This is a genomic window from Sphingomonas psychrotolerans, from assembly GCF_002796605.1.
GTDB lineage: Bacteria > Pseudomonadota > Alphaproteobacteria > Sphingomonadales > Sphingomonadaceae > Sphingomonas > Sphingomonas psychrotolerans.
The window spans coordinates 4,355,797-4,586,482 of the sequence record NZ_CP024923.1 but is presented as its reverse complement, the minus strand read 5'-3'; the positions used below and the strand labels follow the sequence as shown (position 1 = coordinate 4,586,482).

Below are 230,686 nucleotides of genomic sequence, written 5' to 3'. Positions count from 1 at the left end.
ACATTGCGTCGAAGGTCACCTTCGACGGTGTAGCCGGCGTCGATCGCCTCGCGGATCTGCAGCACTTCCTGGTCCGACAGGTCCTGCACGCGACGCTCGGGCGCGATGCCCAGCTTTTCGGTGAGTTCCTTGGCCTTGGTCTGGCCGATGCCGTGGATATACTGCAGCGCGATAACGACGCGCTTGTTGGTCGGGATGTTAACACCCGCAATACGTGCCATGAATTTATTCTCCCAGCTCCACGGGGCGCCGCATGGCAGCCTGCACCCCATCTCGTAGCGTTGATCCGAAAATGCGGTGGCCCAGCGAGCGCAAAGGAACGCCGCCGTGCAACCGGTGTTTCGGAAGATGGGCGACATATGCAGCCGCAAGGGCGCTGTCAAGCGCTGCGGGCAGCTATCGCCGGAACCGGATGCATACACGAACGTTGCGCGCCCGCCAAGCTGGATGACCCGACATCATCCCCCATGCCGCAAGCGAAGGGCTAGACGGGCACGACGATCGTCGCGACCAACCCGGGATCGTTGTCGCCGAGCTCCAGCCGCCCGCCATGCAACCGCGCGACCGACTCGACCAGCGCCAGCCCCAGCCCCGCTCCGGGCAGGCTGCGCGCCGAATCGAGCCTGCCGAACCGGCTCAGCGCCTGTGCGCGGTCGGCAGCCGGAATACCGGATCCGCGATCGGCGACCGTGAAGCGGAGTTCACCGGAAACCGCCTGGAGCGACAGCGCGATCTCGCCACCGGCGGCGGCGTGGCGCAGCGAATTGTCGATCAGATTGGCGAGCGCCTGCGACAGCAATTCGCGGTGCAGCTTCGCTTGCAGGGCTGGCGCAGACGGCGGCGGCGCGACGACGAAGCGCAACCCGGCCTCCTCGGCGACGGGCGCGTAGAGATCGGCGATCTCCTCGATCAGCGCAGCGGGATCGAGCGAAACGAGGGTGTCGCGCGTCACCGCTTCGGATCGGCTGATCTCGAGCAACACCGCGAGCATCCGCATCACCAGATCGGTCTCGGCAATCAGCCCGGCAAGCGCGGCTTCACGCTGCTGCGGCTGGCTTGCGGTCGCCGCGGCCTCGGCGCGGGCGCGCAGCCGGGCGATCGGCGAGCGCAGGTCGTGCGCGATCGAATCGGTGACCACGCGCAGCTCGGCCATCAATCGGTCGATCCGATCGAGCATGCCGTCGATCCGCAGCGCAAGCCGGTCGAAGGCGTCGCTCCCGCCCGCGGTACCAACCCGGCGCGTCAGATCGCCGGCGGCGACGGCATCGACCGCGCCGGCGATGCGATCGAGACGACGCGTGACGTAGCGCGTGAGGACGAGGCCCGCACCGACGCCGAGCACCAGCGACAACAAAACCGCGAGCAGCAACGCGCGCTCGATATTGCGCTGGGTGCGCTCCCAATCGTCGAGCAGGCGGCCGCTGACCAGCCAATCGCGCCCGAGCGGGCGGATCGCGATCCCCGCCTCCTGACCCGCCCATTCCCCGGTCGCGCCGAGCGTGGCGATGCGAAAGGCTTCGGCCGCAGGCGCGAAGGCGAGCTTGTCGGGACCGACGCCCAGCCGCCGCGCGCCGCTGCGGTCGACAACAACAGCAACCAGCGAATCGTCATCCGCCTGCGCATCGGCGATCGCCTGGGCGAGCGCCGGTATCCCGCCCGAACGGTAGACGGCGGCAAAGGCATCGGTCTGTTGCGCGGTGTCGCGGCGCAGTGCCTCGATCGCGTCGTCATGCGTCTGCTGCCAGATCAGCCCGGCGAGCGCGAGGCTGGTGACCAGCGACAGCAAAACCGCGAGCAGCGCCAGCCGCGCGGTGATCGAGATCCGCATCAGCCGTCGAGCGACAGGCGATAGCCCGCGCCGCGCACGGTATGCAGGATCGGCGCGTCGAACCCTTCCTCGAGCTTGCGGCGCAGGCGGCCGATATGGACATCGACCACGTTTGAGCCCGGATCGAAGTGATAGTTCCAGATCTTCTCGAGCATCATCGTGCGCGTGACCACCTGCCCGGCATGCCGGGCGAGGAATTCGAGCAGATTGAACTCGCGCCCGCCGATCGGGATCGCACGGCCCTGCCGCGTGACGCTGCGGGCGAGCAGATCGATCTCGAGATCGCCCACGCTCAACCGGGTGATCTGCGGCTCGGCACCTGCCCCGTCGGCGCGGCGGAGCAGAGCCTCGACCCGCGCGAGCAGCTCGGCGAAGGAGAAGGGCTTGGTGAGATAATCGTCGGCGCCGGCGTGGAGGCCCTTCACCCGATCGTCGACGGTGCCGAGCGCGGAAAGGATCAGCACCGGGGTGCCGATGTTGGCGGCGCGGAGCGCGCCCAGCATCGACAGGCCGTCGAGCCCGGGCAGCATCCGATCGGCCACCACAAGATCGAAGATGCCTTCGGAAGCGAGGAACAGCCCGTCGCGACCGTCGCCGCAGACCTCGACCGCGAACCCGGCTTCCTGCAGCCCCTTGGCCACATAAGCGGCGGAGGCGGAATCGTCTTCGACGAGGAGGATCTTGCGAGTCATCGGCAGTCCATCGCTTAGGACGCGGAACGGCCGGCGGAAAGAGGGGGACCTTCCGCCGGCCGGGCCGGTGCTGGACATGGCACCGGTGTGGCGTGCGCTTACTTCCTGGTCTTTTTGACCGTCTTGGTCTTCGCGACCTTGGCCGGCTTCTCGGCCTTCTTCTCGGCCTTTTGGTGCTTGGCGGCCGGCGCGCGCGCGGCGCTGGCGATCGTCGGCGCGGCGATCATCGCGACCGCGGCGATGGGGAGCAGGGTGCGGGAAAGCTTCATCGAAATCCTCCGTGGAAGAAGGAACCGGCGTGCTGCCGGCCCTGCCCTCTTCCTAATCCCGACCGCTTCACGCCGTGGTGAAGCCGGGATGAAGATTTTGTCATGTCGCGCCGCGACACCCCTGGTCAGCGCTTCGCAGCGCGTGCCAGTATCGCGCCGCCGAGCAGGATCGCTGCGACCATGCCGCCGATCGCGAGCAGGCCCGCGGGGGTGACTTCGACTTCAGCGGTCGCGGCGAAGCGTTCGCCGATCTGCAGCCGGGCCGCGGCCCGCTGGGGCGTGAAGAGCGGCCCCTGCGGCTCCGGCGGTGCCGACCGGACGATTTCGCGATCCTTGCCCATTTCAATGCTCCGCCGCTGCCTTGAGCCGGGTCCATTGGCCGCCCAGCACGCCGTCGACCGGCGCTGCGATACCGGTTAGCCCCGGCCCGGCCACGGCATAATCGGCAGTGAGTTCGGTGCCGGCGGCGGCGGGCTTGAGCGTGATGGTCAGGACCGCAATCACCGGCATCGCCTGAAGCGGGCCCAGCCCGCCGACCATGCGCAGCGTGGCGCCGTCGGCGAGATAGACGATCCGCATATGCTCGACGCCGCCGGTGGCGGTCTTCTCGCACCAGCAGCCGCCGGGACGGGCATCAAGGCTGAGATTGGCGGCATTGCCGCTATAGGTGTGTGCGCCGTCCCACCAGCGATCGGGGTGAAGCAGCGTTTCCCAGACCTTGGCCGGCGGGGCGGCGATGGTCTGGATGTGCCGGGTAGCGAAACCGGTGTCCGAGGATTTGAGGACGTCGGCATTGGCGGGCGTGACTCCGGCCAACGCGATAGCCAGTAGAATGGTTCGCATCGCTTCCCCCTACCCGTCACCCTGGCCAGGGTGACGAACTGGAGCTTAGTCCGCGGCGTTGCCGCCGTCGAGGATCACCGCGATCTGCGTGCCGACCGCCTCCATGTCCGCCATGCCATCGACGCGGCGGACGAGTCCGCGCGCTTCGTAGATGGGCAGGATCGGCGCGGTCTTGGCGCGATATTCGGCCATGCGGGTGCGCACCGTCTCGGCATTGTCGTCGGGGCGGCGCTTGAACTCATGGGCACCGCAGACGTCGCAGGTTTCCGCGACCTTGGGCTGCTTGAAGCGATCGTGATAGCCCGCGCCGCACTGGGCGCAAGTGAAGCGCCCGGTGATGCGATCGACCAAGGCCTCCTCGTCGACCTGAAGCTCGATGACGTAATCGAGCTTGCGTCCGCGATCCGACAGCAACGCGTCGAGCGCCTCGGCCTGCGCGGCAGTGCGCGGATAGCCGTCGAAGATCGCGCCCTTTTCGGTATCGGCCATGTCGAGCCGTTCGCCGATGATGCCCGAGACGATCGCGTCGGAGACGAGCTCGCCCGCCTCCATCACCGCCTTGGCCTTGAGCCCGGTCGGCGTGCCGGCCTTGACCGCGGCGCGCAGCATGTCCCCCGTCGAGAGCTGGACCATGCCGCGCTCCGCCTCGAGGCGACTCGCCTGGGTGCCCTTGCCCGCACCCGGAGGGCCCAACAGGATGATGTTCATGCGGCTCCCCAAAACCGTTCGTGCTGCGCGTGTCGAAGCACCGTTAATTCACCGTTACCGAGAAGTGTCGCCCTTAGACAAGCTCAGGACGACAGCAAGCTCAGCGCGTGCGGCCCTTCAGCTTCGCCTTCTTGATCAGATCGCCATATTGGTGCGCCAGCAAATGCGACTGGATCTGCGTGACCGTGTCCATCGTCACGTTGACCACGATCAAAAGGCTGGTGCCGCCCATCAGGAACGGGATGCCCATCGCCGACACCAGATATTCCGGCAGCAGGCAGATGATCGTCAGATACGCCGCACCGATCACGGTGATGCGGGTCAGCACGTAATCGAAATAGGTCTCGGTATTCTTGCCCGGGCGGATGCCGGGGATGAACCCGCCATAGCGCTTGAGATTGTCCGCGGTCTCCTCGGGATTGAACACCACCGCGGTGTAGAAGAACGAGAAGAAGATGATGCCCGCGGCATAGAGCGCCATGTACACCGGCGAGCCGTGGCGCAGCCAGAGGTTGAGGCTGAGCACGAAATCGCCCCACTGGCTCTCGCCCGCGGTCATGTTGCCGGCGAACTGAGTGATCGTCAGCGGCAGCAGCAACAGCGACGAGGCGAAGATCGGAGGGATCACGCCGGCGGTGTTGAGCTTGAGCGGCAGATGGCTGCGCTCGGCCTGGACCCCGCGCGCGGTCTGGCGCTTGGGATATTGGATCAGGATGCGGCGCTGGGCGCGCTCCATGAAGCAGATGAACAGCACGATCGCGCAGACCGCGGCGATGATCAGGACGAGGCGCAGCGGATCGATCGTGCCGGTGCGGCCGCTCTCGAACAACTGAACGACGGTCATCGGCAGATGCGCGACGATCCCGGCCATGATGATCAGCGAAATGCCGTTGCCGACGCCGCGGCTGGTGATCTGCTCACCCAGCCACATCAGAAACAAGGTGCCGCCGACGAGGCTGATCACTGCGCCGACGCGGAACAGCAGACCAGGCTCGATCACTGCCTGAAGGCCGGCGCTCGCACCGAAGCTCTCGAGCCCGACGGCAATGAACCAGCCCTGCACCGCGGTGAGGCCGACGGTGCCGTAGCGGGTATATTGATTGAGGCGCTTGCGGCCGCTCTCGCCTTCCTTCTTGATCGCATTGAGCTGCGGCGACAGCGACGTCGCGAGCTGCACCACGATCGACGCGGTGATATAGGGCATCACGCCCAGCGCGACGACCGACATGCGATTGAGCGCGCCGCCGGTGAAGCTGTTGAAGAAATCGAGCACACCGCCCGACGTTTGCTGCGCGAGCAGGTTGAGCTGGGTCGGATCGACGCCAGGCAGCGGCACATAGCTGAGCAGCCGGAACACGATCAGCGCGCCGAGAGTGAACCACAGGCGCTTCTTGAGTTCGGTCGCCTTGCCGAACTTCGACAGATTGAGGCTGGAGGCGAGTTGATCGGCTGCGGATGCCATGTGCGCGATTATCCTGGAAACCAAAGCGGCGGAGAAGCGTTCGCCGCCCCCCGCCGCTCATATAAGTCCTCCGGTCCCGAGGGCAATGCGGCGCCCGCCCTCAGGCCCGTTCGTTCCGGATTGCGCCGGTACGAACGAAGGGCAGGTTTCCCCGCCCTCCGAATGATCAGCCCTGCTTGCCGCCGGCCTTCTTGGCGGCGATGACCTTCTGCACCGAGCGATGCTTCGCCTTGTGCTTGTCGGCCGCGGGAACGATCTCGGGGATCGTCACCGAACCGCCGGCCTTCTGGACCGCCTCGATCGCGCTCTTCGACGCGCCGGCGACGGTGAAGCTCAGCTTCGCGGTCAACTCGCCCTTGGCGAGCAGGCGGACGCCGTCCTTGCCGCCACGGGTCAGGCCGGCTGCGTTGAGCTCCGTCTGGGTGATGTCGGTCGCGGTCAGCTTTCCGGCATCGACTGCCTTCTGGATCGCGCCGAGATTCACTTCGGCATAGTCCTTGGCGAAGATGTTGTTGAAGCCACGCTTCGGGATCCGCATGTGGAGCGGCATCTGGCCGCCCTCGAAACCGTTGATCGAGACGCCTTCGCGGCTCTTCTGACCCTTTTGGCCGCGGCCGGCGGTCTTGCCCTTGCCCGAGCCGATACCACGGCCGACGCGCATGCGGCCCTTGCGGGCGCCATCATTGTCGTTGAGTTCGTTGAGCTTCATGTCGTGCACTCGCTTTCGCTTTTGTCGCGCTGATAGAAAGGAAGCGGGGCGCATAGCGGCGGGACCGGCTTTTGTCACCCCCTATGTTTGCGCGCAGGCTGCACCGCGCGATTGGTTGACTCCGATTGACTCGTTTGGGGCTTTTTCCGCCGAGGCGCCCGCGAGGCCATCACGACGCGGCTGCGAAGCTACGCCTGTGCGCCGGGCACGCGACACCGACGCGACACTTGCGCCGCAGCTGCGCGACTTGCGCGCCACCCGCGCGACGGCGAGGCGGCAGTCAGGCACCGGGATGCGCTTCGTCCGGACGACGTACCGCGTGGCCACGGATCGACGGTGCAAAGAGCCTGCCCAGCGAAGCAGGCGAAATCCTACATTGCAAGCGCGGGGTGGGGGTTGGCGCGGGCATGTCTCGCTCGCGCTCCGGCAAGCAGGCGCCCAGGAATCATCGGGGCTGCACGACCTTGCCTCCGGCCTTCGCTGGGACAGCGAATAGCGGAGTTTGACGGAAAGGACCTGTCGACTCCTCGGGCCGTGCTGGCGCGATCGAATCTCGAGGTGGACTCCATCTTGGGCGTCGCGTCCAGCATCGACAAAATGAGCTACGCCGAAGCGATCCGCTCAAGGATTTTGCTCCCTTCTGGAAGCCAAAGCGAGTTTCTCGACGAGCCCGTCAGGGATTGGCTGACTCGGCGAGAAAGTGACGCCAGTCTTGGTAGACTTGAGCCCGGCCGCGGCAATGTCGTCGGCATGCGACGTGATGGCGGAAGGAGATAGATAGAGGCCGCATTGCTTGCTGAACGCTGCATAACCCGCGACGATGGATTGCCCGACCCTGAACCCCGGCATTTTATAGGCGATGACTTCCTCGGCGTCTGGCAGCGCTCGCGCCAGTTGGGCGCGCAATCGAACCAGCAGAGGGCGAAGGTCTTCGGGCGCCTCAGCTATGTAGGTGTCGTGATCAGCGAACATGATCAGAGCAGACTCCGCTGGCGTGACATTCAAGGCAAGCGCCCACCATCTCAGTTTGAACCGGTTGGATGACTGGATCAAGCTGATCGGGAGAGAGGCCCGAACGGCTCGCCAACTGTCCTGCGTCCGGCGAGTCACACACCCTCCCCTGGACCGGAGCGGTTTAATGCGCCCGTTGCCGACATTGACGGACGTCGAGCACGGTCAGGCAGCGATCGGGCCAGAGGATGGATTGCCCCGCGCGCAAGCCGATCAACGCTGCACCGACCGGCGTGAGGATCGAGATACGCCCTTCGGCAATGTCGGCGTCACGGGGATAGACGAGCGTGACGGTTCGCCGGCCATCGCTGCTATCGTCGAGAAACTCCACTTGCGACCCCATGGTGACCACGTCGGCCGGAATTTTCGCGGCGTTGTGCAGCCGGGCGCGCTCCGCTTCGCGGAGGAGCAGCGCACTGACCGCGGGCATGCGGCGTTCGACGCTGAGCGCGAGATCGGTGAGCGTCTCCGCTTCCGCGTCGATCATCTGGATGGGTGGCCGGCTGGCGGCCTTGTGCAGGTTGTTCATGTCGTGGACTCTCGGGCAATGCGGTCTTTTCGCCGACGAACCGATTGGCTCGCTTTCGATCCCCGGGCTTCCGGGGACGTGCCAGGAGAAGCCCGGGGCTAGTTGCCCGCCAGGAGTTGCCCCGCATGAACGCGGTATCGCAGAAGAGGTTGGCGATACGTCATGCCGAAAGAGATGTGCCCTTGCGCCCGGCTTGTCAAACCGGCCCAAATTCGAGCGCGCGCTTTCGGGCGCGAATGGCCGGGATTGGTGGGAAGCTGTCCGTCTGATTTCGAGAGGCGACGGAGTGATAGCTGCCGTCCCGGATCGCCCCACGGAACCTACCAAGCTGTCATTGCCGCCCTTGCGGAAATATGGTCCACATGCCTGATGTCGCCGATCGCAATAGCTATTGTCACTTTAGCGGCCGCGACACCTCAATCGCTCGCAGGTTCCACGCAACCCTCACCATTGGATTTGGGCGTCGCCCTCACGCTTGAACGCTTCGACGATCGCTGCGCCGGTCCCGGGCCTGACGATGCCTGCCCTATGATCAACATCTATAGGGTTCAGGTCCGTAAGCAGCATTGTCGCCCGGCTAATGCCGCGGAACTTGTACCGGTCAACATCAAAGTCACGCGGGCGCTCGTTTGTCGATTTGAATCAAATGTGACCACAAGTGCGAGAACCTTCAAAGCTGGTTCGGGCCATTGGCGTGAGGATCAAGCCCTTATGTATTTCACTGCCAATGGATGGTCGACGGCCTCATACGTGGCGGACCGTTTTTAGAGACATTGTCCGCTTGCGATCACTACCGACCGCTTGAAGGCTAGCCAAGGGACGACACCAACGACTGCTTGTGGGGCGATAGCCGACATTCGCCAGCCGTCCGCACGCTAATGAGAAAAGGGGCGGTAGTCGCCTACCGCCCCTTCCCTGTTTCGTTCGTGGCGCGAAGGCTCAGCCCTCGACGACCTCGACCATGTGCTGCACCTTGCGGATCATCCCGCGGACCTCGGGGCTGTCCTGCAGCTCCGAGACCCGGTGCATCTTGTTGAGGCCGAGACCGATCAGCGTTGCGCGCTGATCACCGGTGCGGCGGATCGGCGAACCGGTCTGCTTGATCTTGATGGTTGCCATGATCGTTTACTCCGCGACCGCAGCCGCATCCGCCTCGGCGGTTTGCGAACCACCGCGGCCGAGCAGGTCGGCGATCTTCTTGCCGCGCCGCTGAGCGACAGACTTCGGCGAAGTCTGCTCGGTCAGCGCCTCGAAAGTGGCGCGGATCATGTTGTAGGGATTCGACGTGCCGACCGACTTGGTCACGACGTCGGCAACGCCGAGGCTCTCGAAGATGGCGCGCATCGGGCCACCCGCGATGATCCCGGTACCGGCAGGCGCCGTACGCAGCGTCACGCGGCCGGCACCGAAGTGGCCATTGCCGTCATGATGCAGGGTGCGGCCTTCCTTGAGCGGAACGCGAACCATTGCCTTCTTCGCGGCCGCAGTGGCCTTGGAGATGGCTTCCGGCACTTCGCGCGCCTTGCCATGGCCGAAGCCGACCCGGCCCTTGCCGTCGCCGACGACGACCAGCGCTGCAAAACCGAAGCGCTTGCCGCCCTTCACCGTCTTCGAGACGCGGTTGATGTGAACCAGCTTCTCGATCAGCTCTTCGCCGCCGTCATCGGTAGCGCCGCGCGGACCGCCGCGATTGTCACGACCGCCACGGCCGCCGTCACGGCCGCCGCGACCACCGCCGCCGCCGCCGCCGCCACCCGGGCCGCCACGACCGCGACCACCGCCGCCACCGCCGCCGGGACCACCGCGACCGCGACCACCGCCGCCGCCGCCCTGATAGCCCGTGCTCTCCGGCGCGGGGGTGCTGGCTTCGGCGGGAGCGCCGCCAGTTTCTGGCGTGTTGTTCTCGTCAGCCATTGTTAGAACTCCAGTCCGCTCTCGCGAGCGGCATCCGCCAGCGCCTTGACGCGGCCATGATAAAGGAAGCCGCCGCGATCGAAGACGACCTGCGTTACGCCGGCGGCCTTGGCTGCCTCGGCAACGCGCTTGCCGACATCCTGCGCCGCTGCAACGGTCGCGCCGGTCGTGCCGCGCACGTCCTTTTCGAGCGTCGAGGCAGAGGCGATCGTACGACCCTGCGTATCGTCGATCACCTGGGCATAGATGTGCTTGCCCGAGCGATGGATCGAAAGCCGGGGACGGCCACCAGCGCGGCTACGCAGCGCAGTACGGTTGCGGCGACGGCGCTTTGCGAAAAGCGAAAGACCCTTGGTGCTGATCACTTCTTCTTCCCTTCCTTACGGAAGATGAACTCGCCGTCATACTTGATGCCCTTGCCCTTATAGGGCTCGGGCTTCCGCCAGCGGCGAATCTCGGCCGCAATCTGGCCGACCTTCTGCTTGTCGATCCCCGAGATCTCGACCGTGGTCTGATCAGGGGTCTTGATCTCGATGCCTTCCGGCACGTCGACGTTCACGTCATGCGAATAGCCGAGCTGGAGCTTGAGCACCTTGCCCTGCGATGCCGCGCGATAGCCGACGCCGGTGATCAGGAGCTTCTTGGTGAAGCCCTCGGTCACGCCGGTGATCAGGTTCTGCACGAGCGTGCGCTGCATGCCCCAAAAGGCACGCGCCGCCTTGGTCTCGTTGGCCGGCTGCACCGAAATGCTGCCGTCCTCGAGCGTGTAGCTGATCTCTTCGCGCATCACGAGGCTCAGGGTGCCCTTCGGCCCCTTCACGCTGAGCGTCTTGCCCTCGATCGAGGTCGTGACGCCTGCCGGTACGGAGACCGGCTTCTTGCCAATGCGGCTCATCAGAACACCTCCGCGAGCACTTCGCCGCCGACATTCTGCTCGCGCGCTTCCGCGTCGGACAGAACGCCGCGAGGCGTCGAGACGATCGTGATGCCGAGGCCGTTGCGGATCCGGGGCAGTTCCTGCGAACCCGAATAGACGCGGCGGCCGGGCTTCGAGACGCGCGCGACGTGCTTGATCGCCGGCTGGCCCTCGAAATATTTCAGCTCGATGCGGATGCCCGCGGCGGGGCCCATCTGCTCTTCGCTATAGCCACGGATGTAGCCTTCGCGCTGGAGAACATCGAGAACGCGCGCACGCAGCTTCGACGCCGGGGTCAGGACAGAGTCCTTCTTGGCGCGCTGGCCGTTGCGGATGCGGGTGAGCATATCACCCAGTGGATCGGTCAAAGCCATCTCGTAGTCCTTACCAGCTCGACTTCGTGACGCCGGGGATCAGGCCCTTGTTGGCCAGATCGCGCAGCATGACGCGTGCGAGACGGAACTTGCGGTAATAGGCGCGCGGGCGGCCGGTGAGCTCGCAACGGTTGCGAATGCGGGTCGGGTTACCGTTCCGCGGAATCTCGGCCATCTTCAGCCGCGCGATGAGGCGCTCGGTATCATCCAAGCTCTCGTCGTTCGCGGTTGCCTTCAGCTTCGCATACTTGCCGGCATATTTCTTGACGAGCAGCTTGCGACGCTCGTTCTTGTTGATCGAACTCAGTTTCGCCATCGACTTAAGTCCTTCCTACGCCGCTTGCTTCGCTTCGCCGTCCGCCTCGATGGGGAACGGGAAGCCGAACAGACGAAGAAGCTCGCGAGCCTCGTCATCGGTCTTGGCGGTGGTGGTGACGATCACGTCCATGCCGCGCACCTTGTCGATGCGGTCATAGCTGATCTCGGGGAACACGAGCTGCTCCTTAAGGCCGCAGGCATAATTGCCGCGCCCGTCGAAGCTCTTCGGGTTCAGCCCACGGAAATCGCGAACGCGCGGGAGCGCGATCGTGATGAAGCGGTCGAGGAACTCGTACATCCGCTCACGGCGCAAGGTCACCTTGCAGCCGATCGGCATGCCTTCGCGCAGCTTGAACTGTGCGATCGACTTCTTCGCCTTGGCGACGACAGGCTTCTGACCGGCGATGAGTTCCATCTCCGCAGCAGCCTGCTCGACCTTCTTCTTGTCCTGGGTGGCCTCGCCAACGCCCATGTTCAGCACGATCTTGTCGATCCGCGGAACTTCCATGAGGTTCTTGTAGCCGAACTTCTCGATCATCGCCTTGGCGATGGTCTCGTCGTACATGCCCTTGAGGCGCGGGGTATACTTATCAGCCACTGATGACCTCCCCGGTCTTGACCGCAACGCGAACCTTCTTGCCGTCGCGCTCTTCGAAACGAACGCGCGTGGCCTTGCCGTCGGCGGTCACGTGCGCGACCTTCGAAACGTGCATCGGCGCTTCCGAACGCTTCAGCCCGCCCTGGGGATCGCCCTGGCTCGGCTTGACGTGGCGGACCGCGACATTGACGCCCGAAACGACGACCTTGCCGTCCTTGGGCAGCGACTTGACGACTTCACCGGTCCGTCCCTTGTCCTTGCCGGACAGGACGATGACCTGGTCGCCCTTCTTGATCTTGGCAGTTGCCATCACAGCACCTCGGGCGCGAGCGAAATGATCTTCATGAAGCCGCGCGAACGCAGCTCGCGAACCACCGGCCCGAAGATACGGGTGCCGATCGGCTCCTCGTTCTTGTTGACCAGCACCGCGGCATTGCCGTCGAAGCGGATCACCGAGCCGTCGGTACGACGGACATCCTTGGCGGTGCGAACGATGACCGCGCGATGCACGTCACCCTTCTTCACCTTGCCGCGGGGAGCAGCTTCCTTGATGCTGACGACGATGACGTCGCCCACGCCGGCGAAGCGACGCTTCGACCCGCCCAGCACCTTGATGCACTGCACCCGCTTCGCGCCGCTATTGTCAGCGACGTCGAGATTGGACTGCATCTGGATCATCGATCCGGTTCCTTCTCGTTTGGCCTGCCGGGACCAGTCTGGCCCGGTGGTTCCAGTTAAAAACTACGCGGCGGCGTCCGACGTGGCGGGAGTCGCGTGGGTGTTGACCCGCTCGATCACTTTCCACGTCTTGAGCTTCGAAATCGGCGCGATCTCTTCGATCCGCACGGTTTCGCCCTCGCGATACTCGTTGCCCTCGTCATGGGCATGGTACTTCTTCGAGCGACGGATGATCTTGCCGTAGAGCGGGTGCTTGACCTTACGCTCCACCAGCACGACGACCGTCTTGTCGCCCTTGTCCGAGACAATGTTCCCGGTCAGCACGCGCTTCGGCATGGTCTCTTCCTTACTTCGCTGCCGAGCGCGTACGCTCGGACTGCAGCGTCTTGATGCGGGCGATGTCGCGACGGACTTCCTTGACCCGGCTCGGCTTCTCGAGCTGGCTGGTCGCGGCCTGGAAGCGCAGGTTGAATGCCTCGCGCTTCAGGTTGCCGAGCTCGTCGCCGAGCTGGTCGTCGGTCTTCGCACGAAGATCTGTAGGCTTGGTCATTCTATCAACCCTCCAGGTGCGAGGTGTCGCCGAGGCGCGCCACGACCTTGACCTTGATCGGCAGCTTCATCGCCGCACGGCTGAACGCTTCCGCGGCGAGCGGGCCGGGAACGCCGTCCAGCTCGAACAGGATGCGGCCGGGCTTGACGCGAGCGGCCCAATATTCCGGCGCGCCCTTGCCCGAGCCCATGCGGACTTCGGCCGGCTTCGACGAAACCGGAACGTCCGGGAAGATGCGGATCCACAAACGCCCCTGGCGCTTGATGTGACGCGTGATCGCGCGGCGAGCCGCCTCGATCTGACGCGCAGTGATCCGCTCGGGCTCCATCGCCTTCAGACCATAGGAACCGAAGTTCAGCGAAGTGCCGCCCTTGGCATCGCCATGGATGCGGCCCTTGAACTGCTTGCGGTGCGCAAATTTCTTTGGTTGCAGCATGTTCTATAGTCCTTAGCGGCGATCGTCGCGCGCGGGGCGCACGCCGGAAGTCTGAGCTTCCATGTTGAGCCGATCCTGCGCCATCGGGTCATGGCCGAGGATCTCACCCTTGAAGATCCAGACCTTGACGCCGCACACGCCATAAGCGGTGTGGGCAGTGGCCTCGGCATAATCGAGGTTGGCGCGCAGCGTGTGCAGCGGCACCCGGCCCTCGCGATAGCCTTCGTTACGCGCGATCTCGGCGCCGCCGAGACGGCCGCCGCAAGCGACGCGGATGCCGTCGGCACCGAGACGCATCGCCGACTGAACGGCGCGCTTCATCGCACGGCGGAACGCGATACGGCGCTCCAGCTGATCGGCGATGCCCTGCGCAACGAGCTTGGCGTCGACTTCAGGCTTGCGGATCTCGACGATGTTCAGCGAGACGTCGGACGAAGTCATCGCGCCGAGCGTCTTGCGCAGCTTCTCGATGTCCGAGCCCTTCTTGCCGATGATCACACCGGGACGCGCCGCATAGATCGAGATGCGGCACAATTTGGCCGGACGCTCGATCACCACCTTGGAGATCGCAGCCTGGGGCAGCGTCTTCATGATGTACTGGCGGATCCGGAGGTCCTCGATGAGGAGGCGGCCGTAATCGGCGCCTTCCGCGAACCAGCGGCTGTCCCAGGTACGGTTGATCTGAAGACGCAGACCGATCGGGTTGCTCTTGTGACCCATTATGCTTCTTCCTGCTCGCGGACGACGATGCGAAGACGGCTGAACGGCTTCAGGATGCGGGTGGACTTGCCACGGCCGCGGGTCGCGAAGCGCTTCATCGTGATCGACTTGCCGACCGAAGCCTCGGCGACGACGAGCGCGTCGACATCGAGGTTGTGGTTGTTCTCGGCATTGGCGATCGCAGAGGCGAGAACCTTGCGCGCGTCGACTGCCATCGCCTTGGTGGAGAACTGAAGGATGTTCAGCGCGTCACCGGCCTTGCGGCCGCGGATGAGGCCCGCGACGAGGTTCAGCTTCTGCGCCGAACCGCGGATCTGGGTCGCAACCGCCAGCGCTTCCTTGTCGCCGACCTTGCGGGGTGCCTGAGGCTTGGACATTAGCGCTTACCCTTCTTGTCGGCAGCGTGGCCGGGGAAGAAGCGAGTCGGCGCGAACTCGCCGAGCTTCATGCCCACCATGTCCTCGTTGACCGACACCGGCACGAACTTGCGGCCGTTATAGACGCTGAAGGTCAGGCCGACGAAGTCGGGGAGAATCGTCGAGCGGCGCGACCAGGTCTTGATCGGCGAACGCACATTGGTCTCCTGCGCGGTCTGCGCCTTCTTCAGGAGGTGGAGGTCCACGAACGGACCCTTCCAAACTGAGCGAGCCATGTTAGCCCTTCCTCTTCGTCGAATGACGCGAACGGATGATCATCTTGTCCGTCGCCTTGTTGTGGCGGGTGCGCGCACCCTTGGTCGGCTTGCCCCATGGGGTGACCGGATGACGGCCGCCCGAGGTCCGGCCTTCACCGCCGCCGTGCGGATGGTCGACCGGGTTCTTGGCGACGCCGCGAGTCAGCGGGCGGATACCCTTCCAACGGTTGCGGCCGGCCTTGCCGAGATTCTGGTTCTGGTTGTCGGGGTTCGAAACCGCGCCCACCGTCGCCATGCAATTGCCGTGGATGTAACGCTGCTCGCCCGAGTTGAGACGGACGATCACCATGCCGCGGTCACGACCGACGACCTGCACATAAGTGCCTGCCGAACGTGCGATCTGGCCGCCCTTGCCCGGCTTCATCTCCACATTGTGGACGATGGTGCCGACCGGCATCGAAGCGAGCTCCATGGCGTTGCCCGGCTTCACGTCGGTCTTCTTGCCGGCGATCACCTTGTCGCCGACAGCAAGACGCTGCGGTGCGATGATATAGGCGACGCTGGCCTTGCCGTCGATCTCGCCATAGTTGACGAGCGCAATGAAAGCAGTGCGATTGGGATCATATTCGATCCGCTCGACGGTGCCTTCTTTGTCCCACAGGCGGCGCTTGAAATCGACGATGCGATAGCGCTGCTTGTGGCCGCCGGCGATGCCGCGCGAGGTCACGTGACCCTTGTTGTTGCGACCGCCGGTCTTGGTCTTGCCCTCGGTGAGCGCCTTAACCGGACGACCCTTGTACAGGGCCGAACGGTCGATCAGGATCAGGCCGCGGACGCCAGGCGACGTCGGGTTATAATTCTTGAGTGCCATTACGAATTGACCCCCGAGGTCACATCGATCTGCTCACCGTCGGCGAGCGTCACGATTGCCTTCTTCATGTCGGAGCGCTTGTAGGGAGCACCCTTCCAGCGCTTGGTCTTGCCCTTCTGGACGATCGTGTTGACGCCAGTCACCTTGACATTCCAGAGCGCCTCGACGGCGGCCTTGATCTCAGGCTTGGTGGCGTCGCCGGCGACCTTGAACACAACTGCGTTGTGCTCGGAGACGAGCGTCGATTTCTCGGTGATGTGCGGCGCGACGATCACGTCATAATGACGGTTGTCGATCGCAGCCTTCTGCTTTTTAGCCATTGAAGCGCGCCTCCAGCTTCTCGACGGCAGCGCGGGTCAGAACCAGCGTGTCGCTCTTCAGGATGTCATAGACGTTGGCGCCCTGAGCCGGCAGCACGTTGACCGTGTGCAGGTTGCCGGCGGCCAGCGCGAAGCTGTTGTCGACCGCGTCGCCGTCGATCACCAGCGTCTTCTTGCCGAAGTTCAGCTGCTCCATGTTGCCGAGCAAGGTCTTCGTCTTGCTGTCGGCAATCGTCAGGCTGTCCATGACGATCAGCGAGCCAGCCTTGGCATGGCTGCTGAGAGCCATTTTGAGGCCGAGTGCGCGGATCTTCTTGTTCAGCGACGGATTGAAGTCACGGACGCGGGCGCCGTGTGCCTTACCACCACCGATGAACACCGGCGCGCGGCGATCGCCGTGACGGGCGGTACCGCCACCCTTCTGGCGGCCGAACTTCTTGCCGGTGCGGGCAACGTCGGCGCGCTCGCGCGTGCCACGTGCCGTCTCGCGGCGCTTCTCGAGCTGCCAGGTGACGACGCGGTGCAGGATGTCGGCACGGGGCTCGACGGCGAAAACCGCGTCGTTGAGCTCGATGTCGCCATTGCCCTGGGCGTCGAGGGTTTGAACCTTGATCTTCACGCTCAGCCCTCCTGGCCCTTGGTGTCGCCGTCGGCGGCACCGCTGATCTCGGCATCGCTCTGACCGGCGCCATGGGCGTCGGCATCGGCAACGCCGGCTGCTACTTCCGCGGCGCTCGGCAGCGGAGCGATCTCGTGGACCGCACCCTCTTCGACCGCGGCGATGTGATGCTCTTCACCGGCATGCTGAGGATCACGGATCCCGGCCGGGAACGGCGCGTCGGCATGACGGTCGACCTTGACGGCATCCTTGACGAACAGCCAGCCACCCTTCGAGCCAGGGACCGAACCCTTGACGAAGAGAAGACCGCGCTCGACGTCGGTGCCGACGATCTCGAGATTCTGCTGGGTGCGATACTTGTCACCCATGTGGCCGGCCATCTTCTTGTTCTTGAAGACCTTGCCCGGATCCTGGCGCTGACCGGTCGAACCGAGCGAACGGTGCGAGACCGAGACGCCGTGGGTGGCGCGCAGACCGCCGAAGCCCCAGCGCTTCATGCCGCCCTGGAAGCCCTTGCCCTGGGTCTTGCCCTGGATGTCGACGAACTGGCCGGCGACATAATGTGCGGCCGAGATTTCGGCACCGACTTCGAGCAGACCGTCCTGGTCGACGCGGAATTCGTGGACGACCGCCTTGGGCTCGACTTCGGCCTTGCCGAAATGGCCACGCTGCGGCTTGGAAACGTTCTTGCTCTTCGCCGTGCCGGCGCCGAGCTGGACGGCAGTATAACCGTCACGATCTTTTTCGCGAACCGAGACAACCTGCAGGCCTTCGAGGCTAAGGACGGTGACCGGCACGTGGCGGCCGTCGTCCTGGAACAGGCGGGTCATCCCCAGTTTCTTCGCGATCACGCCAGTGCGCATGATCTGTTGCTCCTATGCATAGGCACCCTCGGGACCATTCCCTCGGGTGCGTGCTTCAACCCAAAATTCGATGCGAGCCCCCGTCTGGGCTGACCCCCGCCGGAGCGGGAGGACGGGGGACGCAGACCCGGGCAAGCCCGGCGGTATCCCTATCTCGTATTTGAGTGCGCTTTGGCGCCCTCTGCTCCCTGCATTGAATCGGGATGATCCGGTCGGGGAGCTAGCGAATCCCGGTCAGGGGAAACGCGAATCTCGTTGGAGGCGGGCTAATATGTCAGCTTAGCCCCCGTGTCCACCCCGCTTTCGCGGGGTTGAACCCAAACTCGCTCAGGCGAGCTTGATCTCAACGTCGACGCCGGCGGCGAGGTCCAGCTTCATCAGCGCGTCGACCGTCTGCGGGGTCGGCTGAACGATGTCCAGCATGCGCTTGTAGGTGCGGGTCTCGAACTGCTCGCGCGACTTCTTGTCGATGTGCGGGCCGCGGTTGACGGTGAATTTGTCGATGTGCGTGGGCAGCGGGATCGGACCACGGATGAGGGCGCCGGTGCGGCGCGCGGTGTCGGCGATGTCGCCGGCAGCCTGGTCGAGCACCCGATGATCGAACGCCTTGAGGCGAATGCGGATATTCTGCGTTTCCATGGTACCTACCGATGCGAAAGAGCGGGCCCCGTAATCGAGGCTCTTGCTGTTAAACCCAAAACTGGAGGGCGGCCCTTACAGGCACCCTCATAAAAAGGCAACCGCCCGGCACCCCTTTTTCAGGGTGCCGGGCGGCTGTTTGTCCTTAGCTAGCTTACTTCTGGATCTCGGCGACGACGCCTGCACCGACGGTGCGGCCGCCTTCGCGGATCGTGAAGCGCTGGCCGACGTCCATGGCGATCGGCGCGATGAGCTTGATGCCCAAAGCGACGTTGTCGCCCGGCATCACCATCTCGGTGCCCTCAGGCAGTTCGATCGTGCCGGTCACGTCGGTCGTGCGGAAGTAGAACTGCGGGCGATAGTTGGCGAAGAACGGCGTGTGACGGCCACCCTCGTCCTTCGACAGCACGTACACTTCCGACTTGAAGTCGGTGTGCGGCTTGATCGAACCCGGCTTGGCCAGAACCTGGCCACGCTCGACTTCTTCACGGCCCACGCCGCGGATCAGCGCGCCGATGTTGTCGCCGGCCTGGCCCTGATCGAGCAGCTTGCGGAACATCTCGACGCCGGTGACCGTGGTCTTGCGGACGGTCTCCTGGATGCCGACGATCTCGACTTCCTCGCCGACCTTGACGATGCCGGTCTCGACGCGGCCGGTGACGACGGTGCCGCGACCCGAGATCGAGAACACGTCCTCGATCGGCATCATGAACGGCTTGTCGAGCGGACGCTCGGGCTGCGGGATCGACTCGTCGACCGCCTTCATCAGCGCGAGGATCGCTTCCTTGCCGAGCTTCTCGTCAGAACCCGAGAGCGCGCAGGTCGCCGAACCACGGATGATCGGAATGTTGTCGCCGTCGAACTCGCGCTTGCTGAGCTCTTCGCGGATTTCCATCTCGACCAGCTCGAGGATTTCCTCGTCGTCGACCAGATCGACCTTGTTGAGGAACACGACCATCGTCGGCACGCCGACCTGACGGGCGAGGAGGATGTGCTCCTTAGTCTGCGGCATCGGGCCGTCAGTCGCGGCGACCACGAGGATCGCGCCATCCATCTGCGCGGCGCCGGTGATCATGTTCTTCACATAATCGGCGTGGCCCGGGCAATCGACGTGGGCGTAGTGACGCGCCGCGGTCTCATACTCGACATGTGCGGTCGAGATGGTGATGCCGCGCTCGCGCTCTTCCGGCGCCTTGTCGATGTTGGCGAAGTCGACGGCGGTGCCACCGGTCGTCTCGGCCAGGATCTTGGTGATGGCGGCCGTCAGCGACGTCTTGCCATGGTCGACGTGACCGATGGTGCCGATGTTGAGATGCGGCTTGTTCCGCTCGAATTTTGCCTTCGCCATTGTTTCCTACCTTCTGGAATCTGATTCGCGGCCTTCAGGGCGCCACGCGAACGGGGCCCCTTAGCGACTCATTTTGGGTTACGCCAGCTTCGCCTTCACTTCGTCGGCCACATTCGCTGGCACTTCGTCGTAATGCGAGAACTGCATGCTGTATTGCGCGCGGCCCTGGGTGAACGAGCGGAGCGCGTTCACATAGCCGAACATGTTCGCCAGCGGGACCATCGCTTCCACCGTCTGCGCGTTGCCGCGCGTATCGGTGCCCTGGATCTGGCCACGGCGGCTGTTCATGTCGCCAATGACGTCGCCCAGATAATCCTCCGGAGTGACGACCTCGACCTTCATGATCGGCTCGAGCAGCTTGATGCCCGACTTCTGGGCCGCTTCGCGCATGGCGCCGCGGGCACAGATTTCGAACGCCAGTGCCGACGAGTCGACGTCATGGTACGCGCCGTCATACAGCAGGATCTCGAAGTCGATGATCGGGAAGCCGACCAGCGAACCCGTAGCAGCCGTCTCGCGGAAGCCCTTCTCGATCGCGGGGATATATTCCTTGGGAATATTACCGCCCTTGATCTCGTCCTTGAAGAGGATGCCCGAACCGCGCTCGCCCGGCGTGAGCTTGACCTTCACGCGGCCGAACTGGCCAGTACCGCCCGACTGCTTCTTGTGAGTGTAATCGATGTCGACCGGCTTGCCGAGATATTCGCGATACGCAACCTGCGGCGCGCCGACATTGGCCTCGACCTTGAACTCGCGCTTCATGCGATCGACCAGAATCTCGAGATGGAGCTCGCCCATGCCCTTGATGATGGTCTGCCCGCTCTCGGCGTCCGAAGACACGCGGAACGACGGATCCTCGCGCGCCAGGCGGTTCAGGGCGACGCCCATCTTCTCCTGGTCGGCCTTGGTCTTGGGCTCCACCGACAGCTCGATCACTGGCTCGGGGAATTCCATCCGCTCGAGAATGATCGGCGCGTTGATGGCGCACAAAGTGTCACCGGTCGTGGTGTCCTTGAGACCCGCCAGCGCGACGATGTCGCCGGCATAGGCCACCTGGATGTCCTCGCGGTCGTTCGCATGCATCAGCAGCATGCGGCCGACCTTTTCCTTCTTGTCCTTGACCGAGTTGGTCACCTGCGACGCAGTCTCGAGCTTGCCCGAATAGATGCGCGCGAAGGTCAGCGTGCCGACGAACGGATCGTTCATGATCTTGAACGCCAGCGCCGAAAACGGCACGTCGTCCGACGACGGACGCTCGTCCGGCGTCACGCCGTCGAGCTTGAGGCCCTGAATCGCGGGAACGTCGAGCGGCGAAGGCAGATAGTCGACCACGGCGTCGAGCAGGGGCTGGACGCCCTTGTTCTTGAACGCCGAGCCGCAAACCACCGGCACGAACGCCATGCTGAGCGTCCCCTTGCGGATCAGCTTCTTCAGGTCGGCGACGCTCGGCTCATTGCCTTCGAGATACTTCTCCATCAGGTCGTCGTCGAGTTCGACGGCCATTTCGATCAGCTCGCTGCGATACTTGGCGGCCTTCTCGACCATGTCTTCGGGGATGTCCGCATATTCGAACTTCGCGCCAAGGCTCTCTTCGAGCCAGATGATCGCGCGGTTCTCGACCAGATCGACCAGGCCCTTGAAGCCGCCTTCGATGCCGATCGGCAGATACAACACGGCCGGACGCGCACCGAGGCGTTCGATGATCGAGTTGACGCAGAAATAGAAGTCCGCGCCGGTGCGATCGAGCTTGTTGATGAAGCACATGCGCGGCACGCCGTATTTGTCGGCCTGACGCCAGACGGTCTCCGACTGCGGCTCCACGCCAGCAACGCCGTCGAAGCATGCAACCGCGCCATCGAGCACGCGCAGCGAACGCTCGACCTCGATGGTGAAGTCGACGTGCCCGGGGGTGTCGATGATGTTGATCAGATGCTCTTCGCCCTTGCCTTCTTCGGCGCGCCACTTGCACGTCGTAGCGGCGGACGTGATCGTGATCCCGCGCTCCTGCTCCTGCTCCATCCAGTCCATCGTCGCGGTGCCTTCGTGCACTTCGCCGATCTTGTAGGACTTGCCGGTGTAATAGAGGATGCGCTCGGTCGTCGTCGTCTTGCCGGCGTCGATGTGCGCCATGATGCCGATATTGCGGTAACGCTCGAGCGGATGGCTGCGGGCCATGATCTTAGTCCTTAGCGATGTGGGGAGCCGGCGGTCCGGCTCCCCACGATATAGGTAGGAAAGTTACCAGCGGTAGTGGCTGAAGGCGCGGTTCGCTTCGGCCATACGGTGGGTATCTTCGCGCTTCTTCACTGCGTTGCCGCGGTTGTTCGCGGCATCCATCAGCTCACCCGAAAGGCGGGCCGACATGGTGTGCTCGCTGCGGTTACGCGCCGAGGTGATCAGCCAGCGGATGGCCAGTGCCTGGGCACGCTCCGGACGAACCTCGACGGGAACCTGGTAGGTCGCACCACCGACGCGGCGCGAACGGACCTCGATGCCCGGCTTGATGTTGTTGAGTGCGTCATGGAACACGCCGATCGGCTCGCGCTTGGCACGCTGCTCGACGGTTTCGAGCGCCGTATAGACGATGCCCTCGGCCACGGACTTCTTGCCGTCCAGCATGACCGAATTCATGAACTTGGTGAGAACCTCATCCCCGTAAACGGGATCAGGCAGGATTTCCCGCTTTTCGGGACGACGACGACGAGCCATCTGATATCTTCCTTCTAAACTTCAGCCGTTGGTGGCGGGCATAAGCCCGGCCGGCTTACTTCGGACGCTTGGCGCCGTACTTGGAACGCGACTGGCGACGATCCTTCACACCCTGCGTATCGAGCACGCCACGAAGGACGTGATACCGAACGCCGGGAAGGTCGCGCACGCGGCCGCCGCGGATCAGGACCACAGAGTGCTCCTGAAGATTGTGGCCCTCGCCCGGAATGTAGCTGATGACTTCGCGCTGGTTGGTCAGGCGGACCTTCGCAACCTTGCGGAGCGCCGAGTTCGGCTTCTTCGGGGTCGTGGTGTAGACACGGGTGCAGACGCCGCGCTTTTGCGGGTTCTGCTCCATCGCAGGGACCTTGGACTTGGCCTTCTGCGGTTCGCGGCCCTTGCGGACCAGCTGGTTGATCGTTGGCATGAAGCCCTTCACCTTTGCGTTACCGGATCATTCCGGCGGTTACTTTGCTGGAGCCCAGACTCTATAGAATACGAAAAGGCCCCGGGTGTCTGCGACCCCCCGGGCCATTGCGTCTCCAGCAACGTTCAGCTCTTTGTTCCCCGAGTCTTGCGGCCTTTGGACCCTCGTGGAACGGTGGCGCCTATAGCGGCGCACGCCCAGGTGGTCAATGGGGCGGCCGGGCTAACAGAGCGTCAACGCATCGCGCGCTAAAGCCTGCATAAGATGCTGCACTCTTACCGATATGGCGCCGTCATGCGGCCGATCCTGCTCCGGCTCGCCCCTGCGCTGCTCGCGCTGGCGGCGACATTGCTGCTCGGCACGACGGGACTGCCGTTTGCCGAGCGTTGGCGCTGGTTCGAGTCGGCGGCGCTGCTGCCGGTGATCGGGATCGCCTTTGCGGCCGCTGCCGGACTCCTCGCCTGTCACCTCGCATTGCTGAGCATCACTCCCCGCCCTTCCCTGTTCGCGAGTGCCCTGCCCGCCGCGCTGATCGCCGGCGCCTTGCCCGGCCTGGGAAGTGCGGCATTGCTCGTGCCCCTGGCGATCGCCGCGCCGGCAGCGCTGCGCAGACCGGCGGGCGCGGCGGCGCTGGGCGGCGTGGCCATCGCGCTCGCCGCTGCGTGGCTACACAGCCCGGCCCTGCACCTCGCCGGCGCGCTGGCGATGCTCGCCGCCGCGACGCTGGAGATTCGCCGCGCCGCCCGTCCGGCAGCGAACGACAACACCCGCAACGAAGCGTTCACTGCGTTTTGGAGTCTGCCGGAGGACGCCGGTTGTGCTAGGCAGCCGGCCCGGACTTCGAGTCCCGTCTTGGGGGAGTGAGCTTGTGTTCAGCAGCAAGAGCCGCGACGAACGACCTTCGGCGCCGGGTCCGGCGAATGGCCGCGGACGCGGCATGTTTTCGGTGATCGGACCCGACATGGTGGTGACCGGCGATGTCCGTGCCACCGCGGATCTTCATATCGACGGCAGCATCGAAGGCGACGTGCATTGCGGCAATTTCGTCCAGGGATCGGAGAGCCGCATTCAGGGCGGCGTCACTGCCGATACCGCGCGGATCGCCGGCGCGATCGAAGGCAGCATCCGGGTCAAACACCTCATCGTCGAGCGTTCGGCGCGGATCATCGGCGATGTCGAATATGAGGACATCACGATCGAAAATGGCGGCCATGTCGACGGCCGGCTCAAGCGCACCGGCGGCGACGCCGCAGCGACCGGGCCGCGCGCGGTGCCGGATGCAGCGCCGGCCGCACGCGAACAGGCGGCTTGATTCGGAGTCCCGCGGGGCAGGAGCGCCGGTTTTCGGTGGTGCCCTGCAAAATGGGACCGGAAGTTGCGGCCACCGGCTGACTTCACTCACCCAGTATGCAGACGCCTTCAGGCGACATGGCACTCCCGGCAAGCGCGCACAGCTCAGGGTTTGCGGGACGAGTCAGATTTGCATGGTCACCGAGGCAAGCCTGATAATTCGAAATGCCTGGAGGAGTCGGCCAAGAAGCTTTTGTAGGCTTTTCCAGATGCTTGCACGCGCGTTTCGCGATCGAGACAGCCAACAGATCCGCACGCTGCGCCGCAGAGAACGGCACCTGCTCCTTATGACCGGGCGAGCATGCGGTTAGTACTAAGGCGACGCCTGGAATAATCGGCGGTTTAATAAGCATGCCACGTCATAGCTCCGCCACGTGGGCTTTCCACTACTTCCCGCCATTCGCGATTTATAAGACACGACGCGGATAGCGCTTGTTGGCAAAGCTCCTGTCTTCGCGGGAGCCGAGCCGGTTCGGCACCGCCCACACGAAAAGAGGCGCCGTCCTTGCGGGCGGCGCCTCTCTCATGGGCCCGGAACGGGGGGGTTACAGGCCCTTGATCTTGGTAAGATGCGCCTGGACGACCTTCTCGGCGTCGCTGGCGAACTTCTTGAGCTCCGGCACGTCGCCGGTGGCGGCATAGCCCTTGACCAAAGTCAGCGCCTTTTCGTGCGCTGCGATCTGCTGGGCTTTGTAGGCGGTGTCGAACGCCGCGCCCTCCGCCTGGCGCAGCGCTTCGAGACCGGCTTCCTGCTCGACGCTGAGCGCCGGGCTCGGAGTGATCGCCGGACTGGCCTTGGCGCCCGCGGCCTTGAGCTTGTCGGTCGACGCAGTGTGATGCTCGACCATCAGCTTGCCGAAGTCCTTGAGCGGCTGTGCCTGCGCCTTCTCCTGCGCGAGCTTGCCGGCCTCGATCTCGTAATAGTCGCTCGCACCCACGTCGTTGGCGAATTTCTGCCCCGGCGATGCAGCTTCGGCAGCCATCGCATTGCCGGCGCCGTTGTCGGTCCAATTGGCGTCGCCGGGCATGTCCATGCCGGCCATGTTGTCGGCCGTGGTGGTATTGGTAGCCGTCTCGTTGCCGCCGCACGCGGCGAGCGCCAGCGCCGGGGCCAGCCCCAGGATCAGATGATGCTTCTTCATGGCAAGGCGTCCTCCTCGGGGTCCCACAACGCAGTCCCGAAGCCGGCGTTCCGCTTTCTCAATGAGATTGCGGCAGAATTCTCAGGCGGCGCGCAGCTCGGCGAGAAAATCGCGCAGTTCCGCGGAGAGCTCTGCTGCGCCTTGCTGCAGCTTCGCCGCGACGCCGCGCATTCCCTGGGCGCTGGCGGAGGCTTCGCCCGAGGTCTCGCCGATCGCCTCGACATCGTGCCGGATCGCATTGCTCGCGCCGACCGCTTCCTCGACATTGCGCGCGATCATGTGGGTTGCATTCTCCTGCGCGACGACCGCCGCCTGCACGCCCCCCGCGAGATCGACCATGACCGCGATCGCTTCCTCGACTTGCCCGTGCCCCGCCGTGACGTCGTCGATGCCGCGGCGGATCTCGTCGACATGCGCCGCGATCCTTCCCGCGGCGACGCCGGTCTGGCTCGACAGCTGCTTCACTTCATTGGCTACCACGGTGAAGCCACGCCCCGCCTCCCCGGCACGCGCCGCCTCGATCGTGGCGTTGAGCGCGAGGAGATTCACCTGACCGGCGATGTCGCTGATCAGGCCGATCACCGAAGTGATTCGCTGCGCGGCGCAGTGCAGCTCGCGGGTGCGGGCACTGCCGGCGCGGACCAGCTCGGAGACCTTGCCCGCGGCCGCCTCGGCGGCTTCGGTATTCCGCTCGACATGCTCCAGAGCGGTGGCCAGCTCGCGTCCGCGCGCGGCGATTTCGCGCATGTTGTCGCTGGTCTGCGACGCTGCCGAGGCTACTGCAACCGCGCGGCCGCCAACCGCGCCGGCACGCTCGGCGCTGGCGGCGGCGCCCCGCTGCAATTCGGCCGACAGACTGCCCAGCGCCTGCGCGAGCGACGCCACCTCGCCTTCGAAGCGCTCGCTGGCACGCTCGATCCGCTCGGCACGCGCGATGCGGGTGGCGGCGGTGCTGCGCTCATATTCGGCGGCGAGATGGAGCAGCCGGCGATTGCCGATCACTCCGGCCAGCCTGCCGCCGCGCGTCAGGATCATCCCTTCGCTGCCATTGGCGGCACGATAGGCCTGGATCAGCATGCTTGCATCCTCGGCAATCTCCGCCACCGGGCAGGCGCGGACATGGCGGACCACGCCGTGGCCGAAATACGGATTGCGCAGCAACGCGTGCCCGAACGGATTGAGCAGCAGCCGCCGCACGTCCTTCTCGAAGATCGCGCCGACGGGTCGATGGGCGGCGTCGACCACCGGCATCAGACGAAGATCGGTATCCGAGTTGAACAGATCGACTGCCTTGAACAGCGAATCGTCGAGCGTCAGCCATGGCGGATCGGCTTCGGCAGTAGTGAGCCAGCCCGGATTCGGGTCCGACCGCGGGGCAAGTTGTGCGACCTTCATGCCTCCGCCCTAGAGGCAGTTGGTAAAGGCCAGCTTCACCGTTGGTTACACCTGCGTGACAAATCGCCTTTTTTCGCAGTTGCAGCGAACGAAGGCGCGGCGTAGAGGCCCGGCCGTGACGGGTGTCCCCGCAAGGGGATGAAAATGGGAACTCGGTTCAAACCCGAGGCTGCCCCCGCAACTGTAACCGGCGAGCGTTCGCGCCATCCAAGCCACTGGAGCTTTTCCGGGAAGGCGGCGCGAGAGTATTGACCCGGGAGCCAGGAGACCTGCCAGTCACAGTCGATTCCTTTGCGCGGGCGGGGTGCACCGGGCGAACGAGGGCTGTGCCCTCGCGTGAGCGACACCGTTAACCGGGTCGCCGCGCCAATTTCGGCAAGACGACCCCAGACAAAGGTGTCTTGCCGTGACCAAGTTGAAGCTGTTTCTCTATGCCTCCGCCGCATTGCTGCCGGCGGTGGCGCATGCCCAATCGGACGAGGACCAGATCGTCGTCGTCGCATCCGGCGTCGAGCAGGAGGCCGAAACCACTGGCCGCTCGATCACCGTGCTCGACCGCGCGGCGATCGAGACGCGTCAGACCGTCTCGCTGTCCGATCTGCTCGCCACCACCCCGGGCATCACCGCCACCCGCAACGGCGGCCCCGGCGGCGTCACTGCGGTGCGCATCCGCGGCGCCGAGGACGCGCAGACGCTGGTGTTGATCGACGGCGTCCGCGCCAACGATCCCTCGGCGCCCGCCGGCGCCTTCGACTTCGGCAATCTGCTGACCGGATCGATCCAGCGCGTCGAAATCCTGCGCGGACCCAATTCGGTGATCTGGGGCAGCCAGGCGCTGGGCGGCGTGGTCAATTTGGTGACGCAGGCGCCGGTCGACGGCGTGGCGGCGCGCGCCAATGCCGAATATGGCTATGCCGAGCAGGTTTCCGCCAATGCCGCGATCGCAGCGGGCAACGATACGCTGCAGGGCGCGCTGACCGGCGGCTATTTCCGCACCGACGGCGTCTCGCAGGCCGCGGTCGGCACCGAGGCCGACGGCTATCGCCAATATAATGCCAGCGGCCGGCTGCGCTACGAATTCGCGCCGGGCTTCGGCGTCGACCTGCGCGGCTATTACGCCAATTCGCGCCTCGAGCTCGACGGGTTCGCTCCCCCCACCTACAGCTTCGGCGACACCGACGAATATTCGACCGCGCAGGAATTGTACGGCTATGCCGGGTTGTTCGCGGACATCGGACCCGTCGCCAATCGCATCGCCTTCACCATCGCCGACATCAACCGCGACGGCTATAATTCCACCAGCGATACGGCGCCCGCCTATCTCTATCGCGGCCGCAGCGAACGCTACGAATATCGCGGCGACGCCAAGCTGGTCGACCAGCTCCGCGTCACCTTCGGCGCCGAGCGCGAAAATCTGCGCTTCTATGACGGCTTCGTGACCAACCGCGCCGACATCACCAGCTTCTACGGCCAGGCGATCGTCACGCCGGTCGAGCAAGTGACGCTCACCGCGGGCATTCGCAACGACGATCATAGCCGCTTCGGCGCACACACCAGCTGGGGCGCCAATCTCGCAGTGAAGCCGTTCGAAACCACCTTGCTGCGCGCCAGCTATGGCGAAGGCTTCAAGGCGCCGACGCTCTATCAGCTGTTCTCGGACTATGGCACCGAATCGCTGGATCCAGAGACAGCGAAGAGCTGGGAAGTGGGCGTCGAGCAGTCGGCGCTGAACGGCGCGGCGAAGCTGGGCGTGACGTGGTTCCACCGCGACACGCGCAACCAGATCGACTTCTTCTCGTGCCCGGCAGCGCAAGTGACCAACCCGGCATCGATCTGCTTCAATCGCCCCTTCGGCACCTACGCCAATATCGCCCGCACCCGCGCCGAGGGCGTCGAGGTCGAACTCGCGCTCAAGCCGGTCGAGGCGTTTACCGTCACTGCTAACTACACCTATACCGACGCCGAGAACCGCTCGGCGGGGTATGAAGGCAATCAGCTGGCGCGCCGTCCGCAGGACACCGCCAGCCTCTCGGCCGATTACCGCCTGCCGTTCGGGCTTTCGCTGGGAGGCACGGTGACGATCGTCGGGGACAGCTTCAACGACCAGGGCAATTTTACCCGGCTCGACGGCTTTGCGCTCGGCAGCATCCGTGCCGAGATGCCGATCGGCGATCGCTTCGCGGTCTACGGCCGCGTCGAGAATGTCACCGACGAGAAGTACCAGGTCGTATCGGGCTACGGCACCTATGGCCGTGCGGCCTATGCCGGGGTGCGGATCCGCCTCAACTGATGACCAGCCCCCCCACCGTCATGCCGGACTGGTTCCGGCATCCACTGTGCCGCCTGGCGGGACGGATTCGGCAGGAACCGAGCCGTCTTCGCCTCGCCGCCTGGTGGACCCCGGAACCGGTCCGGGGTGACGATGGATGGCAAGGATGAAACGCGCCGCGCTCCTGTGCCTGCTGCTGGCCGGATGCGCGGCGCAACCTTCGGCAAAAGGCGGCGGAATCGTCTCGCTCAACCCGTGCGCCGATGCGATGCTGGTCGAGCTGGTCCCGCGCGACCGCATCGCCGCGATCAGCCATTATTCGCGCGATCCCGGCGCGACCTCGATCCCGCTGGATCTTGCGCGCAAGTTCAACGTCAACAACGGCACCGCCGAGGAGATCATCGCGCTTCGCCCCGATCTGGCGATCATTGATAGCTTCGCTTCGGTCTCGACTCGCGAAGCGCTGACGCGGGCCGGCGTGAAGACGCTGACGCTGGGATGGGCCAATACGATCGAAGACAGCAGAAAACAGGTCCGTGAACTCGCCGCCGCGCTCGACGCAAAGCCCGCCGGCGAGGCGATGGTCGCGAAGATCGACGGCGCCATTACGGCCGCCCGCACCGGCCGCCCGCCGGTCTCCGCCTTGCTCTGGATCGGCGGCAACACCGTCAACGGCGCGAACACCTTGCTCGACGAGATGATGGTCAAGGCGGGCTTCAGCGACCATGCTGCGCATTATGGACTGCAAGGCACCGGCTATCTCCCGATCGAGCATGTCGTCGCCGATCCGCCACGCGTGATGCTGGTCCCCGACCAGGCCGGCCGCGACGCGGCTTCGCGGGCGGCGCAGATGCGCGGCTGGGCGCTCGCCCGCTCGGGCGCCACGGTGCATCAGGCGCCCTTTGAGCGCAGTCTCGTCAATTGCGGCGGACCGGTGATCCCCAGGGCGATGACGCGGCTTGCGGAAATACGCAGCGAGGTGGGGCAATGAACCGCGCTCTCCTCCTCACGCTGCTCGCGGCCCTTGTCGGCCTGCTCTTCGCCGGCTCGCTGATGGCCGGCAAGATCTGGGTGCCGGCGTCGGTTTGGTTCTCGAACGATCCGCGCTGGTGGATCGTCGCCGAGCTGCGCCTGCCCCGCGCGATCCTCGGGCTCGCGATCGGCGCGGCGCTAGGCCTCACCGGCGCGGTGCTGCAAGGCTATCTGCGCAACCCCCTCGCCGACCCGGCGGTGGTCGGCGTCTCCTCTTCCGCCGCGCTCGGTGCCGTCGCCGCGATCGTCATATTTTCGGCCAGCGGCCCGCTCGTCATCTTCGGCGCCGCGATGCTTGCCGCGTGCGGATCGATGCTGCTGCTCGCGGGACTGGCATGGCGCGCCGACAGCCAGGTCGCTTTCATCCTCGCCGGCACCGTGCTCGCCAGCCTCGCCGGGGCGCTGACTGCCTTCCTGATCTCGATCGCGCCCAACCCCTTCGCCACCGCCGAGATCATCGACTGGATCATGGGCGCGCTCACCGACCGCAGCTTCGCCGAGGTCCAGCTGGCGCTGCCATTCATTGCCGTCGGCTGCGCGCTGCTCCTCTTCACCGGCCGCGCGCTTGACGCGCTCACCCTCGGCGAGGCCGCGGCGCGCTCGCTCGGCGTGCGGCTCGCGCGCACCCAATTGCTCATCGTGCTCGGCGCCGGTCTGGCAGTCGGCGCCAGCGTCGCGGTGACCGGCGTGGTCGGCTTTGTCGGGCTGATCGTGCCGCATCTGCTCCGCCCGCTCACCGGCGCCAGGCCCTCTGCCTTGCTCGTCCCCAGCGCGCTCGGCGGTGCGGCTCTGGTGCTTGCCGCCGACAGCCTCGTCCGGCTCGGCCCCGGTGCGGCGGAAATCCGGCTCGGCGTCGCAATGGCCTTGCTCGGCACGCCGTTCTTCCTCGTGCTCCTGCTCAAGATGCGGCGGTCGGCATGGAGCTGAGCGTCAGCGATCTCGCGGTCAGCCTCGGCAATCGCCGGGTGCTCGACCATATCACCGCCGCCTTCCGGCCCGGCCGCGTCACGGCGATCCTCGGCGCCAACGGCTCGGGCAAGTCGACTCTGGTCAAGACGCTCGCCGGGCTGCTCGACGCCGATGCCGGTCACGTCAAACTCGGCACGCGCCCCATCGCCCGGATCGAGCCGCGCGAGCGCGCCCGGCTGATCGGCTATCTGCCGCAGGACCCGATCGTCCACTGGAACCTCGCGGTGCGCGACCTCGTGGCGCTCGGCCGCCTGCCCCATCGTTCGCCCTTCGCCGGCGCATCGCAGGCGGATGCGATGGCGATCGGCGCCGCGCTCGCCGCGACGGACGCCCATCACCTCGCCGATCGCGGCGCCGACCAGCTCTCGGGCGGCGAGCGGGCGCGCGTCCTCCTCGCCCGCGTCCTCGCCGGCGAGCCGCAATGGCTGCTCGCCGACGAACCGCTCGCCAGCCTCGATCCCGTCCACCAGCTCGGCCTGCTCGACCAGCTCCGCGCGCTCGCCGCGGACGGCATGGGCGTGGTGATCGTCTTGCACGATTTGATCCAGGCCGCCCGCGCCGCCGACGACGTGCTACTGTTGAAGCAAGGCGAGGTCGTAGCGTTCGGCCCTGCGGCGGAGGCACTGGCGCACCAGCCGCTGCGCGAGGCCTTCGGTGTCGAGGTAATGATCGTTCCCGACGAACAGGGCCGTTTGCTGCCGGTGCCGATCGGCCGGACCAAATAGGCCGATATCCGTCATCCCGGCGAACGCCGGATCTCGGGCAGTTTGCTCCCGCCATCGCACGAGATCCCGGCTTTCGCCGGGATGACGCGTGTGAGTCACCTCCTTGCGGGGAGGGGAGCCCCTGTGCCATTGCGCAATAAAATTACACGACGAGTCGGGCCAAAATGCCCGCCGCAGGAGAGTTTATGCGCACGATCGAGCATCTCATTGCCGGCCATTCGGGCGGAGGCGCGGGGCGCACGTCCGACGTGTTCGACCCCAACACCGGGCAGGTTCAGGCCCGCGTGTCGCTGGGTACCAGCGCCGATCTCGACCGCGCAATCGCCGCCGCTCAGGCCGCCCAGCCCGGCTGGGCCGCGACCAACCCGCAGCGCCGCGCCCGGGTGATGTTCAAGTTCAAGGAACTGGTCGAAGCGAATATCGACGCCCTCGCGCATCTGCTCTCGTCCGAGCACGGCAAGGTCATCGCGGACTCGAAGGGCGACATCCAGCGTGGGCTCGAAGTGATCGAATTCGCCTGCGGCATCCCGCACGTGCTCAAGGGCGAATATACCCAGGGCGCCGGCCCCGGCATCGACGTTTACAGCATGCGCCAGCCGCTCGGCATCGGCGCCGGCATTACCCCGTTCAACTTCCCGGCGATGATCCCCTTGTGGATGTCGGGCGTGGCGATCGCCTGCGGCAATGCCTTCCTGCTCAAGCCCAGCGAGCGGGATCCCTCGGTCCCCGTCCGCCTCGCCGAACTGATGCTCGAGGCGGGCTTGCCCGAAGGCATCCTCCAGGTCGTCCACGGTGACAAGGAAATGGTCGACGCGATCCTCGATCATCCCGCGATCTCCGCCGTCAGCTTCGTCGGCTCGTCGGACATCGCGCATTATGTCTATCGCCGCGGCGTCGAGGCCGGCAAGCGCGTCCAGGCGATGGGCGGCGCCAAGAACCACGGCATCGTCATGCCCGATGCCGATCTCGACCAGGTCGTCGCCGACCTCTCCGGCGCTGCCTTCGGATCGGCGGGCGAGCGCTGCATGGCGCTGCCGGTGGTAGTGCCCGTAGGCGACAAGACCGCAGATGCGCTGCGCGAAAAGCTGCTTCCTGCGATTCGTTCGCTGCGCGTCGGCGTCTCAACTGATAATGATGCGCATTACGGACCCGTGGTGAACGCCGCCCACAAGCAGCGCGTCGAGAACTGGATCCAGACCGGAGTCGACGAAGGCGCCGAGCTCGTCGTCGACGGCCGCGGCTTCCAGCTGCAGGGACATGAAGAGGGGTTTTTCATCGGCCCGTCGCTGTTCGACCACGTCACCCCGGACATGCAGTCGTACAAGGAAGAGATTTTCGGCCCGGTCCTCCAGATCATCCGCGCCCCCGATTTCGAGACCGCATTGCGCCTGCCGAGCGAGCACCAATATGGCAACGGCGTCGCGATCTTCACCCGCAACGGCCACGCCGCGCGCGAGTTCGCCGCGCGCGTCAATGTCGGCATGGTCGGGATCAACGTGCCGATCCCCGTCCCCGTCGCCTATCACAGCTTCGGCGGCTGGAAGCGCAGCGCGTTCGGCGACGTCAACCAGCACGGCATGGAGGGCGTCCGCTTCTGGACCAAGGTCAAGACCGTCACCCAGCGCTGGCCCGACGGCTCGGCGCTTCCCGGCGGCAGCGAGGACGGCGGCCCCTCGCGCATCCAGGACGCCTTCGTCATCCCGACGATGGGCTGAGCCGATGAAGCGGCTGTTGCTTCTGCTTTGCGCGCTGCTGATCGCGACCCCGGCGGTCGCGCAAAAGCGCATCGCGCTGACGTTCGACGATGCGCCGCGCGGCGTCGGCGCGTTCTTCACCAAGCAGGAGCGCGCCCGCCGGCTGATCGCCTTGCTCAAGGAGGCGCGGGTCGCGCAGGCCGCGTTCTTCGTCAATCCGGGCAGAGCGGAAAGTCCGGCTGACGAAACGCTGGTGGAGAACTATGTCCGCGCGGGCCATGTCATCGCCAACCACAGCTTCAGCCACGCGCACCTCACCCAGCAAAGCGCCGCCGATTATCTCGCCGATGTGGACAAGGCCGAAGCCTGGCTCAAACCGCGCCGCGGCTATCGCGCCTGGTTCCGCTATCCCTTCCTCGACGAGGGCGGCAAGGACAAGGTCAAGCGCGACGCGGTCCGCGCCGGGCTCGCCGCGCGCGGCCTGCACAATGGCTATGTCACCGCCGAGGGCTCGGACTGGAACATCGAGCAGCTGGCGATCGACGCGAAGAAAGCCGGCAAGACGATCGACATGGCGGCGTTGCGCGATCTCTATGTCGAGACCCATGTCGAAGCCGCCGACTTCGCCGACGCGCTGATGCGTCGGACGATCGGCCGCTCGCCGCCGCATGTGATGCTGCTCCACGAGACCGACATCGCCGCGCTGTACATCGCCGACCTGGTCAAGGCGTTGCGCGCGGACGGCTGGGAGATCATCACTGCGGATGTGGCCTATGCCGACCCGCTCAAGACCGCCGCGCCCGACGTGCCCAGCACCAACGGCACGCTCACCGAGCTGCTCGCCTGGGAAAAGGGCCTCCCCGCCCCGCGCTGGTATGCGCGCAACGACCTCAAGATCGCCAACCCGCTCTTCGCCGAGCGCGTGCTGCACGAGAAACCGCAATGACTACCCAATTCGACCTCACCGATGAGCAGCTCCAGATCCAGGAGATGGCGCGCGCATTCACCGCCGACCGCATCACTCCGCACGCCGGCGAATGGGACGAGAAGCACATCTTCCCGCGCGAGACGATCAAGTCCGCGGCCGAACTCGGCTTCGCCTCCATCTACGTCTCGGAGGCGAGCGGCGGGATCGGTCTCGGCCGGCTCGAATCGGCGTTGATCATGGAGGCGATGGCCTATGGCTGCCCGTCGACCAGCGCGTTCATCTCGATCCACAATATGGCGAGCTGGATGATCGACCGGTTCGGGTCGCAGTCGGTCAAGGGCAAGTATCTCCCCAGCCTGATCACGATGGACCGGCTGGCGAGCTATTGCCTCACCGAACCCAGCTCGGGCTCGGACGCCGCAGCGCTCAAGACCCGCGCAGTGCGTGACGGTGACGATTACGTCGTCACCGGCACCAAGCAGTTCATCTCGGGCGGCGGCGAGAACGAAGTCTACGTCACCATGGTCCGCACCGGCGAGGAGGGTCCCAAGGGCATTTCGTGCCTCGTCATCGAGAAAGACATGCCCGGCGTCAGCTTCGGCGCGCAGGAGAAGAAGCTCGGCTGGCACTCGCAGCCCACCGCGCAGGTGATCCTCGAGGAAGTCCGCGTGCCGGTTGAAAACCTTGTCGGCGGCGAAGGCGAGGGCTTCCGCATCGCGATGATGGGGCTCGACGGCGGCCGGCTCAATATCGGCGCCTGCTCGCTGGGCGGGGCGCAGCGCTGCCTCGACGAAGCGATCCAATATACCAAGGACCGCCAGCAGTTCGGCAAACCGATCGCCGACTTCCAGAACACCCAGTTCACGCTTGCCGACATGGCGACCGAGCTCGAGGCGGCGCGCGCATTGCTCTATCTCGCCGCCGCCAAGGTCACTGCGGGCGCCCCGGACAAGACCCGCTTCGCCGCAATGGCCAAGCGCCTCGCCACCGATACGGGTAGCAGCGTGGTCGACCGCGCGCTCCAGCTCCATGGGGGATATGGCTATCTGCAAGATTATCCTATCGAACGCTTCTGGCGCGATTTGCGCGTCCATTCGATCCTCGAAGGGACCAACCAGGTGATGCGCATGATCGTCGGACGGGAATTGACGCGGCAATGAGAACACGCACCCTCCGGGTTCCTGCGAAAGCAGGAACCCAAAGTCACGAGCGCATCGCTTGCCGCCCTGGGCTCCTGCTTTCGCAGGAGCACAACGCATGACCGCCGACGTCCTCACCTTCACCGAAGGCCAAATCGGCCGCATCCGGCTCAATCGCCCCAAAGCGATCCACGCGCTCGACACTGCGATGTGCGCGAAAATGCTCGACGCACTCATCGCGTGGCGCGCCGATCCCGCCGTCGAAGCGGTATTGATCGACCATGCCGAAGGCCGCGGCTTCTGCGCGGGGGGCGACATCCGCATGATCGCGACGAGCGGCGCAGGTGACGGCGCCGCTGCCCGCGCCTTCTTCCGCGTCGAATATCAGCTCAACCACGCACTGTTCACTTATGCCAAGCCGGTGGTCGCGTTCATGGACGGGATCACCATGGGCGGCGGCGTCGGCATCGCGGTGCCGGCGAAGTTCCGCGTCGCGACCGGGAACACCAAATTCGCGATGCCCGAGACCGGGATCGGCCTGTTCCCCGATGTCGGCGGCGGCTGGCATCTGTCGCGGCTGCCCGGCCATCTCGGCGAATATATCGCGCTGACCGGCGCCCGGCTCGACGGCGCCGATTGCCTCGCGCTCGGCCTCGCCACGCACTATCTTTCCGCCGACCGCCTCGATCGGGCCAAGGCGGACATCGCCAGCGACCCGCAGGCGATCGCCGCCGCTCTCGACGCGCTCTGCGAAGCACCACCCGAGGCGAAGATCCTCGCCGACATCGATAATATCGACCGCCTGTTCGCCGCCGACACGCTCGAGGAGATCCTCGCCGCGCTCGCCATGGATCCCGGCCTGTGGGCCAAGGAGCAATTGGCGATCCTCGCCACCAAATCCCCGCAGGCGATGAAGGTCTCGCTCCATCTCGTCCGCGAGGGCCGCCACATGCCGAGCTTCGAGGACGAGATGCGGCAGGAATTCGCCGTCGCCACGCGCGTCGTCCAGCGCCCCGATTTCGCCGAGGGCGTCCGCGCAGTGATCGTCGACAAGGACAATGCGCCGCGCTGGCAACCCGCCACCGTCGAAGGCGTCACCGATCACGTCATCGACCAGATATTCGCGCCCCTGCCGGAGGATCAGGCGTGGGCGCCGGCCTGAAGGAGTGCAAATGGCCTACCAAAGCATCCTCGTCGAGCAGCGCGGCGCAGTCACGCTGGTCACGCTCAATCGCCCAGAGGCATTGAACGCGCTCAACGGCCAGATCCTGTCCGAGCTGCTCGACGCGATGGCCGCGTTCGACAAGGACACGTCGCAAGGCTGCGCGGTGATCACCGGCAGCGAAAGGGCCTTCGCCGCCGGCGCCGACATCAAGGAGATGCAGTCGCAGGGCTTTGCCAGCATGTACGGCCATGATTTCTTCGCCGGCTGGGACGCCTTCACCCGCACCCGCAAGCCGGTCATCGCAGCAGTCGCCGGCTATGCGCTGGGCGGCGGCTGCGAGCTGGCGATGATGTGCGATTTCATCCTCGCCGCCGACAATGCGAAGTTCGGCCAGCCAGAGATCAAGCTCGCGGTTTCGCCCGGCATGGGCGGGTCGCAGCGGCTGACTCGCGCGGTCGGCAAGGCCAAGGCGATGGAGATGTGCCTCACCGGCCGGATGATCGACGCCGCCGAGGCCGAGCGCGCCGGACTCGTCGCCCGCATCGTTCCTGCCGCCGGGCTGGTCGAGGAGGCGATGAAGACCGCCGCGACGATCGCCGGCATGGCCCCGCTCGCGGTGCTGGCGAACAAGGAAATGGTCAATGCGGCCTATGAGACGACCCTGACCCAGGGCGTGCAGTTCGAGCGCCGCCTGTTCCACGCATTGTTCGGCACGGCGGACCAGAAGGAAGGCATGACTGCCTTCGTCGAGAAGCGCCCGGGCAACTGGACGGGGAAGTAAGCAACCGGCTCGTGCCTCATGCGCTCCCCTTCCGCTTGCGGGAGGGGTCGGGGAGGGCCTGAAATACGAAGGGGAGGACCGCCCCCTCCCCTAGCCCCTCCCGCAAGCGGAAGGGGAACAAGGAAGAAGACCATGGCACGCATCGCATTTATCGGGCTCGGCAATATGGGCGGCGGGATGGCCGCGAACCTTGCCAAAGCGGGCCACGACGTCCGCGCGTTCGATCTCTCCGGCGAAGCGCTCGACAAGGCGAAGAAGGCCGGCTGCCTGCCCGCCGAGGACGCCAATGCCGCGATCCTCGGCGCGGAGGCAGTGATCACCATGCTCCCCGCCGGCCGCCATGTCGAAGCCGTCTATACCGACAGCATCCTGCCCCATGCCGACGCCGGCGCGATCCTGATCGACTGTTCGACGATCGACGTCGCCACCGCGCGCCGCGTCGCCGTAGCCGCCGGCGCGCACGGCCTGACCGCGGTCGATGCACCGGTCTCGGGCGGAATCGCCGCGGCCAGTGCCGGCACGCTCACTTTCATGGTCGGCGGCAGCGAGGCGGCGTTCTCGCGCGCCGAGACCTTCCTGTTGGACATGGGCAAGGCAGTGATCCATGCCGGCGCCGGCGGCGCGGGCCAGGCCGCCAAGATCTGCAACAACATGATGCTCGGCGCGACGATGGTCGCCACCTGCGAGAGCTTCGCCCTCGCCGAAAAACTCGGGCTCGACTTGCAGAAGCTCTACGACATCGCCTCGGTGAGCTCGGGCCAGAGCTGGTCGATCACCAGTTATTGCCCGGTCCCCGGCGTCGGGCCGGAAACCCCGGCCGACCGCGACTATCAGGGCGGGTTCGCTGCGGCTCTGATGCTCAAGGACCTCAAGCTCGCGCTCGAGGCGGCCGCCAGCGTCGACGCCGACACGCCAATGGCCGCCCGCGCCGGGGAGCTCTACGAGACATTCGTCAACGGCGAAGGCGCGACGCTCGATTTCTCGGGCATCATCAAGATGCTGAAGGGGTAGAGCTGGTGGTGCGCCGGCACCTCCTTCGCGATTAACCCGGCCTTTCCATCTCGCGGCGCATAGGAACATCATGCGTGCCATCCTGCTTCTCGCCCTCGCCGCCCCTGCTGCCGCGCAGGAGCGTCCCGCCCCCTTCGTCGTCGCCGAGACCGGCCAGGGCTATGCCACGATCGACGAAGCGGTCACTGCGATCCGCAACGACGATGCGACGATCTTGATCGCGCCGGGCACCTATCGCCAGTGCACCGTGCAGACCGGCGGCAAGATCACTTTCAAGGCGCGCCAGCCGGGCACCGTGATCTTCGAGAAGGAAGTGTGCGAGGACAAGGCTGGGTTCGTCCTGCGCGGCCGCGGGTCGACGATCGATGGCGTGGTCTTTCGGGGCTATGCGGTGTCCGACGGCAACGGCGCCGGCATCCGCCACGAGATGGGCGATCTGACGATCACCAATTCGATGTTCCTCGACAGCCAGGAAGGCATTCTCGGCGGGGGCCACGAGACCGTGCGCCGGATCAGCATCGATCGCACCACCTTTGCCGGGCTCGGCCAGTGCGAGACCGAGAATTGCAGCCATGCGATCTATCTCGCGGTCGACGGCGAGGTTTCGGTCACCCGCTCGCGCTTCGAACGCGGCACCGGCGGGCATTACGTCAAATTGCGAGCACGCCGCGTCAACATCACCGATTCGAGCTTCGACGACAGCGCCGGCAAGAAGACCAACTATATGATCGATCTCTCCGAAGGCGGTACCGGGCTGATCGCGCGCAACACCTTCGTCCAGGGCAAGAGCAAGGACAATCATTCGGGGCTGATCGTCGTCGCCGCGGAAGGGCGGACCTATCCCTCTGCGGGCCTGCGCATCGAGGACAATGTCGCGAGCATGGCACCGGGTGCGCCGCCGAACCCGGCCTTCGTGGCCGACCTCAGCGGCTCGACGATCGAGCTTTCCGGCAACCGCCTGAGCGGCATGCGCGCATTCGAGCGGCGTTAGCTCCCTCTCCCCTTGTGGGAGAAGGAAGGGGCCCGCGCCGAAGGCGTGGGAAGGATGAGGGGGACTGAGTCTCACTCCCCCTCATCCTTCCGCCGACTAACTTCGGTCCCTCCCTCTCCCCCAAGGGGAGAGGGATTTACTTACTTACACGTGCTCCCCGCCCCCGAATCGAGATCGAGGCAGCGCCCGTCGATCGGCACCGGCACCTTCACTCCGATCAGCGCGGCAAGCGTCGGTGCGATGTCCACCGTCTCCACCGACAGCGGCTGCTCGAACCCGGTCATGCCCTTGCGCCAGAACAGGATCGGCACGCGCCGGTCATAGTCCCAGAAGCTGCCATGCGTCGCGACATAACCGGCCCCCGGACTGGCGATCGGCGTCACCCGCGGCTTGAGCGCGACGACGAGATCGCCCGAACGCGCCGGATCATAGGATTGGCGCGCGCGCTCGAGCAGGGTCCAGGTTTCGGGCGGCCCTTTGGGCGCGGACGTGGCGGCGATTTGGGCACGCGTCAGCACCGCCTGCACTTGCGGATGCGCCGAATATCGCCGGATCGCCTCGGCCTGCACCGCCGCGCGCTGCACTTTGGTGAGCTTCGGAGCGAAATAGACGTCGCCCGCCGTGCTGCCGACGAGCGTCGGGCCGGCTATCTGCAATTTGGTCGCGATCTCGGCGCCCAGCGCCTTTGCCGACAGCGCCGGATCGACCCGCGCGGCCGTGGGCGCGGCGTGATCGCGGTTGCGCTCGGGCAGATCGTGCCCGCCATGATCGGCGGTCAGCGCCACGGCATAATCGATGCCGGTCCTGTCGAGCACCGCAAACAATTTGCCGATCGTCTGATCGAGCGCCTGCAACTGGAGGCACATCTCGCTGCCTTCGGTGCCGAGACCATGGCCGACATAGTCGGTGGCCGAGGCGCCGAGGATCAGCAGATCGGTATGCGGCCCCTGCCCCAGCTTCATGTCGGTGGCGAGCCCGGCGCCAAGCGCGAGGATCGCCTCGTCGAACTCGGGCGAGGTGCGGAAGGCTTTGACGTCGCCCGCGGCGCGCGCGAACCGCCCGTCACCGACCGAGAAGGTCGGCGTCACCGGCACGGCGCGGCTCCGCGCGCGGCAGAACGGAGTCAATTCCATCGGCTCCTGTGCTTCGGCGATCCGCTCGGTGACGCTGGCGTTCACGCGCGTGACCATCGCCGGCTCGACGCGGCCGGCATAAGAGACGAAGCCCTTGCCGCCCCACCACCACAATTCGTCGACCTTGTGCCCGCCCATCATCACTGCGGCGCGGTCCTTGCCGGCGACCGAGACGACACGCGACCCGGGGTCGGCGAGCTTCATCCACTCGCCGAGCGTCGGCACCTTCAGATGCTTGTCCGAGACGGTGTAGTTGCTCGAAGTGCTGCCAGGCACGCTCTCGTCCTCGGCGCAATAGACCGTCTTGTCCTCGCGCGGCGCCGAGAAATCGGTCCAGTCATTGGCGATGATCCCGGTCCGCGCCGGCCGCACGCCGCTGAGGATCGTCGAATGGCCGGGACAGGTCTCGGTCGCGGCGTGACTCTGATAGCCCGAGGGGAAGACCGCGCCCGACAGCAGCCGCGCAAAGCCCTGGCTGAACTGGCCGCGATACTCGGCGAACAGATCGGCCGAAAGCTGGTCGACCGAGATCACCACCAGCAGTTTCGGCGGAGTCTGCGGCGCGGCGGCGGGTGCCGGCGCCTGCTGGGCCGCTGCTGGCATGGCGGCGAGCAGCGCGAGCGCTGCGGGAAGGACGAACTTCATTGTGGAGCCGACTCCAGTCGAGGAATTACGCGCCCAGCTATTGTCGATCGGTCGATCCTGGGCAAGGACGGCGCATGGCGTGGATTCGTTTCGTGTTGATGTCGCTCGCGCTGCTGTTCGCAGCCGGCGCGGCATCGGCGCAGGACGGGGTTCAAAACAGAGGCCCGCACGTCCGGATCGAGCTGATCGCCGAGAGCGAGCGGCCGGCGCCGGGAAGCGAGATCACGCTCGCCTTCGCCTCGACTCCCGAGCCCGGCTGGCATGCCTATTGGGAAAATCCCGGGGACGCGGGGCTTCCGGCCAAGGCGGCATGGACGCTGCCGCCGGGCGCCGGCGCGGGGCCGCTGCGCTATCCGGTACCGCACCGGCTGATCATCGCCGGGCTGATGAACTATGTCTACGAGGCCCCGTTCGCACCTCTGGTGACGCTCAAGGTCCCGGCGGATGCCAGGCTCGGCGATGCGCTCCCGGTGCGAGTCAAGCTAGACTATCTGGTCTGCACCGACGAGATCTGCGTCCCCGAAAAGGCCGAGCTCGCGACCAGGCTGACGATCGGCGACGGCGCGGTGCCGGCCGACCGCCGGTCCCGCTTCGATACATGGCGCACGGCGCTGCCGAGGCCGCTCGGCACCCCGGCGAAATATCAGGTCGACGGCAAGACCTTTCGGCTCGAAATTCCCTTCCCGGCCGCCGCGACACTGTCGGGCGAAGGCTATTTCTTCCCGCTGACCGACGGCGCGATCGACTATGCAGCACCCCAGCGCGTGGTGCGCGACGGCGATCGGATCGTCGTGGAGGCGCCGTCGAAACGCGCCTTGCCCAAGGTCGAGGGCCTGCTCGCCTTCGGCAGCCAGGGATTTCTGCTCTCTGCCGCGCCGGGGACCGTTGCTGCCGCTTCCGCCGGTGCCGCACCGGCCGGCTGGATCACTACTGCGCTGCTCGCCTTTCTCGGCGCGGTCGCCGGCGGGGTGATCCTCAACATCATGCCGTGCGTCTTCCCGATCCTCAGCCTCAAGGCGCTGAGCCTCGTCAAGGCAGGCGACGAGGCCGGCAATCCGCGCGGCGAGGCGCTGGCTTATACTGCCGGGGTCGTGCTCACTTGCCTCGTGCTCGGCGGCATCCTGCTCGGCCTGCGCGCCGGCGGCGCCGCGGTCGGCTGGGCCTTCCAGCTGCAGGATCCGCGCGTGATCCTGTTCCTGCTGCTGCTGGCCTCGGCCATCGCGCTCAATCTTGCGGGCCTGTTCGAGATCCCCGCGCCTGCCTTCGCCAACCGCGCCGCGGCGCGAGGGCAAGGCGGCGCGTTCCTCACCGGGGCGCTCGCCGCCTTCGTCGCGACGCCCTGCGCCGGCCCGTTCATGGGCGCCGCGTTGGGAACTGCGCTGATTCTGCCCTGGCCCGCGGCCCTGGCGGTGTTCGGCGGGCTCGGCCTCGGCATCGCCTTGCCCTTTCTGCTGCTTGGTTTCGTGCCCGCGTTGCGCCGCCGCCTGCCCAGACCCGGCGCCTGGATGGCGACGCTGCGGCGCATCCTGTCGATTCCGATGTTCCTGACCGCGCTCGCGCTCGCCTGGGTGCTGGGGCGGCAGGCGGGAGTCGACGGCATGGCGCTGGGGCTCGGCGCGGCGTTGCTCGCTGCGTTCGGCTTTTGGTGGGCCGGCCGGCGGCAGGCGCGTGGAGCGAGCCACGCATGGCTGCCTGCGCTGCCGTTGCTGCTGCTCGCTCTCGCGGCGGCGGCGCTGGTTCGACCCGCTCCGGTCGGCGCCGAACGCCCCGCAGTGGCCGGCGCCGAGCCATTCAGCGAGGTGCGGCTCGCGGAGCTGCGCGCAGCAGGGCGGCCTGTCTTCGCCTATTTCACTGCCGACTGGTGCCTGACCTGCAAGGTCAACGAGAAGGGCGCGATCGAGACCGAAGCGGTCGCCGACGCCTTCGCCAAGGGCAAGGTCGCGGTGCTGGTCGGCGACTGGACCAATGGCGACCCCGCCCTTGGCCGCTTCATCGAACGGCACAATCGTGCGGGCGTTCCGCTCTATCTGTGGTATAAGCCGGGCAGCGCAGAGCCTGAGGTCCTGCCGCAAATACTGACCCAGGCGATGCTGCGAAACCTGTCGAGCGGGGGCTGACGAGGAGACGCACATGAGCAAGTGGATCGTTGCCGGGATCGCCGTGGCCTGCGTGGCCAGTGCCGTCCCCCTCGCCGCCGAACCGGCGGTGGGAACTGCCGTCCCCAATTTCCGCGCCTATGACATGCACGGCAAGATCGTCGATCTCTCGCAATTCCGCGGCAAGACGGTCGTGCTCGAATGGAACAACCCCGGCTGCCCCTTCGTGAAGAAGCATTATGAGAGCGGCAACATGCAGAAGACCCAGGCCGCGGCAGTGGCGCAGGGCGCGGTGTGGCTGACGATCAATTCGGGCGCGCCCGGCAAGCAGGGCCATATGAACGGCCCCGAGGCGCAACAATTCGTGGCGGCGCAAGGCGCAAAGCCCAGCGCCTATCTGCTCGATCCGCAGGGATTGGTCGGCAAGGGCTATGGCGCGAAGACCACGCCGCATCTGTACATCATCGATGGCAAGGGGCGGCTGGCCTATAACGGCGCGATCGACGACAAGCCGACCGCCGACAAGGCCGACATCGCCACCGCGCGCAACCATGTCCTCGCAGCGCTGGGCGAGCTTCGCGCGGGCAAGCCGGTGTCGGTGGCCCAGAGCCGGCCTTATGGCTGCACGGTAAAATACGCGAGCTGATCCGAATCCCCCTCCCCCGCCAAGAGAGGGGGCTGCCACAAACCCTACTTGTGCAACGCAACAAAGCGTTGCAGCATGGAACCAGCGGCGATCTGCCGCACTTGGGAGCGTTGATGGCAGCACGCGGGGCGTTCGACGAAATCTGGGGGCATGGCGGGCCCGAAGACCCGCGGCCCGAATTCGCTGCACTGTCGCAGTGGGTGGCCGACACCCCCGCTTCCGAACTCCAGCGCCGGCAGCAATCCGCCGAGGCCGCGTTCCGCCAATTGGGCATCACCTTCGCAGTCTATGGCGACAGCGACGCCGCCGAGCGGATCATCCCGTTCGACATCGTTCCCCGGGTCTTCCTTCAGCAGGAATGGACGCGGCTGTGCGAGGGGCTGGTCCAGCGCGTCGAGGCGATTAACGCGTTCCTCGAGGACATTTACGGCGAGCGCCGGATCCTCAGGGAAGGGCTGATCCCGCCCGAACTGATCTATCGCAACGAGCAGTTCCGCCCCGAAGTCGCCGGCATCCGCCCGCCGCACGGGGTGTGGGCGCACATCTGCGGGATCGATCTGGTCCGCACCGGGCCGGACGAATTCTACGTGCTCGAGGACAATGCCCGCACCCCTTCGGGCGTGTCGTACATGCTCGAAAATCGCGAGGCGATGCTGCGGCTCTGCCCCGAATTGTTCCGCGATTTCCGCGTTGCGCCGGTCGATTCCTATCCCGATATGCTGCTCGAGACGATGCGCTCGGTGGCGCCGGGCAACAATCCGCACCCGGTCTGCGTCGTCCTCACCCCCGGCCATTTCAACTCGGCATATTACGAACACAGCTTCCTCGCCGATTCGATGGGAATCGAATTGGTCGAGGCCGCCGATCTGGTGGTCGATGACGACGTGGTCTGGGTGCAGACGATTGCGGGACGCGTCAAAGTCGACGTGATCTATCGCCGGATCGACGACGATTATCTCGATCCGCTCACCTTCCGCGCGGATTCGCTGCTCGGCGTGCCCGGGCTGATCGCCGCCTATCGCGCCGGCAATGTCGCGCTGATCAATGCGCCCGGAAACGGCATCGCCGACGACAAGGCGATCTACAGCTACATGCCCGAGATCGTGAAATTCTATTCGGGCGGCGAGGCCAAGCTGCCCAATGTCGAGACCTTCCGCTGCCGCGAACCGCAGGCGCTGCAATATGTGCTCGATCATCTCGACCAACTCGTGGTGAAACTGGTCGATGGTTCGGGCGGTTACGGGATGCTCGTCGGCCCGACCGCGACGAGGGCGCAGATCGCCGACTTCCGCCTCGCGCTGATCGCCGAACCGCACCGCTACATCGCCCAGCCGACGCTCGCGCTGTCGACCGTGCCGACGATGAGCGATGCCGGCCTCGCCCCGCGCCATGTCGACTTTCGTCCCTTCGTGCTGACCGGCAGCGACGGCGTGCGCGTGGTGCCCGGCGGACTTACCCGGGTGGCGCTGCGCGAGGGCTCGCTGGTGGTGAATTCCAGCCAGGGCGGCGGGACCAAGGACAGCTTCGTGCTGCTGGAGGATAAGGCGGCGGGTCAATCCCAATCGCAGAGGCAAAGCCAGTGAGTGCCCCAAGTCGTCACCCCCGCGAAAGCGGGGGCCCATCTCTTGGGCTTTCTACCACTACAACAGCCTTCATCACTCCGGACATCGCCCGGAACTGGGTCCCCGCCTTCGCGGGGATGACGGTTGAGGGTGCGGAGGACGCACTCATATGCTGATGCTCTCGCGCACCGCGGCGGCGCTGTACTGGCTCGGCCGCTATGTCGAGCGCGCCGATTTCATCGCGCGGCTCGTGGAAGCCACCGTGCGGCTCGACGCTCTCTCCGCCCGACCCGCGGGCGAGGCGGCGTGGCAGAGCGCGCTCGCCGTCACCGATACCGACGACGCCTTCGCCGCGACCGGGCAGAGCTACACCCAGAGCCATGTTGCGCGCTTCCTGACGCTCGACGCCAGCCATCCCGGCTCGATCGTCCGCTGCCTCGAAATGGCGCGGAATAACGCACGCGCCGTCCGCACCGCGCTCACCCGCGACGCGTGGACTGCGATCAATCGCGCCTGGTGGCTGTTCCAGAACCGCGCCTCGACCGGGGGCGCCACCGCGACGCTCAATCTCGTCGAGCAGGTCAAGGGCGAGACGCGCGGCTTCGAGGGTTCGATCCACCGGATGATGCGCAACGAGGCGACGTGGCTGATCCAGCTCGGCGCCGCGATCGAGCGCGCCGACAACACCGCGCGGCTGGTGGACGTCAAATATCATCTGCTGCTGCCCGAGGACGAAGCCGTGGGCGGCGTCGTCGATCGCGACCAGTGGACCACGATCCTCCAGACCGTCTCGGCAGTGACTGCCTATCGCTGGCTCTACAGCGACGGGCTTCAGCCCACCAATGTCATCGACTTGCTGATCAGCCGCTTCGAGCTGCCGCGCAGCCTTGCGGCGTGCGTCGAGGAAGCGGTGCAACTGCTCAGCCAGCTGGCGCGGCGCACCGGGCTGCAGGGTGAGGCCGATCGCATGGCGCGCGCCCGGATGGCGCGAATGCAGAAGACGCGCACCCCCGAAGTGATCGTCAGTGGGCTCCACGAATATCTTGAGGCGTTCATCCACGAGAATTCGATGCTCAATGCCGCGGTGGCGCGGCAGTTCAGGTTCATATGAGAATAGCGATCGACCATCGCACCCGGTATCGCTTCACTGCGCCGCAGGCGCGGATCGTCCAGATGCTGCGCCTCACGCCGTGCGACACGCGCGACCAGACGGTGGTGAGCTGGATGGTCGGCGTCGATTGCGACGCGCGGCTGCGCGACGCGACCGACGGCCTCGGCAATGCGGTTACGATGCTCTACGCCGAGGGGCCGATCGAGGAAATCGACATCACAGTGACCGGCGAAGTGCTGACCGTCGACAGCAGCGGCGTCGTGCACGGGTCGGTCGAGCCGCTGCCGCCGATGCTCTATTTGCGCACCACCGCGCGCACGACGCTGGGGAACGACCTTCCGGCGTTCGCCGCCGAGAGCATGACCGGTGCCGGCGATCCGCTGGATCGGCTGCACCGGCTAAACGCGGCGTTCCACGTCCGCTTTCCCTGCGTGCCCGATGCGCCGGATACCGGACTGACTGCGGCGGAGGCGTTCGCCCGCGGCCGTGCGACTTCGCGCGACGCGGCGCAGATGTTCATCGCGGCGGCGCGCGGCTTCGAAGTGCCCGCACGTTATGTATCGGGATACCGGATCGACAGCAGTGCCCAATCGGCCCCGCATGCCTGGGCGGAGGCGCATGTCGAGGGATTGGGCTGGGTCGGGTTCGATCCGGCGACGGGGCTGTCGCCCGACGACGGCTATGTCCGGATCGCGGTGGGCCTCGATGCGCTGGGTGCCGCGTCGATCGCGGGGACCCGGATCGGCGCCGGCGACGAAGAACTCGACGTGGCGCTCCGCGTCTCCGAGGAATAGTTCAGGTCGAAGAATAGTTCAGGCCAGTTCGCGCATCTGCGCCGGAGCCGGCATCGACACTGCCATGTCCTCGTCGGTGAGCAGCGACCAGCCATTGGGGCCGAGCACTTCGATCGGCCGATAGCGCGTCTTGTACGCCATCCGCTCCGAGCCCTTCACCCAATAGCCGAGATACACATAAGGCAGGCTCGCCGCGCGGGCGCGCAGGATGTGATCGATGATGATGAAGTTGCCGAGTCCCTGACGCGTCTCGCTGTCGGCCTCGAAGAAGCTGTAGATCATCGACAGACCGTCGGCCTGCTGATCGGTGATGCAGGCGCCGATCAGCCGGCCGCGCTCGCCCTCCACCGAAGGCTCACGATACTCGATGACGTACGAGCTGACCGGCGATTGCTCGACCATGTCGGCATAGTCGCTCTCGTCCATCGCCGCCATGCCGCCGCCCGGATGCCGCGAGGTCAGATAGCGGTGGAGAAGCTCGAACTGCTCCTCGGTCGCCCATGGCTTGCACGCAGTGACTTCGAGATCGCCGTGCCGCTTGAGCAGTTTGCGCTGGGTGGCGTTGGGCTGGAACTGATCGGCGACCACGCGCACCGAAACGCACGCGGTGCAGCCCGCGCAGCTCGGCCGGTACGCGACCGACTGGCTGCGGCGAAAGCCGATACGACCAAGCGCATCGTTGAGCTCGCCGGCATGCTGGCCGGTCAGTTCGGTGAAGATCTTCCGCTCCTGCCGCCCGGGCAGATAGGGGCACGGCGAGGGACTCGTCACGAAGAACCGCGGAAACCGGGAAAGTGCAGTCACCGTTCAAGCCTTTGCTTCGGCCCTTTCACGGGGCCTGTCGCAATGACTATGAAGCCGGAAACCGATGATGAAAAGCCGATTCACCAAGAAAGAGAGTTAACGATTAAGCTTTGGCGCAAGCGAGCGAAACCAAAGGCTTGCGCCGTGCCGTGCTGGCACGGGGACGGACGTCGTTAACCATGGCAGCGCGGCGCGGGGCGCGCGCGAAGACTGCTGCGGCCGCAGTATATTGGCGCTGGAGTCGCAAGTGAATCCCACGGCGACTCGATTCGGCGCGTCAGCGATTCGATTCGACGCAGACCCTTTCGTCATCCCGGCGAAAGCCGGGATGACGGAGGGAAAGTTCAGGTGGAGGGCGAGCTAAGCCAGCTCGACCGGGCTCACTTCATATTGCGCCCTGCGCAGCGCAGTCATCAGCCGATCCAGATGATCGCGATCGCGAGTCTCGCATTCGATATCGGTGATCAGCCCCTTGGCGGGGAGCGTAGTGAACACGCGCTGATGATAGACTTCGATGATGTTGACGCCCTGCTCATGAAAGATGCGAGCGACGTTGAACAAGGCGCCGGGGCGGTCCTGCAGCCGGATCCGAAGGCGCGCCAGCCGCCCCGAGCGGGCAAGGTCGCGGAGCAGCACGTTGGCGAGCAGCCGGGTGTCGATATTGCCGCCGCACAGGATCGTGCCGACGGTCTTGCCGCGAAACCGTTCGGGCTCGGCCATCAACGCCGCGAGGCCGGCAGCGCCGGCGCCCTCGACCACGGTCTTCTCGATCTGGAGCAACAGGCTCACCGCTTCCTCCAGCCGGCGCTCGCTGACGAGGACGATGTCGTCGACCAGCGCCTCGACCATCTTCGCCGTGATCCCGCCAGGCTCCTTGACCGCAATGCCCTCGGCAAGCGTGTCGCCCGCGCATGGCATGTCGGTGCCGTGGATGCGATTGTACATCGACGGATAGAGTTCGGCCTCGACTCCCACGACATCGAGCGTGCGTCCTTCGGACTTGGCGACCACCGCGGAACCCGAGATCAGCCCGCCGCCGCCGATCGGGATGACCAGGGTATCGATCTCGGGCACGTCCTCGATCATCTCGAGCGCGGCGGTGCCCTGCCCGGCGATGATCCGGACATCGTCGAACGGATGGACGAAGGTAAAGCCCCGCTCGGCTTCCAGTTCGCGCGAATGGGCATAGGCCGCGTCGAAGGTCTCGCCGTGGAGGATGACGTTGGCGCCGTGCCCCTCGGTCTGGGTGATCTTCACCGTCGGCGTGTTGAGCGGCATCACGATCGTGCTCGGGATGCCCAGCCGGGTCGCGTGATAGGCCAGCCCCTGGGCATGATTGCCGGCCGAGGCCGCGATCACGCCCTTGGACCGCGCGGTCTCGTCGAGCTGGAGCAGCGTGTTGAGCGCGCCGCGCTCCTTATAGGCCGCAGTGAACTGCAGATTCTCGAACTTGAGATAGACCGTCGCGCCGGTCAGATCGGACAAGGTCTTGCTCACCAGGGTCGGCGTCCGCACGACCGAGCCCATAATCCGCTGCGCAGCGTCCCGAACGTCGGTGATCGATACGGGAAGCGGCGTGTGCGCCGGTGCTGCTTTGGTGGCCATAGTGGCTCCCGCCTAGACCATCTGGCGCGGCGGGGAACAGGCCCTATGCGCAATCGCCTATGCCAAAGCTGCTCCTGCTCGCGCGCCTGTTGGCCCCGCTCCTCGTGCTTGCCGCCCCTGTCGCCGCCCGCGCCGATGCATTGATCGACAACGTCAACGGCATGACGCTCGACGACAAGGGGCAGGTCGTCCGCTTCACCGGCCTGATGATGAACCGCGACGGCAAGATCACTTATGTCCTGAAGAGCGGCGAACGGCGCCCCAAGAAGGTCGACTGGAAGATCGACATGGGCGGCAAGACGCTGCTGCCCGGGATGATCGACGGCCACGGCCATGTCATGGGCCTGGGCGCGCAGTTGCTGCGGCTCGATCTGTCCGAAACCAATTCGCTCGACGAGGCGCTGGCGAAGATCCGCACCTACGCTGCCGCCAATCCGACCAAGTGGATCCTCGGCGGGGGCTGGAACCAGGAGCGGTGGAAGCTCGGCCGCTTCCCGACCGCCGCGGACCTCGATGCCGCCGTCAGCGACCGCCCGGCCTGGTTTGAACGCGTCGACGGCCATGCCGGCTGGGCCAACAGCCGCGCGATCACGGCCGGAGGCATCACCGCGGCGACCAAGGACCCTTCAGGCGGGCGCATCGAGCGCGGTACTGGCGGCAAGCCGGCGGGCGTGCTGGTCGATGCGGCGATGGAATTCGTCACGCGGACGATCCCCGCCGCTACCCCGCGCGAACAGAACGCCGCCTTCCTCGCCGCGCAGGAGCGGCTGCTGTCGCTGGGTGTCACCGCAGCAGCCGACATGGGCACTACCCAGGCGGACTGGCTGACCTATCGCCGGATGGGCGATCTCGGGCTGCTCAGGGTACGTATCCTCAGCTATGCCGCCGGCATCGACACCGCGCTCGCAGTCGCCGGGCAAGGCCCTACCCCTTGGCTCTATGCCGAACGGCTGCGTATGGGCGGGATCAAGCTCTACGACGACGGCGCGCTCGGTTCGCGCGGCGCGTGGCTCAAGGCCGATTATGCCGATGCGCCGGGCAACAGGGGCCTGCCTTTCCTGACCGACGACCAATTGCTCAACAACATGATCCGCGGCACGATGGACGGCTTTCAGATCGCGGTCCACGCGATCGGCGACCGCGCCAACCAGCAAGTGCTCGACGCGATCGAGATACTCTCCGAAACCTATAAGGGTGATCGCCGCTGGCGAATCGAGCATGCCCAGATCGTCGATCCCAGGGATCTGCCGCGCTTCGGCAAGTTCGGCACGATCGCCTCGATGCAGCCGGTCCATCAGACCAGCGACATGCACATGGCCGAGGCGCGGCTGGGCGAGGCGCGGCTCGCTGGCGCCTATGCGTGGCGATCGATGCTGCAGAACGGATCGCGGCTCGCCTTCGGCTCGGATTTCCCCGTCGAGAGCCCCGATCCGTGGGCAGGCTGGGCAGCGAGCTTCACGCGGCAGGATGCAAGCGGCCAGCCCTTTGGCGGCTGGCGTCCGCAAGAGGCAGTGACCCGCGAGCAGGGCTGGGCCGGCTTCACCACCGGCGCGGCCTATGCCGGGTTCGCCGAGGACAAGATCGGCCGGATCGCCGTGGGCATGCGCGCGGACTTCCTGATCGTCGACCGCGATCCGCTGCTCGCCGCGCCGGGCGATCTGCGCAGCACCAAGGTCATCGAGACCTGGGTCGGCGGCGACCGGGTGTGGCAGCGCAAATAGGATGCGTCTCAAGAATCGGCGCTTCGCCCTGCTGCTCGCGGGGGCGAACTGGCGCGAGCGACTGATCGCGGGCGTCGGCGCGGTGATCGGGATCGGTCTGTGCGCGGCGATCTCGACGCTGGCGACGCCGAGCCACGGCCTGTTGCTTGCCGCTCCGCTCGGTGCGTCGGCAGTGTTGCTGTTCGCGGTGCCGTCGAGCCCCCTCGCCCAGCCCTGGCCGATCGTCGGCGGCAATGTGGTCTCGGCACTCGTCGGCGTCGTGGTGGCGCATCAGTTGGGAAGCGGGGCGCTCGCCGTAGGAGTGGCGGTGGGCGCGTCTATATTGGCAATGTCGGTATTGCGATGCCTGCACCCGCCCGGCGGCGGTACGGTATTGCTGCCGCTGCTCGCGCCGGCGGTACTCGCGCAGGGTTACGGTTTCGCGCTCCTGCCGGTCGGGCTCAATGCCGTCGCGCTCGTAGCGGTCGGCATCGCCTTTCACCGCATCTCGGGCCACAGCTATCCGCACCGCGCGATGAAGATCGCCGATCGGCCGCGGCTGCTGATGGAGGATATCGACGCCGCACTGGAGGAATCGGGCGAGACCTTCGACGTCAGCCGCGAGGATCTCGAGGCTTTGCTCGATCGCGCCGAGCGTCATGCCGCGGCGCGCCGCATCGCGACCGCCAGACCGCCGCGCACCTGAAGCGCGCGGCGGTCCGACATCAGCCGATCGCGCGCGGCAGTCGAGATCGTGCCGAGCGTGGCGCGGAAGTTCGGATGGGTCATGCCGCAGGATCTCGGCGGCGATCGCGTCGGCCGGGCCGATCATCCCGCACTCCACCGGGAATCCGCGCACGAACGCGGCGTGGAAGCGGTAGAACAAATGGATGTGCTTGGCTTCTTCCGAAGCAAAACCGAGCAATGCCCGGACACGGTCGTCGTCCTCACGCAGCATCGGTCGCGCATGATCGAGGCGCCGCGTCGCGGGCGCAACGTCACCCCCGGATCAACTTACCCCGACATTTTATCCTTACAAACAAGCAATTTACCGGGTGCCCCTCGCCTACAAAAACGTCCGACCCGTCAAGCGGTCAAGTCCCGGCCTTTGCCCGGGTCGCGAACGCCGCGATGGCCAGATAGGCGGCGAGCGGTACGACGAATATCCAGCCGATACCGGCACGATCGGCGACCTGCCCCACCAACAAAGGGACCATGGCGCCGCCTGAGATCGCGACGCAGAGCAGGCCCGAAGTCGCCGCCGCCGAGGCGGTCGAGCGTTCGAGGGTCAGCGAGAATATCGTCGGGAACATGATCGCATTGCACAGCCCGATCGCAAGCGCACAGCCGGCGGCGACGGGTCCGGGGGCAAACGTCGCCGCGGCGCAAAGCAGCACCGCCGTCGCTGCGGCAACGCGCAGCAAATTGGCGGCGGCGACCCGGGTCAGCATCCAGCTGCCGAGGAAGCGGCCGATCAGCGCGCCGCCCCAATAAAAGGTCGCGAGCCACGTCCCTGCCTCGACCATTGACAGGCCCAGAATGTGCGGATCGGCGAGGAAGCCGATCATCATGCTGCCGATCGCCACCTCGGCCCCGACATAAAGCGCGATCGTGACTGCGCCGAACACCGCCCAGCGCGAGCGAAAAGCGTCCGCGATGCCGGATGTGCCGGTGGCGCGGGGCGCCGCCTGTTCGATCGGGCTTCGCACGATCCACAGCAACGCCGTCAACAGCACTATCAGCGCCGCGATCGTCAGGAAGGCGCGCTGGACCGCCGCCAGCCCTGCCCCACGCGCCGCCTCCGAAAGCAGCGGCCCGGTCCCCGCGAAGACCGCATCGCCGAGGACGAGTGCCGCGCCGAACTGCACGCCGGCAACCACACCGAGCGAATTGAACGACTGCGCCAGCGTCAGGCGAAAATGGCTGCGTTCGGGCGGGCCCAGGGTCGCGGCGAGCGGATTGGCGACGACCTGCAGCGTGACGATCCCCGAGGCGAGGACGAACAATCCGGCGAGCAGCAGCGGAAACCACGGCACCCACGCCGTCGCCTGCACGATCAAGCTACCGGCGATCATCGCAGCGAGTGCGCTCATCATCGTAGCGATCGTACCCATCCGGCCCAGCAGCGCCGCCGCCGGCAGCCCCATCGTGCCGAACGCCGCGAAGAAGACGATGTGGGTGAGCAGAGCCTCGGTATAGGAGACGGCGAAGATCCGCCGCAGCGCTGCGATGAGCGGGTCGTTGTTCGCGCAGATGAACCCCCAGGCGAAGAACAAGGCCGTGACCGAGGCGAATGCGACGCCGGTGCTGCGAGGCGTGCCGCTCAGCGCCGGTCTCGCCAACGGAAGGTGACCGCGGCGTTCGGCGCCAGCTGATACGCGAAATGCCGCCCGCCGCTCGCCACCGCGAAGGCCGCCGTCTCCTTGCCCGCGTTGAAGGCGAGCAGCACGCGCGCGCCGTCCGGATTGGCGAAGGCGACCGTTTCGACGCCGCCCGACCGGCTGTCAGACGCAATCCGGGATGCGCCGACCGGTACGAAGCGGCTGGCATGGCCGAGCGCATAATATTCGGGGTTGCGCGTGACTGCGCCGGTCCGGCTGTCGATCGTCACCACGCCGCGGCAATTGCCGCAGCCGCCGAGATGCGGCCCGAAATTCTCGTCGAGCGCGAGGTTCCACATCAGCACGCCCCGTGCCCAGTTGCGGGTGCTGCCGATCACGAGGTTGCGCATCGTCCACGCCCAGCTGTCGGGCCACGCCTTCGACCATTCGCCGCCCGAGCATTCGGTGAAGAACACGTCCTTGTCGGGATATTTGTCGCGCACGATAGTCTGCGCGCCGACCTCGCCATTGTAGCAATGCCACGCCACCCCTGCGACGTGACGCGCCGCTTTGGCATCGGCGAGCACGCCGAGCGGCTGCGCAGGTTGATCCCAATTGTGATCCCAATCGAGGATGCGCGTCTTCAACCCCGCACGCGCGAATTCGGGACCGAGATGATCGCCGATGATCCGCGCGCGCTGTGCGGCGCTCAACCGCATGCCCGGATAATTGTCCGGCTCAAAATCCGGTTCGTTCTGGATGCTGAGATAGTCGATCGGGCCGATTTCGGCGGAGAAGTCTTGGACCGTGCGGCGCAGATAGCTGGCGAAGGGCGCATAGGCCGACGCGCGCAAGCTGCCCTTGATCAGCGAGTCCCTCGTCTTCATCCAGCCCGGTGCGCTCCACGGCGATACCATAACTGCCAGCCCTGGATTGATCGCCCGCGCGGCCTTGGCAACGGGCAGCACGTCTTCGCGTGCCGGCGCGATCGAGAAATGCGCGAGCGCCGGATCGGCCTGCCCCTTCGGCATATCGTCATAGCTGTAATGGCTGCGCGAGAAGTCGGAGGCGCCGATGGTCAGCCGGGTGAAAGAGAAATTGAGGCCCGGCGCGGGTCCGAACAGCTCCGCCAGCAGCGCCTTGCGCTGATCCTCGGTCATCCGCTGGATCAGCCACGCCGAAGCGTCGGTGATCGAGGCCCCGAAGCCGACCATGCGCTGATAGCGCCGCGCCGGATCCACCATGAGGGCCTCCGGAGGCGGCGCGCCGGTCTCGAGCGGGAGCGAGGCTTGCGGCGAGAGCAAGGCCGTCTTGTCGGGCGTGGTCAGCCAGACCTCGACCGTCGCGGGAGCCGCGCCGGGCCGGTCCATCGGCACACAGGCGGCGATGCCCAATGCCAGCAACAAGGGGAGCGTTCTCATGCCATCGTCTCCAGCCGCGGTTGCTCGTCGCCATGCGCCACTGATAAGCTCCCTCGATGCATCCGATCCCGGCCCGGCACCATGTTTCCCCGGCGATCTTCCACGAGATACGCGCCGCGGCCGAGCCGGTGGTGCTGAAGGGCGTGGTCGCCGACTGGCCGATCGTTCGCACCGACGACCCGTCCGGCTGGTTGCGCGGACTGGCGACCGCGAAGCCGGTGCAGTTCATGCGCGCACCGCCCGAGGTCGGAGGCCGATTGCATTATGCCGACGGCGCGACCGGGCGGAACTTCGAACGCGGCGAGGCGACGCTTGCCGGCTTTCTCGATCTGCTCGCCGCGGGCCAAGCCGAGGCGCTCGCGCTGCAGGGCTTGCCCGCCGCCACGCACCTGCCGGGCTTCGCCGAGCGCAACCCGATGCCGCTCCTGCCCCCGGCGATCGGGCCGCGGCTGTGGATCGGCAACGCTGCCAAGGTGGCGACGCATCACGATCCTTCGGAAAACATCGCGTGCGTCGCGGCGGGGCGACGGCGCTTCACGCTGTTTCCGCCCGAGCAGGTCGGCAATCTCTATATGGGTCCGTTCGATCCCACGCCCGCGGGAGTGCAAGTGAGCATGGTCCATGTCACTGCGCCCGATCTCGCCCGTTACCCCCGCTTCGCCGAGGCGCTCGCGGCGGCGCTGGTCGCCGAACTCGAACCCGGCGACGCGCTCTACATCCCCTATCAATGGTATCATCATGTCGAGGCGCTCGACGCGTTCAACGTGCTGGTGAATTATTGGTGGGATCCGGCGCGCGCCGATATCGGTTCGCCGCTCGATGCGATGATGGCCGGGATGATGAGCCTTCGTCCCCTGCCGCCCGATCAGCGCAGGGCCTGGCGGGCGATGTTCGACCATTATGTCTTCCTGACCAAAGGCGACCCCGGCGCGCATCTTGCCGAAGGAGCGCGCGGAATCCTTGGAGCGACGTCGCCGCGCGATATCGCGCAGATGCGCCGTGCATTGCTCGCCCGGCTGCAGGCCTAGGCCGGACACGTATTCGCGACATAATCGTCATGCGTCGGCATCACCTCGACGCATTTGCGGATCACGCGTTCCACGTTGCCGAGATACTGCTCGATCTGCGGCTCGCTCTTGATGTCGACCAGCGGATCATAGCCGCGCGGGATCACGCCTTGGCCGAGAAGGACCTGGATCCAGCTTTCTTCGGCGAACAATTCCTCGTCCTCGCGGAAGATGCGGCCATTGGCGGCGAACAGATCGATCTTGTGCCGGAGCGTGTCGGGCACCTCCATGTCGCGGCAATATCGCCAGAAGGGCGTGTCGTCGCGCTCCGTGGCCTTGTAGTGGAGGATGATGAAGTCGCGGACGCGCTCATATTCGAAATCGGTCTGGCGGTTGAACTCGGCGATCGTCGCGGGATCGAAGCGCGCGTCGGGCAGCAGCCGCACCATCCGGATGACCGCCGACTGGATGAGGTGAAGGCTGGTCGATTCGAGCGGCTCGAGAAAGCCCGCGGCCAGCCCGATCGCGACGCAGTTGCGGTTCCACGTCTTGCGGCGCTTGCCGGTGACGAAGCGGATGCGATTGGGCTCGGCCAATTGCGCCCCGTCCAGATTGGCGAGCAGCATCGCCTCGGCCTCGGCATCATCCACATATCGGCTCGAATAGACATGGCCGTTGCCGGTGCGATGCTGGAGCGGGATCCGCCATTGCCAGCCGGCGCTGCGCGCAGTGGCCCGGGTATAGGGGGTGAACGCGTCGCTGCGCGCGCACGGCACTGCGATCGCGCGGTCGCAGGGCAGCCACTGCGTCCATTCCTCATAGCCGGTCTGCATCGCCTGCTCGATGATCAGCCCGCGAAAACCCGAGCAGTCGATGAACAGATCGGCTTCGATCACCGCACCGTCGGCCATCGTCACGGAGCGGACGAAGCCGTTTTCGGGGTCGAGCGCGACATCGGTGACCTTGCCCTCGCGGCGCACCACGCCGCGCTCCTCGGCAAAGCCGCGCAGGAATTTGGCATAGAGGCTGGCGTCGAAATGGAAGGCGTTGGCGATATGCCCGATCGGCGATTCCGCCATCTTGGGATCGGCGCGGCGGAACTTGTCGGCGAGCGCGGCGGCGGTGTTGATCGAATAATTGGCGAAGTCCGAGGCGCGACCGAGCCCATGCATCTTGAGCCAATATTGGTGGCAACGCAGCCAGCCGAGATCCTGTCCGATCACCCCGAAGCCGTGGATGTAGCTCGATCCGCAGCGCAGCCAGTCGACGAACTGGATGCCGAGCTTGAACGTTCCCTGGGTGCGGCGAAGGAAGTCGTTCTCGTCCAGCCCGAGCAGCTCGTTATATTTCTTGATCGCCGGGATCGTCGCCTCGCCGACGCCGATCGTACCGATCTCCTCGGATTCGATCAGCGTGATCTGGTAGAGGCCCTGAAACAATCGGGCGAGCAAAGCGGCCGTCATCCAGCCGGCCGATCCACCGCCGACGATCAAGATCTGCCTGATCTGCTCCATCGCGCTTCCTCTCCCCTTATCCTGCGATGGTGTCGCAACTCGCCGGCATGCTTGGCAAGGCCCGGCCGTCTACGCCCCTCCTGGGAAAAACGGGGAGGCGCGGACCTGCCGGCGTCTCCCCAAAGCTCTCGGAGACGTTCCGAGGAGGGTTCAGAACCGGTAGTTGAAGCCGAGCAGGAACGACCGGCCGTATTTCTCGTATGTCTCGAGCAGGCTCGAACCGTCGGCGGTGTGGGTGCCGCCGCCATCGAGGCCCAGCCGGGTGCGATACGGCGAGTCGGAAATTGTTGACCTGGAGCAGCACGCCGAAGCCCTCCAGCGCTCCGCTTTCGAAGGTGTAGCCGATCTGCGCGTCGATCTGCCGATCTGCGAGAATCTCGGTCTGTCCGCGGTTGGCGAACAGCTGCACCACCTCGCCCTTGAAAGCCGAACGGTAGCGATAGCTGGCGCGCGCCTGGAAGCCGCCGCGCTCGTAATAGCCGGTGATGTTGTAGATCGTCCCCGACAGGCCGGGGATGCGGACCTCCTCGTCCTCGGTCGTCGGGTTCAGGTCGGACTCGGTGAGCGACAGGCTGGCGATCACGCCCAGCCCTTCGAGCGGCTTGATCAGCGTTCCGAAATCGAGCGCGCCGCTGATCTCGACGCCCTTGACCGTTCCGCCATTGCCGTTCGCCGGCAAGGTCAATTGGCCGAGCGGGCTGATCACCTGATTGGCGTAGTTTAACTGCCCTGCCGCAGGGATCGGAATGCCGGTGAAATCGAAGACGGTCGATTGCTGGTAGATGTAGGTGTCGAGGTCCTTGTAGAAGCCCGCGACCGAAAAATAGGTCGTGCGGTCGACATACCATTCATAGGCGGCGTCGAACGCGGTCGCCCGCCAGGGCTTGAGGTTGGGATTGCCGCCAGAGGCCGACCAGGGATTGACGGTCGCGCCGGGCGCGCATCCCCCGCCCTGACTGCATTGCAGCGGATCGAACCCCGGCGTCACGTTGGCCCGCATTTGGTCCATGCGCGGGCGTGCCATGGTCTTGGACGCCGCGGCGCGGAGGCGGTGACCGCCACCGAGATCCCAGATCAGGTTCGCGCTAGGCAGTATGTCGGTATATTCCGCACCCAGCGTGCGCGTGGTCGGGACGATCGGCCCGCTGCTGGTGGCGTTGATCATCATGCCGGTCGATTGCTGGCGCTGCTGGACGATCTGCACGCCGACATTGCCGCGGATCGGCCCCAGCTTGAAATCGGCCTTGACGAAACCGGTGAGCAGATCTTCCTCGATCTCCCAGGTCTTGTCGAAATAATTGGCGTCGCGGATCGGCGCCCAGTCGTAATAGGCGTCGAGCGCCCGCTCGATATCGACGCTCAGCACGTTGCCGAAACCGGTATAACCGAGCGATGTCGGCTTCACGAGATATTGCGAGTCGACGAGGACCTGCTGGCGTCCGTTCTTGAGGAACAGATCGTTGTCGTCGACGGTCTTGTTCTTCTGGCGCTGGGTGAAGTTGATGCCCGCGGTCAGTTTGTTTAGCACGCCGTCGAACTCGTGATCGAGCTTGAGGTCGATCGCATAGATGCTCTCTTCGACATCGGGAAAGCGGATCGCGCCGTCATGGGCCCAGCCGCCCCAGGGCGCGCGATCGCCGAGCGACACCTGCGCCGCGTCGGCATAGTTCAGCCCTTCCGAATAAGTCGGATAGCCGTCGTCCGGCAAATCGAAACCGATAGTGTCGAAGGTCCTCCCGGCATCCGGCGTCGCGCCGTTCACGAAACCGGTACCGCGGCCATAGCCCGCATAGGTTTCGAGGATCTGCTCCTTGCGGTGGTTCTTCGAGTAAGACAGGTCGGCAGCGAAATTGGTGCGATCGTCGAGCTTGAACTCGTTGTTGAGGCCGATCGAGAACAACTCGTCGTCACGCGTATTGTGGTCGTTGCGGATGATCGGAACGACGCGATTGGCCGTCCCGCTCACTCCGAACGGCGTGCCGCCGCGATCCTCGGCGACGACGTCGCGGAAGAAGGCGCCGTCCGCCCAGCCGTTCGAGAACCATTGCGCGCCGCGCGTCGTCTCTTCCTGGTGGAATTTGGAATAATAGACGTCGAGGGTCGAATGCGCCCGGTCGCTCGGCTGCCATTCGAGGATACCCATTACGGCGTCGCGACGATTGAGGCGCGACGTCGCGAACACCTCCTGCCCGTTCAGGAGCAGCGCCGTGTCCGCGGCGTCAGGCTGAACCGTATCGGTGCCGCATTCATTGGTCACCGGGACGGGCTCGCACACACCGCCAAAGGCCTCATAGCCATAGGCTTTGTAATGCTTGTTCTGCGACGGCGAATCGAGATGCGCATAGCCGATCGCAATCCCCAGCGTGCCGTTGGCGAACTGATCGATATAGCTGATACTCGCCCGGCCGCCCCAGTTGCGAACGTCGCTGTTCAGCCGGTCGCCCTCGATCTTCTCGCCGCGGATGTTGACCGCAATCGCACGCTTGCCGAAATTGAGCGGCCGCACCGTGCGCAGATCCGCAGTGCCCGACAGACCCATTCCCGCGATTTCGGCATCGGGTGTCTTGTAGATGACCACGCTCGACAGCAGCTCGGACGGATATTGATCGAACTCGACTGCGCGGTTGTCGCCCGAGCTCGCCTGCTGGCGGCCGTTGAGCAAGGTGGTGGTGAAATCGGGAGCGAGACCGCGGATCGAGATCACCTGCGCGCGACCGTTGACCCGCTGCGCCGCGAGGCCCGGCAGGCGCGCGATCGATTCGGCGATCGAGACGTCCGGCAGCTTGCCGATATCCTCGGCGGAAATCGCCTCGACGATCGAGGTCTCGTCGCGCTTGGTCCTGATCGAGCTTTCAAGACCGGCGCGAAGGCCGGTGACGACGATCTCGTCTTCCGACTGGACCTGATCGTCGGGCGCGGCGGCTTCCTGCGCCAGCGCGACCGACGGGAGCGCCGCGATCAGCGCGAGCGACGACGCCGTCAGGCCGAGTTTCCACAATGTCGGATTCAATCGACGCGTGCCGGCGGTGTGGCCCATCCTGCTCTCTCCCCTGAGTGCGGACGATCGATCGCCCTGCTTCGTTTTTCGCCCTCCCGCCTGACAACGTTGCCAAATTGGAAGCGCTTCCAATTTACTACCGTCAGATCGGCGTTCGCGTCAATGCCGCCCTGAATTTGATCGCCTAGACGTGCGGCGCGGAGGCCGAATCGCGGATGACCAGCCGGTGCTCGACTGCTTCGAACGTCGGGGCGAGCGCCGAGCCGCGCCCCACGGTCTCGACCAGAAGCTCCACGGCACGGCCAGCGATCGCGCGAACCGGCTGATGGACGGTGGTCAATGGCGGCCAGGTGTGGGCAGAGATCGGGGCGTCGTCGAAGCCGACGATCGACAGCTCTGCCGGAACCGCCAGCCGCATGCGGTGCGCCGCGAACAGAGCACCCACCGCCATATCGTCATTGGCGCAGACGATGGCGCTGATCCCCGCGCCGGCATCGAGCAATTGCTGGGTGCAGATCACGCCGGCGCGGAAAGTGAAATCGCCGCGCACGGTGGAGACGGCGTCTTCGGACATCCCCGCCTCGCGCACGGCGCGCGCGAAGCCGGCGTGACGCAGCTCGGCGGAACGGTGTCCCTCGATGCCGAGCACATAGCCTAGCCGGCGATGCCCGAGCGCCAGCATATAGGCCCCCATCTCGTGTCCGGCGGCCTCTTCGTCGAGCCCAACACCGGCCAGCAGCCCGCGCACCTCGTCCCCCGGCGCGACGCAGACCGCAGGCAGGCCGAGCTCGATCAGCCGCTTCGCCAGCGCGACATCGTCGGACATCGGCGGCGTGAGGATCGCGCCGGCGCAGCGTCCGGAGGCGAGCAATTCGATCAATTTGTCCGAACGGCGCGGATCATCGGTGAACAGGCTCAACGTCGACAACTCGAATCCCGCCGCGGCGGCAGCCCGCAGCGCGCCGAGTTCGAGCGCCGAATCATAATAGGAATTGGGTTCGGCGTCCGGATTGGTGCAATGGACCAGCACCAGCGCCTTGCTGACCTTGCTGGCGAGGCCCCGCGCCTGCGGATTGACGCGATAGTCGAGCGCGGCAACCGCCTGCATGACGCGTTCGCGCACCGCCCCGCGCACATTGGCGTGATTGCTGAGCACGCGCGAAACCGTGGCGCGCGCGACGCCGGCGAGCGCCGCGACGTCGTCCATCGTGGGCTGCGCCGCGTTCGCGGGGTCGGGAGGCCTCCCCTCGCCACGCCCGGTTTTGGAATGTGACCCCATTTGCTGCGGCTTGGCGGGGCAAGCGTGGCACTGTCAAGCGAGCCGGTCGGAGCACGCATGCCGACGGTCGCGATCCGGGCGCAAAAAATCGCGTCTTTGAAAAACCCGGCGGCCGCAACCGCCTTCGACCCGCTACAAGCTGTCCCGGTCGATCCCGCACATCCGATAACGGTCTTTCCCGAGGCAAAGCGGGCGGGCACAAGGCCCACCCCGCTATGTCGTCAAGCGGTGACGAGAGGTCTGTCGTAGTTTTTGGCATAGGCATTTTCCACACCGGCCAAGATTTCCACCACGTCGAAATAGCGGTCCCAGAACGCGGTTTCACGCAGGTCCTCCACCAGCAATTCGTATGAATGGTGGTCCTTTGCATCCCACATCCAGATGTCCGTAACGCGGGTCGAATAGAACTCGACATCGAAGAAGCGGAGGGTGACGTTCGCGGCGTGTTTTTTCAGAATAGGGGTAAAGTGTTCGCCCAGAAGTTCGAAACGGCGATCCACGGTGAAGCCCAGCCATTCGGGGGAGGTTTTCACCATCATGAATACCGTCAGGGCCGGTTCGAACGGGGTGCGCTGTGAGGTCATTTTTCATCCTTGCGTCGTTGGTTGACGCGCCTAGGATGCGAGCAGATCCTCACAATTGGCTACTCGCGTTCGTCTTATGCCGCAAACACCCGTCCAGCAGCGCCCGCCCCTCAGGAAAGCACCCCGGCAGGCGCGCTCCGCCGAGACGGTGCGCGTGATTGTCGAGGCTGCTGCTCGCATTCTGGAAAAAGGCGGACTCGGCGGGTTCACCACGAATGCCGTGGCGGAACGTGCCGGCGTCAGCATAGGTTCGCTCTACCAATATTTCCCCGGCAAGGATGCGCTGATAGGGGCCTTGATCGTCCGGGAAACCTCGCTCCTGATCGCAGATTGGGAAACGTCCCTCGCGGCACCGACCGGGAGGGCTGTTTTATCCAGATTGATCTCGTCGGCAGTGAAGCATCAGCTTCGACGTCCCGGGCTCGCCCGGTTACTGGACCTGGAAGAAGCGCGATTGCCGTTCGATGCGGCTACCCAGAATGTTACACAACGGCTTCGGACGATCCTGCTCGATGTGCTGAGCCGTTCTGATATCCGCCACCAGCTCGATCCGGATGTGGCCGCACAGGACGTGCTGGCAATCATCAAGGGGATGGTCGATGCCGGCGGGGAACGCGGCGAGCTGGACCAGGAAAATCTTGGCAATCGCGTATCCAGGGCGGTCCATGGATATCTGGATAGTGACCTGTAACGTCGCGTTATCGTAAAGATCCCAGGGCGAAAAAGGGGCCAGCCGCATGGCGGCTGGCCCTGAGCGGGCATTCGACGGAGGCTGTCAGAATGCCATGCGTGCACCGAGCACGAATTGCCGCCCGCTATGGGTCAGCACGTTGAGCCTGTTGGTCTCGTCGACGAACTGATCGTTCTTCTCGTCGGTCAGGTTGATCATCTCGAGGCTGAGCTTGAGACTGTCGGTGACGTTGTACGAGATCTGCGCATCGAAATTGGTCGTCGCGTTGGTGCCGTTATAGGCATTGCCCTCGGTGCCGGGCACAGCCGTGAGATATTTGGAGCGATACGCCACCGAGCCGCGGATCGAGAACTTCTTCGTCTCGAAATAGAGTGTCGCGTTGGCGGCGTTTTTGGAGAGCCCGAGAAGCGGCGCCTCGACCGTCGCCGAGCCGTTGGCCGCGAGCAGATATTCGATGTCCGAGCTCACATAGGTGTAGTTCGCCAGGATGCCGAAATTGGAGAGGAAGCCCGGCAGGAAGGTGAAGGGCTGCTGGACGTTGACTTCGAAGCCGCGGAGCAGGCCGCCGTTCGAATTGACCGGCTGGCTGACGATGAACGCGTCCGATGGGCTCGCCGTCGTTCCCGCCAGCAGCGAGTCCGGCAGGCCGAGGCTGCTATAGGGAACGGTGGTGCTGAGCGTCTGGACGAAGGTGCCGATATCCTTCTGGAACACCGAAACCGCGTAGAGCGCGCCCGGCGCCGGATACCATTCGATCGAGGCGTCGAGATTGGTCGATTCGGTCGGCAACAGGTCCGGATTGCCCGAGCTGAAGGTGCGATTGCCGCCCGAGACGTTGAGGTTGCCGCCCGGGGTGAGCGAGCCGATCCCCGCGCGGGCGATCGTCTTGGCTGCGGCCACGCGGACGAGCAAATTCGGCGTCACGTCGAGGACGAGGTTGGCCGAGGGTAGCCAGCGATCATAGCTGCGGTCCGCGCCGACCAGGTCGACGGTGGCGCCCTGCCCGGCATAGCCGGTCGAGAACTGGTCGGTCTTGACGTAGCGCACACCAACATCGCCGCGCACCGGCAGGCCGGCCTCGGCGAGGTTGAACTCGCTCATCCCCCAGAAGCCGAGGTCCTTCTCCTGCACGGTGACGAACGAGCCGCGCGCCGTCGCGTTCTGGACTCCGCCGGTGGCGTAGAGCGGATTGCCGGCGGTGTTGAGCGCGTTCTGGAAGGCCGCGAGATTGGGGACGACCCACGCCGTCGGTGTTCCTTCGGGCACGTCGAGCCCGCGGCCGAAGCCCGAATAGAGCATCGTCAACGGGGCGAGCTGCGCGCCGGTGAGTGTGGTCACCACGGTCTCGCCCTGGAGGCGGCGGCGCTCGGTGGAAGCATATTCGAACTTGCGCCAGTCCGCCCCCGCCTTGAGCTTGACGATCGGGCTGACCGTCCATTCGACGAAGCCCTTGGCGTTGGTGAAGCTGTTGTCGACGGTCTGCGGGCGGATGCGGACCTCGGACGTGCCGTTGGTGAACGCGAAGGTCGCCGGGTTGGTCACGTCCACTCCCGGCCGGATCGTCGGGAAGCGGGTCGAGAAGTCGTAGAAGAAGCCGTTGGTGTTCGCCGCGTCCATCGTGACCGTGGTCTGGACCGGATTGCGGAACTCCGAGCGCGAATAGCCGACGACGCCGCCGACCTTGAAGTTCTCGCCGATCTTCTGATCGAGCGTGGCGGTGAGCTGATAGAAATCGGTCTTGAGCTCGTCGTAGCGCGACTGGGTACGCAGATCGACGGCGTCGAAGGTGCCGCTGACGATGTTGTTGTCGGCATCGACGGTGCCCGAGCGGATGATCGTCTGCGGCTTGCCGCTGCCCGAACGGCTGAAGCCGATCGCCTGGAACTGCGCTTCGGTGCGCGTGCCGTCGAGGCGCGAATAGAGGCCGTCGATCGAGAGCAGGGTCTTGTCGGTCGGCTGGAACTGGAGCGACAGCGCCGCGCCCAGCCGCTTCTGCTCGATATCGTAGCTCACCAGTCCGGGGATGCGGGGGTGGAACAGCCCTTTGGTCGCTACGTCGGTCTCGCCCGGCAGCAAGCCGTAGTTGATCTGCCCGATCGTCTTGCCCTGGATCGTCGAGGCCGGATTGAAGCCGCCGTTGAAGCCGCCATAGGTCCAGCGCGTGATGTTGGCGCCTTCCTCGGTCAGGCGGCGCTCCTCATAGGCGACCGAGAGCAGCACGCCGAATTTGCCGTCGTCGGTGGTGGCGGTGACGAGGCCCGAGACGCGCGGCTTGGTCTTGCGCGCCAGATCGTTGTAGCTCGCCGCCGCCGCGATCACTGCGGTGTTCTTCTTATAGTCGAACGGCTTCGCGCTCTGCAGGTCGACGGTGCCGCCGAGCGAACCTTCCTCGACATCGGCGGTCGCGGTCTTGCGCACCGCGAGGCTGTTGAACAGGTCCGACGAGAAGATGTTGAAATCGAAGCCGCGGCCGCGATTGACGCCGCCCGAATTGTCGGTGCCGCCGGTGGTGCCGATCGCTTCCATGCCGTTGATCCGCACCCGGCTATATTCCGGCCCCAGGCCGCGAACCGAGATGTTGCGGCCCTCGCCGTTGACCCGGCTGATCGCCACGCCGGGAATGCGCTGAAGCGATTCCGCCAGATTGAGGTCGGGAAACTCGGCGATGTCCTCGGCCTTGATCACGTCGACCGTCGCAGTCTGGTTGCGCTTGATGTTGATCGCGCTGGTCAGGCTGGCGCGGAAGCCCTGGACGACGATGTCCTGCCCGACGGTATCTTGCTCGACGGTATCCTCCGGCTCGCTCTGGAGCACGGGCGTTTCGGGCTGGGCCTGCGCCCAGGCGGAGGACGTGGCGAGCGCGGCGGCCGCGCTCGAGACGGCGAAGACGGTCTTCAGGATTCGAATACGGGACATGTGCCTTCAGACTCCCCATGGGCGCCCGGCTTCGTCGCGAGCCGGCTCTACAGCCTGTCGTTAGCCCCGCCGTCGCGGCAAACGCCAACCTCAATCCGACATGGATCGATGCATGCCTTGCACTGATCTGCGCAGCTCTCGCGCGCGTGTGGGGTCATTGAGCCAGAGTCTGGCTGGATCATCCCCCCTTTTGGCTTGGACCGCTTCGGGTGTCCCGGTTAGGGGTGATGCCTCGATCAGACCGACCATGCAGGCGGCGCGAGGCAAGGAGAGACGATTTGACCGACCTGCACGCCAGGCCGACCCGCGTGCGTTACGCGATCATCGCGCTGATCTTCCTGATCACCTCGGTCAATTATGCCGACCGCGCGACTTTCTCGATCGCGGGCAGCGCAGCGGCGCGCGAACTCGCCCTCACTCCCGTGCAGACCGGCTTCATCCTTTCCGCTTTCGCCTGGGCCTATGTGCTGGCGCAGATCCCCGGTGGCGTGCTGCTCGATCGCTTCGGCACCAAGCGCGTCTATGCCGCCGCGATCCTGCTCTGGTCGCTGTTCACCGCCACCCAGGGCTTTGCCGGCTGGATCATCGGCATCCCCGTCGTCGCGATGCTCTTCGCGCTGCGCTTCCTCGTCGGTCTGGCCGAGGCACCATCTTTCCCCGGCAACGCCCGCCTCGTTGCGGCGTGGTTCCCCGCCGCCGAGCGCGGCACCGCGTCGGCGATCTTCAACTCGGCGCAATATTTCTCGCTGGTCGCCTTCGCGCCGCTGATGGGGTGGCTGGCGCACAATTATGGCTGGCGTTCGATCTTCTGGACGATGGGTGTCCTTGGTGTGCTGGCGACCCTGGCGTTTGTCCGCTTCATCCACAGCCCGGCGAACCATCCCCGCATCAATGCAGCGGAACTCGCGCATATCGAGGCCGGCGGCGGGCTGGTCGGCATGGAGGATTCCGCCGCGAGCAAGGCGCCGGCCTTCGCGTGGCGCAACGTCCGGCACCTGATTGCGAACCGGATGATGCTCGGCATCTATCTCGGCCAATATTGCATCAACGTGCTGACCTATTTCTTCGTGACGTGGTTCCCGATCTATTTGATCAAGGAGCGTGGCCTGAACGTGCTCGAGGCCGGCTTCGCCGCCGCCGCGCCGGCATTGTTCGGCTTCGCCGGAGGGCTCGCCGGCGGCTTCATCTCCGATCGCATCCTCAAACGCACCGGTTCGCTCGACTGGGCGCGCAAGACGCCCTTGGTGGTCGGCATGCTGCTCGCCTCGATGATCATCGCCTGCGTCTGGGCGCCGAGCGAATGGCTGGTGGTCGCGCTGATGTCGGTCGCATTTTTCGGCAAGGGTATCGCTTCGCTCGGCTGGGCGATCATGGCCGACGTCGCGCCGCGCCGCCTCGCCGGGCTTTCGGGCGGGGTGTTCAACATGTTCGGCAACATCGCGGGGATCGTCACGCCGATCGTCGTCGGCTACATCGTTGCGGCGACGGGCTCGTTCGACCTCGCATTGATCTTCGTCGGCGCGCACTGCCTGCTGACGATCTTCGCTTTCCTCGTCATCGCCGGCCCGATCCGGCGGATGGAGCTGCCCGAATGAAGCTGAGCCGCCGCCATCTCCTTGCCGGCGCTGCAGCAGCCGCGGTCCCCGCCACCGCGCGTGCGGCGCCCGCAGAGTTGGTGGCGCGCACGCCGATGGCGGCGCCCGACTGGGCTTTGCTCCAGCGCCGGCTGCTGCAGGCGAATGGCGCGGCGTGCGAGGCGTTCTACGCCAAATATGTCGACCGGCGCGACTGGCTGCGCGCGTTCGCGCGCTGGGGCGCCAATGATGGCCCCGACGATGCCGCCGAGGCGACCAACGACTGGGCGATCCTCCACGCGCTCGGCGGACCGGACCGGATCCTCGATCTGACCCGGCGCTTCTGGGAGGGGCATCTCAAGCAATATACCGCAGCGCGCACCGTCGAGGTGCCGATCGCGCGGAGCGGCATGTATTCGCGCGAATTCCCGGTCCAGATGGACTGGCAGCACAATTCGGAAGGCCTCACCACCTTCAACGTGATCGGCATGTCGACGCCGCGCGACCGCAAATTGCTCGAACGCACGCGGCGCTATGCCGATTTCTACACCGGCCGCGATCCGACCGCGCAGAATTACGATCCGCAGCGCCGCATGATCCGATCGATGCTCAACGGCAGCCGCGGGCCGATGCTGCGCAACGCGACGCCGCTCGACTGGGCCGGCGATCCGTTCGAGGCGGGCGCCCGCTTCCACATGGAGCATGGCGAGAACACCTATCAGCAGACGCTCGATCATTATGCCGAATATGGCGACGTCGTCTGCGACAGCCCGCTCAATTTACAAGCGACGACGCTCGGGCTGAACGCCTATGCGCTGGGCGGCGGCGAGCGCTATCGGCGCTGGGCGCTCGATTATCTCGACGCGTGGGTCGAGCGCGCCCGCGTCAACAACGACATCCTGCCGAGCAAAATCGGGCTCGACGGCCGGATCGCGTCCGATTGGTGGGGCGGCGTCTATGGCTGGGGCTTCTCGCCGGTGGTGCCGCAGACCGGCGCGCGCGAGCACCGCAACCGGGTGCCCCGATCGATCACGGCGTTCCTGAACGGCACTTTGCTCACCGGCGACCCGGCCTATATCGAGGTCTGGCGCCGCCAGACCTCGCGGATCAACGACGCCGGCAAGCAAGTCGACGGCAAGCACCAGACGCCGACGATGTACGGGCCGCAGGGCTGGCATGGCTGGAAGCCCGGCGCGTATCGCACCAACGGCTTCGAGATCTGGTACATCACCCAGCGCGCCGACGATCGCGCCGCCGCGGGCAACCATCCATGGCTCGATTTCCTCGAAGGCCGCAATCCCGGCTATCCCGCCAAGGCATTGCAGGCCGATCTCGACCGCGTCGCCGGGCGCGTCACCGCGCGCGAGAAGGATCCGACCACGCCAGACACCCGGCTCGCCGACTGGCCAATCGGGATCAACCCGGCGAGCGTGACCAGCCTCGTCCAGCTGATGACCGGCGGGCTGCACATCGCCCGCCCGTCCTGGTCGCCGACCTCACCCCCGCAAGGCGGCGTGCCGCTGCATTGCCGGTTGCGCTATTTCGATGCCGACCGGCGACGCGCCGGCGTGCCCGAGGATGTCGCCGCGCTGGTTCATGCGCTCGGCGATGCGTCGGCCGACGTCACCCTGGTGAATCTGAGCCGCACGCACGCGCGCACCGTCACGGTGCAGGGCGGCGCCTATTCCGAACATCGAATCGACAGCGTGGTGCTCAACGGGCGCGAAACGCCGGTAGGCAAGCGCGACTTCACCATCCGGCTCGAGCCCGGCTGCGGCGCGCGGCTGCGACTGGCGATGCGGCGCTACGCCAATCGGCCGACGCTGGCATTTCCCTGGGATCGCTGAGGCGAGCGAAGCGGAAGTTGACACTGGCTTGACACTGCCACGCATGTTTCCGGGCAGCGATTTCGCCTATATCAAATCATGTCAAAGAGCGGCCGGCAGCAGCGGACGCCCGAGCCAAGCAGGTGAAATCCAACATTGCAAGCGGGGTCAACCGCCCGGCTTGATATAGGGTGCGACAGACCAGAGCAGCCGCTCCTCGCGGCGCGGATCACTCGCCACGCGGGTGTCGGTGTCGAAGAGCATCGTCAGGCGCCGGTCGAGCGCGTATTTCGGCCAGACGGGGATACTGGCGCAATTCGGATCGCCGGTACGCGCGAAGGCGATGAAGGCGTCGGCCATACGCCCCGCCAGCCGCCGCGCCGCCGGGCTCGTGCCGGTGTGCGAACCCGGCGCCGCGACATTGTCGAACACCAGTGGGATGTCCAGCGTGTGAAACGCGCCGAGCACGCCATTATGTTCGGGTGCGGGAAAATCGAGCTGGTACATCCACGCGGGTGCGCCGATCTTCGCGCGCTCCTCGGCCTGGATCAGGTGCCCGGGCCATGAGCGCCCCGCCGTCGTCGCCGCGAGCAGGATCTGGCCGGGAGTCTTGTCCGGATAGATCTCGCGATAGCGCCGCGCGACCCAATCGGGCGCGACATCCTTGGTGATCTGCGAGGCGATGCGCGCGGGGAGATTGTCCCAATTGGTGTCGCCGCGCTTGAGCCAATCGGCAATCCAGCCGGCGGTTTCGTCATGCGTGTTGCCGACGATCAGCGGGATGTGCGCGGCTTCGCGCGGCGCATCGGGAACGAAGGGATGGCGCCGCAGCACTGCATGGTCGAGCGTTGAGACGAAGCTGATCTCACCCTTGCCTTCGAGCGGATCGGTCATCCCCATCGCCTCGACGAGCTTGTCGACCGGCAGCGCGCGCAGCGCGGCGACGTCCGCGGCGCCGGCCTTGGCCATCCACGCCTTTGCACGTGCAGTCGCGTGCATCGGGCCGGCGGCGGTGACGTGCTGGCCGCTCATCGTCGCGGCGCGGTGGAACAGCGGGCGCGCCTCTGGCATCGCCATCAAGGTGACTACCTTGGCGCCGCCGCCCGACTGACCGAACAGCATCACCTTGTCAGGGTCGCCGCCGAAACCGGCGATGTTGTCGCGGAGCCATTGCAGCGCGAGGACGATGTCGAGATTGCCGACATTGCCCGATTCCGCCGGGCCGCCCAGCCCCGCGAGATAGGCATAACCAAGCCCGGCGAGACGGTGGTTGAGCGTCACCACCACGACATCGCCGCGGCGGACGAGATTGGTGCCGTCGTACAGCGGGTCCGAACCCGAACCGTGCGCATGCGCGCCGCCGTGGAGATAGACCATCACCGGGCGGCGCGCGCGATCGAGCGCCGGAGTCCAGATGTTGAGGAACAGACAGTCCTCGCTGATCGGCTCGTCGGCGCGGGTCTGCGGCGCCGCGGGGCCGTAGCGGATGGCATCGGCCACGCCCGACCACGGCACCGGCGGCAATGCGCGCTGGAAGCGGCGCGGCCGGGTGTCGGCGCCGTAGCGGACGCCGCGGAAGATCAGGACGCCCTCTTTGGCGAGCCCGCGAACGCGGCCGTAGCGCGTGGCAACCACCGGATCGGCGCCGCGCGCCCAGCTCGCGGCCGGCAGCAGCAAGGTACTCGCGAGCAGTGTCCGGCGCGCGATCATGTCCCGGCAATCTGCGCGCAGAGCAGGCGCATCGGCTCGAGCGCGGGGTTCGCATTGTCGCGCCGCCACGCCATGTGCAGCTCGACCGGGGCCTCCGGCTCGGTCTGCAGGGTCCGAAACTGCACGTCGATCAAGTGCAGCCCCGAGGCCGACTGCGGCACCACCGCGGCAGCGAGCCCGGCCTGCACCAGCCCGAGCATCGAATGGATCTGGGTCACGTGCTGGATATAGAGCGGCGACACGCCGGCATCGTCGAACAGCCGCAGCAGCATGTTGTGGAAATAGCCCGCCCCCTCGCGCGAATACATGATCAGCGGCTCGCCGTCGAAGTCCTCAAGGGCGAACTCGGCCTTGCCCAGACCTGGATCGCCCGGCGGCAACGCCACCACCAAAGGCTCACGCGCGACGCACAAGGTGTCGAATTCGTGCCGGTCGACGGGAGGGCGGACGAAACCGATGTCGATCAGCCCGGTGAGCAAGGCATCGACCTGATCGCCCGATACCATCTCGCGCAATTCGAGGTCGATATTGGGCAGGCGTGCCCGCGCCTGCGCGACGATGCGCGGGACGAGGCTGTAGCCCGACACCGCGGTGAAGCCGATCGCGACCTTGCCGGTATCGCCCTTCGCCACGCGCCGGGCGGAAAGCGCCGCGCTCTCGGCGAGGCGGACGATACGGCGCGCCTCGATCAGAAAGACGCGGCCCGCCGGAGTCAGGCTGACCTGCCGGCTGGTCCGCTCGAGCAAGGTGATCCCGAGAATGCGCTCGAGCAGCTGGATCTGGCGGCTGAGCGGGGACTGGGTCATGTTCAGCCGCTGCGCGGCGCGGCCGAAATGAAGTTCCTCGGCAGCGGCGACGAAGCAGCGAAGCTGGCTCAGCTCGAACATGAGCCCATCTATCGCACCCCCATGCCCCAAGTCACGCGGCGTGCGCGATCGCCCCGGCACTGGCACGCTCGATCAGCGCGCGAAGCTCTTCCTGCTCGGCAGGGGTCAGATCGGTGAGCGGCGAGCGCACCGGACCCGCATCGCGACCCACCACGCGCATGCCGGCCTTGACGATCGACACCGCATAACCGCGGCCGCGGTTGCGCAGCGTGATATAGGGAAGCACGAACGCGCGAAGCTGGGCGAGCACTTCGGCGCGGTCGTCGGCGCGCACCGCGCGATAGAAATTCAGCGCCCATTCGGGCATGAAATTGAAGATCGCCGAGGAATAGGTGGTGACGCCCATCGTCAGATAGGGCGCGGCGAAGGTCTCCGCGGTGGGAAGCCCGCCGATATAGGTCAGCCGATCGCCCATCCGCGCATAGATCCGCGTCATCAGCTCGATATCGCCGACGCCGTCCTTAAACCCGACAAGGTTGGGGTTGCGTTCGCAAAGCCCCGCGAGCGCCTCGTCGTCGAGCACCGCATTGTCGCGGTTGTAGACGATCACGCCGAGCCCGGTCGCCTTGCAAACCGCCTCGACATGCGCGGCGAGCCCCGCCTGCGACGAGCCGACCAGATAGGGCGGGAGCAGCAGCAGCCCGTCGGCACCGGCCTTTTCGGCGCCGCGCGCGATCTCGACTGCGATCGCAGTGCCATAGCCGCAGCCCGAGATCACCGGCAGCTTGCCGTTCGCCTCGGCGGCCGCGGCGCCCACGACCCGGACGACTTCGTTCGGAGTGAGCGAGAAGAATTCGCCGGTGCCACCGGCGGCGAACAGCCCCGCCAGCTCGTGCGAGAGCATCCATGCGCAATGCGCGCGATAGGGATCTTCGAGGAAGGTGCCCTCGGCGTCGAAATGGGTCACGGGGAAGGACAGCAGCCCACCACCCAAGGTGCGGGCCATGTCGGTCGGGCTCATCGTCACAGGCATCTCCCAGGCCGCGCCGCGATCGATGCGCCACGGGTCTCGCCTGTTCAACTAGGGCGTCTCCGGCGCCCCGTCCAAACCAAAGCCGCGATGGATCGATGCACGACGTGGCATGATAAGCGCGATCAGGGCTTCGCGACACCCGACGACCGGGGCAGACGCGTGGGTGCCGGCTCGTCGTTCCACTGCGTCTCCATCGCATCGCCGGTCAGGCGGATGTGGAGATGATCGTCATAGCCCTCGACCGTGAACAGCCCGTCCGCGGTCAAGGGAATGAGTCGCGCGGCCTGACCGCTGCGGCGCGCGTAATAAAGCGCCCCATCGCGCCAAAGCACGCGCTGCTCGCCATATTGCCCGGCCATCGCGCGCAATTGGGCTTGCGACAGCACCGGCGGATGCAGCCGTGCCTCGATGCCGAAGCGTGCCCATGTCCAGGCGCTACGGTCGGCGGGATTCGCGTCGGTCCGCTTGAGCAGTCCGGCCAGCGCGAGCGATTGGGCAACCTCCAGCGCCTGCTCCGCGTCGGTCGCGATGTCGGGCTTCACGCCGATCCCCTCCCAGTTCGACCCGGACACCGGATGAACCGGTCGACCGTAGGAACAGCTCAGGATGAAGCCCGGCGCGATCGGAGTCAGTTCGTTGTTGTTCGCGGCGCCCGAAGTGGTCGCGCCGACCAGGGTGCCGAGATGGAATTGCTGGACGTCATAAGCGAAGGCCTCGGCGCCCGAACCGACCTGCTTGCTGATCAGCACATAAAGCGGCGTGCTTTTCAGCCGGCCGGACGGGAGATATTCCAGCGTGCGCGACTGGACCGGCTCCTTGCCGGTTTCTAGGAAGGTGATGTCGAGCTGGTCGCTCGCCATGAAATGGCTGAGCAGATAGCGCACCGCGGCATGCGATCCGCCGCCATTGCCGCGCAGATCGACGATCACTGCGTCCCCGTCGCGAAGGAAGCGCATCGCCGCGTCATAGGCCCCGCCGGTCTGGTCCTCGACCCATTCGAAGCCCGCGATGCGCAGATACCGCACATTGCCCGGCAGGATCTTCATCTCGGTGAGACCATGATTGTCGCGACGTGCCTTGCGCTGCCAGAATGCCTGAAGTTCAGGGCTGTCCTCGCCCCCACGCTTGCTCGTGCTCGCGGCCGCGAACTGGGCCGGGGCATAGTTCAGATACATGTGGCGATCATTGCTCGCGGCGCGCAGATCCTCGGTGACGCGGGCGGCGAAAGCGGTGGGACTGTCGGTATCGTACCGGCCCGCGGCGAGACTCGCGTTGAGCCGCGCGACGATCGCCGGGACGCGATCGGGGAAGACATAGCGATCGGTCACCTTTTTCACGACGTCGGCGATCGCGGCGGAACGCTGCGCGGCAGTCAGCGAAACCGCCGAAGACGCTGCGCTTCCCGGCACGACGCCCTGCGCGGAAGCGGGCGAGGCAGCGAGCAAGGCAAGAACCGCGGCGGAACGCAGCAACATGGCAATGCCTTTCATTGGTTTGGCAAGCGAGGCGACGCGGCCTTGAGCCGCTCGATGAACGGCGTCTCGTCGAGCAGATCCAGCGCGCGCGCGATCACATCCGGAAGCGACAGCCCGAGTTCCTCGTCGAGGGTTCGCGCCGCCGTCTCGGTGGCGGCCCATAATTGCTCGAGCCGGGGCACGATGCTCTCGCCGAGCGGCGCGAGCGCGACGATCCGCTCCCTGGCATCGCTGCCCGCGGTCAGCGTGACCAGGCCGCACCGCTCCATCTGGTTGACCGTCTGCCCGGTGGCGGAATGGGTGACGCGGGTCCGCTCCGAAAGCGCCCGGATCGTCGACGGCCCCTCGGCGATCAAAGCGCGAACCACCGGCGTATAGCGCGGGCGATAGTCCAGCCCGGCGTCGAGATAGACCCGCTCGACGGCGCCATCGAGATGCTCGATCAGCCGACGAAGCAGCGTTCCCAAGGTAGCAGTTCCATTCATGTGCCGATATATACAAGCACTTGTATATCTATCAAGAGGGCTCGGCGCAGCTGGTTCCGAAAACAGGAGCCTGGACGAAGCGAGGGCTGTATGCCCTCGGGCTCCTGCTTCGCGGGAGCATTGGGTCGCCTGACGCGGAAGGTCGGCATGAGAAAGGAAGAACCGGGACCGATGTTGAGCCCGTCGAAGCAAGCGGCGTTGAACCTCGAAGAGGCGCGTAGCCTGCGTGCCGCCGGCTATTCCTATCGCCAGATCCGACGCCAGCTTGGGCTCAGCCCGGGGCAGCTCGGCTATATTCGCCGGGCGCTCTCGCGGGAGAAGGCAGCCGGCACCCGATTGTTGCGCACCACGCCGGATGCCACCGATCGCGATCTTCCGGTAAGCCGATCGATATTGCCATCGGGCCTGCGCAAGCAGCTGACGGCGTCGGGCTATCGAACGCTGGGAGATCTGGCTGACCGGCTCTCCGACCCGGACCTGCCCGGTCTGGAAGCGATGCCGGGAATCGGCCCGCACAAGGCCGGGCTGGTGAAGCGATTGCTCGCCCATTACGATCTGCTTCCCGGCACCGACGATCTGCAAAGCGCGATCGAACAGCTTTTCCCGGAATTTGCCGATCCACCCGCGGATGATTCCGAAGACGGATAATCACGCGAACGCCAGGAATATCAGGCGCTGTCGCTGTGCAACCGACGCAGCGCAACCGGGAGCAGGACCAGCATCGTCGCGGCGATCAGTCCGCCGACGCCCATCACCAGCGACACCGTCATGAGCCCGCTACCCCCGGCGAACAAGGCGCCGGCGACCAGCGGCCCGACCGCGGATCCGCCGCGCCCGATTCCGATCACGAAGCCGGTGCCGCTGGCCCGAAGCGCCGCCGGATAGGCCTCGGCGAGGATCGGGTACATGCCGACCACGCCGGCGTTGATGAAGAAGGCCGCGACCGCCGCCGCCGCCGACAGCTTGACCAGATCGTGGAAACCGAGGCCGAACACTGCGATCGCGGCGACCCCCGCCAGCATCGCCGCGATGACCAGCGGGCGAAGCGCGAAGCGCTGCGCGGCGAGCCCGATCGCCACGGCACCGGCAAGATTGCCGATATTCGCCATGACCAGCACGCGTCCGGCGGACGCCTGGTCGAAACCCATGTCGACCACGATCTTCGGGATCCATTTCTGGACATAATAAAAGAACATGATCTGCGCGAAATAGGCGGTGGTGAGCAGCAAGGTGACGCCGGCATAACGCGGCGAGAACAGCGTCAATACCGACGGCTTCTCGATCTGCGCGGGTAGTGGCGGCAATTGCGCGATCGGCGGGCGGGCAAGCCGCGCAAGGGTGGCGTTCACCCGCGCCACCGCGTCCGGGCGGCGCCGCGCGATCAGCGAATCGATCGATTCGGGAAGCAGGAAGAAAGCGAGCGGCAGCGCCACGCTGGTCGCGATCGCGCCGAACAGGAACACCGAACGCCAGTCGCCGGTCTCCGCCAGCAGTGCCGAAGCGACCAGCCCGCCGAGGATCGCGCCGGTCGAATAGCCGGCGATGTTGAGCGACACGGCGAGCCCGCGGCGGCGATCGTTCGAGAATTCGGCGACCATCGCGCTGGTCGAGGAGAGCATGCCCCCGATGCCCAGCCCGGTGAACAATCGCGCGGCCGAGAGCCATTGGAGGTCGCGCGCGCCCCACGCCGCGAACATCCCGATCGCCATCACCACGAGGCAGCCGAGGATCGTCGGGCGCCGCCCGATGCGATCGGCGACATTGCCGATCAGTACCGATCCTACGGCCATGCCGAACAGCTCCATCGACAGCAGCAGGCCGAGCGTCGCTTTGTCGATCCCCCATTCCAGCGCGATCCCCGGCGCCGCGAAGCTGATCGCCAGCACGTCGAAGCCATCGAGCGCATTGAGCGCGATGCACAAGACGATCACCACGATCTGCGCGGCGCGCATCGGCTCGGCGGCGATCACCGCGCGGGGATCCTGCGTCATGGGGTTCCTCTCGGGTTCGGCCCGCACCTCTTTGGGCGGGGCTCGTATGGTTTCAGCGCGCGGGAAGCGCCTTCACATGCCGCTGCAGCAGCGCCGCGGTCTCGGCACGCCGATCGAGGCAGCGCGACACCGGGCCGACCACCACGATCGACAGCCGCCGATCGGGATACGCCAGCGGCAGTGCCACGCCGGCGAGATCGGGGGTGTATTCGGCATTGCTCTGATGCCAGCCGCGCGCCTCCGCCTCGGCCAGATCGTCCTCGATGCGCCCGGGCGTCATCGGCGTCGTCGCCGAATAATCGGTGAAGTCTATCCGGCGATACAGCGCCTGGCGTTCCTCCGCGCTCATCTGCGCGAGCAAGGCGCGCCCGGCCGAGCTGGCATGGATCGGCACCCGATCGCCGACCCGCGCGAAATAGCGGACCGGCTGGCGCGACTCCGCCACCGCGACGAACATCGCATGCACGCCGGCCGGAGCCGAGATCGCCACGGTCTCGCCGCTCTCCTGCATCACGTCGCGGATCAGCGGCCCGAGCTCCGCCGGCAGCGGATCGGCCTGCGAAACCTTCTCGGCCAGCTCGAGCCAGCGCGGGCTGGGATAATGGCCGCCGCGCGGCAGCGGCTCGTAGAGATAGCCCATCCCTGCCAGCGTGCCGACCAGCTTGAACGTGCTCGAGCGCGGCCAGCCCATCGCATCGGCGATCTCCGCGGCATTGGCGGGTCGCTGCCGCTCGGCGAAGAATTCGAGGATCTGCAGCGCATTGGCCGCCTGGCGGACGATCATGATTGGAGCCGTATGGCGCAAGCGCGGCCCCGGCAACAGCGTGTCGCGCGCTGGCCGGATCCCGCCCCATCCTCAGCGCGCCGTGAAGCCGCCATCGACCGGCAATGCCACGCCGGTGACGAAGCTCGCCTCGTCGGAAGCCAGCCAGAGCGCAGCGTCGGCTACCTCCCCCGGCTTGACCAGCCGGCCGAGCGGCACCGCGGCAACGATCTTCGCCTCGTTGGCCGCGGCTTCGGCGGGATCGCCGCTGCGGCCCGTGAAGCCCAATTTCATCGGCGTGTCGGCAAGGCCCGGGCACACCACATTGACGCGGATCCCATCGGGGGCGAGCGCCAGCGCAAGCGACTTGGCGAGACCGACCACGCCCCATTTCGCCGCCGAATAGATCGGGCTCATCATCGATCCGACCAGTCCCGAGATCGACGACGTGAAGATGATCGATCCGCCGCCGCGCGCACGCATGTGCGGCGCCACCTGCCCCGCGCCGAGCGCGGCGGAGGTGATGTTGAGGTCGATCGCCTTTTGATAGGCGACGAGATCGAGATTCTCGACCGATGCCGGCCCCGGCATCCCGGCATGCGCCCAGAGGATATCGGCACCGCCCAAAGCCGCCACCGCCTGATCGATGCTGCCGCGCGCACCTTCAGGGGTCGACAGGTCCGCCGCGATGGCCGTCACCCGATCGGCGCCGAACGCCGCGACCAGCGCGTCGAGCGCCGCCGGGTCGATGTCGATCGCCGCGACTTGCGCGCCTTCGCGCACGAAGCGCTCGACCCCTGCCCGGCCCATTCCCGAAGCCGCCGCGGTGACGATCGCCAGCCTGCCCTGAAGGCGCATCACTCTCTCCTCAATTCGCAAAGGGATCGGCAAACTTGCCGGTGGTGGAGATCACGGTGGTGCGCGTCTCCAGATAGGAATCGAGCGCCTCGACGCCGTTCTCGCGGCCCCAGCCGCTGGTCTTCACGCCGCCATAAGGCGTGGACCAGCGGATATAGCGATAGGTGTTGACCCAGACCATGCCGGCCTCGATCCGATTGGCGACGCGGTGCGCGCGGCCGACATCGCCGGTCCACAGTCCGGCGGCGAGGCCATAAGGCGTGCCGTTGGCGATCGCGACTGCCTCGTCCTCGCCGTCGAAGGGGATGATCGCGGCGACCGGGCCGAAGATTTCCTCCTGCGCGATCCGCATCTGCGGCGCGACGCCGGCGAACACGGTGGGCTCGACGAAATAACCCTCGCTTCCGATGCGGGTCCCACCCGCGACCAATTCGGCCCCCTCGTCGCGGCCGATATCGACATAAGACAGCGTCTTGGCGAGCTGCTCGGCATGCGCCTGCGGACCCATATGCGTGGCGGGGTCCATCTGGTTGCCGACACGGACCCGGCCGGCGTTGCGGCGAAACGCCTCGACGACGCGGTCATAGACCGGGCGCTCGACCAGCACCCGGCTCCCGAGCGCGCAGCTCTGGCCGCACAGTGCCCAGGCCGATCCGGTCGCGGCGTTGACCGCATTCTCGATATCGGCGTCCGCGAAAATGATGTGTGGCGCCTTGCCGCCCAGCTCGAAGCTGAAGCGCTTGAGCGTGTCGGCGCCGGTCTTGAGGATCGCCTTGGCGGTCGCGCCCTCGCCGGTGAAGGCGATCTTGTCGACCCCCGGATGCGCGACGAGATGCGCGCCGGCAACGGGACCATCGCCGGGCACGACATTGACCACGCCCGGCGGAAAACCCGCTTGCTCGAACAACGCGGCGAGCGCCAGCGACGAAGCCGGAGTCTGCTCGGCGGGCTTGAGGACGACGGTGCATCCCGCCGCCAGTGCCGGCCCGAGCTTCCACGTCGCCGCCATCAGCGGCACGTTCCACGGCGTGATCGTGCCGACCACACCCACCGGCAGCCGCGACGTGAAGGCATGGACGCTGTCGTCCATCGGGATCGTCCGACCGTCCGCCTTGTCGGCGAGGCTGGCGAACCAGTGCCAATATTGCGGATGGAGTCCGATATCGCCGCGCGACTCACGGATCGCGCGGCCATTGTCGCGCGATTCGACTTGCGCCAGCGCCTCGATTTGCGTGGCGTAGAGCTCGGCGAACTTGCGCAGCAGCCCGGCCCGCTCCCACGGCGCCATCTTGCGCCACGGCCCCTCGAACGCCTCGCGCGCCACAACAACCGCCCGATCAATGTCCTGCGCACCCCCATAAGCGACCTGCGTCCATGGCTGGCCGGTCGCCGGATCCACGCTGTCACGCACCCCGCCGTCGATCGGCGCAACCCAGGCGCCGCCGATGAACAGGCGATCGAAGCGGAACTCGGTCATCGACATCACTCTCGGTATAGTCTCTATATATGGACATATTAGTCCTCACATGGAAACATGAGTCAAGAGATTTAGGGAGAGATTCGGTGATTCCGCTGCTCAAGGGCATCCGCGTGGTCGAAATCGGAGCGGTGGTGCTCGGCCCCTATGCCGGGCAGATCCTCGGCGATCTCGGCGCCGAAGTGATCAAAGTCGAACCGCTCGAGGGCGATATCGCCCGCAACGCGCATCCGCAGGGTCCCGGCGGCGGCGCGCTGTTCGTCAACAACAACCGCAACAAGCGGATGCTCGCGATCGACCTGAAGCGCGCCGAGGGACGCGCCGCGCTGGCGCGGCTGATCGGGACGGCGGACGTGCTGCTCCACAATATGCGCGTCGATGCGGCCGAGCGGCTGGGGCTGGGCTTCGATGCAGTGGCCGCGATCAACCCGCGCATCGTCCACTGCGCCGCGATCGGCTTCGGGCAGGCGGGGCAATATCGAGACCGGCCGGCGTTCGACGACATCATCCAGGCGGCCAGCGGCATGGCGGGGCTGGCGATGCATCACGGCGGCGCGCCGCAATTCGTGCCGACGATCGTCGCCGACAAGGTCGCGGCCTTGCACACGGTCTACGGCATCCTTGCGGCGCTCGTGGCGCGCGAGCGCGGACAGCCGGGGCCGTTCCGGGTCGAAGTGCCGATGTTCGAGGCGATGGTCGCGTTCCTGATGAACGAGCATCTCGCCGAAGCGAGCTTCGCCGAAGACGGCGCGACCGGCTATCCGCGGGTGCTGTCGGCCAATCGCCGGCCGTTCCGCACTGCCGATGGCTGGATCGCGGTGCTGCCTTATACCGCCGAACAATGGCGCCGCTTCCTCGCCGAGATCGGCCGCGAGGCGCTGTGCGAAGAGGCATGGTTCCGCGATGCGCGGACGCGGCAGACGCGGATCGACGACCTCTATGCGATCCTCGCCGAGAGCCTGCCCGCGCGGACTACCGATGCGTGGATCGAGAAGCTGTCGGCACGCGATGTCCCGTGCGCGCGCATCGCGACGCCCAACGATCTGTTGCACGATCCGCATCTCGCCGAGATCGGCTTCTTCGACGTGCCCGAGGTCTATCCCGCCGGGTTGGCGCGGATGGTGCCGCAGCCGGTGCGTTTCGAGACGGTATCTCCTGCCCCCGATGCGCCGCCTGCCGGGATCGGCGCGGACAGCCGCGCGGTGCTGCGCGACTGCGGACATGACGATGCGGCGATCGAGGCGCTGGTCGCCTCAGGCGTGGTCGGAACCGGGCCGGGCTGACGCGAAACGCCGGCGCACCAGCGCATAGACCAAAGCGGCGCAGATCGTCGCGTCGAGCGCGGGCACCGTGGTCAGCGTCCATCCCTGATAGGCGGCGAGCACAGCGACCACGATCGATCCGAGCCAGGTCGCCAGCGCCGGCCAGCGCACCAGCGGCACTGCGGCGATGGACGCGGCGGAATCGGCGTCGCGCCAGGTAGTGAACGCGTCGATCACATAGATCGCGGCGATCGGCGGGATGATCAGGCCGAGGAACAAAAGGAACGGAATGAACGCGTCGAGGATGCCCATCAGCGCAAAGCCGGCGCCCATCGTGCCGCCCAGCATTGTGAACAGCCACGGCCGCACCCGCGGGAAAGTGGTGCCGAGCGACAGGCTCGAGGAATAGAGGTTGAGCGAGTTGACCGTCCAGGTCGGCAGCACCAGCAGGAACAATACCGGCGTGCCGAAGCCGAATTGCACCACCAGCTTCATGATGCTGGTCTCGCAGGTCGCCAGCGCGGGGATCGCCGCGGCGGTCATCATCAGCGGCGTGGCGATGGGGAAGGACAGCACCATGCTGGCGATCGCGCCGCGCGTGGTGCGGGTATAGCGCGACAGATCGGGCATCGTCGCGACCGCGAGCATATAGGCGCCGATCAGCGCCGAGATCGCGATGCCGAAGCCCATCGGCTCTGCCGGGCTGGCGGCGGGGACCGTCACCAATCCGTGGCGATCGAGCGCGGCCCAGACGACCAGCGCCAGGATAACGCCAAGCACCGGCACCGCCACCACCGCGAGCCGATCGAGCGCCTTGAAGCCGATGATCGTCGAAACCGTCATCAGCGCGCTGCCGAGGATCACGAAGAGCGTGAAGTTTCCGGCGAAGCCGTTGGCCTCCGCCGCCTGCACCATCGCCTCGCCGAAGAACGAGGCGTTTACGCCGAACCAGCAGAAATGGATGAGCGCGATCACGGTGTTGATCAGCGCCGCGCCGCCGGTGCCGAACGAACGGCGGACGAGCAGATAGGTCGATAGCCGCGTCCGCACACTGACCAATGCGGTGAGGCACCCCCCGGCGCACAGGATCACCGCCGCGATCAATGCCGCGCTCACCGCGCCCCACAAGCCCAGCGCCAACGCATTGTGCGCACCGTTGAGGAAGTCCGGCAGCCCGATCGAAAAGCTCGCGACGATCAGCCCGACCCGCCAGCCGGGGACGGTAACGCCCTCGGGGACCGGGCTGTGCGCGTGGAGTTCGCCGGCGTGTTCGGTCACGCCCCCCACCCGTTCAATTGCTCGATCGGCACATAGGCGTCGGGATAGCCGAAGGCGCCTGGCCCGACGAAGTCGAGCGCGCGTTCGGTGCGCAGCATCGCCGGCGCGGCGGCGCCGACCAATTTGACTCGCTGGCCGTATTTGAGCCGTTCGGTAGTAATGCTGTCGGCGGTCTCGCGGTCCATCACCGTCAGGATGTCAGGCACCATCGCGACGATCCGGCCGTCGCGGCGCGCCAGCAGATTCTCGTTCTGGAAATCGACCTCGACGCGCGACTGGCCGTCGAACGCCTCGATCACGATCCGGCCGACCGAGAAGCCGCCGCGCGTCTCGCGCTCGAGATCGGTGATCTTGCCGTCGAACAGCACTCCCGCATGCGAATAGAGCCCGCCCTCCCACAGCGCAGTGAACAGCGCCTCGAACGGATCCTCGCCCGCCGCGCGCGCCTGCCGGATCGCCGCGCCGATCGCGATCGCCGCCGAAATGCTGCCGGGCACCGCATAGGCCTTGGCCTGCGCGCCGCTCAGTGGATATTCGACCATGTGTGCGATCCCGCCCAGCGCGATCGCCAGCGCACGCGCCAGCCGCTCATGCTCGACATTGTCCGAGGTCTCGATCACCGTCAGCGATCCCGACGATGCGGTCACCACCGAGGGGCAGGCCGATATCCCGTGGATGTTGAAGATCGCCATCTGCGATTCGGGGAAGGCACGCCCCATGCCATCGGCATCGACCACCGGCACTCCCAGCTCGGCGGCGGCGACGAGGGGCGCCAGCCCGTTGCTGCCGCCGATCTCGATCGGCATCACTGCGTCGATCTTTCGGCCGAGCATCGTCTCCAGCCGGAGCAGTCCGGCCATCGCCTCCTTGCCGCTCGGCAACTTCTCGACCGAGACTGTCGGCGCACCGACCCAGCCGCACGGCACGACCAGCGCGTCGTCCGCCAACACATCGAGCGTCACCAGCTCAAAGCTGCCGCGCCGGGCGAGTTCGGCCTCGCCGAGGAGCATGGCATAATAGGGGTCCCCACCCCCGCCCGATCCCAGAAAGGCCGCGCCGGTGGCGAGATCGGCAAGCGCCGCGCGATCAATGCGCATGGGCGGCCAGGCTCGTTTCAGGGGTGGCGCCGGTGGTGCGGTTCTCGACGAGATCGCTCACCGCGCGGACGCGGACTTGCGCGGCCCGGCCGGGCATATAGCTCAGAAACACTTCATCGACGTCCACGATTTGCACCTTCTCGATATCGCCCCCCGCCGCCGCCACGCGTGCGCGCGCCTCGTCGGACAGCTGCGCGATCACCGTGGCGCGCGGCACCTTGTCATAGCTGACGAGTTGCTCGACCTGCGCGCCGATCTGCGCGATCGCCGCCCCCACTGCATTGGCCACCCCCGCATGCGGCGGACGGATCACTTTCGCGGCACCCTTCAGCGTATCCGGAATCAGGAAATTGCCGCCGCCCACTGCGAGTATCGTCACGTCGCCGCGTGCGGTCTTCATGCGGTCGACGGTGTCGGCCAGCATGGTCTGGATTCGCTGCCACACCGTCTGCAACACCGCGTCGCTCAGCGGAGGCAAGCGCGACGGATCGCCGAACGCGGCACGGCCGGTGGCGACCGCCACGTCGCTCGTCGTCAGCGTGGCCCCGCCGAACAGCATCGCATCCTCGGCGATGCGGAAGCCGACCGAGTCCGGACCAACCCGCAGCGCCGCCGCGTCGAGCGCCACCGCTCCATACAGCGCCGGATCGAGATGCACCCGCGTACCACCCCCCAGCCCAATCGCGAGGATGTCGGGCATGCGGAAATTGGTGCGCACCCCGCCGATATCGACTGCGATCGAGGATTCGCGCGGGAAGCCGCCCACCAGCACGCCGACATCGGTGGTGGTGCCGCCGACATCCATCACGATCGCGTCGGTAACGCCGGTCAGGAAGGCGGCGCCGCGCATCGAGTTGGTCGGCCCCGATCCGATCGTCAGCACCGGATAGGTCGCCGCCTGCGCCGCCGAGATCAAGGTACCGTCATTCTGCGAGATATAGAGCGGCGCGGATACGCCGATCGCCGCCAGCGCCCGCTCGAAAGACGCAATCACCCGGCCCGCAAGGCTGGTCAGTGCGGTATTGAGGATCGCCGCATTCTCGCGCTCGATGAAACCGATCCGGCCGATCGCATTGGAGACGGTGACCACGGCGTCCGGATGCACCTGCCGCACGATCTGTGCGGCGCGGTCTTCCATCGCCGCGTTGATCGGCGCGAAGGCGCAGCTGATCGCTATCGCGTCGACGCCCGCCGACCGCAAGGTGAGCGCGGCGTCGCGGACCCTGGTCTCGTCGAGCGGCGCGATCTCGCGCCCGTCCATTTCATAGCCGCCAGGAAGCAGGAAGACATGGTCGCCGATCCGCGCGGTCAGGTCGGCCGGCCAGCCGGTCATCGGCGGCAGCGCCTCGCCCGAGGGGCTCGCCAGCCGGAGCACCCCGACCCGGTCGAGCTGGTTGCGCTCGACCAAAGCGTTGGCGAAATGGGTGGTGCCGATCATCACCGATGCGATCGCGCCCGGCGCCACCCCGGCCTGCTCCAGCACGACCGTGATCGCCGCTGCGACTCCCGAGCTCACATCGGCGGTGGTCGGCTGCTTGGTCCAGGCGCGCACGTCGCTCCCGTCCATCAGCACGGCGTCGGTATTCGTGCCCCCCACATCGACACCAATGCGCACTGACCTCAACTCCTGCCCCGGTAACCCCTTGTGGGTAGGTGCCGCGTCGTTCGCCGCGCAACTCGTAAAACGGGTGCGGGAACAGGTGGTTCGGGTAATCGGCCCGCCCAATCGGGTAATTCTTGTCGTGGCGGCCTTGAGCGCACCGCAATTCCACGCCTAGACTTCCCGGCGGAGCGGGATGCCGGAAAGCGACGAGGAGCCTTGGCGACAGGACGGCAAAGTGGATGAACTGATCCCCACGAAGATCGCGCCCCCCGCCTGGATGGGGAACCAGGTGCGGCGCGATGCGCTGCTCGCGCGGCTCGATGGGGCGCTGGCGCGGCGCCTCACGCTCATCCACGCCCCCGCCGGCTACGGCAAGACCAGCCTGCTTTCGCAGTGGCGCGCCCGGGTCGACGGCGACGCGACGCTGGTCGCGTGGCTGACTCTCGAACGCGACGATGCCGATCCCGGGCGCCTCGCCCAATATATCGCGCTCGCGGTGGACGGCATGGATGCCGAGGGCGAACGCAAGCTCGCCGATCTGCCGCCGCGCGCGGCCTTGTCCGCGATCATCAATCGCCTCGCGCGCGAACCGCGCCGGGTGGTGCTGATTCTCGACGATCTCCATCTCGCCGAAGGCGCGCCGGTCGGCGAGTTCCTCAAGGCGCTGATCCAGCTCGCGCCGCCCAACTGCCACTTCATCGTCGCCTCGCGCGATTATCCGTGGCTCGGCCAGTCGCTCCTCGCTGCCGAAGAGCAATTGCTCGAGCTCCATGCCGAGGACCTCAAATTCTCTGCCGAGGAAGCAGGGGCGCTGCTCGCGCGCGGCGACGGCGCGACGCTCGCGGGCGAAGACGTGGCGCGCATCGTCGAGCGCACCGAAGGCTGGGCGATCGCGCTCCAGCTCACTGCGCTCTCCTTGAAGCGCGGCGCCGACCCCCGCCAGCTCGTCGCGCATTTCAGCGGCGCGAGTTCGGAACTCGCACGCTACCTTTCCGAGCAAGTGCTGATGACGCTGCCCGAGGAAACTCAGCAAGTCGTCCTGCGCACCGCGTTGCTCGACCATCTCACCGGCGACACGATCAATTTGCTGTGCGATCGCCAGGACGGCTGGCTGCTGCTCGAAAGGCTCGAGCAGCAAGGCGTGGTGCTCACCCCGGTTTCGCCCGATCGCCAAGCCTATCGCTATCATCAGCTCTTCGCCGAATATCTGCGCGAGCGCCTCGCCCGCGGCGATGCCGCATTGTTCCGCACGCTGCAGCGGCGGGCGGCCTTGTGGTTCGCCGAGCGGGGCGAAGTGGTCGAAGCGGTCGATCACGCCGTCCAGGCGAGTGACGACGCACTGCTGGCGACGGTGCTCGAGGATGCCGGCGGCTGGCGGCTGATCCCGCAGGGCTTTCAGGGCATGGTCGAGCGCGGCCTCGCCGAATTGCCTGCCGCCACCATCGCGGCGCGCCCGCGGCTGTTGCTGGCGAGCATCTATCTCGAAGTGAAGCGCGGCCAGATGGAAGTCGCCCGCGCCGAGTTCGATCGCTTCGTCGCGACCGCAGACCCCGATCTCTCCGCCGATCTATGGACCGAGATCCGCGTCGTCGGCGATGTGCTGGTCGAATATGAGAATCTGCCGATGACGTTCGAGACCTTGCTCGAGCGCGAGGCGCTGCTCCGCACGCTGCCGGCCGACGATCATCTGGTGCTCGCCAATTTCTACGAAACGCTGGGCGCCAAATATTATGAAGGCGGCTGGCTGGAGCGTGCGCTCGAACCGACGCTCGCCGCGCGCGAGCATTATCAGGCGCTCGGCTCGCTTTATTCGGACCTGTTCACGCGCTTCCACGAGGCGCGGATCAAGCGCGCCCAGGGCCGCATGCAGGACGCCGCCGTGATCCTCGCCGATGCTCGCGATGAAATCGAACGCGGCTTCGGCCCGCGATCGGACCTCGCGGCCAATTGCGCGGCGTTCGAGGCGGAATTGCTCTACGAGCAGGACCGCGCGCCGGAGGCGCTCGCCTTGCTCGAATGGGCGCTGCCGCACATGGAATTGTTCGACGGCTGGGTCGACGTCTACGCCGCAGCTTATTTCACTGCCGCCCGCGCGGCGGCCGGCGACGGCGCGCTTGCCGCCGCGCAGGCATTGCTCGATCGCGCCCGGCGCACCGCCGAGCGCCGGCGCTTCCACCAGCTCACCTTGCTCACCGATCTATGCGAGCTCGAGCTGCTGCTCCACCACGCGCCGGACATCGCCCCTGCAAGGGCATTGGCCGAGCGCATCGGGCTCGACGCGCTTGCGGAGCCGATGCGCTCGGAATCGCCGCGCTATCGCGCAGTGGCGGTGGCCGCTGCCATGTGCCGCGCGCAATTGCATCTGCTGGACGGCGATCACGTGACCGCGCTCGCCGATCTCGCGCATATGCACCGCTGGGCCAGCCAGCACGGCGCGGGCCGGCTGCTGATCGACGTCAATCTGCTCCGCGCACATGGCTTGCGTCAGGCGGGCGACGCGGCCCGCGCACAGGCTTGTTTCGACGAGGCGGTCGGCGTGGCGATGTTCCAGGGCGTGGTCCGCCCTTTCGTCGATGCGCGGCGCTTCTCGCGTGAGCTGGTCGAGGCGGCGCTTGGCGGCGCGCCGCGGATCGATCGCTTCCGCGCCCAGTTCCTGCGCAATCTCTCTCGCGCCGTCGCCATCCGCGCCGCGGCGCCGGCGGACGACGACGCTCTCAACCCAGCCGAAACGGCGATCCTCGCGCATCTGAGCTACGGTTATTCGAACAAGGAGATCGCCCGGCTGATCGGCATGTCGCCGGACACGGTAAAATACCGGCTCAAATCGGTTTTCCGCAAGATCGGGGTCAACAAGCGCCGCGACGCGGTACGCGTCTCGCGCGAGCGCGGCTTTCTGCCGGGCGCCGATCCGCCCGCCGCCTGACACCCGCTTGTCTCTACGGGCTTACCCATCTTCACCCCTTGCTTACCCTGATTTGCGCGTGGCGTTGCCGCGCCCGTGTTGTTGAATGCCGATGGGAGGACTGGCGCACACAACGCACTGCGCGCCGGCGTTCGACAACGACATCACAACGACTTCACAAGGGGTGGCATATGGTACGGCAGTTCGAGATACGCGGTTCCCTCAGAGCGAAGCGACTGCGGCTGGCGCTGCTGTCGGCCTGCGGCATGCTGGCCTGGTCGCATGCGGCGCTGGCCCAGGACGCGCCGGATGTGAACGGCGAAGATGACATCGTCGTGACCGGCAGCGCGCTTTCAGGCACCAAGACCGATACGCCGCTGACTCAGGTCCCGCAGTCGGTGAGCGTCATCACCAGCGAGGATTTCCAGGATCGCGCAGCCGTCAATTTGCAGGACGTCATCCGCTACAGCGCGGGTGCCACCAGCGAGCTGAACGGCGTCGACACCCGCGGCGACTTCCTCGCGGTGCGCGGCACCGGCGCCGAGCAATATCTCGACGGCCTCAATCGCATGCCGGGCTTCATCTATGGCGGACGGCTGGAAATCTTCACCGTCGAGCGCGCCGAGCTGCTGCGCGGCCCTTCGTCGACCTTGTACGGCGGCGGTGGCGCGGGCGGCATCCTGAATTCGATCAGCAAGCGGCCGCAGGAAAATTTCGGCGGCGAGATCGGCATCACCTACGGCACCGACGATTACAAGCAGGCGCAGCTCGACGTCACCGGCCCGATCGTCGACGGCGTCTCGGCGCGGCTCGTCGGCCTGTACCGCGACGCGGACCTGCAGCAGCCGGGGCAGAAGAACGATCGCATCACGGTCATGCCGGCAGTCACTCTCAGGCCGGGCCCGGACACCGAAGTGACCTTTATCGGGCTATATCAGCGCGACAAGCTGGGCAGCCAGACCTATCTGCCGACCAGCAAGACCGTCGACGGCAGCGGCGCCACGCGTATCTCCGACGATTTCTATCTGGGCGAGCCGGACTTCAACCATACCCGCTCGAGCCATTATGCGCTGTCGCTGCTGGTGACGCACCGTTTCAACGACAATTTGACCTTCAACAGCCGCAACCGCACCTTCGAGCAGGACACCGACTATCAGGAAGTGTTCGGCTATACCGGCTTCGGGGGCGCCTATGCCGACGCGGGCCGCACCATCGCCAACCGCGCCTGGTATCTGAACCGCGCCCAATATACCGGCCTCAACAGCGACAATAATCTCGTGCTGAGCTTCGGCACCGGACCGCTGGAGCACCAGATCCTCGCCGGGTTCGACTATACCGAGTTCCGTGAGGACAAGGAGGAAGGCTTCGGCGCCGCGCCGGGGCTCAATCTCTATGCGCCGGTGTACGGCGTGCCGTTCGCCACGGGCGTGGGCTGGACCACGGACACCAAGAATTCGCAGACCGGCTTCTATTTCCAGGACCAGATCCGCGCCTGGGACCGGGTGTCGCTCGTCTTCGGCGCGCGGCACGACAATGTGAAGTCGAACGTCAACAACGTGCAGCTGGAAAGCAACAAGGCGTGGACGTTCCGCGGCGGCATCATCGCCGATCTGGTCAAGGGCGTGTCGCCCTATTTCAATTATTCGGAATCGTTCCTGCCGGTGTTCGGATCGAACTTCTTCGGCGTGGCCTATGTCCCGCGGTCGGGCCGCCAGTACGAAGCGGGCATCAAGTTCCAGCCTTCGTCGCGGATGCTGTTCACCGTCGCGGCCTATGACATCAAGGAACAGAATGTCCTGATCGCCGACCCGAACGAACTGCAGAACTTCATCCAGGGCGGCTCGACCCGTTCGCGCGGCGTCGAGGCCGAAGCCAAGCTCAAGCTGCCGGCCGATTTCGACGTTACTGCCTCGTACAGCTATACCCGCGCCGAATATTTGGTCGTCGATGGCCGACTGCGCGGCGATCGGCGCGAGAATCTGCCCGAGCATCAGGCATCGGTCTGGACGTCGAAGCGGTTCGACCTGGGGGGTGATCTCAGCGTCAAGGTCGGCGCCGGGGTGCGCTATCAAAGCGACAAGGTCAGCTTCGACCAGCTCTACCGGGTCGATCCGGTGACGCTGGCCGATGCCATGCTCGAGCTCAGCTACGGCAAATGGTCGCTATCGGTGAACGGCGCCAACATCTTCGACGAGAAGGTCTACACCAACTGCAGCTACTCCGCCGGCGCGATCAACGAAGGCTATTGCTACCTCGGCAAGGATCGCACGGTCCTCGCCTCGCTGCGCCGCCGTTTCTGACGGCTCCGCACAGGGCCGGAGCCGCGCCGCTCCGGCCCCTCAACCATAATATCGGGATCGATCGCATGAACCGCACCACGCCCCGTCTCCCCAAAACCCGCCTGCTGCTGGCAGGCGCGGCGCTGCTCGCGATCGGTGCCGCCCCCGCGCCCACGGCCCCGACCGCCGATCTGATCCTGACGAATGCGAGGATCTATACCGTCGAGACCGGCCAGCCCTGGGCCGAGGCAGTGGCGATCAAGGACGGCAAGATCCTCGCGGTCGGTTCAGCGGCGGACGTGGCCAGGCGCAAGGGCACGGCGACCCGCGTCGTCGATCTCGGCGGGCGTTTCGTGATGCCGGCGTTCGGCGATGCGCATGCCCATCCGATCTTCGGCGGCATGAGCCATGCCCGCTGCTCGCTCCATGCCGGCAAGACGCTGGACGATTATCGCCGGATCATCGCCGATTGCGTGGCGAAGACGCCGGGCACCGGCACGATCTTCGGCTCGGGCTGGAACCAGTCGCTGTTCCCGCCAAAGGGCATCCCCAACAAGGAACTGCTCGATTCGGTCTCGAAGGACCGCGCGCTGATCTTCGAATCCGACGGGCACACCTTGTGGGTGAACTCGAAGGCGCTCGAGCTCGCCAAGATCACCCGCGATACACCCGATCCGAAGAACGGCACGATCGACCGCGACGCCAGTGGCGAGCCGGTCGGCGCGCTCGAAGAATCGGCGATGGCTCTGGTCGAGCCGCTGGTGCCGCCGCCAACCGCGAAGGACCTCGAAGGCGCGATCACCTATACGGTGACGCTGTTCAACAGCCTCGGCATCACCTCGTGGCACGACGCGTCGGTCGAGTGGGACAAGGGCGGCACCAGCAAGGCACTCGATGCGTACAAAGCCGTCAAGGATCGCGGCGCGCTCACCGCTCACACCGTGATGGACCTCCACTGGAACAACGATCGCGGGCTCGATCAGATGCCCGACATCGTCAAGCTCTCGGCCCGCGCCCGCGAAATCGGGCTCACCGCCAATGGCGTGAAATTCTTCATCGACGGCGTCATTCCGCAGCAGACCGCGGCGATGCTCGCGCCCTATGAGGGCACCGACGTCAAGGGCGCGACCCAGATCACCCCCGACGCGCTCGCCGCAGCCGTGGCGCAGCTCGACGCCCGCAACATGCAGTCGCATTTCCACGCGATCGGCGACGCCGGCGTCCGCCAGGCGCTCGACGCGGTCGAAAGCGCCCGCAGGTCCGGCGGCGCCCACGATACGCGCCCGATGATCTCGCACATGAACGTCATCGATCCGGCCGATCAGCCGCGCTTCGGCAAGCTCGACGTCACGGCGATCTTCCAGCCGCTCTGGGCGTGCAACGAGGCCTATATGGACCTCGCGATCGAGCGGATCGGCCCCAAACGCGCCACCTATATCTACCCCTCGGGAAGCGTGCTGCGCTTCGGCGGGCGGCTGGCTTATGGCGCCGACTGGTCGGTGGCGTCGGCCAATCCGATGGAGGGCATCGAAGTGGCACTCACGCGCGTCGCGCCGGAGGGCGATCGTCCCCCGCTCGGCGCCGGCGAGCGGATCACGCTGGCGCAGGCGCTGCGGGCCTATACGCTCAACGTCGCTTATGTGAATCACCTCGACAAGCAGACCGGCTCGCTCGCGCCGGGCAAGAGCGCCGACATCATCGTGCTCGACCGCAATCTGTTCGAGACCCCGGTGCGGCAGATCCATTCGACCAAAGTCCTGCTCACTCTGTTCCAGGGCCGCGAAGTGTTCGGCAAGCTCCAGCCGCTCGGCCGCTGAACATGCGCGCCGCCGCACGCCCGCTTGCATCGGCAGCGGCGTGACGGCGGCGTCAGGCGCTGCTCAGCAGGATGCTGGTCTCGCTGTTGAGGATTCCCTCGATCGCGCGGATCTCGCGCAGAACGCGGTCGAACCCTTGAAGCCCCTCGGCGACGATCTCGGCGACCAGGTCCCAACCGCCATTGGTGGTGTGGAGCGCGCGGATCTCGGGAAAGCTGCGCAGGCGGCGGATGATCGCTGACGTGGAGCGGCCGGCGACTTCGATCATCATCACCGCGCGCAGCGATTCCGCGCCGCCGGGCTCCTGCACGCGCACCGTGAACCCCAGGATCATGCCGGTATCGAGCAGCCGGTCGAGCCGCGCCTGCACGGTCGCGCGCGACACCTGCAGCATGCTGGCGATCTTGGCGACCGGCGCACGCCCGTCGCCGCGGAGAACCGCGATGATCCGTCGATCGAGCTCGTCGAGATGCTGCATGACAATATGCTCAACCAGACATCACAAATTGTCAAATTTGACTGCCAGAATTTGCACATCATGCGCATTCTACCGGCAACTCTGCTCCGCCTAGTGTCCCGTCAATTCACCGTCACAGGGAGCAGCACATGACAAGGTTCATCGGCGTCGAGAGCCTAGCCACTATCGTCCACGCGATCGGCATCGAGCCGTTCCTGATCGGCCTCGCCGGCTATATCGAGCAGGATTTCCGGCGCTGGGCGGAGTTTCACAAGGTGCCGCGCCACGCCAGCCATTCCGATCTCGGCGTGGTCGAGCTGATGCCGATCAGCGATGCTGATCGCTTCGCGTTCAAATACGTCAACGGCCATCCCGGCAATGCCCGCGCGGGGCTGCTCACCGTCGCGGCGTTCGGCGTGCTCGCCGACATGGATACGGGCTATCCGCGGCTGGTGGCGGAGATGACCTTGCTCACTGCCTTGCGCACCGCCGCCACCTCGGCGCTGGTCGCCAGCCGCCTCGCCCGCCCGGACAGCCGGGTGATGGCGATGATCGGTCTCGGCGCCCAGTCGGATTTCCAGGCCCTCGCCTTCCGCGCGCTGCTCGGGATCGATCGGCTCCAGGTCTATGACATCGACCCCGCCTCGACCGCCAAATTCGTCCGCAACATGACCGCGCAGGGTTTCGCCGTCGAAGCGTTCGACAGCGCACAGGAAGCCGTGATGTCCGCCGACATCATCACCACCGCCACCGCCGACAAGCGCAATGCCACGATCCTGTCGGGTAACATGGTCGGCGCCGGGATCCACATCAACGCGATCGGCGGCGACTGCCCGGGCAAGACCGAGCTGCAGCGCGAGATCCTGCTGCGCGCGAGCGTCTTCGTCGAGCTGGAGGAGCAGACCCGGATTGAAGGCGAGCTGCAGCAGATGCCCGCCGACTTTCCGGTGACCGAGGTGTGGCGCGTGCTCGCGGGGCTCGAGCCCGGACGCACCAGCGCGGCGCAGGTCACCTTGTTCGACTCGGTCGGCTTCGCGCTCGAGGACTTCTCCGCGCTGCGCTACCTCGACGCGCTCACCGCCGACGACGCGAATATCGCCGAGATCGACCTCATCGCCCAGCCCGACGATCCGGTCGACCTGTTCGGGCTGCTGCAGCGCTATCGACCCACCGCCCAGCCGTCGCTGGTGGCGGTGTCGGCATGATTCCGTAACGATCGAAGGGGAGCACGATGACTGGTCTTGCATCACGCCGCTTGCTGGCCGCGGCCATATTGACCCTGGGCACACCGCTGTCTGTGCCCTCGGCATGGGCGCAGGCAGCGCCCGCCGCCGGCTATGTGCTCCCCGAGAGCGAGACGTGGGAACTCAAGTCCGACGACGGCTATCCCTATCAGATCTTCGTCTCGCGGCCGAAGGACCCGCCGCCGCCCGAGGGCTATCCGGTGCTCTATGTGCTGGACGGCAATGCGATGTTCGCCGGCTTCGCCGAGACCCGGCGAATCCTCGGCTATATGAAGGCGGACCTCGGCAAGACGATCATCGTCGGCGTGGGCTACAAGACCGAAGCGGCCTATGACGTCCGGCGGATCTACGACTTCGTCGAGGATTTCCGCCAACCGGTCCCGCCCGCCCAGCTATATCTGACCAAATACAAGGCTGGCGGCCGCGCGCAGTTCGCCGCCTTCCTGCTCGATCGGCTGCGTCCCGAGCTCGCCCGGCGCTATTCGATCCATCCGCATCGCCAGGCGTTGTTCGGCCACTCCTTTGGCGGGCTGTTCGCTTTGTACATGCTCTACAACCATCCCGGCGCCTTCCATGCGATCGTCGCCGCGAGCCCGTCGATATTCTGGAACGATCAGGCCATCCTTGCCGAGGAGCGCGCCTTCGCCGCGAAACTTGCCCAGGGAAAGTTGCAAGGTCCCGTCGGCAGGCTTCGGCTGGTCACCGGCGAACTCGACGAAACCGCAGTCGAGCACACCGACGCCGCAGCTTTGGCCAAACGGCTGGAGCCGCTCTCGGCCTATGGCCTGCGCAGCGAGTTCGAGATGTTCGCAGGCGAGACGCACATCACCGTGCCGAGCCGCTCGATCACCTCGACGCTCCGCTTCGCCTTCACCTGGCCCTGACGACAACAAGTCCGCGGGCGCGGGTCGCTTCCGTCATTCGGCGATTCGCGGCCCATCCTTGAACGCGTTCCACTTGTCCCAGCGGAAGGTCCGCGCCGGCCGTTCGGGGCGCACTTCGAACACCAGGGTCTCGCGCACCGTGCCGCCTTGCGGACGCGTCGCGGTGACGGTGGCGTTGTGCACTCCCGGCGCGATGCCCTCGGCCAGCCGCAGCGTCCACAGATGCGAATTGTGATCCGCCACCGATCCCTGGGGCTGCGGAGGCGCCGGCGGGAAGCGCGTCTGGCGCCCCTGGATATAGCCCTGGTTCTCGACCACGCCGGACTCGCTCTGGATCGCGGTACGCGCGACGGTCAGCTGGCGCTCGAGCGCGAACGGGTCGGCAAAATCGGGGCCGCTGCGGCTGTCCTCGCCGCGCGCTTGCTGGGTGTGGGTCATCGCCACCGGCGCAGCGCCGTCGATCGAGACCCGCACGTCGGTCGCGCTGTCGCCCATCCAGACATTGGCAGTGATCCAGCTGCCCCCGGCCAGGTCGACGGGGGTCAGCAGCTTCTCGTCGGGAAGATCCTGGACACTCAGCGGGGGCACGCTGCCGCGCTTCTCGCGATCGGCCTCGCGCCACGCCAGCAGCGTCTTTGCCCAGCTGCGGAAATCGGGCGTGCTCACCGATAGCCACATGCCCTTGTCCTCGAGGTGGCCGGTGGCGCGGTAATCGAGCGTATAGTCCACGCCGCGTACTTGCATGTCGACATAGCCGCGCGGCGATCCGTCCCCCTGCAGGCTCATCGGAATACCGGCGACGTCATAGTCGCCGCCCCACCAGCTGCCCGCCACCGCGCCGGCCACCAGATGGCGGAACGGGATCGTGTCGACCCCGACCGCGGCCTTCCAGCCGCCATAGGATTCGCCCGGCGCCAGATTTTCCAGCGTGTGGCTATGGCCCGACAGATCGAGCGCGCGGCGCCCCTTCAGCAGCGCATAAAGCTCGGGCGCATTGTCGGTCTGGTGCGCCCACTCCTTTGCATTGTCGAAGCCGACCAAGGGAATGTGATGGCCGAGCACGATCAGCCTGGCCGGGTCGGTCGCCTTCACCAGATTGGCGATGAAGGCCATCTGATCGTCGGTGAAGCGGCCGCTATAGCTCTTCTGCGGATATTCGACGCAGAACGGGCGCGTGCCCTCGCGATTGTCGTCCTTGCCGCACGGATAGACGACATTATCGAGCGCGATGAACAGCACCTGCCCCACTTCGAAGGCATAAGTGGCGGGACCATAGAGATGCCGCCAGCTGTCCGACGCGTCGGCATCGCGATCGGCATCCGAATCATAGTCGTGGTTGCCCTGCACCCACCATTGCGGCACCGCCGCCGCGCCGAGCACTTCGGCAAGCCGCGGGATCAGCCCGAGATCGTCGCCGACCAGGTCGCCGAGCGCGAAGACGCATGCCGGTTTCGCGCCGCGACGGTCCTTGAGTTCACGCACGATCGTGTCGCGCGCATAGCCGATCTCGTCGCCCGAATAGACCTGGACGTCGCCCAGCACCGCGCAATTGAAGTCGTCCTTCACCGCGCTGGGTGCGAGCGGGAAGTTGATCGCCTTGGGCAGCGGGCCGGTTGGCGGCAGGCCGCCGAAGCGCAGTGCCTTGGGCGAGCCCGCAGGCTTGTGTTCATAGGCGAATTGCGGGACGAATCGCTTGTCGGTCGGCACCCGCCAGCCGCTCGGCTGGATCACGAACACCGACATGTCGCTGCGCACCGGCAGCGCGTAGCCGCCGTCCGCGCCGGTCTTCACGACTTCGCGACCGTTGGAGACCTTGACGCCGGGGAGGCCGCGCTCGCCTGCGTTGAGCACGCCGTTGCGATTGGCGTCGTCGAACACGATACCGCGCACCCTGTCGGCACGCGCCGCGCTACCCGGCACCACCTCGATCGACGCGAAATAGGGTGGGTCGGCGGGCCCGGCATCTTGTGCGTCGGCGGCGGAGGCAAGGAAAAGCGCACCCGACGCCATTCCGGCCAACATTTGCGGCAAGCGCGCTCTCGTCATCATGGTTCCTCCGGCTCGGCGCCCTCGCGCCGCGGCGCCCCTACCCCCGGCACCCACAGAACTCAACATTATTCTCACAATATCTTTGCGTCGAAAGCCTCGCCCAGAATGATGCTGGCATGGAGGATAGTGGTGCTAATGATTATCAATAGCTTATTTTGACGTATCTGCGTCACGTTTGTGGCGACTAGGCCACCCAGCACTGCATGAGGTCCCTCGCATATTGCGAAGAGCTCTGAAGAACGCCTGCCCGCTTCCGGTACAAATTTGGGATAAATGATGCTTTGATGTGCATTTGTCACAAAACATCCACAAGGCACCCCTAGTGGCGGCATCGGGCCGACGAAGCCGCCTGGCGGACGGCGACCCTATCCCGACGAACCGAATTCAAATCCATGGGGGAACCTATCGTGAAGAGCTTTTCGCGAACCGCGCCGTTGCGCGCCGCGCTGTTGCTGGGCGCAGCGATTCCAGTGATGGCGCTGAGCGCGCCCGCCGCGCGTGCGCAGGACTATACCAACATCATCGCATCCGGCCGGGTCACCGCGGAAGACGGTGCGCCGATCGCCAATGCCACGGTGACGATCACGTCCTCGGATCGCGGAGTCGGGCACACCGTCCAGACCAACGAGACGGGCGCCTACAGCTTCTCCCAGCTCACGCCCGGTGCCTATGACTTCAAGATCACCGCCGCCGACTACGCTTCCTATGAGGAACGCGGCGTCCAGCTGACACGCACCAATGGCAGCGCCAACAGCTTCCGCCTCGCCCCGCTCGCGGTCGCCGAGAACGACATCGTCGTCCGCGGCTCGCGCGTGCGCACCACCGATTTCAACGACACCACCACCGGCGCGGTGATCGACCTTGCCGAGATCGACAAGCGCGTCCCCGTCGCGCGCTCGCTGCAGGATGTGGTGTTGCTGTCGCCGGGCGTGGTGCGCGGCTCCTCGGCCTCGAACGGCGCCTTCGCCAATCAGGTCGCGATCAGCGGCTCGTCGTTCACCGAAAACGCCTATTTCGTGAACGGCCTCAACATCACCAATTTCCGCATGGGGCTGACTCCGGTCGAAGTGCCCTATGATTTCTACAAGACGATCGAAGTGAAGACCGGCGGCTTCGCGGCCGAATTCGGTCGGGCCACCGGCGGCGTGATCAACGCAGTGACCAAATCGGGCACCAACGAATATCACGCCAGCATGCTCGCCACCTGGGAGCCCGACGGCCTGCGCTCCTCCTCGCCGGGCACCATCGAGCTCGACAATGCGGACGCGACCTCCACTCGCCGCGAACTCGTCCTCCAGGCGAGCGGGCCGATCATCAAGGACCGGCTGTTCGTCTACGGCCTCTACAATTTCCGCGACTTCACGTCGTTCACGCCCGATGCCGATCAGGACAATGCCACCGAGGTCAAGAACCGCAGCCCGTTCTGGGGGATCAAGGTCGACGGCTACATCACCGACGATCACCATGTCGAATTCACTTATTTCGACAGCACCAACGACACCCGCACCCGCAGCATGAACTATGATCGCGCCGGCGGCGATCGCGGCGAGGTGGTCGGCGGCACCAACCAGCGCGCCGGCGGCATCAACTATGTCGGCCGTTATACCGGCACCCTGGCCCCCTGGCTCACCGTCTCGGCGGCGTACGGCGTCAACAAGCTGCGCGACGGCTCGCTCCCGCTCGACACCACCAACGAGAAGGTGCTCGACTATCGCACCAATCCCGCGGGCACCGATATCGGCCTCAACCGGGTCAGCGACGCGTATGGCCAGACCGACGACAAGCGCGACTTCTACCGCGCCGATCTCGACTTCACCTTCCAGCTGTTCGGCGGCCACCATCTGCGCGTCGGCTATGACCATGAGACCAACGAATCGAGCCAGATCCATCAGACGATGGGCGACGGCTTCTTCAAGATCTTCACCGCCAATGCCGAAACCGCGACACGGCTAGGCATCCCGGTCGGCACCGATTATTACACGACCCGCGTCTACCGCAACAACGGCGAGACCACGGTAAAGAACGAAGCCTATTATATCGAGGACGACTGGTCGCTGTTCAACGATCGGGTCAAGGTCCAGCTCGGTCTGCGCAACGACCGGTTCAGCAACCAGGGCGTCGACGGCAAGACCTATTACGAATCGGGCAACCAATGGGCGCCGCGCATCGGCGCCTCGTTCGATGTGTTCGGCGACGGCCGCACCAAGGCCTATGGCTTCTTCGGCAAATATGCGCTGCCGATGGCGGGTGACATCAACCTCAACATCGCCGGCGGCCTCGTCACCTATACCCGCTACAATGTGCTCAACGGGCTGAACGCGGCCGACAACACCCCGATCGCCGGCGCGCCGATCCTCGGCCCGTCGAACTTCCGCGCCTGCCCGGACACCAAATTGGTCAATTGCGAAGTCTCGGCCGACGGCACGCCCGCCGATTATTCGGGCGCGATCGCGCACAACCTCAAGCCCCAGTCGGTCAACGAGTTCATCCTCGGGGGCGAGCATCAGTTCAGCGACAGCATCCGGGTCGGCGCCTATTTCACGCACCGCACGCTCCAGAATGCGATCGAGGACATCTCGACCGGCTTCGGCCTGCGCGCCTATTGCGTCGGCGCCGGTTTCACCCAGGCAGCGTGCAACGCCGCTTATGGGGGCTCCGGCACCTGGCCGATCGCCAATCCGGGCCGCGACGTGGTGGTGAAGATCCCGCCGCTGCCCGACGGCACCACGCCGGTGGTGACGCTGCGCGCCGAGGATCTCGGTTATCCCAGGCCCCAGCGCAACTACAACTCGCTGACCTTCACCTTCGATCGCAAGTTCGATGGCGTGTGGGGGCTTTCGGGCTCCTACACCTGGGCGATGGACAAGGGGAATTACGAAGGCGGCGTCCGCTCGGAGAACGGCCAGCTGGCGGTCAATCGCTCGGCCGACTTCGACTCGCCCGGCTTCACCAACGGTTCCTATGGCTATCTGCCCAACGATCGCCGCCACACACTCAAGGCGTTCGGCAGCTATCGTCCGTTCGCATTCCTCGATCTCGGCAGCAATTTGCTGATCCAGTCGCCGCAGCATAACAGCTGCATCGGCACGGTTCCGCGCGACGTCGATCCGACGGCGCACGGCTATCACGGCTACAGCTATTATTGTAACGGCAAGCTGGTTCCGCGCGGCACCGCGTTCGACGGTGACTGGCTCTATCAGATCGATGCGAGCGCCGTCGCGCGCCTGCCGATGCCGGCGGGGCTCGAAGGGTCGCTGCGTTTCGACGTGTTCAACCTGTTCAACCTGAAATCGGTGACCGCGTACAACCAGGCCGGCCAGTTGAGCGATGACTCGCCCAATCCGCTCTATCGCACCCCGGTGGCCTATCAGTCGCCCCGCTATGTGCGGCTGCAGTTCCGCCTCGGCTTCTAGCCGCCGAGAATGATCGGGCGGGATCGCGTGTCGAATGCGATTCCGCCTGATTGACCGGCCCGCCCACGGGCGGCACGGTTGCGACCACGTCCTTGAGGAGGGGACAGACCATTCAGAAGCGAACGCAACGACAGCGCGAGATCGTCGCGCGGCTGCGCGGCGGGGCGGCACTGTCGGTCACCGGCCTCGCCGCCGAACTCGACGTCTCGGACGAGACCATTCGCCGCGAGCTGCGCGCGCTCGAGGAGCAGGGCGCGATCATCCGCGAACATGGCGGCGCGCGGCTCGCCGCCTCGGCGTTCGAAGGCCCGCTGGCCCAGCGGATGGAACAGAATGCCGATGCCAAATTGCGGATCGCGCGTGCGGCGGCGGACTTCGTCTCCGATGGCGCGATCCTGTTCATCGATTCGGGCACGACCTCGTGCTTCATCGCCCGCCAATTGGTCGAGCGTCGCGGCCTCACGGTGATCACCAATTCGCTCCAGGTCGCCTCCGAGCTCGGCAGCATCAACGACAACCGGCTGTTCCTCGCCGCGGGGCAGATGGACTATGGCTATCTCGCTTTCTCGGATCACGACGCGCAGCGCTATGTCGCGGGGTTCACCCCGCATCTGGCGATCCTGTCGGTCGGCGCGATCCATCTCGAGCAGGGGCTGATGGACTTCCATCCGGGCGAAGCGGCGATGAGCCGGATTGCCTATGAGACGTCGGAAAAAGTGCTGCTGGGTGCCGATTCCTCGAAGTTCGGCCGCCACGGCCTGATGCGCACCGCCGCGCTCGAAGAAGTCGACATCCTCGTCACCGAAGCACCGCTGACCGCGGACTATGCGCAGGCGTTCGCGCATGCCGAGGTGGTCGTCGCCTGACTGCGGCGCCGGGCGCGCGCCAGCCCGAGCGGAAGCAGAAGCACGGCGCCGGCCAGCGCGACCGCGGCGTGGAGCAGCCAGAATTGCGCCGCCGGGATCCGCCCATACCACGCGCCGATCGGCCCCACCCACAGGCTGGCGAAGAAGCCGTGCAGATAGAACATGCCGACCCAGAAGCCGACGGCACGCGCCGGTGCCGATCCGGTGACCAGGCTAAGCCCCGCCGGCCAGACGAGCACGATCGCCAGGTCGATGCAGATGAGGTAGCCCAGCGCCGCGGCGAGCGGCAGCGGCGCGCCGCCGCTGGTGGCTTCGGCCACAGCCAGCACCCCATTCCCGCACGCGCACGCCACGCAGCCCAGCGCGATCTCCCAGATCGGCCCGGTGGCGAACCGGAAGCGGGCGAGCCGGCGCAGGCCGAATTGCACGACCGGGATCAGCAGGATCGTGAACACTCCGTCCAGTGCGAGCAGCCACGATACCGGGAGCGGCCAGCCGGCGACTTCCAGCGTCACCCGGGCGCGCGCCCAGACGAGGAACAGGTTGCCGACCTGCTCATAAGCGGCAAAGCACAGATAGATCGCGAGGAGCGCAGTGAGCAGCAATGGCCAGTCGCCGCGTGCAGTGTCGTCGCCGGCCGGGCGCGGGTCGCGGGCCGGCGCTGCCTCGAGCCTCGCCAGATGCCGCCCCGCAAGGTGCCAGCTCAGCAGGCCGAGTCCCACCGCCGTCGCCGCTGCGCCGCAGGCATAGCCCCAGCCGCCGGCCAGCAACAGCGCCCCGCAGACCAGCGGTCCGATCGCGATCCCCCCGTTCAGGAACCCGAGATAGATCGCATAGCCGCGCCGCCGTGCCGCGCCATCGGCGAACAAGGCACCGACCACCACCGAAAGATTGCCCTTCACGATGCCGGTGCCGACCGCAAACAGCGCCAGACCGGGCAGGAACAGCAATCGCCCGGTCATCAGAGCCAGCCCGGCCAGGATGCACAGCCCGCCCAGATAGATCGAGCCGCTGCGGCGTGTCAGGCGATCGCCCAGAAACCCGCCGACCGGGACGGAGAGGTACAGCAAAGCGGTGGTGATGCCGTAGATCTGCGAAGCGAGACCCGCAGCGGAGAGCGGGCCGAACAGGCTCTCCAGCATCCGCTGCAACCCGTCGGCGCCGACCGAACCGGGCAATCCATCTGCCAGCACGTGATCGATGAGAACCAGCGTGAGGATCGATTTGACCCCAGCCAGCGAGAAACGCAGCGAAAACTCGGTCGCCGCCAGCGAAAAGAACGGCCGCGGCAAGCCGCTCGCGCGCATCGGCGTGATTTTCGCATCGTCCATGTCACGCCGGCCCTTTCGAGCCGACTAGTCGCGACGATTCTTAACACGCTGATGACAGGCTGGCCCAAGCGTGCTGGCAATTGCCGTGAGGGCGCCGAAACTATTGAATAGGCAGGATTCACAATTCCTGGCTGGGGCGGCAGGATTCGAACCTGCGAATGGCGGCATCAAAAGCCGCTGCCTTACCACTTGGCGACGCCCCAACGGGAAGCGGGCTTATACGGCCTTAGAAGAGCCGTTCAACCCAGCCGTGCGGATCGGGCGCGGTTCCGCGCTGAATCGACACCAGCTGCTGGCGCAGCTGCTCGGTCAGCAGGCCCGGACCGCCATTGCCGATGGTGAAGTCGAAGCCGCGCCCCTGCACCCGCCCGATCGGCGTGACCACCGCGGCAGTGCCGCAGGCAAAGGCTTCGCGCAGGCGCCCGCTGGCCGCATCGGCCTTCCATTCGTCGAGGCTGTAACGCTCCTCGCGCACCGTGATGCCAGTATCGCGAGCGAGAGTCAGCAGCGACTCGCGGGTGATGCCCGGAAGGATCGTGCCGGTCAGCGGCGGAGTCTGGATCGAGCCGTCGTCGAAAACGAAGAACACATTCATTCCGCCCAGTTCCTCGACATAGCGGTTCTCCGCCGCATCGAGGAAGACGACCTGATCGCATTCATGGCCGATCGCTTCGGCCTGCGCGACGAGGCTCGCGGCATAATTGCCGCCGCATTTGGCGGCGCCGGTGCCGCCCGGCGCGGCGCGGGTGTAATGCTCGGAGACCCACAAAGTCACCGAAGGCGCGCCGCCCTTGAAATAGGCGCCCGCCGGCGAGGCGATCACCAGATAGAGATATTCCTGTGCCGGCCGCACGCCGAGGAAGGTCTCGCTCGCGAACATGAAGGGGCGCAAATAGAGCGAGGCGCCGTCGCCCTCGGGGATCCAGTCGCGATCGGTGCTGACCAGTTCGCGGATCGACGAAAGGAACAATTGCTCGGGCAGCTCGGGCATCGCCATCCGGCGCGCCGATTCGGCGAAGCGGCGGGCATTGGCGTCGGCGCGGAACAGGGTCGCGCCGCCATCGGGCATGCGATACGCCTTGAGCCCTTCGAAAATCTCCTGCGCGTAATGGAGCACTGCGCAGGCCGGATCGAGCTGGATCGGGCGACGCGGCTCGATGCGGGCGTCGTGCCAGCCCTTGTCTGCCGAGTAGCGGATCACCGCCATGTGATCGGTGAAGATCTTGCCAAATCCGGGATTGGCGAGGAGCGCGGCACGGTCAGCCCCGGCCACCGGGCTGGTATGCGCCTCGTATTCGAAATCCAGGATCGTCGCGTCTGCCATTGCACCTTCCCGTGACTCGCCGACGATAGACCGGATCGGCTTGCGGAGGACTAGGCGGCGGGGCTAGAATGGTCAACATGGCTGCCCCAATTCCTGCCTCGCCTCTTTTCCTGCGCGAGCCCGAGATCCGCCGCGGCATCGAGCTGCTCTATTTCGGCTATGCCAATCTCACCCGCTCGATCGACGCGGGGCTGGCGAGGCAGGGATTGGGCCGCGCGCATCACCGGGCGCTCTATTTCATCGCCCGCGAGCCCGATCTGACGGTGAGCGCGTTGCTGGCGATCCTGGGGATCACCAAGCAATCGCTCGGGCGGGTATTGGGCGAACTCGCCGAGCGCGGAATGGTCGAGACGCGAACGGGCGAGCGCGACCGACGGCAGCGGCTGTTGCGGCTCACCCCTGCGGGCGCGGCGCTCGAGGCGGAGCTGTTCGAGGCGCTGCGCGAGAAGATGTCGACCGCGTATTCGAGCGCGGGCCAAGGCGCGGTCGGCGGGTTCTGGGCAGTGCTCGAAGGGTTGATGCCCGAGAGCGAGCGGAACAGCGTTTCGGGGCGGTAGCCTTCAGTGCTCCTGCTTTCGCAGGAGCACATGGATTTACGCGACCTTGAAGCCTTCCTTGTTCATCGTCAGCGTCAGCGCCTTGTTCTTCTCTTCGGAAAGCTGGCTGCGCAGCATCGGGAAGAGCTGCATTTCCTCTTCCTGCATGTGCTTTTCGATGTCCGCGCGGAATTCGCGGACCTTGGCGATCCAGGCCGGCGAGGCGTTGGGCGTATTCTCCAGCTCGTAGAGATACTGCTTCACATAGCCGTGCTCCTTGGTGAGCGCATCGGCGGCATCGCGCTGGCCGATCTCGCGCAGCGCCGGATAGATCACATTCTCTTCCTCGACGGCATGTTTGAGCAACGCATGCTTGAGGTGCGAAAGCAGCATCGAGCGCTTGATGGTATTGTTCTCGTCGGTCGCCTCGATCGCGTCGAACACCTTGAGCGTCGCCTGATGCTCTACGACGAGCGCTTCGTCCCAATTGCCGGCAAGCGCGGTCGGCGCCTGCACTGCTGCCTTGCGGCCGAACATCGCGAGGATGCCGAGCGCGGCGCCGCCGGCAACTGCGCCCGCGACCATTCCGAAATTGCTCGACTTGCCTTCGCCGCCCTTCGACGAGCCCTTGAAGCGTCCCTTGTTGTCGCGTGTCGCCGTGGTGGTCGCCATTGCCGCCTCCATTGATGGATGAGTCGGGAATACAACAAATCGGGAAGGCCGGCGTTCCGTGCGGGATCGTCCTCCCGGCGAAAGCCGGGATCTCAGGGGGCAAGCGAATGGCAGTGGCACGAGATCCCGGCGTTCGCCGGGAGGGCGGGAAGTTAGCGCCGTGCCTCGGCGGCCATCTCGGCGTTGCGGCGCTGCGAGGCGGCAAGCGTTTCGCGGATCAGCGATTTGAGCGCATCGTCGCGGTCGAGCACGTTGAGACCCTGCCGGGTCGAGCCGCCGGGGCTGGCGACGCGATCGGCGAGGATTCCGGGCGCGACATCGGCCTCGGCGGCGAGCAGGCCGGAGCCTTCCACGGTTGCGACTGCAAGCCGCTGCGCCTGATCAGGGTCGAGCCCCAGCGCCGTACCCGCTTCGGCCAACGCGTCGATGAAGCGATAGACGAAAGCAGGGCCGCAACCCGAAAGCGTGGTGACGGCTTCGAACAGGCCCTCGTCCGCGATCCATTCGACGAGCCCGAGCGGCGCCATCAGCGCGTCGACGCCGGGAACGCGGTCGCCGTGAAGCCCGATGACGCCCTTGCCGAGCGCGACCGGGAGATTGGGCATGGCGCGAACGATCGGGTGGCCGGGGAAACGCTCCCGGAGGGTCGCGACCTCTGCGCCGGCGAGGATCGAGATGAGGGGTATCTCGCCTTCCGGAACCAGGGAAACGACGTCATCGATTTGCTGGGGCTTCATGCCCAGCTGGATGAAATCGGGCGTCGGCCCGTCGGGGAACGCCCTGCCCTGCCGGACGCCGGCGGGAAGCGCGCGATCGTGACGATTGACGACGAAGACGTTCTCGGGGGTGACCACGCCGCTGGCAATCCACTGGCGGAGCATCGCCCCCGCCATATTGCCGCAGCCCAGCAGCCAGAGCCGCAGCGGCCCGGCGGTGCTCACGCCTCGCCCTGCGTCTCGATCAGCGCGGAGGCAAGCGCATCCTGCGGGGTCTTGCCGCCCCAGAGCACGAACTGGAATACCGGGTAGAAGCGCTCGCACTCGTCGATCGCGCTTTCGACCAGCAATTCGGCCTGATCGAGCGTCAGCGTCTTGTCGCCCGCACTGTCGATCAGCGCGGCATGGCGGAAGAGCAGGATCCCGCTCGCCGACCACAATTCGAAATGGCCGATCCACAATTGCTCGTTGACCAGCCCGATCGTCTCGTAGACCGCGGCACGGCGATCGTCGGCGACGCGGATGTCCGGAAAGCCGAGGAACTGGAGCACGCCGTCGTCCTCGCGCCAGATCGCGCGCAGCTCATATTCGGTCCAGCTGCCCTTGAACTTGGCGACGATCTCGTCGTCCTCGCGCTCATAGGTCCAGCCATGCGCCGCGAAGTAATTCTCGAGCATGTCGATCGGCGCGGCGTCGTCGCGGTCGAATTCGGCCTCGTCCAACATTCCTAACTCCACGCGCCCGGATTGGCTGAACAGAATCCTGCCAATCGTGTTCCGCGGGCACAAGCACGCGGTGCGCAACCCTGTCGAAAAGCTGTGGACAAGCGGTCGTTAACCGGTGCGCTCAAGAAGCTGCCTTCGGTGCCCTGGCAGGCTTGGCTGCAAGCTGCGCTTCGAGCGCGGCGAGACGCGCCTTGAGCGCATCATTCTCGTCGCGCGCCGCCACGGCCATCGCCTTGACTGCTTCGAACTCGTCGCGCGCCACGAAATCGAGCCCGCCGATCCATTCGCGGGCGCGCTCACGCGTGGCGCCCTCGGCCTCGCGCGCCATGCCGGCGACGGTGCCCGCCGCGCCGTTCATGAACTTGACGAAATCGTCGAACAGGCGGTTGTCGGTCTGCATCTCGAGCTTCCTAAACGAACTTCAGCGAATCTCTATCTGGTCAACCGTGCGCGAAGGTACAAGGCTTTCGGCGTTCGGATTGAGCGCATCGATCTGATAAAGCAGCACGAAAGCGAAGCCCAGCCAGCCGAGATAGGGCACCAGCAGCAGCCCGGCGACGCGGCGTACGCGCCAGAACAGCAGGATCGTGAGCAGCACCAGCACGAGCAAGGCGCCGATCATCAGCAGCGCGGTATCGACCTTGTGCAGCCCGAAGAACACCGGCGTCCAGGCGAGATTGATCGCGAGCTGGACGATGAAGACGAGCAGCGCGAGCCCGCGCCCGCGCGATCCGCGCGCGTTGATCACCAGCGCCAGCGCGAGCCCCATCATCGCATAGAGGATCGTCCACGCCACCCCGAACGCCCAGCCGGGCGGCATGATCTCGGGCTTCACCAGCTGGACGAACCACGGATTCTCGTCGCCGCTGGGGGCGAGCTTGCCCGAAGCGAAGCCGAGCAGCAGCATGAGCGGGACCGTCACCACTGCCCAGCGGAAATATGCGAGGCGCAACTGACCTTTGGACGCGATCTCTCTCAACCCGGTTCTCCCCTGTCGATGCGCTGAAACACGCATCGTCCCCGGAACGATCCCCTAATCCAAAGCCTGCGCAGTCGCAAAGATATCTGCGCCGCCGAATCGCGTCCGTGGGGGCACTTGCGTATCGCCAATTGGCAGGCTAAACACTGAACCATATGGTTCAGTGTGCAAGCGCCCGTCTCGATGCCTCGTTCGCTGCGCTCTCGGACGCCACCCGACGCGGCGTTCTGGAGCAGCTCGGACGTGCGGAGGCGTCGATCACGGATCTTGCCGAGAAGTTCCACATGACCCTTACGGGCATGAAGAAACATGTCGGCGTCCTCGAGCGGGCCGGACTCGTCACGACGGAGAAGGTCGGCCGGGTGCGGGCCTGCAAGCTCGGCCTTCGCGGGCTGGAGGCGGAGGCGGCATGGATCGAGACCCACCGCCAGCTCTGGGACGCACGCTTCGATGCGTTGGACAAAGTGGTCGAAGAATTGAAACTGAGGGAGAAGCGCGATGGGCCAGATAGGTAGTGAACCCACCATTCAGAACGGCACGATGGTGAAACGGGAGTCCGACCGCGAGCTGGTCGTTACGCGAACCTTTGATGCCCCGGCGCGCATCGTGTTCGAGGCCTGGACCAGGCCAGAGCTGTTCATGCGGTGGTGGGCACCCAAGTCGATGGGCGTGCCTCTGCTTTCCTGCGAGATGGATGTTCGTGCCGGAGGCAAATACCGTCTCGAGTTCGGACAGGATGCCTCGAACGCCTTTGCATTCTTCGGCAGGTACATCGAAGTGACGCCGGGCGCGCGGCTCGTCTGGACCAATGATGAAGGTGAGGACGGCGCCCTGACCACGGTGACCTTCGAGGAAAAGGGTAGCAAGACGCTGCTGACCTTCCACGAACTCTATCCCTCGAAGGAAGCGCTCGACGAGGCCCTTGTCGGAATGGAGGGCGGAATGCCCGAGCAATTCGAGCAGTTGGACGCGCTTCTCGGCAGCCTGGGCGCCAGCGTGGGAGGACAGTGAGCGCCGACCTTCGGCCATTGCGCCTCGCCGACGCGCCGGCGGCGCTCGCGTTGATGCGTCGAGCGGAGGGCGGTCTTGGCCGGCTGCCCGACGAGATGGACCTCCCATGGATGGAAGAGGCGCTGGCAGGCGCGCTGATGGGCGGCCTCGCAATCGGCGCGTGGGAGGGCTCGCATTTGGCAGGGATGATAAAGACCAGCCGCATGCCCTCCGTCCAGTTCCAGCACGTGCTTTGGGATTTGACGGTCGCGGTCGACCCCGAATCCCAGGGCCGCGGCATCGGCTACAGGCTGCTTGCGGAATTGCTTGCGAACGCCGCGGCTCTGACGCCGAGGGTCGAGCGCGTGGAACTGGTCGTCAGGGAAGGCCTCACGCACGCGATCCGCCTCTACGAACGTGTCGGCTTCCGCCGGGAAGGTCGGTTCGAACGGCGATTCCGGCTATCCGATGGGACCTATGAAGCCGATCTCCCAATGGTTCTATTCCTGTAGCTCCCGGGTCGAAGCCTACCTGATGACGAATGCCCCCACCTGGCCGATCAGTCGCCCTGCTCCGCGCCGATCAGGAATTCGACATTGCCCTCCGGCCCGGTGATCGGGCTCTGCGTGATGCCGCGCACGTGCCAGCCCTGCGCCGCGACCCACCCGGCGACTTCGCGGCAGACGCGGTCATGGACTTCCGGGTCGCGCACCACCCCGCCCTTCCCGACTTCGCCCCGCCCCGCCTCGAATTGCGGCTTGATCAGCGCCGCCAGCCGGGCATTCGGTCTGGCGAAGCGGAACGGTGTTTCGAGCACCTTGGCGAGCCCGATGAAGCTGGCGTCGCAGACGATCAGGTCGACCGGCTCGGGGATGTGCGCTTCGGTGAGAATGCGCGCACTGGTCTGTTCGTGGACGATCACCCGCGGGTCCTGGCGCAGCTTCCAGGCGAGCTGGTTGGTGCCGCTGTCGACCGCATAGACGCGCGCCGCGCCGCGGCTGAGCAATACGTCGGTGAAGCCGCCGGTCGAGGAGCCGACGTCGATCGCGACTGCGTCGGTGACGTCCCAACCGAAATGGTCGAGCGCGTGCGCCAGCTTGATCCCGCCGCGCGACACCCAGGGATGATCGCGGCCGCGCACGTCGAGAGCGGCGTCGTCGGGCAATTGCTGGCCCGGCTTGTCGACCTTGCGATCGCCGGCGAAGACGAGCCCCGCCATGATCAGCGCCTGCGCGCGGGTGCGGCTCTCGGCCAGCCCGCGGTCGACGAGCATCTGATCGGCGCGTTGCTTGGCCATGGGCCGCTTTAGTCGCGCCTTCACCCGCGCTGCAACAGTTCCGGGCATAAAGACGATGGCCAGCAAAGGTCAGGTGATGCACAAGTCCTGCTCAACTTCGGGGGAAGACTTTCCATGACACCAGGTCCGGCATGCTTCGCGCTCGTCCAGCGATTCGAAGGTTGCGCGAAGAAACAGATCGACGGCAACTTCACTGCCTATCCCGATCCGGGCACCGGCGGCGATCCGTGGACGATCGGCTGGGGCACAACCGGGGCGGACATCAAGCCGGGGGTGATCTGGACCCAGCAGCAATGCGACGATCGACTGGCCGCAGATATCACCAGCTTCGCCGCCAGGGTGTCGGCATTGCTGGACGGCGCGCAGACCAGCCAGCACCAGTTCGATGCGCTGGTCAGCTTCGCCTACAATGTCGGGGTCGGCAATTTGTCGAGCAGCACGCTGCTCAGGCTGCACAAGGCCGGCGATTTCGCCGACGCGCAGCAGCAGTTCGGGCGGTGGAACAAGGCGGCGGGGAAAGTGCTGCCGGGGTTGACCACGCGGCGCGCCGCCGAGGCCGCGCTGTACGGTAGTTGAAACGGAACGTTTCGCGCGCCGCGGCGCTTGAGCGCCCCATGGCGAGACAGGACGATCCTGCGCAGATTCGGGCGCGCTTCCACGACGTAGTGAACATGAGCGCCGGCGAGATCGAGAAATGGCTCGAGACCGACGAGAGCCAGGCGGTGGGGTTCAAGCGCGACGGCGGCGAGAGCATCGGTCACGCCTCGGGCCGACAGATCGTGCATATCCTGCGCACGCCCCCCGAAGAACTCGACGGCGGCGACTATGCCCATATGCGCAAGGTGGCCGGCTTCGTGCGGCGCCATCTCGCGCAGGGGCCGCATCAGGAGCACCGGATCCCGGGGTCGCGCTGGCGCTATTCGCTGATGAACTGGGGGCATGATCCGCTGAAGGATTGAGGAACACGCATCCGCCAAACCCGTTGAAGCCGCGAACCAAAGGGAAACCGCGATGGCAAACGACACAGGCAAGACGAAGACCACCAACCGGCAGCGCAAGCCCGCCGCGAAATCCCGCGGCAAATCGCTGGCGCTCGGCACGCTTTCGATCGGCGCGATCGCGGGCGCGTTCGCGGCCGCCGCCTTCGCATTGCTCAAGCGGAGCAAGACCGCGAGGGGCAGCGCCGGGCATGTGCCGACCGACCTGATGGGCGACGCGCATCCCGGCCCGAACGACCGCGCGATCGATGCCTTCCGACCCGACCCCACCGCGCCGATCCCCGCAGGCGAGCGCGATGCGTTCCGCCCCGCGCTGGCAGGCGCTTCGGCACCAACATTGGTGAAAGGCGAAGCGCGCGAGAACGAGCGGCTCGACGCGGCGCCGTCCTGACGCTTTGACCCGGCGCAACTTTCCCGGTGCCCAAGCATTCCCTCGCTATCAGAATATATGCACGGGAGAGTAGATATGCGCGCCATCCTCTTGGGATTGCTGGCTGCGGGCACGCTCGCGAGTTGCGCCGACACCGGTTACGGGCCTTCATCGAGCTATGACGGCTATCGCAGTTATGACTGGAACCGTCCCGATCCGTCGTACGGCGGCTATCATGCCGACCGCTATTACCGCGACGACCGCCGCTATCGCGAGCGCCGCGTGTCGCGCGACGAGCGCGTCTATCGCGGGCAGGACGGGCGCTATTATTGCCGCCGGTCGGACGGGACGACCGGGCTGATCGTCGGCGGCGTCGCCGGCGGGATCCTCGGCAATATCATCGCGCCGGGCGGATCGGAGACCTTGGGCACCGTGCTCGGTGCTGCCGCCGGTGCTGCGGCGGGCGCGGCCGTCGATCGCGGCTCGAACAAGGACGTGCGCTGCCGTTGACTAACCGGAACGCGGCGGCATGCTGTCGCCGCGTTCCACTACCCTGGGGGGATCCGACATGACCACACGTACCGCGACTGCCCGCTACGAGGGCTTCGGCAAGGACGGCAAGGGTCGGCTCGACAGCCCGTCGGGCGTGCTCGACGCGACGCCGTACAGCTTCAACACCCGTTTCGGCGACGAGAAGGGCACCAACCCCGAGGAGCTGATCGCGGCGGCGCATGCCGGCTGCTTCACGATGGCGCTGAGCTTCGCGCTGGCGAAGGCCGGGTTCAGCGAAGGCAGCCTCGAGACGACGGCCGCAGTCAAACTCGAGCAGCAAGGTGACGGCTTCGCGATCACCCATTCGGACCTGACGCTCAACGCCGAAGTCCCCGGCATCTCGCCCCAGCAGTTCGACGAGCTCGCAGCGGGGGCCAAGGCCAATTGCCCGGTCTCGAAGCTGCTCAACGCCGAGATCACCCTCAGCCATACGCTGGCCTGAGCGCGATACGCGCCGAATCTCCACCAGTCGGATGGGAATCCGCTGGCGAGGGGTTCGGCGGCGGTGTATCGTGATTCGTTAGCTGATGGAGTACGCGATGGCGACTGCGCTGACCCTCCCTGCGAATCTCTCGCTCGTCGAAATCTCGGCGGCTGCCACCGCGCCGTGGCGCGACCTGTTCGCCGCCCCGGCGCAGGCGCATGTCCCCTATCGCGCCGACACGCTCTCCGAGCGCAACCTGCTCGGCGCGCGTCTCGATTCGGCAGTCACCCGCGCCGAAGGCGCAGTGCTGCTGGTCGCCGAAGGCGCCGGCTGCTTCGCCACTGCCTGGTGGGCGCGGCTGTCGCCGGCTTCCTATGTTTCGCGCGTCGCCGGCGCCTTGTTCTTCGATCCGATCGCGGACGAGGAGGAGAATGTCGAGTCGCTGATGGATACGTTCGCCTCGCCGCGCACGCGCCTCCCTTTCCCCTCGATCGTGCTCGGGCGCGATGATCGGCGCACGGCGCTCGCCGCGCGGGTGCAGGCGCTCGCCGATGGCTGGGGCAGCGGGATGATCGCCGGATCGCGCAGCGATGTGGATGGCCCGCTGCGGCGCACCCGCGGGATCATCGCCCGGTTCACCGCCGGCGTGGTGGCACGCGAAGTGCGCACCGGACGGGCATTGATCGGGCGGGTCCGCCCGATCCGCTGAGCGGGCTCAATGCTCGCGGAACGACGACCAGAAGCTGCCGAGAAGCGGCTCGAGCGCGTAATCGAGCGCCGTACGCTTGCGCAGCGGGATCAGCACCTGCACCGGCATCCCCGCCCTTAACGCGAAGCCGCCGCCGCGGACGTCGGCGATCAGACGGAGCTGATCGCGCGGCACGGTGACCTCGCCGGTGAAATAGCTCAGCCCGCTTTTCTCGTCGACGAAGCTGTCGGCCGACAGCCGGGTGAGCTTGCCTTCGAGATTGGGCAGGGTGCGCTCGTGGAGCCCCGAGAATTTGACGAGGGTGCGCTGCCCGACCGTGAGGTCGTCGGCATCCTCGGGGGCGATCCGCGCCTGGATCAGCAGCGGCGTGCGCTCAGGGATCACGTCCATCAGCTTCTGCCCCGGCGCGACCACGCCGCCCGGAGTGAACACCGACATCCCGACCACCGCGCCGGTGGCAGGCGCGCGGATCGCAGTGCGCTCGAGCTGATCGCGCGCCGCGGTCCAGCGCGGCAGCACGTCGCCGAGCCGCGTCTCGACGTCGCGCAGATCGGCGGCGCTGCGCTCGCGGAAAGTGCGCTCGGCCTCGAGCACTTGAATCTCGGTCTCGCGCGCCGCGCCGCGGGTTTGGGCGACGCTGGCGCTATACTGGCCGCGCTGGCCGATCAGCTGGGCGCGTGCGCGCTCGAGCTCGCGCATCCGGGTTTCCGAGACGAAGCCCTTTTCGGCAACCGGCCGAAGCGCGGCGATCTGTTCCTCGATCAGGCGGAGCTGCTCGGCGGAAGAGACCACTTGCTCGCCATAGCCCTTGCCCTGCTCGCCCGACTGGGCGACCCGCTGGCCGAGCGCGCCGCGTTGCGCCGCCAGCACCGAAGTGCGCGCCTGCAGCTCGGTCTGCTGGAGCCGCATCGCAAGCGCGGCCTCGGCGCGATCCTCGGGCGGCAGTAACGCGAATTCGCGCGGCTGGACGATCCGGGTCCGCCCGAGCTGCTCGGCCTCGAGCCGCGCACGCTGGGCGAGCAGCCGGATCGCCTGCGAGGCGAGCGCGCGCTCCTGCGCCTGCACTTCGGCGGCGGCAAGCTGGACCAGCAACTGCCCGCGCTCGACGCGTTGCCCTTCATGGACATAGATGCGGCCGACCACCCCGCCGTCTCGGTGCTGGACCGACTGACGCTGGCCCGACACGACCAGAGTACCCTGTGCATAAGCGGCCGCGTCGAGCCGCGCGAACGCCGCCCAGCCGAGAAAGACGACGAAGAACAAGGCCGCGATGATCGCGCCGGTGCGGATGTCGCCGCGCGGATCGGCGCCGACCGGCGCGGGCGCCGTCAGTGCAGGCGCGGCGGGGGAGAGGAGAATCGGCACTGTCATCCGTTCGCCTTTGCCGCAGGCGGCGCCACTTGCCGCAGATTGGGCGGGGCGATCTTGGCCATGACCTCGTCGCGCGGGCCGTAAATCTCGGCTCGGCCGTCGCGCAATACCAGCATCTTGTCGACCACCGGCAGGATGCCGAGCTTGTGCGAGACGACCAGGATCGTGTGCCCCTCGGCCTTGAGCGCCGCCAGCGCCGCGACCAGCGCAGCATCGCCTTCGCTGTCGAGATGGGCATTGGGCTCGTCGAGGATCAGGATGCGCGGGTCGCCATAGATGGCGCGCGCGAGCGCGATGCGCTGCGCCTGCCCGGCCGAGACGCCGCGGCCGCCGAGCTTGAGCTGATGGTCATAGCCGTTCGGCAGCCGGCGGATCAGCGGATCGGCGCCGACCTTGCCTGCGGCAGCGACCACCGCCGCATCGACGGTCGCCCTGTCCTCGCCGAGCTCGCCGGCGAAGCGCGCGATATTCTCGGCGACCGAACCGGCAAACAGCGCCGAATCCTGCGGCAGATAGCCGATATGGCGGGCGAGCTGCTCCGGATCCCAATCGCGCGTGTCGGCGCCGTCGAGCCGGATCGTGCCGCGATCAGGCGGCAGCGCGCCGGCGATCGTGCGCGCCAGCGTAGACTTGCCCGCGCCGCTGGGGCCGACGATCGCGACGACTTCGCCGGGCTCGATGCGCAGCGACACGGCGTTGAGGATCGCCCCGTCGCGCGCCTCGTTGAGCACAGTCACGCCTTCGAGCACGATTGCGCCCTGCGGCGGCGGCAGGCGTGTCGGTTCGGGCTGGGCGATGGTGCCTTCGAGCAATGTATTGAGGTTCTGATAGCTCTGTTGCGCCTGGACGATCGTCTTCCAGGTGCCGATCAATTGCTCGATCGGCGCCAGCGCGCGCGCGATCAGGAACGAAGCGGCGAAGATCGCCCCGCCCGAGATCAGATTGTCGACCGCCAGCAGCGCGCCGAGCCCGAGTGCGAGCGATTGCAGCGCCAGCCGGGTGAATTTGGTGGCGGTGAGATAGCTGCCCGCCGCGAAGCTCGCCTCGGTCTGCGCGGCGAGCATCGCCTCGCGCTGGCGCAATTGGCGCGCGACCATCGCGCGGCGCATGCCGAGCGCGCGAATGCTGTCGCTCGACGCGAGCAAGGCATCCTGGTTCGCATAGGAAGTGCCGGCGATCAGCTGGGCGCGGTCGAGCCGGCTGCGCGTCGCGCGCTCGTTGGCCCAGGCGATCAGCGGCAGGATCGCGCAGCCCAGAATCGCCACCATCCCGATCCAAGGATGGACGAGGAAGCAGACCAGAATATAGATCGGCACCCACGGCGCATCGAACAACGCCAGGACCCCCTGCCCGGTCAGCGTGCCGCGCATCGTATCGAACTCGCGGAGCGCCTGCCGCGCGATGGGGAGATCGGGCCGGCCCAGGGTCGCGTCGAGGATCAGCGGCGCGAGCGTGGCGTCGAGCTGGACCCCGGCGCGCACCAGCAGCCGGGTGCGGATGCGATCGAGCAGCGACAAAGTCGCCAGTGCGAAGAGCAGCACCATCGTCAGGAAGGCCAGCGTCTGCACACCCTGCGTCGGCACGACGCGATCATAGACCTGCAGCATGTACAAGGTCGGGACGATGTAGAGCAGATTGATCAACGCACTGAAAAACGCGGCCGAGACGAAGTGTCGCCGACACAAAGCCAGCGCCGCGCGCATCGCTCCCAAGGATCGTTCAACGCGCATCGATAGAGTCCATGACAAGCCATGCCCCGCGACCGGAAAGGTCACGGGGCACGACTTTGGCCTTGATCTTCAGCTTAGGCAAATGATCAGAACCCGTGGGCGAGATCTATCATCCGCGCGGCGGACACGTCATTCGCCAGGCCCCCGACCAGGCCGCCGGCCGAGCCCCCGAAGGCGCCGTGCACGCCATCGAGGCTGCCGTCGATGGCGGGCTGATGCGTCGAATAATAGTCCGGCGCACCGTATGCGACCTTGCTGGCATCGCTGACGCCGAGCAGCGTGACGCTGCCCACGGTCAGCGAAAGGACGAGATCGTTGACGCCGTCGCCATTGACGTCCTGCACCCCGGTACGGGTGACACTGACCCCGTCGTCGAGGATGATCAGATCCTCGGCGGTGTTGAAGTCGTAGATCGTGTCGGCGCCGAAGGTGGCCCCGAAGTGGAAACTGTCCGCACCGGCACCGCCCCAGAGCTTGTCGTTGCCGTAACCGCCGACCAGCACGTCCCTGCCGTTGCCGCCCCAAAGCGAATCGTCGCCCATGTTGCCGAACAGCACGTCGTTGCCGTCGCCGCCGTCGAGCTTGTCGTTGGCAAGGCCGCCCGAGATCAGATCATGGCCACCGAGCCCGTTGATCGTGTCGTTGCCGAGCCCGCCGCCCCACAGCCGATCCTCGCCGGCAGTGCCGTTGATCGTCTCGGTGAAGAAGGTGCCGTTGCGGACCACGCCGTCGTCCACGCCGGTGACGGTGACGCTGACGGTGGCCGTGCTGGTCAGGCCGTTGGCGTCGGTGACGGTGTAGCTGAAGTGGTCGACCTGCGTCGCGCCCGGTGCCAGCGCGTCGAACGCATCATTGTCGGCGACATATTTGAGCGACTGGGTGGCGGCGTCGAAGATCACGCTGCCCAGCGTCGCGCTGGTATCGACTGCGCTGATGGTGGGAGTCTGGCCGGCATCCGGATCGCTGTCGTTGCCGAGCAGCGTCGCCCAGAGATTGGCGGTGGTGGCGTCCTCGTCGACCGCCACCGAGTCATTGGCGGCAACCGGCGCTTCCTTGACGTCGGTGACTGCGATGGCGAAGCTCTGCTGCGCGCTGAGCCCGCCGCTGTCGGTGACCTTGGCAGTCACGGTGTAGGCGGCGATCGCCTCGTGGTTGAGCGGCGCGGTGGTGGTGATCACGCCGGTCGCCGCATTGATCGCGAACAGCCCGCCGGCATTGTCGACCAGTGCGTAGCTGAGCGTATCGCCGGGAGTGTCGATCGCCGACACGGTGCCGACCACCGTACCCGCGGGCAAATTCTCGGCGACGCTGGCGTTGCTGAGCGCGACATCCTTCGGCGCTGCGCCGAGGCGCAGCAGCGCGACCTGCGAGTCGTGATCGGTGGCACGGCTGCCTCCGAACTCGGCGTTGAGGTGGACCGCGTCATATTGCGCGTTGGTCACCAGCCCGCCGGTCACGAGGATGTTGTCGATCAGCTGGGCGTTGCCGTTGAACATGTAGCTGTAGCGCTCCTCCTCGGGGAGAAGCGTGGCGAGATTGGTGAACACCCCGCCCTGCCCGGGATCGGTGAGCTGGGTCTGCGCCTGCTCGAAATAGAAGCCGTTCCAGTCGCCGAGCAAGGCGATGTTGAGCGACGGGTCGTCGGCGAGATGGTCCTGCACCCACGCCTTGACTCCCGCCGCCTGCGCAGTGCGCGCGGCATCGCCGGCGTCGTTGGCGGGCTGGTTGTCGCCCCATAAAGGGTCGCTGCCGAGGCGCGAGGTGAAGTGGACGTTGATCGTGGTGATCGTCTGCCCGGCAAAGGCGAATTGCGCGACCAGCGGCTTGCGCGTGCCGTTATATGCCGCTCCGTCGATCAGCTCGGCGCTTCCCTCGACATAGTCGACCCGGTCGACATTGTAGAAATAGCCGTTGCGGATGTTGCCGCCACCCTCGCCGCCGGTCGAGCCCGCGCTGGCGGGAGCGATCTCGACATAGGCGTAGCGCTTGCCCGAAGTGGCGTAGATCGCGTCGATCAGGCCCTGCGCAGTGACCGTGCCCGACAGGTTCGAGCCCGAACCGGCGCCGTCGGCATCCTGGATCTCCTGTGCCGCGATGATGTCGGGGGCGCCGAGATTATAGACGATGTCGTTGGCGAGAATGTCGAACTTGTTGTCCGAGCTGTCGAGATTTTCGAGATTATACGTCGCGATCGACAGATTGTTGGCATCGCCGTGCAGCGCGGTCTGCTCCCGCTCGAGCGTCTGGTCCTTCGTCGTGGTCACTGCCTCGGTGACGATCACTTCGTAATTCTCGAAGGCATAGTTCACCACGCCGGTGACGCTGCTCAATTGGTCGCCGATCGTGTAGCCGGGCGTGAAGCCGGCGAAGATGCCGCTATCGTCGTCGATCTGGATCTTCTCGGGGTTATAGTCGGCGACGCCTTCGCTGCCCGGCGAGATGGTGATGCCGCCGCGGTCATTGACTCCGCTCGCGCCGGTGCCGTGCGAGGCGACCACGTCGGTCTCGCCGAACCCGTTGGTGTTCGACACTGCCTGCGGCGTGTCGATCGTGACGCGCATGCCTTCCAGCGATTCCCAGAAGTCGACGCCGTCGGTGGCGGGATCGTAGCTGGTGAGGCCGTCATTATCGATTGCCTCGGCCGGCGGCAGCACGCCGCCCGCGCCGATCAGGACCGCGCTCGGCAGTGCGTTGCCATGGGTCTCTACAGTGACCGTCGGCGCAATGATTTCGGTGAGGCTGAGGCTGGCGGTGCTGCCCGCGAACTCGGCGACCGAACCGCGCACCGACACGCCGTCGCCCACTGCGACGCCCGGCGCGGTGTTGGTGAAGACGAAGACTGCGTCCGAAGTGCGCGCATTGCCGTCGCCTGCCGCCGACTGGAGATAGAAGCCGTTGGTGTCGACCGCAGTGACGATGCCGGTGGTGAGCACGGTCTGGCCGACATAGGCCGAAACATGGCCCTCGCCCTGTATCTGGCTGATCGTCAGCGCGATCGGATCGTCGTTGGTGATCGTGCCGATCGCGGCGGCATCGTCGATCACGACATTGCCGGTGGTGGCGCCGAGGCTGACCGACAGCGTCTCGTTGGGCTCGCCGACGAGATCGCCCTTCACCGCCACGACGATCTGCTTCGAAAATTCGCCGGGCGCGAAGCTGACCGTGCCGGAGAGAATTGCGCCGGGCGCGAGATCGTCCGCAGTGGCGGTGCCGTCGAGGTTGATGCTGTATTCGACGCTCGCGGCAAGCGCGGTGCCGCCGGCGCGATTGACCGTGAAGATCAGGTTCGAGGTGCCGCTGTCGCCTTCGATCACTTTGGCGTCGCCGACGCGCAAATGGCTCGGGCCGTTCGCCGGCAGGAAGGATTGGCCGCTGTTGAGCGTGCCGAAGCTGTCGTCCGATGCCCCGCTCCACGCGAAATCGGCCGCGCTCGAGCCATTGCCCTCGAGCTGGAGCGACAGCCCGACCGCGGGCGCCGGATCCTCGCTGACGCCGATATCGGTGCTGGTGACCCCGGCCGCCGGGGTGCCCGCCGCGGCAGTGAAGGTGCCTTCCCACGAGAGCAACTGGACGACGCTGCCGTCGGGAGCGATCAGCGCGACGCCGTCGGCCACGCCGTTCTGGATATTGGCCCGCGCAAAGCCGAGTGCGCCGAAGCCGTTCGATTCGTCGTCGATCACGCCCGAGAGCGTGAGCGTGTCGTAGACCGGCGCCGCGCCGGGGGTGTTCGAGCCGTTGTAGAAGACGAGCTTGTAGCCGCTGAGATCGGTCCCCGCGGCGCCGGCGATCTCGATCGCCTCGCCGGCATCGGTGCCGACATTGTCATAGTGGATTTCGTTGATGAACACGTTCGCCGCGGGCGCGGGCGGCGCGGCATCGTCATTGGTGATCGTGCCGGTCGCCACGGCATCGCCGAGCGCGACGCCGCCCTGCGGCGCGCTGAGCGTGACGGTGAAGTTGTCGTCGCCTTCGAACGTCGTATCGCCCTGCACGGGCAAACGAATCTCGGCACTGGTGGCGCCGGCGGCGAAGCTCACCGTCCCGCTGGCGGTGAAGGCACCGCCGAAGTCGCCGGCGGTGGCGCCGCCGAACGCGACGGTCCAGGTCGCCGAGACCGCACCGGCGCTGCCATCGGCGCGGGTGACGGTGAAGACGATGTCGTGGGTTCCGGCATTGCCCTCGACGGTGGTCGCGTCGGCGATGTTGAGCGTGCCCGGCTGGGGCGGAACCACGCCGGCGAAGCTCTGGCCGGCATTGACGCCGCCGGGGGTGTCGTCGGCGATCAGCGCCCAGTGGAAGTCGGCGGCAGTGGCGCCGCTGCCGACCAGGCCAATCGAGGTGCCCGAAGCCGAACCACTCTCCGAGACGCCGACATTGGTGCTGACGAGGCCCGCCGCAGGGCCGTTGGCGGCAGTGAAGCTGCCCTCGTAGCTGAGGAACTGGACGACGTTGCCGTCGGGATCGATCAGGGCGATGCCATCGGGTGCGCCGTTCTGGACGCCGTCGGCGCCATAGGCGACGCTGGCGGTGCCGAAGCCGTTCTGCTGGTTGGCGATCGTCCCGCTCAGCGTGACGGTGCTGTAGCTCTGCCCGTTCGCACCATTGTAGAGGACGATCTTCCACCCGGCGAGGCTGGTGCCCGCGGCGCCGGCGATCTCGACGAACTCACCGCTGTCGGCGCCGGCATTGTCGTAGTGAATTTCGTTGATGAACACATTGGCAGCCATGATCGATCCTCTGTTGACGGCCGTCGCGGCGCCGAACGGGCACCGGACGAAAGCAGCACTTGTAGGGAGACGCAGGAACTGGCGCTTGGTTAAGCACCGATCATGACAGCAACATTGCGCCGCTCAACCGACTTGTGCCGGGGAGCCGCCAACTTGTCCGCAAAGTTGTGGATAATTGCCCGATACATAGCGACAGGCGGCGGGAGCCAGGCTCTCCGCGTCCAACGATGGGACAGCCTCTTGGTCCAGCGAATCATGGTTAAGCGCCTGCCCGGCGTGCGCGGGCCCACGGTCGAAAATCCGGTGACAGGTGGGCGTCATATGGTCATGTTGCCGCGATGACTGCCCGCCCCCTCACCGAAGGCGAGACCCGTATGTGCGCATCGGTGTTCGGCACTGCGATCGACTATTCGCAGGCGCGGGTCGCCAACCGCAAATGGATCTTCTTCCAGCCCTCGAACACCACGATGGCGCCGCGCGGGACGATCCATTTTCACCCGAAGAGCGGCATCTATCACGAAGATTTCAGCCAGGCGCCGCTCGGCGTACAGGGGCTCTTCGTCCACGAGATGACGCATATCTGGCAGCACCAGAAGGGGATCTTCCTGCCGCTCAGGCGCCATCCCTTCTGCCGCTACGATTACGCGCTCAAGCCCGGCCAGCCGTTCGAGAAATACGGGCTCGAGCAGCAGGCCGAGATCGTCCGCCACGCCTTCCTGCTGCGCCACCGCGCAGTCATCGCGGCGGCGCCGGCACTCGCCCAATATGAGACCTTGCTACCGTTCAGGCCGGCTTAGTCCGATTGCCTCCCCTCCCGGGAAGGGAGGCGCAACGTCCCTAAAGCCGCTTGTCGGGATCGGGCACGCGCCGTTCGCGCACTCCGCCATCGGAAGATCGCGGCGGCGGAGACGCGCGCGGTTCGGCGGGCGGCGACGAAGTCCGCGGCGGGCTGGACGCCGGCGGCGCGCTCCGCTCCGGACGTGACCACGCGCGCTCCGGTCGACCGCCACCGGCAGACGGACGTGTCGCTGGCGCCGGCGTCGCTCCATCGGCTTCGGGGCGCGGCCGGAACCAGCCCCGGCGAGGCCCCTCCGGCCGCGGCGGACGGGCGCCTTCGGGCCGATCGACGATCGGCGCCGATTGCGGACGCCCGGTGCCGCTACGCTCGGCATCGCCCCGCTCCGGGCGCGGACGCCCGCCCCAGCCGGGGCGTCGCGGCCGCTCCGCGCCGGGAACGGTGGGCGTCGCTGCCGGGGTATCGGGGCTACCCGCGGCCGGCGGATTGGGCCGGTTCGGTCGCCATCCGCCGCGCCACGGCCGCGATCCTGGCTGCCCGGCATCGGGCTGGCGGGGACGTCCGGGCTGCGCGCCGGGCGGGCGCCCGCCCTGCCCCGGCTGCCGCGGCCGATCTATGCCCGGGCGTCCGGCGCCCGGCGTGTCGGGACGGCCGGGCCGTCCGATTCCGGGTCCATGCCCGGCGCCGGGCCGGTGGAAGCGTCCCGGCGGCGGCCCCTGGAAGCCGCCTTCGCGCCAGTTGCGGAACCGTTCGGCGAGCATCCGGCGGCGCAGCCGCTCGACCGTGAGCCGGCGGCGCCACTCGGCATCGCGCACGCCGTCGCGGTGATGCCCCCAGCCGGGGTGACGACGCCGGCCTTCGTCCCACAGAGCGACGCTGCCCCAGATGATCGGGCCGGTGTCGATCCATGCCTGGCTGTCGACTTCGCGCCATTGCCGCGGCAGCATCGCGCGCAGCAATCGCCGTCCGCGCGCATAGAGTTCGGCGCCTTCGCCGAGATGTTCGGCGCCGGCCTCACGCGGCATCGCGCCGCCGTCGGGGCCATAGACGACCGCCACGGCTTCGCCTTCGAAGCCGAAGCTCATTCCCGGGCGCACCGCGAGGAACGGCCCTGCGTCGCCGGGGGCGAAATAATAGCTCTGGATTCCGTCCGCGGTTTCCTCGACGACGACGCGGTTCCCGTCCTGCAGTTCCCACGCCCAGGGCTCGGCCCCTTCGAACGCGAAGGCATGGTCGGGCGGCGCGTCGCCGATCGCTTCCCACAGCGAATCCGCGCGGTCGATGGCGGCGTAGAGGTCGGGGCTCTCGATATCGCTATACGCCGGCGGCGGCGGCGCGTCGTATCCGCCGCCGTCATAAGGCATCATGCAGGCCGACAGCGCCAGCGCGCCGCTCATCGTGCCAAGCCGCGCCGCATATCCCCAGTTCATCCCTGCCTCCCGGTTTTTCGCCTGAACGCCAGCATCTGCCCGGGGCTCTGAACAAAGGATGACTATCGCCTGCAACGAATTGACAGGAACTGTTCGGAAGCCCGCCTTGCTATTCGGCCCGGCGGAAAAGGTTGTTCTTGAGCACCTGCTCGACCCGGCGGACCAGTTCCTCGGGCTCGAACGGCTTGACCAGATAATCGTTGGCGCCCGCGCCCATCGCTTCGTCGATCATCGCCTCGCCGCCCTTGGCGGTGAGCATCAGCACCGGCGTGAGATACAGGCCGGGCAGCCGGCGCAGCGCCGTCAGGATGTCGACGCCCTGCATCCCGGGCAGTCCGCGATCGAGGATGACGAGATCGGGCTTCTTGAATGCGATCGTCTCGAACGCGAGCGTGCCGTGGTTGATCACGCCGACGATATGCCCGGCATCGCTGAGCACTTGCTGGACCAGCTCGCCGACGAGTTCGTCGTCCTCGACATAGATGATCCGTGCCATCAGCGCTTCGCCGCGAGCAATTCTTCGACCCGGAAGACCAGCTCGTCGGGATCGAAGGGCTTCTTCATATAGTCGTTGGCGCCCGCGAAGCGCGCGAGCTCCTCGTCGCGGTCGCTGCGCCGACCGGTCAGCATCAGCACCGGCAGATCGGCATATTCGGGCATCCTGCGCAGCTCCTCGACCAGCAGCACGCCCGACAGTTCGGGCATGTTGCAGTCGAGGATCACGAGGTCGGGCCGCCGCGCCTTGATGATCTTGAGGGCGTCCGCGCCGTTGCTCACCAGCCCCGCGCCGTGCCCCGCCGCGATCAGCGCGTCGCGCGCCATCTCGCCCACCAGTTCGTCGTCGTCCGCGATGATGATCCGCGCCATTCGTACCTCGCTGCTCAGCGGCGCCGCGGCGCCCGTCCGCATCATAACGCCTCGCAACCGTTTCGGGTCGCACGCCGGGATAGATCGCCCCTCTCGCCAGTTGTACTCCGCGGGTTCAAGTTGGTGATTTCCCTCTATATGTAAAACAGGAGTTTCAGGGAACTCGATGATGACGGACCCCAATCGGCGCCGGTCGCGAACGATGATCGTGGCGGTGTTTTTTCTGTTGATCTGCTGCGCCGGCTCCGGCCTCTGGCTGGCCTGGCAGAAGCAGACCGCCGAGACCTGGGTTCGCCATACCTTCGAAGTCGGCAAACGACTGTCGAAAGTCCGCATCCTCAGTCTGCGCGCCGAGATGGGGCGTCGCGGCTATCTGCTCACCGGCGACGCCGAGGAGCGTGCGATCGTCACCGAAGTGCGACGCACCCTCCCGCCGGAGGTGGACGCACTGCGCAGCGGCACGCTCGACAATCCCGATCAGGGCATCCGTGTCGCGCGGCTGGCGGCGCTCCTCAACGAACGACTCGCCAATTGCGAGCACTCGATGTGGCTGTACAGCACCGGCCGCACCGCCGAGGCGATCGAGCTCATGCGCAGCGCCGGCACCCGCGGAACCCGCGGGCGGCTGTTGCAGGTGGTCGGCGAGATCGAAGTCGAGGAGAATCGCCTGCTCACCCAGCGCCTCGAAAACGCCAATGCTCTCGAGCAGCCGGTCCAGATCGCGTTCGTCGGCAGCGCCTTCCTCGTGATCCTGCTCGCCTTGCTCGTGCTGCGCGACCGCCGCGAGCGGATGCTGACGCTGCGCGCCGCCAACGACCAGCTCGAGCAGGACATCGCCCGCCGCGAGATCGCCGAGGCGCAGCTCGCCTTGCTCGCCCAGAACGCCACCGACGCAGTGTTCCGCATCGATCTCGACGGCTTCATCACCTATGCCTCGCCCTCGACCGAGCCGGTGCTCGGCGCACCGCCCGAGCGCGCCGTCGGCGCGTCGATGGCCGCGCTCGTCCATGACGACGACAAGCCCGGGCTCTTCGAATTTTACGGCAAGCTCGTCCGCGGCGAGATCGAGCACGGCGTCTTCGCCAACCGGGTCCGCAAGCGCGCGACGCCCGATGAAGACACCTGGATCGAAGCCAATTGCGGCCTCGTCCGCGATCCGAAGACCGGTGCGCCGGTCGAAGTCATCGCCTCGCTGCGCGACGTCACCAAGCGCAAGCATCTCGAATTCGCGCTCGACATCTCGCGCGCCCGCGCCGAAGCCGCGGCCACCGCCAAGTCGAGCTTCCTCGCCAATATGAGTCACGAGATCCGCACCCCGATGAACGGCGTGCTCGGCTTTGCCGATCTCCTGCTCCACAGCGATCTCACGCCGCAGCAGGAGCGGCACGCCCAGCTGATCGCCGATTCGGGCAAGGCGATGATGCGCCTGCTCAACGACATTCTCGACATCTCGAAGATCGAGGCCGGGCAGATGCAGATCGCTCCCGAGCGCGTCGATTTCCGCCACGCTCTCCGGAACTGCGTCAAACTGATCGAGCCCGCCGCCGCGCAAAAAGGCCTGCGGGTGTGGTTCGACGTCGAACCCGAGCTGCCGATGTTCGTGGTGGTCGACGGGCTGCGCCTGCGTCAGATCGTGCTCAACCTGCTCGGCAACGCAGTCAAGTTCACCGAAGCGGGCAGCGTCTCGATCGAGGCGCGCCGCGGCTGGCACGATCGCCGCGCCAATATCGAGATCACTGTCGCCGACACCGGCATCGGCATTCCCGAGGATCGTCAGTCCGCGATCTTCGAGCAGTTCGTCCAGGCCGAGCAATCGACTGCGCGCCGCTTCGGCGGCACCGGCCTCGGCCTCGCGATCAGCAGCCACCTCGCCTCGCTGATGGGCGGTTCGCTGACGCTGACCAGCCAGCCCGGAGTGGGCACGCGCTTCACCCTGCGCGTGCCGCTGCGGCTCGCCGACCCCGCCGATGCGCATGCCGCACCGGACGAGGCGCGCGAAGAGCAGCCCGAACGCCCCTTGCGGATCCTCCTCGCCGAGGATCACGACGTCAATCAGGCGCTGGTCGAGGCGATGCTGGCCAAGCTGGGCCATGAGTCGGTGACGGTCGCCGATGGCGCCCAGGCGCGCGACACCGCAGTCGCGGCCACCGGTTCCGATCAGCCCTTCGATCTGGTGCTGATGGACGTGCAGATGCCGGTGATGGACGGCCTCGAGGCGACCCGCGCGATCCGCGAGACCGGGATCACGGCCCAGACCTTGCCGATCCTCGCACTCACCGCCAATGCCTATGCCGACGATATCGACGCGTGCATCACCGCGGGGATGCAGGCGCATGTCGCCAAGCCGGTCCAGCTCGCCGAGCTCGGCAAGGTGATCCGCCGCTGGACCCGCGCCGCACCCGCGCCGGCCGAAGCCGCGCCGGCGCCGAAGCTCACCATCTCGCCCGCTCTGCGCGAGCGCTACGAAGCCCGCAAGGCCGAGCTGCTCGCCTGCGCCGAGCGCATCGCCGCGGACCAGAGCTTCGACGACGAGTCGATCGCCGAGCTGCGCGGCCTGCTCCACAAGCTGGCCGGCTCGGCGGGCATGTTCAAGGAAGCCGCGCTCGGCGCCCGCGCCGCGGATCTCGAGGACGCGCTCGAGCAATGCGGACCGGAAGAGCGCCCGACCCGGGTGCGCGAAGTGACCGAGGCGCTGACGCGGGTGGCCTAGAGCAGGAAGTCGCTCGCCGCGAGCCCGAGGCCCGGCGTCAGCGTCGTCACTGCGATGCTGAAGTCCGCTGCGCCGTCGCCGTTCAAATCGCCCTCGACGCGCCAGCTCGCGCCCGCGCCGGTCACCCGCAACTGTCCCGCCACGCCGCCGAACCCGGCCCCGCCGATCCACGCGAACGCGGCATCCCCCGCCGCGGCGCCGTTGGCATCGATCCGGCTCAGGTCGATCAGGTCGCCGGTCGCGAAGTCCGCGATCGTGTCGCGAACGTCCAGCCCGGTCTCGCCGAACACGAAGCGGTCATTGCCTGCGCCCCCGGTGAGCACATTCGCGCCCGCGCCGCCGGCGAGCACATCGTCGAACGCCGATCCGGTCACGTTCTCGATCGACACGAGGGTGTCGACTCCCGCGCCGCGAGTCAGCTGCTCCTCGAGGATCGAGAGATCGATCTCCACCCCCGCACTCGCCAGCGCATAGCTGGCCGTGTCGGTCCCCGCCCCGCCGAAGAGGGTATCGTCGCCATCGCCGCCGTCGAGCAGATCATTGCCCTCGCCGCCCCACACGCTGTCATGGCCGGTCCCGCCGGACAACATATCGTCCCCGCCACCGCCGTTCAGCCAGTCGCTGCCGCCCCCGCCGTCGAGCGTGTTGGCGCCGGCATTGCCCGTGATCATATTGGCGAATTCGTTGCCGGTGAGCGCGATTCCCGCGGTCGACAGCGCATCGCGCGCCGCCAGCTGCTCGATCTCGCTGCCCGCGGCCAGCGCATAGCTGATATCGGTCTGAACCACGTCGGTGCCTTCGCCCTCCGCCTCCAGCACCTGCGTCGCGGCGTCCGCCACGATGACGACATCGTCGCCCGTCCCGCCGCGGATCGTATCGACGCCCGCCAGGCTGTCGATCCGGTCGTTACCCGCGCCGCCATTTATCACGTCGTCGCCCGCGCCGCCGTCCAGCGTGTCGTTGCCGCTGCCGCCGTCGAGCCGGTCGTTGCCGATCCCGCCTTCCAGCCGATCGTTGCCGCCGGCGCCGAGCAGGATGTCGTCGCCCCCGAAACCGCGGATCGTGTCGTCGCCGTCGGCACCGGCGAGCTGGCCCGGATAATCTATCGTCGGATCATAGGCGAAGGCGTCATCGATCGTCATGCCCTGCGGCGCGAACAGCGGATTGGCGACGCCCAGATTATAAGCAGAGAGGTTCGCCGCGACCACGTTCCGCAGCTCGATCAGCGCGCCGGTGGCGGCGATCCGGATATAGGTGCTGCCGCGATCTCCCACGATGGTCAATGCGCCGGTGCCGAACGGATCGGCACCATAGGCGCTCAGATCGAGCACGTCGCCCGCTTCGCCCGCGCTCATCCCGATCACCGTCAATCCGCCCGTGGCCTCGATCTTCACCACATCCTGGCCGGTTCCCGAAAACTCGGTCATGTGGAGGAAGATGCCGCTCCCCGAAATCCAGGCCTTGTCGCTGCCGGAACCCAGCATGACATGGCCGCTGGTGAAGCCGCGGACGGTCACCTCGTCGTCGCCGTCGTCGCCGCTGACCGTGACGGCCCCGGTTCCGGTGGCGTAGATCACGTCGTCGCCGGCCTCCCCCACGAGCCAGCTGTGATTCCGGCCATCGAGGATCCGCAGCCGATCGTTCCCCTCGCCGCCGAACAGATTGAACTCGCCGTTGATCGCAGTGATCAGGTCGTCGCCATAGCCGCCGTCCAGCCATTCGGCCGGGTCGAAGGCGGCCCCCGTTGCGGTGATCACATCGTCGCCGTCGTCGCCGGAGACGGAGTCGTTGCCCAGGCCGCCGTCGAGCACGTCGTTTCCATAGCCACCATGGATCACGTCGGTTCCCGCGCCGCCGAGGATATGGTCGTCGTCGTCGTTGCCATTGAGCACGTCGTTGCCGCCGCGGCCATCGATCGTGTCGTTGCCTTCGCCGCCGTCGAGATAATCCACTCCGTCGGTGCCGGTGATGACGTTCGCCGCCTCGTCGTTCGGCGGAAGCTGACCGACGATTTTCAATATGCCCGGTGTCGGCGAAGTCTCGGCGAGCACGAAGGCGCCGTTGGTGATCAGGAGGATGCTGTCCGCCACCATGTCGCCGTCGGCATCGCCGAGCAAAGCGGTCAGCCCCCTTCCGGAGACATAGCGGAACTCCCCTCCGGCGCCGGTGAACTCGCGGCCGCCGATGAAGCTGCCATTGGGCGCGAGCCCGGTCACCTGGATCGTGTCGTCGGCGCCCAGATCGGTGATCGTGCCGGAAAGCGCAGCGACGCCCGCGAACGAGAACAGGTCGGCGCCGCCGCCGCCGGTCCACAGGTCGCCGGTTCCGTTCGCGGCACTGGTCACCGAGAAGACATCCGCGCCGGTACCGCCTTTGGCGATGTCCGCCGCATTGCTCAGCAGAAAGCTCAGCCCGACCATGCTCGCCGACGCGTCGACGTTCAGCCCGCTGCCGGCGCGGGCCGCGACCTCGATCGTCTCCATGTTGCGCACGCCGAGGCTCGGCCCGCCGGCCTGGGCGAGCACCGTCGCCCCGCCGGACTGGGTCACCAGAACGGCGTTGGCATTGGCGGCATTGTCGGTGGTGAAGACGACGCGATCATTGCCGCCACCGCCGTCGACGGTCCCCGATCCGCCGCCGACCAGAAACAGGTCGGCGCCGCCGCTGCCGGTCAAGGCATGCGTTCCGGCCCGCACGTTGACGGTCAGCGCCGCGCCGGTCAGCGTGCTCGCGTCCAGCGTGACGTCGCTGCCCGTCCAATCGAATAGACGTACCTGCTCGACCGCCGTGAAGCTCGTGTCGATCGCACCGGAGGCATCGGTCAACCGGCCCGTAGTGACAGTATAGCCATGCGGCCCGGCTGCCAGCGCCAGATCCTGCGCGACGAGCTCTACGGCATCGATTCCCGCACCTCCATCGACAGTGTCGATGCCCTTGCTCACCTTGATCGCATCCATCCCGCCCAGCGCGAAGATATCGTCGTCCCCGGTGCTGCCGAAGAGTATCTCTCCGGCGTTGGTGCCGGTGATCACATTGGCGGCGACCTGCAGCATCTTCGAGCCGGCGGAGGTCTCGCGCAGCATCGTCGCACGGTTGGAGAACGTCAGCACGCTGTCGCCTACGCCATCGCCATTGGCGTCGCCGATCAGCTGGGTCTGCCCCGCGGTCATCGTGTAGCGGATCTCGCCGGCGACGCCGCTGAACGCCGCCGTGCCGATGAAGCGCGCGTTGCCGATCAGATGCAGGTCGATCTGGTCGCCCCGGGAGAAATCGGTGATCGTCGCGCCGGCCAGCCCTGCGAACGTCCAGAAAGTGAACCAGTCATTGCCGCCGCCGCCGGTGAACACGTCACCCGCACCCAGCCCGTCCCATTTCGAGTCGATCTGATTGGCTCCGGTGCTGCCGATGATCGAGTCCGCGGCAGCGGTCCCGGAGAAGCCGATCGCGCGCGACACCGCCGATGCGTCGACGCGCAGCGCGCCTCCCGTCCCGACAATGTCGAGCTTTTCGAAATTCCGCCCCGTCAGGCTGGCGCTGCCCGCCTGGCTGAGCGTCGTCACGCCTCCTGCCTCGGTCACGAACAGCGTATTGCCGTTGGTCGAATTGTCGCGCTCGACCCATAGCCAGTCGTCGCCGGCGCCGCCGTCGAAGGCGCCGCCGCCGCCGCGAACCGAGATCTGGTCGTTGCCCGCGCCGCTCTTCACATCGTGTGCGCCGGCCCACACCACTGCCTCGACCCTGATTGTGCCGACGGCACTGGCATCGACCGTCACGTTGCCGGTGCGGTCGTCCAGCGAGATCATTTCGATTCCGGTGAAGCTGGTGTCGAGCGCACCCGAAGCGTCGGTCAATTTGTCCGCGGTGATCGTGTAGTGACGCGGCCCCGCCGCCAGGCCGATCCGGGCGGCGTAGACGTCGAGCCAGTCGTTTCCGGCGCCGCCGTCGACCACATCGCGGCCACGGGTCGCGAAGATCGAGTCGAGGCCGCCGAGCGCCATGATCGTGTCGTCGCCGACAGTCCCGTCGATCGTGTCGGAGCCCTCGGTGCCATAGACGACGAGGCCGTCGAGCATGTCCAGATTATAGGGCGTCAGCTCGGCTGCATTGGTGTTCTCGAAGATGACGTAGGGGACATAGCCTTTGCCGTCCCTGAAGAAGTCCACCTCCAGGACCGCCGAGGTCCCGCTTTGCACGAGCCGGAGATAGCCCGTGGCGAACGGATTCGTCGCCGGATCCCATCCGTCCAGAACCTTCGCCACATGATGGCGGAACTCCAGTCGCTCGCCGCCGTCGCCGGCCACGAAATCCGCCAGCACGATGGTGCCGGTGATGAAGCCATAGCCCGAGGGGTAGAAATCCAGCCGAACCGTATCCGTCCCGGCGCCGAGATTCACATTGGCCGAGCCCCGCTCGACCTCGAGATAGACCAGGTCAGCTCCGGCTCCGGCGCTGACATCGACATGGCTCTCGCTGTACAGCGAAACGCCGATCCGATCGTCGCCGTCGCCGCCGTCGAGATAGCTGGTGCCGGTCTCTCCATGGACCCCGTGGTACATATTGATATCGTCGTTGCCGCCCTCGCCGTAGAGGGAGTTGCCGCCACTGTCGCCGTCGCCGATAATGTCGTCGTCTGCGCCGCCCCGAAGCATGTCGGCGCCCTTGCCGCCGTAGATATAATCGCGCCCGGCGCCACCTTCGACAACGTCGTCGCCCATCCCGCCTTCGATAGTATCATTGCCGTCGCCGCCGAAGATCCGATCGGCGCCCGCGCGGCCGTCGATCTCGTCGATTCCGGCCTCGCCGCGGATTTCGTCGTCACCGACCGTACCGGTCAGCACGTCGTTCGCGCCTGTCCCGGTCAGCGTTTGCCCCGGGGGTACGCTGCCGTCCGGCGCGTAACCACTGAAATTGGCCGCCGTGAAATCCGCCGCGACCGCATTCTCGAAACGGAAAAGCGTCTGGTAGCCGTCGGCACCGCCATTGATGTCGACTTGGAGCAGGCTGTCCGATCCGCTCTGGGTCAGCCGCGCATGTCCCGATCCGAACGGATTGCTGTTCTGGTCCCAGTCGATCAGGTTTATTGGCAGGACGGCCGTCCAGTCGAGTACGTCGCCGGCATCGCCCGCGGCGAAATCGCGTACGACCATCGTCGTTGGCTGGTCATAGCCGGACCAGTTCAGGAAGGACCGCAGGTTCCCAAGCCAAATTGTGTCCCGCCCGCTGCCGAGCCTGATGTCCGCATTGAACCCCGAACCGGCGATTTCGACGCGATCGTCTCCTATGCCCCCATCGATAACCACCTGGGTTATGGCAGTGCGGTAGGAATTCGAGCCGACATCGAAGTGGATGGTATCATTGCCGTCCCCGCCGTTGAGCGCCAGGCTGGCGCCCGATTCCAGGTCCGAGCGGTAGATGCGCAGCGTATCGTTGCCCCTCCCGCCGTTCAGCGTGTCCGAGCCGCCCGCCGCATTGAGATTCCCCATATCGTCGAGCCAGTCGTCGTCGTCGCCGCCGTTGAGGATATCGTCGCCGACGCCGCCGTTGAGCACGTCGTGGCCGGCGCCGCCGTTGAGGACATCATTGCCCAGTCCGCCCTTGATGACGTCGTCGCCGCCCTCCCCGAGGATCCAGTCATCCCCGTCGGTGCCGTTCAACGTGTCGTCGCCATTGGTGCCGGTGATGTTCGCCACGAATCCCCCCTCGCTTCCGGAACCGGAAAACGCGTTCAACCTGCTTTACTGGGGGAGTGCGATCCGAGGTCTCGCCCGATGGTACGCCGCCGTCCGGATGCTTTCCGTGATGGCGGATCCTTATCTCGCGCATCTTCGTTTCGCCCGCAAGCACTTCGATGCGACAGTTACGAGGCCGCTCGTCCCGGACGGGCACGGCCGCAGCACTTGTTTCGCCGCGCCGCGCTTCCCAGATGCAGCTTGCGCGTTGACCTCCGGAACGTGCTCCTTATACTCGGAACATAACTGGAACGGTCAGGCCTCCGTATGCTTACTCACATCTCCGTCCGCGGCGCGCGCGAGCATAATCTCAAGGGTGTCGACATCGACATCCCGCGCGATACCCTGACGGTCATCACCGGCCTGTCGGGCAGCGGCAAGTCGAGCCTCGCCTTCGACACCATCTATGCCGAGGGTCAGCGCCGCTATGTCGAATCGCTCTCGGCCTATGCGCGGCAGTTCCTCGAGCTGATGCAGAAGCCCGACGTCGATCATATCGAGGGCCTCAGCCCCGCCATCTCGATCGAACAGAAGACCACCAGCCGCAATCCGCGCTCGACGGTCGCGACGGTCACCGAGATCTACGATTATATGCGCCTGCTCTGGGCGCGCGTCGGCATTCCGTACAGCCCGACGACCGGCCTCCCCATCGCCGCGCAGACCGTGTCGCAGATGGTCGACCGCGTCCTGACGCTCCCGAGGGCACGCGCTTGCTCCTGCTCGCTCCGGTCGTGCGCGGCCGCAAGGGCGAGTATAAGAAAGAGCTCGCCGAGTGGCAGAAGGCCGGCTTCCAGCGCGTCCGCATCGACGGCGAGACGTATCTGATCGAAGACGCGCCGACGCTCGACAAGAAGTACAAGCACGACATTGAAGTCGTCGTGGACCGCCTCGTCGTCGGTGGCGACATCGCCACGCGGCTGGCCGAGAGCTTCGAACAGGCGCTCAAGCTCGCCGAGGGCCTCGCTTATGTCGACCTCGTCGACGCCGTCGCCCCGGGACGCGAGAACGATACGCAGGACGCCGGCGCGATGAAGAATGCCGGGATTCCGGCCAACCGCATCGTCTTCTCCGAGAAGTTCGCCTGCCCCGTCTCCGGCTTCACCATCGCCGAGATCGAGCCGCGGCTGTTCTCGTTCAACGCCCCGCAGGGCGCCTGCCCGGCATGCGACGGCCTCGGCGAGAAACTGGTGTTCGACGAGGACCTCGTCGTCCCCAATCACGATCTGACGATCAAGAAGGGCGCGATCGTCCCCTGGGCCAAGTCCAACCCGCCCAGCCCCTATTACATGCAGGTGCTCGGCAGCCTCGCCCGCGAATTCGGCTTCAGCCTCGACACAAAATGGGCGGACCTGCCCGAGGAGCATCGCTACGCCATCCTCCACGGCACCCGCGGCAAGCCCGTCACGCTCACCTTCGTCGACGGCCGCAAGTCCTACGACGTCAAGAAGCCGTTCGAAGGCGTAATCGGCAACCTCAACCGCCGCATGCTCCAGACCGAGTCCGCATGGATGCGCGAGGAGCTCAGCAAATACCAGGCCTCGCACCCCTGCGAAGTCTGCGAAGGCGCCCGCCTCAAGCCCGAGGCGCTGGCGGTCAAGGTCGCGATGCGCGACATCTCGAGCGTCACTTGCCTGTCGGTGGTCGACGCGCTCGCTTTCTTCGCCACCCTCCCCGCCCAGCTCACGCCGCAGAGCAAGGAGATCGCCCGCGCGATCCTCAAGGAGATCGACGAGCGGCTCGGCTTCCTCAACAATGTCGGGCTCGACTATCTCAACCTCAACCGCACCAGCGGCACGCTGTCGGGCGGCGAATCGCAGCGCATCCGCCTCGCCTCGCAGATCGGCTCGGGCCTGTCGGGCGTGCTCTACGTCCTCGACGAGCCGAGCATCGGCCTCCACCAGCGCGACAACGACATGCTCTTGAAGACGCTCCGGCGCCTCCGCGATCTCGGCAACACCGTGATCGTCGTCGAGCATGACGAGGACGCGATCCGCACCGCCGATTACGTCATCGACATGGGCCCAGGCGCCGGCGTCCATGGCGGCGAGATCGTCGCGCACGGCACGCTCGAGCATGTCCTCGCCTGCGAGACCAGCATCACCGCCGACTATCTCACCGGCCGCCGCGAGGTCCCGCTCCCCGCAAAGCGCCGCAAGGGATCGGGCAAGAAGCTCACTGTCCACAACGCCACCGCGAACAACCTGACCGGCGTCACCGCCAGCATCCCGCTCGGCACCTTCACCTGCATCACCGGCGTCTCGGGCTCGGGCAAGTCGAGCTTCACGATCGACACGCTCTACGCCGCCGCCGCGCGCCAGCTGAACGGCGCGCGCATCCTCGCCGGCAAGCACGACAAGATCTCGGGCCTCGAGCATCTCGACAAGGTGATCGACATCGATCAGTCCCCCATCGGCCGCACCCCGCGCAGCAACCCCGCCACCTATACCGGCGCCTTCACCCAGATCCGCGACTGGTTCGCCGGCCTCCCCGAGAGCCAGGCGCGCGGCTACAAGCCCGGCCGCTTCAGCTTCAACGTCAAGGGCGGCCGCTGCGAGGCGTGCACCGGCGACGGGCTGCTCAAGATCGAGATGCACTTCCTCCCCGACGTCTACGTCACTTGCGACGTCTGCCACGGCCAGCGCTACAATCGCGAGACCCTCGAAGTGAAGTTCAAGGGCAAGAGCATCGCCGACGTGCTCGACATGACCGTCGAGGACGCCTTCGAATTCTTCAAGGCGGTTCCGCCGATCCGCGACAAGATGGCGATGCTCGCCGAAGTCGGCCTCGGCTATGTCAAGGTCGGCCAGCAGGCGACGACGCTCAGCGGCGGCGAGGCGCAGCGCGTCAAGCTCGCCAAGGAACTCGCCCGCCGCGCCACCGGCCAGACGCTCTACATCCTCGACGAGCCCACCACCGGCCTGCATTTCGAGGACGTCCGCAAACTCCTCGAAGTGCTCCACGCCTTGGTCGAGCAGGGCAACACCGTGGTGGTGATCGAGCACAATCTCGACGTCATCAAAACCGCCGACTGGATCCTCGACCTCGGCCCCGAGGGCGGCGTCAAGGGCGGCGAGGTCGTCGCCGAGGGCACCCCCGAGGTGGTGGCGAAGGAGCCGCGCAGCTTTACCGGGCGCTATCTGGCGCCGCTGCTCAAGCCGCGCAAGGAAGCCAAACAGGCGGTAGCGGCGGAATAGTCTCCCTCTCCCCTCGTGGGAGAGGGAAGGGGCCCGCGCCGAAGGCGTGGGAAGGGTGAGGGGGACGAACCGGGATGACCGAGCCAACCGACTACCGCCCCGAATTCATCGCCGCGCTCCGCCTGTTCGCACGCATCAGCCAGACGCTCCACGAACGCCGCCTGCCCCGCCCGATCCTCGTCGGCGGTGCCGCGGCCGAGCTTTGGTCGACCAGCGCAGTCACCACCGGCGATTTCGACATCTGCACCTCCGTCCAGCCCGAACTGGAGGAGGCGATGCGCCGCGAGAACTTCGTCCGCCCTTCGGGCGCCGGGCAACTGCTACGGGGATGGGTTCATCCCGAACTGAAACTCGGCTTCGAAATCGTCGCCAACGTGCCGATGGACGGTAATGTCGACGCCGCGCACATCCGCCTCGTCCAGGCGATCGGCGAGACCGCCTTGTTCCGGGTGATCTCGGTCGAGGATCTGATCGCCGACCGCATGGGTCAATATGCCTCGGGCACCGCGCCGGATCGGCTCGAACAGGCGCAATTGCTGCTCGCCCTTCATCCCGACGTCGATCTCGACTATCTTGATCGCCGGATATGCGAGGAAAGCGGTGGTGACTTCGGAATCGAAGACGTCAGGCGATAAGCCCGAACAGCCGGTCATAGACCTGGCCGAACTCGGCGCGCGCATCGCCGAACGCCGCGCCGCGCTAGGCGTCGGCGACCTCCCCCGCAACAGCGGCAAGCGCCGCACGCCGAGCAAGAAGGCGCTGCTGGCCGCGATCGAGGCTGCCGGCGGGAAGTGGTGAGCGAGCGCAATCAGCCCGCAGCGAAGGCCGGAGTCATCAAGACCACGGATTGGACCCTCGCCCTCGCCCCCGAGGGCGGCGTCAAGGGCGAGGAGATCGTCGCGCAGGCCACGCCGGAAGTGATGGCGAAGGAGTCGCGGAGCTTTACGGGGCAAGTACCTTGCACCGACGCTGAACCGGGGAAAGGGACGAGTGGGCGGTGCCTGCGGAGCTATCTCGAAAGCCCCAGCCAATCGCGGAGACAGGTTGAGGCCACGCTCCTGTATTGTGGAAATCGGCGGCGAGGCACGAAGAACCGTTTCGCAGAAATGTGATCTGACAAGTAGCAAAATATCTCGGGTTCGTCTTGTAATGGGCCGAGCCGCAGTCAATAATCTCGCGCCATGAAACAAGCGCTTTCACTTTTTCTTGCCTTTAATATCTTTCTTTCGCCTACCATGGCGAATGAGGCTCATCTACCTGAGTTAGCAGCGTCATCGCGGAGCAGTGCCCCCGTCAAATCGGCCCCGACCTCCCCTGAACAGATGCCTTTATCGTATCGCGAAGCTATCATTTCAGCAAAGGAGGAAATTTCCTCTTCCAGCCACGATAGGCTTGAAATCCTAATTGGTCTGTTTGGCCTATTGCTCACTATTCTAGTCATTGGCTTCGGATTTCGCACCGAAAAGGCAGCCGCAAAAGCTGCCCAAGCGGAAATCGCCGATCGACGCAAAGAGATTGATGCAATAATCGATTCTGCCAAAGCTGCCGCCACTTTGGCCCTCAAAGCGGCGGATGCCGCTCAGCAAGCAGCGACCAGCGCTGGTGACCATGCAGCCTCGGTTGAAGCCCAAGCTCAGGAGGCGGCGGAAAGAATGACCGCCTTGAGAGAGGCCGCAAAAGATATTCCTCCCAAAATTTCTCCTTTGGAAATCATTGATACGAATCCTAATAAGGCAAGATCTCTAGATGATATATTTAGACTGACTGCATTGGCAGAGAGAGCAAAAAATTGGGAGCTATATGCTAATCTAAACAAAGAAATAATTTCACATCCGGACACTGAAATGGCGTCCAAAGCTACAGCTTTATTTAATCTAGGTCTTTCTTTCGGAAAAATTGGCAAAACTGATCAAGAAATTGAGACATACAGCAGAGTAATTGAAAATTATTCAGATTATGAAGATGATGATATTCAAGATACCGTTGCTCGATCGTTAATATATAGATCGCTGTCATTCGGCATAAAAGAGAATTTTGTTAAAGAAGTTGCCGGTTATAATGAAGTCATAGAAAGATACGAAAATTCATCTGCCGAGCTGAAGAAGTACGCAGGAGAGGCCTATTATTGGAAAGCAGCCTTAGCTGCCGAAAATGGAAAAGTACGCGAAGTAATTGGATTTCTTAAGAAATCTTCCGCACTTGGTTATAAGCTAGATATCCAAGATTTGGAGAAACAAGCTTTTTTTGGACCCGTCCTCAAAAGCCCGTCCTACATAAAGTTTTGCGAAACTCTACGTCAGGCGTAGAGTTTCGGCGCCGAAAGCCGGCATATCTCTGACTCTTTGCGTCTTCGTGTCTTTGCGTGAATCAATCTTCTTCGTCACCCCGGACTTGTTCCGCGGCCAGCGACCGACAAGCGCTCCAGCTTCCCCCCAGCCCCAACGGTGGATCCCGGCCCAAGGCCAGGATGACGGACGTCGCCGGCGCATGTTGCCTATGAGCCACGCCTCTCCCAAAAAAAGAACAAATAACGAACAAACCCCTTTCCTACAGCCCCCGTTCCGGCATATCTGGCGAGTCCTCCGAGTCGAACACAGGGGACCCAGCCATGAACGCCCAGACCCAGATCCTGCCCGACGAGCCCGCAAGTTTCGATCACGCCGAATTCCACGGCTTCGCCCCGCCGCCCGGCTGCACCCGCCACGATGGCTGGACGCCCGACAAGCAGCGCCGCTTCCTCGAAGCGCTGTCCGAAGGGCACAATGTCCTCCAGTGCTGCGCGATCGTCGGCCTGTCGAAGCAATCGGCTTATGCGCTGCGCGCCTCCCCGCGCGGGGCCGGCTTCGCGCTCGGCTGGGAGGCGGCGGTGCTCAAGGCGCGCGACGCGCTCGCCGACAATCTGATGGACCGCGCCTTCAACGGCGTCCGCGACATGGTCACCCGCGACGACGGCAGCATCGTCACCCGCCACCGCCACGACAATCGCCACGCAATGGCGGTGCTCAACCGGCTCGATCGCATGGCCGGTGTCGCCGAGGGTACCGCCGCCGCGCGGCTGGTCGCCGCCGACTTCGCCCAATATCTCGAGATGATCGAACGCGATGGCGGCCCGGCCCGCGCGGCCGTGTTCGTCGACGCGCGGATGAAGCCCGCCGGCGCGGAGGATCTCGCGCCGATCCGCGCGCTCGCCCGCGCCGATCGCTGGCTGCGCACCCATACCGACCTCGCCGATCCGGTGGAAACCGCCGATCTCGATCCCGCCGCCCGCGCCGGCTGGACCGCCGAACAATGGCTTCGCGCCGAGGCCGCCGGGCTGGTCGCGCTCGCCCCCGAGCCCGCCGAAAAGCGCCAGACGAGTCAAGCGAGTCAAGCAGCGAGTCAATCGGCGGACGTCGCCGACCTGCCCGAGGACGAGGACGACCCGGTCTGGTGGGACGCGTGCAGCGACGGCTGGCGCACGCGGTTTCCGCCGGCCGAGGATTTCGATGGCGAGGAGGACGGCGACTTTGGCGACGAAGGCTATTCGCGCGGCTTGAGCACCAGCGAACTGGCAGCCTTCCTGGAGGTCGACCACGCCGCGATCGCCGAACGCGCGATCGCCGAGGGCCGCGAGCGCGACCTCTTCTTCGGCTTCATCGCCGAGGCCATCGCCGAGGTCGCCGGATCCGCGCCCGCCCCCGCGCCGGACGGCCCGCCCGAGCCCCCGGCCAACGAACCGCCCGCGCCGTCGGACAGTCGGGGCAAGAAACGCCGCCAATCGCGCGCCGCCGTGCATATCGCGGCCGGCTCGTGCGTTGAGCCCCTGTCCGCGCAACCGCGCGCTCGCACAGGAGCATTCGCCATGAGCATTTTCGGCAGCATCAAGGACGCCATTTTCGGCCACAAGGCCGCCGCCGCGCCCGCCGCCCCCAGCCAGGCGCCCGCCGGCCAGACCACAGCCCCGGCGATGCCGCAGATGCAGGAGACCGCGGCTGCCGCGCCCGCCGCGGCCCCCGCCGGCCCGGTCGATGTCGAGAATGTGCTGATGGTCTTCGAGACCGAGCGCGGCACTTCGGATCTCAACTGGCGCACGTCGATCGTCGACCTGATGAAGCTGATCGGGCTCGATTCGAGCCTCGACAACCGCAAGGCGCTCGCCACCGAGCTCGGCTATAGCGGCGAGAAGGACGGGTCGGCCGAAATGAATCTCTGGCTGCACAAGGCAGTGATGCAGGAGCTGGCCAAAAATGGCGGCAATGTCCCCGCCAGCCTCAAGGACTGACGCCGGGGGGTCGGGCAAGCCCCTTCTACGTCACCCCGGCCTCGTGCCGGGGTCCACCGTGCCACGCGGGAAGGAGCGGAGGCTCGACGCCTTCACCTGCCCCGCGCGGTCGCCCCTTCGACCACCCACGAGGCCGTTATTGAAACATTAACCCTGCCACCCTATCTAGCATTCAGGCGCCCGCAGCATTGCGGCTGTTCCCCCCGCGAAAATGGGACGGAACCGCGGCGCCTTTCGCCCTTTACGCAGCACGGCATTGCAACAGGCCATCGGCTTCGTCGCATCCCCGCCGGCATTCCGTCGGTCGCTGCAGCCGGGGCGGTTCGAACACCCTACAGGAAATAGAATGAACTTTTTCTCGCATATCCAGGATACCCAGATCACTCGCGGCGCGCACAAGGCGTTCGACGCCTTCATCCCCGTTCACCGCCGCCTCTTCCCGATCGAGCAGTGCCCGCGCGAAGTCGCCCGTGCCGCCGTCCGCGAAGTGCTCGGCTGAGCTTGTGCCGGGGCGCGGCGGCATCGTCGCGCGCCCGAAACAAAGTTAAGCTGCTGAAATCCTGCAAATTCGTCACAGAACGATTCGGCAAGTGCCGGGCTCTGTGCTAAGGCCCGACTCACCCCCGGCACGCGTTTTTCGTAAGCGCCGGTGGCTGAGAGCCAGGACCGTGCTCCCGCTTACTGATATTCAGGAGCTTGCCATGGACCAAGACTATTTGAATCGACGCCATGCCGACGAAGTCGCCCGCGCCGCCGCCGCGGATTGCGCGCCGGCCCGGATCGCGCATCAGAAAATGGCACGCAGCTATGCGGCCCGCATCGCCGCGAGCAAGCGCGCCGACTCGACGGAAGAGACGGTTAAACTGCGCTGACCGCACCATTCCGCAAAGGCCCGTACTCGCCTGCGGGCCCGCGCGCCGTTACGCCGCGACTCGATGGGTGCTTGACCCCCGCCCCGCCCGGCACGACAAAGCCGGGGCGCCGGGGGGCAGCAACGAGTGAGTGCCGGACTTGATGCAAAGCCGATGGTGGGCGCCCCTTTTGTTCCTCGCGCCCTTTCCCGCCGCCGCTGCGACGGATGAGGAGCCGCAGGATCTTTCCACGCTGTCGATCGAGGAGCTGGCGGAATTGCCGGTCCGCTCGGCATCCAAGCGCGAGGAACCGCTGAGTCGCGTTCCCAACGCCGCATGGGTGATCACCAACGACGATATCCTGCGCTCGGCGGCCACGTCGCTTCCCGAACTGCTTCGCGAGGCGCCCGGCGTCCAGGTCCAGCGGCTCAACGCGGCGCAATATGCCGTCAGCGCCCGCGGCTTCGGCGGCTATGAACCGTCGAACAAGCTGCTTCTGCTTGTCGACGGGCGCAGCGGCTATTCGACGCTCCATTCGGGGGTGTTCTGGGATCTGCGCTCGCCGTTGCTCGAGGACATCGCCCAGATCGAAGTGATCAACGGCCCCGGTGGCACGCTCTATGGCCCCAATGCGGTGAACGGCGTGATCAACGTGCTCTCGAAGGACGCCTTCGACGCCCAGGGCGGGCTGGTCCGCGGCACCGCCGGCGCCCGCGAACGGACGGTCGGCGCGCGCTACGGTTTCGCGCTCGGCAGCGACGCCGCGGTCCGCGTCTACGGCAATTGGTTCGATCGCGAGGGCATGCCGGATACCGCCACGAGCACCGCCACCGCAAACGACGCCATCCGGGGCTGGCAGGCCGGCTTCCGCGCCGACGTGCACGGCGAAGCGGACAGCTTCACGCTGCAAGGCGACGTGTTCGACAGCGACCGCTTCTGGTCGCCGGGCGACGGCAATCGCGGGCACAATATCCTCGGCCGCTGGACCCGCGAACTGACCGGCGCCTCGTCGCTGCGCGTACAGGCCTATTATGATTATTTCCGCCGCCGCGAGCTGCTGACCCTCAACAGCCTCGAGACCTTCGATGCCGAGCTGCAATATAATCTGGCCAGCGGCGCGCACGATCTCGTCGCCGGCGCCGGCGGCCGGACGACGCACGACTTGTTCGTAAACCGGCTCAACGCCTTCCGCCTCGATCCCGAGAGTGCCCGGCTGTGGATCGGCAATGCCTTCGTCCAGGATCGTATCGCCCTGACGCGGACGCTGTCGCTGACCGTCGGCGCCAAGCTCGAGAGTTCCTCCAACACCGGAGTCCAGTTGCTCCCCAATTTGCGGCTGGCATGGCAGCCGGGCGAGCGGGCACTGCTCTGGGCGGCGGTCTCCCGGGCGGTGCGAACCCCGTCACGCATCGACCGCGACCTCAACGCGCCGGGCCTCGTCGCCAGGGCCAGCGAATTCGCCGCGGAGAAGCTGACCGCTTTCGAGGCCGGCTATCGCGGCCAGCCGACATCGTCGACCTCGCTGTCGCTGTCCGTGTTCTACAATCGCTACAGCGATCTGCGCAGCGTCACCTTCATCGGCAACCCGTTCCCGCTCCAGCTCAGCAACGATCTGCGCGGCACCACCTGGGGCGCCGAAGCCGCAGTGACGCAGCAGCTCACGCCATGGTGGCGGGTGACCGGCAGCGCCGCCCGGTTGCACAAGGATTTCGAGGTTCGCCCCGGCGCGATCGATCTCAGCGCCGGCGCCTCGCTCGGCCAGGATCCCGATTATCAGTTCGCGCTGCGCTCCCGCATGACGCTTCCGCAGGGCGTGTTGTTCGATCTCGGTCTGCGGGCAGTGGACGGCCTCGATAGTCCCCAGATCCAGGGCTATGTCGAAGCCGATGCGCGGCTCAGCTTCAAGCTGAGCGATGCAGTCGAGCTCTATGTCGCCGGCGACAATCTGCTCCACGCCAGGCATCTCGAGAGCAACGATATCCAGCGCGCGCAGTGGATCGAGCGCAGCGTCTATGCCGGAACCCGGCTGCGTTTCTGATGCGTGCCACCCGGCTCTTCTTCGCGCTCTGCGCCGTCGCGGTGAGCGTGCCGTCCGCTTCGGCAGGGACCGGGCGGCAAGCGAGCGAAGACGCCGTGAAGGCGGCGTTCCTTCCCAAGTTCGTGCGCTACATCGAACTGCCGGCGAGCGTTCGGCCCGAGGCCGGGCAGCCTTTCTATCTGTGCGTGATCGGCCGCGACCCGTTTGGGCAGGGGCTCGATCGTGCGGCGGCGAACGAGATCGTCGACGGCCGGCCGATCGCTGTCCGCCGGTTCGCCAATGCCGATGCGGCAGCGGTCACGGGCTGCCACGCCGCCTATGTCGCCGGCACGAATGCGCAGCAGACCACGCAGATCCTCGCGACGCTCCGCCGGCAGCCGACGCTGACGATCACCGACAGCCGCTGGGGCCAGCCGCGCGGCATGATCCATTTCGCGGTGGAGGGAGCCCGGGTGCGCTTCCACATCGACGACGCCGCGGCGGCGGGGGATGGGATCGGCATCAGTTCACGATTGCTTGCATTGGCGGTCGATGTGAAGCAGCGCCCCCAATAATGCGGATCGAGGACATCACCGGCCGCTGGCGCAGCTTTCCGATCGCGATCACCGCGGTGCTGGTCGCGCTGCTGCTGCTCGGCGGCATCCTCACTGTCGTTCAGGGCGAAGCTAGCTATCTGAGCCAGAAGCAGCGCGAAACGCACGCCCAGACCGACATCCTCGCCGCCAGCGTGGTCGCGGCGCTGGACTTTGGAGACGCTGCCGCCGCGCGCGAGTCGGTCGATACCCTTCGAGTCAACCGCCAGATCCGGCTGGCGGCGATCTACGATCGTGCCGGCCTGCTGCTCGCAGGATATGCCCGTAATGGGCAAGCCATTCCCGGGCGGCTCGCCGGACTGGGCGCCGACGGTGGCGACGCGGTCACCGCGCAGGTGGCGGTCACGCGCGCGGGCGAGCAAATCGGCACCGCATTCATCGCCGTCGACCCTCAGCCCTTTTCAACCCGGGTGCGCCGCTATCTGATCATCGGCCTGCTCATCGTCATGGCCGCACTCGTGGCGGCGGTGCTGGGCGTCGCGCAGGCGGCCTTGAGCCGCGCCAATCGCGAACTCGAGACCCGGGCCACCGCACTCGCCGAAACCAATGCCGAGCTCACCCATCAGGTCGCCGAGCGCGCCAAGGCTGAAGAACAGCTTCGTCAGGCGCAGAAGATGCAAGCACTCGGCCAGCTGACCGGCGGCATCGCACACGACTTCAACAATTTGCTCACCGTCATCCAAGGTTCGGCCGACATGCTGTTACGGCCAAATCTCGGGGAGGACCGCCGCAAGCGATATGCCGATGCAATCGTCCAGGCTGCGGCGCGCGCGGCAGCGCTGACCAGCCAGTTGCTCGCCTTCGCCCGCCGTCAACCGCTCAAGCCGGAGGTAATCGACGTCAATGCGATGGTCGCCGGGATGACCGAGTTGCTCGACCGGACGCTGGGCGAGCGCGTGATCGTCGAGACCGATCTCGCCGACGGCATATGCGCCGTCGAGGCCGATCGCGCGCAGCTCGTCTCGGCAGTGCTCAATATCGCCGTCAACGGCCGCGACGCGATGCCCGATGGCGGCACGCTCCACATCGCCACCGCACACGAGACCGGAGAGCATGGTCCGATGATCGCGCTATCGGTCGCCGACACCGGCACCGGCATGGACGCCGCGACGATCGAACGTGCGATGGAGCCCTTTTTCACCACCAAGGCCGCCGGCAAGGGGACCGGGCTCGGGCTCAGCCAGGTCTATGGCTTCGCGACTCAATCGGGCGGCGACCTCCGCATCGAGAGCGCGCCCGGCCACGGCACGCATGTGACTATCCTGCTCCCGCGTAGCGAGCTCGAGCAAAGCAAGCCTCAAGAGGCGCAACAGAGCGCGTCGAACAGCGGCCGCACCGGATCGGTGCTGCTCGTCGAGGACAATGAGGCGGTAGGCGAGTTCGCCGAAACCCTGCTGCGCGAACTCGGCCACCACGTAGTCCGCACGAAATCGGGGGGCGAAGCGCTCGAAGTAGCACGGGTGGCACAGTTCGACCTGGTGCTGAGCGACGTGGTGATGCCCGGGATGAGTGGCCTCGAATTGGCCGACGCGCTCACGGCCATGAATCCGCAGCTGCCGGTGATCCTGACCACCGGCTATAGCGACGAAATCTCACGCTCCGGCGCGGGGGGCCGCCCGGTATTGCTCAAGCCCTATCGACTTGAGGCTCTCGCCTCGGTGATCGACGAGACGCTGCGCGCTTCGACCGATCCGGCTAGCGCTTCGTGAATATCGCCGCAACGACGGCGATACGGTCGACTTCGGCATAAGCTGGCCGTTCGAGTTCTTCCCCGAACACGTCGGGATCAATCTCGCGGTAGCGAAGGTCGCAGCCCTCTGCGCCAGCGAGCGCAGCTAGCGCCCGGCCGAGAAGGTCGGCGCCGCGAACGATCGCGCTGCCGGTGTAGAGGATGAGCCTGCCGCCAGATTTCAGCCGGTGCATCGCCATGCGCGCCATGTCCACCGATACCTGCCCACCGAGCATGCCGCCGCCGTCGCGATAGGTCCGGGCGTCGTCGTCGATGATGTAAGGTGGATTGGCGAGCGCGAGATCGATGGGCCGGGCGATCGCGTCGAGGGTCGTGCTCTCGACTGCCCGGATCGGGGCGCCCGCCGCCTCGGCGTTGATCGCAGCGAGCCGTAACGCCGCCGGGTTCACATCGGTCATCCACACTGTCGCATCGGGGCATAGTTTCGCGGCGACCAGCGCACCGACTCCGGCGCCGGTGCCGATATCGACGATCGCGGCGCCCGACGGGAGCCGCGCAATGGCGAGTTCTGCCTCGATCAGATCGGCGAAACGATAGCTGTCAGGCCCGAAGAATACCGAGTCCCCGGCTTCGGTCGGATAAGCCGAGTGGAGGTAGAGATCATCCTTCAGCGACGACACGCGGAAGCGGCTCCGGAGCAGCCCGTCGTCCGCGGCCTCCAACGCCTCGCCGGCCTCGAGCAACGCGAGAAGCGCCGCGTCGATGCGGGAGGGCGCGAACGGCAGGCTCCAGCCCAAAATGTCTACGAGGTCCCGCGCTTCGCTCCGATCGGCGCGCGCCACCACTCGCGCATGCGTTGCCGGGGTCGGCGTTACGAAGTGATAGCCGCGCTGCTTCAACGCTTCGACGAGCCGCAGCAGCGCCGATCTCGATTCGGTCATCTTATCTCCAGACAGAAAAAGCCCGCGAAGCCAAGGGACTCGATGTGGACGTCCTGAAATCGAGTTTGACGGGTCTTAGGTTGACTCGGTTTGCGGAAACGCGATTCATCTCGCAATATTCTTGCGCACATTGTCGCGCGCTGATCCTGCTCCCAAACAATTGAAAGAGCGGCCGGCAACAAGCCGACCGCGCCAGCCAAGCAGGCGAAATCCTACATTGCAAGCTTTGCGCAATTGGCGGGACCTGGACAAAGCGACGCCGAAGCCGCGATCGCAGCGCTGCCGCAGTCCGCGCGAATAAGGCGTGCCGCGGCACGGCGTCCGCGGACTGACCGGCAACGCGCCCTCCCTGCTCCATCGGCGTCGGTCAGGGCATTCTGCTGCACGAAACTGCGGCGCGCGCTCCAGATAAAAAAGAGCCCCTGTCACATTCGGAAAGCCGAAACGGCAACGTCTACTCCTCACGGGGATCGCTTCTGACTGAAGCCCGACGAAGGGGAAGACATGAAAACCATGGATCTACGGCGTCTCATGATGCTCACCACGGCGGCTGTCGCCGTCTCGGCTTCCGCGGCGGCGAACGCACAAGTGGCGACCGACGCGACTGCACAGGCGGAGACGGTGCCCGCCGCAGCCAGCGACGAGGATGCGCCCGGCGAGAGCGATGCAGAGATCCTGGTTACCGGATCACGGATCGATCGCGCCGGTTTCGACGCCCCGACCCCGACGACGATCATCGGCGGCGATGATCTGCTCAAGGGCAATCGCCCGAGCATAGCGCAGGTGCTCAACGACCTTCCGCAGTTCCGCGCCTCGACGACGCCGGTGACCAATTTCTCGGGAACGGCGTCCGGCTCGTCGCCGGCCGACCTGCGCGGCCTCGGCACCTCCCGCACGCTGACCTTGCTCAACGGCCGCCGTTTCACCGGGGCCGGCGATCTCAACAGCGTACCGCAGGGCCTGATCAGTCGAGTCGAGGTCGTCACCGGCGGCGCCTCGGCCGCCTGGGGTTCCGGAGCGGTCGGCGGCGTGGTCAACATCCTGCTCGACAGCAAGCTCCAGGGAGTGACGATCGGCGCGCAAACCGGGTTCTCGTCCCGCGGTGATGCCTTCCGCTACGGGTTCGACGCGACGTTCGGCACCCGCTTCGCCGGCGACGCCGGCCATTTCATGATCGGCGCGCAATATTTCAACGACCATGGGGTGCTCGACCGCGATTCCCGGCCAAACCTGGGAAGCACGACGCTCTATACCAACCCGGCCGGATCGGCACACGCCTTCGTCATCGCGCGCGACGTCAATTATTCCAACGCCAGTGTCGGCGGACTGATCACGACCGGCGTCCTTGCCGGGCAGACCTTCAATAATGACGGCACGCTGCGGCCGTTCCAGTTCGGCAGCCCGCGCGGCAGCCAGGTGATGGTCGGCGGCGAGGGAACCAGCCTGCGCGACGAGACCGCGCTCGCGGCACCCTATGAGCGCCTGAACGGCTATGCGCGCGCCAGCTTCGAAGTCGGCGACGCCAAATTCTGGGTCGACGGCAGCTATTCGCGGATGTCCGCGGAATATCCCTTTTATGCCGAGAGCAACCGGGACAACATCACGGTCTCGCGCGACAACCCTTTCCTCTCGCCGACGATCCGCAACCGGCTGATCGCGGCCGGACAGACCAGCTTCCGGATGGGCCGCGTGTTCGAGGATTATGGCTATCGAACCTTCGGCTACACCCGCGAGACGATCGACGCCGCGATCGGCGTCGACGGATCGTTTGCCGACGGCAAATGGCGATACAGCGCCTATTACGGCCATGGTCAGCTGTCCGACGACCGGGGTTATCTCAACCAGAAGGTCACCGCCAATTTCAACCGCGCGATCGACGTCGTCGCCAGCCCCAACGGCGGCGCACCGATCTGCCGCATCGCGCTGACCGACCCGACGACGGCGTGCCGCCCGCTCAACGTGTTCGGCGAGGGCAATGCCGATCCCGCCGCGATAGCCTACGCCTTCTCGTCGGCGGCCCATGTCCGCAACACGACCAAGCTCGACACCGCTGCGGTCAGCCTGCGGGGCGATCCGTTCTCGCTCTGGGCCGGGCCAGTGTCGATCGCGATCGGCGCCGAGGCGCGCTGGGAATCGATCGGCTCGAGCGGGCTCGATCCGCTATCGGCCGCGCAGGCGTTCACTACCTTCAATTTCTCGTCGATCGAGGGCGGATTCGACGTCAAGGAAGGCTTTGGCGAGATCGCAATCCCGCTTCTCGACCACGACTTCAGCAAGCTCGAACTGAGCGCCGCGGGCCGCTACAGCCACTATAGCAACACCGGCAACGTGACGTCGTGGAAGCTGGGCCTGACCGACCGCATCTTCGACGATTTGCTGCTGCGCGTATCGCGGTCGCGCGACATTCGCTCGGGCAGCCTCACCGAATTGTTCAACACGCGGTCGACCACCCAGTCGAATATCGCCGACCCGCTTACCCAGACGACCTATCAGATCGTCACCTTCGGCGGGGGAAATCCGGCGCTCGATCCGGAAATCGGCCAGACCACGACGATCGGCGGCACCTATTCTCCGTCCTTCGCTCCGGGGCTGAATCTGTCGGTCGACTATTTCGACATTCGCCTCAAGGGTGCCATCGCCACGTTGAGCGGCCAGGACATCGTCACGCGCTGCGCCAACGGCAATGCGGCGCTGTGCAGCCAGATCGTGCGGGCGAACGGCGTGATCACCACCGTATTCGCGACCTTCGTCAATCTGGCGGAATACCGGACGCACGGTATCGATTTCGAAGCGTCCTACGTCCTGCCGCTCAACAAGCTTTCGGCCTCGATGCCCGGCACGCTGCGTTTCCGCGGGCTGGCGACCTATGTGCCCAGCCTGACCACCGACGACGGCGTCAGCAAGATCGAATATGTCGGCGACGTCGGCGAGGCGGTTCCGTTCGGCACGCCGCAGTGGCGCGGCACGGCCAGCGTCACGTATCAGGACGAGGTGTTCAGCGCCGATGCGCGCCTGCGCTATGTCGACGGCGGCGTCTGGAACCATCTGCTGGACATCGAGAACAATGCGATCTCGGCGCGCACCTATTTCGATCTCGGCGCGCGCGTGCGGATCAAGGAGCTGACGCTGTCGGCCAACGTCAACAACGTCTTCGATATCGATCCGCCACTGACGACGACGGGCCAGATCCATTACGACCAGATCGGGCGCTATTTCTCGATGGCCGCGAAAATCAGCTTCTGACACGTGTAGGCGTCGTACGCTCGGCTGATCGCACGGGGCGTCGCCTCGGATACCGGGACCGGAAGGAACTACCATGAGCATTTGCGTCCGCCTCTTGTCGTTTCTGGCCATCGGCGGATGCGGTGCTCTCGCGGTCACGACGCCGGCGCTCGGTCAGGCGGCGGATGCGGCGCGCATCCGGGCGGTCGCCGCGACCGATCTCGACTCGATCTTCGCGAAGTGGAACTCGGATTCGGCGCCGGGCTGTGCCGTCGCGGTCGATCAGGACGGACAGGCGGTGCTGACCCGGGCCTATGGCATGGCCGATCTCGAGCACGGCATTCGCAACCGCGCCGAAACCGTGTTCGAGGCGGGATCCGTGTCGAAACAATTCACCGCCGCAGCGGTGCTCGCATTGGTCGACGCCGGCAAGCTCACGCTCGATACCGACGTCCGCACGATCCTCCCCGAACTGCCCGACTACGGCCATGTCATTACCGTCGACCGGCTGCTCAATCACACCAGCGGTTTGCGCGATTGGGGCGGTATCGCAGGATTGGCAGGATGGCCGCGGACCACGCGCGTCCACACGCAGAACGACGTTCTGGCCATCGTGGTGAAGCAGAAGGCGCTCAATTTCGAGCCCGGTGCAGAGTCGAGCTACACGAATACGGGGTATAATCTGCTGACCGAGATTGTCCGGCGCGTCAGCGGCAAGTCGCTCGCCCAATTCAGTCACGAGACGTTCTTCGCCCCCCTCGGCATGACGCACACCCGGTGGCGCGACGAGTATCGGCGGATCGTGCCCGGACGCGCGCAAGCCTATGAATGGCAAGGCGACCGCTATCAGCAGGAGATGCCGTTCGAGGATGCCTATGGCAATGGCGGGTTGCTAACGACTGTCGGCGACCTGCTGATCTGGAACCGCGCGCTCGACAGCGGCAAGCTCGGCGGGTTCGTCACGACCAAATTGTCGGAACGCAGCACGCTGCGCGACGGCCGCAAACTCACTTATGGCCGCGGGCTGTTCAACTATACGTTCCGCGGCACCGAGGAGATTGCGCATGCGGGCTCGACTGCGGGGTATCGCGCGTGGCTCGGCCGCTATCCGGCGCGGCGCCTGTCGGTCGCCTTGCTGTGCAACGCAGCCAACGCCGATACTGGCATGGGAAGAAAGGTCGCTGCGCTGTTTCTCGGCGGGTCCGCGGCTGCCGCCGTCTCGGCAAAACCGCTCGACGGCCTGTTCGTCGATCAGGCATCGGGCATGCCGCTCGACGACGCGCGTTACCTGGCGAACGCCAGCAAGTTCGTCTCGAAGGATCGCATCGAGCTGACCGGCCGCGACGGCAACATTGCCATCTTCGTTCGCACCGCCCCGGTCGTTGCGGCAGCCGTGAAGCTCGACACTTATGTCGGGCATTATGCCAGCGAGGAAGTCGGCGCGACCTATGACATCTCGGCAGGCCCAGACGGACTCGTCTGGCGCATTCGCGACCGGCCGGATTTCACCCGGACGCTCGAGCCCATCTACCGCGACGCGTTTCAGGGCGAGGGCGTCACGTTTCGTTTCGTGCGGGACGCGGACGGCCGCGTGACTGGGTTGACGGTCAGCGTCGAGCGTGCGCGCAACGTGCGGTTCGCACGGCTGGACTAACGCGGTCCGAACCCTGCGTCGCGGGTTATGCAAATTCGGAATGAGGCTTTCGACATCGGCATTGGACGGATGTAATCACAGGATACAGCATCGGTGCATGCAGTATGATCAGCGTCTATTCGAGGAATCCGCGGGTCGCCTGAGATTATTCATCGCTGCGAGATCGAGTAATCAAGCCGATACAGACGACATAGTTCAAGAGACATTCCTCAAATTTTACGCATTACAACAAGAGCAGGAGGTTAATTCCCCGCTCGGTTATATGTATCGCATAGCTCTAAATCTCATGATCGATCGCAGTCGCCGGCGCACTCCATTGAATTCCAGTGTCGACATCGACGATGTTGCCGAAAGTCACCTGTCTATAAGACCGGGCCAGGAAGAGAGCCGCCGCCTCGCCGATCTGCAGCGCGCCTATCACGCCGCGCTGGCCGAACTGTCGCCGCGTTGCGCTGAAGTCTTTCACATGCGGCGGCACCGCGAGATGGCCACGCCGGACGTCGCGGCAAATCTGTCCATCACGACGCGCATGGTCCAGAAGCACATGGTTACCGCCATGGCGCATCTCCGGGACCGCTTGCTGCCGTTCCTGTCCGACGATTATTCCGATACCGACGATGGCGGGTTCAGCGTGCCGATGCGGTGTCAGATGGCGTCGAGTTCCAGCGCGCATGCGTAAGTCGGCGGATCGCCAAGCAACGCCTCGAACTCGAGGTTCGACAAGGGTGCCTCTCCGGGGACCCGTGCGACCAGTTGCGCGAAGGCTTCCGGCGCGATGTTCGGCACACAGACGCACGTTTCCACACGAAAGGTCCGCTCATGGCGTCTCTCACCGTCCTGTCCTCGATCGTAGCACTGACGGCCGTACCTGCGGCGGAGGCGCGCAATGACGGGTCCGTCGAGGCCGTGCTGGCCGGGCGAGGCTACAAGGCCGCCGTTGTCCAGCTCGAACGCGAGCATGACCGGATCGTCGAGGACATCGTCAAGCTGACGGAGATTCCAGCTCCGCCCTTCAAAGAAGCGGCGCGCGCCGCCGCCTATCGCGACATGCTGAAGCAGGCCGGGCTCGAGAATGTCGAGATCGATGCCGAGGGCAACGTCATGGGCGTCTATCGCGGGACTGCCGCGGCGGGCGGGCCAGTCATCGTGCTGGCGGCACATCTCGACACGGTGTTTCCGGAAGGCACCAAGGTGACGGTGCGGCGTGACGGCACTCGCCTCTACGCGCCCGGCATCGGCGACGACACGCGCAGCCTGGCAGTGCTTCTGGCCTATGCGCGGGCAATGAAAGCCAATGCGATCCGGACGAAATCCGACATTCTGTTCGTCGGCAACGTTGGCGAGGAAGGCCCGGGTGATCTGCGCGGGGTGCGCTACCTCTTCACGCGCGGCGCGTACAAGGATCGCGTGGAGACGTTCGTGTCGATGGACGGCACCGATGCCAGTCGCATCGTCAGCGGCGGCGTCGGCTCGAAGCGCTACCGGGTCACCTATAAGGGGCCGGGAGGCCATAGCTACGGCGCGTTCGGTTTGGTCAACCCGATGGTCGCGATGAGCCAGACCGTCGTCGATTTCTACAAGCTTGCCGTCCCGAAATCCCCCAAGACGACGTACGCCGCGAGCGTGACCGGTGGCGGCACCTCGGTGAATTCGATCCCCAACGAGGTCTTCACCGAGTTCGACATGCGATCGGAAGATCCGGCGGAGCTCGCCAAGGTTGAGAAGCGCTTCGTCGAGATCGTGCACGCCAGCGTCGACGGCGAGAACGGCGGCCGCGATACGCGCGAGGGCAAGGTTTCAGCGGAGCTCAAGCTGATCGGAGATCGGCCGGCGGGAAGCACATCGCCGACCGCCGACATCGTCCGGATCGCGACCGGAGTCATCCGCGCCCATGGCATGCGCCCGAGCCCGTCCTTCTCGTCGACCGATTCCAACCTGCCTATGAGCCTGGGAATCCCGGCCATCACGATCGGATCGGGCGGGACGGGAGGACGCGCGCACTCGCTCGACGAATGGATCGACGTCGAGAAGGGCGCGAGCGTGCGCGGCATGTCCGTCGGTCTCGGTATCCTGCTCGTCGCGGCAGGTGTCGAGTGAGTGCGTGTGCGGCACGCCGCCTCACCTTCTTGATCGGATCCGCCATCTTCACTGCGCTATCGATTGGGCCTGCCTCGGCACAGGAGGCGCTGGTCACCGCGCCGGTGCCGACGACTCCCACCGCGGGAGAGTTCACGCTCGCGGCGGTCGGCGACCTCATCTATCTGCGGCCGATGCTCGCGACGCTGGAGGCGCGCAGTCCGGACATGCTGCGCCTGTTGCGCGGCGCCGACGTGACCTTCGGCAATTTCGAAACCACCGTGCTCGATCTCGCAACGACCAAAGCGGTGGCGCAGGCCGAATCGGGGGGCACGTGGATGCTCGCCGATCCGCGCGTTCCGGATGACGTAGCCGCACTCGGGTTCGACATCGTCAGCCACGCCAACAATCATTCGACCGACTGGGGCGTGGAAGGGATGGCCGAGACCGGCCGCCGCCTGACCGATGCCAGGCTGATATGGTCGGGCACCGGCGCGAGCCTGTCGGCGGCGCGCGCACCGCGTTACATCGATGTGGCGAAGGGGCGCATCGGGCTCGTCTCGGCGACGTCCACCTTCACGCCGATGTCGCGCGCCAGCGACGCGGCGGGCGAAGTCGCTGCGCGACCCGGGGTCAACAGCATCCGCACCGTGCGCACGGCATTGGTGACGCCCGAACAGCTCGACGTTCTCGCCGCCATCGCCGCCAAATCGCCACTGCGCACCGATGGCCGTTCGGGCGAGGCAGTGACTCTGTTCGGCAATCGCTTCGCCTCCGGCGCGACGAGCGGCAAGCACCTCGATTATCGCTACCGGATCAATGCAGGCGACCTCTCCGAGAATCTGCGCGCGATCCGGCAGGCGAAGCAAAACGGCAATTTCGTGATCTACTCGGTACATAATCACGAGCCCGGCAACGATTTCCAGGAACCTGCGGACTTCGCGGTCGAACTCGCGCGCAAGGCAATCGATGCCGGAGCCGACGCCTATATGGGGCACGGCCCGCACCAGTTGCGCGGAATCGAAATCTACAAGGGCAAGCCGATCTTCTACTCGCTCGGCAACTTCGCGATGATGAACAACTCGCTCGATGCCGTGCCGGCCGATATGTACGACCAGTTCGGCGTAAGCCCGGACAGCGCGACCGTGCCCGAATTGCTGCAGGCGCGGAACGCGCGCACGTTCAGCGATCCGAATCTGTATGAATCGGTGATTGCGCTGTCGCGCTATTCCGGCGGGCGACTGGCGGAGATCAAGCTGTATCCGATCGATCTCGGCGTCGACGTCAAGGGAGCCGATCGCGGCGTCCCGCGCATGGCCGCACGCGCGCACGGCGACAAGATCCTCGGCCGGTTGCAAACGCTGTCCGCCGCGCTCGGAACGACGATCAGGATCGAAAACGGCATCGGTGTGATCCGGGTCGCTCCACCGACGCAAGCGAGCGCGAAATAGTCGCCGACCCGGGGGCGCACGTGACAGTGCTTACGAAACTCCCATCGCCGGCAGCGCGCATGCAGCTTCCCAAAACTGGTTGACCGAATGGCGGGTTCGTTCGGCGGAGCGGTACATGCGGATCTGCATCCGAACGTCGGCCCCCAGATCACAGAGAAGACCGCTCGCCAAATCCCGCCGGATCAGACTTTCGGGCAGCCAGGCGATGCCGTGCCCCGCCACGACCATCGCCTTCAATATTTCGGCGACGGCGTTGTCGTTTACGTGGCTGGTCATCAACTGCACGTTTGCGATGCGCGCGGCATAGGCGCTCATCCGCCCCAGGAAGGAATCCGCGCCATAAGCGAGTAACGAGGCCTCTCCGTCCAGCGCGAACATCGGCCGGCCGTTCTCGCAGCGCGAGGCGGCGAGCAGGCGGTCCTCGCCCAGCACGATGAACGGGAAACGTTCGGGGTCGATCGACAGCGGCACCGCATCGTGATGGAAGGTGAGCAGAAAATCGCTTTTCCCCTCGACCAGCGACTGAATACAATTGTGTGAATTGTCGGCGAGGACGTCGGTCTTGAGGGGGCCGAGCGTCCGCTCGATATCCTTCAGCCACTCGGGAAACACGCTCAGCGCCAAAGTGTGCAGCGCGGCGAAGCTGATCGTTCGGCGCGACAGACCACGCCGCGCCTGCATGTCGCTGCGCGCGTCCTGCAGCATGTTCAGCACCTCGTCCGCGGTTTCGCGAAACAGCCGGCCTTCGTGGGTGAGCGAGGTTGGATAGGTGCTGCGATCGATCAGCGCGACGCCAAGCCATAGTTCGAGCGCCTGAATGCGCCGGCTGAACGCCGATTGCGTGACGTTACGCGCGATCGCCGACCGCGAGAAGCTGCGGGTGTCGCACAGGCTGACGAAGTCCTCGAGATGCTTCAGGTCCATCATTCGTCCACTTTGCACGCGGGTCGAGCCCCCGGGTGTCTGTTGCTCGAACCCGGGCGGAATTGTCAAAGATCGCGAATTTTAGCCGCTCTCGCCCTGGTTCGCTTCGCGACGGATCGTGCGTCTTGGATTGGAACGGCAAACGGTGTGCGAACGCACCAGTGGAGAGATTTCCGACAATGCGCAAACGTGTCGACGTACTCGTAATCGGCGGAGGGATTGCGGGTATTTCCGCGGCAGCGCGCATTGCACGCCACGCGGACACGGTCGTCCTCGAGCGTGAATCGGCACTTGGCTATCATTCGTCGGGACGCAGCGCGACCTTCTATCATTTCGGGATCGGCAACGACTGCGTGCGCGGCATGACCGCGGCCAGCAGCGACTTCTTCGCCAGTCCGCCGGCTGAATATGCCGAAGGGCCGCTATGGACCGAAAAGGCGGCGCTCTTCATTGCCGACCAGGCTTCGCTTCCCCAACTCGAGGCCCTCCATATCGAAATGGACCGCTTCACCAGCACCGTCAGGCGAGTGGGCCCGCAGGAAATGCTGGGGATCGTCCCGGTGCTCAAGACGGGCGAGGACGGCATCGTCGCGGGCTTGCTCGACACCGGGGGGCGAAAGCTCGACGCCGATGCGCTGCTTCAGGCCAACGCCAGGGCGTTTCGCCATGCCGGCGGCACGATAGGGTTCGATTCCACGGTCCGCGCCGTGGTCCTCGATGGCGAGCGCTGGAATGTCGATACGCGCGACGCCAGCTATTCGGCGCGCATCGTCGTCAATGCCGCCGGCGCCTGGGCCGACGAAGTCGCGGGCATGGCGGGGGTCAGACCGCTGGGGCTGCAGCCGCTGCGCCGCACGATCATCGGCTTCGCTCCGCCATCGGATCTCGACGTTTCCGGCTGGCCTTTTCTGAAGACCGTCAGCGAAGAAGGTTTCTACATGCTTCCCGACGCCGGGCTTCTGCTCGCCTCGCCGATGGACGTCACGCCGCACAGCCCATGTGACGTTCAGCCAGAAGATTATGACGTCGCGCTGGCGGCGTGGCGCGTGGAGGAGGCCACCACGCTCAAGATCGCCCGGGTCAACACGCGCTGGGCGGGGCTGCGCAGCTTCGTCGCCGACAAGGTGCCCACGGCCGGTTTCGCGCCCGATCGGCCCGGTTTCTTCTGGCTCGCCGGGCAGGGCGGCTATGGTCTGCAGACGTCGCCGGCGATGGCGCTCGCGACGGAATCATTGATGTTCGACCTGCCGTGGCCCGACGCGCTTTCCCGACAGGGCCTGCGGGCGGAGCATGTTCGCCCCGAGCGGCTTTATCGTAACGTCGGCGCGGGTTCGTAAGCGGTTAGCTTTATGCGACTGCCTGAGGGCCGTGGAGGCGTTGCTGCGCTGGTGCGGAGCGGCCGCGGCGCCTGGCACACAGGTCGGACCGAAGGGCAGGATGCGGCTCTGGACTGAAAAAGCCCGCCAACTCTTGAGCTGGCGGGCTTTTTAGATGGTGGGCGTGGCAAGGATTGAACTTGCGACCCCTGCGATGTCAACACAGTGCTCTACCACTGAGCTACACGCCCCCAAGGAGGGCGGGCTTTAGCGAGGCTTTCGGCCCCGCGCAAGCGCCCCGAACGCTAAATCAGTTGAAGCCCGCATTCTCCGACTGGAACATGCGATCGACCTCGAGCACGAGGTCACGCAAGTGGAACGGTTTGGAGAGCACGCGCGCCTGCGGAACCTGCTTGCCGGCCTTGAGCGTGACCGCCGCGAAGCCGGTGATGAACATCACCCGCATCTCCGGCGCCATCTCGCTGGCGCGCTGGGCCAGCTCGATTCCGTCCATCTCGGGCATGACGATATCGGTGAGGAGAAGGTCGAATCGCTCCGCCTCGAGCAAGGGAATCGCTTCGGTGCCGCGATCGACGGCGCTGACCGCATAACCCGAGCGTTCGAGCGCACGGGTGAGGTATTCCCGCATCACGCGGTCATCCTCTGCCAGCAGAATCCGGATCATCACTACCCCAACCAATCTGAGCCGCCATTCTATGCGCAAAGCCTTTAAAAATTTCCAGCAGGTTTACCGACTGGCGATTGCTGACGAGGCGTGTCGTGCCTAGTCAGGGATCAGTGACAACAATGTCCTCCTTCGTGCGCCACGGGCCGCTCGAGCCGGTCACGCCGGTGGTGCTGTCGGTGCCGCACGCGGGTCGCGACTACCCGCTGCAGCTGCGCGCGGCGCTCCGCGTGCCGCTGGTCGCGCTCAAGGGGCTCGAGGATCGCTACGCCGATGCGCTTGGCCTCGACGCCCGGGGGGCGGAGACCCTGTTCATCGCGCAGCGCGCACGCGCGTGGATCGACCTCAATCGCGCCGAGCACGAGCGCGACCCGCGGCTCGACGACGGCGCGGCCAGGATCGGCCACCCGCAATCGGCCAAGTTGCGTAGCGGCCTCGGGCTGGTGCCGCGCCGCGTCGGCAATTCGGGCGACATCTGGCAGCGCCGGCTATCGGCCGACGAGGTCCAGTTGCGGATCGAGGCCGATCACCGCCCCTATCATGCCGCAGTCGCGGCGGCGCTCGCCGCGGCGCGGGTGCGCTTCGGGATTGCAGTGTTGATCGACGTGCATTCGATGCCGTCGCTGGGTCCGGCCGACAGTGCACCTCGCCTGGTGCTCGGCGACCGGTTCGGTAAATCCGCGGCGGCGCGCTTCACCGGCAGGATAGAAGGCGTCGCGCGCGCGCACGGCGTCGCGACTGCGGCGAACGCACCTTATTCGGGCGGGCACATTCTCGAACGCCATGGCGAACCAAGGCGCGGCGTCCACGCCATCCAGCTGGAGTTCGACCGCGGACTTTATCTCGACGATGCTCTGGATGGTCCGGGCGAAGGCCTCCCCGCCACGAGCCTGTTGCTCCGCGCGATCATCGACGCAGTCACCGACGAAGCCCTGCCCGGCGCGCTTGCCGCCGAGTGATAAAAAAACCACCTCGTGCACGAAGCACGAGGTGGCCAAGGTTCAGGGAGGAGACACGCCCGGGGGCGTGCCGCACGGCTTCGTGAAAGGGGGGACACGACGCCGTACCCAGTAAATATAGACCAAACGCCAAGGAGTTCAAGGCCCTGCGAGGAAGTGTGCCGCGGCAACGCTCAACCGTTTGGGCATCTGTGGAAGCGGAGTATTCGATGGGCCGCCCCCGAACGAGACACGCGTGGTTGCGGGCTTGGGATGCCACGAGACACCGGTCGCCTCGCGTGCGATCGGCTTCAGATCACGCGACGCGCCGGCCGCCAGGCCGACCGGATAGAGCAGGCCGTTCGGCGCGCGCTGGAGCGTAACCTCGCGGCGCGCGACGGCGACGCCCGGGACTTTCGGCGCGCTCGAAGCGATATTGCCGGTGAAGGCAATGCCGGCCAGGCCGGCTTCGGCGCGGAACGGGCTCTTGCCATCGCGATTGACGATCAGATTGTCCGCGAAGCGAGTCGCCTGCGGTGCCTGCGAGCGCTCTTCGTTCGCGCCGGCACCCAACGTGATCCGCGCCGCCTCGATGATCGTGTTGCGCTCGATCACCGCCTCCTTGACCGGCAAATAGCGGTTGATCGGTGAGTTGGGCACGCCATTCATCACTGTGATGGCGCTGGTGAAGCCGATTCCGCCCAGCCCCTCCATGTAATTGTCCCGTACGATCTGCCGCTCGTTGATCACGCGCACGCCGCCGGTGTGCGGCAGGCCCTCGCCGAGAAAAACGTTGCGCTCGACCAGATTGCCGTTGCCGTGGCGCAACACCACCGCACCCTGCGACGCGAGGAAAACATTGCGGCGAATGATGTTGCCGCCCGATTTGACCGAGACGATCTCGACCTCGCCGTCACAGCGCTCGAAGACATTGTCTTCGACCACGCTGTTTGAATCGCTCATCGATTCGGTGCTGGTGCCGATCCGGATCGTCTCGCCGCCGTTCGAGCCGAGCACCGGGCGCGGCCCGAAATAATTATGGTCGATAATGATGCGGTTATCGAGCGGCACCTTGCCCTCGCGCACCACCACCAGCATCGCCCCGGCGTTCGCCTTGCCCTCGAAATGCGAATGATCGACGCGGATGTCGCGGCCATAGAGCGCGACCCAGTGATCCTTGAGCCGCCGGTCCGGGTTGCTGAAGCGATCGATGACGATCCCGGTAAGCCGGACATGCTCGGCCCAGCGTTTGCCGACGCGCGTGGCGACCACCTCGTCGCCCGAAGCGAAGCCGTTTCGGAAGACGAGGTTCGACACCACGAGATGCGTGCCCGCGACCGCGAGGCTGGAGCGCCCGGTAAGGATCACTTTGCCGGCATGCTGTGCGGTCAGCGTGATCGGTCGCGCCGCCGTCCCCTCGCCTACCAGCTTCACCGCGAAGTCACGCCACTCCCCGTCGGCCAGCACAAGCGTGTCGCCAGGCGTGAGTGTCGCCGCGGCGGCGACAAACCCGGCCTGATCGCGGACCAGGATATCGCGGGCCGCAGCCGGAGTCGCCGCCACGAGGGCGCTCAACGCCAGCGGCGCGAAGGTGGTTTTCAACATTCCCGCATCAGAACTGGAGCGTCGCGCCGAGAAAATAGGTCGGACCATAATAGCTCGCCTCGCGGAAGCTGCCGAGGATCGGCATGTCTTGGTAACGCGGTGTATCGGTGATGTTGGTCCCCTGGAACTGGAGCACGAGGTTCCTGTTCAGCCGATAGCGCAGGTTGAGATCCACCGTCCCCTCGTCACGCACCATCCGGTTCTGCGAGGGATCGCCGACGAACTGCTGATAATAAGCCGAGCGGAACTTGTAGATCGCCGAGATCTCGAACCCGCCCGACTGGAAATAGGGCGCAGCAGTGACGACGTGCTTCGACATGCCGAAGATGCCGACCGGATCGACCAGCCCTTCATAGGCCTGCCCGGTAGCCGGATTGACCTGATCGCCCAGCCGCAGATCCTCCTGCTCGTAATCGCTGTCGGCATAGGCCCAGCTGCCGCGGAAGCCGAGACCGTTGAGCGGACTGGGCAGGAACGATGCGCGATAGCTGGCCGACACCTCGAACCCGTCGATCCTGTTGGTCTCGTTGCTCGACTGGAGCACGGTCACCGGCACGGTGAAGGTCTGCCCTCCGATCGTGTAGCTTTCGTCCTGCAGCACGTTCACGAAGCCGCCCTGGAAGGTCTTGTGGAACAGGCGGAGCGAGAAGACCGAGTCGCGGTTGAGATAATATTCGAACGACAGATCGTAGTTCCACGACATCAGCGGGTTGCTGCGCGGATTACCCGAGGCGGTGATCGACGCGATCGCCGAGCGCACATCGGGGAACGAAGTCTGCGACGCGTCGAGCGCGAAGGTGCGGCCATTGGCGAGCGCCGCCGGATCGGGTTTGGTCATCGAACGCGACACCGCTGCCCGTATCTTGAACTTGTCCGACGCGTCGAACGACAGGTTCAGGCTGGGCAGCCATTTATCATAGCCATAGGTGTCGACCAGTTGATCGAACTGGCCGTTCGAGACGAGGCTGACCGTGCCGTTGCCATTGTTCAAAACGTTGAACCCGCCGCGCAGCCCGCGCGAGATCACGTCGGTCGAGACATAGCGCAGACCGACATTGCCGCTGACCATATCGCTGCCGAAGCTGGCCATGATATAAGCGGCCTTGGTGTCCTCCTCGACATTGCGGTTGCCAATGCCGCGGGTGTCGGCGCTGAGCCCGGGATCCTCGGTGCCGATGAATTGCTGCATCAGGCAGACCGGATCGAAGCTCGCCCAATTGTTGACTGCGTTATCGCGGTCGCCCGAGAGATAGCTGCTCTGCGGGAAATCGACCCGGCAGGCGCGGTTCGCCACCGCCATGGTCGAAAGCAGCACAGTGTAGGTGCCCGGATTGCCGTTGAATGTCGAAGCGGTGTTCGCGACGTTGAAGTTATACTCGCGCCGATCGGATTCCACGCTGCGATAGCGCATTTCCGACAGGCGGCCGCCGAAATCGAGCGCGCGCAGCCAGCCGCTCTCGGGCGTCCAATGCATGTCGAGCCGGCCGGCCTCGTTCTCGTGCCAGCGGGTCTGGTCGTCGCGACGGACGCGCGCGGCGGCGCTGAAATTGTCCGGGTCGGTCACGCCGAACGCCGAATTGAGCAGGACCGATTGGGTGCCGTCGCGGAAATTCTCGAAGCTGTACGGGATTCGGCCGCCGCTCGCGCCGGTGGTGACGCCGGACACCACCGCCCCATCGATATCGGTGGCGTTGCTACGCAGCCGCACCGAACGGTCCATCCGCTCGCGGCGGGTCCGCGACAGCGAGGCATCGGCACTGATCCGGAAGGTCTCGGTGACCGGGACCGAGACGTTGATACCGCCGCCGCGATAGGTCTCGTCCTGAACGCGGTAAGTCGGCGTCACTTCGCCATAGCTGTTGCCGGTATAGGATTGCAGGATGTGATCGGACCCGAACACGAGGTTCTGCATGCCCCGCGTGGTCTCCGACAGGCCGAAGATCTGCCGGGTCTCGTTGAAGCTGTAGTCCGAAAGCTCGACATCGAAATTGACCTCGACGCCCGTCGGCGACTTCCATTGCAGCCCGCCGATCCATGCCACCCGCTCGTCGGCGGTCTGGAACTGGATGTTGTTGCGGCTGGTCGTCGCGAAGTAATAGGGGGTGCTCGCCGGCACCGCGGCGCTGCCATAGGTCTGCGGCGTGATCGCGGTGCAGGTCTGGGTCGCGGTATAGGTCAGGTCGCCGCGGCATGCGTTCCACGTCGTGCCACCGCCGAGCAATTCCTCGGGCGAATTGCTGCGCTGATACTGCACCCCGAAGATCACGCCGAGCTCGCCCGCCGCGCCGAGATCGAACTGGTCGACATAGCTGCCGGTCAGCCGCACACCGAGCCCGGCCGGATCGTCGAGCTTGTGATCGTAACCGGTCAGGATGCCGCGTGCGCTCAGCGTGATCTGGCGTTTCGCCTTGTCGAGCGGCTTGAGTGTGCGCGAATCGATCGTGCCTGCGGTGCCGCCTTCGATCAGATCGGCGCGCTGGGTCTTGTTGACCGCCACCGAATTGATCAGCTCGGACGGGAACAAATAGAAATTGACCGAGCGTTTGCCGTTGCCGGTGGTCGTCTCGCGCCCGTTGACGTTGATGCTGCTGAGGAACGGCCCGAGGCCACCCACGGCGATCTCCGAGGCGGCACCCTTCTCGCGATGCGTCGTGGCGCCCGGGATCGTCGCGATCGCATCGCCCAGATTGGTCGCCGGGAGGCCATCGATGTCCGCGGCCGAAAGCGAATCGGAGATGATCGTCTCGTTGCGCTTCTGCTGGATCGACGACTGGATCGAAGCACGAACGCCGGTGACTATGATCGCGTCCTCGGTGGTCTGCGCTTCGGCCTCGACTGCGGCATCGGCGCCCTGCGACGCTGTCTGGGCCTGCGCGAGCGCCATGGGCGAGGCTGCGATCAGCAGCGACACGGCACCTGCCGTCGGTGATAGCCAGCGGGGTCCCGGCCTGGCGGTACGCCTCATGTTCATTGCATCCTCCCGAGTGCCTGGACCTGTTGATCCTTGCAGGGAAGAATATCTGGTATACATTAATTGTCAACCATACCGCTTGATTAGCGCAGGCTTTGGTTAGCAAATTGGTATGATGAAATTGGTATACACTAATCCCATGCGCGATTTCGGCATGCTCGTTTGCCGCGCCTGCGCGCCCTGCCAACACACGAAGCGAGGCCGCTTGCCACGCGCGCGATCGGACGCTAGCTGACCGACATGCATCAAGAGTCGGGCGGCGCCCGACACCAACCTGCTCCCGGGCAAGGTGGTGCTTGCGTGATATGCGCAAGGATGTGGCCTTAGTGGCAACCCTCGGGTATCCAACTGAGCCACGCGTCGCGAAGCCTCCTGGTGTCGTAACCAGTAACAGAGAGCACAGCGTGACCCACGAATCCCAGCAATTCGCCAGCGACAATTATGCCGGAATCTGCCCCGAGGCATGGGCCGCGATGGAGAGCGCCAATGTCGGCCACGCCCCGGCTTATGGGGAGGACGACTGGACCCAGCGGGCCGCCGACGCCTTCCGCAAATTGTTCGACAAGGATTGCGAAGTTTTCTTCGCCTTCAACGGCACGGCGGCAAACTCGCTGGCGCTCGCGTCACTGTGCCAATCCTATCACAGCGTGATCTGCTCGTCCTCCGCACATGTCGAGACCGACGAATGCGGCGCGCCCGAATTCTTCTCGAACGGTTCCAAGCTCCTCGTCGCGAGCACGGCGGACGGCAAGCTCACCCCACAGGCGATACGCGACCTCGCCACCGGTCGATCCGACATCCATTTCCCAAAGCCGCGCGTCGTGACGATCACTCAGCCGACCGAGACGGGGCAAGTCTACACGATCGCCGAAATCCAGGCGATCTCGGCCGTTTGTCGGGAGCTCGGCCTCAAGCTCCACATGGACGGCGCGCGCTTCGCGCACGCCTGCGCCCATCTTGGCTGCGAGCCCGCCGACGTGACGTGGCGCGCCGGAGTCGATGTGCTCTGCTTTGGCGGCACCAAGAACGGGATGGCAGTGGGCGAGGCGATCCTGTTCTTCGACCCGGCACTTGCGCAGGATTTCGACTATCGCTGCAAGCAGGCTGGCCAGCTCGCCTCGAAGATGCGCTTCCTCGCCGCGCCCTGGGTGGGGATGCTCGAAAACGGCGCGTGGCTGCGCAACGCCCGGCACGCCAATCGCTGCGCCACCCGGCTGGCCGACGCGATCATCGAGGTGGCGGACGTCGAGCCGATGTTCCCGGTGGAAGGGAACGCGGTTTTCCTCCGCGCACCCGAGGCGTTGCTCGAATATCTGCGCGCGCAGGGCTGGCGATTCTACACTTTCATCGGCGGCGGCGCCCGCTTCATGTTCGCCTGGGACACGGCGCCTGCGCGGGTCGACGCATTGGCGGCCGACATCCGGGCCGGCAGCACGTTTGCGCAACAAGCCGCCGCCTAGCGGCGCGGCTCAACGCAAATCGAGTGCGTACAGCGTGTGGTGCGTCAGAATGAACAATGTCTGCCGGTCGCCGCCGCCGAGGACGAGTTGCAGCGGGCGCTCGGGCACATCGATGCGCCCGAGCTGCCGCCCGTCGGGCGCGAAGACGAAGATCTGCCCATTCGCGACATAGACCCGGCCCTGCCTGTCGGCGACGACCCCCTCCCCGCCCCGCTCCGCAAAGGGCGTCAGGTTGGTGATCTCGCCACTCGCGCCAACCACGCCGCTATAAGTGCGGTTCTCGGAGCCGTTCGTCACGAAGACAGGCTCGCCGGGCCGGGCCTGGATGAACCCATAGCTGTCGAGCGAATCCGAGAAGCGCAATCCGCGGTGATCCGGCGGCCCCTGCTGGAACACGCGCGACGCCGGCAGAGCAATGCTACCGTCCGGCGACACATATTCGCGCGTCTTGGGCACTGCCACATCGCGGGCAAACATCTCCGCCAGCGTCGTGAATTGATAGGTCTCGGGATCGAGCTGGTCCTTGAACTCGCCATTGTTCCACCAGTTGACCGGCAGCACCAGCGCAGTGTCGGTTCGCCCGGCGGACGGAGTCGCCGGTATCACCGTCAGCTCCGTGTCCGGCGCGCCGGGCCGAAAGCTGTAGACGGTGCCGTTCCGCCCGAAGGAGGACAGCACCAGCAGATTTCCGGACCGATCCACGGTCAGATTGACCGGATCGAGCGCGGCATCGCGCACCAGTTCCAGCCGGCCCGCGTCCGACCAGCTCCAGATGCGCCGGAAGAAGCGATCGATGAAGTAGAGCTTGCCCTGCGCATCCACCGCGCCGCCGCCGATCGAATGGAAGTCGCCGGCGAGCTTTTCGAGCTTTCCGCTCCCGAGTGTGGCGGGCTTTGTGGGGCCCCGCGTCGCGGGCACATCCAGCACGGCGAATTCACGCTCGCGCACATCCAGACCGTGCGAAACATCACGTATCGCGTTCTCGAACGGGAATTTGGTCAGGCGCAGGAAGGTCGCACAGCCATTTTCGTCGCAGGTAGCGAGCCCGCTCTCGCCGTTTACGTGGACATTGCGGAATCGGATGTCGTGCGAGTTGTAGATTGTCACAGCCGCGGGCGCGGCCTTGCGAGTGCGGGTGACGCGATAGCCGTGGAAATTGGCGATCAGGATGTTGCGCGAATCGCGGATCTCGAGCGCCACGGCGTCGCCGCTCTCTCCCGCCTCACCCTCGGTCTGCGCCGCGAGCAATTCCCAATTGGCGACCCGATTGAGCCCGATCTCGGTACGGACATGATGCTCGACCGAGGCCTGAATGATCCGCCCGGGCGTCTGCGTGTCCGAGATCAGGATGCCGGGATGCGCGAAGGTGCTCGGGCTCCAGATATTGGCGAAAGTGCCACCGCCGCCGGCGGTCACCCACAGGCTGGCATATTGGCCGTCCCAGCGCCGCGCCGTATCGGGGTCCGCGGTGGCGTTGTTATTGTAGGGATTGACCCGGCTGCCATCGTATCGGTTAGTGCCGTGGCCGCCCTGGAACTTGACGTCGTTGACCAACGAACGCACGCCCGCCATCCACAGCAAGGCCGTCGAGCGCGGATTGGCGCCATTGGTGTCGAGGCCGAGGCCGGCAACGATCGCCTCGCCGCCACGGGCGCTTTCGATCAAGGCCTTTGGTGAACCGATCCCCTGATAGCCGGCGGTTCCATCCGGCAGCACGATCTGGGTCAGGCCGGGGTGCAGCCCGAGCAGCACCGTATCGGGGCGCAGGCGCAGCGTATCGCTGACCCGGTAGAAGCCGGTCGGCAGATAGACGACGCGGTGGCTGTCGATCGCCTTCTGGATCGCGGCGGTATCGTCGGTCTTGTCGTCGCCTTTGGCACCCATGCTCCGGACGCTGACCCATTCGGAGACCGGCGGCAGCGGGCGGATCACCGGTGGAGACGGCGCCGGCAGCTCCGCGATGCGCTCGGCCCGCATCCCGGTCTTGAACGTGCCCATCTGCCCCACGCCCGGGAGCGTCAGTCCGTAGCTGAACGACGCGACCTTGTAGGCCGCGGCGACGCCCTTCACCGTCTTCCCGCTGTCGCGGAAGCGCGCGAACACCGGCGTGTTGGCGGCCAGCACGTTCTGGAAGCCGACCTGGGTGTAGACGTTGTTCTCGTTGGAGATGATCACGGCCGCCTTCGAGACATTTTCGAAGCGCACATCCTGTCCCCACAGCCAATCGCCATAGCCGCGGTCGATCTCGATCCCGACGGGCACGTTGCGGAAGGCGACGTTGACCAGAGTCAGTCCGGCTTCGTGTTCGCGGATCGCGGCGTCGCGCTGCCCCTCGAAGGTTGAATCGACCAATGCGAAGGGCCAGGCGGGTGAGGTCTTCTCGGCGAGAATGCCATAGCGACCGCCGCGGAAATGCAGATCCTCGGCATGGTTGGCAACGTGATAGAGTCCCGCCAGGCCGGAGCCGATATCGAAATCGGCATGGCTGACGAAGCTATGCTGCGCGGCATGGAAGCGGATCGCGGTCGCCGCTTGATTGCCGTCGAGGATGCGGAAGTCGATGTTGCCAAGGGCGGAATAGAAGGTCCCCGAATTGGCATCGGGCACGTTTTTGTTGAACGGAACGCTGCCCGCCGGCGGGAACGCGACCGGGCCGCGCTGCGCGGGACCGGCGCCCGGGCGCGCACCGGCGAAGGTCAGCATATGCGCGACCCCGCGCTGGAACCCCGGGGTAGCGGCTCCCAGCAAAATGACGGGGCGCTTTTCGCCGATTCCGAAGATGCGCACGCCGGGCCAGAGATAGAGCGTGCGGGTGATGCGGTACGTGCCCTCGGGCAGGAAGACGATGCCGCCCCCGCCTTTGTCCGCCGCCTTGTCGATCGCCTGCTGGATCGCGGCGCTGTCATCTGTGCGGCCATCGCCGACGCCGGCCACGTTGATTGCGCCCGGCTCTGCGGGCGCGCGGGTATAGACCGATTGCGACGCGGTCGCCGGCTGGACCGCAAGAAGCGCCAGCAACGCTGCGCAAGCCCCGATCAGCCGCTGGTACATGAGGCGCTTGCTCCGGAACGAAAAAGGGTCCCGGCCGTGAGGCCGGGACGAGTTCCCACGGGAGGTGGGTTGCGACTAGAAGTTGAAGCGGACGCCGGCACGATAGGTGCGCCCGACCGTGTCGTAGAGCGCCGGATTGACGTCGAGCCCGGTATTGGTCTGCGGCGACGGCGCGGGATCGTGGTCGAACAGATTGTCGACCTTGAAATAGGCCTTGATGCTCGACGTCACATTGTACGAGCCGCCGACATCGACGTAGAAGGCGCCCTCCATGCGATTGCGGTCGATCGTCGGGTGGTTGCCGGTCGATGCCGGGCAGCCCGAGCTGCAGACGACATATTGGTTGCCGTACACGCCATCCGAGAACCAGCGCTCCTGAACGGTCAGGCTGAAAGCGTCGTTCTCGTAGCTCTGGATCGCCAGCCACTTCCAGTCGGGGGTGTTGCCGCTGTTGGCACCCGCCTGGTCGACGGGGTCCACGCCGGCGATGCCCGCCTTGACGATGAACTCGCGGATATTGGTGCCCAGCGCGCGCAGCGTGAAGCTGCCCGGCAGACCCAGCGGCTGGGTCCAGCGATAGCTCGCCTCGATATCGAACCCGCTGGTCTTCCATGAGGCGAGATTGAACGGCTGGACGTTGATGAAATTGCCGCCCTGGACCGGGCTGTTTAGCACGAACCCGCCGCAGAAGGCCTGGTTGCCCTCGAAGCAGAAGCGGACGATCTGGTCGGCCGACAATGTCGAGACCACACTGTCGAGCTTGATGGTGTAATAGTCGAACGACAGGCTGAGGCCGGGTAACCAGGACGGGTTGGCGAGCGCGACGCCGACTTCGGTGTTGCGCGCGATCTCGGGCTTGAGGTTGGGATTGCCGACCGTGTTCTGGAACGCCTGCACTGCGCCGGCGGGGGGGAACGGATTGGCGAAGTTCGGCAATGTCGTCACGGTCGGCGCGGCGAACAGCTCCGACAGATTGGGCGCGCGGACGTCGCGCGACGTCACCGCGCGCAGGCGGAAGCCATCGAGCGGGGTATCCCAGGTGCCACCGATCTTCCACGCCCAGACGGTTCCTGAGGTGCTGTAATGCGTCACGCGGGCGGCGCCGTTGAGGTTGGCCTTGCCCGCCCCGCCGCCATCGAACAGCGGCAGATTGAACTCCGCCGAACCTTCATACACGTCATACGCGCCGCGGCCGTTCTTGTAGTTGCCGGCCGCCCAGTTGCTGCCCAAGGGCGCGTTGAGCAGCGGATCCGCCGGATAGGCGTCGCTGTTGGGGCTGAGCGTGCTGACGCCGGCGCCATAGGGATCGCCGTGCACGCTGTAGAATTCGTGGCGATACTCGCCGCCAAAGGCCAGTGAGAGCGGCCCCGCCCAGAGATCGAGCAGATTGCCCGAGAAATTGACGCTGGCGACATCCTGGGTGAGCCGGGTGCGCTGCATCGGCCCGTTCTGGGGCATGACGTAGGCCAGCGCCGCGACAGACGGCGTGAAGCCGCCGAACACGTTGATCGGCTGACATCCCGCGGCGCGCGCCGCCGCGTCGGCGCAGACGATCGCGCCGTTCAGCGTGATTGCGTTGGTTGCGGCGACATAGCGGTTCTGCAGGACGATGTTGTTGACGTCGATATGGGAAGTGGTGGTGCCGTGCTCGTAATAGGCATCATAGTTCCACTCTCCGCCGCCCACGTCGAACCGGCCCTTGAGGCCGCCGACGAAACGATATTGGCGCCGATCGGTATAGACTCTCGTATCGGGAAATGCCCCGTTGCTCGTCCCGAAATTGAAGCTGGTGATCCCCGCCGTGGTGCAGCGATCGCGCACCAGCTGCGGCAGGAACGGATTGGCGCACTGCACGGTGAGATTGGGCCGGTTGTATCCGGGGCTCGGCTGGTTGTTGGTCTTCACCTGCGCGACGTTGACCGTCAGATAGACTTCGTTGTTCGGGGCGAAATCGAAGCCGATCCGGCCGAAGCCGTTGACGCGCTGGAGCTCGGAGACCAGCGACGCGCCTGAGCCGGGCGCGCCCGACAGGTCGCCGCCGACGCAGAAGCTGTTGCCGGGAAAGCAATTCGACACGCGGCCATTGCCCAGCGGCGCGCCGTTCGACCCATAATTGAAATTATAGGGCGCCCCGTTCACGTCGAACGCGATGCCCTGGAGCGGGCCGTTGTTGATCAGGCCGTAGCGCGCATATTGGTAAGGCTGGGCAAAATCGCTGTAGACGAATTGTGGCGATCCGTTGTTGGTCTGCCCGGTATTGAGCAGCGTGGAAGCGCGATACCAGTCGCGCTTGCCGGCGAGATCGGTGCCGAAATCGCCGGGACCGACGCCACCGTCATGGGCGTATTCACCGCTCACGATCAGGTGCAGCCTGTCACCGGCCAGCGAAGTGCCCCAGGCAGCCTGGGCGAGGATCTGCTCATTGTCGCCATAGGTGGTGACGCCGCCCTGCACATTGCCCTTGAAGCCCTTGAAGCGCGTATCGGTGATGAAGTTGACCACCCCGCCGACTGCGTCCGAGCCATAGGTCGCCGAAGCGCCGCCGTTGACCACGTCGACGCGCTTGACCAGCAATTGCGGAAACATGCTGATGTCCGGCACGCCGGTGACGTTGGCGCCGACGACGCGCTGGCCGTCGAGCAAGGTGAGCGTGCGGATCGCGCCGAGACCGCGCAGCGAGAAGGAGCTCAGCCCCTGCTGGCCGCTCGAGGTGCTGAACGTCCCCGTCGAGGTGCCGGTCGAACCCTGCAGCGACGGCAATTGCGCGATCGTGTTGAAGATGTTGGGCTGGGCGTTGGCGGCGATCTGTTCCTCGCCGATGATCGTCGTCGGCGTCGGCGCGGTGAATCCGCTGGCGATGATGCGCGAGCCGGTGACGACGATATCGCCCTCCCGTTCGGGCGCCGCGTCGGGCGTCGCTTCGACCTGCGGAGCGGGCTCCTCCTCCTGCGGCGCCGGCGTCGTCTGCGCGTGCGCGGCACTCGCCAGCGCCATGGTGACCAGCGCGGTCAGGCTGACGCCGTAGCGCTGCCGATGGAGTGCGAAAATCCCCTTCATAAGTCCTACCCCTCCAAGAGTATTTTGGTTCTCGTTCTTTGGTCGAACGGTATCCCCCGCGTTGCTCCGCCGCACGTACGACAAAGGTCGTAGCGCCCGGCTCAGGGCCGCGCGGCGTAGAGCGCGTGATGGGTGAGAATGAACAAGGTCCGCCGGTCCGGACCGCCGAACAGGATCTGCAGCGGCCGCTCGGGAACGTCGATTCGCCCCGCTTCCTTGCCGTCGGCGGCGTAGACGAACACCTGCCCGTTCGCGACATAGACCCGGCCTTGGTCGTCGACCGCCACGCTCTCGCCGCCGCGATTGGCAAAGGGCTTGAGGTCGACCAAGGTCCCGCCGGGTCCGATCGTACCGCTATAGGTGACGTTTTCCGATCCGTTGGTGACGAACAACCGCTCGCCCTGCCGCCCGCTCACCAGCCCGTTGGCGTTGAGCCCGTTCGACCAGCGCCAGCCGACATGATCGGTCGGCCCCTGCTGCCAGACGCGAAACGCGGGAAGCGCGAGGCTGCCGTCGGGCGAGACATATTCCTGCGGCCTGGGCGTGCCGACCTCGCGGGCGAACATCTCGGCGAGCGTGGTGAACGCATAGCTTTGATGATCGAGCTGGTCGCGAAATTCGCCATTCTGCCACCAATTGACCGGCAACAACGTCTTGCCTCCGGCAGCGGCGCGCACCGGCGTCGGCTCGATCAACTTCAGCTGGTCGGGCGGCCCGGCCGGGTCGAGCGAATAGACCGCCCCCTTGGGTCCGAGCGACGAGAGCACGAGGAGGTGTCCTGAGGCATCGACAGCGAGATTGACCGGATCGAGCGCATGATCGCGGACGATCTCCAGCCCCTTCGCTTCACTCCAGCGATGGATCCGCTGGAAGCGCCGGTCGATGAAGTACAGCGCACCCTGCGCGTCGACTGCGGCGCCGGAGATCGACCAGAAACCCTCCGCGACCTTATCGACTTTCGTCGCGCTCGCCGCCGTCGCGATGCTCCGCTCCGCCGGGCCGATATCGAGCCTGGCGAACTCGCGCTCGCGCACCGCCAGCCCCCGCGACACGTCCTCGATCGCATTGTCGAACGGGTATTTGCTCGCGCGCAGGAAGGTCCCGCAGCCCTCGTCGTCGCAGCTGGCATAGCCGCTCTCGGCGTTCACATGGACGTTGCGGAAGCGGATGTCGCTTGAGTTGAACAATTTCACCGCGCTGCGTGCCGGGGCATAGCTGCGCGTCACGCGATAGCCGTGATAATTGGCGAAGAGCAGGTTGCGCGAGTTGCGGATCTCGAGCCCCACCGCATTGGGTCCGTCGCCCACCTCCTGCTCGGTCTGCGGCGCGAGGAATTCCCAGTTCTGGACATTGTCGAGCACGAACTCGTTGCGGGCGTGATGTTCGACCGACATTTCGTAGACATGGCCGGGCGTGCTGGTGTTAGTGACGGTAAAGCCCGCCGAGGCGAAGGTGTTGGGGCTCCACACATCGGCGAAAGTGCCGCCGCCGCCGTCGGTGACCCAGATGCTCGGATATTGCGCATCCATCCGCCCGTCGGACACCGGATCGCCGCTGCGCGCCATCAGCGTGCCCAAGGGCTTGCCGTCCGCGGTCGGGGTGCCGCCGCCGCCCATGATCTTGACGTCCTCGACGAGGCTGTGCTCGCCCGAACGCCACAGCAATGCGGATGCGCGCGGGTTCACCCGCCCGGTGAACAGGCCGAGGCCGGAGAGGATATTGTCGCCGCCGCGCGGAGTCTCGAGGATCGGCAGCACCGCGCCGAGTCCGGCATGGCGCGGATTGCCGTCGGGGAAATAGAGCTGGGCCATCGCCGGATGCAGCCCGATCAACACCGTGTCGGGCCGAAGCTTGAGGCTGTCGGTCACCTTGTAGAAGCCCGCCGGGAAATAGAGGACGCGCCGGGTGTCGATCGCGCGCTGGATCGCGGCAGTGTCATCCGCCTGCCCGTCGCCGACGACGCCGAGGGTGCGCACGTCGACCCAGTTCGCCATATCGGGGAGCGCGCGGAGCGCGGGAGCGCGCCGGGCCGGCATCGCCCGCAGCGGCTGGATATCCGCCTCGGTCGCATAATGGCCCATCTGCCCGAGCTCGGGAACGACGAGGCCGTAGGAGAAGGAGGCAACCTTATAGGCCTTGCCCTTGCCGCCGACGGTGCGCCCGCTGTCGCGGAACCGCGCGAACACCGGGCTGTCGACCGCGAGCGCGTTCTCGAACCCTATTTGGGTGAAGACGTTGTTCTCGTTCGAGATGACTACCGCCGCGCGGCTGACCTTCTCGAAGCGGACGTCCTTGCCCCACAGCGAGTCGCCATAGCCGCGGTCGATTTCGATCCCCACCGGGGTATTGCGGATCGCGACATTGACCAGCGTCAGATCGACTTCATGCTCGCGGATGGCCGCGTCGCTTTGCCCGTCGAAGGTCGAATCGAGCAAAGTGAATTGCCACGCAGGTGAGGTCTTCTCGGTGACGATGCCGTAGCGCCCGCCCTTGAAATGGACGTTCTCGATGACATTGCCCGCCTGGTAGACCCCCGCAAAAGCGGTGCCCAAGCGGAATTCCATGTCGCTCAGAAAGGCATGCTGGGCCATGCGGAAGCGCACGCCGGCGGCCGCGGGGTTCCCCTCGCCGATCTCGATGTCGACATTGCGCATCGACGAATAGAAAGTGCCGGAGTTGGCGTCGCGCACCACCTTGTCGCGCGGCACGATCGTCGGCACCGGCACCGGGACCTTGCCGACCTGGTATTGATCGTCGCCGCCGAACACGATCATCGTCGACACGCCCTGCTGGAAGCCCGGCGTGTCGGCGCCCAGCTGGATCACCGGACGGGTTTTTCCCACGCCATAGACACGGACACCCGCGGGGACGACCAAGGTGCGGGTGATACGGTATCTGCCCGATGGCAGGAAAACCATGCCGTGGCCGGTCTTGCCCCGCGCCCGGTCGAGCGCTTGCTGAAGCGCATCGCTGTCGTCCGCTTTGCCGTCGCCCTTCGCCTTGACGGTGATGGCACCGGGTTCGGCAGGCGCGGTCGGGAAGACCGAGACGCCTTGCGCCGCGGCCAGATCCGGCGAGATCGATGCAGCCGTGAGGAGCAGTACAGCCAGAACGCTACGCATGTTCATCCTCGCCTTCGCCTCTCGATCCCGCTGGCTAACCCGGCACCCGATCCAAGGCACGTGCGACCAAGGTCGTAGTTTCCAGCGCGCAGGCGGCGACCCAAAAGCACTGGAGCGTCGCGGCATTGCCCGCGGCGCGGGCCCGATGGGCACAACCTGATTTCCCGGGACGTCCGATTTGCCGCCATCCGTGATTCCCGCCCCGCCCTTCGCCCTCATCGTCATGGGCGTGAGCGGGTGCGGGAAATCGACCTTGGGCACCTTGCTCGCCGAAGCGCTGGGCTGCCCGTTTCTCGAGGGCGACGATTTCCACGCGCGCGAAGCGGTCGCCAAGATGCGCGGCGGCCAGCCGCTGACCGACGAGGATCGCTGGCCGTGGCTGGCGCGGCTCGGCGAGGCGACCGCCCGATCGGCCGCGGATCATGGCATGGCGGTAGCCGCCTGCTCGGCGCTGCGCAGATGCTATCGGGATCGCTTGCGAACGACGATCGGCCTGCCGGTGCGGTTCGTCTTGCTGGAGAACGACCGGAATCGATTGCTGGAGCGTCTGGCGGACCGCGCAGCGCATTTCATGCCTGTCAGCCTTCTCGACAGCCAGCTCGCCACGTTGGAACCACCGCTCGCCGACGAGGCCGCCATCACCCTTGTGACGGAGGATTCCCCGCAGGCTCTGCGCGACGCGGTTCTGGCACGACTGGCCGACGGCAAAATCTGTTAGACAGGTTTTCCTCGGAGACATTGTCTGAATACGGCGGGATTTCGCGCTTTTCTCACCCCCTGACAACGCTGGCGGCGATTTATCGCTTGAACCTGTCTAACTGATTCTTCTAGTGTTAGCGGTAACGAATCCTGTGGCGTTTCCGGCCTGAGCCGGATCCTCGCCGCGAACGGGATCGCGAACAGGAGAGGCAAGATGCATGCAGCGACCAATTTGCATGACAATCTCGATCACGAGCGGAGGATCTCCAAGCCTCCCTGCGCACCGCCGCGCCTCACACCGACGCAGATGGAGGTGTTGCGCTGCGTCCATTCGGGCCTGCTCAACAAGCAGATCGCCTATGAACTCGGGATCGCCGAGGCGACGGTGAAAGTCCACATGACTGCCCTGATGCGCAAGCTGAACGTCCGCAACCGCACCCAGGCAGCGATCGCGGCCGGAAGCTTCGGCTGGTCGCGGCCTTGATATAATGTCGTTGCCGGGCGCGGCTTCGCTGCGAGCCGCTGCCCGGTCACCCCGCTCGCCACTCGCTTAGATGGCTCGAGGCGCAAGGTTGGACCTGAGCGCTGCAACCTCGCCCGCTGCGCCTCGCTGATATAGACCGCCTGGCCGACAGCCCAGGCAGCATAGCGCGACGGCATCTCGGCGCACGCCAGGCGCAAGCAGCGCTGCGCCATCGCCCGCAAGCACTTCCATCTCAGGCTTCAGCCGACCTGCGCCAACACTCGAATATGCGCGACGATGCCTTTCTCGCCGCAGAGACCGAATAACTATGCCTATGGAGGATATTGGTCTGTGCAATTGGTATCTTGATTGGCTTGCACATTCCTTGATCGACTGATAGTCCACTACTATCGGCCAAGAGAGCCGAGCAATGTGAGAGGAGCCGGGCCTTGCGACTATGGATAGTTTCGACCCTCGCCGCTTCCCGGAAGCATCAAATGACTCGTATCCCACTCTTCCTTGCCGGCACCGCGCTGTTCGCAGCCGCGCCCGCCCGCACGCAGACTGCGCCGGGCACCCAGCCCACGCTATTTCGCGCGGCCGAAATGGCGGCAACCGCCAAGCAGGCGACCGCTTACCCCCTGTTCGCTGCCGAGCAGACGCGTGTTCGCAAGGAAGTCGACAAGGCGATTCGGGCCGGGATCGTAGTGCCGGTGCCCAGGGATCCGGGCGGCGGCTACACCCACGAGCAGCACAAACGAAATTACACCGCGATCTACGGCGCCGGGCTGCTGTTCCGGATCACTGGCGAGAAACGCTACGCCGATTATGCGCGTGCGATGCTGCTCGATTACGCCAGGCTCTATCCGACGCTCGCCAACCATCCCGCGGCGAGCGACCAGCGGCCGGGCCGGCTGTTCTGGCAGAGCCTCAACGACTCGGTCTGGGCGGTCTATGCCGTGCAGGGCTATGACGCAATCCGTGAGACGCTGAGCGAGACTGACCGCGCAACGATCGACTCCGGGGTCTTCCACCCGATGGCGCGCTTCCTGTCGACCGGCCAGGCAGACGAGTTCGACCAGATCCACAACCATGCGACCTGGGCCTGCGCCGCGGTCGGCATGATCGGCTACACGCTGCGCGAACCGGACCTCGTCAATGTCGCGCTCAAGGGCCTCAAGGGCGATGGCAAATTCGGCTTCCTCGCCCAGATCGACCAGCTCTTCTCGCCCGACGGCTATTATGTCGAGGGCCCCTATTACCAGCGCTACGCAATGCTGCCCTTCGTGCTGTTCGCGCGCTTCATCGAGGCGAACGAGCCGAACCGGCAGATCTTCAAGCACCGCGACGGGGTGTTGCTCAAGGCAATCCGCACGTCGATCCAGACGACCTATGACGGCTATTTCTTCCCGTTGAACGACGCGATGCCGGACAAGAGCCTGCGCACCGACGAGCTCTATCAGGCGGTGGCGATCGGCTATGAAGTCACAAGGGATCCGGCTTTGCTGTCGATCGCCGGGTGGCAGGGCCGCACCACCCTCACCCCCGACGGCCTCGCGGTCGCGCGCGATCTGGCGGGTGGCAAGGCAAAGCCTTTCCCCTTCGCCTCGCAATTCCTGAGCGACGGCCCCGATGGCGATCGCGGCGGCCTCGCGATCATGCGCTCGGGTCCGGGCGACAAGGACCAGGTGCTCGTCGCCAAGAACGCCGCGATGGGCATGGGCCATGGCCATTTCGATAAATTGTCGTGGATCCTCTACGACAACGGCCACGCGATCGTGACCGATTACGGCGCCGCGCGCTTCCTCAACGTCGAGAGCAAGGACGGCGGGCGCTACCTCAAGGAAAACGAGAGCTGGGCGAAGCAGACCGTCGCGCACAACACCCTGGTTGTGAACGAGACGAGCAATTTCGGCGGCAAGTGGAAGGCCGGCAACAAGCTAGCGCCCAGGCAACTCTTCTGGTCGAGCGACGCGAGCGCCACCGTCAGCACCGCCGAGATGATCGGCGCATATCCGGGCGTGCGCTATCGCCGCACCCTGGTTCAGCTGCCGGTCGAGGGCAGCGAGAGCCCGCTGGTCGTCGACTTGCTCGACGTGACCGGCGACAAACCCGCCACTTATGACTTGCCGCTCCATTATTCCGGCCAGATCACTGCGATCGGCTTTCCGCTCCAGTCGAACGCGACCGAACGGCCGGTGCTGGGCAAGGCGGCGGGCTATCAGCACATCTGGGTCGACGCGACCGGCACTCCGAATGCGGACAATGCCACGGTCACCTGGATCAACGACAACCGCTTCTACACCTGGCGGATGCTGCCTCCAGAAGGTTCGAGCGTGATCCTCGGCGAGAGCGGCGCCAACGATCCGCGCTTCAATCTGCGCCGCGAGCCGATGCTGATCCAGCGCGTCACCGGCGTGGCGAACACCCGGTTCGTCGGCGTGCTCGAGCCGCACGGCAATTACGACGCCGGCGAAGAGAAGACGATTGCGAGCAACAGCCGGATCAGGCGCCTCGCGCATGTCCGCACCGCCGACGCCGACCTGATCACGATCGATCTGGCCGACGGTGGCCGCGTCACGCTCGCCATCGCTTCGTCGGCCGATGCCAATGCCGCACACAGCGCCACGCTGGATGGCAGGAAGCTCGAATGGAACGGCCATTTCGCCCGCTTCGACACGCCCAAGGGCAGATGAGCATGGGCAAGGTCAAGGGCCTTCGCTGGCTGGTGATCGCGCTGATCGCCTGCGCCACCGTCATCAACTATATCGATCGCAATGCGTTGGCAGTGATGTGGCCCGCCGTCTCGAAGGACGTCGGCGCGGACAAGTCCGATTACGCGCTGCTCGTGACGGTATTCATGATCGCTTATGCCGTTGGCCAGTCGCTGTTCGGCAAGCTGATCGACCGGATCGGGACGAAGATGGGTTTCGTCCTGTCGATCGCGATCTGGTCGATCTCGATCGGCCTCCACGCCTTTGTCCGTTCGCTCGCGTCGCTCACCTTCCTGCGCGCCACCCTTGGTGTCAGCGAGGCGGGCAATTGGCCGGGTGCGGTCAAGGCCAACGCCTTGTGGTTCCCGCCACAGGAACGCGCCTTCGCGCAGGGCATCTTCAATTCGGGCGCGGCGATCGGCGCGATCATCGCCGCACCCGCAGTTGCCGCGCTCTATGGCGCGTTCGGCTGGCGGACCACCTTCCTGCTGATCGGCGTGCTCGGCTTCCTGTGGCTGGTGCCGTGGTTCTGGCTCTATCGCGGCGATCCCGATCGCCACCCGTGGCTCGGCGACGAAGAGCGCGCGCACATTGCCGCCCGCCCCGCCGCCGCTGACGGCGTAGCCGACGCAGCGCCCGCTCCCGGCATGCTGGCGCTGCTGCGCTATCGCCAGAGCTGGGCGATCCTGATCGCGCGCTTCTTTCTCGATCCCGTCTGGTGGCTGTTCGTGTCGTGGCTGCCGATCTATCTCGCCGAAACCTTCGGCTTCGACGTCAAACAGATCGGCATGTTCGGCTGGGTGCCGTTCGTCGGCGCGATGCTGGGAAGCCTCGGCGGCGGCTGGTTCTCGGGCAAGCTGATCTCGCAGGGCTGGACCGCACTCGGCGCGCGGAAACTCGCCATCGCGATCGGCTGCGCGATCATGCTGCCGGCGCTGCTGCTCACTGCCCGTGCCTCGGATCCGCTCACCGCCGTGCTGCTGATCGCGGTGATCCTGTTCGGCTTCCAGGTGGCGATCAACAATATCCAGACCATGCCGGGCGACTATTTCGCCGGCGGTGCCGTCGGCAGCCTCGCCGGCATCAGCGGTACTGCGGCAGTGGCCGGCACGCTCATCACGACGTGGCTGGTGCCCGTAATGACCCAGCACAGCTACGCCCCGATCTTCGCGCTCGCCGCGGCGATCGTGCCGCTTTCGCTGCTCGCCATCCTGCTGCTCGGCCGCGGTGTTCCGCGGACCGACGGCGCCCCCTCTATCGGCAACCAACAGGAATCAGCATGAAATTGAAGGACAAGGTCGCCATCGTAACCGGCGGCGGGCGTGACATCGGCAAGTCGGTTTCGCTGCAGCTGGCAGCCGAAGGCGCCAGGGTGGTGGTGAACTATCGCAGCGACGCGGAAGCCGCGCAGGCGACCGTCGCCGAGATCAAGGCCGCCGGCGGCACTGCGGTCCTCGTTCAGGCCGACGTGACCAAGGCCGACGACGTGGCGAAGCTGATCGCCGAGAGCGTCGCCGCCTTCGGCCACCGCGTCGACGTGCTGGTCAACGTCGCGGGCGGCATGGTTGCGCGCAAGACGCTGGCCGAGATGGACGAAGCGTTCTTCGACCATGTCATGGAATTGAACCTCAAATCCGCCTTCCTCGTCACCAAGGCAGTGCTGCCGCACCTCGGCGAAGGCAGCGCGATCGTGAACCTCTCCTCGCTCGCCGGTCGCGACGGCGGCGGACCGGGCGCGTCGATCTACGCCACTGCCAAGGGCGCTCTGATGAGCTTCACCCGCAGCCTCGCCAAGGAGCTCGGTCCGCAGGGCATCCGCGTCAACGCGCTGTGCCCGGGCCTGATCGGCACGAGCTTCCACGACATCTTCTCGAAGCCCGAGGGCCGCAAGGCAGTCGCGGGCAACACGCCGCTGCGCCGCGAGGGCCATCCGGACGAAGTCGCCTCGGCAGTCGTCTTCCTCGCATCGAACGACTCCGCGTTCCTGACCGGAGTCAATCTCGACATCAATGGCGGCCTCGCTTTCTCCTGAGCAGGACGAAGGCCGCGACCCGGGAGGGCATATGCTGAAAGTTGCAATCACGCTCGCCACGCTGGCGGCCCTGCCCGGGGCGGCCTTCGCCCAGTTTGAGGGCGCGCAGCCGCCGCTGGAGAAACGCGAGAAGCGCGTCGATGCACCGCCGATCACCGCATACAAACTCATCCTCGTCGGCGATTCCACCATGGCGCCGGGCAGCGGCTGGGCGTCGGCGTTCTGCGCGTTCCACGTCAAATCGAACGTGGCGTGCCTCAATCTCGGCCGCGGTGGCCGCTCGACCCGCAGCTACCGCGCAGAGGGCAGCTGGGCGATCGCGCTGGGCGAGGCCAGGGCCGGCGGATATGCCAAAACCTGGGTCCTCATCCAGTTCGGCCATAACGACCAGTCAACCAAGGCCGAGCGCTGGACCGATCTCACCACCGAATATCCGGCCAATTTACGCCAGATGGTCACCGAGGTGCGCGCCGCTGGCGCCGTGCCGGTGCTGCTCACGCCGCTCACCCGTCGCGAGTTCAAGGACGGCAAGCTGGCCAACTCGCTGGCAGCCTGGGGGGACGAAGTGCGCAAGGTCGCAACGGCGATGCAGGTGCCAATCGTCGAGCTGAACCGCGACAGCGCCCGCGCCGTCGAGCAGCTCGGGGCCGCGGAGGCGACCAAGCTCGCCATGGCCCCGCCCGCGGACGACGAAGTTGCCGCCGCCAGCGCCGGAACGACCCTGCGCCCACGCCCCGCGCCCGAGGCTGAAGCGACCGCCGAGCTACCGAAGACGGGCGCGCGCGGCCGCATCACGCTCAAGTTCGATTACACCCATGTCGGCGAAGCCGGCGCGCGCGTCTTCTCGAAGATCGTCGCCAACGACCTTGCCGTCGCGGTGCCCGAACTGCGCAACTATCTGCTTCCCTGACCTCCCAAGGCGCCTTTTCGCGCCCTCGATACGCCCTCATAATAGGATTGGATCATTGGTATCCAACCCATATTGACTGGCTCGTGATTATTGGTTCATACAACTGGTATAAGAATAAATCGGACGGAGAGGAAAGATGGCTGTCGCGAATAGGTCGCTCAGGCGCGGCGTGAATTACGCGCGCCTTGCGTTGATGGCGGGGGTTTCGATCGCCGCGGCGCTGGGTGCGGGTCCCGCCTTTTCGCAGGACACCCCTGCGACGCCAACCGGGCTTCCGGCCGAGGGTCAGGAAGACGAGAGCGCGCCGATCGTCGTCACCGGCATCCGCGAGACCATCCAGACCTCGATCCAGACCAAGCGCGATTCGGACACGATCGTCGATGCGGTCTCATCGAAGGAAATCGGCGAGCTCCCTGGTCAGTCGGTCGGCGAAGTGATCGCGACGATCACCGGCGCCTCGATCGACCGCGCCAATTACGGCCCTACCGAAGTCTCGATCCGCGGCCTTGGCTCGGGCCTCAGCATGACCACGATGAACGGGCGTGAGGCGACCAACGGTTCAGGCGACCGCGCAGTCAATTTCGGCCAGTTCCCCTCCGAATTGTTCAACGCGATCAAGATCTACAAGACCCAGCAGGCGAATTTGATCGAAGGCGGCGTCGCCGGCCTGATCGAGCTCGAGACCCGCAAGCCGCTCGACTATAAGCGCCGCTCGATCCAGGCCGAGATTAAGGGCAATTACAATCCCTATCAGGATCGCATCGCCGGCCAGAGCGGGTTCGGCCACCGCGCGACGATCAGCTATATCGACCAGTTCAAGGCCGGCTCGATCGGCGAAATCGGCATCTCGATCGGCTATCAGCGCAACGACGTGAACGATCCGGTCGAGCGTTTCTACACCAGCTCGACCTGGTTCACTTGCAACGCCGCGATCGTCTCGACCGCGAACTGCACCGAAGTCACGCGCCAGCAGGGCAATGCGGGGACGCCCTTCTTCCACGCGTCCAACTCGTATCTCTATCGCCAGATGATCACCTCGGACCTGCGCAACGCCGTGTTCGGGGCGCTCCAATGGCAGCCGAGCCCGACGCTCGACATCAATCTCGACGTCCAATATTCGCGCCGCCAATATAGCGAGACGCGCAACGATTTCGGCACCGCCGAGGGCCGGTACAACCTCCGCAACGTCGTGATCGGCGACGACCACCAATTGCTATCGGCCGATGGCTCGGCGACGCTGCAGACCGTCTCCGGGCTGTTCAAGCGCGACGAGAAATATCTCGGCCTCGGCGGCAATGTGGAGTGGAAGCCCACCGACCGGCTCACCGTCACCGCCGACATGGGCTATTCGCACACCACCCGACTCGACATCACCCGCCAGGTCCGCCTGCGCACCGATCCGTTCGACATCTATGGCGTGCGCACGCCGATCAACAACCAGCGCATCCCCTACCATGTCGACATGACGCAGAGTTTCCTGCCGGTCTTCACTTATGACGCGCGCTTCGATCCGGCGGACTATGAAGCGTTCAGCGACGATGCCCGCCTGACTCGCTCGCAGGACGGCCGCGACGACGAGATCTACGCGGGCAGGCTCGACGCCAGCTACGCTCTCGACGGCTTCATCAACCGCATCGAAATCGGCGGGCGCTGGGCGAAGCGGAAATTCTTCGGCTACAGCAACGACGTCAACATCGATCAGGCCGATCTCGCGGTCGATCGCCGGGTCAACCTCGCCTGCCGCACGCCGTTCGCGCAGAGCGGCTTCCTGTCCGACGCACCGAGCCCGGCGCTGGGCAATTACGCGACCTTCGACGTGCTCTGCCAGTTCCGCCAATATCTCGGCACCGAGGATCCCGGCCCGAGCGGCGATCTGCGCGCCGTCGAGAATTCAGACGTCACCGAAGAGACCTGGGCTGGCTATGCAATGGCCACCTATGCGGGCCAGATCGGCAGCGTTCCGGTGCGCGGCAATTTCGGCGTGCGCGGCGTCCATACCCAGGTCACTGCGCGCGGCCTGCGCGGCGATCTCGACATCGTCAACAACGCCGACGGCACGATCAGCCTGCGCGCGAACGGCAATTTTGCGGAGACAGAAGTGACGTCGGGCACGATGCGCTGGCTGCCGAGCTTCAACGCGATCTTCGACGTCGCGCCGAAGATCCGCGTGCGCACGGGCATCTATCGCGCGATGTCGCGCCCGGCGCCCAGCGCGCTCGGTGCCGGCCGCCAGATTACGCTCGAGACCGGCGCCGGCTTCACCAACGTCGCCGATGCGATCAACTCGATCATCGCCACCGGCAGCCCGCGTCTTAAGCCGACCATGTCGTGGAACGCCGATGCCGCGTTCGAATATTATGCTAACAAGGACACGCTGTTCGCCGCGACGCTCTACTACAAGCGCTTCACCGGCGGGCTGATGCCGATCGAGACCGACGAGGATTTCACGATCGGCGGCCAGACCTATTCGGTGCCCGTCACCCAGACCACCAACAGCGACGACCAGAGCGATCTCTATGGCGTCGAGCTGACCGCCAGCAATCAGTTCACCTGGCTGCCCCGGCCGCTCGACGGGCTGGGCGCGAAGCTGAGCTACAATTACGCCTGGTCCAACTACGAGACACAGGACATCCGCTATGGCGACGTGATCGACAGCGCGACCGGCGTAGTCGTCCCCGGCCTGATCCCCGCGGCCGGGCTCAGCGGCTATTCGAAACACGTCTTTTCGGCGCAGCTCTTCTACGAGCTGGGGCCGGCCTCGATCCAGGGCATCTACCGCTACCGCTCGCGTTATTATCAGGCGTTCACGAGCAACAATACCCAGCTGCGCTACGTCGAAGGCAACGACACCTTCGACGTCAATCTCGGCCTGAAACTCAACAAGATCGCCGATATCCGCTTCCAGGCGCTCAACATCTTCAACGAGCCGCGCGTCGAATATATGCCGATCGTCGGCAGCACCCGGAACGTGGAATATTATGGCCCGCAATATTTCCTCAGTCTGCGCGTTCGACTGCGCTGAGCCCTGCCCGGGTCCGGCCTGCGGACCAATTTCCTATTCCAAATGGACGCGGCTTGGGGCAAGGTCCGATGCCGGGCCCAGCTGAATTGAGGAACTAATGGCCGACCGCCGTCTCTTCCAGGATATCGCCGAACAGATCAGCGCGATGATCGCGGAGGGTGCATTCCCCCCGGGCTCGCGCCTGCCCGGGGAGCGCGAGCTGGCCGAGCGACTGGGAGTCAGCCGCGTGACCATCCGCGAGGCCGAGATCGCGCTCCAGGCCCAGGGCCTCGTGCGCATCAAGACCGGGTCGGGCGTCTATGTCTGCGAGCCGAGCGACCATGCCGCCGGGTCGCTCCCCGTGGTCAGTGCGTTCGAGCTCACCGAAGCGCGCGCGCTGTTCGAATCCGAAGCCGCGGCGCTCGCTGCACCGACGATCAGCGACGAGCAGATCGAAGTGCTCGAGACGCTGGTCGCGGCGATGTCCGAAGCCGATGATGGCAGCCCCGCCGCCACCGAAGCGGATCGCGCCTTCCACCTCACCATCGCTTCGGCATCGGGCAATCAGGCGATCATATTCGTGATCAACTCGCTGTGGCGCATGCGCACCGAGATCCCCGAGATCTGCGCACTCCACGCCTCGGTTTGCGGCCATGACGAGGATACGCGGCATGACGAACATGCCGCCGTTCTCGATGCGCTCAAGAACCGTGATTCAGTGGCCGCGCGCGCCGCGATGCGCAAGCATTTCGGCCGCCTGCTCGAGGCGATGCTGAAAGCGTCGGAAGAACAGGAAATGCTGGAATTGCGCCGCAAGTCCGAAGCCAGCCGCAGCCGCTTCCTGATCAGCGCCCAGCTCGGCTAAGTCGCCTCGGCGGCCGGGCCGTCGCTTCCTGATTTCCGAATCCATCCAGCCGCGGGATCGGCGCGCCGATCCTGTCTTCAACGGCGCCAATCCGCAACCAGACCAATTTGCTTGCCAACGGACTAAGCACAATATCGATTCCGGATGCATAACATGGCCTGATCCGTGCGCGGCTGAACGGCGCGGTTGCGCTGTGACGGCAGGTTGAACACCGCCAGGCTCGGCGGCATCGGCGCATGTTCGATGCCCGCACCGGCCGGTTTGACAAACAAGCGTCACCGGCCGGCTCGATTCCGCGATCCCGGCCGGGCGCTTCTGCCCGGCCTCGGCGTGTGCAGTGAAACGGACCGCCGCCTGAACGGCTCGACACAGATGGTGACGGCGCCGTCAGCGCCACCGGCATAGCTGCGGCTATGCGGCGGGCCGCTGCAGTTCTACAATGCCCTCATGGGTCTAGGCAGGATTTTTCGGTCGTCGTTGGTGCTGGTCGCGACGATGTTCACGCAACCCGCCGCGGCACAGCTGCTGCAAACGCGGGAAGCGGCACTGGCGCAGGATGCCGGCGAATATGCCCGCCTCTATGGCGTGGCGCAGGACGAGGCGCTTCGAAGGCTCCGGGTGCAGCACGAAAGCGTCGCCGCTACCGACGCGATCGCCCGCCGCTATCGCGATCGCCTCGCCGGCATCTCGGTCCAGCATCGCCCGGATTATCGATACATCGTCTATCTGACGGGGGATGATCCAGTGGCGGAAATGCACCTCCGCTTCGGCGACGCGAGTATACCCTTGGTCTTTCGGACCGGCGCCAGATCGAGCCGCGATCGCGTGGTCTGGGCCATCACTTATCATCAGGCGGCCATACGCGCCGCCTTGCCGAGCCCGCCCTCGATGGGTCTCGATCCCCGCACCGGCGAGTTAGTCGTCATCGTCGGCAATGCCATCGCCGCAGCCGATGGCGGCGCCGCCGCACTCGATGCCAGGCTCGAAAAGCTGACCGGCGTGCCTGTCCAGGTCCGGGTGCTCGAGCGCACCGACGTGAACCTCGGTCTTCACGGCGGCGGCCGGCTCGACGGGATCAGCCCGGACGACGGCAAACGCTATCGCTGCACGACCGGCTTCGCCGTGACCGATGGCGCGCGCAGCGGCATCACCACCGCTGCCCACTGCCTCGACGAGATGACCTATTACGACCCCCAGCGCCGGCCGACCCCGCTCATCTTCGTCGGCCAATGGGGCTGGGGGTATCACGACGTGCAGATTCACGCCGGCGCCGCGCCCGAGCGGCCGCTGATCTATTCGGACACCGCGCGTATGATCGAGCGACCTGTGGAACTGCAGCGCGCCAGGCCCAGCACGCGCGCAGGCGATTTCGTCTGCCATCGCGGCGAGAGCAGCGGCTACAGCTGCGCGGAAGTCGAGCTTCTAGACTTCGCGCCCGCCGGCGATCTTTGCGGCGGCGCCTGCCTGCCGACATGGGTCACCGTCGCCGGCCCCAATTGCAGAGGCGGGGACAGCGGCGGACCCGTTTTCAGCGGCACCACTGCCTTCGGCGTCGTCAAGGGCGCGAGCTATCGCCGTGACGGGTCATGCGCCTTCTACTTCTATATGTCGCTCGACTATCTGCCGGCGCCCTGGTCATTGCTCCTCGATGCCGCGCCTGCTCGAGCGGGGCGATGAATAATCGGCTTTAGCCTTCGGGATCATGATCGAAGCAGCCGCAACACTGCAAATGAGGCATGCCTAGTACCGGACGATCAGCCTGAACATTAGACAGGTGCGCAAAAGCCGTTATGGAGCGGCGTGCTCAAGGACAGAGCACACACGAATCCCCGCCTCGAGAACATAAGGAGTCGCCATGTCGGAGGACAACACACAGAACGCTGTCGAGCTTGCTACCGAGCTTACCATTGCGTGGCTGGGCAATCAGAACAATCGCGCCTCGGCCGAAGACGTACCTGCCTTTCTGCGCAACATGCACGCCACCGTAACCGAGCTGGCGAACGGATCTTCTGGATCGGCCGGCGGTAGCGCAGATACGGCCGCGCAGGAGGATTTCACGCCCGCGGTTTCGGTGCGCAAATCGTTGGCGTCCAAGGATCACATCATCTCGCTGATCGATGGCAAGCCGTACAAGACGCTACGCCGGCATCTCGGGACGCACGGCCTCACGCCGGAGGACTATAAGCGTCGTTACAACCTCAAGCCCGATTATCCGATGGTCGCTGAGAGCTATTCGGCCGCGCGTCGCGCAATGGCGCACAAGATCGGCCTCGGAGCAAAGGGCCGGCAGGCCCGAGCCGCTGCGGCTCCCGAGCCTGTCGCGAAGCCGAAGCGTGCACCTCGCGCTGTCAAAGGGTAACTGAACAAGCGCGCGCCGCGCGATCCGTCGCGCGGCGCGCTGCTATTCGGCCGGCCGGCAGCTTCATTCCCGGGCATAATAAGCCATCGAAGCCGCCTCCGGCATTGAAATCGTCACGCCGCGTACAGTGCCGAAGGCGTCGCGGCTAAACTCGAGGATGAAGGTGTAGAGACCCGGCAGCGCGAATTGCGCCGGCCCGAGCGGGATCAGCGGCGTCGGCGTTTCCTGGCCGGGCAGCACGATCCGGACCGCATCGCCAACCACGTCGATCTCGACTGAATCGTATTCGAAATTGTCGGTCAGTGCGCCGCGCAACGCCAATGGCACGGCGGCGTCGAGCCGGTATTTTCCCCGGAAGTCCGGTGAGGGCGGGGTTCGCAGCACGACACCGCGCAGTTCGGCATGCGCGCCCTGCCCTATTGCGTCCGTCAGCGCATTGCGGATCTCGGCGATGAGACCACCGCCATTGCCGCCATTGGTCAGGATGACGAAACCCTCGCCTGTTTCAGGGTAGCCTTCGATGAACGACAAATAGCTCTGGTTCGCCCCCATGTGGAAGAAATGGCGTCCGGTGCCGCTCCCGCCCAGCCGCGGCCCCAGCCCGAACACGCCGGGCGACACACGTGTCATCATGGCTGTTGCCAGTGATTGCGGCAGGAAGTCTGCCCGGCCCTGGTAGCTTTTGATCAGGCCGCCGAGAAGCCGCCCCAGGTCGCTGGCGCTGGTCCAGAGACCCGATGCACCGCTCTCCGCGAAGCTCTCCCAGCCACGCGGGAGCGCCGTCACCGCCCCCTTGGCATCATGCGCTTTGGCGATGTTGCTACGCGCGGGGGACAGCGGACTTTCAAAGGTGCTGCGCCGCATGCCGAGCGGCGCGAAGACTTCGGCCTTGGCGAGTTCGGCCAGCGGCCGGCCGGTCGCGTCCTCGATCGTCATCTGCTCCACGGTGACGCCGCCGCCGGAATAATCGCTGCGCAGCCCCGGTACGTGCTTGAACCGAACGGCTTCGTTCTTCGCGGGTCCGGTGCCGTCGAGCACCTGTAGCAGCGTCGGCAGCGGCTCGGCTGGCTGATAGTCCGCAAACCCGTGCACGCCGAACCCGGCGCTATGCGTCATGAGCATCCGGAGGCTGACCTTTGGTTCCGGCACCGCTGCCGAGGGTGGCAACTTCCACCGTTTCAAATACGCGCCGACATCGCGGTCCAGATCCACTTGGCCACGGGCGACCAGCCGCAAGGTCGTGGCAGCGGTGACCAATTTGCTGATCGACCCCACCGAGAAAAGCGTATCTCTGTCGACGGCGTCTCGTGTGCCGGCTTCCCGGAGGCCGAAGCCCGCCGCCTGGACCACGCCGTTACTGAGGATCGCAATCGCGACGCCCGGCACCCGGTAGTGGCGCATGCGTTCGCCCAGTGACCAGCGCGGCGGCGTGCCGGCCGGCGGCGCCACATCGGGACGAAGGCCTCGATCGAGAGCAGCGAAGGGGTCAGGCGGAGCGAGGGTCTGCGCGTGGGTCGGCGGCGCGGAACCGAAGACGAACGCCACCGCACTCAGCCGGTGGAAGACGGGGTGACGCATCGAGCGCAATCCTTTCAGCCGGTTTCTCGCAACCTGATTTCCGCGCGTTCGCGCAGGCGGCGAGCAGATTGGGACCGATTGGCCGTGGGTGTGACGAATGATTCTGGCGAATGCGCCGGCTCGCGCTATCAACCTGGCATGCAGGCGAGGATCCGCGCAACGATCTGGGAGCAACAAATCCCGCTGGGCGCCGGGGCGTTGCTGGCGCTGCTCGGGTTTATGCTCGGTCACGAAATGAGCGGACCCGGCGTTCAGCTCAACCCGTTCGCGGCGGGCCACCCCGCCGAGCCGGTGGTCGCCAAGCTGCTGGTCTGGGCATGCGTATTCGTCATCACCTGCGGTTGCCGCCAGCCGCTGCACGACTTGCTCGTGGCCCGGCGACGGTCGCCGCTGCTGCTGCTCGTGGCACTCGCTTTCGGTCCGGTCATCATAGCCGATGTGGTCGGATCCCAATTCGCGATTGCGGCATCGGGCTATCCGACCTGCGCGCCCGGAGCGGTTCCGCTGCCGCCCTTTTTCAGCTTTCTGCCCCGCACGGTGATCCTCGGCACCACAATGCTCCTGGTATTGCTCGCGTGGAGCCGGCATCTGGCCAATCGATCCGCCGCGGAGACGGTGGAAGCGGCGCCCGCGCCCGCCCCCGCCCCGGAATGGCCGGTGGCGCCGCCGGCCACCCCCGGAGAATGGCTCGAACTCCCCGAAGCGCCGCTGCTGCGGGTCCGCGCCGCCGACGTCGATCTGATCCGCTCGGCAGGCAATTACAGCGAGATCGTCACCGCCGGCCGCATTTATCTGGTACGAGTAACGCTCACCGAACTCGCCGATCGCTTCGCGCCGCTGGGCTATATCCGCATTCACCGCCAGACGATCGTCAACGCGCACCGGGTGCGCGCAGTCCACCCTGAGCCCGGCGGGCGGGCAGTCGTCCATCTCTATTGCGGCATCTCGCTCCCGGTCGGCGGGCGCTATGTCGACGCCCTGCGTGCCCTGCACTAGCGCGGCGGCAGGAAGGGGTACGCGGTGGCCCTCCGAGCTCGCTGCACCGCCCGTCAGAGGGTGTCCGCGCATCGTGATGTCGGCCAGCACGCGATAGATTTCGCTCCACGCTGCGCGCGCAGGCGAACAATGCCGCTTTTTCGGAAACAAACGTCCGCAGTTGCCCGACGCGGCAACTAGCCGAGAGCGGCCGATGCGATTGGCCCGGGTGCGCCAAGCGGAGTTCGAATGCTCGAGAGCAGGCGCACCAGTTCCGCCTGTCTGCGGGTATTGGTCTTGGCATAGACACGGCCAAGATGGGTCTTCAGCGTGTTCTCGGTAATGCCCAGGCTCCGCGCCGTATCCGCCGAGCTCTTTCCGCCGCCGATCTGGATCAGCACGCGCGCTTCGGCCTGGGTAAGGTCGAACAAGGTCGTGAGCACGGCCTCGGGCAGCGGCGACGCCGAAATGGTCGTCGATATGAATATCGCGGCGCAAGCCGGGCGGAAGGCGGCGCGGGCGGTTCCCTCGCTCAGGGGCAGGACATAGGCCACGGCAGGCGCGGCGCCCGGCGCGGAGATGGGCAGGCCGATGCCCCTTTCGCCAAGGCGATCGTCGGCGTCGGCCGCGCGGGCGATCGCCTCCAGCAATGCGCGCCCGGCAAGCGGATTGCCCGCCTGAAGGATTCCCGATTTCGACTGGAGCGGCCCGCCCGCGACCAGCATCGCCTCGGCCGCCTGGTTGGCGTGGAGAATTCTCCCGTCCGCTCCGGTCAGCAGGACAGCCGTCGACAACCCGTTCAGCGTCTCCCGAAACAAATGCGCATTCACCCGCGCCTGATCGAGAAGGTCGCCGATCATCGCCGCCCGGCGGAGATGCGGCGACAGCAATGCGAGGAATCGACACTCCTCGGCGCTGATCACGTCGCGGCTGGCGCGCGTGGTGCAGCCGAGCAGGCCGATCCGGTCGGGCGTATGGACGAACTTGACCATGCACGCCTCGCGCAATTGCTGCGGACCAGCCCAGTTCCGGAAGAAGGGCGTCGCCTGGAGCGCGGCTTCGCTCATGCTCGACAAGGTTGCGACCGGCACGTCCATATCACCCATCACCGCCGCACGCAGGCCGGGGATGTCGTCGAAGCTATAATCCTCCTGCAGCGCCCGCATCTGGGCCGGGTCCCACGGCGATTGCGCGGCGAAGCGCCCGTGATTGTCGGTGGTGCTGGAAAGCGCGATCGTCGAATAGGCGGCGTCCATCGCCTCGGTGATGCGTGTCATCACCTCGCCCCAGCCGTCGGGGTTCAGCACGCAATCATAAATCTCGCCGATGACGGCCGACAGCTTTTCGGGGCTCAGCCGTTCGACGCGCATACTTTTGCCCCCGCTATACGCGGCCGCTCATGCGGAGCGGCGCATCGAAAAGCAACATAGGTCTACTTCCGGGTGGGCCGCGGTAGACGGCCCCGCGGCCTTCAACGCTGCAGCTTGGTCGCCAGAATCACCGACGAAGTCGTGCGCTCGACACCTTCGATCGCGCCGATGGTATCGAGCAGGTCGTTGAGGCGGTTGACGTGCGGCGCCTCGACGATGGCGATCAGGTCGTACTCGCCCGAAATCGCATAGAGGCCGGCGACTTCGGGCATCGTCACCAATTGGTCCTGCGTCGCCTGCGTCGCCTTGGGGTACAGTTTGATCATGACGTGGGCGCGGACCTGGCGGCGGTCATAGTCCTCGCCCAGCCGGACAGTGTAGCCGACGATCGTCTCCTGCCGCTCGAGCCGCTCGATGCTGCTGTAGATAGTCGTGCGCGAGACGCCCAGCGCCGTGGCGAGCTCGGACACGTTGCGCCGGGAATCCGCGCGCAGCAACGCGAGCAGCTGCAGATCGATCTCCTCCGGTGTGCGCGTGGTCATCGCGCCAGCGCCGGCGCCTTGGGCGCATCGAACAGGCGCCCGCCCGCCACGCGCGCCATGCCGGCAAAGACCGGCGCCGTGACTCGCAGGCTGGTCAGATCGAAGCCGCTGTCGGGGCCGATGCCGGTGACCCGGACCTTCTCCCAGTCGAGCGGCCTGCCCGGCTTGAGCGCGGGCTTGCCCCTGGGCTGGACCAGCCAGGCGAACCCGCCATTGCGCGTCCGCAGCTTCGCGGTGCCGTCGGCCTCGACGCACAGCGCGCTTTCCTCGTCCACCCCGATCCCGATCGCGCTGGCATCCTTCTGCCGAGCCGCGGCGAGGAAGGCGATCAGCCGCCCCAGCCGGTCGCGCGCGTTGAAATGGGTGTCGGTCACGACATGCGCGAGGCGCGGCATGTGGAGGAAGTCGGTCACCAAGGTCACCGCCGGCCCCGCCGGATCGGCGAGCGCGGTCGGGCTGTCGATGCTGCCGCCATCCATCGCGCCATAGGTGGTGCCCCCGAGGATCGCGAGCCCGGCGCTGGTGCCGGCGATCGGCCGGCCCTTGCGGACATGCGCGTTCAGCAGCCGGGCGACCGGCGTGCCTTTCCAATAGCGGACATAATTGGCCTGATCGCCGCCGGCGAGGAAGATCCCGTCGGCATGCTCCAATATTGCGAGCACGCGCGGATCGCTCGCCGCGGCGCGATCGCTGAACACGATCGTCTGGACCGACAATACGCCGCCTATGTCGCGATAGATCTCCTCGCCGGCGTCGCCCGCCCCCGATGCGCGCAGCACGACGATATGGCCGTGCCCCGCACGCTCGGCAAACCAGCGGAAGGCGCCTCGATCCCACTCGCCGCCGCCCATCAGCATCAATGCCTGCGCGGTGCGCGCGGGCGTCGGCGCGGCGACATCGCCTATCTCATAATAGGCATAGCCCGCCGGCGCCTGTGCCGATGCGGGGGCGGCCAGCAGCAAAGTGGCGAAGGTCGCCCACAGCCGCAACAGTGTCTTCATGGCCATAGCCCCCTTCAAATCGTTCGCAACAGCCGCACATTTTGCATTTTTATTGTTTCAATTTGCAGCGCAGCGATATCATTATGTCAATATAGCAAAAAGGGGATCGTGCATGCGTCATCGGATTATCGCGTCGGCACTGGCGGGTACGGCCTTTTGCGCGCTGGCGGGACAGGCGGCGGCGCAGACCGCCGTCAGTGACGGGGCGCCGCAGGATGTCGCCGCACAGGACGACGCGAACGCCGAGATCGTCGTGCTCGGCTCGCGCATTCCCCGGGTCCAGGCCGAGGGCCCGGCACCGGTCACCACGATCACGTCCGAAGACATACTGCGCAACGGCTATCAGAGTGTGCCCGACGTGCTGCGCGCGATCACCCAGAATGGCGGCGAGACGCAGAGCCAGCAGAGCTTCTCGGGCGCCGACTTCACGCCGGGTGCGCAACAAGTCGATTTGCGCGGCCTCGGCCCCAATCACACGCTGGTGCTGGTAAACGGCCGCCGCATCGCCGACTTCCCGCTGCCTTATGGCGGCAACAGCAACTTCACCGACATCTCGAACATCCCGGTCGGGCTGATCGAGCGCGTCGAAGTGCTGAGCGGCAGTGCGTCGGCGATCTACGGCTCCGACGCGATCTCGGGCGTGGTAAATTTCCAGCTCAAGTCGAAGCCCGACGGCACCCGCATCGACTATCGCGCCGGCTTCACCGAACATGGCGGGGGCAGCTCGCAGCGGCTGTCGCTCACCACCGGCTGGGAAACCGGCGGCTTCCACGGCGTCGTGGGGGTGGAACTGCTCGATCAGCGGCCGCTCTGGGCCTATCAGCGCCGCCTGCAGGATTCGTCGGCGGACAGCCCGACCACCGACTATCCGATCGCACGCCGCAACTTTCTGCGCACCGACGAGGAAGGCAATTACCTCGATCCCGGCGCCGCGGTCTGCGCCTCGCTCGCCAGCCTCAACGGCGGCACCACCTATCATGGCAGCCGTCCGGAATATGGCTACGACATCGCCAACGACGAATATGTCGACGGCCGTTATTGCGGCAGCAACGAAGCGATCGGCTATGGCACGACGATCAGCGAGCGCCGCGCCGCCAGCCTCTACGGCTCGATGGGCTATCATCTCAGCGACCAGGCCGAGCTTTTCGTCGACGTGCAGGCCAGCTATTCGAAGCTCAAGCTGTTCCGCGACGTGCTCGACTGGCAATATGTCGCGCCCGACGGCAACGAGGAAGGCACCTTCTTCAATCCCAACCTCGCACCCGACGCCACGGGGAGCGGCGATCAGCTCGACAATTGGTACCGCCTGTTCACTCCCGAGGAGATGGGCGGCCTAGACAAGGGCATGACCCGCAACCGCTCGTTCACCTACAACATCACGCCCGGCATCCGCGGCAGGCTCGGCGGCGGCAAATGGGGCTATGAGCTCGCCTACAACCATGCCGAATACAGCTCGAAGATCGGCTTCCCACAGGTCGTGATCGGCAAGGCGAACGACTTCTTCCTCGGCCCGCAGATCGGCGAGGAGAACGACTATCCCGCCTTCGACGCCGACATCGCCCGTCTCTACAAGCCGCTGTCTCCGGCCGAATACGCTTCGATCACCGCGATCTCGACCTATCGCCCCAAGACCTGGGTCAACAATGTCTCGGCGACGATCAACACCACCGAGCTCCTCCAGCTCCCCGCTGGACCGGTGGGCTTCGCGGCGGTCGCCGAAGTGGGCGATCAAGGCTATGAGATGAACCCCGATCCGCTCGCGCTCACCCAATATTATGTCGGGCTGATCGACTCGGACGGGAAAGGCACCCGCCAGCATTGGGGCGTGGGCGGCGAGCTGCGCGTACCCGCTTTCACCTTCCTCGAACTGAGCGGCGCGGGCCGCTACGATCATTACAGCTTCGCCGGAAACGGCTTCGGCAAGTTCACCTATAATCTCGGCGCCCAGCTGCGCCCGATGAAGAGCCTGTTGATCCGCGGTGCCTATGGCACCGGCTTTCGCGCGCCGGATCTGCATTATGTCTTCAAGGGGCCAGGCAACACCCATACCGGCGGCACCGATTATTATCTGTGCGGGCAGGAGGGCGAGGAGATCGGCGACTGCCAATATGACGATGTCGATTTCATCGCCCGCCACAACGGCAATCGCCGCCTGCGGCCCGAGACTTCGACCTCGCTCAATGCCGGTCTGGTCTTCCAGCCGGCCCGCAACTTCGATTTCTCGGCGGATTATTTCCGGGTGAAGATGAGGAACCAGGTCCTCAACATGCGGATCGACACGATCCTGCGCGACGAGGCGGCATGCCGGCCCGGCCCGGGCGGCGGCGCCCCCGAAGCCGATCCGACCGCGCCGACCTGCGTCGATGCCATCGCCCGGGTCCAGCGTTATGCAGGCGGCGCGCTCGACGGCGAGATCCAGTCGGTGTCGATCAACCCGATCAACATCGCCGAAGAGACCACCGACGGCATCGACATCGCCATGCACCTCCGCGTGCCGACGGCCGGGATCGGGCAATTCTCGCTCGCCGCGAGCTACACCCATGTGTTCAACCACACGATCCGCCAATATCCGGGCGACGCGCAGATCGACAAACTGGCGTTCGACAGCGGCTATTACATCCCGCGCGACAAGGGCACCGCCAGCCTGACCTGGGATCTCGGCCGCTTCTCGACCACGCTCAACGGCCAGCGGCTGAGCAGGCTGCCCAATTACGCCGAGGAAGCCTATATAAAGGCGAGCTACCTGTTCAATCTGTCGGCACAATATGATCTGAGTGATCGGCTGCGCGTGTCGGGCACGGTCAACAATCTGTTCGACCAGAACCCGATCAAGGACCGGACCTATAGCGGCTATCCCTATTACGACATTTCGTGGTTCGACGGGGTGGGCCGCAGCTTCTATGTCCAGCTGACCTGGAAGATGGGCGGAGCGAAACTGTGATGCGCAGACACCTGCTTGCGATGGCGTCGGCGGCGATGCTGGCGGCGATGCTGGCCGCGGTGCCTGCGGCGGCGCAGCTGTCGCCGGCCGAAAAGGTCATGGATCGTACGGTGGACGCGCGGTTCGAGGCATCGGTGGCGCTGCTCCACAAGCTGGTCGACCAGAATAGCGGCACGCTCAACCTCGATGGCGTCACAAAAGTCGGGGTGATGATGCGCGCCGAGCTCGAGGCGCTCGGCTTCGCGGTGGAATGGAAGCCGATGGCGGCAGTCGGCCGCGCGGGCCACCTCATCGCGGTCCACCGCGGCCATCCGGGACGCAAGCGCATCCTGCTGATCGGGCATCTCGACACGGTTTTCGAGCCGGGCTCGCCGTTCCAGAAGTTCGTCCGCAAGGGGGACTTCGCCGAAGGCCCCGGCGTCGGCGACGACAAAGGCGGCATGGTGGTGATCGTCGCAGCACTGCAGGCGATGAAGGCCGCGGGGACGCTCGACGGCGCCAATATCGACATCGTGCTGACCGGCGACGAGGAGGATTCGGGCAGTCCGCTGACAATCGCCCGCGCCGACCTGATCGCCGCGGGCAAGCGCGCCGATGTCGCACTCGATTTCGAAGGGCTGGTGACGCAGGACGGCAACGACATGGGATCGATCGCGCGCCGCTCGGCGATCGACTGGACGCTGACCGCCACGGGCAAGACCGGCCACTCGTCGTTGATCTTCACCCCCGATCAGGGCGACGGCGCAGTCAACGAACTCGTCCGGATCCTCGCGGCGTTCCGGCAAGAGCTGCCCGAACCCAATCTGACGTTCAACGCCGGCGTCGTCGCCGCAGGCAGCAGCGCGTCGATCGACCCGAGCGGCACCGCGGCGGCCGCAGGCAAGACCAACATCATCCCCGCCACTGCGATCGCCCTCGGCGATTTCCGCACGCTCAGCGAAGAGCAGACCGCGCGGGTGCGCGCAAAGATGGAACGCATTGTCGCCGCTCACGCGCCCGGCACCGACGCGAAGATCACATTCGGCGAGGGCTATCCGGCAATGGCGCCGACCGCGGGCAACAAGGCGTTGCTCGCCGCGCTCAACCATGTGAACCGCGATCTCGGCCTCGCCGAGATGCAGCCGCTCGACCCGCTCAGGCGCGGCGCGGGCGACATCTCGTTCGTCGCGTCCGATGTCGACAGCCTTGCGGGGCTCGGCACGCTCAGCAGCGGGGATCACACCCCGGGCGAAACGGTCGACCTGCGCAGCATCCGCCGCCAGGCAAAGCGCGCCGCGATCCTCATCACGCGCCTCAGCGCCGAACGCGCAGCGACGACGCGCTGACTCGATCTCTCACCGGCAACGCTCGCTGCCGGCCGACATGAAACGCCCCCCGTCCCTGCAAGCAGGACGGGGGTTCATCCGTCGCGCGTCACATCAAATGTTTCGTTCCCGGTCCGATCTAGATCATTTGCTATGGACTCGAAGTCGCCGGAGAGTAACCTCGCGCAGGTCTGATCTGAATCAAAATCGAGTCGCGCGGGGCAAAGTCTCACCCGAGATGTCGGGTGATGCAATGCGATCGGGGATTAGGGCAATATTGCAATTCTGATGACGCGCGCGGTGCTTCCGCGGCGTGTCGCAGTCATGTTTTCAAGCTCTTGCGGGCAGATACTGCTCGTGCGCCGCGAACGATACGAGGAGACGGACGTGCCCACCTATACCGGCAATAATGGTAACAACACCATCAACGGTTCCAACGGCAACGATACCATCTATGGTCTCGGTGGGAACGATCGTCTCTTTGGCCGTGGCGGCAACGACACCATCTATGGTGGCACCGGCAACGACCATATCGAGGGCAATGACGGCAACGACACGCTCTACGGCGAAGATGGCAACGACGATATTTTCGGCGGCACCGGCAACGACACGATCAGCGGCGGCTCGGGCAGCGACACGCTCTACGGCGACGCCAATGACGACACGCTGACCGGCGGCACCGGCAATGACGAACTGCGTGGCGGCAGCGGCAACGATACGCTGGACGGCGGCGGCGACGATGACCAGCTCTCGGGCGGCACCGGCAACGACGTGCTGAACGGCGGCGACGGCAACGACCAGCTCTCCGGCGAGGACAATGACGACCAGCTCTCGGGCGGCAATGGCAACGACACGCTCTATGGCGGCAACGGCAACGACACGCTGACCGGCGGCGCGGGGCTCGATTATATCGATGGCGGCGCGGGCACCGACACTGCAGTCTATTCGGGCTCGCTGGCCGATTACGCCATCTATCGCCTCGGCCCGATCACCGGCGTGGTCCATAACGGCGTGGGCGGCCCGGGCTCGGGCGCGGACGGCGCCGATCTGCTGGTCTCGGTCGAGCGGCTGCAATTCGCCGACGTCACCATCGATCTCACCGGGAACAACGCGCCGATCGCATCGAACGACGCGGTTGCGCTCACCGAGGATGCCGGCAGCTACAATAGCGGCGCGGCGAGCGTGCTCGACAACGATTTCGACTTCGAAGGCGACACACTGACCGCCACTCCCGGCGTGTTCAACGGCACCTATGGCACGCTGACCCTCAACGCCAACGGCACCTATAATTACGTGCTCAACGTCACGGCGCAGACGCTCGCGCAGGGACAAGTGGTGCAGGACAGCTTCACCTACACCGCGTCCGACGGCAGCGCCTCGGATACCGCCAATCTGGTCTTCACCATCATCGGCCTCAACGACGCGCCGGTCGCGCATCCGGACGCGGCGACGACCAGCGAGAATGCCAGCGTGCTGATCGACGTCCGCGCCAACGACACCGATGTCGACAATGGCGCGGTGCTCACGGTCACTTCGGCTTCCGCGCCCGCCGGCCAGGGCATTGCATCGGTGGTCGCCAATCAGGTCCAGTTCGCTCCCGGCGGCGACTTCGACCATCTCGCGGTCGGCGCCACTGCCAGCGTGACGGTGAACTACACGATCCAGGACCAGTTCGGCGCCGCGTCCGCCTCGACCGTGACGATCACCGTCACCGGCACCAATGACGGCCCGGTCGCCAATCCCGACACCGCCGCGACGGGCGAGAACGCCAGCGTCCTGATCAACGTTCTCGCCAACGATGCCGATGCCGATGACGGCGCGGTGCTCACCGTCACGGCCGCTGCGGCGCCCGCCGGCCAGGGCACCGCGACGGTGGTCGCCAATCAGGTCCAGTTCGCTCCCGGCGCGGACTTTGATTACCTCGCGGTCGGCGAAAGCACATTGGTGACCGTCAGTTATTCGATCACCGACGAGCACGGCGCGACTTCCGCCTCGACCATTGCTGTCACCGTCACCGGTACCAACGATGCGCCGACCATCGACGCCGGTGGCACCGACGCCATCGGCGCGGTCACCGAACTGCCCAATGGCGATCCCAACGAGGATGCCTTCACGCATCAGGATAGCGGCACGATCGCGTTCGACGATCTGGATCTCAGCGACACCCACAGCGCGAGCTTCGCGCCCCAGGCCGGCGGCTATCTCGGCACGTTCAGCCTCGATCCGGTAAATCAGGCCGGCGACACTGTCGGCTGGGACTTCGAGGTCGACGACAGCGCGATCGACTTCCTCGACGAAGGCGAGACGCTGACCCAGACCTACACCGTCACGGTCGCCGACGGCCATGGCGGCACCACCACGCAGGACGTCACCGTCACCATCACCGGCGAAGGCGACAATCTGCCGCCCGACGCAGTCGACGATGCCTATGCGGTGACCGGCAATGCCACGCTCACCGTCGATGCCAATGACGGCGTGCTCGCCAACGACACCGACGACAATGGCGTCGGCACCGGCCCCGGCGAAGCCTCGGTCACGGCGTTCGACGCGACTTCGGCCAATGGCGGCACGGTGACCGTCAACCCGGACGGCTCGTTCAGCTACGAGCCCGCCGTCGGGTTCACCGGGAGCGACAGCTTCACCTACACGCTCACCGACGCCGACGGCGAAACCGACACCGCGACGGTGACGGTCAATGTCGGACCCGCGCAGGTGTGGTTCATCGACAATGCCGCGATCGGCAGCTCTAATCTCGGCACCCAGGCCGATCCGTTCACGTCGCTCGCGGCGTTCAACGCGGCGCAAGGCACGCCCGACGGCCCCGGTACCGGCGACACCATCTATCTGCGCGAAGGCACTGGCACCTATGCCGAAGCCGACGGCATCAACCTGCTCGACGGCCAGACGCTGGTCGGCGGCGGCCAGGATCTGGTGATCGGCGCGGAGACGATCGAACAGGGCACCGGTCGGCCGACGATCGTCACCACCGGCGGCACCAACAACGGCGTCGATCTCGCCCAGAACAACCAGGTGTCGGGCCTCGACATCGGCGACACCACCGGCGCCGGGCTGGCCGACAGTGGCGGCAGCGTCGGCAGCCTCGTGATCAGCGACGTCGCCAAATCGGGCGCGGGCCAGATCGCCGACATCGACCAGGGCGGCACGCTGAACGTTACACTCAACAGCGCCGCGTCGACGGCGTCCGCCGGGGGCGCGATCGACCTTGCCGGAGTCGGCGGCAGCTTCACCGTCACCGGCACGACGACGATCACCGGTGCGCATAGCGGTGGCGGCATCGACATCACCGGCACGTCGCTCACCGCGACCTTCGCCGGCGGCGGCACCGTCTCGACCGCGACCGCCACTGCGGTGAACTTCGTCGGCAACACCGGCGCGCTCGCGCTCGGCGGCGGGCTCGACATCGTCACCACCAGCGGCGCGGGGCTCAATGCAAGCGGCGGCGGCACGGTGACCGCCACCGGCGCCGGCAACAGCGTCACGTCGGCAGGCGGCGTTGCAGTAAGCGTGATCGGCACAGCGATCGGCGCCGCCGATCTCACGTTCGAGAGCATCTCGGCCAATGGCGGGAGCTACGGCATCCGCCTGGGCGGCACCGGCGCCGATGGCGGGCTCCACATCACCGGCACCGGCGCCGTCGACGGCTCGGGCGGTACCCTTCAGAATATCGGCATCCGGGGCATCGAAGCGATCGACACCGCCGAGCTCGAACTGGGCAACATGACGCTGACCAACGCCAACACCGTCCACGGCGTCTCGACCGATCTCGACCTCAGCGCATCGAACGCCGCGATCTACCTTAGCGACGTGGACGGTGTGACGCTCGGTAATGTCAACATCAACGGAGTCGCCGACACCGGTATCGTCGGCGTCGACGTCGCCGATTTCGTGATGGACGACAGCTCGATCACCGAGGCCGGCAACGCCGTCCACGAAAGCGGCATCGAATTCATCAATCTGTCGGGGAATTCGTCGATCTCGGACACCGAGATCGCCTTCGCCGAAACCAACGGCCTAGACATCGTCAACACCGACGTCGATCTCAACCTCGCCCTGAACAACGTCACTTTCCGCGACAGCCAGACGACCAACTCGGGCGGCCCGGTCAACCCCAATGGCGATGGCGGTTTCCAATTCCGCAGCTTCAGCACCGGTGCCGGCGCGCCGGTCACCAATATCGACATCATCGACAGCGATTTCGTGCGGCTGCGAACCCAGGCGATCCAGATCATCGGCGACCATGACAGCATCGTCAGCGTCGACATCATCGACAACCAGATCGACAGCGAAGCCGATATCGGCAGCGGCATCGATCTGAACGCCAGCGGCACCGCGCAATTCGCCTTCAACGTCATCGGCAACACCGTCCAGAGCCGCGGCGGCAACGCGATCAACGTCACATCCTTTGGCGGTGCCGATATCGAAGGGCGGATCAACGACAACGTCGTCACAGCCAACGGGTCAGGCTCGGGTATCCGGGTCCTTACCCAGGACAATGGCAGTACCGCCATCGTCGAGGCGCGCGACAACAGCGTCACGATGGGCAACGGCAATGGCAGCTCGGCAGTGGACGCGCAGGCACGCACCGGCAATGCCCGGCTCGATCTCACGCTGGACAACAATACGCTCGATTCGAACCCCGGCGCGCTCGCCGATATCAACATCACCGCGGGCTCCTCGACGGCCGGCGAGACCGCGCAGGTCTATGCCAACATCATCAACAACGACGTTCTCGCCGGCGGCCCGGCCAATCTGCTGCGGCTGCGCACCTCGGATCTCGACGGCACCTCCGATCCGCGCATCTTCCTGCAGGGCTTCGTCGAAGGCGGACCCGGACTCGACGACGACGCCGTCGCGACATGGAACGCCAACGGCAACACCCCCGTGGCGACGCCCGCGAACGTCAACGTGACCCAGACCGGTGGCGCGACCGCGCCGGGCGCGGGAACCGCGCTCGTCCCGGACAATCCACTGCCGATGCCCGGATTCGCGGCGTTCGACGCCGACGACGCGCTGTTCCTGTTTCTCGACGCAAGCCCCCCCCACCCGCTCGCGGAAGCGTTTGCGAGCCCGGTGAATGCGTTTGAATGGAGCGAGACCGATCATCAAACGGTCTCGAATTACTATTCGGATCTGATGCTGCTCTGACGGGCAAGAATAGCCCTCTCCCCGCTTGCGGGGAGAGGGAGCGGCGCCTCAACCCTGTGATGCGAAATGCGCCGTCAGATCGAAGCTGTCGCCGTCGAATATGGTACGGACATAAGTGATCGTCTCGGCCTCGCGCCACGTCCAGCGCTCAAGCACGAGACAGGGCTTGTCCGTGTCCAATTCGAGCAAAATCGCCGTATCGCCAGCGGGCGCGGCGGTGATGCGGTGTTCGGCCTCGGTCCAGGGAACATGCGCGAGCAGCCAGCTGCCCGGGGGATCGATCGCGAAGTCGGCGTCCATGGCGTCGGGCACCGCGGCAAGATTGATCAGCCGCTCCTCCACCGCATAAGGCCGCGCATCGGCGAGGTGCACGCAGCGCAGCGACAGCAGCTTGCCGTGCGACAGACGCAGCGGCGCCGCACTCGGGCTGTCGGCCCCCAGCACGCTGCGCGTCACCAGCCGCAGGGCATAGACGTGCCCGCGCTTCTCGATCTCCTCGCGGATATCGGGGATCCGCAGCGCCGCCATGTGGATCCGCGGCCGCGTCACGAACGAGCCGCGCCGCCGCTGCCGCGCGATCAGCCCGGCGCTCGCCAATGCCGACAGCGCCTTGTTCACCGTCATCCGCGCGCAGCCATATTCGGCCATCAGTTCGTGCTCGAACGGAATGCGGTCGCCCGGGCGCAGTGCACCCGACATGATCCGGTTCTCGATCGCGCTGCGGATGACTTGATAAAGCGGGCGGGCATCGGTCACAGGATGGCGAGCCTCGCGAGCGTCGCCGCATAGCGCCGCACCACCCCCGCGCGCGCGACATGCCGTCCGCCCCGGACCTTTTGCCGCCCGCCACACCAAACCCCATCGATCATGCCGCCGCCATTCGCGAATACAAAGGCATCAAGCAATGCGTCTCCAGCCCGGTCCGCGAGCGTTGGATGCGACCGATCGAGCGTCACGAAGTCGGCACGCGCGCCGGGCGCAAGACCATGATCCGCACCGCCTAGCGCCTGTGCCCCACCCCGCCCCGCGGCGTCGAACAGCGTCCGCCCGGTCGAAGGGCTGTCGTCACTCGACAGCAGATTGCGCGCCCGATGCGTCAGCCGCTGCGAATATTCGAGGCTGCGCAGTTCCTGGGCCAGATCGATCAGCACGTTCGAATCCGATCCCACCCCGAAGCGCCCGCCCGCGGCGGACAACTCGGCCGCGGGGAACACACCATCGCCCAGATTGGCTTCGGTGATCGGGCACAGGCCGACCACCGCGCCGCTGCGCGCGATCCCGTCCAGCTCCGCCGAGGTCGCGTGCGTCGCATGCACCAGGCACCAACGCGCATTCACCGGCGCATTGGCGAGCAGCCATTCGACCGGCGCCGCGCCGCTATGGCGCAGGCAATCGTCCACTTCGCCGGTCTGTTCGGCGATATGGATATGCACCGGCCCCCGCCCGCCGACCGCCAGTGCGGCGTAGAGGCCTTCCGGAGTGACGGCGCGCAAGCTGTGCGGCGCAACCCCGACCCGGGCGTCGGCAAGTCCCGCCACCGCCGCGCGCGACGCCTCGATCAATCGCGCATAGCCGTCGGCATCGTGGATGAATCGCCTTTGCTCGGGCCTGGGCGGCACCCCGCCAAAGCCCGAGGTCATGTACAGCACCGGCAGCAAGGTCAGCCCGATCCCGGTCTCCGCCGCGGCGGCGGCGAGTCGCCCGCCCATCTCCGCCGGATTGGAGAAGGGCGTGCCGTCGCGGTCGTGATGGACATAGTGGAATTCGCCCACCCGCACGAAGCCCGCCTCGAGCATCTCGATAAATGCGAGCGCGGCGATTGCCTCAATCTCATCGGGCCCGATTGCATTGGCAAAGCGGTACATGGTGTCGCGCCAGGTCCAGAAGCTGTCCGCGCCCGGCCCGCGGCGCTCGGCCATCCCCGCCATGCCGCGCTGGAATGCGTGACTGTGCAGGTTCGCGATGCCGGGCAGAGCGATTCCGTGCCGCTCGTCCTCCGCTTCGCGCGCCGAATCGGGGGCCAGCGTGACGATCCGGCCGTCCTGCACGGTCATGCGAACGCGCTCCGCCCATCCATCCGCCAGCAGCGCCGCCTCGAACCACCAGGACTGCATCGCCACCCCTTCCAAATCGTGTCGCCGATAAATGTATAGACATTTCCGCCGGCATGATAGAGGATCGATTCCAGTCGCTTCGAGGAGGTCAGGGCGTGCGCGTCGAGCAGCTGTGGAGCAACGCCAGACTGGCCACGCTGCGCGGCGATCTTCCCGGTCTCGGCGTGATGGAGGACGGCCTGATCGCCGCCACCGGCGAGTCCATCGTCTATGCCGGCCCCCGCGCCGAGGCCCCCGCCTTCGACGCCGGGACTGTGCACGATTGCGCCGGGCGCTGGATCACGCCCGGGCTGATCGATTGCCACACGCACCTCGTATATGCCGGCAATCGCGCGCGCGAGTTCGAGCTGCGGCTGGCCGGCGCGAGCTACGAAGCGATCGCCCGCGCCGGCGGCGGCATCGTCTCGACCATGACCGCGACTCGCGCCGCCAGCCGGGAGCAGCTGATCGCCGAAGCCCTGCCCCGCCTCGACGCGATGCTGGTCGAGGGCCTCACCACGGTCGAGATCAAGTCCGGCTACGGCCTCTCGCCGGCGGACGAAATCAAGATGCTCGAAGCCGCCCGCGCGCTCGGCGAAGCGCGTCGGGTGGGGATCGCCGCCACCTTCCTCGGCGCGCATGCTTTGCCCCCGGAATTCGCCGGAGACCCGGACGGCTATGTCGATCTGGTCTGCAACGAGATGATCCCTGCCGTCGCCGGGCTCGCCGACGCAGTCGACGCCTTTTGCGAAGGGATCGGCTTCAACACCGATCAGGTACGCCGGGTCTTCGAAGCCGCAGCCGCGCACGGCCTGCCGGTCAAGCTCCACGCCGAACAGCTCTCCAATCTCCACGGCGCCGCACTCGCCGCCGCATTCGGCGCCCTCTCGGCCGATCATCTCGAACATCTCGACGAAGCGGGCATCGACGCGATGGCGCGCGCGGGCACGGTCGCGGTGCTGCTCCCCGGCGCCTTCTATTTCACGCGCGAGGCGCGCCTCCCCCCGATCGACGCGCTCCGCACCGCCGGTGTTCCGATCGCCGTGGCGACCGACTGCAATCCCGGCACCTCGCCGCTCACCTCGCCCCTGCTCGCGATGAACATGGCCGCGACCCTGTTCCGCCTCACCGTCGACGAATGCATCGCCGGCATGACCCGCGAAGCCGCGCGCGCGCTCGGCCGGCTCGACACCATCGGCACGCTCGAGCCCGGCAAACGCTGCGATCTCGCGATCTGGGACATCAAGGAACCGGCCGAGCTCGTCTACCGTATGGGCTTCAACCCGCTCCATGCCCGCATCTTTGGAGGACGAACATGATCGTGCCCGGTGCAGTGCCGCTCGAGCAATGGCGCAGCATCTATCGGGGCGCCGATGCGCGGCTCGATCCCGCCTGCCGCGAAGCCGTGCAACGCGCCGCCGATACGATCGCGCGGATCGCCGCGGGGGACCTTGCCGTGTACGGCGTCAACACCGGCTTCGGCCTGCTCGCCAGCATCCGCATCGAACCGGCCGATCTCGACACGCTCCAGCGCAATCTCGTCCTCTCGCATGCCGCCGGGGTAGGCGATCCGATGCCACGCCCCGTTCTGCGCCTGATGATGGCGCTCAAGCTGGCGAGCCTCGGCCGCGGCGCCTCGGGCGTCCGCCTCGCGACGATCGACCTGCTCGAAGCGATGCTGGCGCGCGATCTCTTGCCCGTGGTTCCGGCGCAGGGTTCGGTCGGCGCCTCGGGCGACCTCGCGCCGCTCGCGCACATGACTGCGGCGATGATCGGCGTCGGCGAGATCGACACCCCCGCCGGGCGGCTTCCCGCCGAACAGGCATTGCGCGATGCCGGCCTGGCCCCGCTGGCGCTCGGCCCCAAGGAAGGGCTGGCGCTGCTCAACGGCACGCAATTCTCCTGCGCCTATGCGCTCGCCGGCCTCTTCGAGGCAGAGGCGCTGCACGCGGCCGCGCTCGTCGCCGGCGCGCTCTCCACCGAAGCCGCCAAGGGCTCGGACACGCCGTTCGACCCGCGTATCCACGAACTGCGCGGGCATCGCGGCCAGATCGAGGTTGCCGCGATGCTTCGCGCGATGATGCACGGCTCCCCCTTGCGCGCCTCGCATCGCGAAGACGACAAGCGCGTCCAGGACCCCTATTGCCTGCGCTGCCAGCCGCAGGTGATGGGCGCCGCGCTCGATCTGCTCCGCCAGGCCGCGACCACCTTGGGAACCGAAGCGAACAGCGTTTCGGACAACCCGCTCGTCTTCGCCGACACCGACGAAGTGCTGTCGGGCGGCAATTTTCACGCCGAGCCCGTCGCCTTCGCCGCCGACATGATCGCAATGGCCTTGTGCGAGATCGGTTCGCTGTCAGAGCGCCGGCTGGCGATGCTGGTCGATCCCGCATTGTCCGGTCTTCCCGCCTTCCTCACCCCGCGCCCGGGGCTCAATTCGGGCTTCATGATCCCGCAGGTCACCGCCGCCGCTCTGGTCTCCGAGAACAAGCAGCGTGCCTGGCCGGCCAGCGTCGATTCGATCCCGACCTCGGCCAATCAGGAAGACCATGTCTCGATGGCCGCACACGGCGCCCGCCGGCTGATGGCGATGGCCGACAATACCGGCCACGTGATAGGGATCGAATTGCTCGCCGCCGCGCAGGGCTATGACTTCCACGCGCCGATCGAGAGCAGCGCCGCGATCCACGCGGTCCACCGCCACGTCCGTGGCGCCGTCGCGCATCTCGACGACGACCGCTATTTCCACCCCGACATCGCCGCCGCCGCGCAGGTCGTCCGCTCGGGAAAGCTGCGCGAGATCGCCGAAGCGCATGCCGTCCCCGTCCCCGCGGTCGCGCATGGCTAAGGATTGGCTCCATGTCCGCCGCGGGACCGCGCCGCTAGTGCTCGGCATGCCGCACACCGGCACCCATATCCCCGACGATCTCGCCCCGCGCTTCGTCTCCTTATGGCGCGCGCGCAAGGACGCCGACTGGTGGATCGACCGGCTCTATGTCTTCGCCGAGGATATGGACGCGACGATCGTCCGCACCAGCCTCTCGCGCAGCGTCATCGACGTGAACCGCGACCCCTCCGGCGCGTCGCTCTATCCGGGTCAGACCACCACCGAGCTTTGCCCGACCACCACCTTCGACGGCGAGTCGCTCTACGTGCCCGGCCAGGAACCCGGCGTGGCGGAGATCGCCGAACGCCGTGATCGCTGGCTGACGCCCTATCACACCGCAATTTCAGCCGAGCTTGTCCGTCTGCGCGACCTGCACGGCCATGTCGTCCTCTACGATTGCCACTCGATCCGCAGCCACATGCCCCGCCTGTTCGACGGCGAACTCCCCCAGTTCAACATCGGCACCAACAACGGCGTGACCTGCGATCCCGCGCTCGAACAGGCGGTCGAGCGCGCCTGCGCCGCCACCGGGCGCTCGCTGGTGGTCAACGGCCGCTTCCGCGGCGGCTACACCACCCGTCATCACGGCCGCCCCGAAACCGGCGTGCACGCGATCCAGATGGAACTCGCCTGCCGCGGCTATCTCGACGAGCCAGACACGCCCGACGAGACCAACTGGCCGACGCCGTATGACGCCACGCGCGCCGCGCCGCTTGCGACGCATCTCCGGAACATCCTCGCCGCCTGCCTCGACTGGAAGACGACATGACCACCCGCCGCGACAACAGCCGCAACATCCGCGCCGCACGCGGCACCGAATTGAGCGCGAAGAGCTGGCTCACCGAAGCCCCCCTGCGCATGCTGATGAATAATCTGGATCCCGAGGTCGCGGAAAGACCGGAGGAACTGATCGTCTATGGCGGGATCGGCCGCGCCGCGCGCGATTGGGAGAGCTATGACGCGATCGTCGCCAGCTTGCGACGGCTCGAAGACGACCAGACCCTGCTGATCCAGTCGGGCAAGCCGGTCGGCATCTTCCGCACTCATGCCGACGCGCCCCGGGTGCTGCTCGCCAATTCGAACCTCGTACCGCACTGGGCCAATTGGGAGCATTTCAACGCGCTCGATCGCAAGGGTCTGATGATGTACGGCCAGATGACCGCCGGCAGCTGGATCTATATCGGCAGCCAAGGCATCGTTCAGGGCACCTACGAGACCTTCGCCGAAATGGGCCGCCAGCATTTCGGCGGCAGCCTGCAAGGCCGCTGGATCCTCACCGCCGGGCTCGGCGGCATGGGCGGCGCTCAGCCGCTCGCCGCGACGATGGCCGGCGCCTCGTGCATCGCCGTCGAATGCCAGCCCTCGCGGATCGAGATGCGGCTCAAGACCGGCTATCTCGACGCCCAGGCCGCGACGATCGAGGAAGCGCTCGCCATCGTCACGGAAGCCCACGCCGCCGGCAAGGCCGTCTCGGTCGGCCTGCTCGGCAATGCCGCGGAGATCTACCCCGAGATGGTCCGCCGCGGCATCCGCCCCGATGCCGTGACCGACCAGACCTCGGCGCACGATCCGCGCAACGGCTATTTACCCGCAGGCTGGAACCTCGACCGATGGGAACGCGCCCGCGCCGACGATCCCGAAGGCCTCGACAAGGCCGCCCGCGCCTCGATGGCGATCCACGTCCGCGCGATGCTCGACTTCCACGGACAAGGCGTCCCGACGGTCGATTACGGCAACAACATCCGCCAGATGGCTTTCGAGGAGGGCGTCACCGACGCATTCGACTTCCCCGGCTTCGTCCCCGCTTATATCCGCCCGCTTTTCTGCCGCGGAATCGGTCCGTTCCGCTGGGTGGCGCTGTCGGGCGATCCCGAGGACATCTGGAAGACCGACGCCAAGGTGAGGGAATTGCTTCCCGACAACCAGCATCTCCACAACTGGCTCGACATGGCGCGCGACCGCATCCACTTTCAGGGCCTGCCGGCGCGGATCTGCTGGGTGGGCCTGGGGGACCGCCACCGCCTCGGCCTCGCCTTCAACGAAATGGTCGCCAGCGGTGAACTCAAGGCCCCGATCGTCATCGGCCGCGACCATCTCGATTCGGGTTCGGTCGCCTCGCCGAACCGCGAAACCGAGAAGATGCAGGACGGCTCCGACGCCGTCTCGGACTGGCCGCTGCTCAACGCCCTGCTCAACACCGCCAGCGGCGCGACCTGGGTGTCGCTCCATCACGGTGGCGGGGTCGGCATGGGCTTCTCGCAGCATTCGGGAATGGTGATCGTCTGCGACGGCACCCGGGACGCCGCCCGCCGGATCGAACGCGTGTTGTGGAACGACCCCGCCACCGGCGTGATGCGTCACGCCGATGCAGGCTACGAAATCGCGCTGGATTGCGCCCGCGAGCAGGGTCTCGATTTGCCAGGCATCCTCGGCTGAATCACGGCCGCAGCGAACACCCCGCCGCCACGCGCACCGGGCTGCACCGTGCCATTGCCTTGTCGGGCAGCGTCACGACGAAGCCGGCCTGCAACGGATCGGGCGCGCCGGGGTAATAATCAGTGCTGATCGCCTGCGCCCCACTCGCCATTGCCGCACGTGCCTTGGCGAAATCGCGGGTGCGTGCCTCGACGGTATTGGCGTCGGTGCGGGTTCGTACGATCACGCCCTCGGCGACCCACTTGCGGATCTTCTCGCCGTCCAACAGCGGATCCTGGACGATCTGCACCGCCGCCTCGGGTTCGCCATCGGGATACCAGCCGAACATTGCCCGCCCGGCCAACGACGGATGCTCCGCGCGATAGGCATTCGACACCGCGGCGCGCACGTCGAGCAACACGTAGATCCGTCCCCGCGTCGCCTTCAGCGTCGGCCAGCCGCGCGTCCGCACCGCGTCACGCAGCGTCGGCGCGCTCCCGCGCACCTCGTCGGGCGTGATCAGCCGCTTGCCCGGCAGCACCGAACGGATCTCGCCGTCCAGCGCATCGAGCAGCGCCTTGTCGTCGAGCGCCAAGGGACTGGTGATCCCCGGCCGGCCCGAAGGCGTGTCGGCGGCGTTGATCGTGATCATGATCGGCAGATGGTTCGGATGCGCCCGCGACCAGCGATCGACTTCGCGCAAACACCCGACCAAAGTCGCGCAGGTGCTCAGATAATCCACATCGGGGATGTGGAACACCTTGAACCCCGGCTTCAGCATCGCCGCGCGATCGAAGCCGGTGACTTCGCCGGCCGCCTTGGCCCAGGCTTCCCCCTTGGGATCGGCATAGCGGCCGCCCTCGGGATCCGCGAAGATGTCGAGCTCGAACTGGCGCACGCCGGCATCGAGCTGGTTCGTAAGCGGCACATGGTAATAATCGAGCCCGTCGGCCGATTTCGAGTCCATCGCGCGCAGCTTCGCCATTACCGCGGCGGGGATGCGTGCCTTGAAGCTGTTGTGCGAGCCGACGACCTGGACGTCGTTCATCGTCTGCGGGGCCGCCGCCGCGCCGGCCGAAGCCAGCGCAGCGACAGCTAGGATCGCCTTGAGCATCAGAACTCCGTCCGCACGCCGAACAGGATCGTCCGGCCCCAATAATGGATCTCGTTATAGCGGATCGGATCGTCGCTGTAGCTATACTGCCGTGCGCCGGCGATGTTGATCGCCTCGAGGCTGACCGTCGTCTTGTCGGTCACCCGGAACGAGAGGTTCCCGTCCAGCGAACCGAACGCGTCGATATAGCTCGGCGTGTTCGTGGTGCTGCCGGTGCCCGCCAGATATTTGTCGCGCCACACATAAGAAAGCCGCGCCGAGACCGGGCCGTAATCGTAAAAGCCGACGAGGTTGAAGCTGTTCTTCGACAGCCCGATCAGCTGATCCTCGATCGTTCGCGCGCCGGCAGTGTAGTTCGCCTGCACCGAAGTGTGGGTGTACGATGCCTGGATGCCCAGCCCATCGAGCGGCTTCGGCAGGAAAGTGAACACCTGGTTGTACGCCGCCTCGGCGCCGTAAACCTTCGCGTCGCCGCCATTGACCTGCGTGCTCAGCAGGATCGTGCCGCGGCCGGGGATCTCGACGTTGATGTTCTGCGCAGTGATGTAATTGTCCATCGCCTTGTAGAACAAGGCCGCAGTCAGCGAGCCCTTGCGATTGAAATACCATTCGAGCGAGCCGTCGAACTGCGTCGCGAGGAAGGGCACGAGATCGGGATTGCCGCCGCTTCCGGTCGCGGCGTCGGTCGAGACGCTGATCTGCGGCGCGCTCTGGGTGACGTTGGGCCGGGTGAGCACACGGCTGGCGGCGAGGCGTGCGATGAGCGTCGGGCTCAGCTCGGCGCGCAGATTGAAGCTCGGCAGCCAGTTGTTGAAGGTCTTGGGGAAGCTCGCCGGAGTTGGCGTGGTGCCAAGGGTCAGCGTGCCGCTCGCCACCTGATCGGTGTGGACATAGCGGATGCCAACATTGCCGGTGATGCTCGATCCCACCGCATAATCGGCGCGGACATAGCCGCTCGCGGTCTTCTCGGTCACCACATAAGAGGCGCGACGGTCGCCCGCCGACAGCGGCGCATTGGCCACCGCATCGGTGAACAATTTGTCGTAGAACACGCTGGTTATCGGCACGATCCAGTTGCGCGGTCCATTGCCTGACACGCCACTCAGGAAATCGTCGAACGGCAACGCTTCATAGCCATCTGGCGCGAAGGTCAGCAGCTGCGTGCCGGCCGCGGGAGTCACGGTGAAGTCGCGGCGCCGGTAATCGCGCTTGCGCCAGTGATATTCGCCGCCGGCGGCGATCCTGGTCAGGAAGCCGTCCATCTGATGGCCGACATCGAGCCGCGCATACCAGTCCCAGTCCTTGCTGTTCTTGGGGGCGATGTTGAACGGATAGAGCGTGAAGTTGGCCGGATTGGTCGGGTCGACCGTGGTGGTGAAGGTCGGGATCACCTTATACCCGCCCGTCGCGTCGTAGGTCAGCGGCGCGTTGAACTGAATGCGGCTGCGCACCGTGCCCACGTCGTAGCTCGGGTGAAAGCTGTGCGCGTACGACCAATTGACGTTGGCTGTGACATCCCAACCCTCGGGCTTCCAGCTCTGCTTGAGTCCGACGCTGAGCAGGTCGTGGCGATTGAGGCTGTATTCGCGCGTGCCCATGAAGCGCACATTGTTGATCGTCGCGGCGACCACGGTGTTCCCGTCGAGCTTGACCGATCCGGGGACGATCGAAACGCCGGGAACGCCGGAACCACCGGCATCGTCGGGATAGATGTCGAGGCCGAACTCGTCATAAGCGACGTCGAGCCGCGTGCCGAGCACGTCGAGCGTGGTCTCGAGCTCGTCCGAGGGCTTCCACTGGGCAGAGATCAGCCCCGAATAGCGCTCGCGCTTCTCGGTCTCGATCGTCGGACGCGTGCGGATGGGGGTGTACAAGCCTGCCGGAAGCCCGCCGGCTGCAGGGGCGGTGAACCTGTTCAGGATCCAGCCGTTATTGTACCAGCGGTCATTGCGGACGGCCTTGGACCAATATTGCGCGCCGGCGAGCAGGCCGAAGGTGCCGTCTTCCGACTTATAGCTGGTCAGTGCGGTGGCGTTGGGCTTCACCTTGTCGGTCATCGTCGTGTAGGTGCCGCGCAGATTGAGCGTGGTCTTGGTGCCGACCTCGAGCGGGCGGAAGGTGTGCACGTCGATGTTGCCGCCCAGCGCGCCTTCGGTCATGTCCGAGGTCGGCGTCTTGACCACGTCGATCTGCGAGACGAACTCGGCCGGCAGCATCTCGAAGCGGAACTGGCGGCCGGCGGCGCCGCCATTCTCGATCAGGTCGTTGATCGCGACCGAGCGGCCGTTGAGCATCGTGCTCTGGAACTGCGGCCCGAGCCCGCGCACGCTGACATAGAGGCCTTCGCCGCGCGGCCGGGTGATCGCGACACCGGTGACCAGCTGGAGCGCCTCGGCGACGTTCTGGGTGGGGAATTTGCCGATATCGGTCGAGTTGATCGAATCGACGCCGTACGCGGCCTGGCGCTTGGTCTCGGTCGCCGCGGCAAGACTGCGGGCATAGGATCCGGTGACGACGATCTCATCGCCCTGCGCATCCGCCTGCATGTCGGACTGGGTCGCCGGTTGCGCCGCGTCATCAGTGCCCGCACCCGCAGTCTGCGCGTGGGCGGATGGAACGACGCCCAATGCGGCGAGGGTGAACGGCAGCGTTGCCCGAAGCAGGCGCGAAGTGTGCGACATTTTGAATTTCTCCCCCCGGGTGTGATCCCCCGGGCGAGGGCGCCAATAGGTGCGCGCTGTTGCGATCTGGCGGCGAGACCGTTGCAGTAGCGTTTCAATATTCGGACTGCGGCGTGACTGCGTGGAAGTGAAGACTCGAATCGTGCGACCCGCCTCAAAGCCCGCTCTTGATGGGAGAGAATGTGACCGGGGGCGAGGCCTGAAGCCACAACTTTTGGGGAGGGCTAACCCTCATTCTCGCACTGCCTCAGGCAGGACCCTCTCTCCCATCGAGGGCGAGGGTATCAAATGGACCTGGCGGCGCGACGACCGCTCATCAGGGCGCGCCAATATCCGTCGTGGCGGAGCACCCCGGCCTGCGGCGGAAGAGTAGGCGATGAATTCCGGTCGATACCTCGACTCGAAGGCACGAATGGCTGATCAGAACGAATGGCGACTTCGCCAGCCGTTAGCCGAAAGCTGCCTATCGACTAGCGGCCCCAACTTCGACCTTCCGCACTGACGGCAGCTACGCGCCCATTTGCGGCCGTTCCGACATATGGCCGCCGATCTCAAGCAGACATCGATTTCTCATGCGCAATTTTAATCGCCGGCGTTGTCCGGTCTCGCGTGATTATCCCGTCTAGCCAAATGCCCGATCACAATCGGCTGATTTCTTGATGAAGCAGCGGTGGGCACGGGACGGCGTGCCTGGCGCAATCGTCGCGTGTCCACCGCAAATGGGGATATTCGACATGCGTAATACTATGCTGCTCGCTGCTTCGGCGCCGTTTGCGATCGCCGCCGCGTCCATGCTGCCTTCGGCGGCTCAAGCTCAGAATGTGATCTGCAAGAACACGGCGAACGCCGACGCCGGAACCATCGCGGCCGGCAAGGACCGCGATGTGGCGTGCGGTAACAATGCGTCGATAACCGGCGACGGCAGCGTAGCCATCGGCGCGGATACGACCGCTGCAACGCGTTCGACTGCGGTGGGATGGCAGGCCAGTGCCGACGATGACTCCACGGCAATCGGTCGGGCAAGCACTGCCGCGGGCACCAATGCGATAGCCATCGGCAATGGTGCCAGCACGTCTGGGCAATACACGGCTGCTATCGGCACATCCTCTCAGGCGTTCGGCTTCACCTCAGTCGCGGTTGGCGCATTCTCCAAGGCGAATGTTTCAACCGCGACGGCGGTCGGCAGTTCGTCCGAAGTGCTGGCGAGCGGTGGCGTCGCGTTGGGATCATACTCCGTTGCCGACCGTGCCAACACCGTATCCGTGGGCACTGCCGCATCGCAGCGTCAGATCGTCAACGTCGCTGCCGGCACGCAAAGTTCCGATGCTGTGAACAAGGGCCAGCTCGATGCTGCGACAGCGGATGAGCGCCTGTCCGCCTTTGCCGGGAACATCAACGGCGATCGGGGGGTATCGGCAATCGCTACCGGGCTGGAATCGATTGCGATCGGTGGCGACAGCAATGCCACGGGCGGAGGGCTAGCGCTCGGGCGGCGTGCCACGACGATCGGGAATTTCGGCACCGCGATCGGCCAGGACTCACAGTCGACGGCGAACAACGCCATTGCCCTGGGGGCGTCGTCGCTCGCCGACCGTGTCAACACCTTGTCGATCGGTAGCGTGGGTTCGGAGCGTCAGATCGTCAACGTCGCGGCCGGTACCGCCGCGACCGATGCGGTGAACAAGGCGCAGCTCGACGCGGTCGCCGCTTCGGCGGGTGCGGTCAAATCGGGCACTGGCGCCAACAGCGTGCAGACCGCCAGCAGCACCGCCACGGGCATTGGCGCCGTAGCCTTGGGACAGGGGCAGACTGCGACAGGAAACGGAGCCGTGGCGATCGGCGATCCGAACACAGCGACCGGCAACGGTGCTGTCGCGATCGGCGCGGATAATATCGCCAACGGCGATGGCGCCGTCGCGCTGGGGCTGACCTCCAACGCGCAGGGGACGGCAGCCATCGCGCTGGGCCTGGAAGCGAAGGCCCGGACGACTGGATCGATCGCGGCCGGATTGCGCGCGGATGCGCAGGGTGACGAAGCGGTCGCTATCGGCGCCGATACGATCGCAGGCGAGTTCGGCACCGCGCTTGGCCGCGGCGCCCGGGCGACCGGCGGCAGTGCCAACGCGACCGGCGGCCTGTCGCTCGCGTCGGGGAGTTTCTCCACCGCCAGCGGCACGCAATCGCAGGCAACGCAGGCTTACTCGACGGCCACGGGCGCGCTGGCTGTGGCGACGGGGGATCGCACGACCGCTACGGGCGGACGATCGACGGCGAGCGGCGACAGGAGTGCGTCATACGGTTATGATTCGGCGGCGACGCAGACGTTTTCGACCGCAATCGGCACGGCGGCACAGGCCACCGCGTCTGGCGCGACCAGCCTGGGCTATTCCGCCAACGCAGCCACTCGCGATTCGATTGCGATCGGCAACGGAGCATCCGCTACGGCGGCCGCAAATGGTGGCGGCATCGCCGTAGGCGGCGGGGCTACAACAACGGGCGGCGGCCTGGCGATTGGTGGCACGACCAGTGCTGCCACGACCGCAACCGGGGCGTTCTCGACTGCAGTCGGTAATGGCGCGACGGCAACCGGCGGCGTGGCGGTCGGTCGCAACACGACAGCCGCCGGCGGCAGCGCCTTCGGCAACAACGCAACAGCCAATAGTCAGGCGGCAGCGGTCGGCGATGGTGCACAAGCCACCGCTTTCCTTTCAACGGCGGTCGGTCAGGGAACGGTTGCAAGCAACTTGAGCGCCACTGCGCTGGGTGGCCAATCGCGCGCGACTGGCGCGTCGGCCACCGCCGTTGGCGCAAGCAGCGTCGCAAGCGGCGACGCATCGGTAACGCTGGGCCTGTTCAGCGGGGCCAGCGCGACACGCAGCACGGCACTTGGCGCCAATGCCCAGGCAATGGCAATGCGATCGACTGCACTTGGAAGTGGTACCGTCGCCGACGAGACCGATACAGTGTCGGTGGGTATTTCGGCGGCTGCGGCCGCGACGTTCAACACGACCGCAGCGACCAAACGGATCGTCAACGTTGCCGATGGCATCAATGCGAACGATGCAGTGACCAAGGGGCAGCTGGATGCGGCCGTGTTCACCGCCGGCGGCAATGCAGCGCTTGCGCAAGCCACCGCCAATACAGCGCTGGCCAACGGCGCTTACTTCCGCGCCAATAGCACCGGCGCGTTGCCGCAGGCGACGGGTGCCGAAGCGATTGCGGTCGGCGGCGGCAGCCTTGCCAGCGGTGCACAATCGGTTGCGATCGGTTCGGCCGCGCGTGCGGTGGGCGGCAAGGCCGTGTCGATCGGCGCGGGAAATACTGCGTCGGGTGATGGCGCCGTTGCGATCGGCGATCCCAATGTCGCGACCGGAACCGGTGCCATTGCACTGGGTGCGAACAACAGCGCGACCGGCACGGGAGCCGTCGCGCTCGGTAACGCGAGCAGCGCAACCGGGGACGGATCGGTTGCGATCGGCAATGGCGCGGTGGCAAGCCGCGCGGGGCAAGTCGCGCTGGGGACGTCGGCGTCGACCTACACGGCCGCTGGTATCGCCTCGTCGGCGAGCCGGGTCGCCCAGGCCGGGGCGCTCTCGCTGATCAGTACGGATGCGTTGGGCAATCTGGCCACCTCGACGCTCGATGTGACTCGACTCGCCGGCCTCGACGGGCGTGCCACAGCACTCGAGAATCGCGCGACGTTGCTGGAGGGCAGAACCGGTGCTCTGGAGAGCCGCACCAGCGTGCTCGAGAACCAGAGCCGGGTGCTCGGGCGACAGGCCCGTGCCGCCAATGGTGGTATCGCTGCAGCCATGGCGCTCGGCGGCACCGTGATGCCACCGGACATGACGGTGGCGGTATCGTTCAACCTGGCCACCTATCGCAGCGAGCAGGGCTTCTCGGGTGCCGTCGTCGCCAGGGTGACCGATCACATTTGGGTGAGCGGCGGATTTGCGGGCTCCACCGTCAAGGGCTCAACCGGCGGCCGCGCCGGCATGACCTTCGGCTGGTAAGGCAGGCGCTGGCTGACCGGGAATGAGACGAGGCGGGCGCCCATTGATCGGGCGCCCGCTTGCCATCCGCGCGCCTTGGCCGCATGAAAAGCGGGTCTTGGGGTGGGCGCAGCGTAGCAATGGACAGGATCACCGGGCCGGACGACAAATCGCCGGTCGCCGACGAACTGATCGAAGGCCTCTACGCCGAACTTCGCGCGATCGCGCGCCGCGAACATTTCCGAGCCGGATCGCCGCAGACGCTGCAGCCGACGGCGCTGATCAACGAAGCCTATATGAAGCTGCGCTCGCGCCAGGGTTGGGAGAGTCAGTCGCAATTCCTCGGCTGCGCGGCCACCGCGATCCGCCACATATTGATCGACGCCGCGCGCGCCCGGCTTGCCTCGAAGCGCAATGCGCCGACCTACAGCTTTACCCAGCAGCTCGATTCACTTGCCGCGGCCGTGCCCGAAGACGCCGATGTCGTTCGTCTCGGCGATGCGCTGAAGCTGCTGTCCCAGTTCGACGCCAATCTTGCGCAGGTGGTCGATTGCCGGTTCTTTGCCGGGATGGACGAACGCGAAACCGCGGCCGTGCTCGGCGTCAGCGACCGAACCGTCCGGCGCTGGTGGGTCCAGGCACGTGCGTGGATCCACCACGAAATGGCGACGGCCTAACCCGTCAGTCGCGCCCGCAACGCCGGCAATCCCTTGATATAGCTCGCGCCGGCAGGCCCCAGCGCGCGAAACAGCTTCTCGGCCTGGTCCAGCGCCGCGAGCGCCTCGACGCGCTTCCCTTGCTTGAGCAGGGCAATGGCGCGGGCGCGCAGGACGATCGGATAGAAGGGGTTGGGGGGCATCGCCTTTACGATCGGTTCGATCCGATCGAGCGTGCGCATCGCCGCGGCCGGATCGCCGGCTTCGGCCTGCGCTTCGGCCAAGGTCGCGCCGACGACGATGGTGGGCGGCGCGGCCGGGCTCAATTTCTCGATCGACATTACCTCCGCCTCGGCCAGCGAATGGCTCGCCTCGGCATATTTGCGGAGCGCGAGCTGCGCGCGGCCGAGCTGGAGCAAGTCGACGGCGAGGCCTGCCGAGCGCCCGAAGCGTGCGCGTCGCTTCGCGGCGATGTCGGCGAACACGGGTTCCGCTGCCGCGGGCCGATCCAGCTTTAACTGGCGCACGCCCTTCAGCTGGGCGATCCCCAGGCCCTGCATGCTGGCTTCCTGCCCGGTCCGCTTGAGCACCGCATCGGCACGCGCGAAAACCGCCGGCATCGCGTCGAGCTGATTGGCCTCGAGCATATAGACCAGCAAATTATTGTAGATCGTCAGCAGGTCGCGATGGTTCTCGACGTAGATGCGGTCGGCGCGGGGAAGCGTGTCGCCGAGCAATTTGATCGCCTCCTCGACCTTGCCGGTTCGCCGCAGCAGCTGGGCCCGCGCCTGGTCCACGTCCAGCAATTCGCTGGCGAAGCGTTCGGGGTCGCGCCGGAACACGGGTTCCGCCGCGTCGAGCAACGGTGCGATCTCGTCCGTCCGGCCCAGGCTCGCAGCGGCGGAGGCGGCACGTGTCTTGAGCTGCGCGGTGGCCACTTCGTCGCCCTTGCCGATGCCGCGCGCGAGCGCGCGGGTGATCAGCGAATCCGCGCCCGCCAAATCCTCGATGTTCGAATAGAGGTCGAACAAAGTGTTGATCAGCGCCGCCGACCGCGTGCTGGTGTCAACCGAACCGACCAGCCGCTCCGCAGTCTGGTCGAGCATCTGCTTGAGCGTGGTGTTCTCGCCGGCATCCGATTCCGCAGTTTCGCGGACCATCACCGTCAGCATCTGGTTGATCGCTTCGGAACGGCGCGCCTCGGCTAGTGCGAGATCGCGTTCGATCGCGGTCTGGCGCGCCTGCCATGCGATCCCGGCGGCACCGACCAGCAAGGCCAGCAGCGCCGCCGCGGTGGCCGCGGTCGCCCAGCGATAGCGCCGCACGAACCGGCCGACGGCGTAGCGCGTCGATCCTTCGCGTGCGCGGACGGGCTTGAGCGCCTGATGCCGGGCGACATCCTCGGCAAGTTCGGTCGCGCTCCGGTAGCGGTCGCCGGGTTCGCGCCGCATCGCCTTCAGGATGATGGCGTCGAGATCGCCGCGGATGCGCGCCGCGGGGACGGGCGCGTCGTCGCGCGTCGCCGCGCGGCTCGGCAGCGCCGGATCCTCATAGAGCACACGCCGGATGATCGCCGGCACCGACGCGCCTTCGCGGTGCCAGGGGCCGACGCCGGTGACCAGTTCGTACAGCAATATGCCGAGCCCGTAGACGTCGGTGGCGACCGACGCCTCGTCGCCATCGAGTTGCTCGGGGCGGCATGTTCGGGAGTCAGCATCGCCTGGGTCACGATCGGCACCGCGGCCGTATCGTCGAGCAATTTGGCGATGCCGAAATCGAGCAGGCGCGGCTTGCCGCCGGCCTCGATCACGATGTTCGACGGTTTGATATCGCGGTGGATGACCAGATGGCCATGTGCATAGGAGACCGCTTCGCAGACATTGCGAAACAGGGTCAGGCGCGTGTCCAGATCAGCCTTGTGGGTGCGACACCATATATCGATCGGCTCGCCATCCACATATTCCATCGCCATGAACGGGCGTCCGTCCTCGGCAATTCCGGCGTCGATCAGGCGGGCGATGCCGGGATGCTCCAGCCGCGCGAGCAAGCGGCGTTCGCGGGCGAACATGTCGCCCCGGTCGCTGGCTTCGGCGCGTAGCATCTTGAGTGCGACACGCTGTTCGAAATCCTCCGTCGTGCGATGCGCCAGATAGACTTCGCCCATGCCGCCGCGCCCGATCAGGCGATCCACGGTGAAACCGCCGACGATCTGGCCTTCGGCCAGCGAACGATAACCGGTTGGGCCGCCGGGCAAGTCGATCGAGGGCGTCGCCATGTCGAGGATTCCGTCCGCCCGGGCAGCGGCTAGCAGCGCCTCGGTCTGGCTGACGATCGCCGAAGGTTGGGTTGAGCGCTTGAGCCGGCGTTCCTGCTCGTCAGGCGGGAAATCGACCAGATCCTCAAACAGTGCCTGGATTGTGGCCCAATCCGTCTCGCTCACCCCATGCATGCTGGTCTCCCCCCGGCGCCGGCAGAGGCTATGGGAGCGCGGGGCGAAGCTCCAACGAAAACGTCTTCGCAAAAAACTTTTGCGCAGCGTGTCCGCTTCCGCGCGCTTTCGCCGTCTTGCCATCCACAGTTTCAGGGTGGGAGAAAGTCGATGACCGCGCTTCGCAAGGCCCACATGGGCGCAGCATTGCCGATGATCGGCGCAGGACTGTTGCTGGCCGCGCCCGCGCTGGCGCAGGGCGCGGCGACCGACTTGTTCAGCTACCGGGCCGGGGCGGACATCCTCGAATTTCCAGACAACTCCCCGCTCAACCGAATGGAATCGAGCCCGTTCAACCTGATCGACGATTCGGCGAGCACCGACTGGACCGGCGACGGCGGCGCGGTGTTCGTGCTCGAATTGGCCGAAGAGACCGAACTCAGCCGGATCGCCTTCGATACCGGGGGGCTGAACCGCAACCAGAAGGCGCCGAAGGGCTTTACCGTCGAACTGTCGAACAGCTCGGCCAATTCCGGGTTCGAGAAAGTCCTTTCAGGCAATTTGCGGATGAACGCGAACGGCCAGTCCTTCGCGTTCAAGCCGGAGGAACGCCCGACCGGGCGCTGGGTGCGGCTGACGATCCTCGGCAATCATGGCGACGACTATACCGGCTTCACCGGCTTCCACGGCTATGGTCGCGCGACGACGCAGAGCGGGGACACGCCCGATTTCACCGGCAAGTATGAAGGCGGCAGCGGCCTTGGCTGGATCCGCTTGCACCAGCAGGGCGACAAGGTGACCGGCTGCTACGAATATCAGCAGAGCCGGGTGACCGGAACGGTCAGCGGCCGCGTGATGAAGCTCGACATCGTCGAGACCGACTCCGCTGGCGACACGACGCGGCGGACGGGACTGTTCCAGATGACTCCCGATGGACGCGGCTTCCGCGGCCTGGTGCGCAAGAACGATCCGTCGGCGCGCGACGCCTATGCTGATTACTACACAGCAGAGAAGACCAGCAACAAAGCCGGCGGCTGCTGACCCTCAGAATCGGAGACAATCTCATGCGCATCGCTCTTGCCGCTGCGGGGCTCCTCGCCGCCACTGCCTGCTCGCCGTCACCGGTGACCCCGCCCGCCAACGACACCGCCGCCACCACGGGACCGACCGAAGCCGCGGCGGGCGCAAGCGGAGATGCCGCCCCCAATATCGTCGCGCCGAAACGCCAGGCTGGCCTCTGGACCTTCAGCCATGTCGCGGCCAATGGCGACGAACTATGGACCGACAAATTGTGCGTCGGGGAGAAATCCGAAAGCGGATATTCGGCATTTCAGCAAATCGGCAATGGCGGCGACTGCACCGCGCGCAACTTCACCAGGACGTCGAACGGCTACAGGTATGTCACGGTGTGCGGCGTGCCCGGTATGAAGCCGGTGACGACCCGGGGTACGCTGACCGGTGATGTCCGGACCGGCTATACGCTGGACGAAGTCCTCGACCTGAGCGTCGAGGGCGACAACCAGAAGATCGTCGCCAGGCACACCGGCGATTGCCCTACGGATCTAACGGACGGGCAGATGAAGGACGGCAAGATGGGCATGGTCTATTCGGTGCTTATGCGCTGATCGCCACCACCGGATTGCAAGTCCGCTGAGTATTTTTGGCGTGCCTCGAAGGCAAATAGGAAAGTCCAAGGTCGTCATCGCCTGTCAAGAGGTGGATGCTGCCAAATGAACGTTCGCTTCGCCGAAGCACATCTGCTGGAAGTGGGCCGCAAACTGGCCGATCTCACTACGACGCGCGTCAGATCGCGCCAGCGGATCGGTTGCATCCCCTCTTCTGACCGAGCGCTTTGCCGATTTGTTTCCTGAGGCGGACCGAGAACCTGACCATCAAAAAACGACATCGCGCGCTCGCGATTCTGCACATGAACGGATGGCGGGTTTTGGGAGTCGTACAGGCCGCTCTGCAAGTAACAAATGGGCGCTTAGCTACCGATCTCCTCGGACAGCGGCCGCTCGCCGTAAATGGAGTCCCGGCGGCGAAGGCAGTTCACTCGCGCGAGCTTTTCGACAACCGACAGCGCTAGAACGCCGAATCGGCAGCGTGTTCGCCCGCACCGAGTTTGCTGCCCGTCAAGCGCCCTCGCCGAAGCCGCCGTGATTGCCAGAGGCCTGGAGCCGACTCTCAGGAAGCAACCGAAATACCGGTAGCTCCTGACTAAAACTGGTCGGGGCGACAGGATTCGAACCTGCGACCCCCACACCCCCAGTGTGATGCGCTACCAGGCTGCGCTACGCCCCGACCAAGGGTGCGCCCTCTATTCCGGTCCGGCGCAGGATGCAAGGCACAGCGACAATAGTTGCACGGCTTTGTGTCGCATGTTAGCGCGCCCCGCTTGAACGGGGCCGTTCCGCGCCCCGCAATCCAGGCATCAAAAACCCATGTTCGCCACCCCAGCATATGCACAGGCAGCCGGCACCGCGGCACAGGGCGGAAGCACCGCCGGCGCGATCGTCACGATGCTGCCGCTCGTCCTCATCTTCGTGGTCTTCTACTTCCTGATGATCCGTCCGCAGCAAAAGCGCATGAAGGCGCTGCAGGACGCGGTCGGCGGGGTGAAGAAGGGCGACACCGTGATCACCGCGGGCGGACTGATCGGCAAGGTCACCAAGGTCGACGAGACCGAGGTCGAGATCGAGCTCGGCACCAACGTCAAGGTCCGTGCGATCAAGGCGACTCTCGCCGAAGTGCGCCCGCTGGGCGGCGCCAAGCCCGCGAACGACTGATGCTCGATTTTCCCCGCTGGAAAGTCTGGGCGGTCATCGTCACGATCGTCGTGTGCATCGCACTGTCGATCCCCAGCTTCATTCCCGACAATGTTCGCCGGACCTGGCCGAGCTGGGTTCCCCAGCCGACGGTGAGCCTAGGCCTCGATCTCGCCGGCGGCTCCTATCTGCAGCTCGAAGCGGACACCAAGGACGTCGCGGCGTCGCGGCTCGACGCGATGCGCGAATCGGTCCGGTCGGTGATGCGCCGCGATCCGCGCGTCGAGATCGGCGACATATCGGTCCAGAACGGCCAGCTGACCTTCATGGTCCGCGATCCCGCCAAGGTCGATGCCGCGCGCGAGCGGCTGCTCGAAGTCACCGGTAGCGGTGCCGGCCTCACCGGCCAGCGCGTCTGGGACATTTCGGTGGTCGATTCGAGCCGCTTCGTGCTCAAGCCCACCCAGGCGGGCCTCGAGGAAGCCATCGACACCGCGATGAACGACGCGCGCGAAGTCGTCTCGCGCCGCATCAACGAGTTCGGCACCCGCGAGCCCAACGTGGTCCGCCAGGGCAAGAACCGCATCGTGGTCGAAGTGCCGGGGCTCAAGGATCCGCAGGCGCTCAAGGAGCTGATCGGCAAGACCGCCAAGCTCGAGTTCAAGCTGGTCGACACCAGCGTCACGCCGCAGCAGATCCAGTCCGGAAACGTGCCCGCGGGCAGCCAGGTCCTCTCCTATCAGGAAGGCGGCGGCCAGATCGCCGTATTCCGCAACGCGATGATCACCGGCGACATGCTGGTCGACGCGCGGCAGGACTATGACCCGCAAGACGGCACCCCCGGCGTCGCGATCCAGCTCGACGGCGTCGGCTCGCGCCGCTTCGCCAAGGTGACACAGGAAAATTCCGGCAAGCCGTTCGCGATCATCGTCGACAACAACGTGATCTCCGCACCGAACATCAACGAGCCGATCCTCGGCGGCGCTGCGCGGATCAATGGCGGCTTCACCGTCGAGAGCGCCAACCAGCTCGCGGTCGCCTTGCGCTCGGGCAAGCTGCCGGTCACGCTCAAGGTGGTCGAGGAGCGCACCATCTCGGCAGAGCTCGGCAAGGATTCGATCAGCAAGGGCGTGCTCGCCGGCGTGGTCGGCACTCTGGCGCTGATCTTCTTCATGCTGATCACCTATGCCCGGTTCGGCGTCTATACGACGCTCGCGCTGGTGGTGAACGCGTTCATGATCCTCGGCATCATGGCGATCTTCAACGCCACGCTGACCTTGCCCGGCATCGCCGGCTTCGTGCTGACGATCGGCGCCGCGGTCGACGCCAACGTGCTGATCAACGAGCGTATCCGCGAGGAGCAGCGCGTCCGCAATCGCAATGCGCTTGCCTCGGTCGAGTTCGGCTACAAGGAAGCGTCGCGCGCGATCTTCGACGCCAACATCACCAACGTGATCTCGGCGGTCATCATGTTCGCGATCGGCTCCGGTCCGATCCGCGGCTTCGCGGTCGTGCTCGCGATCGGTATCGTCACTTCGGTCTTCACCGGCGTCACCTTCACTCGTCTGCTCGTCGCGGACTGGCTGAAGCGCAATCGCCCCAAGACCATCCAGATCTGAGGCCGAAAGCATGTTCCCGCTCAAGCTCGTCCCCGACAACACCAACATACCGTTCCTGAAATATCGGAACGTCGCGATGGTGCTGTCGATCCTGTTGATCGTCGCGTCGATCGCGCTGTGCGCGGTGCGCGGCTTCAACCTCGGCATCGACTTCGTCGGCGGCCAGACCGTCCGGGTCCATTTCGACCGCGCGGTGCCGATCGACGAGATCCGCTCCAAAATGGCGTCGCTAGGCTTCGAGGATGTCACCATCCAGGAGTTTGGCAGTGCGCAGGAAATCGGCATCCGCACCGAGCTTCCCGACGGTGGCGACACCGCGGCCGAGGCGGCGGCAACCAAGATGCGCACCACGATCGAGAAGGGCTTCCCCGGCGCGCGCGTCACCGGCGTGGAGAGCGTCTCGAGCAAAGTCTCGAACGAATTGTTCCGCACCGGCGCCTGGGCGCTCGGCGTCGCGATGGTCGGGATCGCGCTCTACATCTGGTTCAGCTTCGAATGGCAGTTCGGCGTCGGCGCGCTGTTCGCCTTGTTCCACGACGTCGCGCTGACGCTCGGCTTCTTCGCGGTGACCCAGCTCGAATTCGATCTGAACGTCGTCGCGGCGATCCTGACGATCATCGGTTATTCGCTCAACGACACGATCGTGGTCTACGATCGTATCCGCGAGAATATGCGCAAATACCGCAAGATGGAGATGGTGCCGCTGCTCAACCTCTCGATCAACGAGACACTGTCGCGCACCGTCGTCACCAGCCTGTCGATCGGGATCGTGCTCACCATCCTGCTCGTACTCGGGCCCGAAGTGATCTTCGGCTTCACCGCGTCGATGCTGCTCGGCATCGTCATCGGCACCTTCTCGTCGGTCTATGTATCGGCGGCGATCCTGCTGTGGCTGCGGCTCAAGCCAGACAGCTTCGTCCAGAAGGCGGCCGGCGACGCCGAGCGCGTGACTTCGCGCGAATTGCCGTAACGCCGGGATGAAAATGGAACGCCGCAGCGCCGAAGGGCCGGTGATCTCCGGCTTTTCGGGCGGCGGCTTCCGGGTGGATGACGGCGTCTATGAAGGACTGCTCATCACGCCCCGGCGCGCCGACGGCTGGGCGCCCCCGCCGCTCGCCGTGCTGACCGAGGCCGATCTCGCGCCGCTTCTCGCGCTCGATCCGCAGCCCGAATTCCTCCTGCTCGGCACCGGCGAGACGCTGGTCCGTCCGCCCGCGGCCTTCGTGAGGGCGTTCGGCGCGCGCGGCATCGGCGTGGAGCCGATGGACAGCCGCGCCGCCGCACGCGCCTGGGGCGTGCTCCGCGCTGAGCTGCGCTGGGTCGCCGCCGCGCTCTACCCGCTAGGCTGAGGACTCCTCTATGCAGCAACTCACCGGCCCCAGCCTCGCGCCCCTGTCCGGCGGCGCCGCGAAGCAGCTCGTCGTGCTGCTCCACGGCTATGGCTCGAACGGCGCCGATCTGGTCTCGCTCGCGCCGATGTGGCGCGAGTTGCTCCCCGACGCATTGTTCGTCGCGCCCAACGCGCCCGAACGCTGCCCCGGCGCGCCCGGCGGCTATCAATGGTGGGCGCTACACGACCTCGCCCGCCCCGCGCTCGCCGCGGGTGCTCGCCATGCCGCGCCGGTGCTCGACGCGTATCTCGATGGCCTGCTCGCAGAGCACGGACTGAGCGAGGACCGGCTGATGCTGGTCGGCTTCAGCCAAGGCACGATGATGGCGCTCCATGTCGGCGTGCGCCGCGAGCGCGCGCTTGCCGGCATTCTCGGCTATTCGGGAATGATCGCCGGTCCGTCGCTCGATCCGGGAGAGGTCCGCAGCAAACCACCGGTGCTGCTGATCCATGGCGATGCCGACACCATCGTCCCGCTCAGCGCCTACCACCACGCTTATGCCGAGCTCGAACGCCTCGCCTTTCCGCTGGAGGGGCATGTCACACGGGGCCTTGGCCACGGCGTCGATCCGGTCGGCATCCAGCTGGGCGCGAAGTTCGTGAAGAAGGTATTGGGCTAACCCTCACCGTCACCCCGGCCTTGTGCCGGGGTCCACCAGGAGGAGAACCACGCACTCCAGATGCAAAGACTGCCAGTGCGGCACGGTGGACCCCGGCACAAGGCCGGGGTGACGACCAGCTAAAGCGAATCCCAATCCACCGCCTGGTGCCGATCCAGAAACCGCGACTGGTCCGCCAGCGGGTATTTCAGCCCGGTCGCGCAATTGAACAGTACGGCCTTCTCCTCCGCATCGACCAGCCCCGCCGCCAGCGCCTCGCGATATGCCGCCAGGGTCGCCCCGCCCTCGGGACACAGCAGCAGCCCGTCGCGCTTTCCGGCATCGTCCACCGCCTGCATCAGAGCCGCGTCTGGTACCGCCAGCGCCTTGCCGCTGCTCGCGCGCACTGCGTCGAGGATCAGGAAATCGCCCACTGCCTGCGGCACCCGGATCCCCGCCGCGACGGTATGTGCGTCCTCCCAGCGCGTCGCATGCCGCTCGCCCGTCTCGAACGCCCGCACGATCGGCGCGCAGCCCTCGGCCTGCACCGCGTACATCCGCGGGCGCTTGCTGCCAATCCAGCCGAGCGCCTCCATCTCGTCAAACGCCTTCCACATCCCGATCAGCCCGGTGCCGCCGCCGGTGGGATAGAAGATCGCGTCGGGCAGCGCCCAGCCCAATTGCTCGGCGAGCTCGAGCCCCATCGTCTTCTTGCCCTCGATCCTATATGGTTCCTTGAGTGTCGACAGATCGAACCAGCCGCGCGTCTCCTTTCCCGCGCCGACCAGCTTGCCGCAATCGTCGATCAGGCCATTGACTCGATAGACCCGCGCACCCTGCGCCGCGATCTCGCGCACATTGATCTCGGGAGTGTCGTCCGGACAGAAGATCACTGCGTCGATCCCTGCCCGGGCAGCATAAGCCGCCGCCGCCGCCCCCGCATTGCCATTGGTCGGCATCGCGATCGTGGTGACGCCCAATTCCTTCGCCATCGCGATCGCCATCACCAGCCCGCGCGCCTTGAACGAACCCGTCGGCAGCCGCCCCTCGTCCTTGACCCAGACATTACCGGGCTCCCTGAGGAGCGGCACGATCGGCGTCGCGGTCTCGCCGAGGCTGACGATGTTGGCGGTATGCCGCACCGGCAGCAACTCGCGATATTTCCACAGATCGGCTGGCCGCGTGGCGAGCATGTCCTTGGTCAGCGCCCCGCGGACGCCCTCCAGATCATAGCGCACCAGCAGCGGCCGCCCAACCCTCGATAGCCCGTGCAGCCGATCCGCCGCATAGCGCTCACCGGTCATCGCGCATTCGAGATGGCTGACGAAGGTCGGCCGGTCCGCGGTGAGATTGTCGTCGTGGAGCATGTCGGGCGTTTACCGCACCCAACCCAGCTCGGCCATCACCGGAAAATGGTCCGAAGTCTGCACCGCGCCTTGATGATCGGTAATCGTCCGCACCTTCTTCGCCACGAAACCCCGCGTGAAAATCCAGTCGATCCTCTTGTCCGCCGTCCCCGTGAAATTGTGGAAGGTCATCTCTGGCCCTTCGCGTTTCGGCGCGCTCGTCCAGGCATCCTGCAGCCGCGCGCTCAGCGTGCGATAGGCCTCGCTGCCGGGAACGGTGTTGAAGTCGCCGGTGAGCACCACCGGCAAGTCGCCCGCCATGGCCTCGACCCTTCTGGCGATCAGCGCCGCGCCCCTGGCACGCACCGCCTCGTCCTCGGCGCGATAGGGCAGATGCGTGTTGAAGGCGTAGAAACGCCGCTTTCCCTTGACCGTCTCGAACAGCCCCCACGTCACCATCCGCGGCAGCGGGTGCCCCCAGGTGATGCTCCCCACCACCTCGGGCGTGTCCGACAGCCAGAACTGGCCCGACTCGACCAATTTGAGCCGGTCGGTCCGGTAGAAGATCCCCATATGCTCGTCGTCATGCCCGCCGCGGCGATCGATCCCGAACCACTTATAACCCTTGAGCTTCTCGACGAGATAATCGCCCTGCACCTTCAGCAATTCCTGCGTCCCGAACAGATCCGGCGCGGCCTTTTCGAGCATTGCCAGCGTGACGTCCCGGCGTTTGTCCCACGCATTCACGCCATCCTTGTCGTTGGCGTAGCGGATGTTGAAGCTCATCACCTTGAGCGGCGCCTGCGCCCATGCGGGAGCACCCGCGCACAGCAGCATCGCCAATGCCAGTCGCACTATCAAACGCATCGCGAACTCCTTACCCTTTGCGCAGCCGAAACGGCTCCCCATATCGCCGCCATATGAGCAAAGACAGCAACGCGTGGCACGGCACGACAATCCTCTCCGTGCGCAAATCGGGCAAGGTGGTCATCGCAGGCGACGGGCAGGTCTCGGCGGGCAATACCGTGATGAAGCCCAACGCCAGAAAGGTCCGCCCCTTGGGTGACGGCAAGGTCATCGCGGGCTTCGCCGGCGCCACCGCCGACGCCTTTACCTTGTTCGAGCGGCTCGAATCCAAGCTCGAGCGCCACCAGGGCCAGCTCCTCCGCGCCGCGGTCGAACTCGCCAAGGACTGGCGCACCGACAAATATCTCCGCAACCTCGAGGCGATGCTGATCGTCGCCGACAAGGACGTCACGCTGGTGGTCACCGGCAATGGCGACGTGCTCGAGCCCGAGGCCGGCGTTGCGGCGATCGGCTCCGGCGGCAATTTCGCCCTCGCCGCCGCCCGTGCGCTGGTCGACTACGAGACCGACCCCGAGAAGATCGCACGGGCTGCGATGAAGATCGCCGGCGAACTCTGCGTCTACACCAACGACCGGCTGACCGTGGAGAGCCTCGACAGCGCCAATTAGCCGTCCTCCCGGCGAAAGCCGGGATCCCCCAGTTGTTAAGCGTTCGCTCGCCGCACGCGATCCCGGTTTCCGCCGGGATGACGAGAATGGATCAATGAACGAAAACCTCACTCCCAAAGCCATCGTCGCCGCGCTCGACGCGCACATCATCGGCCAGCACGACGCCAAGAAGGCCGTCGCCGTCGCGCTGCGCAACCGCTGGCGCCGCCAGCAGCTCTCGGCCGATCTCCGCGACGAGGTCACGCCGAAGAACATCCTGATGATCGGGCCCACCGGCTGCGGCAAGACCGAGATCAGCCGCCGCCTCGCCAAGCTCGCCGATGCGCCCTTCGTGAAGGTGGAAGCCACCAAATTCACTGAAGTCGGCTATGTCGGCCGCGACGTCGAGCAGATCGCCCGCGATCTCGTCGAGGAAGCGATCAGGCTCGAAAAGGAACGCCGCCGCGCCGCAGTGAAGGACAAGGCCGAGGAAGCCGCGATGGGCCGTCTGCTCGACGCGCTCACCGGCAAGGATTCGTCGACCGCCACGCGCGAGGCGTTCAAACAGCGCTTCCACGATGGCGTGCTCGACAATACCGAGATCGAGATCGAGGTCGAGCAGGCCCCGTCCATGCCGTTCGATATCCCCGGCGCCGGCCCGCAGATGATCAATCTCGGCGAGATGATGAAGGGCCTGTCCGGCACGCCACTCAAGCGGCGCAAGCTCAATGTCCGCGCGGCATGGGACAAATTGGTCGAGGAAGAGGCGGACAAGCGCCTCGATCAGGATGAAGTCAGCCGCCAGGCGCTCGCCGATGCCGAAGCCAACGGCATCGTCTTCCTTGACGAGATCGACAAGATCGCCGTCTCGGACGTGCGCGGCGGATCGGTCAGCCGCGAAGGCGTCCAGCGCGACTTGCTGCCGCTGATCGAGGGCACCACGGTGGCGACCAAATACGGGCCGATGAAGACCGATCACATCCTCTTCATCGCCTCGGGCGCGTTCCACGTCGCCAAGCCGTCGGATCTGCTCCCCGAACTCCAGGGCCGCCTGCCGATCCGCGTCGAGCTGAAGGCACTGACTGAAGAGGATTTCGTGAGCATCCTCTCGGACACCAAGGCGAGCCTCGTCCAGCAATATGCGGCGCTGCTCGGTACCGAGGGCGTCCAGATCGATTTCACCGAAGACGGTATCCGTGCGGTCGCAAAAATCGCCGCAGAGGTTAACAGCGAACTCGAGAATATCGGTGCGCGCCGGCTCCAGACGGTGATGGAGAAATTGCTCGAGGAAGTCAGTTTCGACGCCGAGGACCGGGCAGGCACCACGCTCGTCATCGACGCCGCCTATGTCGACAAGCAGCTCGCCGCCATCGCCCGCAACACCGATCTCAGCCGCTACGTGCTGTAACCGGAAATAATCCTCCCTCGCTTCAGCGGGGGAGGATTGTCAGATCACTCCTTCACATAAGGCGTGAACTGCCCGAACCGGCAATATGCGCCCGGTATCTGGCTTCCCCGATCGACTGGCCGGAACATGTCGTTCTTGCAGATCTGCGACCCGTGCAGCTCGACGACGAGGATGTCGTCAGGATCGAGCGACGGACAATTGCCCGCCAGATCGTTGCGCCACACCCGCCTGCCGTCGCGGTACAGGATCGTGTGCGCGTC

Annotated in this window: 189 protein-coding genes, 3 tRNA genes, 1 pseudogene and 2 riboswitches (2 of these 195 running past the window's edge); of the genes and pseudogenes, 93 read left to right on the top strand and 100 right to left on the bottom strand. The window is 66.0% G+C overall.

Annotated features, from left to right (window positions below):
• The 11 genes from rpsM to rnk all read right to left on the bottom strand — a co-directional run.
• On the bottom strand, positions 1 to 221 hold the 5' portion of the coding sequence (gene rpsM / locus CVN68_RS20805) for a 30S ribosomal protein S13 (RefSeq protein WP_100283883.1). 148 nt of this gene lie to the left of the window's left edge; the window shows 221 of its 369 coding nt (coding positions 1–221); it begins with the start codon at positions 219 to 221; its stop codon lies beyond the left edge, outside the window.
• 263 nt (positions 222 to 484) lie between these two features.
• The gene (locus CVN68_RS20800) at positions 485 to 1,828 is read right to left on the bottom strand and encodes a sensor histidine kinase (protein WP_199560154.1); all 1,344 of its coding nucleotides are present in this window, start codon (positions 1,826 to 1,828) and stop codon (positions 485 to 487) included.
• A complete protein-coding gene (locus CVN68_RS20795) occupies positions 1,828 to 2,520 on the bottom strand; it encodes a winged helix-turn-helix domain-containing protein (protein WP_100283881.1) in 693 nt (230 codons plus the stop codon). The genes CVN68_RS20800 and CVN68_RS20795 overlap by 1 nt, the downstream gene beginning before the upstream one ends.
• Positions 2,521 to 2,618: 98 nt before the next feature.
• Positions 2,619 to 2,789 carry a hypothetical protein gene (locus CVN68_RS23505; protein ID WP_158298996.1) on the bottom strand — a complete coding sequence of 57 codons (171 nt, stop codon included), beginning with the start codon at positions 2,787 to 2,789 and terminating at the stop codon, positions 2,619 to 2,621.
• A 125-nt stretch (positions 2,790 to 2,914) separates the two neighbouring features.
• Positions 2,915 to 3,130: a hypothetical protein gene (locus CVN68_RS20790; protein ID WP_100283880.1), complete on the bottom strand. Its 216-nt coding sequence runs from the start codon at positions 3,128 to 3,130 to the stop codon at positions 2,915 to 2,917.
• A 1-nt stretch (position 3,131) separates the two neighbouring features.
• On the bottom strand, positions 3,132 to 3,632 hold the full coding sequence (locus CVN68_RS20785; RefSeq protein WP_100283879.1) for an SRPBCC family protein: 501 nt from the start codon (positions 3,630 to 3,632) through the stop codon (positions 3,132 to 3,134).
• 45 nt (positions 3,633 to 3,677) lie between these two features.
• Positions 3,678 to 4,340, bottom strand: coding sequence for an adenylate kinase (locus CVN68_RS20780; protein WP_100283878.1), 663 nt, complete (start codon positions 4,338 to 4,340; stop codon positions 3,678 to 3,680).
• A 100-nt stretch (positions 4,341 to 4,440) separates the two neighbouring features.
• Positions 4,441 to 5,802 carry a preprotein translocase subunit SecY gene (secY, locus tag CVN68_RS20775; RefSeq protein WP_100283877.1) on the bottom strand — a complete coding sequence of 454 codons (1,362 nt, stop codon included), beginning with the start codon at positions 5,800 to 5,802 and terminating at the stop codon, positions 4,441 to 4,443.
• 166 nt (positions 5,803 to 5,968) lie between these two features.
• Positions 5,969 to 6,511, bottom strand: coding sequence for a 50S ribosomal protein L15 (gene rplO / locus CVN68_RS20770; protein ID WP_100284579.1), 543 nt, complete (start codon positions 6,509 to 6,511; stop codon positions 5,969 to 5,971).
• A gap of 621 nt (positions 6,512 to 7,132) precedes the next feature.
• A complete protein-coding gene (locus CVN68_RS20765) occupies positions 7,133 to 7,483 on the bottom strand; it encodes an iron chaperone (RefSeq protein WP_233503463.1) in 351 nt (116 codons plus the stop codon).
• Positions 7,484 to 7,646: 163 nt separating this feature from the next.
• Complete coding sequence (gene rnk / locus CVN68_RS20760; protein ID WP_100283876.1) at positions 7,647 to 8,051, bottom strand: nucleoside diphosphate kinase regulator; 405 nt, start codon at positions 8,049 to 8,051, stop codon at positions 7,647 to 7,649.
• Between the two features lie 369 nt (positions 8,052 to 8,420).
• Between rnk and CVN68_RS24095 the strand changes: the two genes are divergently transcribed.
• Entirely contained in the window at positions 8,421 to 8,819 is a 399-nt protein-coding gene (locus tag CVN68_RS24095; RefSeq protein ID WP_233503462.1) for a hypothetical protein, read from the top strand.
• Positions 8,820 to 8,990: 171 nt separating this feature from the next.
• Here the strand turns inward: CVN68_RS24095 and rpmD are convergent, their stop codons facing one another.
• The 24 genes from rpmD to rpsL all read right to left on the bottom strand — a co-directional run bounded on the left by rpmD (position 8,991) and on the right by rpsL (position 22,985).
• Positions 8,991 to 9,170, bottom strand: a complete 180-nt coding sequence (rpmD, locus tag CVN68_RS20755) for a 50S ribosomal protein L30 (protein ID WP_100283875.1) — start codon at positions 9,168 to 9,170, stop codon at positions 8,991 to 8,993.
• Between the two features lie 6 nt (positions 9,171 to 9,176).
• Positions 9,177 to 9,965 (bottom strand): 30S ribosomal protein S5, encoded by a 789-nt coding sequence (gene rpsE / locus CVN68_RS20750; RefSeq protein WP_100283874.1) that lies wholly within the window; start codon positions 9,963 to 9,965, stop codon positions 9,177 to 9,179.
• A gap of 2 nt (positions 9,966 to 9,967) precedes the next feature.
• Complete coding sequence (gene rplR / locus CVN68_RS20745; protein ID WP_199560329.1) at positions 9,968 to 10,327, bottom strand: 50S ribosomal protein L18; 360 nt, start codon at positions 10,325 to 10,327, stop codon at positions 9,968 to 9,970.
• The gene (rplF, locus tag CVN68_RS20740) at positions 10,327 to 10,860 is read right to left on the bottom strand and encodes a 50S ribosomal protein L6 (protein ID WP_100283872.1); all 534 of its coding nucleotides are present in this window, start codon (positions 10,858 to 10,860) and stop codon (positions 10,327 to 10,329) included. The genes rplR and rplF overlap by 1 nt, the downstream gene beginning before the upstream one ends.
• Entirely contained in the window at positions 10,860 to 11,255 is a 396-nt protein-coding gene (gene rpsH / locus CVN68_RS20735; protein WP_100283871.1) for a 30S ribosomal protein S8, read from the bottom strand. The genes rplF and rpsH overlap by 1 nt, the downstream gene beginning before the upstream one ends.
• Positions 11,256 to 11,265: 10 nt before the next feature.
• On the bottom strand, positions 11,266 to 11,571 hold the full coding sequence (gene rpsN, locus CVN68_RS20730) for a 30S ribosomal protein S14 (protein ID WP_100283870.1): 306 nt from the start codon (positions 11,569 to 11,571) through the stop codon (positions 11,266 to 11,268).
• 15 nt (positions 11,572 to 11,586) lie between these two features.
• Positions 11,587 to 12,171 carry a 50S ribosomal protein L5 gene (gene rplE / locus CVN68_RS20725; protein WP_100283869.1) on the bottom strand — a complete coding sequence of 195 codons (585 nt, stop codon included), beginning with the start codon at positions 12,169 to 12,171 and terminating at the stop codon, positions 11,587 to 11,589.
• Positions 12,164 to 12,481 carry a 50S ribosomal protein L24 gene (gene rplX, locus CVN68_RS20720; RefSeq protein WP_100283868.1) on the bottom strand — a complete coding sequence of 106 codons (318 nt, stop codon included), beginning with the start codon at positions 12,479 to 12,481 and terminating at the stop codon, positions 12,164 to 12,166. Before rplX ends, rplE begins: the two co-directional genes overlap by 8 nt.
• A complete protein-coding gene (rplN, locus tag CVN68_RS20715; RefSeq protein ID WP_100283867.1) occupies positions 12,481 to 12,849 on the bottom strand; it encodes a 50S ribosomal protein L14 in 369 nt (122 codons plus the stop codon). Before rplN ends, rplX begins: the two co-directional genes overlap by 1 nt.
• 63 nt (positions 12,850 to 12,912) lie before the next feature.
• The gene (gene rpsQ, locus CVN68_RS20710; protein WP_100283866.1) at positions 12,913 to 13,185 is read right to left on the bottom strand and encodes a 30S ribosomal protein S17; all 273 of its coding nucleotides are present in this window, start codon (positions 13,183 to 13,185) and stop codon (positions 12,913 to 12,915) included.
• 10 nt (positions 13,186 to 13,195) lie between these two features.
• Positions 13,196 to 13,399: a 50S ribosomal protein L29 gene (gene rpmC, locus CVN68_RS20705; protein ID WP_100283865.1), complete on the bottom strand. Its 204-nt coding sequence runs from the start codon at positions 13,397 to 13,399 to the stop codon at positions 13,196 to 13,198.
• A 4-nt stretch (positions 13,400 to 13,403) separates the two neighbouring features.
• On the bottom strand, positions 13,404 to 13,835 hold the full coding sequence (gene rplP / locus CVN68_RS20700; RefSeq protein WP_029936455.1) for a 50S ribosomal protein L16: 432 nt from the start codon (positions 13,833 to 13,835) through the stop codon (positions 13,404 to 13,406).
• Between the two features lie 12 nt (positions 13,836 to 13,847).
• On the bottom strand, positions 13,848 to 14,555 hold the full coding sequence (gene rpsC, locus CVN68_RS20695) for a 30S ribosomal protein S3 (protein ID WP_100283864.1): 708 nt from the start codon (positions 14,553 to 14,555) through the stop codon (positions 13,848 to 13,850).
• Positions 14,555 to 14,932, bottom strand: coding sequence for a 50S ribosomal protein L22 (gene rplV, locus CVN68_RS20690; RefSeq protein ID WP_037566464.1), 378 nt, complete (start codon positions 14,930 to 14,932; stop codon positions 14,555 to 14,557). The genes rpsC and rplV overlap by 1 nt, the downstream gene beginning before the upstream one ends.
• The gene (gene rpsS / locus CVN68_RS20685; protein ID WP_100283863.1) at positions 14,932 to 15,207 is read right to left on the bottom strand and encodes a 30S ribosomal protein S19; all 276 of its coding nucleotides are present in this window, start codon (positions 15,205 to 15,207) and stop codon (positions 14,932 to 14,934) included. The genes rplV and rpsS overlap by 1 nt, the downstream gene beginning before the upstream one ends.
• Before the next feature lies 1 nt (position 15,208).
• Positions 15,209 to 16,060 carry a 50S ribosomal protein L2 gene (gene rplB / locus CVN68_RS20680; RefSeq protein WP_100283862.1) on the bottom strand — a complete coding sequence of 284 codons (852 nt, stop codon included), beginning with the start codon at positions 16,058 to 16,060 and terminating at the stop codon, positions 15,209 to 15,211.
• The gene (locus CVN68_RS20675) at positions 16,060 to 16,380 is read right to left on the bottom strand and encodes a 50S ribosomal protein L23 (protein ID WP_100283861.1); all 321 of its coding nucleotides are present in this window, start codon (positions 16,378 to 16,380) and stop codon (positions 16,060 to 16,062) included. The genes rplB and CVN68_RS20675 overlap by 1 nt, the downstream gene beginning before the upstream one ends.
• The gene (rplD, locus tag CVN68_RS20670) at positions 16,373 to 16,999 is read right to left on the bottom strand and encodes a 50S ribosomal protein L4 (protein ID WP_100283860.1); all 627 of its coding nucleotides are present in this window, start codon (positions 16,997 to 16,999) and stop codon (positions 16,373 to 16,375) included. Before rplD ends, CVN68_RS20675 begins: the two co-directional genes overlap by 8 nt.
• A 2-nt stretch (positions 17,000 to 17,001) precedes the next feature.
• Positions 17,002 to 17,862 (bottom strand): 50S ribosomal protein L3, encoded by an 861-nt coding sequence (rplC, locus tag CVN68_RS20665; protein ID WP_100283859.1) that lies wholly within the window; start codon positions 17,860 to 17,862, stop codon positions 17,002 to 17,004.
• 327 nt (positions 17,863 to 18,189) lie between these two features.
• Entirely contained in the window at positions 18,190 to 18,501 is a 312-nt protein-coding gene (gene rpsJ, locus CVN68_RS20660) for a 30S ribosomal protein S10 (protein WP_010545719.1), read from the bottom strand.
• 154 nt (positions 18,502 to 18,655) lie between these two features.
• Positions 18,656 to 19,849, bottom strand: a complete 1,194-nt coding sequence (gene tuf, locus CVN68_RS20655; RefSeq protein ID WP_100283858.1) for an elongation factor Tu — start codon at positions 19,847 to 19,849, stop codon at positions 18,656 to 18,658.
• Between the two features lie 78 nt (positions 19,850 to 19,927).
• A complete protein-coding gene (fusA, locus tag CVN68_RS20650) occupies positions 19,928 to 22,024 on the bottom strand; it encodes an elongation factor G (RefSeq protein ID WP_100283857.1) in 2,097 nt (698 codons plus the stop codon).
• Positions 22,025 to 22,087: 63 nt separating this feature from the next.
• Positions 22,088 to 22,558 (bottom strand): 30S ribosomal protein S7, encoded by a 471-nt coding sequence (gene rpsG / locus CVN68_RS20645; RefSeq protein WP_044333405.1) that lies wholly within the window; start codon positions 22,556 to 22,558, stop codon positions 22,088 to 22,090.
• Between the two features lie 55 nt (positions 22,559 to 22,613).
• Entirely contained in the window at positions 22,614 to 22,985 is a 372-nt protein-coding gene (rpsL, locus tag CVN68_RS20640) for a 30S ribosomal protein S12 (RefSeq protein WP_029936467.1), read from the bottom strand.
• 294 nt (positions 22,986 to 23,279) lie between these two features.
• Between rpsL and CVN68_RS20635 the strand changes: the two genes are divergently transcribed.
• Together CVN68_RS20635 and CVN68_RS20630 are read left to right on the top strand one after the other, a co-directional pair.
• Positions 23,280 to 23,849: a hypothetical protein gene (locus CVN68_RS20635; protein WP_158298995.1), complete on the top strand. Its 570-nt coding sequence runs from the start codon at positions 23,280 to 23,282 to the stop codon at positions 23,847 to 23,849.
• Positions 23,850 to 23,853: 4 nt separating this feature from the next.
• Positions 23,854 to 24,297 carry a bactofilin family protein gene (locus tag CVN68_RS20630; RefSeq protein ID WP_233503461.1) on the top strand — a complete coding sequence of 148 codons (444 nt, stop codon included), beginning with the start codon at positions 23,854 to 23,856 and terminating at the stop codon, positions 24,295 to 24,297.
• Positions 24,298 to 24,880: 583 nt separating this feature from the next.
• On the opposite strand, the gene CVN68_RS20625 is transcribed toward CVN68_RS20630, so the two are convergent.
• Positions 24,881 to 25,477 (bottom strand): DUF4142 domain-containing protein, encoded by a 597-nt coding sequence (locus tag CVN68_RS20625; RefSeq protein ID WP_100283855.1) that lies wholly within the window; start codon positions 25,475 to 25,477, stop codon positions 24,881 to 24,883.
• 81 nt (positions 25,478 to 25,558) lie between these two features.
• Positions 25,559 to 26,872, bottom strand: a complete 1,314-nt coding sequence (locus CVN68_RS20620; RefSeq protein ID WP_100283854.1) for a methyl-accepting chemotaxis protein — start codon at positions 26,870 to 26,872, stop codon at positions 25,559 to 25,561.
• Between the two features lie 103 nt (positions 26,873 to 26,975).
• Positions 26,976 to 27,163: riboswitch (cobalamin riboswitch) on the top strand.
• Positions 27,164 to 27,278: 115 nt separating this feature from the next.
• Here CVN68_RS20620 and CVN68_RS20615 point away from each other — a divergent pair.
• The 11 genes from CVN68_RS20615 (at position 27,279) to CVN68_RS20565 (ending at position 39,576) form a co-directional block, all read left to right on the top strand.
• Positions 27,279 to 29,162 (top strand): TonB-dependent receptor plug domain-containing protein, encoded by a 1,884-nt coding sequence (locus CVN68_RS20615; RefSeq protein ID WP_100283853.1) that lies wholly within the window; start codon positions 27,279 to 27,281, stop codon positions 29,160 to 29,162.
• 145 nt (positions 29,163 to 29,307) lie between these two features.
• The gene (locus CVN68_RS20610; RefSeq protein WP_100283852.1) at positions 29,308 to 30,132 is read left to right on the top strand and encodes an ABC transporter substrate-binding protein; all 825 of its coding nucleotides are present in this window, start codon (positions 29,308 to 29,310) and stop codon (positions 30,130 to 30,132) included.
• Positions 30,129 to 31,100, top strand: a complete 972-nt coding sequence (locus CVN68_RS20605) for a FecCD family ABC transporter permease (protein ID WP_100283851.1) — start codon at positions 30,129 to 30,131, stop codon at positions 31,098 to 31,100. The genes CVN68_RS20610 and CVN68_RS20605 overlap by 4 nt, the downstream gene beginning before the upstream one ends.
• Entirely contained in the window at positions 31,091 to 31,867 is a 777-nt protein-coding gene (locus CVN68_RS20600; protein ID WP_100283850.1) for an ABC transporter ATP-binding protein, read from the top strand. The genes CVN68_RS20605 and CVN68_RS20600 overlap by 10 nt, the downstream gene beginning before the upstream one ends.
• A gap of 185 nt (positions 31,868 to 32,052) precedes the next feature.
• Positions 32,053 to 33,582: a CoA-acylating methylmalonate-semialdehyde dehydrogenase gene (locus CVN68_RS20595; RefSeq protein WP_100283849.1), complete on the top strand. Its 1,530-nt coding sequence runs from the start codon at positions 32,053 to 32,055 to the stop codon at positions 33,580 to 33,582.
• A gap of 4 nt (positions 33,583 to 33,586) precedes the next feature.
• A complete protein-coding gene (locus CVN68_RS20590) occupies positions 33,587 to 34,507 on the top strand; it encodes a polysaccharide deacetylase family protein (protein ID WP_100283848.1) in 921 nt (306 codons plus the stop codon).
• Positions 34,504 to 35,649, top strand: a complete 1,146-nt coding sequence (locus CVN68_RS20585; RefSeq protein ID WP_100283847.1) for an acyl-CoA dehydrogenase family protein — start codon at positions 34,504 to 34,506, stop codon at positions 35,647 to 35,649. Before CVN68_RS20590 ends, CVN68_RS20585 begins: the two co-directional genes overlap by 4 nt.
• Positions 35,650 to 35,746: 97 nt before the next feature.
• Entirely contained in the window at positions 35,747 to 36,790 is a 1,044-nt protein-coding gene (locus CVN68_RS20580) for an enoyl-CoA hydratase/isomerase family protein (RefSeq protein ID WP_100283846.1), read from the top strand.
• 10 nt (positions 36,791 to 36,800) lie between these two features.
• The gene (locus tag CVN68_RS20575) at positions 36,801 to 37,574 is read left to right on the top strand and encodes an enoyl-CoA hydratase (protein WP_100283845.1); all 774 of its coding nucleotides are present in this window, start codon (positions 36,801 to 36,803) and stop codon (positions 37,572 to 37,574) included.
• 132 nt (positions 37,575 to 37,706) lie between these two features.
• The gene (gene mmsB, locus CVN68_RS20570; RefSeq protein ID WP_100283844.1) at positions 37,707 to 38,585 is read left to right on the top strand and encodes a 3-hydroxyisobutyrate dehydrogenase; all 879 of its coding nucleotides are present in this window, start codon (positions 37,707 to 37,709) and stop codon (positions 38,583 to 38,585) included.
• 70 nt (positions 38,586 to 38,655) lie between these two features.
• Positions 38,656 to 39,576, top strand: a complete 921-nt coding sequence (locus tag CVN68_RS20565; RefSeq protein ID WP_100283843.1) for a right-handed parallel beta-helix repeat-containing protein — start codon at positions 38,656 to 38,658, stop codon at positions 39,574 to 39,576.
• Positions 39,577 to 39,716: 140 nt separating this feature from the next.
• On the opposite strand, the gene CVN68_RS20560 is transcribed toward CVN68_RS20565, so the two are convergent.
• The gene (locus CVN68_RS20560) at positions 39,717 to 41,354 is read right to left on the bottom strand and encodes an alkaline phosphatase family protein (RefSeq protein ID WP_100283842.1); all 1,638 of its coding nucleotides are present in this window, start codon (positions 41,352 to 41,354) and stop codon (positions 39,717 to 39,719) included.
• A gap of 74 nt (positions 41,355 to 41,428) precedes the next feature.
• On the opposite strand from CVN68_RS20560, the gene CVN68_RS20555 reads away from it, so the two are divergent.
• The 5 genes from CVN68_RS20555 (at position 41,429) to CVN68_RS20535 (ending at position 47,563) form a co-directional block, all read left to right on the top strand.
• Positions 41,429 to 43,471 carry a protein-disulfide reductase DsbD family protein gene (locus CVN68_RS20555; protein WP_100283841.1) on the top strand — a complete coding sequence of 681 codons (2,043 nt, stop codon included), beginning with the start codon at positions 41,429 to 41,431 and terminating at the stop codon, positions 43,469 to 43,471.
• 13 nt (positions 43,472 to 43,484) lie between these two features.
• Positions 43,485 to 44,096 (top strand): redoxin domain-containing protein, encoded by a 612-nt coding sequence (locus CVN68_RS20550; protein WP_100283840.1) that lies wholly within the window; start codon positions 43,485 to 43,487, stop codon positions 44,094 to 44,096.
• 113 nt (positions 44,097 to 44,209) lie between these two features.
• The gene (locus CVN68_RS20545) at positions 44,210 to 45,679 is read left to right on the top strand and encodes a circularly permuted type 2 ATP-grasp protein (protein WP_100283839.1); all 1,470 of its coding nucleotides are present in this window, start codon (positions 44,210 to 44,212) and stop codon (positions 45,677 to 45,679) included.
• A gap of 154 nt (positions 45,680 to 45,833) precedes the next feature.
• A complete protein-coding gene (locus tag CVN68_RS20540) occupies positions 45,834 to 46,769 on the top strand; it encodes an alpha-E domain-containing protein (RefSeq protein ID WP_199560327.1) in 936 nt (311 codons plus the stop codon).
• On the top strand, positions 46,766 to 47,563 hold the full coding sequence (locus CVN68_RS20535) for a transglutaminase family protein (RefSeq protein ID WP_100283837.1): 798 nt from the start codon (positions 46,766 to 46,768) through the stop codon (positions 47,561 to 47,563). Before CVN68_RS20540 ends, CVN68_RS20535 begins: the two co-directional genes overlap by 4 nt.
• Before the next feature lie 18 nt (positions 47,564 to 47,581).
• On the opposite strand, the gene CVN68_RS20530 is transcribed toward CVN68_RS20535, so the two are convergent.
• Together CVN68_RS20530 and CVN68_RS20525 are read right to left on the bottom strand one after the other, a co-directional pair.
• Positions 47,582 to 48,367, bottom strand: a complete 786-nt coding sequence (locus tag CVN68_RS20530; protein ID WP_100283836.1) for an arginyltransferase — start codon at positions 48,365 to 48,367, stop codon at positions 47,582 to 47,584.
• Positions 48,368 to 48,727: 360 nt separating this feature from the next.
• A complete protein-coding gene (locus tag CVN68_RS20525; RefSeq protein ID WP_100283835.1) occupies positions 48,728 to 49,972 on the bottom strand; it encodes a threonine ammonia-lyase in 1,245 nt (414 codons plus the stop codon).
• 59 nt (positions 49,973 to 50,031) lie between these two features.
• Between CVN68_RS20525 and CVN68_RS20520 the strand changes: the two genes are divergently transcribed.
• Both CVN68_RS20520 and CVN68_RS20515 read left to right on the top strand, forming a co-directional pair.
• Positions 50,032 to 51,693, top strand: coding sequence for an amidohydrolase (locus tag CVN68_RS20520; RefSeq protein WP_100283834.1), 1,662 nt, complete (start codon positions 50,032 to 50,034; stop codon positions 51,691 to 51,693).
• 1 nt (position 51,694) lies between these two features.
• Entirely contained in the window at positions 51,695 to 52,378 is a 684-nt protein-coding gene (locus CVN68_RS20515) for an HPP family protein (RefSeq protein WP_100283833.1), read from the top strand.
• Here CVN68_RS20515 and CVN68_RS24225 read toward each other — a convergent pair.
• From CVN68_RS24225 to CVN68_RS20505, 3 genes are all read right to left on the bottom strand, one after another.
• Entirely contained in the window at positions 52,330 to 52,461 is a 132-nt protein-coding gene (locus CVN68_RS24225; RefSeq protein ID WP_267893717.1) for a hypothetical protein, read from the bottom strand. The genes CVN68_RS20515 and CVN68_RS24225 overlap by 49 nt on opposite strands.
• A 305-nt stretch (positions 52,462 to 52,766) precedes the next feature.
• Entirely contained in the window at positions 52,767 to 54,014 is a 1,248-nt protein-coding gene (locus CVN68_RS20510; protein ID WP_233503460.1) for an MFS transporter, read from the bottom strand.
• Complete coding sequence (locus CVN68_RS20505; protein WP_100283832.1) at positions 53,996 to 55,414, bottom strand: glycoside hydrolase family 30 protein; 1,419 nt, start codon at positions 55,412 to 55,414, stop codon at positions 53,996 to 53,998. The genes CVN68_RS20510 and CVN68_RS20505 overlap by 19 nt, the downstream gene beginning before the upstream one ends.
• 56 nt (positions 55,415 to 55,470) lie before the next feature.
• Between CVN68_RS20505 and CVN68_RS20500 the strand changes: the two genes are divergently transcribed.
• Positions 55,471 to 56,442 carry a cupin-like domain-containing protein gene (locus CVN68_RS20500; RefSeq protein WP_100283831.1) on the top strand — a complete coding sequence of 324 codons (972 nt, stop codon included), beginning with the start codon at positions 55,471 to 55,473 and terminating at the stop codon, positions 56,440 to 56,442.
• Here the strand turns inward: CVN68_RS20500 and CVN68_RS20495 are convergent.
• From CVN68_RS20495 to CVN68_RS20480, 4 genes are all read right to left on the bottom strand, one after another.
• Entirely contained in the window at positions 56,439 to 57,935 is a 1,497-nt protein-coding gene (locus CVN68_RS20495) for a tryptophan halogenase family protein (protein WP_100283830.1), read from the bottom strand. The two genes, CVN68_RS20500 and CVN68_RS20495, sit on opposite strands and share 4 nt — an antisense overlap.
• Before the next feature lie 16 nt (positions 57,936 to 57,951).
• Positions 57,952 to 60,972: a TonB-dependent receptor gene (locus CVN68_RS20490; protein ID WP_199560152.1), complete on the bottom strand. Its 3,021-nt coding sequence runs from the start codon at positions 60,970 to 60,972 to the stop codon at positions 57,952 to 57,954.
• A gap of 145 nt (positions 60,973 to 61,117) precedes the next feature.
• Positions 61,118 to 62,140 (bottom strand): LacI family DNA-binding transcriptional regulator, encoded by a 1,023-nt coding sequence (locus CVN68_RS20485; RefSeq protein WP_199560151.1) that lies wholly within the window; start codon positions 62,138 to 62,140, stop codon positions 61,118 to 61,120.
• A gap of 293 nt (positions 62,141 to 62,433) precedes the next feature.
• Positions 62,434 to 62,796 (bottom strand): darcynin family protein, encoded by a 363-nt coding sequence (locus tag CVN68_RS20480; RefSeq protein ID WP_100283828.1) that lies wholly within the window; start codon positions 62,794 to 62,796, stop codon positions 62,434 to 62,436.
• 76 nt (positions 62,797 to 62,872) lie between these two features.
• Between CVN68_RS20480 and CVN68_RS20475 the strand changes: the two genes are divergently transcribed.
• Positions 62,873 to 63,487 carry a TetR/AcrR family transcriptional regulator gene (locus CVN68_RS20475; protein ID WP_100283827.1) on the top strand — a complete coding sequence of 205 codons (615 nt, stop codon included), beginning with the start codon at positions 62,873 to 62,875 and terminating at the stop codon, positions 63,485 to 63,487.
• A gap of 84 nt (positions 63,488 to 63,571) precedes the next feature.
• On the opposite strand, the gene CVN68_RS20470 is transcribed toward CVN68_RS20475, so the two are convergent.
• On the bottom strand, positions 63,572 to 66,403 hold the full coding sequence (locus CVN68_RS20470) for a TonB-dependent receptor (RefSeq protein WP_100283826.1): 2,832 nt from the start codon (positions 66,401 to 66,403) through the stop codon (positions 63,572 to 63,574).
• 278 nt (positions 66,404 to 66,681) lie between these two features.
• Between CVN68_RS20470 and CVN68_RS20465 the strand changes: the two genes are divergently transcribed.
• Both CVN68_RS20465 and CVN68_RS20460 read left to right on the top strand, forming a co-directional pair.
• Complete coding sequence (locus tag CVN68_RS20465; RefSeq protein WP_233503459.1) at positions 66,682 to 67,998, top strand: MFS transporter; 1,317 nt, start codon at positions 66,682 to 66,684, stop codon at positions 67,996 to 67,998.
• Complete coding sequence (locus tag CVN68_RS20460) at positions 67,995 to 69,824, top strand: hypothetical protein (RefSeq protein WP_100283824.1); 1,830 nt, start codon at positions 67,995 to 67,997, stop codon at positions 69,822 to 69,824. Before CVN68_RS20465 ends, CVN68_RS20460 begins: the two co-directional genes overlap by 4 nt.
• 147 nt (positions 69,825 to 69,971) lie before the next feature.
• Here the strand turns inward: CVN68_RS20460 and CVN68_RS20455 are convergent, their stop codons facing one another.
• From CVN68_RS20455 to CVN68_RS20435, 5 genes are all read right to left on the bottom strand, one after another.
• A complete protein-coding gene (locus CVN68_RS20455; RefSeq protein ID WP_100283823.1) occupies positions 69,972 to 71,513 on the bottom strand; it encodes a carboxylesterase/lipase family protein in 1,542 nt (513 codons plus the stop codon).
• Complete coding sequence (locus CVN68_RS20450) at positions 71,510 to 72,400, bottom strand: LysR substrate-binding domain-containing protein (RefSeq protein ID WP_100283822.1); 891 nt, start codon at positions 72,398 to 72,400, stop codon at positions 71,510 to 71,512. Before CVN68_RS20450 ends, CVN68_RS20455 begins: the two co-directional genes overlap by 4 nt.
• Before the next feature lie 31 nt (positions 72,401 to 72,431).
• A complete protein-coding gene (gene kdgD, locus CVN68_RS20445; RefSeq protein ID WP_100284575.1) occupies positions 72,432 to 73,361 on the bottom strand; it encodes a 5-dehydro-4-deoxyglucarate dehydratase in 930 nt (309 codons plus the stop codon).
• A gap of 134 nt (positions 73,362 to 73,495) precedes the next feature.
• Positions 73,496 to 74,863, bottom strand: coding sequence for a S41 family peptidase (locus CVN68_RS20440; protein ID WP_100283821.1), 1,368 nt, complete (start codon positions 74,861 to 74,863; stop codon positions 73,496 to 73,498).
• The gene (locus tag CVN68_RS20435; RefSeq protein ID WP_100283820.1) at positions 74,860 to 75,333 is read right to left on the bottom strand and encodes a MarR family winged helix-turn-helix transcriptional regulator; all 474 of its coding nucleotides are present in this window, start codon (positions 75,331 to 75,333) and stop codon (positions 74,860 to 74,862) included. Before CVN68_RS20435 ends, CVN68_RS20440 begins: the two co-directional genes overlap by 4 nt.
• Before the next feature lie 147 nt (positions 75,334 to 75,480).
• Here CVN68_RS20435 and CVN68_RS20430 point away from each other — a divergent pair, with 147 nt between their 5' ends.
• The gene (locus CVN68_RS20430) at positions 75,481 to 75,981 is read left to right on the top strand and encodes a hypothetical protein (protein WP_100283819.1); all 501 of its coding nucleotides are present in this window, start codon (positions 75,481 to 75,483) and stop codon (positions 75,979 to 75,981) included.
• A gap of 20 nt (positions 75,982 to 76,001) precedes the next feature.
• Here the strand turns inward: CVN68_RS20430 and CVN68_RS20425 are convergent, their stop codons facing one another.
• The 4 genes from CVN68_RS20425 to CVN68_RS20410 form a co-directional block, all read right to left on the bottom strand.
• Complete coding sequence (locus tag CVN68_RS20425; protein WP_100283818.1) at positions 76,002 to 77,324, bottom strand: MFS transporter; 1,323 nt, start codon at positions 77,322 to 77,324, stop codon at positions 76,002 to 76,004.
• Positions 77,325 to 77,376: 52 nt separating this feature from the next.
• Complete coding sequence (locus CVN68_RS20420) at positions 77,377 to 78,108, bottom strand: IclR family transcriptional regulator (protein WP_100283817.1); 732 nt, start codon at positions 78,106 to 78,108, stop codon at positions 77,377 to 77,379.
• A 72-nt stretch (positions 78,109 to 78,180) separates the two neighbouring features.
• Positions 78,181 to 78,945: an SDR family NAD(P)-dependent oxidoreductase gene (locus CVN68_RS20415; RefSeq protein ID WP_100283816.1), complete on the bottom strand. Its 765-nt coding sequence runs from the start codon at positions 78,943 to 78,945 to the stop codon at positions 78,181 to 78,183.
• A 10-nt stretch (positions 78,946 to 78,955) separates the two neighbouring features.
• Positions 78,956 to 80,422, bottom strand: coding sequence for an aldehyde dehydrogenase (locus tag CVN68_RS20410; protein ID WP_199560326.1), 1,467 nt, complete (start codon positions 80,420 to 80,422; stop codon positions 78,956 to 78,958).
• A gap of 86 nt (positions 80,423 to 80,508) precedes the next feature.
• Between CVN68_RS20410 and CVN68_RS20405 the strand changes: the two genes are divergently transcribed.
• The gene (locus CVN68_RS20405; RefSeq protein ID WP_100283814.1) at positions 80,509 to 81,705 is read left to right on the top strand and encodes a CaiB/BaiF CoA transferase family protein; all 1,197 of its coding nucleotides are present in this window, start codon (positions 80,509 to 80,511) and stop codon (positions 81,703 to 81,705) included.
• Here CVN68_RS20405 and CVN68_RS20400 read toward each other — a convergent pair.
• From CVN68_RS20400 to CVN68_RS20390, 3 genes are read right to left on the bottom strand one after another with little or no spacing between them, the layout of a single operon-like run.
• Positions 81,676 to 82,962: a cytosine permease gene (locus CVN68_RS20400; protein ID WP_233503458.1), complete on the bottom strand. Its 1,287-nt coding sequence runs from the start codon at positions 82,960 to 82,962 to the stop codon at positions 81,676 to 81,678. The genes CVN68_RS20405 and CVN68_RS20400 overlap by 30 nt on opposite strands.
• Positions 82,959 to 84,059 carry a DUF917 domain-containing protein gene (locus CVN68_RS20395; RefSeq protein WP_100283812.1) on the bottom strand — a complete coding sequence of 367 codons (1,101 nt, stop codon included), beginning with the start codon at positions 84,057 to 84,059 and terminating at the stop codon, positions 82,959 to 82,961. Before CVN68_RS20395 ends, CVN68_RS20400 begins: the two co-directional genes overlap by 4 nt.
• Complete coding sequence (locus tag CVN68_RS20390; protein ID WP_100283811.1) at positions 84,049 to 85,674, bottom strand: hydantoinase/oxoprolinase N-terminal domain-containing protein; 1,626 nt, start codon at positions 85,672 to 85,674, stop codon at positions 84,049 to 84,051. The genes CVN68_RS20395 and CVN68_RS20390 overlap by 11 nt, the downstream gene beginning before the upstream one ends.
• A 223-nt stretch (positions 85,675 to 85,897) precedes the next feature.
• Between CVN68_RS20390 and CVN68_RS20385 the strand changes: the two genes are divergently transcribed.
• The 3 genes from CVN68_RS20385 to CVN68_RS20375 all read left to right on the top strand — a co-directional run bounded on the left by CVN68_RS20385 (position 85,898) and on the right by CVN68_RS20375 (position 92,660).
• A complete protein-coding gene (locus tag CVN68_RS20385; RefSeq protein ID WP_158298994.1) occupies positions 85,898 to 88,585 on the top strand; it encodes a LuxR C-terminal-related transcriptional regulator in 2,688 nt (895 codons plus the stop codon).
• Between the two features lie 170 nt (positions 88,586 to 88,755).
• Positions 88,756 to 90,864, top strand: a complete 2,109-nt coding sequence (locus tag CVN68_RS20380) for a TonB-dependent siderophore receptor (RefSeq protein ID WP_100283809.1) — start codon at positions 88,756 to 88,758, stop codon at positions 90,862 to 90,864.
• Positions 90,865 to 90,929: 65 nt separating this feature from the next.
• Positions 90,930 to 92,660: an amidohydrolase gene (locus tag CVN68_RS20375; RefSeq protein WP_100283808.1), complete on the top strand. Its 1,731-nt coding sequence runs from the start codon at positions 90,930 to 90,932 to the stop codon at positions 92,658 to 92,660.
• Positions 92,661 to 92,712: 52 nt separating this feature from the next.
• Here CVN68_RS20375 and CVN68_RS20370 read toward each other — a convergent pair whose 3' ends face one another.
• A complete protein-coding gene (locus CVN68_RS20370) occupies positions 92,713 to 93,138 on the bottom strand; it encodes an Lrp/AsnC family transcriptional regulator (RefSeq protein ID WP_100283807.1) in 426 nt (141 codons plus the stop codon).
• Positions 93,139 to 93,266: 128 nt separating this feature from the next.
• Between CVN68_RS20370 and CVN68_RS20365 the strand changes: the two genes are divergently transcribed.
• Both CVN68_RS20365 and CVN68_RS20360 read left to right on the top strand, forming a co-directional pair.
• Positions 93,267 to 94,322 carry an ornithine cyclodeaminase gene (locus tag CVN68_RS20365; protein WP_100283806.1) on the top strand — a complete coding sequence of 352 codons (1,056 nt, stop codon included), beginning with the start codon at positions 93,267 to 93,269 and terminating at the stop codon, positions 94,320 to 94,322.
• Positions 94,323 to 94,348: 26 nt separating this feature from the next.
• Positions 94,349 to 95,245 carry an alpha/beta hydrolase gene (locus CVN68_RS20360; RefSeq protein ID WP_100283805.1) on the top strand — a complete coding sequence of 299 codons (897 nt, stop codon included), beginning with the start codon at positions 94,349 to 94,351 and terminating at the stop codon, positions 95,243 to 95,245.
• Positions 95,246 to 95,278: 33 nt separating this feature from the next.
• Here the strand turns inward: CVN68_RS20360 and CVN68_RS20355 are convergent, their stop codons facing one another.
• A complete protein-coding gene (locus CVN68_RS20355) occupies positions 95,279 to 97,255 on the bottom strand; it encodes a calcineurin-like phosphoesterase C-terminal domain-containing protein (protein WP_233503457.1) in 1,977 nt (658 codons plus the stop codon).
• A 446-nt stretch (positions 97,256 to 97,701) separates the two neighbouring features.
• Between CVN68_RS20355 and CVN68_RS20350 the strand changes: the two genes are divergently transcribed.
• Together CVN68_RS20350 and CVN68_RS20345 are read left to right on the top strand one after the other, a co-directional pair.
• Complete coding sequence (locus tag CVN68_RS20350; protein ID WP_233503456.1) at positions 97,702 to 100,707, top strand: TonB-dependent receptor; 3,006 nt, start codon at positions 97,702 to 97,704, stop codon at positions 100,705 to 100,707.
• Between the two features lie 92 nt (positions 100,708 to 100,799).
• On the top strand, positions 100,800 to 101,573 hold the full coding sequence (locus CVN68_RS20345; RefSeq protein ID WP_233503455.1) for a DeoR/GlpR family DNA-binding transcription regulator: 774 nt from the start codon (positions 100,800 to 100,802) through the stop codon (positions 101,571 to 101,573).
• Here CVN68_RS20345 and CVN68_RS20340 read toward each other — a convergent pair.
• The 3 genes from CVN68_RS20340 to CVN68_RS20330 all read right to left on the bottom strand — a co-directional run bounded on the left by CVN68_RS20340 (position 101,531) and on the right by CVN68_RS20330 (position 104,228).
• The gene (locus tag CVN68_RS20340; protein ID WP_233503454.1) at positions 101,531 to 102,904 is read right to left on the bottom strand and encodes a POT-type proton-dependent oligopeptide transporter; all 1,374 of its coding nucleotides are present in this window, start codon (positions 102,902 to 102,904) and stop codon (positions 101,531 to 101,533) included. The two genes, CVN68_RS20345 and CVN68_RS20340, sit on opposite strands and share 43 nt — an antisense overlap.
• A 128-nt stretch (positions 102,905 to 103,032) precedes the next feature.
• A tRNA-Gln gene (locus CVN68_RS20335) sits at positions 103,033 to 103,107 on the bottom strand.
• Between the two features lie 23 nt (positions 103,108 to 103,130).
• Positions 103,131 to 104,228: a branched-chain amino acid aminotransferase gene (locus CVN68_RS20330; RefSeq protein ID WP_100283802.1), complete on the bottom strand. Its 1,098-nt coding sequence runs from the start codon at positions 104,226 to 104,228 to the stop codon at positions 103,131 to 103,133.
• A 77-nt stretch (positions 104,229 to 104,305) separates the two neighbouring features.
• On the opposite strand from CVN68_RS20330, the gene CVN68_RS20325 reads away from it, so the two are divergent.
• A complete protein-coding gene (locus CVN68_RS20325; protein WP_100284572.1) occupies positions 104,306 to 104,785 on the top strand; it encodes a MarR family transcriptional regulator in 480 nt (159 codons plus the stop codon).
• Between the two features lie 36 nt (positions 104,786 to 104,821).
• On the opposite strand, the gene CVN68_RS20320 is transcribed toward CVN68_RS20325, so the two are convergent.
• The 5 genes from CVN68_RS20320 to CVN68_RS20300 form a co-directional block, all read right to left on the bottom strand.
• Complete coding sequence (locus CVN68_RS20320) at positions 104,822 to 105,436, bottom strand: hemerythrin domain-containing protein (RefSeq protein WP_100284571.1); 615 nt, start codon at positions 105,434 to 105,436, stop codon at positions 104,822 to 104,824.
• A gap of 152 nt (positions 105,437 to 105,588) precedes the next feature.
• A complete protein-coding gene (locus tag CVN68_RS20315) occupies positions 105,589 to 106,377 on the bottom strand; it encodes a pyrroline-5-carboxylate reductase family protein (protein ID WP_407695520.1) in 789 nt (262 codons plus the stop codon).
• Positions 106,374 to 106,877, bottom strand: a complete 504-nt coding sequence (locus tag CVN68_RS20310; protein WP_100283801.1) for a type III secretion system chaperone family protein — start codon at positions 106,875 to 106,877, stop codon at positions 106,374 to 106,376. Before CVN68_RS20310 ends, CVN68_RS20315 begins: the two co-directional genes overlap by 4 nt.
• Positions 106,878 to 106,998: 121 nt before the next feature.
• Positions 106,999 to 107,277, bottom strand: a complete 279-nt coding sequence (locus tag CVN68_RS20305) for an accessory factor UbiK family protein (RefSeq protein ID WP_100283800.1) — start codon at positions 107,275 to 107,277, stop codon at positions 106,999 to 107,001.
• 21 nt (positions 107,278 to 107,298) lie between these two features.
• A complete protein-coding gene (locus CVN68_RS20300) occupies positions 107,299 to 107,856 on the bottom strand; it encodes a TspO/MBR family protein (RefSeq protein ID WP_100283799.1) in 558 nt (185 codons plus the stop codon).
• A 155-nt stretch (positions 107,857 to 108,011) separates the two neighbouring features.
• Here CVN68_RS20300 and CVN68_RS20295 point away from each other — a divergent pair, with 155 nt between their 5' ends.
• Genes CVN68_RS20295 through CVN68_RS20285 form a run of 3 tightly spaced genes read left to right on the top strand, consistent with a single transcriptional unit; the run spans position 108,012 to position 109,358 of the window.
• On the top strand, positions 108,012 to 108,371 hold the full coding sequence (locus CVN68_RS20295; protein WP_100283798.1) for an ArsR/SmtB family transcription factor: 360 nt from the start codon (positions 108,012 to 108,014) through the stop codon (positions 108,369 to 108,371).
• Positions 108,355 to 108,867, top strand: coding sequence for an SRPBCC family protein (locus tag CVN68_RS20290; RefSeq protein ID WP_100283797.1), 513 nt, complete (start codon positions 108,355 to 108,357; stop codon positions 108,865 to 108,867). The genes CVN68_RS20295 and CVN68_RS20290 overlap by 17 nt, the downstream gene beginning before the upstream one ends.
• A 17-nt stretch (positions 108,868 to 108,884) precedes the next feature.
• Positions 108,885 to 109,358: a GNAT family N-acetyltransferase gene (locus CVN68_RS20285; protein WP_158298993.1), complete on the top strand. Its 474-nt coding sequence runs from the start codon at positions 108,885 to 108,887 to the stop codon at positions 109,356 to 109,358.
• 47 nt (positions 109,359 to 109,405) lie between these two features.
• On the opposite strand, the gene CVN68_RS20280 is transcribed toward CVN68_RS20285, so the two are convergent.
• Positions 109,406 to 110,143 (bottom strand): TlyA family RNA methyltransferase, encoded by a 738-nt coding sequence (locus tag CVN68_RS20280; protein ID WP_100283795.1) that lies wholly within the window; start codon positions 110,141 to 110,143, stop codon positions 109,406 to 109,408.
• A gap of 114 nt (positions 110,144 to 110,257) precedes the next feature.
• Here CVN68_RS20280 and CVN68_RS20275 point away from each other — a divergent pair, with 114 nt between their 5' ends.
• The 6 genes from CVN68_RS20275 (at position 110,258) to CVN68_RS20250 (ending at position 113,196) form a co-directional block, all read left to right on the top strand.
• On the top strand, positions 110,258 to 110,719 hold the full coding sequence (locus tag CVN68_RS20275; protein ID WP_100283794.1) for a lysozyme: 462 nt from the start codon (positions 110,258 to 110,260) through the stop codon (positions 110,717 to 110,719).
• Between the two features lie 38 nt (positions 110,720 to 110,757).
• Complete coding sequence (locus tag CVN68_RS20270; protein ID WP_100283793.1) at positions 110,758 to 111,102, top strand: DUF3140 domain-containing protein; 345 nt, start codon at positions 110,758 to 110,760, stop codon at positions 111,100 to 111,102.
• A gap of 52 nt (positions 111,103 to 111,154) precedes the next feature.
• The gene (locus CVN68_RS20265) at positions 111,155 to 111,532 is read left to right on the top strand and encodes a hypothetical protein (RefSeq protein ID WP_100283792.1); all 378 of its coding nucleotides are present in this window, start codon (positions 111,155 to 111,157) and stop codon (positions 111,530 to 111,532) included.
• A 75-nt stretch (positions 111,533 to 111,607) separates the two neighbouring features.
• Positions 111,608 to 112,021: a glycine zipper 2TM domain-containing protein gene (locus CVN68_RS20260; RefSeq protein ID WP_100283791.1), complete on the top strand. Its 414-nt coding sequence runs from the start codon at positions 111,608 to 111,610 to the stop codon at positions 112,019 to 112,021.
• A gap of 58 nt (positions 112,022 to 112,079) precedes the next feature.
• Positions 112,080 to 112,505, top strand: a complete 426-nt coding sequence (locus tag CVN68_RS20255) for an OsmC family protein (RefSeq protein ID WP_100283790.1) — start codon at positions 112,080 to 112,082, stop codon at positions 112,503 to 112,505.
• Between the two features lie 97 nt (positions 112,506 to 112,602).
• Positions 112,603 to 113,196, top strand: coding sequence for an alpha/beta hydrolase (locus CVN68_RS20250; protein WP_158298992.1), 594 nt, complete (start codon positions 112,603 to 112,605; stop codon positions 113,194 to 113,196).
• A gap of 6 nt (positions 113,197 to 113,202) precedes the next feature.
• On the opposite strand, the gene CVN68_RS20245 is transcribed toward CVN68_RS20250, so the two are convergent.
• The 3 genes from CVN68_RS20245 to CVN68_RS23740 all read right to left on the bottom strand — a co-directional run bounded on the left by CVN68_RS20245 (position 113,203) and on the right by CVN68_RS23740 (position 121,024).
• Positions 113,203 to 114,567 (bottom strand): HlyD family type I secretion periplasmic adaptor subunit, encoded by a 1,365-nt coding sequence (locus CVN68_RS20245; protein WP_100283788.1) that lies wholly within the window; start codon positions 114,565 to 114,567, stop codon positions 113,203 to 113,205.
• Positions 114,564 to 116,270, bottom strand: coding sequence for a type I secretion system permease/ATPase (locus CVN68_RS20240; protein ID WP_100283787.1), 1,707 nt, complete (start codon positions 116,268 to 116,270; stop codon positions 114,564 to 114,566). The genes CVN68_RS20245 and CVN68_RS20240 overlap by 4 nt, the downstream gene beginning before the upstream one ends.
• A 113-nt stretch (positions 116,271 to 116,383) precedes the next feature.
• The gene (locus tag CVN68_RS23740; RefSeq protein WP_100283786.1) at positions 116,384 to 121,024 is read right to left on the bottom strand and encodes an Ig-like domain-containing protein; all 4,641 of its coding nucleotides are present in this window, start codon (positions 121,022 to 121,024) and stop codon (positions 116,384 to 116,386) included.
• Between the two features lie 338 nt (positions 121,025 to 121,362).
• Here CVN68_RS23740 and CVN68_RS20230 point away from each other — a divergent pair, with 338 nt between their 5' ends.
• Complete coding sequence (locus CVN68_RS20230) at positions 121,363 to 121,821, top strand: vgr related protein (RefSeq protein WP_100283785.1); 459 nt, start codon at positions 121,363 to 121,365, stop codon at positions 121,819 to 121,821.
• 40 nt (positions 121,822 to 121,861) lie between these two features.
• On the opposite strand, the gene CVN68_RS20225 is transcribed toward CVN68_RS20230, so the two are convergent.
• From CVN68_RS20225 to CVN68_RS20215, 3 genes are all read right to left on the bottom strand, one after another.
• Entirely contained in the window at positions 121,862 to 123,250 is a 1,389-nt protein-coding gene (locus CVN68_RS20225) for a hypothetical protein (RefSeq protein ID WP_100283784.1), read from the bottom strand.
• Between the two features lie 109 nt (positions 123,251 to 123,359).
• Positions 123,360 to 123,746: a response regulator transcription factor gene (locus tag CVN68_RS20220; protein WP_100283783.1), complete on the bottom strand. Its 387-nt coding sequence runs from the start codon at positions 123,744 to 123,746 to the stop codon at positions 123,360 to 123,362.
• Positions 123,746 to 124,159, bottom strand: coding sequence for a response regulator (locus CVN68_RS20215; RefSeq protein ID WP_233503453.1), 414 nt, complete (start codon positions 124,157 to 124,159; stop codon positions 123,746 to 123,748). The genes CVN68_RS20220 and CVN68_RS20215 overlap by 1 nt, the downstream gene beginning before the upstream one ends.
• Positions 124,160 to 124,286: 127 nt before the next feature.
• On the opposite strand from CVN68_RS20215, the gene CVN68_RS20210 reads away from it, so the two are divergent.
• On the top strand, positions 124,287 to 126,827 hold the full coding sequence (locus CVN68_RS20210; protein ID WP_158298991.1) for an ATP-binding protein: 2,541 nt from the start codon (positions 124,287 to 124,289) through the stop codon (positions 126,825 to 126,827).
• On the opposite strand, the gene CVN68_RS23485 is transcribed toward CVN68_RS20210, so the two are convergent.
• Positions 126,824 to 132,517: a calcium-binding protein gene (locus CVN68_RS23485; RefSeq protein WP_158298990.1), complete on the bottom strand. Its 5,694-nt coding sequence runs from the start codon at positions 132,515 to 132,517 to the stop codon at positions 126,824 to 126,826. The two genes, CVN68_RS20210 and CVN68_RS23485, sit on opposite strands and share 4 nt — an antisense overlap.
• A 306-nt stretch (positions 132,518 to 132,823) precedes the next feature.
• Between CVN68_RS23485 and uvrA the strand changes: the two are divergent.
• The 10 genes and pseudogenes from uvrA to CVN68_RS20165 all read left to right on the top strand — a co-directional run bounded on the left by uvrA (position 132,824) and on the right by CVN68_RS20165 (position 145,202).
• A pseudogene (gene uvrA / locus CVN68_RS20200) lies at positions 132,824 to 135,750 on the top strand (excinuclease ABC subunit UvrA).
• 74 nt (positions 135,751 to 135,824) lie between these two features.
• Positions 135,825 to 136,385 (top strand): hypothetical protein, encoded by a 561-nt coding sequence (locus CVN68_RS20195; RefSeq protein ID WP_100283781.1) that lies wholly within the window; start codon positions 135,825 to 135,827, stop codon positions 136,383 to 136,385.
• A complete protein-coding gene (locus CVN68_RS20190; RefSeq protein WP_158298989.1) occupies positions 136,354 to 136,548 on the top strand; it encodes a hypothetical protein in 195 nt (64 codons plus the stop codon). The genes CVN68_RS20195 and CVN68_RS20190 overlap by 32 nt, the downstream gene beginning before the upstream one ends.
• A 383-nt stretch (positions 136,549 to 136,931) precedes the next feature.
• On the top strand, positions 136,932 to 138,056 hold the full coding sequence (locus tag CVN68_RS23480; protein WP_158298988.1) for a tetratricopeptide repeat protein: 1,125 nt from the start codon (positions 136,932 to 136,934) through the stop codon (positions 138,054 to 138,056).
• Positions 138,057 to 138,358: 302 nt separating this feature from the next.
• Positions 138,359 to 140,011 (top strand): DUF3597 domain-containing protein, encoded by a 1,653-nt coding sequence (locus CVN68_RS24360; RefSeq protein WP_324870548.1) that lies wholly within the window; start codon positions 138,359 to 138,361, stop codon positions 140,009 to 140,011.
• A gap of 346 nt (positions 140,012 to 140,357) precedes the next feature.
• Positions 140,358 to 140,510, top strand: coding sequence for a hypothetical protein (locus CVN68_RS23475; protein ID WP_158298987.1), 153 nt, complete (start codon positions 140,358 to 140,360; stop codon positions 140,508 to 140,510).
• 169 nt (positions 140,511 to 140,679) lie between these two features.
• Entirely contained in the window at positions 140,680 to 140,883 is a 204-nt protein-coding gene (locus CVN68_RS23470) for a hypothetical protein (RefSeq protein ID WP_158298986.1), read from the top strand.
• 169 nt (positions 140,884 to 141,052) lie between these two features.
• Positions 141,053 to 142,900: a TonB-dependent receptor plug domain-containing protein gene (locus CVN68_RS20175; protein ID WP_158298985.1), complete on the top strand. Its 1,848-nt coding sequence runs from the start codon at positions 141,053 to 141,055 to the stop codon at positions 142,898 to 142,900.
• A complete protein-coding gene (locus CVN68_RS20170; protein WP_100283777.1) occupies positions 142,900 to 143,454 on the top strand; it encodes a YfiR family protein in 555 nt (184 codons plus the stop codon). The genes CVN68_RS20175 and CVN68_RS20170 overlap by 1 nt, the downstream gene beginning before the upstream one ends.
• Positions 143,454 to 145,202: a response regulator gene (locus CVN68_RS20165; RefSeq protein ID WP_100283776.1), complete on the top strand. Its 1,749-nt coding sequence runs from the start codon at positions 143,454 to 143,456 to the stop codon at positions 145,200 to 145,202. The genes CVN68_RS20170 and CVN68_RS20165 overlap by 1 nt, the downstream gene beginning before the upstream one ends.
• On the opposite strand, the gene CVN68_RS20160 is transcribed toward CVN68_RS20165, so the two are convergent.
• Positions 145,189 to 146,124 (bottom strand): methyltransferase, encoded by a 936-nt coding sequence (locus CVN68_RS20160; RefSeq protein WP_100283775.1) that lies wholly within the window; start codon positions 146,122 to 146,124, stop codon positions 145,189 to 145,191. The genes CVN68_RS20165 and CVN68_RS20160 overlap by 14 nt on opposite strands.
• 504 nt (positions 146,125 to 146,628) lie before the next feature.
• Between CVN68_RS20160 and CVN68_RS20155 the strand changes: the two genes are divergently transcribed.
• From CVN68_RS20155 to CVN68_RS20135, 5 genes are all read left to right on the top strand, one after another.
• Entirely contained in the window at positions 146,629 to 149,367 is a 2,739-nt protein-coding gene (locus CVN68_RS20155; RefSeq protein ID WP_100283774.1) for a TonB-dependent receptor plug domain-containing protein, read from the top strand.
• A 73-nt stretch (positions 149,368 to 149,440) separates the two neighbouring features.
• Positions 149,441 to 151,000 carry a serine hydrolase domain-containing protein gene (locus CVN68_RS20150; protein WP_100283773.1) on the top strand — a complete coding sequence of 520 codons (1,560 nt, stop codon included), beginning with the start codon at positions 149,441 to 149,443 and terminating at the stop codon, positions 150,998 to 151,000.
• 40 nt (positions 151,001 to 151,040) lie between these two features.
• Positions 151,041 to 151,679, top strand: coding sequence for an RNA polymerase sigma factor (locus CVN68_RS20145; protein WP_100283772.1), 639 nt, complete (start codon positions 151,041 to 151,043; stop codon positions 151,677 to 151,679).
• A 140-nt stretch (positions 151,680 to 151,819) separates the two neighbouring features.
• On the top strand, positions 151,820 to 153,097 hold the full coding sequence (locus CVN68_RS20140) for a M20/M25/M40 family metallo-hydrolase (protein ID WP_100283771.1): 1,278 nt from the start codon (positions 151,820 to 151,822) through the stop codon (positions 153,095 to 153,097).
• Between the two features lie 29 nt (positions 153,098 to 153,126).
• A complete protein-coding gene (locus CVN68_RS20135; protein WP_233503452.1) occupies positions 153,127 to 154,527 on the top strand; it encodes a CapA family protein in 1,401 nt (466 codons plus the stop codon).
• Between the two features lie 30 nt (positions 154,528 to 154,557).
• Here the strand turns inward: CVN68_RS20135 and CVN68_RS20130 are convergent, their stop codons facing one another.
• Entirely contained in the window at positions 154,558 to 155,451 is an 894-nt protein-coding gene (locus tag CVN68_RS20130) for a LysR family transcriptional regulator (protein WP_100284566.1), read from the bottom strand.
• A gap of 179 nt (positions 155,452 to 155,630) precedes the next feature.
• Here CVN68_RS20130 and CVN68_RS20125 point away from each other — a divergent pair, with 179 nt between their 5' ends.
• Complete coding sequence (locus tag CVN68_RS20125) at positions 155,631 to 156,788, top strand: NAD(P)/FAD-dependent oxidoreductase (protein ID WP_100283769.1); 1,158 nt, start codon at positions 155,631 to 155,633, stop codon at positions 156,786 to 156,788.
• Between the two features lie 155 nt (positions 156,789 to 156,943).
• Here the strand turns inward: CVN68_RS20125 and CVN68_RS20120 are convergent.
• Both CVN68_RS20120 and cpdR read right to left on the bottom strand, forming a co-directional pair.
• Positions 156,944 to 157,018, bottom strand: a tRNA-Val gene (locus tag CVN68_RS20120).
• Positions 157,019 to 157,077: 59 nt separating this feature from the next.
• On the bottom strand, positions 157,078 to 157,452 hold the full coding sequence (gene cpdR / locus CVN68_RS20115; protein WP_077509890.1) for a cell cycle two-component system response regulator CpdR: 375 nt from the start codon (positions 157,450 to 157,452) through the stop codon (positions 157,078 to 157,080).
• Between the two features lie 122 nt (positions 157,453 to 157,574).
• On the opposite strand from cpdR, the gene CVN68_RS20110 reads away from it, so the two are divergent.
• Positions 157,575 to 158,411 (top strand): N-formylglutamate amidohydrolase, encoded by an 837-nt coding sequence (locus tag CVN68_RS20110; RefSeq protein ID WP_100284565.1) that lies wholly within the window; start codon positions 157,575 to 157,577, stop codon positions 158,409 to 158,411.
• 138 nt (positions 158,412 to 158,549) lie between these two features.
• On the opposite strand, the gene CVN68_RS20105 is transcribed toward CVN68_RS20110, so the two are convergent.
• Together CVN68_RS20105 and CVN68_RS20100 are read right to left on the bottom strand one after the other, a co-directional pair.
• Positions 158,550 to 159,995, bottom strand: coding sequence for a polysaccharide lyase 6 family protein (locus CVN68_RS20105; RefSeq protein ID WP_100283768.1), 1,446 nt, complete (start codon positions 159,993 to 159,995; stop codon positions 158,550 to 158,552).
• Positions 159,996 to 160,002: 7 nt separating this feature from the next.
• On the bottom strand, positions 160,003 to 162,966 hold the full coding sequence (locus CVN68_RS20100) for a TonB-dependent receptor (RefSeq protein ID WP_158298983.1): 2,964 nt from the start codon (positions 162,964 to 162,966) through the stop codon (positions 160,003 to 160,005).
• 237 nt (positions 162,967 to 163,203) lie between these two features.
• Positions 163,204 to 163,313: riboswitch (SAM-I-IV-variant riboswitch) on the top strand.
• A 57-nt stretch (positions 163,314 to 163,370) separates the two neighbouring features.
• On the opposite strand from CVN68_RS20100, the gene CVN68_RS20095 reads away from it, so the two are divergent.
• Positions 163,371 to 164,426, top strand: coding sequence for a threonine aldolase family protein (locus tag CVN68_RS20095; protein WP_100283766.1), 1,056 nt, complete (start codon positions 163,371 to 163,373; stop codon positions 164,424 to 164,426).
• Positions 164,427 to 164,435: 9 nt separating this feature from the next.
• Here the strand turns inward: CVN68_RS20095 and CVN68_RS20090 are convergent, their stop codons facing one another.
• From CVN68_RS20090 to CVN68_RS20080, 3 genes are all read right to left on the bottom strand, one after another.
• Entirely contained in the window at positions 164,436 to 167,477 is a 3,042-nt protein-coding gene (locus tag CVN68_RS20090; protein WP_100283765.1) for a glycosyl hydrolase family 28-related protein, read from the bottom strand.
• Positions 167,478 to 167,552: 75 nt separating this feature from the next.
• Positions 167,553 to 170,534, bottom strand: coding sequence for a TonB-dependent receptor plug domain-containing protein (locus tag CVN68_RS20085; protein ID WP_100283764.1), 2,982 nt, complete (start codon positions 170,532 to 170,534; stop codon positions 167,553 to 167,555).
• 101 nt (positions 170,535 to 170,635) lie between these two features.
• Positions 170,636 to 173,662 (bottom strand): glycosyl hydrolase family 28-related protein, encoded by a 3,027-nt coding sequence (locus CVN68_RS20080; protein ID WP_100283763.1) that lies wholly within the window; start codon positions 173,660 to 173,662, stop codon positions 170,636 to 170,638.
• Between the two features lie 217 nt (positions 173,663 to 173,879).
• Here CVN68_RS20080 and CVN68_RS20075 point away from each other — a divergent pair, with 217 nt between their 5' ends.
• The 10 genes from CVN68_RS20075 (at position 173,880) to CVN68_RS20030 (ending at position 186,699) form a co-directional block, all read left to right on the top strand.
• Positions 173,880 to 174,374, top strand: a complete 495-nt coding sequence (locus CVN68_RS20075) for a gluconokinase (protein ID WP_100284564.1) — start codon at positions 173,880 to 173,882, stop codon at positions 174,372 to 174,374.
• Between the two features lie 195 nt (positions 174,375 to 174,569).
• Positions 174,570 to 174,839: a helix-turn-helix domain-containing protein gene (locus CVN68_RS20070; RefSeq protein ID WP_233503451.1), complete on the top strand. Its 270-nt coding sequence runs from the start codon at positions 174,570 to 174,572 to the stop codon at positions 174,837 to 174,839.
• A 476-nt stretch (positions 174,840 to 175,315) separates the two neighbouring features.
• A complete protein-coding gene (locus CVN68_RS20065) occupies positions 175,316 to 177,514 on the top strand; it encodes an alginate lyase family protein (protein WP_100283762.1) in 2,199 nt (732 codons plus the stop codon).
• Complete coding sequence (locus CVN68_RS20060) at positions 177,469 to 178,815, top strand: MFS transporter (protein WP_199560147.1); 1,347 nt, start codon at positions 177,469 to 177,471, stop codon at positions 178,813 to 178,815. Before CVN68_RS20065 ends, CVN68_RS20060 begins: the two co-directional genes overlap by 46 nt.
• Positions 178,812 to 179,564 (top strand): SDR family NAD(P)-dependent oxidoreductase, encoded by a 753-nt coding sequence (locus CVN68_RS20055; protein ID WP_100283760.1) that lies wholly within the window; start codon positions 178,812 to 178,814, stop codon positions 179,562 to 179,564. The genes CVN68_RS20060 and CVN68_RS20055 overlap by 4 nt, the downstream gene beginning before the upstream one ends.
• A 31-nt stretch (positions 179,565 to 179,595) precedes the next feature.
• Positions 179,596 to 180,474 (top strand): rhamnogalacturonan acetylesterase, encoded by an 879-nt coding sequence (locus CVN68_RS20050; protein ID WP_100284562.1) that lies wholly within the window; start codon positions 179,596 to 179,598, stop codon positions 180,472 to 180,474.
• A gap of 136 nt (positions 180,475 to 180,610) precedes the next feature.
• Positions 180,611 to 183,496: a TonB-dependent receptor gene (locus CVN68_RS20045; protein ID WP_100283759.1), complete on the top strand. Its 2,886-nt coding sequence runs from the start codon at positions 180,611 to 180,613 to the stop codon at positions 183,494 to 183,496.
• A gap of 97 nt (positions 183,497 to 183,593) precedes the next feature.
• Positions 183,594 to 184,340: a FadR/GntR family transcriptional regulator gene (locus CVN68_RS20040; RefSeq protein ID WP_100283758.1), complete on the top strand. Its 747-nt coding sequence runs from the start codon at positions 183,594 to 183,596 to the stop codon at positions 184,338 to 184,340.
• Between the two features lie 495 nt (positions 184,341 to 184,835).
• Positions 184,836 to 186,017, top strand: a complete 1,182-nt coding sequence (locus tag CVN68_RS20035; protein ID WP_199560146.1) for a chymotrypsin family serine protease — start codon at positions 184,836 to 184,838, stop codon at positions 186,015 to 186,017.
• A gap of 178 nt (positions 186,018 to 186,195) precedes the next feature.
• Positions 186,196 to 186,699 (top strand): MucR family transcriptional regulator, encoded by a 504-nt coding sequence (locus tag CVN68_RS20030; protein ID WP_100283756.1) that lies wholly within the window; start codon positions 186,196 to 186,198, stop codon positions 186,697 to 186,699.
• A gap of 63 nt (positions 186,700 to 186,762) precedes the next feature.
• Here CVN68_RS20030 and CVN68_RS20025 read toward each other — a convergent pair whose 3' ends face one another.
• Positions 186,763 to 188,556, bottom strand: coding sequence for a serine hydrolase domain-containing protein (locus CVN68_RS20025; protein WP_233503450.1), 1,794 nt, complete (start codon positions 188,554 to 188,556; stop codon positions 186,763 to 186,765).
• On the opposite strand from CVN68_RS20025, the gene CVN68_RS20020 reads away from it, so the two are divergent.
• A complete protein-coding gene (locus tag CVN68_RS20020) occupies positions 188,512 to 189,273 on the top strand; it encodes a LytTR family DNA-binding domain-containing protein (protein WP_233503449.1) in 762 nt (253 codons plus the stop codon). The genes CVN68_RS20025 and CVN68_RS20020 overlap by 45 nt on opposite strands.
• A 176-nt stretch (positions 189,274 to 189,449) precedes the next feature.
• On the opposite strand, the gene CVN68_RS20015 is transcribed toward CVN68_RS20020, so the two are convergent.
• The 3 genes from CVN68_RS20015 to CVN68_RS20005 all read right to left on the bottom strand — a co-directional run bounded on the left by CVN68_RS20015 (position 189,450) and on the right by CVN68_RS20005 (position 192,165).
• A complete protein-coding gene (locus CVN68_RS20015; protein WP_100283753.1) occupies positions 189,450 to 190,622 on the bottom strand; it encodes a helix-turn-helix transcriptional regulator in 1,173 nt (390 codons plus the stop codon).
• 101 nt (positions 190,623 to 190,723) lie between these two features.
• Positions 190,724 to 191,164, bottom strand: coding sequence for an Lrp/AsnC family transcriptional regulator (locus CVN68_RS20010; protein ID WP_100283752.1), 441 nt, complete (start codon positions 191,162 to 191,164; stop codon positions 190,724 to 190,726).
• A complete protein-coding gene (locus CVN68_RS20005; RefSeq protein ID WP_199560145.1) occupies positions 191,161 to 192,165 on the bottom strand; it encodes a cyanophycinase in 1,005 nt (334 codons plus the stop codon). The genes CVN68_RS20010 and CVN68_RS20005 overlap by 4 nt, the downstream gene beginning before the upstream one ends.
• A 112-nt stretch (positions 192,166 to 192,277) precedes the next feature.
• On the opposite strand from CVN68_RS20005, the gene CVN68_RS20000 reads away from it, so the two are divergent.
• The 3 genes from CVN68_RS20000 to CVN68_RS19990 all read left to right on the top strand — a co-directional run bounded on the left by CVN68_RS20000 (position 192,278) and on the right by CVN68_RS19990 (position 201,576).
• On the top strand, positions 192,278 to 195,106 hold the full coding sequence (locus CVN68_RS20000; protein ID WP_100283750.1) for a TonB-dependent receptor plug domain-containing protein: 2,829 nt from the start codon (positions 192,278 to 192,280) through the stop codon (positions 195,104 to 195,106).
• A complete protein-coding gene (locus CVN68_RS19995) occupies positions 195,106 to 196,431 on the top strand; it encodes a M20/M25/M40 family metallo-hydrolase (RefSeq protein ID WP_100283749.1) in 1,326 nt (441 codons plus the stop codon). Before CVN68_RS20000 ends, CVN68_RS19995 begins: the two co-directional genes overlap by 1 nt.
• Before the next feature lie 366 nt (positions 196,432 to 196,797).
• The gene (locus CVN68_RS19990) at positions 196,798 to 201,576 is read left to right on the top strand and encodes a beta strand repeat-containing protein (RefSeq protein ID WP_158298981.1); all 4,779 of its coding nucleotides are present in this window, start codon (positions 196,798 to 196,800) and stop codon (positions 201,574 to 201,576) included.
• Between the two features lie 48 nt (positions 201,577 to 201,624).
• On the opposite strand, the gene hutC is transcribed toward CVN68_RS19990, so the two are convergent.
• A complete protein-coding gene (gene hutC / locus CVN68_RS19985) occupies positions 201,625 to 202,332 on the bottom strand; it encodes a histidine utilization repressor (protein ID WP_324870525.1) in 708 nt (235 codons plus the stop codon).
• Entirely contained in the window at positions 202,329 to 203,690 is a 1,362-nt protein-coding gene (locus CVN68_RS19980; RefSeq protein ID WP_100283747.1) for a formimidoylglutamate deiminase, read from the bottom strand. Before CVN68_RS19980 ends, hutC begins: the two co-directional genes overlap by 4 nt.
• A gap of 95 nt (positions 203,691 to 203,785) precedes the next feature.
• On the opposite strand from CVN68_RS19980, the gene hutI reads away from it, so the two are divergent.
• Genes hutI through hutU form a run of 4 tightly spaced genes read left to right on the top strand, consistent with a single transcriptional unit; the run spans position 203,786 to position 208,992 of the window.
• Positions 203,786 to 204,988 (top strand): imidazolonepropionase, encoded by a 1,203-nt coding sequence (hutI, locus tag CVN68_RS19975; RefSeq protein WP_100283746.1) that lies wholly within the window; start codon positions 203,786 to 203,788, stop codon positions 204,986 to 204,988.
• Positions 204,985 to 206,517 carry a histidine ammonia-lyase gene (gene hutH, locus CVN68_RS19970; protein WP_100283745.1) on the top strand — a complete coding sequence of 511 codons (1,533 nt, stop codon included), beginning with the start codon at positions 204,985 to 204,987 and terminating at the stop codon, positions 206,515 to 206,517. The genes hutI and hutH overlap by 4 nt, the downstream gene beginning before the upstream one ends.
• A complete protein-coding gene (hutG, locus tag CVN68_RS19965; protein WP_100283744.1) occupies positions 206,510 to 207,325 on the top strand; it encodes an N-formylglutamate deformylase in 816 nt (271 codons plus the stop codon). Before hutH ends, hutG begins: the two co-directional genes overlap by 8 nt.
• The gene (gene hutU / locus CVN68_RS19960) at positions 207,322 to 208,992 is read left to right on the top strand and encodes a urocanate hydratase (protein ID WP_100283743.1); all 1,671 of its coding nucleotides are present in this window, start codon (positions 207,322 to 207,324) and stop codon (positions 208,990 to 208,992) included. The genes hutG and hutU overlap by 4 nt, the downstream gene beginning before the upstream one ends.
• A gap of 1 nt (position 208,993) precedes the next feature.
• On the opposite strand, the gene CVN68_RS19955 is transcribed toward hutU, so the two are convergent.
• Both CVN68_RS19955 and CVN68_RS19950 read right to left on the bottom strand, forming a co-directional pair.
• On the bottom strand, positions 208,994 to 210,085 hold the full coding sequence (locus CVN68_RS19955) for a Ca2+-dependent phosphoinositide-specific phospholipase C (protein ID WP_100283742.1): 1,092 nt from the start codon (positions 210,083 to 210,085) through the stop codon (positions 208,994 to 208,996).
• Positions 210,085 to 212,766: a TonB-dependent receptor gene (locus CVN68_RS19950; RefSeq protein ID WP_100283741.1), complete on the bottom strand. Its 2,682-nt coding sequence runs from the start codon at positions 212,764 to 212,766 to the stop codon at positions 210,085 to 210,087. Before CVN68_RS19950 ends, CVN68_RS19955 begins: the two co-directional genes overlap by 1 nt.
• 734 nt (positions 212,767 to 213,500) lie before the next feature.
• Here CVN68_RS19950 and CVN68_RS19945 point away from each other — a divergent pair.
• Both CVN68_RS19945 and CVN68_RS19940 read left to right on the top strand, forming a co-directional pair.
• Complete coding sequence (locus tag CVN68_RS19945) at positions 213,501 to 216,779, top strand: YadA-like family protein (RefSeq protein WP_158298980.1); 3,279 nt, start codon at positions 213,501 to 213,503, stop codon at positions 216,777 to 216,779.
• Positions 216,780 to 216,898: 119 nt separating this feature from the next.
• Positions 216,899 to 217,435 (top strand): ECF-type sigma factor, encoded by a 537-nt coding sequence (locus CVN68_RS19940; protein ID WP_100283739.1) that lies wholly within the window; start codon positions 216,899 to 216,901, stop codon positions 217,433 to 217,435.
• Between the two features lie 1,435 nt (positions 217,436 to 218,870).
• On the opposite strand, the gene CVN68_RS19930 is transcribed toward CVN68_RS19940, so the two are convergent.
• Entirely contained in the window at positions 218,871 to 219,863 is a 993-nt protein-coding gene (locus CVN68_RS19930; protein WP_158298979.1) for a serine/threonine-protein kinase, read from the bottom strand.
• Positions 219,864 to 220,013: 150 nt separating this feature from the next.
• Between CVN68_RS19930 and CVN68_RS19925 the strand changes: the two genes are divergently transcribed.
• Together CVN68_RS19925 and CVN68_RS19920 are read left to right on the top strand one after the other, a co-directional pair.
• Entirely contained in the window at positions 220,014 to 220,883 is an 870-nt protein-coding gene (locus tag CVN68_RS19925) for a discoidin/SUN/FTP domain-containing protein (protein ID WP_100283736.1), read from the top strand.
• A gap of 23 nt (positions 220,884 to 220,906) precedes the next feature.
• Complete coding sequence (locus CVN68_RS19920) at positions 220,907 to 221,467, top strand: DUF3617 domain-containing protein (RefSeq protein WP_100283735.1); 561 nt, start codon at positions 220,907 to 220,909, stop codon at positions 221,465 to 221,467.
• 602 nt (positions 221,468 to 222,069) lie between these two features.
• Here CVN68_RS19920 and CVN68_RS19915 read toward each other — a convergent pair.
• A tRNA-Pro gene (locus CVN68_RS19915) sits at positions 222,070 to 222,146 on the bottom strand.
• A gap of 140 nt (positions 222,147 to 222,286) precedes the next feature.
• On the opposite strand from CVN68_RS19915, the gene yajC reads away from it, so the two are divergent.
• Genes yajC through CVN68_RS19890 form a run of 5 tightly spaced genes read left to right on the top strand, consistent with a single transcriptional unit; the run spans position 222,287 to position 226,239 of the window.
• A complete protein-coding gene (gene yajC, locus CVN68_RS19910) occupies positions 222,287 to 222,631 on the top strand; it encodes a preprotein translocase subunit YajC (protein WP_100283734.1) in 345 nt (114 codons plus the stop codon).
• The gene (gene secD, locus CVN68_RS19905) at positions 222,631 to 224,229 is read left to right on the top strand and encodes a protein translocase subunit SecD (RefSeq protein WP_100283733.1); all 1,599 of its coding nucleotides are present in this window, start codon (positions 222,631 to 222,633) and stop codon (positions 224,227 to 224,229) included. The genes yajC and secD overlap by 1 nt, the downstream gene beginning before the upstream one ends.
• Positions 224,230 to 224,239: 10 nt before the next feature.
• Entirely contained in the window at positions 224,240 to 225,199 is a 960-nt protein-coding gene (gene secF / locus CVN68_RS19900; protein WP_100283732.1) for a protein translocase subunit SecF, read from the top strand.
• A gap of 7 nt (positions 225,200 to 225,206) precedes the next feature.
• Positions 225,207 to 225,578 (top strand): Mth938-like domain-containing protein, encoded by a 372-nt coding sequence (locus CVN68_RS19895; protein WP_100283731.1) that lies wholly within the window; start codon positions 225,207 to 225,209, stop codon positions 225,576 to 225,578.
• 10 nt (positions 225,579 to 225,588) lie between these two features.
• Complete coding sequence (locus CVN68_RS19890; RefSeq protein ID WP_100283730.1) at positions 225,589 to 226,239, top strand: alpha/beta hydrolase; 651 nt, start codon at positions 225,589 to 225,591, stop codon at positions 226,237 to 226,239.
• 119 nt (positions 226,240 to 226,358) lie between these two features.
• Here CVN68_RS19890 and CVN68_RS19885 read toward each other — a convergent pair whose 3' ends face one another.
• Positions 226,359 to 227,585, bottom strand: a complete 1,227-nt coding sequence (locus CVN68_RS19885) for a threonine synthase (protein ID WP_100283729.1) — start codon at positions 227,583 to 227,585, stop codon at positions 226,359 to 226,361.
• 9 nt (positions 227,586 to 227,594) lie between these two features.
• Complete coding sequence (locus CVN68_RS19880) at positions 227,595 to 228,431, bottom strand: endonuclease/exonuclease/phosphatase family protein (protein ID WP_100284560.1); 837 nt, start codon at positions 228,429 to 228,431, stop codon at positions 227,595 to 227,597.
• A 53-nt stretch (positions 228,432 to 228,484) separates the two neighbouring features.
• Between CVN68_RS19880 and hslV the strand changes: the two genes are divergently transcribed.
• Both hslV and hslU read left to right on the top strand, forming a co-directional pair.
• The gene (gene hslV, locus CVN68_RS19875) at positions 228,485 to 229,039 is read left to right on the top strand and encodes an ATP-dependent protease subunit HslV (protein ID WP_100283728.1); all 555 of its coding nucleotides are present in this window, start codon (positions 228,485 to 228,487) and stop codon (positions 229,037 to 229,039) included.
• Positions 229,040 to 229,133: 94 nt separating this feature from the next.
• Positions 229,134 to 230,426: an ATP-dependent protease ATPase subunit HslU gene (hslU, locus tag CVN68_RS19870; protein WP_100283727.1), complete on the top strand. Its 1,293-nt coding sequence runs from the start codon at positions 229,134 to 229,136 to the stop codon at positions 230,424 to 230,426.
• Positions 230,427 to 230,470: 44 nt separating this feature from the next.
• On the opposite strand, the gene CVN68_RS19865 is transcribed toward hslU, so the two are convergent.
• Positions 230,471 to 230,686: the 3' portion of a hypothetical protein gene (locus tag CVN68_RS19865; RefSeq protein ID WP_233503448.1), read on the bottom strand. It continues 183 nt past the right edge of the window; 216 of the gene's 399 nt are visible here — the last part of the coding sequence; its start codon lies off the right edge, out of view; the stop codon is at positions 230,471 to 230,473.

Bases quoted from the DNA above. Each gene is read 5' to 3' on its own strand.
- CVN68_RS20800 (WP_199560154.1), bottom strand. From the start codon at position 1,828: ATGCGGATCTCGATCACCGCGCGGCTGGCGCTGCTCGCGGTTTTGCTG.
- CVN68_RS20795 (WP_100283881.1), bottom strand. From the start codon at position 2,520: ATGACTCGCAAGATCCTCCTCGTCGAAGACGATTCCGCCTCCGCCGCT.
- CVN68_RS23505 (WP_158298996.1), bottom strand. From the start codon at position 2,789: ATGAAGCTTTCCCGCACCCTGCTCCCCATCGCCGCGGTCGCGATGATC.
- CVN68_RS20790 (WP_100283880.1), bottom strand. From the start codon at position 3,130: ATGGGCAAGGATCGCGAAATCGTCCGGTCGGCACCGCCGGAGCCGCAG.
- CVN68_RS20785 (WP_100283879.1), bottom strand. From the start codon at position 3,632: ATGCGAACCATTCTACTGGCTATCGCGTTGGCCGGAGTCACGCCCGCC.
- CVN68_RS20780 (WP_100283878.1), bottom strand. From the start codon at position 4,340: ATGAACATCATCCTGTTGGGCCCTCCGGGTGCGGGCAAGGGCACCCAG.
- secY (WP_100283877.1), bottom strand. From the start codon at position 5,802: ATGGCATCCGCAGCCGATCAACTCGCCTCCAGCCTCAATCTGTCGAAG.
- rplO (WP_100284579.1), bottom strand. From the start codon at position 6,511: ATGAAGCTCAACGAACTCAACGACAATGATGGCGCCCGCAAGGGCCGC.
- CVN68_RS20765 (WP_233503463.1), bottom strand. From the start codon at position 7,483: ATGTTCGCTGATCACGACACCTACATAGCTGAGGCGCCCGAAGACCTT.
- rnk (WP_100283876.1), bottom strand. From the start codon at position 8,051: ATGAACAACCTGCACAAGGCCGCCAGCCGGCCACCCATCCAGATGATC.
- CVN68_RS24095 (WP_233503462.1), top strand. From the start codon at position 8,421: ATGTCGCCGATCGCAATAGCTATTGTCACTTTAGCGGCCGCGACACCT.
- rpmD (WP_100283875.1), bottom strand. From the start codon at position 9,170: ATGGCAACCATCAAGATCAAGCAGACCGGTTCGCCGATCCGCCGCACC.
- rpsE (WP_100283874.1), bottom strand. From the start codon at position 9,965: ATGGCTGACGAGAACAACACGCCAGAAACTGGCGGCGCTCCCGCCGAA.
- rplF (WP_100283872.1), bottom strand. From the start codon at position 10,860: ATGAGCCGCATTGGCAAGAAGCCGGTCTCCGTACCGGCAGGCGTCACG.
- rpsH (WP_100283871.1), bottom strand. From the start codon at position 11,255: ATGGCTTTGACCGATCCACTGGGTGATATGCTCACCCGCATCCGCAAC.
- rpsN (WP_100283870.1), bottom strand. From the start codon at position 11,571: ATGGCGAAACTGAGTTCGATCAACAAGAACGAGCGTCGCAAGCTGCTC.
- rplX (WP_100283868.1), bottom strand. From the start codon at position 12,481: ATGGCAACTGCCAAGATCAAGAAGGGCGACCAGGTCATCGTCCTGTCC.
- rplN (WP_100283867.1), bottom strand. From the start codon at position 12,849: ATGATCCAGATGCAGTCCAATCTCGACGTCGCTGACAATAGCGGCGCG.
- rpsQ (WP_100283866.1), bottom strand. From the start codon at position 13,185: ATGCCGAAGCGCGTGCTGACCGGGAACATTGTCTCGGACAAGGGCGAC.
- rpmC (WP_100283865.1), bottom strand. From the start codon at position 13,399: ATGACCAAGCCTACAGATCTTCGTGCGAAGACCGACGACCAGCTCGGC.
- rplP (WP_029936455.1), bottom strand. From the start codon at position 13,835: ATGCTGCAACCAAAGAAATTTGCGCACCGCAAGCAGTTCAAGGGCCGC.
- rpsC (WP_100283864.1), bottom strand. From the start codon at position 14,555: ATGGGTCACAAGAGCAACCCGATCGGTCTGCGTCTTCAGATCAACCGT.
- rplV (WP_037566464.1), bottom strand. From the start codon at position 14,932: ATGTCCAAGCCTCAGGCACCCCGCAAGGTCGGCGACAAGGAAGCGCTG.
- rpsS (WP_100283863.1), bottom strand. From the start codon at position 15,207: ATGGCTCGCTCAGTTTGGAAGGGTCCGTTCGTGGACCTCCACCTCCTG.
- rplB (WP_100283862.1), bottom strand. From the start codon at position 16,060: ATGGCACTCAAGAATTATAACCCGACGTCGCCTGGCGTCCGCGGCCTG.
- CVN68_RS20675 (WP_100283861.1), bottom strand. From the start codon at position 16,380: ATGGCTAAAAAGCAGAAGGCTGCGATCGACAACCGTCATTATGACGTG.
- rplC (WP_100283859.1), bottom strand. From the start codon at position 17,862: ATGCGCACTGGCGTGATCGCGAAGAAACTGGGGATGACCCGCCTGTTC.
- rpsJ (WP_010545719.1), bottom strand. From the start codon at position 18,501: ATGGAAACGCAGAATATCCGCATTCGCCTCAAGGCGTTCGATCATCGG.
- tuf (WP_100283858.1), bottom strand. From the start codon at position 19,849: ATGGCGAAGGCAAAATTCGAGCGGAACAAGCCGCATCTCAACATCGGC.
- fusA (WP_100283857.1), bottom strand. From the start codon at position 22,024: ATGGCCCGCAGCCATCCGCTCGAGCGTTACCGCAATATCGGCATCATG.
- rpsG (WP_044333405.1), bottom strand. From the start codon at position 22,558: ATGGCTCGTCGTCGTCGTCCCGAAAAGCGGGAAATCCTGCCTGATCCC.
- rpsL (WP_029936467.1), bottom strand. From the start codon at position 22,985: ATGCCAACGATCAACCAGCTGGTCCGCAAGGGCCGCGAACCGCAGAAG.
- CVN68_RS20635 (WP_158298995.1), top strand. From the start codon at position 23,280: ATGCGGCCGATCCTGCTCCGGCTCGCCCCTGCGCTGCTCGCGCTGGCG.
- CVN68_RS20625 (WP_100283855.1), bottom strand. From the start codon at position 25,477: ATGAAGAAGCATCATCTGATCCTGGGGCTGGCCCCGGCGCTGGCGCTC.
- CVN68_RS20620 (WP_100283854.1), bottom strand. From the start codon at position 26,872: ATGAAGGTCGCACAACTTGCCCCGCGGTCGGACCCGAATCCGGGCTGG.
- CVN68_RS20610 (WP_100283852.1), top strand. From the start codon at position 29,308: ATGAAACGCGCCGCGCTCCTGTGCCTGCTGCTGGCCGGATGCGCGGCG.
- CVN68_RS20605 (WP_100283851.1), top strand. From the start codon at position 30,129: ATGAACCGCGCTCTCCTCCTCACGCTGCTCGCGGCCCTTGTCGGCCTG.
- CVN68_RS20600 (WP_100283850.1), top strand. From the start codon at position 31,091: ATGGAGCTGAGCGTCAGCGATCTCGCGGTCAGCCTCGGCAATCGCCGG.
- CVN68_RS20595 (WP_100283849.1), top strand. From the start codon at position 32,053: ATGCGCACGATCGAGCATCTCATTGCCGGCCATTCGGGCGGAGGCGCG.
- CVN68_RS20590 (WP_100283848.1), top strand. From the start codon at position 33,587: ATGAAGCGGCTGTTGCTTCTGCTTTGCGCGCTGCTGATCGCGACCCCG.
- CVN68_RS20585 (WP_100283847.1), top strand. From the start codon at position 34,504: ATGACTACCCAATTCGACCTCACCGATGAGCAGCTCCAGATCCAGGAG.
- CVN68_RS20580 (WP_100283846.1), top strand. From the start codon at position 35,747: ATGACCGCCGACGTCCTCACCTTCACCGAAGGCCAAATCGGCCGCATC.
- CVN68_RS20575 (WP_100283845.1), top strand. From the start codon at position 36,801: ATGGCCTACCAAAGCATCCTCGTCGAGCAGCGCGGCGCAGTCACGCTG.
- mmsB (WP_100283844.1), top strand. From the start codon at position 37,707: ATGGCACGCATCGCATTTATCGGGCTCGGCAATATGGGCGGCGGGATG.
- CVN68_RS20565 (WP_100283843.1), top strand. From the start codon at position 38,656: ATGCGTGCCATCCTGCTTCTCGCCCTCGCCGCCCCTGCTGCCGCGCAG.
- CVN68_RS20560 (WP_100283842.1), bottom strand. From the start codon at position 41,354: ATGAAGTTCGTCCTTCCCGCAGCGCTCGCGCTGCTCGCCGCCATGCCA.
- CVN68_RS20555 (WP_100283841.1), top strand. From the start codon at position 41,429: ATGGCGTGGATTCGTTTCGTGTTGATGTCGCTCGCGCTGCTGTTCGCA.
- CVN68_RS20550 (WP_100283840.1), top strand. From the start codon at position 43,485: ATGAGCAAGTGGATCGTTGCCGGGATCGCCGTGGCCTGCGTGGCCAGT.
- CVN68_RS20545 (WP_100283839.1), top strand. From the start codon at position 44,210: ATGGCAGCACGCGGGGCGTTCGACGAAATCTGGGGGCATGGCGGGCCC.
- CVN68_RS20540 (WP_199560327.1), top strand. From the start codon at position 45,834: ATGCTCTCGCGCACCGCGGCGGCGCTGTACTGGCTCGGCCGCTATGTC.
- CVN68_RS20535 (WP_100283837.1), top strand. From the start codon at position 46,766: ATGAGAATAGCGATCGACCATCGCACCCGGTATCGCTTCACTGCGCCG.
- CVN68_RS20525 (WP_100283835.1), bottom strand. From the start codon at position 49,972: ATGGCCACCAAAGCAGCACCGGCGCACACGCCGCTTCCCGTATCGATC.
- CVN68_RS20520 (WP_100283834.1), top strand. From the start codon at position 50,032: ATGCCAAAGCTGCTCCTGCTCGCGCGCCTGTTGGCCCCGCTCCTCGTG.
- CVN68_RS20515 (WP_100283833.1), top strand. From the start codon at position 51,695: ATGCGTCTCAAGAATCGGCGCTTCGCCCTGCTGCTCGCGGGGGCGAAC.
- CVN68_RS24225 (WP_267893717.1), bottom strand. From the start codon at position 52,461: ATGACCCATCCGAACTTCCGCGCCACGCTCGGCACGATCTCGACTGCC.
- CVN68_RS20505 (WP_100283832.1), bottom strand. From the start codon at position 55,414: ATGAGAACGCTCCCCTTGTTGCTGGCATTGGGCATCGCCGCCTGTGTG.
- CVN68_RS20500 (WP_100283831.1), top strand. From the start codon at position 55,471: ATGCATCCGATCCCGGCCCGGCACCATGTTTCCCCGGCGATCTTCCAC.
- CVN68_RS20495 (WP_100283830.1), bottom strand. From the start codon at position 57,935: ATGGAGCAGATCAGGCAGATCTTGATCGTCGGCGGTGGATCGGCCGGC.
- CVN68_RS20490 (WP_199560152.1), bottom strand. From the start codon at position 60,972: ATGGGCCACACCGCCGGCACGCGTCGATTGAATCCGACATTGTGGAAA.
- CVN68_RS20485 (WP_199560151.1), bottom strand. From the start codon at position 62,140: ATGGACGACGTCGCGGCGCTCGCCGGCGTCGCGCGCGCCACGGTTTCG.
- CVN68_RS20480 (WP_100283828.1), bottom strand. From the start codon at position 62,796: ATGACCTCACAGCGCACCCCGTTCGAACCGGCCCTGACGGTATTCATG.
- CVN68_RS20475 (WP_100283827.1), top strand. From the start codon at position 62,873: ATGCCGCAAACACCCGTCCAGCAGCGCCCGCCCCTCAGGAAAGCACCC.
- CVN68_RS20470 (WP_100283826.1), bottom strand. From the start codon at position 66,403: ATGTCCCGTATTCGAATCCTGAAGACCGTCTTCGCCGTCTCGAGCGCG.
- CVN68_RS20460 (WP_100283824.1), top strand. From the start codon at position 67,995: ATGAAGCTGAGCCGCCGCCATCTCCTTGCCGGCGCTGCAGCAGCCGCG.
- CVN68_RS20455 (WP_100283823.1), bottom strand. From the start codon at position 71,513: ATGATCGCGCGCCGGACACTGCTCGCGAGTACCTTGCTGCTGCCGGCC.
- CVN68_RS20450 (WP_100283822.1), bottom strand. From the start codon at position 72,400: ATGTTCGAGCTGAGCCAGCTTCGCTGCTTCGTCGCCGCTGCCGAGGAA.
- kdgD (WP_100284575.1), bottom strand. From the start codon at position 73,361: ATGAGCCCGACCGACATGGCCCGCACCTTGGGTGGTGGGCTGCTGTCC.
- CVN68_RS20440 (WP_100283821.1), bottom strand. From the start codon at position 74,863: ATGAAAGGCATTGCCATGTTGCTGCGTTCCGCCGCGGTTCTTGCCTTG.
- CVN68_RS20435 (WP_100283820.1), bottom strand. From the start codon at position 75,333: ATGAATGGAACTGCTACCTTGGGAACGCTGCTTCGTCGGCTGATCGAG.
- CVN68_RS20430 (WP_100283819.1), top strand. From the start codon at position 75,481: ATGAGAAAGGAAGAACCGGGACCGATGTTGAGCCCGTCGAAGCAAGCG.
- CVN68_RS20425 (WP_100283818.1), bottom strand. From the start codon at position 77,324: ATGACGCAGGATCCCCGCGCGGTGATCGCCGCCGAGCCGATGCGCGCC.
- CVN68_RS20420 (WP_100283817.1), bottom strand. From the start codon at position 78,108: ATGATCGTCCGCCAGGCGGCCAATGCGCTGCAGATCCTCGAATTCTTC.
- CVN68_RS20415 (WP_100283816.1), bottom strand. From the start codon at position 78,945: ATGCGCCTTCAGGGCAGGCTGGCGATCGTCACCGCGGCGGCTTCGGGA.
- CVN68_RS20410 (WP_199560326.1), bottom strand. From the start codon at position 80,422: ATGACCGAGTTCCGCTTCGATCGCCTGTTCATCGGCGGCGCCTGGGTT.
- CVN68_RS20395 (WP_100283812.1), bottom strand. From the start codon at position 84,059: ATGCGCATTGATCGCGCGGCGCTTGCCGATCTCGCCACCGGCGCGGCC.
- CVN68_RS20380 (WP_100283809.1), top strand. From the start codon at position 88,756: ATGGTACGGCAGTTCGAGATACGCGGTTCCCTCAGAGCGAAGCGACTG.
- CVN68_RS20375 (WP_100283808.1), top strand. From the start codon at position 90,930: ATGAACCGCACCACGCCCCGTCTCCCCAAAACCCGCCTGCTGCTGGCA.
- CVN68_RS20370 (WP_100283807.1), bottom strand. From the start codon at position 93,138: ATGCAGCATCTCGACGAGCTCGATCGACGGATCATCGCGGTTCTCCGC.
- CVN68_RS20365 (WP_100283806.1), top strand. From the start codon at position 93,267: ATGACAAGGTTCATCGGCGTCGAGAGCCTAGCCACTATCGTCCACGCG.
- CVN68_RS20360 (WP_100283805.1), top strand. From the start codon at position 94,349: ATGACTGGTCTTGCATCACGCCGCTTGCTGGCCGCGGCCATATTGACC.
- CVN68_RS20355 (WP_233503457.1), bottom strand. From the start codon at position 97,255: ATGGCGTCGGGTGCGCTTTTCCTTGCCTCCGCCGCCGACGCACAAGAT.
- CVN68_RS20340 (WP_233503454.1), bottom strand. From the start codon at position 102,904: ATGGACGATGCGAAAATCACGCCGATGCGCGCGAGCGGCTTGCCGCGG.
- CVN68_RS20330 (WP_100283802.1), bottom strand. From the start codon at position 104,228: ATGGCAGACGCGACGATCCTGGATTTCGAATACGAGGCGCATACCAGC.
- CVN68_RS20325 (WP_100284572.1), top strand. From the start codon at position 104,306: ATGGCTGCCCCAATTCCTGCCTCGCCTCTTTTCCTGCGCGAGCCCGAG.
- CVN68_RS20320 (WP_100284571.1), bottom strand. From the start codon at position 105,436: ATGGCGACCACCACGGCGACACGCGACAACAAGGGACGCTTCAAGGGC.
- CVN68_RS20310 (WP_100283801.1), bottom strand. From the start codon at position 106,877: ATGTTGGACGAGGCCGAATTCGACCGCGACGACGCCGCGCCGATCGAC.
- CVN68_RS20305 (WP_100283800.1), bottom strand. From the start codon at position 107,277: ATGCAGACCGACAACCGCCTGTTCGACGATTTCGTCAAGTTCATGAAC.
- CVN68_RS20295 (WP_100283798.1), top strand. From the start codon at position 108,012: ATGGTTCAGTGTGCAAGCGCCCGTCTCGATGCCTCGTTCGCTGCGCTC.
- CVN68_RS20290 (WP_100283797.1), top strand. From the start codon at position 108,355: ATGGGCCAGATAGGTAGTGAACCCACCATTCAGAACGGCACGATGGTG.
- CVN68_RS20280 (WP_100283795.1), bottom strand. From the start codon at position 110,143: ATGGCCAAGCAACGCGCCGATCAGATGCTCGTCGACCGCGGGCTGGCC.
- CVN68_RS20275 (WP_100283794.1), top strand. From the start codon at position 110,258: ATGACACCAGGTCCGGCATGCTTCGCGCTCGTCCAGCGATTCGAAGGT.
- CVN68_RS20270 (WP_100283793.1), top strand. From the start codon at position 110,758: ATGGCGAGACAGGACGATCCTGCGCAGATTCGGGCGCGCTTCCACGAC.
- CVN68_RS20265 (WP_100283792.1), top strand. From the start codon at position 111,155: ATGGCAAACGACACAGGCAAGACGAAGACCACCAACCGGCAGCGCAAG.
- CVN68_RS20260 (WP_100283791.1), top strand. From the start codon at position 111,608: ATGCGCGCCATCCTCTTGGGATTGCTGGCTGCGGGCACGCTCGCGAGT.
- CVN68_RS20255 (WP_100283790.1), top strand. From the start codon at position 112,080: ATGACCACACGTACCGCGACTGCCCGCTACGAGGGCTTCGGCAAGGAC.
- CVN68_RS20250 (WP_158298992.1), top strand. From the start codon at position 112,603: ATGGCGACTGCGCTGACCCTCCCTGCGAATCTCTCGCTCGTCGAAATC.
- CVN68_RS20245 (WP_100283788.1), bottom strand. From the start codon at position 114,567: ATGACAGTGCCGATTCTCCTCTCCCCCGCCGCGCCTGCACTGACGGCG.
- CVN68_RS20240 (WP_100283787.1), bottom strand. From the start codon at position 116,270: ATGCGCGCGGCGCTGGCTTTGTGTCGGCGACACTTCGTCTCGGCCGCG.
- CVN68_RS23740 (WP_100283786.1), bottom strand. From the start codon at position 121,024: ATGGCTGCCAATGTGTTCATCAACGAAATTCACTACGACAATGCCGGC.
- CVN68_RS20230 (WP_100283785.1), top strand. From the start codon at position 121,363: ATGACTGCCCGCCCCCTCACCGAAGGCGAGACCCGTATGTGCGCATCG.
- CVN68_RS20225 (WP_100283784.1), bottom strand. From the start codon at position 123,250: ATGAACTGGGGATATGCGGCGCGGCTTGGCACGATGAGCGGCGCGCTG.
- CVN68_RS20220 (WP_100283783.1), bottom strand. From the start codon at position 123,746: ATGGCACGGATCATCTATGTCGAGGACGACGAACTCGTCGGCGAGCTG.
- CVN68_RS20215 (WP_233503453.1), bottom strand. From the start codon at position 124,159: ATGCGGACGGGCGCCGCGGCGCCGCTGAGCAGCGAGGTACGAATGGCG.
- CVN68_RS20210 (WP_158298991.1), top strand. From the start codon at position 124,287: ATGACGGACCCCAATCGGCGCCGGTCGCGAACGATGATCGTGGCGGTG.
- CVN68_RS20195 (WP_100283781.1), top strand. From the start codon at position 135,825: ATGACCGAGCCAACCGACTACCGCCCCGAATTCATCGCCGCGCTCCGC.
- CVN68_RS23480 (WP_158298988.1), top strand. From the start codon at position 136,932: ATGAAACAAGCGCTTTCACTTTTTCTTGCCTTTAATATCTTTCTTTCG.
- CVN68_RS24360 (WP_324870548.1), top strand. From the start codon at position 138,359: ATGAACGCCCAGACCCAGATCCTGCCCGACGAGCCCGCAAGTTTCGAT.
- CVN68_RS23475 (WP_158298987.1), top strand. From the start codon at position 140,358: ATGAACTTTTTCTCGCATATCCAGGATACCCAGATCACTCGCGGCGCG.
- CVN68_RS20170 (WP_100283777.1), top strand. From the start codon at position 142,900: ATGCGTGCCACCCGGCTCTTCTTCGCGCTCTGCGCCGTCGCGGTGAGC.
- CVN68_RS20165 (WP_100283776.1), top strand. From the start codon at position 143,454: ATGCGGATCGAGGACATCACCGGCCGCTGGCGCAGCTTTCCGATCGCG.
- CVN68_RS20160 (WP_100283775.1), bottom strand. From the start codon at position 146,124: ATGACCGAATCGAGATCGGCGCTGCTGCGGCTCGTCGAAGCGTTGAAG.
- CVN68_RS20155 (WP_100283774.1), top strand. From the start codon at position 146,629: ATGAAAACCATGGATCTACGGCGTCTCATGATGCTCACCACGGCGGCT.
- CVN68_RS20150 (WP_100283773.1), top strand. From the start codon at position 149,441: ATGAGCATTTGCGTCCGCCTCTTGTCGTTTCTGGCCATCGGCGGATGC.
- CVN68_RS20145 (WP_100283772.1), top strand. From the start codon at position 151,041: ATGAGGCTTTCGACATCGGCATTGGACGGATGTAATCACAGGATACAG.
- CVN68_RS20140 (WP_100283771.1), top strand. From the start codon at position 151,820: ATGGCGTCTCTCACCGTCCTGTCCTCGATCGTAGCACTGACGGCCGTA.
- CVN68_RS20130 (WP_100284566.1), bottom strand. From the start codon at position 155,451: ATGGACCTGAAGCATCTCGAGGACTTCGTCAGCCTGTGCGACACCCGC.
- CVN68_RS20125 (WP_100283769.1), top strand. From the start codon at position 155,631: ATGCGCAAACGTGTCGACGTACTCGTAATCGGCGGAGGGATTGCGGGT.
- cpdR (WP_077509890.1), bottom strand. From the start codon at position 157,452: ATGATCCGGATTCTGCTGGCAGAGGATGACCGCGTGATGCGGGAATAC.
- CVN68_RS20110 (WP_100284565.1), top strand. From the start codon at position 157,575: ATGTCCTCCTTCGTGCGCCACGGGCCGCTCGAGCCGGTCACGCCGGTG.
- CVN68_RS20105 (WP_100283768.1), bottom strand. From the start codon at position 159,995: ATGTTGAAAACCACCTTCGCGCCGCTGGCGTTGAGCGCCCTCGTGGCG.
- CVN68_RS20100 (WP_158298983.1), bottom strand. From the start codon at position 162,966: ATGAACATGAGGCGTACCGCCAGGCCGGGACCCCGCTGGCTATCACCG.
- CVN68_RS20090 (WP_100283765.1), bottom strand. From the start codon at position 167,477: ATGTACCAGCGGCTGATCGGGGCTTGCGCAGCGTTGCTGGCGCTTCTT.
- CVN68_RS20085 (WP_100283764.1), bottom strand. From the start codon at position 170,534: ATGAAGGGGATTTTCGCACTCCATCGGCAGCGCTACGGCGTCAGCCTG.
- CVN68_RS20080 (WP_100283763.1), bottom strand. From the start codon at position 173,662: ATGAACATGCGTAGCGTTCTGGCTGTACTGCTCCTCACGGCTGCATCG.
- CVN68_RS20075 (WP_100284564.1), top strand. From the start codon at position 173,880: ATGGGCGTGAGCGGGTGCGGGAAATCGACCTTGGGCACCTTGCTCGCC.
- CVN68_RS20070 (WP_233503451.1), top strand. From the start codon at position 174,570: ATGCATGCAGCGACCAATTTGCATGACAATCTCGATCACGAGCGGAGG.
- CVN68_RS20065 (WP_100283762.1), top strand. From the start codon at position 175,316: ATGACTCGTATCCCACTCTTCCTTGCCGGCACCGCGCTGTTCGCAGCC.
- CVN68_RS20060 (WP_199560147.1), top strand. From the start codon at position 177,469: ATGGAACGGCCATTTCGCCCGCTTCGACACGCCCAAGGGCAGATGAGC.
- CVN68_RS20055 (WP_100283760.1), top strand. From the start codon at position 178,812: ATGAAATTGAAGGACAAGGTCGCCATCGTAACCGGCGGCGGGCGTGAC.
- CVN68_RS20050 (WP_100284562.1), top strand. From the start codon at position 179,596: ATGCTGAAAGTTGCAATCACGCTCGCCACGCTGGCGGCCCTGCCCGGG.
- CVN68_RS20045 (WP_100283759.1), top strand. From the start codon at position 180,611: ATGGCTGTCGCGAATAGGTCGCTCAGGCGCGGCGTGAATTACGCGCGC.
- CVN68_RS20040 (WP_100283758.1), top strand. From the start codon at position 183,594: ATGGCCGACCGCCGTCTCTTCCAGGATATCGCCGAACAGATCAGCGCG.
- CVN68_RS20035 (WP_199560146.1), top strand. From the start codon at position 184,836: ATGTTCACGCAACCCGCCGCGGCACAGCTGCTGCAAACGCGGGAAGCG.
- CVN68_RS20030 (WP_100283756.1), top strand. From the start codon at position 186,196: ATGTCGGAGGACAACACACAGAACGCTGTCGAGCTTGCTACCGAGCTT.
- CVN68_RS20020 (WP_233503449.1), top strand. From the start codon at position 188,512: ATGAGCGGACCCGGCGTTCAGCTCAACCCGTTCGCGGCGGGCCACCCC.
- CVN68_RS20015 (WP_100283753.1), bottom strand. From the start codon at position 190,622: ATGCGCGTCGAACGGCTGAGCCCCGAAAAGCTGTCGGCCGTCATCGGC.
- CVN68_RS20010 (WP_100283752.1), bottom strand. From the start codon at position 191,164: ATGACCACGCGCACACCGGAGGAGATCGATCTGCAGCTGCTCGCGTTG.
- CVN68_RS20005 (WP_199560145.1), bottom strand. From the start codon at position 192,165: ATGAAGACACTGTTGCGGCTGTGGGCGACCTTCGCCACTTTGCTGCTG.
- CVN68_RS20000 (WP_100283750.1), top strand. From the start codon at position 192,278: ATGCGTCATCGGATTATCGCGTCGGCACTGGCGGGTACGGCCTTTTGC.
- CVN68_RS19995 (WP_100283749.1), top strand. From the start codon at position 195,106: ATGCGCAGACACCTGCTTGCGATGGCGTCGGCGGCGATGCTGGCGGCG.
- CVN68_RS19980 (WP_100283747.1), bottom strand. From the start codon at position 203,690: ATGCAGTCCTGGTGGTTCGAGGCGGCGCTGCTGGCGGATGGATGGGCG.
- hutH (WP_100283745.1), top strand. From the start codon at position 204,985: ATGATCGTGCCCGGTGCAGTGCCGCTCGAGCAATGGCGCAGCATCTAT.
- hutG (WP_100283744.1), top strand. From the start codon at position 206,510: ATGGCTAAGGATTGGCTCCATGTCCGCCGCGGGACCGCGCCGCTAGTG.
- hutU (WP_100283743.1), top strand. From the start codon at position 207,322: ATGACCACCCGCCGCGACAACAGCCGCAACATCCGCGCCGCACGCGGC.
- CVN68_RS19955 (WP_100283742.1), bottom strand. From the start codon at position 210,085: ATGCTCAAGGCGATCCTAGCTGTCGCTGCGCTGGCTTCGGCCGGCGCG.
- CVN68_RS19950 (WP_100283741.1), bottom strand. From the start codon at position 212,766: ATGTCGCACACTTCGCGCCTGCTTCGGGCAACGCTGCCGTTCACCCTC.
- CVN68_RS19945 (WP_158298980.1), top strand. From the start codon at position 213,501: ATGCGTAATACTATGCTGCTCGCTGCTTCGGCGCCGTTTGCGATCGCC.
- CVN68_RS19940 (WP_100283739.1), top strand. From the start codon at position 216,899: ATGGACAGGATCACCGGGCCGGACGACAAATCGCCGGTCGCCGACGAA.
- CVN68_RS19930 (WP_158298979.1), bottom strand. From the start codon at position 219,863: ATGCATGGGGTGAGCGAGACGGATTGGGCCACAATCCAGGCACTGTTT.
- CVN68_RS19925 (WP_100283736.1), top strand. From the start codon at position 220,014: ATGACCGCGCTTCGCAAGGCCCACATGGGCGCAGCATTGCCGATGATC.
- CVN68_RS19920 (WP_100283735.1), top strand. From the start codon at position 220,907: ATGCGCATCGCTCTTGCCGCTGCGGGGCTCCTCGCCGCCACTGCCTGC.
- yajC (WP_100283734.1), top strand. From the start codon at position 222,287: ATGTTCGCCACCCCAGCATATGCACAGGCAGCCGGCACCGCGGCACAG.
- secD (WP_100283733.1), top strand. From the start codon at position 222,631: ATGCTCGATTTTCCCCGCTGGAAAGTCTGGGCGGTCATCGTCACGATC.
- secF (WP_100283732.1), top strand. From the start codon at position 224,240: ATGTTCCCGCTCAAGCTCGTCCCCGACAACACCAACATACCGTTCCTG.
- CVN68_RS19895 (WP_100283731.1), top strand. From the start codon at position 225,207: ATGAAAATGGAACGCCGCAGCGCCGAAGGGCCGGTGATCTCCGGCTTT.
- CVN68_RS19890 (WP_100283730.1), top strand. From the start codon at position 225,589: ATGCAGCAACTCACCGGCCCCAGCCTCGCGCCCCTGTCCGGCGGCGCC.
- CVN68_RS19885 (WP_100283729.1), bottom strand. From the start codon at position 227,585: ATGCTCCACGACGACAATCTCACCGCGGACCGGCCGACCTTCGTCAGC.
- CVN68_RS19880 (WP_100284560.1), bottom strand. From the start codon at position 228,431: ATGCGTTTGATAGTGCGACTGGCATTGGCGATGCTGCTGTGCGCGGGT.
- hslV (WP_100283728.1), top strand. From the start codon at position 228,485: ATGAGCAAAGACAGCAACGCGTGGCACGGCACGACAATCCTCTCCGTG.
- hslU (WP_100283727.1), top strand. From the start codon at position 229,134: ATGAACGAAAACCTCACTCCCAAAGCCATCGTCGCCGCGCTCGACGCG.